This is a genomic window from Arthrobacter sp. Hb9-2, from assembly GCF_059091165.1.
Map to the genome: position 1 here is coordinate 1 of NZ_JBNHGJ010000002.1, position 230,686 is coordinate 230,686.

Here is a 230,686-nt window from a genome sequence, read left to right on the forward strand (position 1 = left end):
TGCAGGACGCCACCGGCATCACCGAACCGGACTACGGCGCCATCTTCGATGACATGGTGCTGGAGACCGGCTGCTCGGTGGAGTGGGACCAGTACACGCACCCGCGGGTTGAGGTGGAGCTGGCGTTCGTGTTGAAGGATGGGCTGAAAGGCCCCGGGGTGACCATCTTTGATGTCCTGAAGGCGACCGACTACGTGGTTCCTGCCCTGGAGATCCTTGATTCGCGGATCGAGATGGAGGGCCGGACCATCGTGGACACCATCTCCGACAACGCCGCCATGGGCGCCATGGTGATCGGTGGCCGCCCGGTGAAGCCCGACGCCGTGGACCTCCGCTGGGTCTCCGCCATCCTCTACAAGAACCAAACCGTGGAAGAAACCGGCGTCGCCGCCGGCGTCCTGGACCACCCCGCCAACGGCGTCCACTGGCTCGCCAACAAGATCGCCGCCCACGGCGATTCGCTCAAGGCCGGCGACATCATCCTCGCCGGATCCTTCACCCGCCCGCTCTGGGTCTACAAAGGCGATACCGTCCACGCCGACTACGGACCCCTAGGGAGTGTCACATGCCGCTTCGAATAGAAGACACCTTCCGCGACGCCCTGGCTGCGCAAAAGGGTGTAGCAGGCCGGCCCCTGGCCGGCATGTGGGTGTGCTCCGGCAGCCCGCTGATCGCCGAACTCTGCGCCGGCTCCGGCCTGGACTGGCTCCTGGTCGATGCCGAACACAGCCCCATCGGCCTCGAATCCATCCTCGCCCAACTCCAGGCCATCCACGGCTACCCGGTTCACACGCTGGTCCGGCCGCCCGTGAACGACACCGTGGTGATCAAGCAGTACCTGGACCTCGGGGTCCAGAACCTGCTCATCCCCATGGTCAACTCAGTAGCAGAGGCCGAGGCAGCGGTGGCAGCCACCCGCTACCCGCCCCACGGCGTCCGCGGCGTCGGCTCAGCACTGGCCCGCGCCGCCCGCTGGAACCGGGTACCGGACTACCTAGCCCGCGCCAATGAGACCATCAGTGTCACGGTCCAGATTGAATCGACGGCGGCAGTGGACGCGGTCGAGGACATCCTCAAGGTCGACGGCGTGGACGCCATCTTCGTCGGCCCCTCAGACCTCGCCGCGTCCATGGGCCTGCTGGGGCAGCAGGAACACCCCGAGGTGCGCGCCGCCGTCGAACACTGTCTGGCTGCCGCGAAGGCGGCCGGGAAGCCTGCCGGAGTCAACGCCTTCAATCCCGACACCGCCCGCCACTACCTGGACAACGGTGCCAGGTTCATCCTGGTCGGTGCCGACGTCGCCCTCCTGGCCCGCGGCTCCGAAACCCTCGCCGCCGAGTACATCCAGCCCACTGACGGCGACTCCCCCGCCAGCTACTGAAAAACACGCCGGTGGCTGAGCTCTTCGCCCATTGCCAAAACTTTAGGACTCCTCATGACTGTTTCTGCGCTTTCCTCTGCCATCTCGCCTGAGCGCGAGGCGTCCCTGCTCGCTTCCGTGCCCAACGGGCTGCTCATCAACGGGCAGTGGCAGAACGCGTCCGACGGCGGCACGTTCGATGTGCATGATCCGGCCACCGGGGAGGTGCTTGCCACCCTCGCTTCCGCTACCAGCGAGGATGCCATCGCCGCGCTCGACGCCGCCGACGCGATTCAGGTCCGCTGGGCACGGACAGCACCGCGGGTGCGGGCCGAGATCCTGCGCCGGGCCTTTGACCTGGTCACCGAACGGGCCGAAGACTTCGCCCTGCTGATGACCATGGAGATGGGCAAGCCGCTGGCGGAAGCCCGGGGCGAAGTCACCTACGGCGCCGAATTCCTGCGCTGGTTCTCCGAAGAAACGGTCCGCGACTACGGCCGATACCTCACCACCCCCGAGGGCAAAAACAAGATTCTCGTCCAGCACAAACCCGTCGGGCCCTGCCTGCTCATCACGCCCTGGAACTTCCCCCTGGCCATGGCCACCCGCAAGGTCGCCCCCGCCGTCGCAGCCGGGTGCACCATGGTCCTCAAACCCGCGAAGCTCACTCCACTGACTTCGCAGCTGTTCGCGCAGACCATGATGGATGCCGGACTGCCCGCCGGAGTCCTCAACGTCGTCTCCTCCGCCTCCGCCTCCGGGATCTCCGGGCCGCTGCTGAAAGACTCACGCCTGCGCAAGGTCTCCTTCACCGGCTCCACCCCCGTGGGCAAACGCCTGATGGCCGACGCCGCACAGAACGTGCTCCGCACGTCCATGGAACTGGGCGGCAACGCACCCTTCATCGTGTTCGAAGACGCAGACCTCGACGCCGCAGTTGAAGGTGCCATGGCCGCCAAGATGCGCAACATGGGCGAAGCCTGCACCGCCGCCAACCGCTTCCTGGTCCACGAATCCGTCGCACAGGAATTCACCCGGAAATTCGCCGCGGCCATGGGCGCCCTGACCACCGGCCGCGGCACCGACCCCACCACCCAAGTCGGACCCCTCATCGACTCCGGAGCCCGGAACGACGTGCACGCCCTCGTAACCGCCGCCGTCGACGCCGGAGCCACCGCCATCACCGGCGGCGGACCGGTGGACGGGCCAGGGTACTTCTACCAGCCCACCGTCCTCGGCGGTGTGCCCAACAACGCAGCAATCCTGGGCCAGGAAATCTTCGGCCCCGTCGCACCCGTGACCACCTTCGCCAGCGAAGAAGACGCCATCAAGCTGGCGAACGCCTCCGAATACGGTCTTGCGTCCTACCTCTACAGCCGCGACTTCAACAAACTCCTGCGGGTGGCCGAACAGATCGAATTCGGCATGGTCGGCTTCAACGCCGGCGTCATCTCCAACGCCGCCGCCCCCTTCGGCGGCGTCAAACAATCAGGCCTCGGCCGCGAAGGCGGCACCGAAGGCATCGCCGAATACACCACCACCCAATACATCGGCATCAACAACCCCTACGTAAACTAACCGGACCCTTCAAGGGCCAGCCGCAACAGTACCTGCGGATGCTGGCCCGCAGCGGGGAACTGTTTGACCTCATCGAGGCAGCACCAACTAGAGTTCGGATAATTTGCACGTCGCAGCTGGCGCGACCAATATAAAGAAGGCGGCAAACGGATCAAAATGCGCCCACCATCGACATGTTCGAGCCAGTCTGTGATGACTACCCGAAGCTCCAGGAAAACGAATCATGAAAGCTGTTCGATTTAGAACACCCGGCGGCCCAGAAACTCTCGTTGTTGAGGAACTCCCGGACCCGAGACCACAGACCGGAGAGGTTCTCATCCGCATAGCAGGAGCGGGTTTGAACCGAGCTGACTCACTGCAGCGGCTCGGACGCTACAACCTTCCCCCAGGCGCCTCGGAAATCTTCGGAATGGAAATTTCTGGAACCATTGCAGAAGCGGGTCTTGGTGTCGACGGCTTCGTCCAGGGCGACCAAGTCATGGCCCTTCTGGCCTCCGGCGGATACGCAGAATACGTCGCCGTCAACGCGGGCCATGTCCTCGCGATTCCGAAGGGAATCGAGTTGATCGAAGCTGCGGGGGTACCAGAGGTTGCAGCCACACTGGTTTCGAATATTTGCGACACAGGCCGGTTCGCTCCCGGAGAGACTGTTCTGATCCACGGAGCCACGGGGGGTATCGGAGTCTTCGGCATCCAGCTCATCAAGGCCCTAGGAGGGCGGGTAGCAGTCACCGCGTCCAGCGATGCGAAGCTCGAGGTGGCCCATCGTCTCGGCGCGGACGTCTTGATTAACTACAAGGAGGAGGACTTCGCCAAAAGGATGCTCGCTGAAGGCGGCGCAGACATCGTCCTCGATACTGTGGGAGGAAAGTATCTGCCCAAAAATGTTGAGGCCCTGGCGCCATTCGGACGGATCGTGACCATCGGCATGCAAGGCGGGCCCGAAGGCACTTTGGACTTCGCGGCCCTAATGAAGAAGAAGGCATCCGTGTCGGGGACCCTGCTGCGGGACCGCTCCCCGGGACAGAAGACAGCCATCATGGCAGGCGTGAAACGTCTTGTCCTCCCGCTCCTGACAGCCGGGGCCATCAGACCGGTAACAGAAAAAGTGTACCCACTTTCTGAAGCAGCCAGGGCGCACGCCCACTTCGAAGCCAAGGCCCACATCGGCAAGATCCTGCTGGACTGCCGACAAACTGATTAGAGCAGTGGAGAGTGTCGTATGTCTTGGGTATTTGAAGATGCACTCTTTCTTGTCTCTGCCGCCGGCTTCTCGGCGGCAAAGAGCGACGTGAAGAGTCCGAGTTCGACGAGGATTGGAGACGTCAAAAATGCGTTCCTGTTGTGGTCCTCGATCAGGTCCGAGAGTGCGCGGAGGAAGCCTTCTTCGGCGATGCCGCCGCCGTTGACCTTGACGTTGCCGGCGGAACAGATTTTGCGCATGTTCGCCTCGCCCCAAAAGATCGACGCCTTGGGACCAGGCCTGTCTCAATCGCTACCTCGCCCGCCGCCTTTACCGGCCCCATGACGCCGCTATCCCCCGGGCACTGCTTGGCAGTGATAGAAGAGTCATAGGGACATCCCCAAGCCTGTTGCCCGTCTGCGGCGCAGAAGCTCACGTAGTTCATCAGCTCTCCCCTCGGATTGTGGAACAAGAAGCGTGGTCCTGGGTCTTTGCCGATTTCGAAGCTACGACCCGGGCGACGCGGCTCTCTTTCAGCGACGAGCCACCAGCCCCAGCTCGGAGGGAACCTCGTAGAAGGGTTGGCCGCCGTCGAACTCAAGACGGAGGGGGTTGGAGGCAGTGAAAGGATTCCCATATCCATTGGCCACCCGGATGCGGCCGTCTTGGATGAAACCCGCGAACCAGCCCCTCAAGGCTTCCGAAGTGGTGGCAAATATCTCCGGCTCCAGTCCCTCCAGCATGGGTGCATCGTTCCACTGCCGGAGACAATCGAACAGGAATGGCATCGGCATGCAGTGGGGACTGCCTGCGCCCGGCAGCGGGCTCTGCACGGAGAACCCGGCCAGATACACGGTGATGCCGGCAACCGCAGCGGCCTTCGCCAGCTCCAGGTGGGCCAGCCTAAACTGGTGTAGGGTCATCAGTTCCACCATCCGGGCCTTGCCCGACGCCCCCGGGACTTTGAGGTCGACCCAGGCGCGGACCGCCTCCGGGTCCTCGAACCGGGTCTGGGCGAAGCCATCGACGGCTTCACCCGAGAAGGCGGTCTCAGGGGCAGAGAGCAGGAAAGCCGCGGATTCCTCTGACGTTGAGAGCAGCGCCAGGGACTCCACGTGTAGCTTCGGTGCAGTGGCAGCGTAATTGTGCAGGTCCTCATCCAGTTCGCCGCCGACCGCCGGCATCAATGGCATCCCGCGACCGGCGTAGGCTTTAGCGATGCTAGCTTGGGCGCGAAGGACCGATCCCCACGAGGCCTCAGCGAGTCCGCCGCAGTCGGACAGCGAGGTGGTGGCCAGTGCCCACCTGTCCCGGTACTGTTCGGCTGTCAATGCTGGCTCCCATGGGAGACTGATCAGTGCGGTGCGACGGAACAAGCCCCGGGTCTCCTCGAGAGTGGATAGCGCATAGGCATACCATGCGCCGGCGGAGTCGCCGGCGAGAGTGATCTTTTCTGGATCCCCGCCGCACAGGATGATGTTCTTCTTCACCCAGCGCAGTGCCACGGTCAGGTCGCGGAGCGGCCGCTGGGAGTCCAGCGGGTTTCCGTCGATTCCCAGATGTCCCAGAATGCCTATGCGATAGTTGACGGTGACCAACACGCACCGGTCTTTGTGGACCAGCGAAGGGGCAGCGAACCAGCGGGCGTTCCCCGTCCCCGTGGTGAACCCGCCTCCGGGAATAAACACCACCACAGGCAGCCCCTCAGCCATCTCCGGTGCCTGCACGCGCAATTGGAAGGCATCGTGCGACTGTGCGGCCTCGCTGTTGGCTGCCCCCAGCAGGGCGTTCAATCCGCCTGGCAGTTGCGGGAAGGCCAGAGGCTCGACTGGAGCCGGCAGTCCTTCCGCCGTTGCCGGGACAGGCTCGGCCTCGGAGAACCTGTAATCCGGGTCGGACAGCCGGGCATATTGGACTGTCACATCAAGAGCAGTCACTTCAGGAACTCGTAGTCGTCACTGTTCACATGCTCCGTGATACGCCAGTACTCAGTGGTGTGAAACGGCCACACTTGTGATACCCGATTGAACCTGTTCTTATACCAGGTCTTGACGTACGGCTGACCCCAAGTCATCTTCTCGCTCTCCGCGTCGACCCAGACCATGTGCTCGTCGAGGGCTTCCTGTTTCAGGTCCAGGGCACGCACGTCGCGTTCCAGGACCTGATGGATGGCCTCGACGGCGTACTCCGCCGCACGTTCGATCATGAAGTGCAGTCCACCGGCGACCACTCCGCCGGTGTTGGGGCCGAGCAGCATGAACAGGTTCGGGAAGTTGGGAACGGTGATGCCCGCGAAGCCCTTGGCGTCTCCGCCCCAGTAGTCATGGATCTCCAAGCCGCTGCGGCCTACGATCTTGATGGGGTCCAAGTAATCGGACGGACGGAATCCGGTCGCATAGATGACAACATCGACATCGAGCTCTCGTCCGTCGTCGGTGACCACCCCGGTCTCTGTGAAGGATGCCAGACCTTCTGTGATGACCTCCGTTTGCGGCTCGCGCAAGGCTGCGGCCCATACGCCGTTGTCGCGGAGCATGCGCTTGGCCGAGGGTGGGTAATTTGGGATGGCCTTCTCCAACAGGTCAGGGCGGCCTTCATACTGCTCGCGCATCCGTCCGATGATGGCCTGCCGGAATTCCTCGTTGGCCTTTGAGACGCTCAGTGGTGCACCGTCCCAGCCCTCTTCAGCCGTTGCGATGTGGATGCGCCCTTCAATACCGCCGGCTGTGACAAAGAGACGGAACAGCTGTCCGTATGCCGGGACCTTCTCGTGCAGCCACTGGGCAGCGTCGGACATTCGCTCGTGGTAGGTCGGCGCCGGCAGCATCCAGGGAGCACTGCGCTGGAACAGGTACATCTTGTCCACGTCCCCGATGACGGCTGGGACGATTTGGTAGGCGGAGGCGCCTGTACCGATCACGGCCACCTTCTTGCCCTTCAGGTCCACCGAGTGGTCCCACTCCTGGGAGTGCATCTGGACACCCTTGAAGTCAGCCTGTCCGGGCCATTCCGGAATGAAAGGATGGTCCAGCTGCCCCACACCGGTGATGATCGCGTTGTAGCTCTCGGTGGTCTCCTGGCCGGCCTTGGTGCGCGTGGTGGCCTTCCAAGTGGCTGATTCCTCATCCCACACGGCGCGCGTCAGGGACGTGTTCAGCTCGATCGCCTCTGTGAAGTCGGCCTTGTCCGCCAGGGACTCCAAGTAATCCAGGACCTCCGCGCCGGTGGCGAACTGGTTTGGCCAGTCGACCCGCTGTGCGAAAGAGAAGCTGTAGCCGTAGGTGGGGGTGTCCAAACGCACACCCGGGTAGTGGTTCTTCCACCAGGTGCCACCGATCCGGTGGGAAGCCTCGATCCAGCGGTACGGCAGCCCGGCCTCCTGCAGGCGATAGGCGGCGGCGATGCCGGAGATGCCTGCACCAACGATCAGGGTCGTGAATGGCGCCTCGGCCCGGTGGTCGGGGTAGTCAGCATAGCTCCACTCTGCGGAGCCGTTGCGATCCGCAGCAGGGGCGAATTCATGCTTCATTTGTCCCATCCACGACCGGTCCCGGGCAGCGCGGCCGCCGGTGAACCAGTCCAGGATCGCGGACGCGTCTTCGGCGCTCAACTGCTGCACGCTGCGGATTCCCTCATCTCTAAGCCGCTTTAATCCGGTCAGCGCCAGGTCCTGCGCACGTTGGACCTGTTCGGGGGACATCCCTCCATGGGGCAGCAGCGCCGTGCCCAGCGGGGGAAGCGGCGGGGATAGTTCGGCCGGCACATAGGACAGATCCTGCAGGGTTGTGGCCAACGCCGCCAGCAGCACGGGAGCTTCAGCCCCTGCGACGTACTCCTGCAGCGACTTATCTGACTCGGTGATCGCAGGGTACTCCTCGGTCCAGTACAGGTCGCCGTTGGTGGGCTTGCTTGCCATTAGATCTCCTCGAGATGAAACGTTGTTAGGTGGTAAAAGCGCGGTCGGCCGGCGCGAAAGCCCGTCGACCCGGGAGCCGCTCGTCGAGGAGGGTGCGCCCTCCCCGGACAGTCTCCGCCTACTCGTCAGAACGCGGCAGGGACATAGCAATCCGGCTGAAGATCCGCCCGGGCGGTGGCTCTGACCGCTGTGGCCCGGATGCCTGCAGAGGCTGGCGGCAAGGGCTCCGTGAGGGCGGTCGGTCGAGCGCCGATCACGGTCTCATCTCGCTGCACAGCCCGGATGCTGTTCAGTGTGTCTCCTTGCGTCGAAAAATCCTGAGGCGCGACGTGGTGAGGAACACCTTCGCGGCCAAGCTTTAGTACTCCGCATCACATCCAAGTAAACAGTATGCCACTGATGATGCATACAGCAAGCGAAAATGTATTATGTGCCGCGAACCCCGTTTCCACGGATGGAAAAAATTGGTGGTGGACTCCTGGGGGCTGACGGACTATTGTCATAAATGTCTCAAATATATTCTCGGTCAGATATTGCAAACTGCCCGTGGAGCCGATAACACCGAACACTCTCCCAGGAGGACACCATGAGCATTGCTACGGTGGACCAGACGCCACAATTCGACCCCCGCGCATTCCGCGATGTCATGGGTCACTACCCGACCGGCGTCGTCGTGGTCTCCGCCATGGTCAACGACGCCCCCGTGGGTATGGTCGTAGGCACTTTCAGCTCAGTCTCACTAGAGCCGCCGCTGGTCTCCTTCATGCCCATGACCACGTCATCGACCTACCCGAAGCTGCGTGGAGCAGACCATGTCTGCATCTCCGTGTTCGCCCACGACCAGATGCAGGCCTGCCGCACTCTGGCTTCCAAAGATCCGGAGAAGTTCGACAAGGTCGGATGGGCGCTCTCGCCCTCGGGCGCCCCCATGATCGACGGCGCTGTCGCGCATATCCATGGGCGCATCACCGAGGAAATGGAGGCCGGTGACCACTACATCACCCTGGTCTCGGTCGACGACCTCGCCATCGATCGAGGTGTGACGCCGCTGCTGTTCTTCCAAGGCGGCTACGGGGGCTTCTCGACCACCGGCCTGTCAGCTCACGTGGACGAGTCGCTGATTTCGGCGGTTCGGCTGGCCGAGGCCGCTCGCCCGCAGCTCGATGCCCTTGCTCAGAGGTTCGGCTGCTCCGCCGCAGCCCTGGTCCAGATCAGTTCCCTGGACCAAACGATCGGTGCCACATCCTACGGCGGCAACACCGACGCTGACGAACGCATCGGCGTCCGGATCCCTTTGATCCCGCCGTTGGGCGAGGCCGCCGTGGCATGGAGCCCAGACCAGGTCGGTGCCTGGCTGGGCCGGATCTTCCCGCAGGACGAGGATGTCCTCACCTCTTATCGCGAGGCTCTTACCCGCGTGCGCGAGCAGGGATACGCCATCTCCCGCATCGACCAGGATCCGGACGGCTATACCGAACTCAACGAGGCCTTGGCCGAGTGGGCCGACGCTGAGCTGACGCCCGCCCGTGATCGCGCAGTCCGCACCACCATCGCACAAAGCCGCCAGTACTTCGGATGCAAAGTGGACGAGGGGGACACCGATATCGACCTGGCATCTGTGGTCGTACCGGTCTTTGCCCCGGAGGCCGAAGAACCTACCAACTCCGGACTTGTCATTCGGCTCGGCAACCTGCCGTCTGGTGTGGATGCGGCTACGGTCCGGGAATGGGCCTCGGCCCTTCAGGAGGCAGCGGCAGAAGTCAGTCGCACCCTTGCGGGTCCGGCTGCCAAGGACTACCGCCGGTACACCGCAGCCGGCCTGCGCTCGGTCTGAGTCAGACAAGGGCGGCTAGGACAGCCGGCCAGATGCCGACAGCAACAGAACAACCACACATGAGAACGATCGGGGTGCTCGTTATGCGCTCTGTGTCTCAGTAACGTCAGACATGAAGGAGAGCTCAGTGGGAGCACGACGTGGATATGAATACGTAGAGGGACTGAAAGACGGACGCAAGGTCTGGTACGGAAGTGATCAGATCGATGTCACTGAACACCCGGACTTCGCCGGCTCCCTTGCCGGAATGGCCGAGTACTTCGACTACCAGTGGGAGCATTGGGACGACTGCCTGTTCGAAAGTCCCGACAGCGGCGACCTGATCTCGGTATCTCACCTGCGTCCCGCCAACCAAGAGGACATCGAGCGTCGGCACCGTGCCTTCGACCGGTTCGCCCGCTATTCCATGGGCATGCTGGGCCGCACTCCCGACTACGTGAACGTGGTCTTGGCTGGACACGTCTCACGCACCGATCTGTGGGAGAAGGGCGCCTCCGCCCCGGTCTACTTCGAGCGCATCAAGGCGTACCAGAAGTACGTGGCCGAGAACGATCTGGCTCTGACGCACACCATCGTCCACGCCAACATCGACAAATCAATCGGTGAGCTGGACGGGGGGAACGCCGACCTCACCCTTCAGGTAGTGGATCGCACCGATGAGGGTGTGATCGTTCGCGGCGCGAAGGTTCTGGCGACCCTTGGTCCCATCGCCGATGAGATCTATGTTTACCCGGCAACTCCCATCAAGCCCGGATACGAGAAGTACGCCCTGTCCTTCGCCATCCCCGTGGCGGCCGAGGGCATCGCAATTATCTGCCGTGATCACTACGGTGTGGATGCCTCCCGCGAGGACCGGCCCTTCTCGTCCCGGTTTGACGAGCAGGACGGAGTGGTCATATTCAACGACGTGCTCATCCCGCACGACCGCATCTTCATCGATGGCGAGCTGGATCTCTACAACTCGGTAAATCAAGGAACCGCTACCGGATGTACACAGCAGCAGACGGCCATCCGTGCCGCGGTAAAGCTGGAGTTTGCGTATGATCTTCTCGCCGAGATGGTCCGTGTCACTGGGTCAAATGCGCGTCCGGACGTGCTCACCATGCTCGGTGAGGTCCACAGCTTCCTGGTGATGACCCGGGCGATCATCGACTCCGCTGAGCGCCGAGCCCATGACTGGGGCGGTGGTGCCTACTTCGTGCACGATGACATCGGTGTGGTGCGCACGATCATGCCGGAGTGGATGATCCGGGTGAACGACATCATCAAAATAATCGGTTCGCACAATCTGCTGGCCACCCCCTCCCTAGCGGCGTTCGACAATCCGGAGCTGGCTCCGATGCTCGAGAGGTACCTTCCGGGAGCGGGGGACATCAGCGCCCAGGAGCGTTCTCGGATCTTCCGAACCGCCTGGGATTTCGCCGGATCGGCACTGGGCTCGCGCATCGAGCTGTATGAGCGGTTCTACCTCGGCTCGGTCGGACGCGCGCGCATGCTCGAGCACATCAAGGGCCAGCGCAATGGAGACAAGGGAACCGTGTGGGAGTTCCTCGATCGTCAAAAGATTCCCACCGCAGGCCAGGCGTGACCCAAGGCCATGGACAAGACACTTACGGCGGTCCTGACCGACCATCTAGCGGCAGCGGACTTTAAGTCCCTGCCCTCGGAAGCGGTCGACCGGGCCAAGACGCGCGTCCTGGATGCTCTGGGGCTGATCGCTGCCGGTACTCAGGCTGAGGGCAGCTCCTCATTGATCGACCTGGTAACCGGATGGGGTGGCCGCCCAGAGGCGACCGTGCTGACCACCGGCGCCAAGGTGCCCGCGATGCATGCCGCACTGTCCAATGCGGCGCTGATGAGGTCATACGATTTCGAGCCTGTCGGGGCCGACCACACCGACGGAGTGCAGATCCCCTCGCACATCACCGGCACTACCGTATCGGTGGCACTCGCCGTGGCTGAGGCCCGCCGACGCGGTGGACGGGACCTGCTCACCGCGCTGATCTATGGCGACGATCTGGCCGCCAGGCTCGGTCATGCCACCGGCTTCGACGTCTACGGCGGCGGAGACAACACCGGGACGATCAATGCTCTGGGCGGCGTGGCCACGGCCGGACTGCTGATGAAGCAGGACGCTGCCACCTTGCATCACGGACTAGGTCTGGTCATCAACCAAGTCTCCGGGACCATCGACAACATCAACGACAAGACCCTGGCGTTCAAGCTGCCGATCTCCCTGTCCGCTCGCAACGCCGTCTTCTCCGCTGAGCTGGCCGGCACGGGATTCGGGGGACCAGAGGACCCAATCGGGGGACGTTTCGGCTTCCTGGCCCAGTGGAGCGCCGCGCCGCAACCCGAGAAGATCACCGATGGTCTGGGTCAGGAGTTCTACGCCGATGCCGTCATTAAGCCGTGGCCGACCTGCCGGGCGAGCCAGGCATCGCTGGATGCCACGGTCCAGCTGGTGGAGGCGCATGGACTCACTCCCGACAACGTGGAGAGAATCGAGATCTTCGTGAATCCGCAGACCAAGGCCGGGTTCGTCGGGCAGGAGTTCACCGTTGGAAGCTGCCCGGAGGTCTCCGGCGCCTTCAGCATCAGGTTCGCTGTCGCCACGGCGCTGATGTACGGAACCGTTGGACTGCAGCACATGAACGAGGCGCACATGCGCGATCCAGCGCTGCAGAGGATGCTGGACAAGATCGAGATCATCGGCTCCCTGCCCCGGGAACAGGCCCGGACGGCTGAGGTCGAGGCGCGGCTCATCTCGGGTGATCGCCACCGGATTCGTGTCGACCAGGTCCTTGGGGACATCCACTTCGCTCCGTTGGACCGTGAGCGCATCGAGGCGAAGTTTCGTAGCAACATCGCGTGGAACGGAGCCCTTGAGGACTCGGTTGCTGACCGTGTTCTGGAGCTGGTCCACCATTTGGAACAGCTGGAGGACATGTCCGAGTTGGCCGCGCTGCTGGCGGAGCCCACGGGGCACCGCTGACCCCGAACGAACCAAACTCAGCGGACGGTGTCCCCTGATCTGATGGTCCGCAGGACCGTTGGCGGCCCACCCCATATTGAGCACCTATCCAGGTGTCCGCCTCCTGGCAGACACCACCGACCTCAAGAGAAAGCCCTACCGCACAATGATTGCGAAGCCCGCTCGCCGCATGGCCCTGACAACATTCCTCATCCCGGCAGGCCACCACAAAGACTCGTGGCGTCGTGACGGGAGCCGAATCGAGGAGGTCCCCAACCTGGACTTTATCGTCGAGCTTGCACAGATGGCCGAGAAGGCCAAGATCGATGCCATCTTTTTGGGTGACATCGCCAATGCTAACCCGACACTTCGCGGCGACATCAAGACCAACGGCTACTTCGAACCGATCTCCACGTTATCCGCCATTGCCGCCCGGACCACCACCATCGGTTTGATCGGCACCATGTCGACTTCCTTCGAAAACCCATACACGGTGGCCCGCCAAATCGCAGGCATTGACCACATGTCCGGGGGGCGTGCCGGGTGGAACCTGGTCACCTCCTTCGACGGATTCCAGAACTATGGATTCGACGCGATCCCCGAACCGGCCGAACGCTACCGTCGGGCCCGAGAGTTCGCGGATGTTGTGAAAGCGCTGTGGGACTCCTGGGGCGATGACGCCGTCATCGCGGACCGGGCCTCCGGCAACTTCATCGATCCCACCAACGTCCGTCGAATCAATCACAAGGGCGAGTACTTCCAGGTGGAGGGCCCGGCCCCCGGACCACGGTCTCCCCAAGGCCACCCGGTGATCGTCCAGGCGGGATCCTCGGGCCCTGGGTTGGAGCTGGGCAGCTCGGTGGCCGATGCGATCTACACCGCCCAGCCAGTGAAGGAACGCTCGGTCGAGTTCTACGCCCAGTTCAAGAAGATGCTGGTGGACAAGGGACGGGATCCTGACCACACCAAGATACTGCCCGGCATCCTCCCAATCATCGGAAAGACGATGAAGGAGGCAGAGGAGCTAGCCGAAGAGCTGGGCAGCTACGTCAATCTGGAGTACGGGCGACAGCAGGTCTCCTCCGGCCTCGCCGGACTGGACCTGTCCTCGTTGGACTATGACGACACGATCCCTTCCGAATGGTTGAGAGATGAGCCGGAACTGGGAAGCCGTTACCACGTCTACCGGCGCAAGGTCATTGACCAGAATATGACCCTGCGCGAACTGATCATTGACATGGCACGTTCTGCCGGTCACCAGTGGATCATCGGCACGCCCCAGACGATCGCGGACAACATGGTGGACTGGTTCGAGTCCGGAGCCTGTGACGGCTTCAATTTAAACTCGCCCTACAATCCGGGCGGTATGCGTGAGATTTGCGACCTGCTGATTCCTGAGCTGCAGGACCGCGGCTACGTCCGTACCGAGTACGAGGGAACTACCTTGCGCGAGCACCTCGGTCTACCTCGTCCTGCTGCCTGATCTGCTCTGATGGAAACTACCGCCCTCCATCCTCCTGGGGCCGGACTCTGTCTATGGGCCGGGCGGGCTTATTGACAAATGAGCAACCTCTCCAGCAGCAGATCAGAGCTGCAGCTGTTTTGTGCGTGTACCACCAAGGTTGGCCGGGCTTAGCCACACCGGCGTCGAGGCCTTGGACCTACGTTTTCCGCCGAGCGTCCAAGTTACTGATGGCCCCGCAATCCGTGCCTATATTAGCGATTAACTCCCGCTTGGCCGGGCACGGAGGCAACGCCTTAACGCCTCCTGTGAGTTTGATATGGCTCCGGAACCGGCTGGCAGAGTAGGTACTAATTGCCTTTTTTGGCTGTGGTTCAACACCCTGCCCGTTGGCGGGCACTGGATCCGAATTACTCTCTTTTGGGGATGGCTGCGGGCGCCGGTTCGGCCCCCAAATGCCTGTTTAATCAGAAGGCTGCCCAGCCTTAAATCGGGATTGTGCCCTAGCACAAGAGTGCCTCGGAGTGACCTTCGCATGGCGCCGCCGGCCGTACCGCGACCAGAAGGCTCTACCCGTTCGCGAGGAAGGAACCCTGCACGATGACCATTGTTGCCCACAACTGGCCCACTCGTCACCGGCGTGGACACGCACGCCAGCACCCACACCTGTGCTGTACATGCGGCCAACGTTGAACATCTTGGCGCCGAGCGGTTTGCGAACACGCACGCGGGCAGATTGAGTGCAAACACGTGGGTAGCTCACCGCACTGGAGGAGACCCCGGGGGTCTCCGGGACATTGAAGGCCGGCAGTTACGGCGCCCTGCTCGCCGGCACCGTCTTACGATCCGACTACCAAATTGTGGAGGCTTCTCCCGGGGACACGGCGTACGCCACGGCCCGGCGCGGTGCCGGGAAATCTGATCGCGCACCGGCGAAGGCGTGAAGAGGACCTGGCTAGCGACCGCCCCTACGGAAAGGCGGTCCATCTCATCAAGCACACCGTTGCCCTTGACACAGGAACTCAAGGACAAGAGACACGTAGCATCTAGCTCCGGGGCGCCGGTCCCGCCGCAGCCCTGCGGGAGGAAACCGGGGTCCGCCCGATCACCGGCGCAGTGGTCTATGATCCCAGGTCAGTTCCTAGGCCGCATTCGCCGCGCCCCTCGTCGGACGGTGTAAATCCCGTCCCCGCCTCGTCGGGGAACACGGTCCGGCACCGGCCGAACTGGGGCGGGACAGGCGTCTCAACAGCCTCCTGCCCGTGACCTCTGTCGACAGAATGGTCTACGAAGCAGCAAACCGAGCCTGTCGAGCGCCGGAAGGCCGAGGCAAGATCGCGCGTGAGATGCGCCGCTGCCTCAAGCGCCGCCTCGCCCGGCGTCTCTACCGCACACTCAACGCGATCACGCCAGCGCCATCACGCTCCCGCAGGTTGCTTGACAGATATAGAAGATCGGGATCATGAAACGCCTGCGGCAGTGACCATGCCGGAACCGACCGGCCAGCAGGCCCTAATCCTGCAACAAGAACGGGCTACGAAAAATTAGGTAGCGGTGGGCGGGCGATCAGGAAGCACCGGAGGGAGGCCGGCACCATTCATAACTGACGGTGCTACACAGCAGCCTCCGCTTTGTCCCACCATCACGAGGAAGCGGGCCGCTTCGATTACGCGCTCCTGTTATTGCCCGCAGGGCGCACTATGACGTGCCTCACGAAAAGGGCTGTGCAGTAGCTCTCATTTACGTTATGGTGTGGGTAATGCATTCTTCGGAGAAGAGTGTTATATCGGCCAAGTTTGGAATCAGGAGAAAAGACGCATGAAGAAGATGACCCGTATGTTGCCCCGTTGGGCCGGTCTTGCCATGGCGTGTGCAGGTGTCATGGCGGTCACGGCCTGTGGCGGCGACGCCGCTGTGTCCGCCGCGGATAAGACGATCACCGTGTTGCACGCACCCATTAACTACGAGCCGCTGTACATCGCCGACCAAAAAGGCTTCTTCGATGAGGTCGGCCTGGACGTGGAGATCCGCCCCGGCGGCACGGCCCAGGACAACCTGAGCCAGCTTGTAGGAGGATCGGCTGACATCAGCACGGTCTCCTGGGACGCAGCCGTAACCGCTACTGCTCAGGACCTGCCCATCAAGCTGATCTCCGGTGCGGGCCTCATCTCGAAAGAGGTCGACACCTCCGGAGTCGTTGTACGCAAGGACAGCGGCATTACCGACCTGTCCGGCTTGGAAGGCAAAACGATTGCCTTCAACTCGCTCGGCTCCGGAGGCAACGTCCCGGTACTGCAGGCTCTGACTGACGCTGGCGTGAACCTGGACAGCGTCAAGCAGGTCGCACTGCCCTATGCCTCGATGCGTACCTCGCTGTCGAGTTCCCAGGTGGATGCCATCTTCCCGTCGGACAGCTTCTACAACCAGGTGATCTCCGATGACTCGTTTCACGTGATCGCCAACCCTTCCCGTGAGTACCGCGCCGGGCTCGGCATCACTCTGTGGGCGGCCACGGACCCATGGCTACAGGGGAATGGAGAGACGGCCAAGAAGTTCAATGAAGCCATGGCCAAGGCTGTTGCATTTTACAACGACGATGCCAACGTGGACGCCATCTACGAGTTGCGCAGCGGGGTGACCGGAAACTCCATCGAGGATTCCAAGGGCCCGCTGGTCGAGCAGCAGGTGGGAATCGATCCCGAGGTGTCACAGAAAACAACTGACGCTTTGGAGAAGTTCGGCATGATTTCCAACCCCAAGAGCGTTGACGAGATCTTGTGGGAAGGAACTCCCCGCGCCTGAGGGGAGATGTGACCTATGGCTACAACTACAACCACCCCGATGGCGTTCAGCCGCCAGCCCAGGATTGACTGGACGCTGACCCTCCAACGAGTGATGGCCCTGGCAGTAATCCTGCTCATCTGGCAGTTCGCCGTGATGAGCGGGATCCTGCCCAAGATCACTCCCGGCATCCCCGAGATCCTGACCTCAATTTTCACCGTGGTCACTACGTCGAACTTCTGGGGCGGCTTCGGCCACACGCTCTTAGCCGCCTCGGCGGGCTGGCTCCTCTCCTGTGCAATCGGCGTCGTCCTGGGGCTGCTGATCGGCACGATCCGTCCGTTGGACCGCTCAACCGCTTTGATCGTTGAGTTCGGCCGCGCCTTCCCGACCATCGCGCTTATGCCGGTGATGATGCTGGTGCTGGGTGCCACGACGAACATGAAGATCACCATGGTGGTGCTGGCCGCGGTCTGGCCCGTGCTGGTGCAGTCGATCCTGGGATCCCGGAGACTGGATCCGGGCATCGTATCCACCGCGAAGGTCTTCCAGATCCCGAGGGGTCTGTGGTTCCGCAGAGTGTTGTTGCCGGCAGCCACGCCGTTTATCGCCACCGGCGTGCGCATCTCAGCGTCCATCGCGATCCTGGCCGCGGTCGGAGTCGAAGTCCTGACCCAAGTGCCAGGGCTGGGACGACTGATCACACTGGCCCAGGAGGCGGAGCGCTGGGACAACGCGTTCGCCTACTTGTTCTTCGCTGGCATCTTCGGCTGGCTCGTGGCCTCTCTACTGGGTCGGGCCGAGGACCGGCTGCTCCGATGGAACAGGCAGAGTGATGACTGACCCTTCTACGACCAGCACATCCCCTCCGATAAACCTCCAGTGCATCGAGCTCGAACCGTCCGGGAGCGTCATATGAGAACTTTGACAAACGTGCTGTGGTGGCTTTGGCTGCCCGTCCTACTAATCATCCTCTGGTGGTTCGCCTCGGCGAACAGCACCAACCTGTTTGTTCCCCCGCTCTCGCGGATCCTCGACGTAATGGTCCGGGACCTTACCAACGGCGTACTGCTGCAAGCCATGAGCTCGAGTCTCTTCAACCTGGCGGTAGGTCTACTGATCGCGAGCGTGGTGGGCGTGGCCCTGGGCCTCATCCTGGGCGAGACAAAACGACTGCGGCTGATCCTCGACCCCTACATACACTTCGTGCGCTCCGTGCCACAGTCGGCCTTGGTTCCGCTGATCATCGGCATCTTCGGGTTGGGATCTACCTCGAAGATCTACGCCGTGGCCCTCGCCTGCGTCTGGCCGATCCTGCTGAACGCGATCGATGGAAGTCTTGGCGTGGAGGTTGGGGCGCGACGAGTGTCCCGCGTCTTCGGTATCCCGCGGATGCTTTACTACCGTCGTGTGGTGCTACCCGGGGCCATGCCCCAGATCATTGCCGGCATCCGCGTCGCCCTGCCAATCGGCATCGTCGTCATGGTAGTCAGTGAGCTTTTCGCCTCAAACGTCGGGCTGGGCTTCTACATCCTGAACTCCTCCAGCACTTTCCGGATCCCCGAGACGTGGAGTGGAGCGCTGCTGGTGGGTGTCATCGGCTACATCCTCGTGATCGGCTTCAGCCTTATCGACAGGCAAATCCTGGCCTGGTATTACAAATCCGGCGCCCGCTGATGCGCCACGACACATCTTTTATAAGGAGTCTGAATCATGTCTAACACCGAAAGCGTCCCCGCCGGTACGTTGACAAGCATCAGCGGAGATGTCCTGCTGCGCGTCACAGACCTCTCGCTTGGCTACGGGGAGGGTGCTGATGAGAAGTGCATCATCGAGGACTTGAGTCTCACTGTCGGCAACGGGGAGTTCGTCTCGATCGTCGGCCCGTCCGGCGTCGGCAAAACCACCCTGCTCAAAGGCCTGTCCGGTCTGCTCAAGCCCAAGGCCGGTCAAGTCTTGGTGAGTGGGGGTATCCTCGAGGGACCGCACCGCGATGTTGCAGTAGTCTTCCAGGACTACTCTCGATCCCTGATGCCGTGGATGACCACCCGCGAGAACATCGCCTTCCCGCTGCAAGGGCGCGGCCAGAAGAAGCCGTTGCGCAACAAGGACGCAGACGAGGCCCTGGATGCCGTAGGGCTGGGAGGCCAAGGGGACAAGTACCCGTGGGAGATGTCCGGTGGTATGCAGCAGCGTGTGGCTATCGCCCGTGCACTGGCGTACAACGCCAAGGTGTTGCTGATGGACGAGCCGTTCGCCTCGGTCGATGCGCAAACACGCTTCGACCTCGAAGACCTGGTGATCGACCTCCGGGAGAAGCTCGGAGTGACGATTATGCTCGTCACTCACGACGTGGACGAGGCCATCTATCTGGCCGACAGGGTGATCGTCATCGCCGAGAAGCCGGCGACCGTCGTGGACGTGATCGAGACCGGATTCGGCACGCACCGTGATCAAGTTGCCACTAAGGCGGACCCGCGGTTCCAGGACGCTCGCGGGCGAATCCTGACCCGACTCCGCAAGTAGCACCGGGCGTCCTAACGCTTCCGTGTGGGCGTGAGGTCGGCCGCCAAAACAGGTGCAATGTGCGCAGGTCGCCTACAGTGTTAATAGCTGTTTCACCTGACCGTTATGGCCTGCTTGACCGGGCTGATGCCATGGGAGCGAACCTCAGTTGAGTCATAGTCGATCCCTTCCTGGGCTCAGGCCCGGTCGTAGCCTGGCCAGATGAAGGGGCGGGGCTCCTCGTCGTAGATGTGCTTCAGGTCCGTGTGGGCTCCACGAAGGCGCCGGTGCGCTCGACACACTGTGGGCGGCGATGTTGTCCCTCACCGTGGCGCACCGGACGCATCAGCAGGCGGGGTCTGCGCTTGTGCCGGCGATCACCTTAGGTGACTAGGGTCGGCAATCGGCTGACCTGTCAAGCCTGATGCGCACATCCAGCCCTTGCCCTGATTAGTGCGACCGCCTACTGCCTACGTGGTGACAGGAAATATGAAAGTGTCATCCCCGATGATGTCCGGATCCTGAGGTTCAACGTATCCACGAGGAAAGCATGGGCTGCAAGCCCTTCGGATGCGGCTTGAAGTGGCCGGATCGGCCCGTGGCATCGCTGCTTAGAGGGACCTCAGTGCATGCCGGCACGATGTAGAGCAAGATGAAGCCTCCGCCTCAGTGACGGGCGAAGCCGTGATCGACGCCAGCATGTAGCGGCGGGTCGCTCATCAGCAGATATGCGGCATCGGCGGCGTGTTGAAGAGCGATATTCAGGCTGCGTTCCCTTCCGCCGCTAACGGGTTCGGGGCACGGACGGTCTCTCTAGAGCATGCGGATGACAAGAACGCACCATCAAGCTGAGGTTTGCGAGACATCCAACAGACTATCGGACTGGGCGATTCGCTGTGCCTCCGGAAGGAACCCCACCTCGAGGATGTTATTCATGGACTTCGTGTAGTGTTCTCGCAGTAACCGTCCTGCTAACTGGGCGTCTCGATCTACGACGGCCTGCAGGATTTCTCGGTGTTCCTGGTCCATGTCGCGGCTCGCCGACTTGGGTGAAGGCGCCGACCAGCGTCGGTGCAGGGAGTTCTCATCGGCCAGCACGGAGGTCAGGTCGATCAGTACTGGCAGCCCACACGCCGAGAGCATCTTCCTGTGGAAGGTGTCATGAGCCTCGACCCACTCGGGGTTTAGCTCCAGGGTCCCGTCCGAGAAGCGTGGAATGCGCTCCAGCATATGATGGGCGGCGAAGACTTCAGACTCCCAGTGCAGGTCGCCCCGTTCGATGGCGAGCTGGATGCCGAACTCCTCGGCGCGGCACCTCAGCTCGTTGAAGTCCCGCAGCTCATCGAGCGAGATCTGGGGAACAAAGAAGCCGCGATTCGGCTTGAGCTCCACCAGCCGATCACCAGAGAGTCGGGTTAAGGCTTCCCGCACGACGGTGCTGGAGGTCGCATAATGCTTGGACAGGGGCATCAGCTGCAGGTTCTGCCCCGGGAGCCAGCGCCCGGCCAGGATGTCTTTGCGTATCCGGTCGCGTACGCCGGTGCTGAGAGTTTCGGAATTGCCGCTTCGAGCCATGACTGCAATATACTTCAAATTACGCAAAAATGTCACGATGTACAGTTTTATGTATTATCGGCTGGGTGTGCATTCTCCTCGTGGTGACCAATCTGTCAGAACCCCGGTGCTCGTGGCCGCCCCTTTTTACCCTCTTGGTTCCCTGAACAAACTTCGGCTGGTCTTGTCCCCTAATCGATGAACTCCGCATGACCCCTTCCCGGTCGCACCCCATCATGAAACGACCGGGAGCACAAACAATGCCGGGCTGACCCGCCGAGCAGCCCTGATTCTTGTAGCCGACCGTCCGGGGGGTGAAGTTCGGCGACATCCCCTAGATTCAAACCGGGCAGGGTTCTTCTACCGCGCACCCGCACCGACTGTCGCTTAACGAGAGGGGGCTGGTCCTTCGGCGACCCAGGTGTACCGAATTCGTCGTTGATGCGTGCCTTGGTGACGGGCCTGGGCATGCGATCGTCGGTGGGAGGCAGCGGGCTGTGCCAAGACAACAACAGCATGTCGCCATCTCGCTGAACCGCCGATGACGTTTCCACGCCTTCTGCTACGGGCCGAACGCAGGCGGTAGACCGCGGCAAGCGACCCCGCACCGGTACCGGTAGACGACGCCCTCAAGCCTTCCCAACCTAGAACTCAACACATTTAAGAGACACCCCTAAGCCCGGGATCGAGCCTGTCCGATCGGGGAGGGTGCTTTCCTCTCGTGTCGCAGACTCAGCGCTGCTCGCGCAACCGAGCTGGCCAAACGCCCTGTTTGCCGGGGTTCACAACTCCATTGGGATCCAAGGCATCCTTCAGCGTCTCCTGGAAGCGCAGGACCGCATGGTCGTTGAAGGAGAACTCGGCGGCGATGTCGTCCATATTGTCGATGTGACCCCGGTAGGGGGTGTAGCCGCGTCGAGCCGCGGCCTGCCGGACCTCCTCGTAGAGTGCGCGCGCCCTAGCCAGCTGCTCCTCGTTGCCATTCTCGAAGAAGATCATGGTGACATGCACGAGATGCCGGGCATAGATGTGGTAGCCGATGTAGAGATCGAAGCCGTACTTGGTGTAAAGAGCCTTGACCACGTTGTAGAACTCCATTACCGCGCCGCCGCGAGCGGGCAGGAGGGGTGCGATGTCGATGTGGCCGCCGTCCTCGGCATACCAGCCGAGGGTGTCGTAGGCCTTCAGCGACGGGACTCCGGCCATCGTGGTTTGGTCCTTCGGGTCGATGTCGTCGTAGGTGACCGGCTGGCCGTCCTTGCCCTCATATATCCGGGCTTGCACTTTGAATCCTGCCCCGTCGAAGGCAGCTTCGATAATACGTAGCCGTTCGCGAACCATACCCGGATCCCCGTAGAGGGCGAAGCGGGCGTTCCAGTGGCCGATGCCCATCCTGGCGCGCATCTGTTCCACGACATCGTCTGGGATGGATCCTTTACCCTCGTACCAAGTGGACCGTGGGCCCTGCATAGTGGCGGCACGCAGCACATTGCCGACCAGGCAGTTGTTCTGGAAGACCTCGCGCCGGCGCAGATCAGCGATGGTGTCGATCAGCTGGGGAAGATCCTCCACCCGGTCTACGGTGATGTCACCGGAAGCGAAGACTTCGGGCCAAGGCATCAGCCAGATGCCGGCGCGCACGACGATCCCGAGGCCGGACTGGGTGAACAGCTGGTCGATGTTGGGTCCGAAACCGCCCTTGAAAACATTGGCCAACGGGCTGTCCTCCAGTGCCCACATGCCGGTACGGAGCAGAGATCCATCCGGCAGGACGACCTCCAGCCCGCACAGCTGCTGGACGTGGTCTCCATACGGAGACATACCGTAGCCGCGGTCCAACGCGTTGCCGAGAACGGACCCCCAGCCCAGGGCTGGCACGGAGACGAAAAGGGGAAGCTTGTTCTCCTGGATGTGGTCGAAGAGGTTAAAGAATGTCACGCCGGGCTCGATAACCGCGTAGGCCAGCTCCGGGTCTACCTGGTGGATGGCGTCCATTCGGCTGAGGTCCAGGACGACCTGGTTCTGGGTGCGGGGTGCTGACCCCCCGTAGCCCAGGTTCTTGCCTCGGGAGACCGTCCATAGCAAGGTACTCGTCGCGTTGGCAAGACGGACGAGCTCTTGAACCTCCTGAACACTTCCGGGGCGCACACCGGCGACTGCATCGCGGCCGGTGTGCAGAGGGAATGAGTCAGCGTATGCCTTGTCGCTCCCCGGTCGGACTACATGCTCTTCACCGACGATGGATGCGGCCCTATCAAGGAAGGTGGCGGTCATGGTGCTCCTGAGTCCGGTCCGGCAGGTCTATTGAACGGCGCCGAATGGGTGTGTTTAGCAAGCAAGGCTGCATGCCGAAGGTACTCCACAATGATCGTCGCAATGCATTCTTAAGTAAAGAATCCATTTTAGAGGGGCGCCCTCCTTGCTTTACGTGCGCCGGGGGCCTGCGCCTGCTGCGCTTCCTGCTGCTGCAGCATCGCGCCGGAGTCCGCGGCCTGCTGGTTCGGTCTTCCTCGCGAACGCGGCTGACGCCCTGCGCGGCGCGCAATGCACGGCGCCCTCGTCAACGAACTGCACCTGCACAAAACCGGCGACTTGGACGAAGCGATTGACGCGGGCGCCGCGGCCAGGCACCAGCCCCTGATCGTGAAGATCACCAGGCCGACGACGGTAGGGGCGATCAGATACGGAAGCCCTTTGGCATGCACGCTAATCTCTCATTCCTACGAAATAGGACATACGACCTTGATGTCAGGACAGCCGCCTCTTATGCTGTCTTTACGGTTCAAGAGAGGACATCGAGATGAACGAACGCAGCGTGGCACGCTATTCGGAGGCAGTAGTAGTTGGCGCGGGGCCGGTCGGGATGACGACAGCTGCGCTGTTGGCCGCGCGCGGAATCGCCGTGATTGTCCTGGAAATGCGCTCGGGCACCAGCGAGGAGCCGAAGGCAATCAGCATCGACGACGAGGCATTGCGTACCTACCAGCAGGCAGGCATCGACCACGAGATTTCCAGCATTATTGTGCCGGGAACCGGAACCCGCTACTACGACGCCGACAACCGTCCGATGTTCCATGCCCGCGGCGCCATCCCCTACCGTTTGGGCCACCCCTTCAAGAACCCCTTTGCGCAGCCCGACCTAGAAAGGGTTCTGGCCAAGGGCCTGATCAACCACGATCTGGTCGCCTTGGAGTACAACACCAAGGTCACGCATGTAGAGCAGGACGATGCCTTCGCCTACTTGACCACCGAAGGACCGGCCGGTAAGGAAACGATCGCCGCCCGCTACGTCCTCGGCGCAGACGGGGGCCGATCGATCGTCCGAGAACTTGTGATGGACAACGCCATGTCCGGTCGTAGCTATTTGGACGTCTGGCTGGTGGCCGACACCCTCGAGGATCCGCACACCGAGCGCTACGGGATGCACCACGGCGACCCGAATCGCCCGCACGTGATTGTTCCAGGATTGGACGGCCGCTGTCGCTACGAATTCCGCCTCTTCGACGGCGAAGGAGAACCGGGCCATGCCCCGGACTTCGAGTTGATCAAGAAGCTGGTGGCCCCGTATCGCGACATCGAACCTCAGCAGGTCGAGCGCGCCATCAACTACCGTTTCAATGCTGTCAACGCTGACCGCTACCGCGCAGGCAGGTTCTTCGTGCTGGGCGACGCGGCCCACATGATGCCGCCGTTTGCCGGCCAGGGCCTGAACTCGGGAATCCGCGACGCCGCGAACCTGACATGGAAGGTCGCTGAGGTCCTCCAAGGCAAGGCGCCGGACAACATTCTCGACAGCTACGAGCCTGAGCGCAAGCCCCACGCCGGGGCGATCATCGCACAGTCCGTCCGCTTAGGCAGCGTCGTGATGAGCACATCCGAGCGGCTGGCCCGCCACCGTGACAAGATCATCCGCAAGTCACTCGACAGCCCTGAAGGCCGGGCCTTCTTCGAGGAAATGCGCTACCGCCCCGTCGCCCAGTTCGACTCGGAGCTGACGGTTACCGAGAACGCCGGACGCGCCATCGGCCAGCCTCTGGTGTTCGACACCAGCTCGCGGACCACCGCGCGGATGGACCACATCGTCGGAGACGGCTGGGTGCTGTTCGGCGTCGACGTGGTCCCAGGGGACTGGACGGAGGCCAACGAACTGGCCCAACGTTTCGGTGCTTCGCGCTGGTACATCCCATTCGACGACATCCAGCCGCGCGAGGCCGACGTCGACGGCCTGCTCATCGACCTGGATGGCTCGCTCTACCGTGAATTCGAAGGCTACCGCGGGAACTTCGTACTCGTCCGCCCGGACCACTTCACCTCCGCGGTGTTCGCCCCCGCCGAGTTGCCCGCCGTCTTGGACAAGACCGCCTCGCTGCAGCTGTCCGGACCGCTACTTCCTATCTTTGCCCGCTAAAACCTACTGAAACCCACCGACTGAACGAAGGAAATACCATGGAACGTCCAGCACGAGTCATCCTCGAGGAAAAGGGCGCTGCCGGCGCCCTGGGTGAAACCGCGGTCTCCCACATCGGCTTCCGTGTCCCCGACGTCGAGGCGGCCGAGGCTTTCTACGGCCGGGTCCTAGGCCTGGTCCGCCACGCGGAACTGCCCGACGGTGTCCGCCTCGGTTGGGGCGGCGGCCACCACGTCGTCGACCTTGTCGAGGGCCCCAAGGGGCTGGCCTACTACGGCTTCGAGGTCCGCGATGCAGGCGGTTTGGCCGGCATCCGGGAACGCCTCGAGACCGCAGGCTACGACTTGCGCGAGCTCGACGCCTCCTACATAACTGCCCCACTGGGCAAGCCCGAAGGCATCGCCGTTACCGATCCGGACGGCACCGAGGTTCACTTCCACACCCAAGTCCAGCGCCAGGGAGAGAACACCGCCGACACCGGCCGCCGCCCGATCAAGTTTCAGCACACCACGCTGGGCACCGGCGACGTCGCCCGCTTGGTCTCCTTCTACACCGACGTGGTTGGTTTCCGCATCTCCGACCAGCTCCAGGACGGGAAATTTTGCTGGCTGCGCTCGGACAAAGACCACCACACCCTCGCCGTTGTGTACGTCGGCGCCGGCGGGGACATCGACCACTACTCCTACGACCTTGCGGAGTGGCAGGACTTCAAAGTCTGGTGCGACCGCCTTTCCGAACTGAACGTCGACGTGGCCTGGGGCCCGGGCCGCCACGGTCCGGGCAACAACCTTTTCGTCTTCTTCGACGACCCGGCCGGCAACCACATCGAGCTGTCCGCCGAAATGGAGAAGTTCTACGACGACCGCGTCACCTACGTGCCGCGCCGTTGGGAACCGATCCCCAACAGCGTAAACCTCTGGGGCGGCCAACTGCCGAACTGGCGCAAGGTCAGCAAGCCCAACTAATCATCTCCACCGAAGGCAAGGAACTCTCATGGCATACGCAAACTACGAACACGACGGCCGCTTGCGGGTCGGCGAGGTCCAGGGCGACTTCCTGGTTCCGCTCGACGGCATCACGGAGATTGGCCCGGACACCTCCCTGGATGCCCTGCGCGGGGCGGTCCGGCTGGACGGCGAGCAAGTCGCCGTCCACGCGGTGCGGCTGCGGCCGGCCTCCCCGGCGGCCGCACGGATCGTCTGCGTCGGGCTGAACTACAAGTCGCATATCGAGGAAACAAAGCGGGACCTGCCCACCTACCCCGTCATGTTCCCCAAATACGCCTCCAGCTTCATCGGCCCGACCGACGACATCGTGCTGCCACCCGAGGCACAGCAGGTCGACTACGAAGGCGAACTCGCCGTCGTCATCGGCAAGGCCGGCCGCCGCATCAACGAAGAAGACGCGCTGGAACACGTGCTGGGCTATGCGGTCTGCAACGACGTGACCATGCGCGACTACCAGTACAAGACACACCAGTGGATGCAGGGCAAAGCTTGGGACAACTCCACCCCGATCGGCCCTTACATCGTGACGCCGGAGGAGGTTGACCTCACCTCCGCGGGCATCAGCACCACGCTCAATGGCCAAGTCGTACAGGAGTCTGACCTGTCGCACTTGATTTTCAGCATCCCGCGCTTGATCGCGACCGTCTCGGAGTTCACCCGCCTCGAACCCGGCGACGTGATCCTCACCGGCACCCCCTCCGGCGTCGGCTATCGCCGCGACCCGCAGATTTTCCTGCACGACGGCGACATGGTCACCGTCGAAATCGAGGGCATTGGCCGGGTGACCAACAAGGTCGTCGCCGAAGCCCTGTAGGGACGTCCTGCGGCCGGGTGGCTGATACGAACAGCACCAGGCCGCAGGGCCGTGCCCAGTGAAACCGGGCGACGGCCACGCTTCCGGTCATGGAATGGCCTATCGATAAGCTGAGGCACATGAGTTCACAGGCTTTCACCAGCGGATATCGAGATCGCAACAGTACAGCAGACCGCGCATTGACCATCCTCGAGATGTTCAACGAGGCGAAGTTCTCGGTTTCCGCCGTGGAGGTGGCCGCAGCACTGTCGGTGGCCCGGTCTACGGCCTACCGGTACCTCGAGTCACTGGTTTCGCGCGGCTTCCTCGAAGAGTCGCCCGTCGGAGGTTTCCGGCTGGGGCTCCGGATCCTCGAATTGGCGCGCGTGGCCCGACATGGCTATGGGCTGTCCGAGGTGGCACTTCCTCAGATGCGTGCGCTGTGCGATCGATTCGGAGAGACGGTACTGCTCACGCGACGGGCCGGAACTTCCGTCGTATGCCTCGAGCGTGAGGCGCCCCTGGGCCAGCTGCTGCGCATCTCCTATGAGCGCGGTAGTCAGCTGCCCCTGACGGCTGGCGCTTCGGCGCTGGTCCTGCTCGCGTGGTTGGACGATGCCCAGGCCCGCCAGCTGTTCGACGCCATTGAACGGCCACGATTCACCGAACGCACCCTGTCTGAGCCGGAAGATCTCCTGGGCCGGCTGCATGAGATCCGCGCGGCCGGGTACGCGATGACCCACGCAGAGGTCGACCCCGACGCCCTCGGCATTGCCGCCCCCATTTTCGATCCGGGCGAAGAGGTCGCCGCCGGTCTGAGCGTCGTGGCCCTGGGCAGCCGCGTTAGCGCCGAAGAACGCCAAGAGATCATCGTGGCCGTCCGGGACTCGGCCGAACAAATCAGCCGCACCCTTCGTGTCGCCGCCGGATAGCGAACAGGCCGCCCTCACCGCTCTGCGCCGCGCTCCCTGCCCCCATTCCATCTCAGCCCGCGTGACGGAGGCAACCCACGAGGTGGAGGCAGCCCGAGGCCGGGGACGCGCACGTGCCATGGAGTAAGTCGTGTGCCTACCCGCAGGCTCGCAACGTGCAAAGGAGCTACCTCAACGGCTCCCACTTACAGCCGTGGATAACCTGTATTGACCCCAGCCATGGACGGATCACAGTCGCCACCAGTTCCGGGGTGCGTCAGCAAGTACGGCCCCATCCGGCCCGAGGCCGGCCCCCTCTAGCCTCGTCCAACACAAAAGTGAGGGGGCCAGCGTTTGCTGACCCCCTTCACGGCGATGCCGGTTTAGATCCAAACAGGCGCCGCAGGCACCACTGGGATGATTTCGCCGTCGCGACTCGCCTCCACTCCGGCTGTACCCCGCCCCGCAGCCCAGCGGGCCACATCAGCGAGAGGGCCGGAAATCTGCAGAGGTGCACTGGCCTCCATGTCGCCGAAGGCCAGTGAGGGGTGGCCATCGACGCGGCCCATCAATCCCTTGTCGGTGCCACGCGAGGCCCAGGCCCGGGTAATGTCCTTGAGCAGACGGGTGAGGACCGGGGCTGGAATGTCCTGAAAGGAGGCGCCATTGTCGAGGTCCACAGCATGGACCCAGACTTCCCGTGTGCGCATCCAGATGGTTTCTTCGGCGGGGACCAGCCGACCTTGAATGGTCTTGACTTTGTGATGCCAGGCGTCTGCAGGAAGGTCGCGCCATTCAACGTTCAGGTGGACCGCCGAGTGGTCAAATAGATTCCGCAAAGCGTTCGGGCTCAACGTGGCCCCGAAATCAATTTCGTGGTCTCGGACCTTTTTGGAGGGGTACATGGGGTTTTCCACTCCCGTGGCGGCCCACTCAACCAGACGTGAAATGGCCCGTGCGTTGTAGCCGACGTGGGCGGCTACGTGGCGGCGGGTCCAGCCGGCCAGCAATGAATTGCTGTCCAGTTCCGCGTCGGAGAGCTCGTTGAGCTTACGGGCAAAGAAGGCCGTGCCGCGGCGGGCCTGCAGGAGACCCTCCAGGAGCGTTGGGTCCGTGGTCTGGTCGGTGCGGGCGGCCATCAGGCTTCCTTGACGACGCGGTTTTTCAGCTGGCCCAGGCCCTCGATGGTCGTGACGAGTAGCTGGCCTTCCTGCAGGTAGCGTTTGGGGTTCTGTGCGTGGCCCACTCCACCGGGTGTACCGGTGGCGATGACGTCGCCCGGGTTGAGGGTGATGATGGTGGAAATGTAGGACACGAGGTATTCGGGGGTGAAGACCAGGTCTCCTGTGGGAGTCTGCTGCTGGATTTCGCCGTCCACTTCCGAGGTCATGAGCGGACCGGCTGCGAACTCGTCCTTGGTGACCAGGGCAGGTCCGAAGGGGGTGGACTTTTCCCAGGTTTTGCCCTGGAGCCACTGGATGGTGCGGAACTGGTAGTCGCGCATGCTGACGTCGTTCAGGACGGCGTACCCGGCTATGTGTTCGGAGGCGTCGGCTTCGCTGATCCGGCGGCCGGTTTTGCCGATGACGACAGCCAGTTCGGCTTCCCAGTCGACGGCGTCTGATTCCTGCGGCAAGGCAAGGTCGTCGTTGGGGCCGATCAGGGATTCGGCATATTTGGCGAACAGGGTGGGGTGATCGGGGATTTCCCGCCCCATTTCCTTGATGTGGTTGCGGTAGTTGTGGCCGACGCAGATGATCTTGCCGGGAACAGGAACAACGGGTGCGAGGTCGGCGCCCTTGCGCGGGTGGGTGGCACCGGACGCGGCTGTAGCCTTTTCCTCCCAAGCAGAGTCTTTCAGGAGCGCCCCGACGTCGGTGAACCCGTTGATCTCGGTGAGTGTTTCGCCGTCTTGGCGTACTGCTTTGGTTCCGTCGGGGGTGCGGAGGGTGAGGAGTTTCATTACTTGGTGCGTCCTTCGATGTAGGTGCGGTTGAAGTTCAACCGTTCAAAAATGGGGGCGTCGCTGAACCGGAAGAGGTCGAATTCCGTGTCGGCCTGCAGTGACCAGGCGGTCCAGGACGGAACGACGAACAGGTCGCCCTTTTCCAGGATCCGGGTTTCGCCGTTCAGGATTACGGCGCCGCGGCCTTCGAAGACCTGCCATACGCTGGAGCCCACCTCGTGTAGCGTTTCGGTGGAGGCGCCGGCACGAAGGCGGTGGAACTCGGCTCGGATGGTGGGCATGACGTCCCCGCCCGTGGTCGGGTTGGTGTAGCGGACGGCTGCATGACCTTGGCCGGCTGTGGCCGGTTGGCCTTCGTCCTCGAGCAGCAGCTGCTCACGTAGTGCACGGTCTGTGTATTCCCAGCGGTATGCGGCGATGGGCGAGCTCGTAGTGTCGTCCAGGCCTGAGAGCGGGCGCAGACCGGGGTGGGCCCAGAGCCGCTCGGAGCGGGAGAGGTTAGGAGTGGCCTCATCGGTGACGCGTTCGGTGCCGAACTCGAAGAATCCGGCATCGGTGTAGTGGGCAAATGGAATGTCGAGGCCGTCGATCCAGGCCATGGGCTGGTCAGTGTCGTTGTGGTGGCCGTGGAAGTTCCAGCCGGGGGTCAGTAGGAAGTCTCCGCGGGACATCCGCACCGGATCTCCGTTTACGACCGTCCAGACGCCCTCGCCCTCAACGACGAACCGGAACGCGTTCTGGGAGTGGCGGTGCTCGGGAGCGATTTCCCGGGCACCGAGGTACTGGATGGCTGCCCAGAGCGTGGGGGTTGCGTAGGGGGTGCCGCCCAGGCCGGGGTTGGCCAGGGCTATAGCGCGGCGTTCCCCGCCACGGCCCACGGGAACCAGGTCTCCGGAACGGGCCGCGAGAGGGTACAGGTCGCTCCACCGCCAGACGTGGGGAACGGCTTTCGGGGACGGGACCATTGGCATCAGGTCGGCGATCTGAGTCCACAAAGGAATCAGATTTTCCTGGTCGAAATCCTTGTACAGCTGCTCCAGCTGGGCAGCCTCTTCCGGTGTTGGCTCCGGCACGGCATGCCCGGCGGCAACTGACTCGTGGGTGGTATTTTCGGCACTGATGGACACAGGGGGCCTCCTAGTGGGCGAAGTGCAGTGTTAGTGCCACCGTAAGGGAGGTGGTGCAGCACCAAAAGGATATTCTGCTCAGAAGAATATTCTGGAAAAGAGCTCGATCCAAAGTTCAGGCAGGGTTTGCCGCTATGTCAATCTCGAGCTGCCGTCTCGTCTCCATCATGATGGGTACCAAGCCCTGGTCGAACAGCGGGCGGAAACGTGCGACAGGGGTGGCGATACTCAGCGCCCCCACGACCTCGCCTTTGCCGTTGTGAAGGGTCATGCCCAATGCGCTGATACCCTCCTCGGTGCCTTCGAAGTTCGCGGCAAAGCCGCGCTGGCGAACCACGTCCAGTTCGCGGGCGAACGCAGGATACTCAGTGGCGGAGATGCTGTCTCCGGAGATTTCCGCTGTTCCGCTGCTGAACAGCTTCCTGACCATCTCCGGGTCCAGCTCCGCGAGGATGGCTTTACCGCCGGATGCCTTGCTCGCCGGCAGTACGCTGCCCTGCCGGTCCCCCACCCTAAGGGCATTAGTGCCTTCAACGGTGCTAAGGAACCTTACCTTTGTTCCCACCCGGACCATCAGGTTCACGGTTTCATTGACCCTGGCTGACAAGACCTCCATGTGGGGCTGCGCGACCATTCGCAGCAGCCGGATCCAGCCCAAACCTGCCGGGCCGGCACCAACGGCCGCTCCGGGGTAATACATCCGCGATTCATCCTGTACTGCAAATCCCCGGTACACCAGCATGGCGAAGAGCCGGTGAGCAGTGGACGGGGCTACGCCCAGCTCGGCTGCTGCGTCCTTGAGGCGCAGGCTTCCACCATCACGCAGCAACTGGAGCAGACGCAAGGCATTATCCACAGCTTCGATTGGGTACATGGGCTTCTTCTGAATCCTTGGATTCTGCATATCAGAATTGTATTGCCGCCGTGCATTAGCGCGAACGATGCTAGTGCGCAGCATCACACGAAACCACAACTTCTGCAGGAGTATCCTTTGTCTGAAACTTCATCATCCACAGATGTCCTCGTCGTCGGTGGCGGAATGGCAGGACTTGCCGGAGCGCTGGCGCTACGCGAAAACGGAGCCGACGTCACCCTGGTGGAAGTGGCCCCGGAATTCGGCGAAGTCGGGGCAGGTTTACAGATGGCCCCCAATGCCACGCGCACCCTGAAGCGTTGGGGCCTGCTTGAGAAGGCCCTGGAAATCGGCGTCCAGCCTCAGCACCTGGTATTCCGCGACGCAGTGAGCGGAGAAGAACTGACGCGCCAAACCCTCGGCGGCGACTTTGAGCAGCGTTACGGCGCTCCCTACGTGGTAATTCACAGGAGCGATCTCCACAGGATCCTCCTAGAGGCCTGCCAAGAAGCCGGCGTCACTCTTCAGAACAACGTCAAGATTGAACGTGTAGAAACCGTAGGCAACCGGGCCCGAGCTCATGCCGCTGACGGTGCGGTCTTCGAGGCTGATGCCGTTCTGGGCGCCGACGGTCTCAAGTCAACGCTCCGTAAATCGGTCGCCGACGATTGCCCGGTCTCTTCAGCCTATGTGGCCTACCGCGGTACGGTTCCGATTACTGCCGAAACCCCATCTGCGGACTTGGAAGACGTTATCGTCTACCTGGGCCCGGACTGTCACCTTGTTCAGTACCCGCTTCGCAAGGGTGAGCTTCTCAACACCGTTGCTGTCTTCAAATCCCCGTCCTTTGAACGCGGTGAGGAGCAGTACGGCGGGGTCGATGAACTTGAAGAGGCCTACAGGAACTGTGTGCCGGCCGTCCGAAACGCACTGCAGAACCTGGGAACAGGAATGCGTTGGCCGATGTACGACCGTAACCCGATCGAAAACTGGGTCAACGGCCGGATGACCCTGATCGGGGATTCAGCCCATCCTATGCTGCAGTACCTTGCCCAAGGGGCATGCCAGGCCCTCGAAGACGCAGCAGTACTGCAGGACATCACCCAAGACACAGTTTTCACGACTGACGGCATCAACAATGATGCTTGGGAACATGCCCTCAAGAGCTTCAATGAGGCCCGCGCCGCCCGTACGGCGAGAGTACAGCGGACCGCCCGTGTCTGGGGTGAGTCCTGGCACGTGTCCGGAGTCAGCCGCGTGCTGCGCAACCTCCTGTTCAAAAACCGGGGCGACGGCAACTACCAGTACTCCGACTGGCTCTACGGCCAGGACGCGCCCGGCGCTCCTGCTCTGACTGCCGGCAAATCAACAACAACATCTGCAGCCTAAGAGGAACCCGCAGTCGGGTGGGGTGATAGCACCGTGGCACCCCATCCCAACGGCCTGCACCAACTCCTCTTCCTGTTAGATCCAAGCACTTCGGGACACGACCCCGCTTTACTGCCGTCATCCCCCAACTAGCCAGAAGCTGACAACACATGCCCCTGCGCACGCGCCGAAGTACTCCGCTTATCCCAAGCCGGGAAGAACGCTCATCCCATTTGCGGGAACCCCTCCTTATAGCCGTGGAGATACCAACACCGTTAGCGATTGCCGTTGACATAGACGAGGTTGTTACGTCCCCTTGGATGGGGTCCCACTACAGGCACGAGTTTCTGCTCCACCACAGGCATGAACTTTTGGAATCAAACCCAAGCTGCAGGTGAGGCAGTCACGCCCCCGGCACTTCGGCGTGAGCAGTGATCAGGCCCAAGAACCCACTACGAGAAGGACAGAAACAGGTCAGGGCCACAAAGCGAAAACATAGGGTGTTGATCTTCCACCTATGGAGAAGATTTTGGGCAAGCGGAGGCTGTGCCACGCAGTCCTGCTCCACAAAAGTTGTCGCAACCGCACCAGGGGCAGGAACATAAGCCAAGTTAGATGGGAACGGACATCACCAATTCGCGAGGAGGACATGCTTGACTTCCTGCTCTGCATGGGTCAGCCGGCCCGCGTCGGACCGTTTGGTGGTTGATCCCATGGGTAGCGGGCGTAAATCTGATGTCCTTCGGATCTCTCCAACATTCTGCGTTGGAATGGCCCAGCAGCTGAGATCCAGAGGGTAGAGTTGTCGGGCATAACGTCTTCGACCGTCCCGGCTCCGACGATCTCACCATGGCGGCGCACTTCCACATACTGCCCTAGGGCGCGCTGCCAGTCTGGCCGCACATGAAGATTCACGGCTTTCCTGTCGGTTCGAGAAATTCTGAAGCTGTAAAGCGGTGAGGCGCCGGAATGTTGCGATAGCGAATGATCCAGTGATCACCTGGGCCCTCACCGCAGCTCGACGGCTTTGTGTCGGCTAAAGGACCGCTGCGCCACACCGGTATAAGCGCTCAAAGGGCGGATATGGGAGGTAGATGCTGCCTGCTCCATGACGTATGCGGTCCAGCGAGTGATACGTGCTTGATCGTGGGGAGGCGGGAATGGCCATGCTAATAAACGCGGTGCCCGAAACCCAAACCTTCTTTTTCTGGTCCAGCGCGGGCCAGCGCTTTTTTAATCCGGGCGCGGGATCGGCTGCCGCGTCCTCAAGGGATCTTTCGTGCCCGATTCCGGTCTCATCAAAGGTATGCGTGACGGCTCTCCCTGTCCGATGTAACTACTGACAGTCGCCGGCGTCATACCGATATCGCGGCCGTCAGCCATCTTGACCGCAATAGGTCTCCTCGGGACGATTCGTCCAGGCGGCCGGCGTCTACAGGTTCGCCAGCACTCTAAAACGGTAGGATCGTGCCCAGCGCAGTGCCCGCGCAGCAATGCCGACACCGCGGCCCGCAAACGCAGGGAGCGGTACTCCATCACATAAGTCGGCGGCTCAATGAGGGCGAGTCCGGTCATCCGCGCAACGTGGGCCGCGCAGGATATTGTGCCGAAGCCATGAACGATCTCACCGACAACGCCTGGCAACCCTAAGAAACCGGGTATGCCAGGCGCCTAAGAAATTGCCGTGGTCAGAATGGGTAGGGGGCGATCTCCGACCGTACAGTAAGCCACTGGGTCTCGGTGAACGCTTCGATGTTCGCTGCTGCTCCGCCGAACCGTGATCCGGTACCTGAGGAGCCTGTGCCGCCAAATGGGGCGTTGGATTCATCGGCCACGGTCTGCTCGTTGATGTGGATTTTGCCGGAGGTGATCCGGTCCCCGACGGTCATGGCCATCCCGACATCGCCAAGGATGCTTACGGAAAGGCCAAACTCGCTGCTGTTGACGATCTCGATGGCCTCCTCGATTGTGGCGAACGAAATGACCGGTGCCACCGGACCAAAGATTTCATCCTTCCAGGCCGGCATCTCCACGCTTAGACCCGACAGGACCGTTGGCTGGTAGAACAGGTCCCTGAACGATCCGCCCGCTTCCAGGGTGGCGCCCGCAAACAGCGTTTCCTGAACAATTGAGTCCACGTGCTTGAGCTGCTTCTCGTCAATCAGAGGGCCCAGCGCAACCTGCTCTGTAGCAGGGTTACCTACAGGAAGGTTCCGTGCCTTCTCGGCCAGGGCAGTAACGTACTCATCGTGAATCGACTCATGCACCAGGTGGCGGCCGGTGGACATGCAGATTTGCCCCTGGTGAAGAAAGGAACCAAACGCCCCGGCAGACGCTGCCAACGCGACATCAGCGCCCGGCAGGACAATCTGCGCATTGTTGCCGCCAAGTTCCAGGTGGGCCCGCTTGAGGTGCTTGGCTGCGGCTTCGCCCACTTTCCGTCCCGCCGGCGTCGAACCCGTGAAGGAAATGATGCGCACCTCGGGGGCGGCCACCACCGCTTCTCCGACTGACACGCCGCCCGGTACAAGCTGCAGGACACCAGCAGGAAGGCCCGCTTCCTCAAAGACACGCATGATTACAACACCGCCGGTCACCGTGGTGCGGGGGTCCGGCTTCAACAACACCGCATTTCCCAGACCCAGCGCCGGCGCAACCGAACGCATGGACAGGATGAGCGGGAAATTGAACGGTGAGATAACACTGACCACACCCGCCGGGCGACGGCGGGCGAAGGACCAGTGGTCCTCATTCGAGGTCAGGACATCACCATGCGGATGGCTCGGCAAGGCCGAGGACTCGTAGCACTCAGACGCGGCGATAGCCACTTCAAGACCTACCTTTGGTCCAATACCACCCGTCTCCCGGGTCAACCAACCCATAATCTCTTCGGCATGCTCTTCGAAGAGCGCACCCGCCCGTCGAAGGACGGCGGCCCGCTCGGCCGGCTTCCGGGCGGCCCACTCGCGTTGCGCCGCTGCAGCCTTCGTCGCCGCCTCGAACACATCATCAGCCGATGCCAGGCCAATTTCACCTAGTGACTTACCCGTAGCCGGCTCAAGAACACCAGCGGTTCCCCCACCACCGGACTTCCAGCCATTGACGTTAATCTTCCCGGCCCAAATGGCCTGATCCAAGATCGGCATATCATCTCCTCGTTGAATTGAATAAGTTGCACATGGTTTTCCAGAGCACATGATGCGGACGTTTATCCCGGCGCCCCACCCGGCCACCCCATCCTAGGAAGGGTGACGGCTGCCGCAGCCCTTATTCCGCTGGTCGGTAAACACCGGTCCGCGGAACATTGAATTGAACATACTGGGGCTAGTAGGCGAAAACCGTTTTCCATTTGGCGGAGTCTGCGTCGCCCTTCTTGGCGTCTTCGACGGACATGCGCCAGACCTTTCCCGAGTCGATGGTCGGCAGCTGGACCCCCACGTAGGTGGGCGGTGCGATTTCTGGGTTTACTGCGTAATCGCCTAGGTCGGCGAAGATCTGCTGGCCGCGTTTGGACATGTTGTAGTTCATGAAGATGTCCGCGGCTTCCGGGTTGGAACCCTTTGCGGTGGTACCGAGGTAGTAATCGAAGCTGATGATGCCCTCTTCGGGGACAACGACCTTCAGCGGCGCATTCTCCGTTGCGACTGCCACGTTTACGGTCGCTGGCGCGATTGTGCCTACAGCAATCTCACCGCGCGCCAGGGCGGTCTGCTCCGGGCCTACGCCTTCATAAATTTTCGGTTTCAACGCCGCGTACTTGCTGAAATAGTCGGGGCCAAGTTCTGTCTCCATGAAGCGGTTTAGTGCAGCCACGCCGCCACCGGAATTCCCTTGGACGATGCCGATCTTGCCGGCCCATTTCCCTTCGACAAGCTCTGCCCAACTCTTCGGTGCGTCTTCGTCCTTTACCAGTTGGGAGTTGTAACCGAAGGAATAGACGGCATTGTGGGTTCGGGTGAAGTCACCGGAGTTGATGACAACCTCCTTGAATTTTTCGGACCCCGGAACCGTGTAGGACCGCCAGACACCAGCCTTGCTGAAACCATCGGCAAGCCGGTAGTCGGAAATACGCACAACGTCGGCGCTCAACACGCCAGCTCCCTGCTCGGAGAGGACGCGCTCAGAAAGCCGGTTCGGCTGAAGCCGGACCATGTTCACCTGGATTCCCGTGTCCTTCGTGAAGGCCTCAATGAAAGTCTTCTCATTCGCCTCCGGATATCCCGTATAAAGGCTCAGCGTCTGGCCCTTCGCCTTGTCATAGACGTCCTGGGATGCGATCTGCTCCCCGTCGATGACGAGACCCTTCGTCGTCTCAACTGCTGCTTCGTTCTGGACAACCGACTCTCTGGCGCCGGACGCTGACCCGCAGGCTGACACTGCGATGGCCACGACTGCAGCAAGGCCTGCAAGTTTCGTTTTCTGATTGAGTTTCACTGTTTAATCCTTATCTTTTACAAAACGTTCTTGGCCGGGGCAGATTTTTTCTTCTTTGATGAATCGCGTGACCCGACTAGCTGGGCTGCTATGGCGAGAATGGCAATCACCAGGACGTAAAAGACGCTGATTGCAGCGGCCCCTGTGGTTTGACCATTATCAAAATTGTCGAAGACAAGAATCGAGAGGATTCGCGTCTCTGACGTGAAGAGGAACAGGGATGCACTCAACTCACGCATGGAGAGCATCAGGTACAGCAGTACGGTCGAGGTGATGCCGACCCGCATCAGCGGAACGGTCACCGAGAAGACCGCCCGGGTGCGATTCGCTCCGAGCATCACCGCACTGTCTTCGAGGTCACGGTCGAGTTGCAGCATGGAGGATGAGATGCTCCGGTACCCCTGAGGCAAGAAGACTGCCATGCAGGCGATGCCCAGAATTGCCAGCGTGCCGTAGACCGGGAGCGGCAAAGTCAGCCACGTCCACAGAATGCCCATACCGAGAACGATCGACGGAATCGCCAGCGGTGCCATTGCGATTACTTCCATGAGTTGCCCCAACCGCGACGTCGTCCGGTACCGGATGTATGAAACGACGAAGCTCAGGGCGGTGCCGGCGACGGCCGCAATAAGTGCAACGAGAACGCTATTGCGAAGCGACAGCTGGAAGTCCGCTGCGCCAGCAACTTCCCCCAGCCGGTCAAAGGACAGTGTCCCGACGAGCTGCGAGAGGGAGGACACATACGGTGAATCCTGCATCGCAGCAATCAGCAAGGCGAGGAGCGGGCCCAGGACGGACACAGCGAAGTACAGCAGAGCGAAGATGGTTGCCGGCCAACGCAGCTTCCGGAGCGGAATCTGGCGGGGCTTGTTGCCCTTCCCGGTCATCGTGGTGAACTTACGCCTGTTGACGATGCGCTGTTGCCACAGGGTCACGGCGAGCAACGCGATAGTCAGGAGCACGGCGACGCTGGCAGCCTTGTTGGCTTCCGGCGGCGAGGAGCTCATAAGCCGGTAGATGTACGTCGGCAGGGTATTGATGCCGGCGGGGTTGCCCAAGACTGCCGCCACCGGGAAGTTCTCCATCGTCAGCGCGAATACCAGAATGCCCGAACCAATCAGAGACGGCAGCGCCAGCGGAAGAGTCACAGTGCGAAACATGGTCTTCAAAGGCGCGCCATGAACCGTCGATGCTTCCTCAAGATCAGCGTTCATGAGGGAGAGCGAGCTGTGAACCAGCAGGAATACATACGGCGCATAAAACAGGCCGAGAACGAAGATCAAACCCCCAAGGCTGTAGATGTTGAGCGTGACCGGAATGCCCAGGTCCCGCAGCATGATATTCACGAATCCCGCACTGGGCGAGGCCAGAAGGGACCATGCCAAGGCCCCCACGAGTGCAGGCACAAACATGGGAGCCATGCCAATGATAAAGATGAACTTGCGCCAGGGAGCATCAGTTCGGGAGCAGATGAAAGCCAGAGTGGCGCCAAAAATGAGCGCCAGAACGGATGACCCCAGCCCGATCAAGAGGGAATTCAAGAGCGCGGAGAGCCCGTCCGGGGTAGTCAGGAGAGTGAGGTTCCCAAATGTAAACTCGCCTGTCTCCGGGTTCCCGGGGCGGGGCACCGCCGTGGAGAAGGCTGCGATAATGACGAAAGCTACCGGGACAATCACCAGTACTGCCAGGACGAGGATGAGCACCAGCGCGGGAATCTCCCGCTTCAAGCCCCACACGGTGAAGGTGCGCTTCTTGGATGGGGGGGTTTCTGCCGAAGGCGTCTCGACTGGGGGACGGGTCAGGATGCTCATACCAGCACCGCTTCCTTGTCGAGTGTGGCCACGACCTCCGCGGGCAGGATCTGAACATTTGCCGGAGAGACGCGGGCGTACACCTTGTCACCAATGGAGTAATGCCCGCCGCCCTTGGTCGGAACGAACACGTCGAGTTCTGAGCCGTCGATCAGACGGACTGCATAGCGGATGCTGCTGCCCTGGAAGCCGCTGACACGAATAATCCCTTCCCATTCGTTCTCGACACCCTTGGGCTCACTGCTTAGGATGAAGTCCTCGGCACGGATACACATCTTTACTTCGCCGTCGGCAAGCGTCGTCTGCCCGCTCCGGACGATGGAGTTACTGTTTGCAACGCGTGCGGTGACGGATCCATCGGCGGCCTCTTCGGCAGTGCAGTCAAAGATATTCGAAACGCCCAGGAAGTGGGCGATTTCTGCGCTGGCAGGAGCGCCGTACATTTCAGTGGGGCCTCCAATCTGCACTATGCGGCCCTTCTGCATCAGGGAGATACGGTCAGCAAGTGCGAAGGCTTCGGACTGGTCATGGGTCACATAAACCGTGGTCAGCCCAAGCTGCAACTGGATTTCCCGCAGTTCCACCCGCAGCCGGTCGCGCAGGCGGGCGTCCAGGTTGGACAGCGGCTCATCAAGCATGAGTACGCTGGGCCGCATCACAAGGCTGCGTGCCAAGGCAACACGCTGCATCTGCCCGCCACTAAGCAGGCTCGCACCGCGCTGAGCGAAGGTTTCCAGTCCGACGAGCGTCAGGACTTCGGTTACCCGCTCCTTGATTTCCTTCTGCGAAAGTTTCTGCATCTTCAGGGCGTAGGCGACGTTCTGAAATACGGTCATGTGGGGCCATACGGCGTAGGACTGGAAAACCATTCCCACATTGCGCTTGTTGGGAGGAAGGTTGATTCCCTTCTCTGCATCAAAGACAACAGTGTCTCCGATCATTATTCGCCCGGAAGTTGGCTCCTCAAGGCCGGCGATGCAGCGCATAGTGCTGGTCTTTCCGCAGCCGGACTGGCCTAAGAGGACTACTGACTCGCCGTCCCCGACTTCCAGGTTCAGGTTTTCTATGGCGACAAAGTCCCCGTACTTCAGCTGAAGATTTCGAATACTAACTTTCACGGAATTACCTCACTCGTATCATCATTGATTCGTTATGTGCCGCGTGCACCGTAGGCAGGGGCTGGGGTTCTTGCGCCCCGGTCAACGTGCTGGTCAGCTCAAGACTGTCCGCACTTCAATGAGTGCCGGCCCTTCGCCCGCCAAAGCCTTTTTCAGCGCTGTTGCGAAATCCTCGCGGGTTCCGACGGCTTCGGCTCTGACGCCATAGCCTTCGGCGAGTTGGACGAAGTCGATTTCCGGAACATCAAGTCCCGGGGTTTCACCGGTTCCGAGTACGCCGGCGAACCATCGAAGGGCTCCGTAGGTGCCGTTGTTGAGAATCAGGAATATCACCGGCACTGAATACTGTGCAGCGGTCCATAGGCCGGTGATGCCAAAGTTGGCCGACCCATCCCCGATGATACCGAAGACCTGACGGTCCTCTTTGGCCATCTGGACGCCGACGGCGGCGGGAAGGCCGAAGCCCAATCCACCGGAAGCGGGGGCGTAGAAGCTTCCCTGTTGCTGCAAGTCCATATAACGCCAGAAGGATTCAGGAGTGGACGTTGATTCCGTGACGAAGACGGAGTCCTCGGGGGCGGCGCGGTTGAGGATTTCAAAGACCTCGTCCGGGTGCAGCCGTTCTGGCACGTCTGCCGTACGCGGTTCCGGAATCGGAGCGAGGGTTTTAGCGGCGCTGGAGGGCTGGCCCTCCAGCGCCTCGACAATCTGCGAAAGAATTGTCGCAATGTCCCCCACGAATGCTCCGCCCATAGGAGCACGGGCGGCCTCACCGGCATCGCAGGTGATGTGCCGCAGTGTGGTTCCTTCGGTCAGGTAGTCACCCGGCTCGTACTGGTGGTAGCGAAATACCGGCGCTCCAATGACGAGGACAAGGTCGTGGGCGTTGAATAGCGCGCTGATTCCAGCGATGGATGCCGGCAGGACACCGCGGAAGTTTGCGTGCCTCGTCGGGAAGGGGCACCGGGCAGGTGAGGGGGCAATCCAGGCTGGTGCACCCAGCTTCTCCGAGAGCCTGACCGCATCCTCGTTGCCGTAGGCCGTGTCCACGTCGGGTCCAAACACAAGAACCGGGTTCCGTGCTGCCATGATCTCTGCCACCAGCCGGTCCAGTTGTGCTGCGTTCAGGGCTCCTCCCACTTCAGATGTGCGGGGTGCCAGATGGTGCACGTTTTCGGGGGCCTGGCGGTCCCAGTCGTCATAAGGAATGGATAGATACACCGGGCCCGGTGCCGGGAGTGTGGCCGTGTGGATACCTTGGCTGATGGCCCTGGGAACATCATCGGCGGTGAGCGGCTCTGCGCTCCACTTCACGAGCGGGCGGGGAAGGCTCGGCGCGTCCACGTTGGCCAGCATAACTTCCATGCCAACGGTTGCACGGACCTGCTGGCCGGCCGTTATCACCAGCGGCGAATGCGAATAGACAGCGTTCGTCAGTCCGCCCATCGCATTGCCCGTGCCAGCGGCGGCATGCAGATTCACGAAGGTGGCACTTCCGGACGCTTGTGCATAGCCATCAGCCATTGAGATGACTGCACCCTCGTGCAGGCCAAGTACGTAGCGGAAGTCGCTGGGAAAGTCTTTCAGAAACGGAAGCTCATTGGAGCCGGGGTTTCCGAAAACAGTTGTCATCCCATGGCTGCGCAGGAGCTCATACGTAGCTTCCCTGATCGTTTTCATCTAGGTCCTGCCTAAAGTTGTGTCTTGTGTCACAACCTAAGTTAGACGGGTTTTCTTCATAAACCCAATCAAATCAGGCAAGGCCCATATAGACAACGTCTATAATAGTATCCATGCCCAACTATGACATCGGCCTCGTCCGCACATTTATCGTGGTCTACGAGACCCGAAGCGTAACCCAGGCTGCTGAGCTGCTCTTTGTCAGTCAGCCCTCCGTGAGTTACGCGCTTAAGCGGCTGCGGAAAATCTTCGGCAATGAACTCTTTGTCCGGAGCGGACAGGAGATGGTGCCAACCAGCGCAGCGGAGCTGATATACCCTCGGCTGCGTGGCTCTTTGGAGACCATTGACGAAATTATGCATGGAGAAGCAGAGTTCGCGGCGGCAACATCGAAGCGCACTTTCCGTTTGCAGATGACGGATGTTGGCGTAACGACCCTGCTTCCGCCGATTATCAGCGCCACTTCGGTGGCGGCTCCCAACATCAGGATCGAAGTTGAGCAGCTGCGGTCCTCCAGCGCGCCAAGCGACCTGCTGGAAGGAAGAATTGACGCTTTCCTCTGCACGCCCAAAATTTTGCACCCTGACATTCGGCGTGATGTTCTATTTCGGCAGCACTACGTGGGTATCTGCGCGGTAAACCACCCACGGATCGGGCCCAGGCCGAAACTCGTCGAGTTCCTGGCGGAGCGCCACATCAGCCTGACGGGGGAAACCGGGCACCACATCGTGGATGACACTATGCTGGAGCAGGGACATTCACGCGAGATCGTCCTGTCGGTGCCGAGCTTTCTGGTCTTGCCGCTGCTGCTCCAGGACACTGAGCTCGTTAGCTTCGTTCCTCTTGTGACGGCCCAGGCCTTCGTGTCGGCCGGCACTGTACGGACGTTCGAACTGCCGCTCGAGATCCCCACTACGGAAGTCTCCCTCTATAGCTACCGCCGCCCCATCCAGTCGCCAGCCGCAGACTGGTTTGAAAATTTAGTTCGTACCACCCTTGAAAATTTGAATACACTTCTGACATAGTCAAGTTACGACATAATTCCCGGAGATAAGATAGGCCTTGGCCTAATCGGCTAATAGTTCGTATCCATTACAATCTCGAATTCGGGGTCGGTATGCCATTGAAGGAGCGTACATCGCCTCGCGGCATCCCGGTTTCGCTGCTCGCACCGATCGCGCTGGCCACCTCCATCAATGGGCTGAACTCGTCCATGATCGCCGTCGGGCTTGTCAGCATAGACCGAGACATAGGAACCGGCGCGAGTATTACCTTGCTGGTGACGGCCTTCTATCTCGCGTGTGCCGTAGCCCAGCCCATTGCAGGGCGGCTCATAGACCAGTTTGGCCCGCGGCGCATCCTCCTTTTCGGCATCTCTTTGGTTGCCCTCGGCTCCGCGCTCGTCTACTTCACCACCACGGTCGAAGTACTCATCGGGATTAGGGCAGTCATAGGGCTGGGTGCAGCAACCGGGTATCCGGCCGGCTTGGCCATTCTCCGGCGATGGGCGGAAATAGACGGCACTACGAACAGTGTCAGCGGCGTCAGGACCATGATCTTCTCCGCGCAGGGAACCGTCATGATTGCGCCGGCTATTGGCGGGATCCTGATTGAACTATGGGACTGGCGGGCAATGTTTTACATAAATGTGCCATTAACGGTGCTGACCGCGGCTCTGGTCCTGATCGGCGTGCCCGAAATCAAAGTATCCCGCCGTGAACCGGAAATTCCAGCGCAGAAGGTTGATGCTTTAGGTTTTCTGTTGTTTGCTACTTCGCTCGTACCACTGCTGATCGCGCTGACGGTGTTCGGCGAAGGCTATTGGTGGGCGTGGCTGATGGCTGGGGCACTCAGCTGCATCGCCTTCGTCCGGCAACAGCTACAGTCACCGAGTCCATTCATCGACTTTCGGCTTCTCGGCCGTGAGCGTAGGATTGGCGCCCCCATTGTCCGCCAGTTCGTCGTGATGTCTATTCTTTATGCGATTCTTTTCGGCTTTCCGACGTGGCTGGAGGGCTCGCGCGGGTTCTCACCGGGGGACGTTGGACTCATCATGCTCCCCCTTGCGGCGATGGGCATCTTGACCACAGTGTTTGCCGGTTCCGCGATCTCCAAATGGGGTATCCGCTCGCCGATTCTGATTGGCGCCTTCCTAATGGCTGCGGCGACCGCCTCCCTCTTGATGCTGACAGCGAATTCCTCTCTGGTGATTGTCCTGGTCCTGGCCGTGCTGCTGGGTTCGCCAAATGGCTTCTTTATGCTGGGTAACCAGGTTGCCCTATATCAGGCGTCTCCCGCCGAGCATATTGGCGTCACTTCTGGATTGCTGCGTACGTCCCAGTTTGTCGGGGGCACGATGGCAATGGTGCTATTGAGCGCCACATTCGAAGGGAGATCTCTGGACGTAGGCTTGCACAGCCTGGCGCTGGTTCTCGGGAGCCTGAGCCTGCTGATCTTCGTGGAAGCGTGCATTTCAAGGGAACTGCGCCCAGGCACGTAAGTCCATCTCTTGCTGAAGCAGGAAGCCTTCCCCGCATATCCGGAAGGGGTCCCCTTCGAAATGGCCGGTGCGTCGCAAAGGGCCCGCAGCACGCACCACGGGCGTCGGACTGCTCTCCGGGCCCCAGCCAGCAGCAGCGAAAATGGGGCTCTCCCAAAAGGAATGGAAAATTTGATCCGCACAGCAGGGCAAGGTAATCACCGCATGGCATCTTTGAAGGGGTCTGATGTGACGGTGCTCAACCAAATCGCTTGACGGTGGGCGTCGGCTCTCATCCTGCGGAATATGCAAAGTGGGCCATCCAGTCGGCGTTACGATGATCACGCCGGGCTGCAAGATCCCGGCCTGCTGGCAGTGAGCCATTACGTCTTTGAAGATCTGAACGTCGGCCGTTGACCGACCAGCACGAGGAGGTGCCATTTTGCTAAGCGAGGATGTGAATCCCAAGCGGACCGTCCTCGGGCGCGCCTTCGACATACTCGATTGCTTCGCGGGCGGTGCGGAAATGGGTGTGGCCGGAATCTGCGACCGTACGGGACTGCCGCCGGCGACTGTCCATCGCATGTTGGCCGCTCTGGTGGCCTGGGGTGGCGTCGACCGGCTGGGGCACGGGACCTACCGGCTGGGCGCGCGGATTTGGCGTTTGGGTATTGGCGCTCCGCAGGTTCGCGCCCTGCGCGAAATGGCGCAGCCGTATTTGGTGGATCTTCACGTGGCCACACGTGGCACGGTGTACCTCGGCGTCCAGGATGGAAGCGATGCTGTCTTTTCGGACCGGATCACAAGAGTCAAGCCAACGGCAGAGTCGTCGTGGGCGACCCGTCGGGTGGCGCTGGAACTTACGGGCGGCGGCCGGGTGCTCCTGGCCTACAGCAAGTCGGCTTGGGATGACCTTTGCGCCAGGGCTGAGGTCGACCCGAAGATCGCAGACGAAATTCCCCGGCTTCGGGCCGAATTCGCGGAGATCCGGCATGCCGGAGTTGCTATCTCCTATAACGACGGTCTGCCTGGCCGCACGTCAGTGGCTGCACCTGTCTTCGGGCACGACGGAGTCATTTCGGCAAGCATCACCGTGGCGTTTCCTGAGTCGAGGATCCCCCAGCCCCAAACCATTCTTCCCCGCGTGGTGTCGACAGCGAGGGCTGTAAGTGCGGATCTGGCCCGGGCGGGGCTTGGGTAACCCGTCCCGCCCGGAGCCGGTCAGCGGTTCGTCCAGACGGGATCCCGCTTTTCCAGGAAAGCGCGGACTCCCTCCACTCGGTCCTCACTCAGGTAAGGGTTCGGACCGACGTTTAGCCGGAGCGCTGAGGGAAGCGGCACACCCCAGCTCTTGGTGGCCATCTCCTTGTACCGTCGTAGCGTCACTGGCGAATTCACCAGGATCTCGTCCACGTACTTCTGGACCTCCGCCTCGAAACCAGCCCGTGGTACCACCCGGTTGATCAGCCCCAGTTCCTTGGCCTCTTCGACGGGAATCGTGCGGGCCGTGTAGAGGAGGTCCATCGCAAGGGCCCGCGGGATCAGACGCGGCAGCAGGACTGAACCGAGATTTGCGCCCATCCCCCGCCGCGCTTCGGTCAGGCCGATCGTTGCACCCTCGACGGCGATTCGGACGTCCGCTGAGAGGACGATTTCACAGCCTCCCGCAATGGCGTGTCCATTCACGGCGGCGATCACGGGCTTGTACGTTTCCATCATCACTTCGAACAGATTCCGGTACAGGCCGGTCATCGGCACGTGAATTTGCTTTCCGCTGCGGGCGATGTCGTCCATCTCCTTCAAATCACCGCCGGCACAGAATGCCTTGTCCCCCGTGCCAGTGATGACAACACCCCAGACGTCGGGATCTTCGCCAGCCCGCAAGAAGGCTTGGGTGAGCTGATTGACGGTGCTCGCTGCCATCGCGTTACGGCGCTCAGGCCGGTTGATCGTGATCCAGGCGGCCTTTCCCCTCAGCTCGTAAAGGACTTCGTCCTCCTGCGTCGAAACGACCGGCTGGACCTCTTGAGTGACGTTCATATTCTTACTTCCTCGGTGATGGCTGTTTTGCCGGCCTCGACGATGCCGCTCGCCAAAAGCGCTGCAATCTGTCCGCTATCCATGCCAAGTGATGCAAGGACGGATTCCGTGTCCTGGCCTAATTCAGGCGGAGCCTTGGCAAGGGTGGGGTATTGCCCGTCGAAAGTCATGGGCAGGTTTACAAGTTTGAGGTCTGCAATGGCGTGCTCAGGAGCATCCTGGATCTGGCCCAGGGCCTGCACCTGCTCGTCGACCAGCACCTTGTCGACGGTATTCACCGGAGAATGGGGGACGTTTGCCTGAATGAGGCGTTCCACGACCTGAGCGGACGTGAAATTGCTGGTCCTCTCTGAGAGGGTGGCAACAACAATCTCGCGGTTTCTGACCCGATCACCGTTGCTCCCGAACCCGGGCAGGTCGTCAAGGTCCGCGCACTCCAGTGCTGAGATGAGTCGCCTCCACGCGTCATCATTGCCGGCGGACATGAACACATGGCCGTCCTTCGTCGGGAAGGCACCGTAGGGGACCACTCCGCCGAATCCGGAGCCGAGGCGCCGGGGCGGCGGATCGCCCGCAGCGCAGGACATCAGCGGCGGTGTCAGCCAGGTCAGGGCGGTCTGAAGAAGCGAGAGTTCCACGTGCGAGCCCTCCCCTGTCACGTCACGCCGGCGCAGGGCTTCAAAGACAGCCAATGCCGTCCACATTCCGGTCCCCATGTCCAAAACGGAGACCGGCACCCGGGCCGGCGCCCCGCCGTCCTCGCCCGTCATGCTGACAATGCCGCTGTACGCCTGGAGGAGCGGATCGTAGGCGGGCTGCTGGGCCCGGGGTCCCGTCCGGCCGTAGCCGGACATTTCGCAGTAGATCAGCCGCGGGTTCAATTCGAGAAGCCGCTCCGCACTGAATCCTGCCTTTGCGAATGAACCGGGCCGAAGGTTCTGGATGAGTACGTCTGAGCCGGCGATGAGCCGTTCCATCACTTCGCGGCCTTCCGGCGTCTTGTAGTCGATGACAACAGACTGCTTGTTTCGGTTGAGGGCCAGGAAGGCGACCGAATACCCCTCCCATTCGGGTGGGGCCCAGTTCCGGCTGTCGTCACCTGTGCCGGTTCGTTCGACTTTGATGACATCGGCACCAAGGTCTCCCAGGATCTGTGCCGCATACGGCGCCGCGACACTGGTGCCGATCTCGATGACCCGGATGCCGGCGAGCGATCCGGTGCCATTAGTGTTTGCAGAGTTCACGAACCTGCTCCTTTCGTTTGTGCGACAGCCAGTTCGAAGTGCGTTGCTTCATATTCGTCACGGGCTGCCGATGAAACCGTCTGCTTCCAAGGGGCCAAGGACCCCTCGTAGGTCGAGGGGCCCAAGCGGAAATGCTGGGCTTCGGCAGGAGTCTGGATAAACGGCATGTCCATGGGGTAGACATCGCCTCCGGCGGGCCGGGGACCGGCCTTTGAGACGTGCCCCCACAGTTCGTGCCCCACAACTTCCTCGGCGAAAACTACGGCTTCGATCAGCTTCTTGAGGTCGACACCGGTGTCGATGCCCTCGCTCTCAAGGAGGTGGACAAAGTCTTCGGTGGGGATCATCCTCGTCAGCCGGCCATTTCCGCAATAGGGGCAGCCGCCCAGGCCGCCAATCGCGGTGTCGACAATAAGCTCATAGCCATCATCGAGTTCCGACATTGCAGTGTAGGCGGAGATGGGGGCCATTCCGCGCGCGTTATGCAGATGCAGATGGAACGTGGTGATGTCCGGCCACGTCTGCTTAATCCGTTGGATCTGCGACCGCATGGCCTGGGGGGTATTCCAGCTCATGGGGTCACCCAGATGGACACGGGTGACAGGAACACCGGCGCTGGTCCAGGCATCATGCTGGAGCTGAAGGAGTTCCATCCTCCTGTCTTCGGAGAACTCGCCAAGCCAGTTGGATCCCCATGCGGCGTTGACGCTTATCTGGGCTTCCCTGGCCCCGCGGAGGACGGCTTGGGTGACTACGCCGGGGACTGCCGCGATTTCATCCGCCATGGTGCGCGCGGTGTTGCGCTGCACGAAGACGTCGCAGAGGTGGATACGTGTTTCCCCGATCATGGGATCAGGCCCCGTGATCTTGGGTGCGTAGGCCTGGCACCTTTCGACGCCTTGCGCATTCAGGGCGAGTGCACTGTAGGTAACTCCTGGTGCCGCGGTGAAGCCCTGGACAACGTCATCGATGTGAGCCATTTGGGGAACCCACTTTGGGCTTACGAAGGACCCGACGACAATGTTTTTGAGCCCCGTTGCCGAGAGGGCATCCAGCAAGCGGATTTTGTCCGCCACGGGAATGTCGGCGCTTTCAATCTGCATGCCTTCGCGCATGCCTTCTTCGACGATTGTAATTTTGGGAACGCTCATTGTGAGTCCTCCACCTTCCTGGGGTTCTCCGTTTCAGTCCTTTGTAGTGCCGCCGAGAATCCCGCGATGCTGCGGCCCAGGGGCAGCCCCGTCAGCTCCTCGAACAGCCGGTCGGAATGGGCGGCGTTGAGGCCTCCCGTGGCGCAGCAATCATTGAACTTGGTCCGGAGGTCGCCCTGACTGAGAGGGTTGCGGGCATCGCCTTTAGTGATATCAACCCGCTTCCCGATCCATGTCTCTCCGCCGGTCCCCACCTGCACTGTGGCGTAGGGCTCCCGCGTGACCGGATCGCCCACGGGCGGCACCGCGCTCTCGGCCACTTCGACGAATGCCATCAGGTCGCGCACCTGGCGGTCAGCGAACGCCTCGTCGGTGAAGTCCTGCAGTGCCACGCAACCGCGTTTGAGGGCCACAGCCACGGCATATTCCAAACTGAACTTCGCCTGGTTGGCGTTCTGCGGCGCGTACGGCAGGAGGGGAGCCGTTCCCTGGGGATACACAGTGACACGGATTGAATGAGGGGTTCTGCCTGCGAGTTCGTCCCGGAGTTCCAAAACGGCATCAATCGCCCGGTGAGTTCCGTAACAGGCTGGGTACCGCTTGATTCCCCAGTCCTTTGTCCAGGATTCCATCCAGTACTCAAGCCGTTCCACAAGGGTCTCCGTCAGCCCCCCGATGGGCGCTAAGTCCGGGTCACCCATCCGTTCCATGAATCCTGTCGGGGCCTCCAGTTCCCCGGGGTTGGCGGTGAAGCCTGCCTCGGCGAGTTGGAGTGCCATCACGGCGTCACGCGCTGCGGCTCCGGCGTGAAAGGGCTTGGTCATGGACCCGAAATTAGGTCGGCTGCCTGCCGCGAGCGACGAGACAATGCCCAGGGCATTGCGGGCCTCCTCCAACGGCGTGCCGCAGAGCCGCACAAGGGCGGCCACTGCCGCAAGCCGCCCCACCGTGGACGTTGTATGCCAGCCACGGGCGTAGTGGACGTTCCCGGGCAAAAGCTCGGCGATGGCGCGGAAGGCTGCCGCCCCGACGTCGTAGGCCTGGACGAGCTTGTCGCCCTCGATGCCGCGGTCTTCCGCTACTGCGAGCAGCGCCGGGAACAGCACCGTGCTCGGATGCATTGGCATTGTGGGTGAGATGTCGTCGTAGTCCAGCATGTGTCCGGAAGTACCGTTAACCAACGCCGCCGTCGACGCAGAAGCCGTCCGGCCCGTCGCCCAGACCGTAGCCTTTCCGCCCTCCCCCTCCGTCGCAGCCCAGGCGCCCACGATCTGGACGCCTTCGGAGGGTGCCGCGGCGATTGCCACCGCTACAGTGTCGATTAGTGCGCTGGTAACTTGCTCAACATGGTCGGTACCGGACACCAGATTTCCCGTAGCAAAGCGCGCCAATGCCGCGGTGGCTCCAAGGTCCTCCCAGGCGTCAGCGGTTCCCGTTTCCACGGTTCTGACAGGTAGTTGTTTCGCCACTTTGTCAGTCCCCTAGAAAGACTTAGGTAACCCGAGTGTGCCGTGGGCGATGCCGGCCAGCACAATGTTGTTGCTGATCGGAGCCGTCGACGGCAGGCGTGCTTCGCGGAAGTGGCGTTCGATGCCATACTCCTCTGCGGCCGCATAACCGCCGAAGGTATCAAAGGCAGCGTTTGCTGCCTGCCAGAGCGCTTGGGAAGCCAACAGTTTGGCGCCGTTGACTTCGAAGCGGGGGTTATCGCCGGCGTCATACATTTCGGCCGCGCGCCACCGCATCAGGGAGGCAGCCTGAAGATTCGCATAGGCCTGCGCCAGGGGGAACTGCACTCCCTGGTTCATTCCGATCTTGCGGCCAAAGACCTCACGCTCATTGGCGTAGTTCACCGCGCGATTGAGCAGGTAGAACCCTGCGCCGATGTATTCCGATGTGACGATGATGCGCTCGGAGTTCATGCCGGAGAGGATCACCTTGAAGCCCTTGCCCTCCTCTCCAATACGGTTCGCAACCGGAACGCGGAGGTTTTCGATGGCGAGTTCATTGGTCTCGTGGTTAACCATGGTCTTGATCGGTGTGGCGCGGATGGTGCCATCTTCAATGGCCTGGCGAAGGTCCACCAGGAGCACGGTGAATCCGTCAGTCTTCCTCTCCACGTCCTCAAACTTTTCATTCCTGGTCAGCAGGAGAAGGAGATCGGAGTGCTGGACGCGGGAGATGAAGATTTTTGCGCCGTTGACAACGTATTCGTCGCCTTCGCGTTTGGCGAAGGTCCGGATGCGGGTGGTGTCCGAGCCGGCATCGGGTTCAGTCACACCAAAGGACTGGAGTCGCAGCTCGCCGGAAGCGATCTTCGGTAGAAACCTCAGCTTCTGCTCTTCCGATCCATGCCGCAGCAGCGTTCCCATGGTGTACATGCCTGCCCGGGCGGCGCCGGCGTGGCAGCCATTACGCTCAAGCTGCTCCAGCACGACGGCGGCATCCCGGATCGAAGCTCCGCCGCCGCCAAACTCTTCCGGAATGAGCATGTTCATCCAGCCAGCCTCGTAGAGTGCGTCCACGAACTCTTCCGGGTAGGCACGTGCGATGTCCTTCTCAAGCCAGTAGGCGTTGTCGAATGGCTTGCAGAGGTCATCAATTGCCTCCCGAATGGCCAATTGTTCTTCGGTCAGTCCGAAAGTGGATGATTCTACGGTCATGGTCGAGCCTTTCTGAAAGAAAATTCGAATTGCTTGGGCCAGCCAACCTCATAGTGAAGGGGCTGCACAGCGGCTATATCACGTGGTGGAATTCAGGTCTTATTTGCTGACGCGTCCCATCAGGGACGCAATGGGCCGCAGGAAGAGGGGCCGGGCAAGCAGCCAGCATCCGATCATGGCCAGGAGGGACGCGGCGAAGAACCAGAAGCCAACCCACCCGTCATCGTCCGTGGCGCCGTACATGTGGTTCAGGTTCCGAAGTGCGCCCGTGGCAAATACCAGCGTGACGTGGGAAATGATAAACAGGACAAAGTAGAGCATCACCGGGAAGTGAACAGCGCGGGCAAGCTCTACGGGAAAGGCACGGTCCAGGCGGGCAACACCCTTGGGCCAGGCTGGCGACATCCGCAGTCCGGTGATCATGGCGGCGGGCGCTGCGATAAAGACCGTGACGAAATACGCCAACTGCTGCAAGCTGTTGTAGTTCACCCAGCCGTTTTCGTGGGGCCAGTCAAGCGACGCATACTGCAGTGCCGCAGACACAGCGTTCGGGAGCACATCCCAGCTGGTCGGCACAATCCGCATCCACTGCCCTGTGCTGAAGAGAAGAACCACAAAGATGGCTCCGTTCAACAGCCACAGCACGTCCAAGAACAAATGGAACCAGAGTTCAAGGCTGATCTTCTGGGGTTTGTTCCGCGTCTTGATGAAGCCTTGGTTCCGCGTCCAGAACGCCTTAGGCCGGGCCGTAGTTCGCACCAGCCATCCTGACCGGATGATCAGGATCAGCATCAGGGCATTGAGGAAATGCTGCCAGCCCAGCCAGGCAGGCAGGCCCACGGGCGCATTTTCCGGCAGCTCGTAGTGGCCGGGGTAGGCGGCGAGCCACTCCTGGACATCCGGAAGGGCACGCAGCCACTTGGCCAGCATCACCACAAGGAACAAGGCCAGGACGGCACCCGCCGCGATAAGGGCCCATTTCACCCGCGGGTCCTGGCGGGATTTCTTGGGACTGTCAGTACTCACGGACATAAAATTGGCTTTCTTGTTGAGGGGTGCACGCCGGCCCAGGGCACGATGCCTAGTTGGAGCGTGCCTTGAGGGCTGCGATCAGCTGCGGCACGACGTCGAAAACATCGCCCACCACTCCGAAGTCCGCAACGTCGAAGATGGGCGCGTCCTCGTCCTTGTTGATGGCGACGATGGTGCCCGCCGTTTGCATGCCGGCACGGTGCTGAATCGCCCCGGAAATGCCCAGTGCGATGTAGACCTGCGGCGAAACGGTAACGCCGGTCTGGCCCACCTGGTAGTTCTGCGGTACATAACCTGCATCGACAGCGGCGCGGGAGGCCCCAACAGCGGCGCCCATGATGTCGGCCAGCTCCTCGACCAGGGAGAAGTTTTCCTTTGACGAGAGGCCGCGTCCCCCGGCCACAACTCTGGCCGCGTCCCGAAGCTCCGGACGGCCAGCCGCTACAGCAGCCGTGGCTGTTGCCTTTATCAAGGCGGCCGCGCCGTCTTTGACGGTCACCGGTTCGGTGACCGCTTCCGCTGCCACCGGTTCGGCGCGGTCTTCGATAGCGCCGTGGCGTACCGAAATAATGGACGGGTTTCCGTCGACTGTGGATTCCACAACGTACGCGCCGCCGAAAACCGAGTGCTTTGCCGAGATGCCGTCCCCACTCCTGGAAACGTCAATGACGTCCAGGCATAGCCCACTCCCAGTTCGGATGGCGAGCCTGCCGGCGATCTCGCGCCCATCTACTGTGTGGGAAATGAGGATAGCTTCGGGCTTGAAATGCTCGGCGGCGGCTTCGAGGGCTGCCGTCTGAGGATCAGCGATCCGCTGGCCAACGGCGTCGGACTCCGCGACGAAGACCTGAACGGCGCCAAGGTCTCCGAGTTTGGCCACCAGATCGCCGCCGGTGCCGGGCTTGACGGCAACCACCGCCACGGGGGTGCCCAGCTTTGAAGCCGCACCGAGCAGGCCTGCGGCGGACTTCTGGATATCGCCCGAGACGGAGGTTTCAATGAAAGTCAATATTGCGGTCATGTCGTTCTCCTAGATGTTGTGGCCGGCGGCCAGGAATTCCGCGAGCTTCACTCCGGCGTCTCCCTCGTCGATGATCTTTACCCCGGCCTTGCGTGCCGGACGCTTTACCGCGGTGAGTACCCTGGAACGGGTTCGCAGTGACTCCGGGCTTGCGTTCAAGGCCTCCAGATTGAGCTCCTGCAAGGGTTTGCGCTTTGCCGTCATGATTCCCTTGAAGTTCGGGAACCTCGCATCTGCCGAACGTTCGGTGACGGAGATGATTGCCGGAAGAGTGGCGAATACAGTAGCGGTCCCTGATTCTTCACGGCGCTCTCCACTGACCGAGCCTGCTGAGATGTCCACCTCGTTAAGGGAACCCAGCAGCGGCACTCCGAGAATCTCCGAAACCATCGCAGGGATGACACCGCCGCGCCCGTCCGTCGATTCATTTCCGGCCACGATCAAATCGAAGCCCTCTTGCTTCACCGCTGCTGCCAACGCGTGGGCTGTCTGTACTGCATCCGCGCCCGCCAGTCTGGCGTCGACCACGTGGACTGCCGAGTCGGCCCCCATCTGCAGACCCTTACGCAGCGCCTGCTGCGCAGTAGCGGGTCCCACGCTCAGCACAACCACCTGGGTGCCTTTGTTGGCGTCCCTAAAGGACAAAGCGACCTCCAGCGCACGTTCCGTAATCTCGTCGGCGACGTTGTCATTGGCCTGCCGGTCTAGAATTCCGGTCCCGAGATCAAGAAGCCGCTCGTCCTCCGTGTCCGGCACCTGCTTCATCAAAACGACAATTTTCACGGCCCTGCTCCCATCGTTCTTTGCTCTTGTTGATGCGTCTCATTGGAAATATATGAGGCGGAAAGCGTCGATGGGTGGCCTCTATCACCCTGTGGAACTCTGTCTTCCGGACCCCTGAAGTCAGCGAAAGGTAGTGTGATGAGGTGAAGGCGATTGGAGATACCCAGAGAGATTCGGCCCCGTCGGTTTACTCCTCGGCAGGTCGGACCCGGGAGGCACGGAAACAGGAACCTCTCCCCGTCGTAGGTACGTGGGACGCACCAGGACACTTGATCCGGCGCGCGCAGCGCGTTCATACCGCCCTGTGGAACAGGGTATTCGGCACGGAAGTGACCGGCCCTCAGTACGCCACGTTGGTGGCCATTGCCATGTGGCCGGAGTCAGATCAGCAAACGGTCGGCGAGATGGCGGGGCTCGATAAGGCGACCATGGCAGGGGTGATCAAGCGCCTGGAAGCCCGAGGGTTGATTTTCCGTAAACGGGCGGAAGATGATCGCCGTCGCCTATTGCTATTGCTCAGTCCCGATGCTGAGAAGCGCATGGATGACTTCGCTGCCAGGGCCGAATCTGTCCACGATGCCCTCGCCGCCAGGCTGCCGGCCGGGACGGAATCGGAAACCATATCGCTCCTGAGGAAGGTCACGTCCGTTAGCGAGCCGTCCTTCGGTGCGGTAAGTGTGCCCAAGGCTTTCGCCGTGGTTGAACCCTCAACGGCTCTCGGTTACCTGCTGCGCCGCGCTTTGCAGATTCACGTTTCCTTATGGAATGAAGAGTTCCAGGGCGAGATCACGAGCCCGCAGTATGCCGTGCTGTCTGCTGTTGCAGCGGCGGACTCTGCAGATCAGCTGCAGATAGCGGAGCTGGCCGGACTGGACGCGTCATCGGCGGCAGACGTCGTGGGCAGAATGGAGAAAGACGGCTGGTTGCGGCGTCAGACTGACCCGACAGACCGGCGACGACTCAAAATAGCTCTGACACAACCTGCGAGGATGGCCACGCTCTGGGCCTCACCCGGCGTTGAGCGGGTGCAGCTCGAACTCCTCAGCGCCCTGACCCCTCAAGAGAAGGCCCGCCTTGTGGAGTTGCTACAGCACCTGATTCGCCGTTCGGACCCGGAATAGCGCGGCAGAATCTGATATGTGGAATTGGCTGTCAATAGCGCATGGATGAGCGGCTCCTGGACGGTGGTTCCAGGGGCCGCTCATCGGTGCCGATCCCGGTGGCGGTGTTTACGCTGGGCGGGTCGATTTCTCGGCTCAGCGCGCTTGGGAGGCGAGTTGGACTGCGACGTCGACGATCATGTCTTCCTGTCCGCCGACGTAGCCAGCTTTGCCGATTTCTTCGAGGATCTGCCAAGCAGGAACGGCGTAGCGTTCCGCGGCGCGTTCTGCGTGGATGAGGAACGAAGAGTAGACCCCGGCGTAGCCCTGCATGATGGAGGCCCGATCCATGACGGGCATGCGAGTGATGATCGGTTTGACCACATCTTCCGCTGCGGCCATCACGCCGTGGACGTCCACGCCGGTGTGGATGTTGAGGCGTTCGAAGGCTGCGGCGAGGACCTCGGTGGGTGAGTTCCCAGCCCCGGCGCCGAGGGCCAGAAGCGTGCCGTCGATCTGTTTTGCCCCTGCCCGGGCGGCGTAGACGGAGTTCGCGACGCCGAAGCTAAGGTTCTGGTGCCCGTGGAACCCTACCTGCGCGTCGGTGCCGAGTTCGCTCACGAGGGCGGCGACGCGGTCGGAGACGTCCTCGAGGATCAGGGCGCCCGCGGAGTCAACGACATAGACGCATTGGCAGCCGGCGTCGGCCATGATCCGCGCCTGCTTGGCCAGGTTCTCCGGGCTGGTCCGGTGCGAGAGCATCAGGAATCCGACGGTTTCCATGCCGAGCTTGCGCGCGTGGCCGAAGTGCTGGATGGAGACGTCGGCCTCAGTGCAGTGCGTTGCGATGCGGGCCACGGACGCTCCGGCGTCGCGGGCTTGGTCCAGGTCGTGGATGGTGCCTAGGCCGGGCAGAAGGAGAACAGCGATCTTGGCGTTCTTCGCTTCGTCAACGGCGGCGCGGACCAGGTCCAGTTCCGGGGTGAGGGAGAAGCCGTAGTTGAAGGAGGACCCACCGAGGCCATCGCCGTGGGTCACCTCGATCACCTCAATCTTCGCGTTGTCCAGGACCCGGACAACGGAACGGACGTGGGCTTCGGTGAATTTGTGGCTCATGGCGTGCGAGCCGTCGCGCAGAGTGGTGTCCGTCAGCCGGACGCTCAGATTCTGTGCTGTGGAATCGGAGGCGGGGGTCATGGTTATGCTCCTACGGGCGTTGAAGAGATGGCGGCGTCCATGCGTTCGGCCAGCAAGTCAGCTGTCCGGGTGGCCGCGGCGGTGATGATGTCCAGGTTGCCCGCGTATTCGGGCAGGTAGTCCGCCGCACCCTTGACCTGGACCCAGACACCCACCCGGCCGTTGCCGTTCCAGTCCTCACGGGCTGTGTCGAACTGCGGCTCTACTCGCAGCGCGTAGCCGGGGACGTAGTCCTGGATGCCGGCGACAGCCTGGTTGATGTTGGCGACGATCCGGTCCTGGAGCTGGCCGGGTTCGGCGGCTTCGGCCGGGATCGCGGCGTAGATCGTATTGCGCATGATCATAGGCGGTTCCACCGGGTTGATGATGATGATGGCCTTGCCACGCCGGGCCCCGCCGACCTCTTCCAGGGCCTTGGCCGTGGTCTCGGTGAACTCGTCCACGTTGGCCCGGGTGCCCGGGCCCGCGGACTTGGACGCGATCGAGGCGACGATCTCGACGTAGTCCACGGGCACCACCGAGGAGATCGCGGCGACAATCGGGGTGGTGGCCTGCCCGGCGCAGGTAATCATGTTCACGTTCAGGACGTTTTCGAGGGCGTCAAGATTCACCACCGGGCACAGGTAGGGTCCGACGGCGGCCGGTGTCAGGTCGATCGCGTGGATGCCCGCGGCCTTGTACTTGGGGGCGTTGGCTTCGTGAGCCTTCGCGGAGGTGCACTCGAACACAAAGTCCGGCAGTTCGTCCTGGGCCAGGAGCCAGTCCACTCCCTCGGCGGAGGTGGTGATGCCCAGCCGGGCGGCGCGGGCCAGTCCGTCGGAGCCAGGGTCCACGCCGATCATGTACTTGACTTCAACGTTCGTGCTGCGGCGCATAATTTTGAACATCAGGTCGGTGCCGATATTACCCGAGCCGACGATGGCTGCCGTCTTCTTGGCCATGATGGGTGTCCTTATTCCGTGAAATGAATAGTAAGTGAGCCCAACGCGCCGAAGTCAGCCGTCGCGGTGCTGCTTGCCAGGACGGGCATGGCCACCGTGAACGAGCCCGGCAGGATCAGCTGGCCGGCTTCCAGTGCCACACCCTGTTCACCCAGGACGTTCGCCAGCCAGACCAGCGGTGCAAGCGGGTTCCCCATAACATCGGCGCCGGTCCCGGTGCCAGTCACTTGCCCGTCGATCACCAGCGAGCAGCTGACATCAAGGAGGGCCGCGGAATCGGAGGGATCCAGCGCCAGCGGGTGTGCACTGACGGCGATGGCACCGCAGGAGGCGTTGTCAGCAATCGTGTCCACGAGTTTGATGTCCCAGTCCCTGATCCGGGAGTCAATGATTTCGATGGCAGGGTAGACGGCGTCGATGGCGGCCGCAGCCTGCTCCAGCGTGACACCCGGTCCCTGCAGGGTCTCCTTCAGCACGAAACCGAGTTCCGGTTCCACCTTGGGCTGAATGAACTGGGAAGCCGGGATCCTGGCCTCATCTTGGTGGACCATGTCCTCGAAGAAGAAGCCAAAGTCCGGGGAATCCACGCCCAACTGGCGTTGCATGGCCAAGGACGTCAACCCCACCTTGCGGCCGGCCAGAACCCGTCCCGCCGCAACGTAATGCTCCAGCTGGAAAGTCTGAACCTCGTAGGCGTCCTGGACGCTCATTTCCTCCAGCCGGTCCCGCAAAGGTGCCACCGGCACCAGCGTGCGGGATGCAGCCAACAACTCATCGGCGGCGCCCTTGAGACTGGTATCGCTGGCCTTCAATATTCCACGTCGCATCTGGTTCTCCCATTCCTTCTCGTTTGCTCGTATGAAACTGTCCCTCGGCTCAGTACGCGAAGACCGTTTTCCATTTGGCGGCATCGGCGTCGCCGTATTTGGCATCTTCGACGGACATGCGCCAGACCTTGCCCGAGTCCAAAGTGGGCATTTTGACGCCGGTAGCCGTTGGCGGCGCGATTTCCGGGTTGACCGCGTAGTCGCCCAGGTCAGCGAAGATCTGCTGGCCGCGCTTGGACATGTTGTAGTTCATGAAGACATCCGCGGCTTCCGGGTTGGCACCCTTAGCGGTGGTGCCAAGGTAATAGTCGAAGGTGATGAGCCCTTCTTCGGGGACGACAAAGCTCAGCGGTGCGTTCTCTGTTTTGACGGCTATGTTGACGTTGGCCGAACCGACGGTTCCGACAGCAACTTCACCGCGGGCCAGTGCGGTCTGCTGCGGGCCCGAGCCTTCGTAGATCTTGGGTTTCAACGCAGCATATTTGCTCATGAAATCCTCGCCCAGCTCGCTTTCCATAAAGCGGTTCAGTGCAGCTACGCCGCCCCCGGAGTTGCCCTGGACGACGCCGATCTTGCCAGACCATTTGGGGTCGACGAGGTCTGCCCAACTCTTTGGTGCGTCTTCTTTTGTCACCAGCTGGGAGTTGTATCCAAACGTATATACGGCATTGTGGGTTCGGGTGAAGTCACCGGAGTTGATGACAACCTCCTTGAATTTTTCGGAACCCGGAACCGTGTAGGACCGCCAGACACCAGCCTTGCTGAAACCATCGGCAAGCCGGTAGTCGGAAATACGCACAACGTCGGCGCTCAGCACTCCGGCCCCCTGCTCGGAGAGGACACGCTCAGAAAGCCGGTTCGGCTGAAGCCGGACCATGTTTACCTGGATTCCCGTGTCCTTCGTGAAGGCCTCGATGAAAGTCTTTTCATTCGCCTCCGGATACCCCGTATAAAGGTTCAGCGTCTGGCCCTTCGCCTTGTCATAAACGTCCTGGGCTGCGATCTGCTCCCCGTCGATAACGAGGCCCTTTGTCGTCTCAACTGCCGCATTGTTCTGGACAACGCCTGTACCAGCACTGGACCCGCAGGCGGATACCGCGATGGCAACGACGGCAGCAACGCCTGCGAGCTTGAATTTCCTATCGATCTTCACTTTGACTCCTATTTTCTACAAGTAGTTATTGGGCGGAGCGGATTTTCTTCTTTGAAGGATCGTGGTCTGGCCAACTGGGTTGCTCTGGCGGAAACGGATGTTCCCGATTCATGCGTTGAGGGCACCAGGAACAGCAGTACGGTCGAGGTAAGGCCCGCCCGTATTCGGTCCCGAGGCCGCTTGGATCTCTGCGGGGGTCATGTTCAGAAGCCCGCCGAGAATTTCCATTGTGTTTTCACCCAGGTCCGGCCCCAGGTTGCGGATGGCCAGAGACTGCTCCCCGATCACCGGCACGATGCCCGGGAATCCCACCCCGGTAAGGATTTCCTCACCGGTTGAAACTTCGAATTTTTGGATCATGTTCCGGGCTGCATATTGGCTATCGGTGCTTATGTCCGCCGCCGTATAGATAGGACCGGCCGGAACCCCTGCGCTATCGAGTGCCGCGAGGGCCTCGGTAGGGTCTTGCCGTTCTGACCAGGCACCGATTGCATCGTCCAGCTCGCCGCGGCGGATCCAGCGCCCGGCGTTGGATTGCAATGCGGGGTCGGCCGCGAGGTCGGGACGCCCGATAGTTTCCATTAGCCGTTGGAAAATCGAGTCCCCATTACCGGCCACGACAATGCTCGAGCCGTCTTTGCAAAAGTAGGCGTTGGAAGGTGCTATACCGTCCATTCGGCCTCCCGTGCGCTGCCTTTCCACGCCATACGCCTGGTAGTCGGGGATCAGCGATTCCATCATCGAGAACATCGCCTCGTGGAGTGCGACGTCGATGATTCGCTCGCGGAGCGGGATGGGCTGAGAGCTATTCCGGCGTCCTGCTTCGCGCTGGTAAAGGCTCATCATGGCTCCGAAGGCCGCGTACAGTCCCGCGATCGAGTCGCCGATCGAAATCCCAACGCGGACGGGCGGCCGGTCTGGGTCTCCCACCAGGCTGCGGAACCCTCCGTAGGCTTCGGCCACAGCGGCAAAGCCTGGGCGTTCTGACAGCGGGCCCGTCTGACCGAATGCGGAAATGCGGGTAATGATGAGTTCCGGGTTGGCTTCGTTGAGTACATCCGGACCCAAGCCCCACTTTTCAAGCGTCCCCGGTCGGAAGTTTTCCAGGAGAATATCCGATTTCGCGGCGATCGCGAGCACCGCCTGTCTCCCGGCTTTGGTACGAAGATCCAGCACCACCGACTTCTTGTTCCGGTTGATGGTGCGGTACAGCATGGACGTGTCACCTTTGTGCAGCCGCCAGTTACGAAGCTCATCCCCGGTTTCAGGGCGCTCCACTTTGATGATTTCTGCACCGAAGTCTGCGAGCAACCTGCCGGCCGACGGCGCGGCGATGTAATTTCCGAGTTCCAGTACGCGGACGCCGTCCAGGGGTGCAATGGGGGCCACTGTCATGATTCCTCTTTCCGTTTAGTCTTTGCGAGCTTCGTCGCTCCTCTTGACAGCAACTCCCACAGGGTTCGACGTCGGCTTCATTGGCCTTGGCGTTAAAGCGGCCGCCGTTTCCAGATTTTCCCCGGAATCGATTGGCATGTCCGTCAGGTCCCTGTGGGCCAACATCGTCGTTATCCCGAAACCGAGCCACTTCGTTGGCGTACGGGAGTTATTTCTTGCGGCGGCTGAGGGCCACTGCGTGCGCCGGATGTGGGGCAGTACACGGCGTGTTCGTTGCTTACAGCAACCCTGAGCGCTCCAACGCTGCCGATTTCCACCTCGATAATGTCGCCCTCGTTGATCTGCCCGATTCCCGCGGGTGTACCCGTCGTTACAATGTCCCCGGGGTGCAGCGTCATGACTGAAGACACGTAGCTAAGAAACTCAGGTACACCCCAGATCAGATCTTTGATGTCCGTGTCCTGGCGCAGTTCGCCGTTGACCCGCGTCTGCAGCGTCAATCCGGACAGCTCGCCCACTTCGTCGGGCGTGACGAGGAAGGGGCCCACAGGGGTGAACGTATCGAAAGACTTCCGGGTGGACCGGTCTTCTCCTCCACGCATGGTGATGTCCAGGAGGCAGGTGAATCCAGCCACATAGTCCAGAGCATCAGCCACGGAGATATTGCGGGCCAGCCTGCCTACTACAAACGCGAGTTCGCCTTCCTGGTCGAATCGGCGGTTCACGTAGGGAATCTGGACAGTGCCGCCGTCGGCCAACACGGAAGATGGTGCTTTGAGGAAAAACCCCAGGGCGGAAACATCCCCCAGTTGTTTCATTTCTTCCTGATGGTCCCGATAATTCACGGGTGCGGCAACGATCTTTCCGGGGTCCGGAACCAGCGGCGAAATCGTGAGTTCATTCATCGGCACCAGGGGCAGGGTTTCGATGGCTGAAAACTCCAGGGCATTCCGGCCCAGGAGATCGACGAGCTTCCGCATCGGGCTGATGCCCGAAGGGACCTCGCCAATCAGCGGCGTCAGATCGCGGACGGCATCTGTGCCGGTTACAGCGGCCGCAATCGCGCGGCCTTTATGTTCGTATGAGGCGAACTTCATGTTCCTCTTCCTTCGTCTCGAAATGCTTTTGTGGTGCGGAGGACCCTTGGCGGCTAATCACCCACATGATCCTCAAAGAGCCAGTCGAATTCGGAATAGTCGTCTTCGGCTCGCAGGCGGAAGACTCTGTTCCGTAGCGCAACGGTGGTGGGTTCGTCGGTGTGCCAGAGGTCGCCCCAAGGCCGAGCCGCGAGTTGGCAGCGTGTTGTACGTTCGATCCGCGCTGACTCATATCTTTTGAAAGCGAGGGCGATGTCGTCGTTGGAGTCAAGGGCATTTGTCAGCACCAGCGCATCTTCCATTGCCTGGCATGCTCCCTGGCCAAGATATTGACGCATTGCATGTGCCCCGTCCCCGAGCAACACAGTGTGCGGGGTGCTCCACGATCCCAGCGGATCGCGGTCAAAGATTGGCCATCTCCGGTTGTCACTGATCAAAGCAAGGGAATCCTGCACGTTCTTGCAAGCAGGAGCGAATATCTCGGCAAGTTCCTCAAGGCTCCCCCAGTCCTCACGACCCTGGGCGTGCCAGTGGCTTTCAAAAACAGCCACCTGGTTATAGAGTGCCCCGCGTCGAACTGGGTATTGGATGAGGTGCATCCCGGGGCCCATCCACAGGATGATGTCGTCCATTTCGATATCCAAAGATATTTGGTCGACGGGGAGAGTGCCGCGGTACGCCACTTGCCCGGTGAAGAGCGGGTCGCTGTCGTCGTGCAAATGCCGCACGCGTGACCGAATGCCATCGGCGCCAACGAGGACGTCCGCCGTGTAGCTGTCTCCGTTGTCAAACGTCGCCCGGGCAACGCCTTCAGAATCTTCGACGTGAACCACGTGCCTATTGTTTTCAAGAGTCACGGAAGGTATCGCCCGGCACGCCGCCACGAGAATCTCAAGCAGGTCGTGACGGTGAGCGACCACGTAGGGATACCCGTAACGGGTAATGAAGGCATCACCGAAGTCGATGGCAGTGAGCTTCTCACCGGAGACAGCATCCATAACGATGCCGGACCGGGGTCGAACGGAAACTTCGAGGACTTCCTTCAGTATTCCTAGCCGGTCCATTGAGCGGGTAGCGTTCGGGCCCAACTGGAGACCTGCACCAATTTCGGAAAAGACCTCTGCCTGCTCCACGAGATGCACTGTGCGTCCCGCACGGCCCATTGCGAGGGCCGTGGAAAGCCCACCGATCCCGCCCCCGATAATCAGCATGTCGAAATGTGTCGCTGTCACGCTAGTTCGCCTCTTCCCGATAGATCTTCAAAGCCTCAAGGACAGGGGCGTCGCTGGTAGTAAAGATGTCCAATGTTGTGTCCGCTGTGATTTGCTGGCTTTTCCAGGACGGCACGACGAATACATCGCCTGGCTGTAGTTCAAAGACCGCATCATCCACCTGCACCTGTCCGGTGCCGCTCAGGACAGCACACACGCGCGATCCCGTCTGCCGGTCCGTGCCGGTAACAGTCCCCTGCACTACCCTGCGCATCTCGCAGCGCAGCGTGGGCATCACATCGTTGCCGCTAACCGGGTCCTGATAGCGTATTTGCGCATCACCACCGCCCCCCGTTTCCAGAAGTGCAGCCAGGGCAGAATCTGCGTCCGCCCATCTGAAGACCAGGAGGGGAGAATGCCGGCCAGTTGTGACCGGTCCTTTTGTACCCGACGGTACGATCCCGGCACCTTGCCCAAACTGCCGTTCAGAAGCCGAACGTGGATCAGTCCTTCGGTCCACCAACTCCGAGGGTCCTTCCTCGAAAAATATGGCTTCGAGGAACTCGACAACGGGAAGGTCCAGCACGTCCAGCCACACCATGGATTCGTTACCGGGATTATGGTGTTCGTGAAAGTTCCACGATGGAGTCAGGATTACATCTCCCCGGCTCATATGGATCGGGTCCCCGTTGACCAAAGTCCATACGCCGTCCCCCTCAAGGACGAACCGTAACGCCGCCGGACTGTGGCGGTGGGCCGGCGCGAGCTCCCCGGGCCCCAGGAACTGAGCCGCCGCCCATAGCGTGTTCGAAATATACGGGGCGCCCTTTAGCCCCGGGTTCGCGAATGCAAAAACCCGCCTGTCCCCGCCCCTGTCAATTGGGATCAGGTCCTGAGCGCGGTGACCCAGGGGCTTCAGATCCGCCAGCCTCCACCGGTAGGGAATCGCTTTAGCTACTGGTTGCGGAGTCAGGATCCCCTTCATTTCCCACAGAGGCTGAAGATCCATTTCCGCGGCGGCGGCATACAGTGCGTCAACATCCGTGTCATCGGAGACGTACCTCTTTGTTGCCATGTTTGTCCTCCTCATCCAATTTCGTTCTACTAATTCGTTTTGAAATATAGAATGTATGCGAACTAAAGATAAACGTGAGCCACGTCATACGTCAAGTAGCGACTTCCCGCACAACTATCGGGTTGATGAGGCGACTCTGCGACCATTTCCTAACTCTGCATGCCGGTACCTAATGTGTACGAATGATACCTAGGGATGGTGCGGTCTTTAGGTTCGGGCAGCTGGATTGTCGTGTTAAGCGGAGGATCGGCCACTTTGTTCCTGCGACGCGAAGCACCGGCCATGCGGCTCGAGCGCTTGGGTGTCCCCGTCTATTCGAACGCAGGGCAGCGAACTCGGTGCCATGAGGCTCCCAACCGGTGTCGTGCGGCCGGTTGGCGACCCGCACCATGTCCTCGTTGGCATGAGGGTAGGCCCGGCGGTGGCGGCGTTGTTGATGGGAATGACGTCCACGGGGGCGTGTGCCGGGATGGGACGGAGCGCTGTGTGCGGCCGAACGCGTCGGCCAGGGTTTCTGCAGCTTCCGTCCCGGCCCACCCGCCAGACACGACGAATGGGCCAAACTCCTCCGAATCGAAACCTCCGCGGGCTACCCGTCAGCGCGCGAGGGTTGTGGGCAGGCGACTGGGTCGGCGTGACTCAAAAGCACGGATATCGGGTTCGTGCCGCAGGGTCAGATCAATGTCGTCGAGCCCATTGAGGAGCCGCCAACGCACATACTCGTCGATATCGAACACCGCCCGAACGTCCCCACAAAGCACGAGGCGCTGCTCGAGATCAACAGTGACCGCACGGCCGGGTTGCGCCTCAAGTGACTCCCAGATGCGCTCGACGTCGTCCTGGGATATTCGGGCGGTGACCAGGCCCTGATTGCCGGCGTTGCCACGGAAGATATCCGCGAACCGCGAGGAGACCACTGCCCGGAAGCCGTAGTCTTTCAGGGCCCAGACTGCATGTTCGCGTGAGGAGCCTGTGCCGAAATCGGCGCCGGCGATGAGAACCGAGCCAGCTGAGTACGGTTCGTGGTTAAGGATAAAAGACTCCTGGGTCCGCCAGGCTGCGAAGAGGGCATCCTCAAATCCGGTGCGGGTGATGCGCTTGCAGAACTCACCCGGGATGATTTGATCCGTGTCAACGTTGCTGCGGCGCAACGGCACGCCGATGCCAGTGTGGGTGGTGAATTTTTCCATGGTGATCCTTACACGTGAGTGGGGGAAGGTACGGCACCAGCGGTGACGAGCGCCGGCAGGTCTGAAGCTGAACTGAGCGTGCCTCGCACAGCCGTCGCGGCAGCAACGACCGGCGAAACCAGGTGAGTGCGGCCACCTACGCCCTGCCTGCCCTCGAAGTTGCGGTTTGAGGTGGACGCACAGCGTTCGCCGGGAACGAGCTTGTCGGGGTTCATTCCCAGACACATCGAACAGCCAGCGAAGCGCCATTCCGCGCCGAAATTCAAGAACACCTTGTCCAGCCCCTCCTTCTCCGCCTCAAGGCGCACGCGCATGGACCCTGGCACCACAATCATGCGCACGTCCGTGTGGATGCTGCGTCCTTCAACAACCGCGGCGGCGGCGCGAAGGTCCTCAATTCGCCCGTTGGTGCACGACCCCAGGAATACGGTGTCTACGCGCACTTCTTTGAGCGGGGTGCCCGGATTGAGTCCCATGTATTCAAGCGCACGGCCGCAGGCCTGACGAGCGCTCTCATCCTCGAAGTCGGAAGGGGACGGCACCGTCCCCGAGAGCGGAACGCCTTGGGAAGGGTTGGTTCCCCAGGTCACGAACGGTTCCAGGGCGTCGACGTCAATGTGTACCTCGGCGTCGAAAATGGCGCCGTCATCAGTTCGCAGTGTCTTCCAGTCCTCTACCGCCTCACCCCAGTCCGCCCCAGACGGAGCGTTTGGCCGGCCCTTGAGGTACTCGAAGGTGGTCTCATCCGGTGCGATCAGGCCCGCACGGGCACCGGCCTCGATTGACATGTTGCAAATCGTCATGCGGGCATCCATCGACAGCGCCTCAATGGCGGGGCCGCGGTATTCAAAAACGTAGCCTTGGCCACCACCAGTACCGATCTTGGCGATCACCGCCAAGATAATGTCCTTCGCCGACACTCCGGGCTTCAGCGTTCCTTCGACGATGATGGCCATGGTTTTGAACGGCTTGAGCGAGAGGGTCTGGGTTGCAAGCACGTGCTCGACCTCCGAGGAGCCGATGCCGAACGCCAGGGCCCCGAAGGCTCCATGGGTAGCAGTATGGGAGTCCCCGCAGACAACAGTGATCCCGGGCTGGGTCAGCCCAAGCTGCGGGCCCACTACATGAACAATCCCCTGGTCCAGGTCCCCCAGGGAATGAAGCGGAATGTTGAACTCCGCACAGTTGTTACGCAAGGCCTCGATCTGCAGGCGGCTGGTCAAGTCAGCGATGGGTTTGTCTATTTCGACGGTGGGTGTGTTGTGATCCTCCGTGGCGATGGTCAGGTCGGGCCGTCGGACCGTTCGGCCCGAAAGCCGCAACCCGTCGAAGGCTTGGGGCGACGTCACTTCGTGGATGAGGTGGAGATCTATATAGACGAGGTCCGGCTCACGTCCGGAGCCCTCCCCGGTTCCACGCCGCACGAGACGCGAATCCCAGACCTTCTGGGCCAGCGTCCTCGGGTGTGCCTGTGTACTCATGTATCTGCCTTTCGCTCGTCCCGGCCAGTAGCCGGGAACTCCTGTATTGCCCGTTTGTCCTCACCAAGCGAGTCGATTGCGCCCAGCCGGACAACAAGGGGCCCCTTGCACGATGTCAATTTCCGCCTAGGGCCCTGCGCCGGCTTCGTGTGCATTAATGAGATGACGTGACAGGTGCGCCAACCGCCTTCGTTGTGGGTCATCCAGCGCGTTCAACAGCCGGCCCTCGACCTGATCTCCTCCGAGCGAGGCCCACCGCGCGGCCACGCGCGCGGCTGGAGTGATGACAATGATCTTGCGACGCCGGTCCTGCTGATCCGCCTTCCTGACGAGCCAGCCATCGATCTCCATCCGGGAGACGACAGCACCAGCCGATGACGCATCTAGCCCGGCCAGTTCAGAGACGGTTTGCTGGTCAGGCACCTTGAGGGCGCAGCTGACCGCAAGCACCGAGAACTGCGCAGAATCGTATTCTGGCCAGCAAAGACCTCATTCCATTCGGCGACATGGTTTTGGTGCGCCCGCCGCAGCAGGTGACCAGCGGCAGTTGTCATGCTCATGACCGGAAAGCCAGGATCAACAACCTTGGGCGCTGCGGGTTGCCGCCCGGCATATGCCACTGCGAAGAGCAGATCGACGAACTCCGGCCCGGTGCCGTCTCGAAGCAAGTCGAGAAGAGCCCGGTGCACCTCTGTGGCTTTTCCGGCAAAACCAGCCATCAACGCGCAGCCAAGTGCCGTGAGGTCAAGCATGTACCGGCGCAGGTCCGCCGGGTCCGGCTTCCGCTCGACTAAACCCCGCCTCTCAAGCCGTTCCACGATTCCCGCCATCGTCGCTTTGTCGTGGCCCGTGATGTCGCCAATGCTCCGCTGGTCTGAATCAGGCCAGCGGGACATGGCGACAAGGGCCGAATACTGTGCGCCAGTCAGCTCGCTGCCAAACAGTTCATTCCACAGCGCAGAATGCACCCGCTGTGCACGCCGGAGAAGAAATCCGATCGGCATCCACGCAGTGTTAGCCACCGGCGCGGGCGCCGGCCCAGGGAAACGGGTTCGACGTCGACCGCGCACCCTGAACGGCTTTGGAACGGTTTGGCTCCTGAAGTTCGCCGAGCAGGGACTCCGAGAGGCCGACCAGCCGGTGAAAGCGCTCGGGAGACAACCACTCGGGCCGAAGAGCGAAGAGCAGATCCTCGATTGAGGTGTTGCCGCTCGCTCCGGGGGCGAAGGGACATCCACCGAGCCCGCCCAGAGTTCCGTCAACGAACGACGCCCCCGCCTCGATGGCAGCGAGCGAGTTGGCCACTCCCAGCCCCCACGTGTCGTGTCCATGGAAGGCAACCCTGCTGACGGACAGTTCCTGAACCACAAGTGAGATGAGGCCCGCTACCTGAGTGGGAACAGCCTGGCCGAGAGTGTCGCAGATGACGACGTCCGTAACATCTGCAGCGCGCGCGTCCCGGGCGATCGCCACCACACGATCATCAGGGACCGGCCCCTCGAACGGGCACGTGAAAGAAGTTGCGATCGCCAGTTGCACGCCGCCCTTCACCTCCCGTGCAGCGTCGATCGCGGCAGGAAGAAGATCAAGGCTTGCGTCTACCGAACGCGCAATATTCGCCTGGTTGTGGGACTCCGAGGCCGAGAGGCAGTATTGGAATCGGGTTGCCCCCGCGGCCGCTGCTTTCGCGACGTGGCCCGGCGTGGCAACCCAAACCCAACATCGCTCCCGCTCCTCGGCAGTCAGCGCTTCGAGTACGCCAAGGGTGTTGGCGAGAGGCGGGACCAGCTCGGGGCGGGCCATTGACCCGATCTCAAGGTCGGGAATACCTAGCGCCAGCAGGTTGCGAATCAGTGATACCTTCTCGGGTACCCCCAGCAACTTGCCCGTGAGCTGGAGGCCATCACGCAGGGTGACATCCCGCACCGCCGCCCGAGGCTCAAAGCGGAAGCTCGCGGGCATTCCGGCAGCTGCTGACGCAATGACGCTGTCCGTTGCTTGTCCAGGTCTAATGGTCATCACGGTCTCCTAGGTCCGGCCGGATGTAGCAGCCGATGCGTTCACAGGGCGGTGGCCGCTTTTCGCCTTCTGGATCTGCTCATAAACGTGGTGCCGCAACTCCGTGAAGCGAGGGATGGCTCTGGTCTCAAGCTGGTCACGGTTCGCGGGAAGGTCGATTAGCAGGTCCTCCTGCACCACGGTTGGCGAAGACGAAAGGATAATCACACGCTCGCCCAGATACACCGACTCATCAATATCGTGCGTAACGAACAAAATGGTGACACCCAACCGTTTCCAGATATTCCGAATAAGATCCTCGAGGTCCGCCCGCGTTTGAGCGTCCACGGCAGCGAAGGGCTCATCCATGAGGAGCACTTCCGGCTGGTACGCGATCGCCCTGGCAATTGCCACGCGCTGCTGCATCCCGCCGGAGAGCTGCCAAGGGTAGGATTTCGGCACATGTGCAAGGCCCACAGCTTCCAATGCCTCGGCGACCAGGCGCTGCCGCTCCTTCTTGGGAACCTTCGCGTTCTTCAGCGGAAGCTCGACGTTGGCATCGACGCGCAACCACGGGAACAGGGATCGACCGTACTCCTGGAAAACCACAGCCATCTTCTTGGGTGGCCCGGTGACCGTGGAGCCGTCAAGCAGAACTTCCCCCTTCGTGCTTGCCAATAGTCCGGCGATGCATTTGAGGAGAGTTGTTTTACCCGAACCCGAGGGCCCCACGAGGCAAACGAGTTCGCCCCGTCCCAGGTCGAAAGTCAGGTCGCGGACGGCTTCGACGTCGCCAGCATCGGTCTTGTAGACCTTGTTCAACCCGCGGACGCTCAGCAATGCTTTGCCGTCCGAAAGCACCCGGCCCGTCGAGGCAGTATCCGTTTCCCCGGGGACTGCGGCGATATCGCCTTGGGTATCAACCCCGGCATTTAGCATTTCAGACTGCATTTTCGACCTCTTTAAGTCCGTAGTACCAGCGCAGGAGTTTGCGCTGAACCCGCTGAAAAATGAAAGATATTGCAACGCCGATGAGTCCGAGAATGAAGATTCCCGACCACATTTCGGGTACTGCGAACGAGCGCTGGAATTGCACGATGGTGAACCCGAGCCCGGATGATGAGGCGAACATTTCGGAGATCACCATCAGAATGAGGCCTATCGAAATGCACTGGCGAACACCTGCCATGATCGCGGGTACCGCTGCGGGCAGGATCTGATAACGAATGCGGCCGAGCCCGGTTATCCCATAGGAGCGGGTTGTCTCGTTCTGCACCGGGTCGATCGAGCGAACACCCTCGATGGTGTTGAGCACCACCGGCCAGATGCAGCCAGAGAGGATGACTGCGATCTTCATACCGTCGTTGATGCCGATAAGCAGCATAAGAACCGGTTCCAATACGGGGGGCGGTAAAGCGCGGAAAAACTCGAAGACAGGCTCGGTCAGCGCCCGGAGGCTTTTGTTTAGGCCGACCACCAGCCCAAGCACCATGCCCATGACAATCGCCGAAACCAACCCGACTGCCAGGCGGCTCAATGAGGGGAGCACATCGGTGACGATCCGTTCTGCCAACCAGACGTCGATGAACTTCTCGATAAGCACTTGGGGCGCCGGCACGAAGAAATTGGGTGTGCCGGAGGTGCCGACCCACCAAAGAAGCACCAGGACTACAGGCAGCGCCACAGCGGCCCCAACACTCTTGACGAAGTTCATGACGCGATCTCTCCCCTAATAGATGGGTGCCACGATAGAAGTCGGGCCTCGACGAGCCGCATTACCGTATTAATCCCGACACCCAGCAGCCCGGTGGTGAGGATGAGGGCATACATGTGGGTGATTGCGGCACCTGTCTGAGCCAGTGCGATCTCGCGCCCGAGCCCTGGAGCGTTGATGACAAGTTCTGCGGTGATCGCCAGGATAAGTGCGACCGAGGCGGCGAGGCGGATTCCGGTCAAAAGGTAGGGAAGAACCGTTGGGAATACCACGCTGCGCATCTGCTGCCACCGGGATAGACCGTACGACTTTGCCGTGCTCATTGCGACATTGTCGACGTCAGTTACCCCATAGAGCACTTGGATGAGTACCTGCCAGAAGCATGCGTAGACAATGAGGAGAAGCGACGATTCGATTTTGACGCCGAACAAAAGGACTGCCAAGGGGATAAGTGCCACCGATGGGATGGGACGAAGAAACTCGATCGTGGTGTGCGTCACCCTGCGGAGGAACGGTGCTGCGCCGATAACCAGCCCGGCAGTCGCGCCCAATAAGACCGCGAGCAGTAGGCCGATGCCCCAGGCCATCATGGTGTCGCCGACGGCGATCCAATATTTTCGAAGCCCGAAGCTCTGCACGAGATCTACCAACACACCCGAGAAGGGGGGAAGGTACTGCGCGTTCACCAGTCTGAGCCTAGGTGCCAGCTCCCACGCCGCTGCGAATATGAGCAAACCGATTACACCAAGGCCGAACGTGATGCCCTTTGGATCGCGCCCAACGATCCTGGTCGAAATGGTTCGGTTCGGGCGGGCAGTTGATCGCAGCTGAGTTGTTAAGGCCATCATGGAAGCAGCTTGTCCAGATCCGGAAGGGCCTTCAGGGTGCCGTACTTGAGCGCAGCCTGCCCGAGAATTTCAGCGGACTCACGGCTAAAGTCCGCCTTGAATCGAGGCAGGACGATCTCGGAGGCAAGCGCAGCATCTATCTGCGTGTAAGTCGGAATGATTTTGCGGACCTTGTCAGGGTTCTCCTGGGAAAATTCGAGCGACTTCGCCATTGCGCGGGCAAATTTGTCCACAAGTTCCGGCTTGTTTTTAACAGTGTCCCCGCTGGTGAAATAGCCGGAAACATCCATCTCAGGATGCACGGCGACGTAGTTCCAGTCGAGTGCCCGGCCGCCGGACTGCAGGGCCTTGGTGAGGAACGGCTCCACGACGAGCGCAGCGTCTATCTGCTTGTTTTGCAATGCGACCATCGCTTCCTGGACTGGGACCTCGACGAAATCGAGCGACGCCCCGTCCCCTCCGGCAGCATCGACTGCGTGACGAATGGTCGTGTCCCCGATATTCGACAGCAGGTTGGACGAGACCTTCAGCCCATCGAGTTGATCGGCGGAAGTCAGAGGGGAATCTTCCATCACAACGATCGCTGCAATGTCTGCACCCGGCTTTCCCGTGCTGGTGGCGCCATTGGTAACGAATTTCAGGTCCAGTCCCTGCCCTTGGGCCGCGAACATGCTGATGATGTTAGAGAAAGCGAAATCGTACGTGCCGCTGACGACACCCGGGACAGAAACAGCCCCGCCGGTGACGCTCTCGATGGTGACGTTGAGGCCTTCATCTTCGAAGAAGCCTTCCGCTACCCCGAGGTGAAGTGCGGCCGTATCAGCGATGGGGATGGCCGCCACGGAAACGTCGGTCAGTCCCCCCGTACTGTCAGCAGGGGCACCGCCGCCGCACGCCGTGAGCGTGCTTGCCGCCAACACCGCGATGGAAATGAGCTTGAGTACCTTCACTAGTGTCTCCTGATCGTCATCGGTCGCGGGAGCAGGTCCCCGCCGGCATTAATGCCGTGGGCGCTTGTGGCTGGGTCCATATGGTCTTGCATTTCCAAATTAAGGGCTTCGGACTGGGTGAGCCGCGGGTCTGCGCTCAGGTTCGTGTAAGGCCGAAGAGCCTTAAGACGCTGGCCCTTGGTTCGGTTGATTCCCTACGAAACGAGTCGTCGTGCTTGTCATCGTTGACCTCGCGTTCGAATCATCAGAAATCAATGTCGCATGCACATTTTGACCGTCTGGAAGGCTAAGCCGCGACTGTTTCTCATGTGTACAAACCAAACCTTAGGGCGGCTGAACTGGGGAAGTCAAGGGCTAGATAAAGCCAACTTCTGGTACACATACTAGGTGTGCGCGCGTATAATGGGTCTACGAACTAAATCTCCTGAGGACGTACAGAACACGGCGCGGCTCCAATCCGGCATGTCGCTGACAATCCCGGCACAGCCCCTGGGCCTCGCACCCGGCCCAGGAGTTCCCTTAGGGTTGTCCTAACAATAACCAAGCAGAGGTACTGCATTTTCGGTCCTCACGCCGCGCCCGCATTACCCAAGAGCAAGCCGGCGCCGAGAAGCCTTTCGGCGGACGTCGCCGGGACTGCGAATGTAGGAAGTCGCCCGTCTTGCCGGTGTCAGCGTCGAGTACTGCATGCGTAGATCCTCTCGACACGATATTCAAGCGCATTCGCCATGACATCGTGGGCGCTCCCTCGGAATGCTTCGGCCCCACTCCCTTAGGTGCGTTTCTCGGCGATTGCTACGCGCAATGGGACGATAGCCCGGGCATCTGTTCGGTGGCCTGAGCAGCAGCATCTAGGGTCGGCGGTACAGCCGACCCCGAAACTTTACTGAACCACAAAGTTCAGTTGAAGCACACCCAAAGCTGACACACGGTTCCCTGGCTGGTCCCCCGAGCAACCGGAATTGATCCACGTTTGAACGAGAAGTTCGGTCCGCCCGCCCACAGCCCGGGATAATTCTCATAGGTTATCCACCACTACTGCTGCCAGAGAGCTACCCCAACGGCTCCTACTTCCAGCCGTGAATAAGCTGAATTGACCCCAGCCATGGACGGATCAGAGTCGCCACCAGTTCCGGGCCGCGTGATCGGCAAGCCCGGGTTTGCCCGGCCGAGGCAGGTTGACGAAAGGTTCACTATCAGCCTGGAATTGTCGGGCGCCGACACCCGAACCTCCTCCCCCGCGGCTTAGGCGTCTGGACGGCTAGTCATTCATAGGGTTTCCACTCAGCGGGAAGCTCTTATTGCCACGGCGTGGGTGAAGGAGCAAGGTTGCAGCATGACGAAGTTGCAGGCAGCAGCGAACCAATATGGGCAGGATGTCTCAGCCGGCATTGATGCGCAACCGGCCGGTGTGGTCGCGATGGAGATGGAATTCGCGGCTGTGTGGGAACTCGCAGCTCCTTTGCTTCGTGTGCGGGATAACGATGCCCACACGCTTTACGCCTTCGGACTGGCCCGGGCAATGCTGGACGCGCACGAAGAGGCGGATGCCGCCATTGTTCTTCCCGCGATCATGCTGCATGATATCGGCTGGTCCCAAGTGCCGCCGTCGGACGTCCTGCTGGCGATCGCGCCGGGCGGCGGCAGGCCGGACCTGGTCTTGCTGCATGAGAAGGAGGGCGCCCGGCTCGCTTCCGAAATCCTCAAGGAGTGCGGCTACACCGAGGCGAAGATCCCGGCCATTTTGAACATCATAGACGGACACGACTCCCGGCGTGAGGCACTTTCCATCGAGGACGCAATCGTCAAGGACGCGGATAAAACCTGGCGGCTCAGCCCACACGGCATCGACACTGTAATGGACTGGTTCGGATTGGACCGCGGGCAGGCGCTGCGGTTGTGCAGCCAACGTGTCCACGGCTACCTGTTCACCGCCGAAGCGAAAGCTATGGCGCGGGCGCTTTCCGCGCTCGAATCGGTCACCCTCTGGCCGCAACGGCAGCGCCTTTTCAACGCCAGTCCGGGCACGGACCTGCCGCGCGTCTAGACTCTAATCCGATCGCCGACGGGCGCATCAGGAATGGGGAGGTCAGCATGGCCGGCGGCAGCCGAGAACCTGGGCGCACCGTGACGTCGAAGGTTTTGGCCATCCTGGAAGCCTTTGAGAACTCGCGCGGCGCCCTGAGCCTGAGCGATATCGCGTCAAAGTCCGAATTGCCGCTAAGTACGACGCACCGGCTGGTCAATGAACTGACGGACTGGGATTTCCTTTCTCGCGAGCCCAACGGCCGCTACCAGCTGGGCATCCGGTTGTGGGAACTTGCCCAGAACACCGGACGGCAGCTTCGCGATGCCGCCCGCCCCTACGTCCAGGACCTCTTCTCCCTGACCGGCGAGACCGCGCATCTGGCTATCCGCGCAGGACATGAAGTCCTTTACATTGACCGGGTCTACGGTTCCAAACGCGTACCCCGCGCCTCCCGCGTAGGAGGCCGCCTTCCAATTCATGCCACGGCCGTCGGGAAGGTCATCCTCGCGTTCGAGGACGACTGGGTCCGCGACGCATACCTGAACCGTGACCTGGAACGGACCACTGCCCACACCCACATTGACCCCCGACGGTTCGCCGAAGAGCTTGTCCAGATCCGGGAGCAGGGCTACGCCACCACGCTGGAGGAGGTGCGGCTGGGCTCATGCTCCATCGCCGTCCCGGTCTTCCACACGGGCCGGATCGGGGCCTCTATCGGTTTGGTGCTGCCCACGTCGCATGCCTCCACGATGACCAGGCACCTTCCCGTCCTTAAGGGGATATCGGCACAGATCGAGCGGGCCACTGCGCGGATTCCGCTGGAGACGCTGATCGGCGTGCATCGTGGGTCTTAGGACTGACGGAAACTCCGGGCGCTACCCGCGTGACTTTTCTTGTCGCTACCATTCGGTCACACAAGCGCGCCATGGAAGAGACCTGCAGGAAGGTACCTCGAGTCCCAAATGGAACGAGCGACGACGGCCGACCAGGGGCGGCGTACATCATTTCCACTCAGTGGAAGTCGAAGCTGTTCAATGGGCGGTGATGTGGACCACACTGGAACCTGAGAAGCCCCGGATGCCATGACGGTGCCGGGCGGCGTCAATCAATAGGAGTCCAGATGTCATCGTCGACAGACACGGCCGGCCGCTGTCCCTTCGGCTACGGCGCCGAAGCCCCTGAGGGGCATCACGGCTACGAGCCCTTCCAAATGAAGGACCCCTTCACCGCCTACGCCGAGCTGCGGACCGAACAGCCCGTCATGTTCGATGAGCGTGTGGGCCTCTACATCGTCTCCCGTTACGACGACATCAAGGAGGTGTTCGAGAACTGGGAAACCTTTTCCAGTGAAAACGCCCAAGCCCCGGTCCGCGAACGCGGCCCCGCCGCGAAGAAGATCATGGAAGAAGGCGGCTTTACCGCCTACTCAGGCCTGTCCGCGCGCCGCCCGCCGGAGCACACCCGCATCCGCACCGTAGTCCAGAAGGCCTTCACCCCCCGCCGCTACAAAGCGCTGGAGCCCTTCATCCGGGAGAACGTCGTGGCCCTCATCGAAAAGATGCTGGCCAGACCCGAACGCCGCGGCGACCTTGTCAAAGACCTCGCCTACGACGTGCCCACCATCACCATCCTGACCCTGATCGGCGCGGACGTCTCCCAAGTTGATACCTTCAAGCGCTGGTCCGACTCCCGCGCCGCCATGACCTGGGGCGACCTGACCGACGAGGAACAGATCCCACACGCCCACAACCTCGTGGAGTACTGGCAGGAATGCCTCCGTCTGGTCAGGGTTGCGCACGAGCAGGGCGGCGACAACCTCACAAGCGACCTCGTGAAAGCGCAGCAGGACGGTGCTGAAATCTCGGACCACGAGATCGCCTCCGTGCTTTATAGCCTGCTCTTCGCCGGACACGAGACCACCACCACCCTGATCTCCAACGCACTGCGCGAGCTCCTGGCCCGCCCCGAGCAGTGGCAGCAGTTGGTCGGCGATCCCAAGAAGATCCCCGCAGCGATCGATGAAGTCCTCCGCTACGCCGGCTCGATTGTCGGGTGGCGCCGCAAGGCCTTGAAGGACACCGAGGTGGGCGGCGTGGCCATCGAGGAAGGCTCCCAGCTGTTGCTCCTGATGGGCTCGGCCAACCGCGACGAGAGCAAGTTTGAAGCCGGGGAGGACTTCGACATCTCCCGCCCCAACGCCCGGGAGCACCTCTCCTTCGGGTTCGGTATCCACTACTGCCTGGGCAACATGCTCGCCAAGCTCCAGGCAAAAATCGCGCTCGAGGAAGTCGCCCGGCTCGCCCCGGAGTTGCAACTCGAGGATCCGGACGGCATCGCCTTCCGCGAAAACCTTTCCTTCCGTGTCCCCGAGACCGTTCCTGTCAGTTGGAAGGCCTAACCACCATGCAAAGCAACGAATACATCCAGTTCTTCGACGGCGGCATCGAGCCGAAGCTTGAAAACCTCGGCGGCAAGGGCGCATCGTTGGTCACTATGACCTCCGCGGGTATGCCCGTCCCGCCCGGCTTTGTGGTCACCACCGCGCAGTTCGATGCGTTTATGCACGAGGCCGGCATCACGGCCAAGATCAACCAGCTGCTCAAGGACCTCGACGCAGAGGACATGAACCAGGTGGACGAGATTTCCGCGGCCATCCGCGAGGACATCTGCTCCCGGCCTGTCCCGCAGGCCATGCGCGAGCTCACGATCAATGCCTACGAGTCTCTGATGAACCGCTTCGAGAACCCGGTTCCGGTGGCCGTACGGTCCAGCGCCACCGCAGAGGACCTGCCGGACGCCTCCTTCGCCGGCCAGCAGGACACCTACCTGTGGCTCGACGGCGTCAGGGCAGTCACCGAGCACATCCGCCAGTGCTGGGCCTCGCTCTACACCTCCCGCGCCATCATTTACCGACTCAAGAACAAGATCCCGGACGAGGGCCTGTCGATGGCCGTGGTGGTCCAGAAGATGGTCAACTCCCGCGTCTCCGGCGTCGCCATCACCATGGACCCCACCAACGGGGACCGCTCCAAAATCACCATCGACTCCTCCTATGGGGTAGGAGAAATGGTGGTCTCAGGCCAGGTCACCCCGGACAACATCGTCCTGGACAAGGTCACACTCGCCGTCGTCACAGAACACCTCGGGGACAAGCACGCCGAACTGGTCCCGGACGCCGGTGCCAGGCGCCTCATTGAACGCGAGGTCGACGACGAACGCCGCAGCCGCCGCAGCCTCACCGACGCGGAACTCATGGCTGTCGCGCAAATGGCCAAGCGGGCCGAGAAGCACTACAAGTGCCCGCAGGACATCGAATGGGCCCTCGACGCCGATCTTCCGGACGGCGAAAACCTGCTGCTGCTCCAGTCCCGCCCGGAAACCGTCCACTCCTCCAAGCCGGCCGCACAGGCCACGGCCACTACCAGCGGCTACTTCGGTGGGTTGTCCACACCGGCGTCCTCCGGTTCCGCAACAGGATCCGCCCCGTCAACCGGCGGTTTCAGCCTCGGAAGCATCACAGCCTCGCTGCTCAAACCCTCCGTCTAAGCCGTCTCAGCACAAGAACACCAGCAAGGCTCCGCCCACCAGGCTCACCGCCGAGCCCTATCGAAAGGACCGCCATGTCCCTGAAGTCCTTCCCCAAACCCTCCGAGCTCGCGGTCCCCGCCGGCGCCGAGGGCTGGGAAAAGATCTACCCCTACTACCTGGTCTTCCAGGACAAGCTCAAGGAGCAGGAAGACGCCAAGTTCTGGTTCTGCGACAGCCAGCACTGGCCCACGGTCTTCAAGCCCTTCGAAACCATCGGCGGCGAATTCGCGGTCAAGTGCCTGGGCCAGTACAACGCCCGGCACCTGATGATCCCCAACGCCAACGGCATCGAGTTCCGCATCCACCTGGGCTACCTCTACATGTCGCCCATCCCGGTGCCGGAGGACCAGATCGCCGCGCGTGTTCCCGAGTTCGAGCAGCGCGTGGGCCACTACTTCCAGAACTGGGAGCAGCTGCTCAAACAGTGGCACGTCAAGGTCAAGGGCACGATCGCCGAGATGGAAACCATTTCCTTCCCGAAGCTCCCGGAGATGGTCCCCATGGAGGACGTCACCTCCGGCAAGGGCAAAGACGGTTCCGAGAAGCTGCTGGAAAGCTACGACCGGCTCATCCAGCTCGCCTATCAGAACTGGCAGTACCACTTCGAATTCCTCAATTTGGGCTACATCGCCTACCTGGACTTCTTCAACTTCTGCAAGCAGGTCTTCCCCAACGTCCCGGACCAGTCCATCGCCACCATGGTGCAGGGCGTGGACATGGAGCTGTTCCGCCCGGACGACGAGCTGAAGCAGCTCGCCAAACTCGCCGTGGAACTGCAGCTCCAGGGACACTTCGGCAACACGGACGACGTCGATGCCACCCTGGGTGCCATTGCCTCGGCTCCCGGCGGGGAACAGTGGATTGCCCAATACGAGAATGCCAAGGATCCCTGGTTCAACTTCACAGTGGGCAACGGCTTCTACGGCCACGACAAGTACTGGAACGAGCACCAGGAAATCCCGCTGGGCTACATTGCGGACTACATCCGCCGCGTGGACGAGGGCCAGGAAATCATGCGCCCGGTCGAGGCCCTCATCGCCGAACGCGACCGCATCATCGAGGAATACCGCGATCTGCTCGAAGGCGAAAACCAGGCCATCTTCGACGCGAAGCGCGGCCTCGCCGCCACCGCCTACCCCTACGTTGAAAACCATAATTTCTACATCGAGCACTGGACCATGGGCGTTTTCTGGCGCAAGATCCGCGAACTGTCCCGCATGCTCCAGGCCGAGGGATTCTGGACCGAACCTGACGACCTGCTCTACCTAGGCCGCAACGAAGTCCGGGACGCACTCTTTGACCTGGTCACCGGATGGGGCGTCTGCGCCAAGCCCATCGGCCCGGACTTCTGGCCGGAGGAAATCGAGCGCCGCCGCGGCATAGTGGACGCGCTGAAGACCGCCCGCCCGGCCCCGGCCCTGAACACCCCGCCGGAGTCCATCACCGAACCCTTCACCCGGATGCTCTGGGGTATCACCACCGAGCAGGTCCAGCAGTGGCTGGGCGCCGGCGAAGAAGTGGAAGGCGGCGGACTGCGCGGCATGGCCGCATCCCCCGGCGTGGTCGAAGGCCTGGCCCGGGTGATCACCGACGCCGACCAGCTCTCCGAAATTCAGCAGGGCGAGATTTTGGTGGCAACCGTTACGGCACCGTCCTGGGGGCCGATCTTCGGCAAAATCAAGGCCACCGTCACGGACATCGGCGGCATGATGAGCCACGCTGCCATCGTGTGCCGGGAATATGGCCTGCCCGCCGTCACCGGCACCGGTTCCGCGTCCACCACCATCAAGACCGGCCAGCGGCTGCGTGTGGACGGCACCAAGGGCACGGTGCAGATCCTCGACGCCGAGGACGAACTGCTGGTGTCCGGCCCCGGCGCCCACAGCCACAGCCATGTCTGAGGTGAACATGCCTGCAGCAGGACCAGATACAGGAAAGACTGTCCTGATCACCGGTGCCGCCGGCGGGCTGGGCCGGGCGTTCGCGCTCGGCTTTGCAGGCCGCGGCTACCGCGTGGCGGTAGCGGACATTAACCTCGAGGGTGCCGAACAGACCGCCAAGCTGGTCCGCGAAATTGGCGCCGAGGCGGCGGCGTTCCCCGCCGACGTCACCAGTGTGGACTCCACCGAGGACCTTGCGAGAAGCTGCGCGGACTTTGGGAACGGGAGCATCGACGTCGTCCTTAACAACGCAGCGGTGTACGCGACGGTGACCCGCACCGCGTTCGAGGACATTGACCCGGCCGAATGGGACCTGGTGATGAATGTGAACCTCAAGGGCCCCTGGCTGGTCACCCGCGCTGCGAGTCCGTACCTGCCGGAGGGCGGCCGGGTCATCAACCTCTCCAGTGCCACGATTTTCAGCGGCTCAGAACAGTGGCTGCACTACGTCGCCTCCAAGGGCGGAGTGGTGGCCATGACCCGGGTCATGGCCAAGGAACTCGGGCGCAGGGGAATCACGGTCAACGCGATCGCCCCCGGCTTCACCCTCACCGAAGCCAGCTACGGGCTCATGGACAATGCCGAGAACTACGGCGTGGACCGCGGCGCCATTAAACGGGCCAGCCAGCCCGAGGACATCGTCGGGGCTGCGCTCTTCCTCGCCGGACCGGACAGTTCGTACTACACCGGCCAGACCATGGTGGTGGACGGCGGCCGGCAGTTCATCTGACCAGCCTGCTTAGCTGACCAGCCATTCCAACGCTAACCAACATCAACCCTAAGGAGGACCAATGCCAACGGTTCACTTCACTGACGCCGAAGGCGCCGTCCGCGACGTCGAGGGCAACGTGGGCGACTCGGTCATGGAAACCGCGGTACGCAACGGCGTCCCCGGAATCGTCGCCGAGTGCGGCGGCTCGCTGTCCTGCGCCACCTGCCACGTCTTCGTCCGCGAGGACTGCGTCCCCCAACTCCCGCCCATGGAGGACATGGAAGACGAAATGCTCTACGGCACCGCCGTTGACCGCGAGGACAACTCCCGGCTGTCCTGCCAGCTTCGCCTGACGGACGGGATCGAACTGTTCGTCACCACCCCGGAAACCCAGGTGTAGCCGTGAACACGCAAGCAGTGGAACAGCCAGCCAGCGCCACAACCGTCCCCACCAGGACCGGGCTCCTGATCATCGGCGCGAGCCAGTCGGGCGTCCAGCTTGCGGTGTCCCTTAGGGCGTTGGGCTTCGACGAACACATCACGCTCCTCGGGGACGAGGACCACCGGCCGTACCAGCGGCCGGCGCTGTCCAAGGAGTTCCTGCAGGGCACCGTGGAAAGCGAATCCCTGATTTTCCGCTCCAACGAGTACTGGGCCGAGCACAACGTAGACCTGGTCAAGGGCGAGTACATCGTCCGGATCGACAAGGAGGCGGACGGTTCCGGGGTGGCGCACGCGTCCTCCGGCCGGGAGTTCCCCTTCAAGCGGCTGGCCCTCACCGTTGGTGCCAGTGCCCGGAAGCTGGAAATTGACGGCGGCGAGCTTGACGGCGTGCTGTACCTGCGCAATGCCGACGACGCCCTGGCGCTCAAGGCCAGGGTGGGCAACGCCACGGACGTGGTGGTGATTGGCGGCGGATTCATCGGCCTTGAAGCCGCGTCCAGCCTGCAGAAAATGGGCAAGAACGTCACCGTCCTGGAATTCGGGCCGCGGCTGGTCGGCCGGGCGGTGGGGGAAGAGACTGCCGAGTACTTCCTGCAAGCGCACCGCTCCCGCGGTTTGGATATCAGGCTCAACACGAGTGCTGCGCGCTTTAAGGCGACCGACGGCGGGGCCAGTGTCGCGGCCGTCGAGCTCCAGGACGGCACGGAGCTGCCCGCCCAGATTGTCCTGATCGGCATCGGCGTCATCCCCAACACCCAGCTGGCCGAACAGCTGGGCCTGGCCGTGGACAACGGCGTGGTGGTTGACCGCTTCGCACTCGCTTCGGATGGAACCACTGTTGCCGTGGGAGACGTGGCCAACATCCCCAACCCCGTCCCCGGCTCCGAGCCCGGCGAACGGATCCGGCTGGAAAGCGTTAACAACGCCATCGAGCACGCCAAGGTGGCCGCCTACTCACTCACCGGCCGGCGCGAGGAATACGCCGGCATCCCATGGTTCTGGTCCAACCAGGCCGACCTCAAGCTGCAGATCGCGGGGCTCTGCAACGGCTACGACCAGACCGTGCTCCGACGCGACGATGACCGCGGAAAATTCAGCGTCCTCTACTACCGCCAGGGCCGGATCATCGCCGCCGACTGCGTAAACGCGCCGCTGGACTTCATGGCCGTGAAAAACGCCCTCGCCAAGGGCCAGAACATCCCGGCCGACGCCGCGGCGGACCCCGCCACGCAACTCAAAACCATCACCACGGACAGCTAACTGCACTCAGACAGTAGGTTGGCACACCCGAAGGAGCATTATGAGCACCCCCAAGACTCCGGTCGCCCCAGCGGGCCCCACCGCTGAACCGGCGGACTTTCCGGCCGACGCCTTCGCCGCGGAATACAGCGTCCGGCCCGTTCCCGCCGCCGGGCCGGTGGACACCACCCCCATCTGCAACACCCCCGCCGCCCTTGAGGAGCTCGACGCGCTGTGGAAGACCGTTGTCCAGGAAACCCGGACGCGCGGCAACGACATCCACCTGCCAATCTCCCTGGCCTACGCCGAACGGCTGTGCCGGGCATACCCGGACGCCGACGCCGAACTGGTGCGCGTGGCCACCCTGCTGCACGACACCGGTTGGGCCCACGTCGATGAATCCCGCATCATCTCCGAGGGGTTCACCGGTGACTGGCGCAAGGCCACCATCCGCTACGAGCACGAACAGCAGGGCTGCAAAGTTGCGCGCCGGGTACTCCCGGACCTGGGCTATTCCGCGGAGTTCGTGGAACGTGTCTGTGGAATCATCGACGGTCACGACACCCGGCAGGTGGCCCGGTCCCTGGAGGATGCTCTGATGCGGGACGCGGACCGGCTGTGGCGTTTCGACCGCGCTGGCATCTCGCTGGCGTCCTCGTGGTTCGCCATGGACCCGGCCACCTACACCGACAGGCTGGCCACCGAAATCGTGCCCGAACTCATCACCCAGGCTGCCGTGGACATGGCGACGGCCGACCTCAACCGTTCCAACGCCCTGCTCAAGACGGGAATAATCCGATGACCTCCGCCACCCACGATGCTCCTGCACTGGCTGCCCGGGAAGGGCTGTCCCTGCCGCACACACATGTGGACACCATCTTCGTCGACGGCGCCTGGCAACCTTCGCGGGGCACCGGCCGGAACCCGGTGACCGACCCAGCCACGGGCGAAGTGTGGGGCTCGGTACCGGACGGAACGCCCGAAGACGTGGACGCCGCCGTCGGCTCCGCCCAGCGCGCGTTCGAGGGGGCGTGGCCCCGGCTGACCCCGTCTGAGCGGGCTGCCTACCTGCTGCGGATTGCCGACGAAGTCGAGAAGCGATCCGAGGTGCTGTCCCTCACCAACTCCCGCGAAAACGGCTCGCCGGTCTCCGAATCCGCTGGCGCGGCGGCCAACGCGGCAGGCATCTTTCGGTACTTCGCCACCCTCGCCGAGTACCTCGAACGGGAGGACGTCCGACCGTTCCCCCGCGGGGGTGGTGAGTCCGTGGTCCGGCGTGAACCTCTCGGAGTCTGCGCGCTGATCGCGCCGTGGAACTTCCCCATCAACCTGGTGATCATCAAGCTGGCACCGGCACTACTCGCCGGCTGCACCGTGGTGATCAAGCCGGCATCGCCCACCCCGCTGTCCATCCGCGTGATCATCGATGCGATCGCCGCGGCCGGTGTGCCGGCCGGCGTGGTCAATCTTGTCACCGGGTCCGGCCGGCTCGGGGATGTGCTGGTGAAGCACCCCGGCGTGGCCAAAGTGGCGTTCACGGGTTCGACGCCGGTGGGCCGCAAAATTGCCGCGGCCTGCGGTGAGCTGTTGCGGCCGGTCACGCTGGAACTGGGCGGAAAGTCCAGCGCCATTGTGCTGCCCGACGCTGACCTGGATGCCATGTCCGAGGTCCTCATCAAGTCCTCGATGCGCAACACCGGCCAGACCTGCTACATCTCCACCCGGATCCTCGCTCCGGCAAGCCGGTATGACGAGGTGGTTGACATGGTCACGACCACCATCGCCGCCGGGAAACAGGGTGATCCGCTCGATCCGGACACCGTGTTCGGCCCCTGCGCCACGGAGTCCCAGTACCGGACCGTGCTGGAGTACGTGGACTCGGGGTTGGCCGAAGGAGCCCGCGCCACCACAGGCGGCCGCGCCGCGACTTTGTCCGGGGGCCTGGAACACGGCTACTTCGTGGAACCCACGGTATTCGCCGACGTCACCCCGGACATGCGGATCTCCCGCGAGGAGATCTTCGGACCGGTGATCTGCATTCTTAAGTACGACGACGTCGATGAGGCTGTGGCGTTGGCCAACAACACCGAGTTCGGACTGGGCGGGCTGGTGTTCGGCTCTGACCCTGACGCTGCGATGAACGTTGCGGACCGCATGGACACCGGCTCCGTGGGCCTGAACTTTTTCGCCTCCAACCATGCCGCACCGTTCGGCGGTCGGCACGACTCCGGACTCGGGACGGAATACGGGATTGAGGGTCTCAACGCGTACCTGAGCTACAAGTCCATTCACCGTCGTGTGTAATGCAGTCGCCGCGAAAGCCCCGGCAATGTACGCCGGGGAACCTGGGGCAGCGCGCTCAATGGACCTCCGGGTCCGCGGCTCCGCGCCAACAACCGCCTTATCGCGGTCCCGCAGGGCTGATGCTCTCGCATCTGCTGGCGAAGTCGGGCATCGAATCCACCGTCCTCGAAATTCCGAGCCGCCGGGAGATCTCCGAAACTGTCGGTGCAGGCATCCTGGAACACGGGACAGTTGACATGGTCCCGCTGCCGCTCACACCGAGGGACAATTCTCATGGGTTATCCACCGCTACTGCTGCTCTGGGAGCTAATCCAGGGGCTCCCAATATCCAGCCGTGGATAACCCGAATTGACCCAACTGTGGACGGAACAGAGTCACGTAGCGCAGCTTGTCCGAGCCTCGGCAGGTTGACAGCCTGTCAGCGGCGGAGCCAAGGTTTGGATCGGGCTCTGCGCGAAGTAGCCTCACCAGAGTCTTAGGTTTGTTTGTAGGGAGAGGTCTCGGGAAGAGCTGCAGCGGTGCCGAGTTGCCCTTGCTGGCCGTCGCGTCGCCATACTGTTATTGCTCTTTGAGCGGGCGGCCACCGAGGCGGTCGGTGATCCTGCGCGCTGCCGCGGCGCATGCTTCTCCGAGTGCCTGAAGACGGTCCGTGGATACCCGGAACCGGGGGGCCGGGATCAGCACGACGGCGACGACGTCACCGCGGTGGTCGTAAACGGGAGCCGCCAGGCCCACTTCGTCGATGGAGGTTTCCCCGTAATTGACTGCCCAGCCGCGCCGGGTGTCGTCCTGCAGCCTGGCTTCGTACGCCTCGAGGCCGGCGTCGTCAAGGCCCGGGTAGGTGATGGTGCCGCTGCGGAGCAGTTCGCGGACGCGTTCGCCGGGCTGGGTGGAGAGGAAGACCTGCACCGAGGCGCTCATGGCATCGCGGTACCGCGCGCCGAGGGGCGTGGTGTGCTTGATCTGGTGGTGGCTGGCGATCTGCTCCACGCAGATGGCCTCGTCGCCGTTCCAGACCATCAGGGCGCTGGTTTCCCCGGTCTGCTCGGTGAGCCGGCGGAGCACCGGGTAGGCCACGCGGCGTTCTTCCATCTCTGCCAGCAGCGGCCCGGCGACGGCGATCAGCCCCAGGCCCAGGCGGAAACGGCGGGTTTCCGGGTCCCGTTCCACCAGGTTTTCCTGCTCGAAGGTTGCCAGGATCCGGGAGACGGTGCTCTTGTGCATGCCCACCCGGTTGGCGATCTCGGTGACGCCCAGCAGCGGCTCGTCCGCGGTGAAGGTGCGCAGGACGGCGATGGCGTTGACGACGACGGAGGCGCCTTTTGTGTCAGCGCTTCCGTTGGTGCCGTTGCCGTTGGCCGGGGCGTTGAGGTCGCTGGTGTTTTTGGCTGCTGATGGGGTCATGGTAGCCATCATCTTTCCTTATCTTCGGCGGAGACGCCGAAAGCGGCGCCACGTTGACCGCGGCGCCGCTTCGGGTTGTGGCGCCTACGCGCCGATGATGTTGTACTCGGGCCCGAACGGGAACTTGGTGATGTTCTCGGCACTGTCCTCGCCCACCACCAGGATGTCGTGTTCGCGGTAGCCGCCGGCGCCGGGCTGGCCGTCGAGGACAGTGATCATCGGTTCCATTGATACCACCATGCCGGGTTCGAGGACGGTGTCGATGTCCTCGCGGAGCTCGAGTCCGGCTTCGCGGCCGTAGTAGTGGCTGAGGACGCCGAAGGAGTGTCCGTAGCCGAAGGTGCGGTTGGCGAGCAGGCCGTGGCTGATGTAGATCTCGTTCAGTTCGGCTGCGATGTCCTTGCAGACGGCACCGGGCTTGATGAGTTCCAGGCCGCGCTTGTGGACCTCGACGTTGATGTTCCACAGTTCCAGGGAACGGGCGTCCGGTTCGCCGTAGAACAGGGTGCGCTCCAGGGCCGTGTAGTAGCCGGAGGTCATGGGGAAGCAGTTGAGGGACAGGATGTCGTGATCCTGGATTTTGCGGGTGGTGGCCCAGTTGTGTGCGCCGTCGGTGTTGATGCCGGACTGGAACCACACCCAGGTGTCACGGATTTCGGAGTCCGGGAAGGTCCTGGCGATCTCGTGGACCATGGCCTCGGTGCCGATCAGCGCCACTTCGTATTCGGTGATGCCGGCGGTGATGGCGTTGCGGATAGCTTCGCCGCCCAGGTCGCCGATGCGCGCGCCGTGCTTGATGACGTCGATTTCCTCGGCGGACTTGATCATGCGCTGGCGCATGGCCGCCTGGGCCACATCCACCAGGGTGGCGGATTCGAAGGCAGCCTGGATCTTGTTGCGGTTGTCCAGCGGCAGGGAGTCGTCTTCGACGCCGAGCCGGCGGACGCTGATGCCGCGGGTGCGCAGGGATTCCTGGATGGCGAAGATGAAGTTGTCCCGGCGCCAGTCCGTGTACACCAGGTTGTCGCCGTAGCTGCGGCGCCAGGGCATACCGGCGTCGATGTTGGCCGTGATGGTGACCGTGTCGTCCTTGGTGACCACCATGGCGTAGGAGCGGCCAAAGTAGGTGAACAGGAAGTCGGAGTAGTACTTGATGGAGTGGTAGCTGGTGAGGACGACGGCGTCCAGGTCCTTTTCTGCCATGATCCGGCGGAGGCCCGCCAGGCGGCGCTCGAACTCAGCATCGGAGAAGGTGAGCTTCTCCTTCTGGCCGTTGTGCAGGACTTTGGTGCGCTCGAGCTCGGCGATGGAGGAGATGTTCTCGGTGGTGGTGGTCATCGTGGTGATGCCTTTCTGTGGTGCGTTTCTTAAGGTGGCCGTTGGTTCGGGAACGCGTTAAGTGCGCATAGGTTGTTGCAGGTGACGCAACCAGGTCGCAATTCTTGTTTCTGTCGTTGAATGCCAGTTCAGAAGCGAGTAACTATTGCCCCAGCCCTAGTTCACCCTTGATATCGGAGGTGAGGGAGTTACGATCTGGTCGAACAGGAGCTTGCCTTTTATGGCGTCTGACCCCGTGGGGGCTGACAGGCAGCCGGTGTCTGGGGTGCGGGCGGTGACAACCGGCAGCCGGTCAAAGCGGGGAAGTTCTGCGGCCGGGTGGTCCACAGCGCGGTCCATGTTCACCAGCGAGGGCATCAAGTGGAGCATGAGTGATGTCTCTAGTACGCCCCCATGCTCAATGTCCCATCCGGGAAAACCCTCCGGGTAGACCTCTGCGAGCGTTGATTCGGAGACATAGTCCCAGTAGGAAAGCAGGAGGACGTACCGATCGTCGCCGTGCTGGATGCCCACGTCTTGGAGGGCGAGGTCGATGCCCTCGTAGAGGAATTGGTAGTTCTCGTAGTGGCCATTGACGAACACGATGTGCCGAACGTTCTGCCTCAGAAGCGAACCGGTCAGGTTTCGTGTCAGGTCGATAAGCGTTGCGGCATCCAGGCTGGTGGTGCCGGGGAGATGGTTTCCGCCGCCGGATTTTTGCTGCGACTTGTACCCGTAAGCGAAGGGCTGGGCTACCAGTGCACCGGTCCGTTCAGCTACTGCCGTGGCAATGCTGGTGGACAGGATGGCGTCGGTACCCATGGGGAGGTGCGGTCCGTGCTGCTCCAAGGCTCCGACCGGAACCAGAACTACTCCTGAACCCTCTGTCAGCCACGTCCTGAAGGTATGGGCATCGGTTTCGGCCATATGGACGCTTGCCGGACCGTTGGTTTCGTATGGTTCCGCGTTCACGGTGGACCTCCTTGTAATGACGGTGTTGAGCCTGGGCTGCTGGGCTGCTGGGCTGCTGCGCCGCGCCAGGCAGGAGTTGAGGACTAGTGGTGGTTGTGGTGCGCGGGCGGCAGCCCAGCATTGTCTACCAGATCGTCCTCTTCGCGGTGGACGGGATCGTTGACTTCCTTCTCAAGCTGCTTGACGTCCTTGTTGCGCTGCCGCAGCCGCCGGATGAGGTTGGCGATCATGAGGAGAATGACGAAGGAGAAGGGGAATGCACCGATGATGGTGCCGGTTTGTACTGTATCCACCACTGCGGTTCCGCCAATTGACAGCAGGATCAGTGCAACGGAGGCGATGCTGACCACCAGGACAACCCGGAACCACGGTCCCGATTTCTTGGGCGCAGAGACGAACTCGGCGAGTGCATAGGTGCCGGAATCAAGGCTGGTCACGTAGTACGTCGCCACGAGGATCGTGGATACCACCAGGAGCAGCCCGCCGACCACAGGGATCATGTTGAGCATGGAGAACAGCCCGCTTGAGGCATTCGCCGCGACATCAGCGGAGATGGAGCGGTCCGAGGCGTCGTCGTAGTAGATGGCGGCCGAACCCAGGATCCCGATCCAGATCATGACGATCAGGGACGGAATGACAGTTACTCCGATAACGAACTCGCGGATGGTCCTTCCGCGGGAAATGCGGGCAATGAAGCCGGCGACGAACGGGGAGAAGGCGATGACCCAGCACCAGATGAAGACTGTCCACCAGCCATTCCAGCTATCCTGCCAGCTTTCCAACGGAGCCGCCGAAGCGGGCGCATCGGTCCAGAAGCTCATCGGGATGAAGTTGTAGAAGAACGAGCCGAAGGTCTCTGAGATGTTGGAGATGATGAAGACTGTCGGTCCGAAGATGAAGACGGCAGCCATCAGGACGATGCTCAGTACCGAGTTCGTTTCGCTGACCCGCTTCATTCCTTTGTTGACGCCAAGGAAGGCGGAAATGGCAGTCAAGCCGCCGAGGCCAACTATGACTGCAATCCACAGTCCGGGCCCGGCCTGCAGGCCGGTGAACGATGACAGGCCCGAGGTGAACTGCAAAGCGGCGAACCCGAATGAGGTGGCCAGGCCGAGGACCGTGGCGATAATGGCGAGCAGCTCGACAATGACGCCTGCGCCGCGCTGCGTCTTCTTGGGCAGGATATCGACCGTAGCTTCCCTGAACGTGAGCGTCTTCCCCAAGTTGTGGTGTGAGTATGCCAGGCAAACGGCCACGACGCAGTACATTGCCCATGCTGTGAGGCCCCAGTGGAAGTATGACCAGACGAGGCCGCCGCCTGCCGGATTTGCACCTGGGGCAATTACCGGGCTTTCATCGCGAAGCATGATGGGTTCGGCCACCGACCAGAAGATCAGGCCGATGCCCTGTCCGCAGGCAAACAGCATGGAATACCAAGCGAACTTACTGTGCTCCGGTTTGGCTTTCGAACCGCCCAGACGCACCTTGCCCACACGGCTGAAGGCCAACCAGCAGCACACTACTACGGCGACGAGCGAGTAGAGGACGAAGAGCCACGTGAAACCGGAGGTGACGAAGGTGCGTAGCTGGCCGATGAGGCCGGCAGCCCCACCGGGGTTCATTGTTACGGCGACAATGAGCCCAATGATCAGGACCGGAGGCAAGATCTTGATGATCGCCCGGTCCAGCGGTGGGGTCACTCGTCCGCGGAAGCGGGGCAACTCCACCTGACGGGACTGCTTGGGCGTCCCCGCCGGGCTGGCAGCCCTGGCTGCATCCAAAACGACATTGGGTTCCTCACCGGTACGGTCAGGAGTTGTGGTTCGGGCGGAATCTTCCTGCTCATGAACGGACATCAGCGTCCCTTTCATTTGACAACCATGCATAGCCAGCTGCGATAGCGGATTAAGAGGGGTGGGAACAAACGCTTGTTGCGTTGGCCGCAACCTTGTTGCACAAGCTTACCGTGCTACCCGTCACAGTCAAGGGCCACCTGAGAGAGTGGCGGGTGAGGTGGGATGGTTCGAGTAGCCTGTTGGTCAGTAGGTTTTCGAGGTCCCTGTCGCGGAGGCTGCCAGGGCCAGGTCCTGGACCAGGTCTCCACGATAAGGCCTCCGGCAGGGACACCTTGAGATAGCGTTTTTCGTTCTGGTCAAGCGGCAACACCACACCTCACTGCACTGCTGCGGTTCGCTCGTGGCGGGGACATCGTGGTTGTGCAAGGCATGGATCGGCTCGCCTGCAAACTTGATGACTTACGTGCCCTCGTCGAAGGCCTGGCCCGAAAGGCGCGCGGGTAGAGTTCGTCAAAGAATGCCCGGTCCTTACCGGGGAGGACTCCCCCATGGCCAACCTCATGCTCTTCGTCATGCGTGCCTTCGCCGAATTCGCGCGTTCCCTGATCAGGGAACGCCAAAGGGAAGGCATCGCCCTGGTTAGACAGTGCGGCGCCTACAAGGGAAGGAAAAAGACCTCCATGCCGGAACGAGCTGCCGAACTGGTCCAGTGCGCCGGCAGCGGTGTTCCGAAAGCAGTCCTTGCCCGTGACTACGGGATCAGTAGGGAGAGGCTCCACCAGTAGCTGTGCCAGGTTCAGCTAGGGGTGCAGCCCGCCCCTCCGGCGTCGCCGTCGTAGTGTTGACAGTCTTACGGAAGACTGATTATGAGCCCGTCCAAACCCTGCGGTGTGGACTCGAAAGAAGGCAAGTTCTGTCTGATCCAGGTTAGGGCTCTGTTGCAATCGTGCCACCCTGCAATGACGCAAATAGGAGGGCGGCTTGATGTCTTCAACCGCGGCCTCTATTCTTTGTGCGTTTCAGAGACTTCAAGACAGGACCGCGTCCACACCTAGGAGATCTATCCTGCCGTGATCCGAACTGGAAGGGACTCGAACCCGCGCAGTACGTTGTGCAGGATGGGCACCGGCGCGCCGTCCGGTTCGATGGTGGATACGCGCTTGAGCAGCTGCTGGAGCACGATTTCCATTTCGAGCCGGGCGATGGGCTGGCCCACGCACTGGTGCAGGCCCATCCCGAAGGCCACGTGGCCGGAGGCGTTGCGGTCCAGGTCGAACTCGTCGGCGTTTTCTCCCCACTTGCGCGGATCCCGGTTGGCAGCGCCCAGGAACACCAGCACCTTTGCACCGGCTGGCAGGTGCACGCCGCCCAGGACGGTGTCCACGGCAACGGTGCGGTGGAACTTCTGGAAGGGGGACTCCAGGCGGAGCGCCTCGTCTACGGCGAACTTTGCCATTTTGGGGTTCTCACGTAGCTTCGCCCAGGCTTCCGGGTACCGCGCCAATACCGAAAGGGTGTTGCCGATGCCGAAAATGGTGGTGTCCACGCCTGCGGAGAGCAGTGCCCGGACTAGCAGCGTCGCCTGTTGTTCTGTGATGAGGCCGTCCTCCACACGCTTCCAGATCTGGGCGCCGAAACCGGTGTCGTCCAGGTTTTCGCGCTGGCAGTTGCGCATCACCGCGGCGGCGTGCTCGTCGCCCTGTGCGAAGGCCTGCTTGAAGATGTAGTTTTCCGGGCCAAAGGCGTTGAACACCATGTTGCCGTACGGCAGCAGGTGTTCACGGCCGACGTCGGGAATGCCGACTGCGTCCGGGAAGACACGCAATGGGTACTTTTCGGCGAGGTCGGTGATGGCGTCGAACCGCTCGCGGCCTGCGAGCTGCTCGGTCAACTCCTCGGCAGGCGGCGTGAAGGGCTCGCGGAGGGCGCGGACGGTGCCGGGGTTGATGACGCCTGTCAGGGCCCGGCGCATCACGGTGTGGATGGGCGGGTCCGATTCGAGGATGCTGGGTGGCCGCCAGCCCGAGTCTTTTCGGATGTCACGCGGCCCAAGGCCGCCGGAGGAGATGTACGTTTCGAAGTCGGTGAGGACCTCGTAGACCTCCTGGTACCCGGCTACGGCGTAGCTGCCCGTGCTCTCGAGGTAGGAGACAGCGCCTGCGTCGCGGAGCCGGCCGAGGAAGGGATAGGGGTCGAGGAGGTTTGCGGTTTCAAAGGGGTCCTCGCCCAGGACATTTGCTTCGTGGGTTGAAACGGTCATCTGGGACACTCCTGGTGGCGAACTTGATGGGGGCGGGCCGGCCAGCGGCCGGATTAGCGCGGGCTGGAAGCGGGCGTAACGGACTGCGGTTCAGAGATCCAGGACCAGTCGCGGACAACCGGCAGCGGCACGGGAAACACAAACCAGCATGATCTCACCGGCTTCACGGTCCTCCTCAGACAGGACTGCGTCGCGGTGCTCGGGCTCGCCGGAGATGATCTGGGTTTCGCAGGTGCCGCACAACCCGTGGCGGCAGGAGGACAGGACGCGCACTCCCACCTCTTCCACCGCTTCGAGGATGGTTTTGTCGATCGTTACCGTCACGGTGGTTCCGGTCCTCGCCAGCTCCACCTCGAAGGGTGCGTTGGCGGCAGCGGCACCCAGGGTGGAGGCGACGAACCGCTCGGTGTGCAAGGCGCCGGGCGGCCAGCCCATGCACCGTTCTTCCACGGCACCGAGCAGCCCGCCAGGGCCGCAGGCATACACCAGCATGTGGGCCCGGGGCATGCCCAGGACCTGGTCCAGGTCCAGCCGGCCCACCTCGTCCTCGGCGACGATGCGGATACGGTCAACGCCGTAGCGGTCCTCCAATTGCTGGGCGAAGGCCATGGTTTTGCGGCTTCGGCCGCCGTAGACCAGCGTCCATTCCTTGCCGGCAGCGTCGGCTGCTTCGAGCATGGGAATGATCGGGGTGATGCCGATTCCGCCGGCAAGGAAAAGGTAGCGGCGGGACTCCCGCAGGGGAAAGTTGTTGCGGGGCGCCGAGATGGCCAGCGGTGTTCCCGGCAACAGCGCGTGCACAGCCTTTGACCCGCCACGGGAATTGGGCACATGCAGCACCCCGATCCGAAGGTGATCCAGCTCTTCCGGTGAGGAACACAGCGAATACTGTCGCACCAGGCCGTCGCCCACATGTACGTCAATATGCGCGCCGGGCTGCCAGGGCTCGAACGGCAGGCCGTCGGCCCGCCGCAGCACCAGGGAGACCACCTGGTCCGCCACAATGTCCGCGCGGTCGACGACGACGTCGATGGTGGCTCCTGCAGATGCAGTCATGAGGTCTTCACTTCCTTTGGAAAGGCCCGCCTGGACGACGGTCCCTTTGCCGGGCATCCGGCCTTAATTACGGCTTACTTGAGGTTAGGTGTTCCACAACACAACCGCGGCGCCGCTTTCCGTCCAACGGAAAGACTGGGCAGAACAAACGGGAACTCGAGCGCTCCTATTGCGGCAGGTGCTCCACGCCCAGCCTCCGGGCTATGCCCCGGGCGGCAATGTTGAGCACAGGAACCACGCTGCCGACCGGGGCGGGACGGCTCCGGGTGACAATGCCCAGCGCCGCCGCCAGCTGTTTGTTGGGCAGGAACACCGGGACGGCCAGGCCGTAATTGTCCGGACCCGCCTCCTCCTCGGTAGTGGCATAGCCGAGTGCCCGCACCCGCTCGATTTCGGCAGCGAGCGTGGCGGGGCTGGTAATGGTGTGAGGGGTGTGCGGCTCCAGCCGCTGCGAAACGGCGGTAAACAGCTCCTTGGCCCCGTAGGCCAGCATGATTTTTCCAGCAGCACTCACATGGAGCGGCAGGCGTGCGCCAACCCGCCGGAACGGCTGGCCCGCTCCCGTACCGGACATCCGTTCCACCAGCAGGACCTCCTGCCCGTCCAGGATGAACAGGTTCACCACATTGTGCGTCACGAAGAGGACGTCCTGCATGAAAGGGGCGGCCACCTCGGCGATGTTTTGCTGCGCAGGGGCCAGCAGGCCAAGGCGCCAGATCCGCTGCCCCACACGGTACCCGTCATTGGCCTTCTCCAGTCCTCCCCATGCCACCAGTTCGCCGGCCAGCCGGTGCGCGGTGGTCACGGGAAGGCCCGCACGGCGGGCCATGGCACTGAGGCTTTGCACGGAGTGCTCAGCGTCGAAGGTCCCGAGCAGGGCCAGTGCGCGGGACGTGACACTCGCCGCCTGCTGAGCGGAAGCACCGCCGTCGGCAGCTTTGGAGGTTTTGGATCCGGGTATTGAAGCGGGGCGGCGGGCGGTCCGGCCGCTGGGGGCAGCGTTAGCCATGGATCACCCTTCTGAGCGCTGGAGGCAGCGGCGCATCATTGACGCCGCCCTTCCCGTCATTTTAAGCCCAACACCGGACCCTCCCTGCATGCGCAAGAGAGGGCCCGGCGCCGGGCCACAGAGAGGTCCTCAGTTGGCGGTGGTGGCGAGGATTGAACCGCGGTAAGCACCTAGGCCGCCGTCCACGCGGATGTCCGAGCCGTTCACCCAACCCGACTCGGGGCGTAGCAGGAAGTCAATGACAGATGCGACGTCGTCGGGCTCGCCGAAGCGGCCCAGCAGTGCGCCTGCACCCTCCACCTTGTCCCGTCCGTGGTCCTTTTTAAAGTCCTCGAGGATGGGCGTGGCTACTGGCCCGGGGCTCACGCTGTTGACCCGGATGCGCTGCGGCAGCAGTTCGGCGGCCAGATGCTCCGTCAGGAAGCGGACGCACTGCTTGGAAAAAAGGTAGGACTCCTCCGTGATGTCCCCGTCACCGGCAACCGAGTCCAGCGCTCCTGCCTGATCCGTGGCCAGCGCGAACGCGGCGCACTTGGCTTTCACCTCGCGCCACTGGACGGCAACGCTGGAAGCGAGGTTCACGACGGCGGTTCCCTCACCGAGGAGCGGGGCAAGTGCCCGGACCAGCCCGCGGACGCCGAAGACGTTGACGGACAGCACTGTGCGCCAGGGCGCCGTGCCGGGGACTCCTGCGATGTTGGCCAGGCCGGCGATGCCATGCGGTGCTGCGGCGGAGACTGCGGCGGCGGCGGCGTCGAGGCCCGCCTGGCTGGAAAGGTCAGCCTGCACAAAGGTGCCGCTGAAGCCGGTGGGCGCGTTGCGGTCGATGCCGATCAGCGGCACCCCGCGGGCGGACAGAATCTGAGCCGTCCGGGCGCCGATGCCGGATGAAACCCCTGTAAGGACGATGGGCAGCTGTTCTTGGGACATGGGGACTCCTCATTGGGTGCGTCACGTGCTTCACTCCATACTGGCAAGCCGGACAGATCCCTCGCCCCGGTCTTTCCGTTAGACGGAAAGGTCGCGGCGGATTGTGGCGGGTGCCATAAGACTTGGGTAAGAATTCCATTCCCGCCGAAAGGACAGGCCATGACGGCAAACCACTACCAGGTCCTGGACCCGGCCACGCTTGAGCTCGTAGGGCACGCCCCGGAAAACACCGGGGACGATGTTGAGCAGGCCGTTGCGGCCGCCCGCCTGGCTGCCTCGCGCTGGGGAGCCGACCGCGAGGCCCGCCGCGCCGCCCTGCGTGCCGGAGCCGCCCTCATCCGCCGTGACCTGGATTCCTTGGCCACTCTGCTTTCCCGTGAGCAGGGCAAGCCCAAGGCGGAGGCTGCGGGTGAGTTCACCGTGGCGGCAGGACTTTTTGAGTACTATGCGGAACTGGGATGGGACGAAACCGAGCCCCTTGCACCACGGGCTGACAGGACCCTTGAGGTCCAGTACCGGCCGGTGGGCATCGTTGGCACCATCACGCCGTGGAACTTTCCCATCTCCCTGCTCTGCGTGAAACTTTCCCCTGCGCTGGTTGCCGGCTGCACCGTGATCGCGAAGCCCTCCCCGTCCACGCCCCTGTCCACCATCGCACTGGTCAACCTGCTCAATGAGGTCCTGCCCGCGGGAGTGCTGCAGGTGCAAACCAGTTCACGGCGGACGGTCAATGTTGCCTTGAGCACCTCTCCCGGCATTCGCAAGATCTCTTTCACCGGCTCCACCGAAGTGGGCATTTCCATGGCCCAGCAGGCTGCCCCTACCGTCAAGCGCGTCACCATGGAGCTCGGCGGAAATGATCCTGCCATCGTGCTCGATGACGCCGACGTAGCCGTTACCGCCCGCGGAATTGTGGGCAGTGCCTTCCGCAACGCCGGCCAGGTCTGCATGGCGGTCAAACGCGTGTATGTTCCGCGCAGCCGCAGCAGGGAACTCGCCGAGGCCATCGCCGCCGAGGCATCCCGGCACGTGCTGGGCCATGGCATTGCGGACGGAACCACCATGGGGCCCATGCACAATGAGTCCCAGCTCAAACTCGTCCATGGCCTCGTTGACTCCGCCGTGGGCGCCGGAGCCCGTATCATCACCGGCGGCAGCCCCGGCTGCGACCTGCCCGGCTACTTCCTCTCCCCCACAGTAGTGATCGACGCCGAGCCAGGCATGGACCTGGTGGAACAGGAACAGTTCGGCGCAGCCCTGCCGATCGTCGCCTATGACAATCTCGCCGAGACAATCAACGCGCTTAACGCCGGACAGTTCGGCCTCGGGGCGTCCGTCTGGAGTCCGGACCAGGAACGTGCGTACGCCACCGCATCACAGATCGAAGCCGGAACAGTCTGGGTCAACCAGCACACCCTGGTGGAACCGGACGCCCCCTTCGGAGGGTGGAAGGCGTCCGGCATCGGCCGCGAACGCGGCCGATGGGGCCTGAAGGAATACCTGGAAACCCGCGTCATCAATGCCCGCCCCCACTCCTGAGCCGCACCAACCCTCCAGAAGGACTTCTTGTGAGCGTCGAACTGATTACCCTTGGCACCGCCGCCGGCCCAGCCATCCGCGGACCGGAAAACGGCATCTCCAGCGCACTGGTCGTGGGAGACGCCTTCTATATGGTGGATTTTGGCATGGGCTGCTCCCGGGCAGCCCACGAGGCCGGGCTGCGCGGCAAGGATTTGGTGGCGGGTTTTGTCACCCACCTGCACTCGGACCATGTGGTGGAGCTTCCCGGCTTCCTGTTGTGGAACTGGGGCAACCCGGTAGAGGGCTTCACCGGCCCGGTTTCGATTGTGGGCCCCGGCAAGGACGCCACCCGCACAGGTGGCGCCGGGCTCTCCGGCACAAGCGAGCTGGTTTCCCATTCCCTGCAGGCCTTCTCCTACGACATCGACATCCGCGTCCACGATGAAGCCCGTCCAAACCTGGCGTCCCTTGTGCGCCCCGTGGACCTGAGCACCCCCGCACATGGAAGCCCGGACGCGGCCCGCCCCTTTGACGTCTACGAGGATGACAGGGTCAAGGTCACCGGCATCCTGGTCGAACACCCGCCGGTGCGCCCCGCACTGGCATTCCGCTTCGACACCGATGCGGGCTCAGTGGTGTTCTCCGGTGACACCGCCGAATGTGAGGCGATGGCTGTACTCGCCAGCGGCGCAGAGGTCCTGGTGCACGAGGCAGTAAACCTGGACTTCTACGCCGGCAAGGGTTTCGCATCGGAATTCCTCAACCACCAGCGGATCGCACACACCGCGCCCGAGGGAGCAGGCCGCGTGGCTGCCGCAGCCGGAGTGGGCCGCCTGGTCCTCTCCCACCTGGCCGGCCGCGCCGAGCCAGAATGGTGGCGCAGCCGGGCCGCGTCAACTTTCGACGGCCCTGTGGACGTCGCCGTCAGCGGCCAGCGTTTCCGGATCGACACACCGGTGCTGGCACCCGCCTAGGGAACCTGAGAAAGAGGATTTCCGCCCCCACCCTGCAGCAAGGACAACTCTTGGAACTGCCGTCGCCCGCAACAGCAATGGATGAGAAAAGGACGACGGGGGACGGAGCCTGGCTTGCCGTCCTCGCCGCGGGCATCGCGGCAGCCATGCATATCTGGAAGCTGCCTGCCGCCTTGGCAGGGATCCAGGCGGATCTGGGCACCACCCTGGTTCAGGCCGGGCTGCTGCTCGGCATCATCCAGCTGGCCAGCGTCGTCGGTGGCCTGGCCACGGCCGTTGGCGGCGAACTGGCAGGCCTCCGCCGGCTCCTGATCACCGGACTGGTCCTGCTGAGCACAGCATCCCTGCTCGGCGCCGCCGCGCCCACCACTGAGTTGCTGATGGCATCACGGACGCTGGAGGGCGCCGGATTCCTGCTGGCCGTCGTCGTCGCCCCTGCACTTATTCGCAAGGTGACCCCGGCCCGGCGGTTGAACGTGGCGCTGGCAAGCTGGGGCGCGTTCCAGGGCCTGGCAACGATGATCGGCCTCGCCGCGGGCGCCCTGTTCCTGCAGGCCGCCGGCTGGCGCGAGTGGTGGCTGGTGATGGCTGTCCTCACGCTCTTGCCGGTGCCGCTGCTGCTGCGCAGGGTACCTCGGGACGCGACTCCGGCCGAGGCCGGGCTGCGGTCCGCGCTCCGGCGCGTCGGCCGCACCCTGGCCATCCGCCAACCCTGGATCACCGGGATGGTCTTCGCCTGTTACACCGCTCAGTGGATGGCAGTGCTCGGATTCCTGCCGTCCATTTACCGCGCGGCCGGCCTGGAAGGGCCGCTTCCCGGCATCCTCAGCGCGGTTGTGGGCGGGGTCAACGCGATAGGGGCATTGAGCGCCGGACCGCTCATCCAGCGCGGCCTCTCCGAACGGAAAATCATCTTTTGGACCTTCCTTGCCATGTCGGCGGCGTCCATGGCGACTTTCGCGGTCAGCTGGGAAAACATCGGTAACGGCACCCTCTTACAGTTCATCCTCATCGCCATCTTCTCCGCCGTCGGCGGCCTTATCCCTGCCGCGGTGACCAGGTACTCCGTTCGCATTGCCCCCGAGGACGGTTCTGTCACCGCCGTGCTGGGGCTGACGCAGCAGATCTTCAACGTCGGGAACTTCCTAGGGCCCATGTTGTTCGCCCTGCTCGCCGCCACCACCGGCGGCTGGGATACGACCTGGTGGCTGACATGCGGACTGAGCATTCTAGGGATGGCCATGCTGGCGCTCCTGGGTGGCCCCGGCGGCGGGACCGCCAAGAGTGCGTGGCACCCCGGAAAGTCGCTTTCCACCCAACGGAAAGATCGAATGTAAGGCCCGTCACACGAGCCTAGAGTCAAGAAAACGCCGCTCCAAACCGGCAAAGACTTCCCCTTCAACGATTGGGCATACCGTGTCTGAAACTCCCCTTACCGGCGCCACGCCGGGCGCCGCGGCCTCCCGCGATCCCCGGACCTGGTCCCGGGCCAAGCGCAACCGCTATGGCTGGTTCATGACGTTCAGCCTCCTTTTCCTGATGATGCTCAGCTGGGCGGACAAAGCAGTCCTCGGCATCGCGGCCGTGCCCATCATGAAAGAACTGGGCATCACTCCCGAGCAGTTCGGCCTTGTGGGCAGCGCCATGTTCCTCACCTTCGGGATCGCCCAGATCGTCGCCGCACCCATCGCCAACAAGGTATCGAGCAAGTGGATCCTGCTGGTCCTGTGCCTGCTGTGGTCCGTGGCCCAGGTTCCCATCCTGCTGTTCGCCTCCCTGCCGGCCCTCTGGGCAAGCCGCCTGCTGCTTGGCGCCGGCGAGGGTCCTCTGGCGCCGGTGCTGATGCACGGCATCTACAAGTGGTTCCCCGAAAAGAAGGGCGCCACCCCGGCCGCTCTTGCCTCATCCGGCGTGACCTTGGGCATTGTGGCCTTCGCACCTGTCCTTGCCTGGGTCATCGGGCAGTTCGGCTGGCAGACGGCCTTTGCACTGCTGGCCATCGTGGGACTGGTCTGGTCCGTCTTCTGGGTCATCGTAGGCAAGGAAGGACCCTACACCAGCCGGAAAGCCGAACAGGAAATCGACGGCATCGCAGCGGAAGAAACTCCCGTCGCAGCAGAGCCCAAGATCCGCTACTGGCGCACCATCCTCTCCCCCAGCTGGATCTTCGCGGTCCTGGCATCCTTCTTTGGCTACTGGACCTTCACCCTGGCCATGTCCTGGGGGCCGGCGTACTTTCAGAACGTCCTGGGCTTCAGCGGACAGCAATCCGGTGCCATGATCGCGCTGCCCGCTGCTTGGGGAGCTATCGCCACAGTGGGCCTCAGCGCCCTGACCCAGCGCCTGCACATAAAAGGCGTTCCCACCCGGAAGGCCCGTGGTTGGGTACTCAGCATCTCCGCGGCCTTCGCGGGAGCCTGTCTTGTGGCCGCAACCCTGACCACCTCACCGGTCATGTCTGTCATCCTCATGGTCTTTGGCTTCGGAACGGCACCTGCACTCTTCGCCATCACCTACCTGGTCGTCGCTGAGCTGACCACCATCGCGCAGCGCGGCGCAAACCTCTCCATCGCCAACGCGGTGCTGACCACGGGCGGAGTGTTCGCACCTGCGGTGTCGGGATTCCTGATTGGCGGTGCGGCCACCCCGGCTGAAGGTTACCGGGCAGCGTTTGCCCTGGCTGGCGGCCTCCTGCTGGTCTTCGGAGTCCTGGCTCTGCTTTTCATCAACCAGCAGCGTGACCGACGCAGGCTTGGCCTGGAGGTAGCCGATGATGCCGCTCCGGCAACGTCCACTCTAGCCGCTTCCACCACGGCCACTGGCTTGGAAGTAACCCCTGCAAGCACCAAGGCTTAGGCCCCAACCGCCCCGGAGCGAAGGCCGGGACCGGAACAGCGATTGCTCCGGTGCCGGCCTCAACCCGAAACTCGCGTTCCCACGAGAGGATGCACCGCGTGAAGCCCATCGTCACCCGCCCGACTGCCAGGCCGAGCCTCGAGGTCGCGGCGGTAAAAACTTCATTGCAATTGGCTGCCGACATCGACGACATTATTGCCTCGCCTTGGATTGGACTTCACTATAGGCACGAGTTTTTGCTGCACTACAGGCACGAATCGCTGGAACTGGCAAGCACCATGGCAGACAGACCGAATATGCACGACAAAGGATCTTGCGTAGGGGCAACTGCCGCTTCCTCACCTTGGCGCTCTAGTGGGTTTTGAAAGCGACCCCAGCCAGCCTCCGCAGCGGGGAAGGCTCGCCGAACGAATCCTGCCAGGCGGAACCGAACCCGATCCCCGCTTCACGCTGGCCAACGAGCGGACCTTCCTGGCGTGGATCCGCACGTCACTCGCCCTCCTTGCCGGTGGCATAGCGATCGAGGCGTTCACGGCGGACCTGTTTCTTGAACCGGTACGAAAAGGCATAGCTGTCCTGCTGCTTCTGCTCGGCATGCTCCTCAGCGGAGGAGCCGCTATGCGTTGGCTGAAGGTGGAGCACAGTATGCGGCACAAGGCACCCCTGCCCCTGCCCCTGATTGTGCCCCTGCTTGCCGCGGCGGGGGCACTGGCTGCCGCCGTCGTGCTGGTCTTCATCGTCTTGCCCTGATTTCTATGAAATCGAAGCCCAGCGGATCACAAGGTGGAAAGCACGGGGACCCCGGGCTGCAGCCGGAGCGGACAACCCTTGCCTGGGGCAGGACGATGTTGGCCTTGGTGACAGTCAGCGCCATCTTCCTGCGCTGGCTGCCCCAGCATGGCTTCCCCGTCCTGGTGCTCATCGCGGTGTCCGCCAGCGCAGCCTCGGCCATCTACCTCACGCAACGCCCTCGTTACAAAACCAGCTCCTACGGGATTTCATGCGAAGCGGCCGCCCCCGACATTTCCGGAGTGCTTTGGACCGCTTTCGCCGCCATGGCACTGGGCGCACTGGGTATGAGCGTCGTCCTGATACCTTGAACATGCTGTCTGGGACGACTCCCGGCATAGTTCTTCTTTCAGTCCCAACCTCATGAGGTCGCGTTCTATCGGAGGGTTTGCAGGTGGCGAACTCGAGTTCAGGGGATTCCATGGTGGACCGGATTGTCCGGCTGCTCTCGGCCTTTCCGCAGGATGTTAACGCCTTGCAGTTGTCCGACCTGGCCCAGCGGGCTGGTTTGCCGTTGACCACCACTCACCGCTTGGTTCAGCAGTTGGCAGGCCACGGCCTGCTGGAAACCCTGCCGGGGGGATCGGTACGTCCGGGGTTACGGTTGTGGGAGCTGGCGAACCGGACCTCCCCAACCCTTGCCTTGAGGCAGGCAGCGATGCCCTTCATGGAAGACATCCAGCAGGTGCTCAACCAAAACGTAAACCTGGCAGTGCTGGACGGCTGGGAGGCGCTCTTTGTGGAAAGACTGTCAAGACGGGGGTCCGTGGCCAACCGTGCCCAGGTGGCAGGCAGGATGCCGATCCACATCTCCTCTGCAGGGCTGGCGCTGATGGGGCACCAGGACAAGGCCCTGCAGGCCGAATATCTTGGGCAGTTCAAGGACCCCGACGGGAAGGTCACCAGGGACGCCCTCCGGGCGCTGCTCAGCGAAACGTCCCGTCAAGGTTTCGCCCAGCTGGCTGGCGTCGTGGATCCTGACACCTGGGGCATCGCCGTCCCCGTGCTCAACCGCAGGCAGCGGGCGGTGGCGTCCCTCGGCGTCGTGGTTCCCTTGCGCGAGATGCGCCTTCAGGCACTGGTGCCCGCGCTGCAGACTGCCGCCCGGGGCATCTCCCGCAGTCTTGGGGATTCCTGACACCACTCCCATTGAACGGAATTGGCGTAACGGCAGTCACTGTTTCGAGCGCACACTGGGGGCAGGCCAATATCCACTGCACCGCTACGCGGGCCCGCAACGAAGCGAGAAGAACCATGGCAGCACGCAAGATCATCTCTACCCAGGTGGCCATCATGGGCGCCGGCCCGGCCGGGCTGATGCTCTCCCACCTGCTGGCGAAAGCCGGCATCGATTCCACCGTCATCGAGGTCCGCAGCCACAAGGAAATTTCCGAAACCGTCCGCGCCGGCATCCTCGAACATGGAACGGTTAATATGCTCGTAGACAACGGAGTCTCGGACCGGGTCCTGCGGGACGGGGACCGCCACGACGGCATCGAACTGCGCTTCAACGGCGAAAGCCACCGCGTCGACTTCAAGGACCTCGTGGGGGAATCCGTGTGGCTCTACCCGCAGACCGATGTCTTCCTGGACCTCGCCGCGCGCAGGAACGCCGACGGCGGCGACGTCCGGTACGGCGTCACGGACACCACCGTGCATGACCTGGAAGGAAAGCCGAAGGTCTGGTTCACCGACGCCGGGGGCGCGGAGTTCGAGATCCAGGCCGACTTCCTGGTGGGGGCAGACGGCTCCCGCAGCCACTGCCGGTTCCAGATCCCGGAGGCGAACCGCAAGTGGTACTTCCACGAATACCCGTTCGCCTGGTTCGGGATCCTGGCCGAAGCCCCCCGCAGTTCCGATGAGCTGATTTACGCCAACTCCGCCAACGGCTTCGCCCTGATCAGCCAGCGCACCGAAACCGTCCAGCGGATGTACTTCCAGTGCGATCCCAAGGAAAACGTCGCAGAGTGGGACGACGACCGGATCTGGGCCGAGTTCCGCAGCCGGGTCAACGGCAACGGCTTCGAACTCAAGGAAGGCCCGGTCATCGAGAAGATGGTGCTGCCGTTCCGCAGCTTTGTCCACACGCCCATGCGCCACGGAAACCTCTTCCTGGCAGGTGACGCAGCGCACACCGTGCCGCCCACCGGTGCCAAGGGCCTGAACCTGGCCATTCATGATGTGAAGGTCCTCTTCGAAGGATTCGACAGCCACTACAACTCCGGGTCCGGCCGACTGCTGGAGACGTACAGTGACCGTGCCCTGGAACGGGTATGGAAGGCCCAGCAGTTCTCCTACTGGATGACCACCATGCTGCACACCCCAGCTGACGCCGACGATTTCTCCCGCGCCCGCCAACTCGGGGAACTGCACTCCGTCGTCTCCTCCCGGCACGGGATGGCCTACCTGGCAGAGGCTTATACAGGCTGGCCCGGCCTGGTGTAGAGCACAGCAACGCCCGTAACCGCCCCGACCAACCACCAAATCAGATAGGAGTCCGCCGTGCTGCACGAAGTTAACGCCCAGACGGACGAGCTTGTCCCGGCTGCCGAACCCGAAGCAGGACATGCGCCGCTGGACCGGGCTGTGGAAACACAGCAGGACCTCAGCGCAGAAATCAACGGCCTGGCTGATGCTTACAAGCGTGCGCTCAAGGACGGTGCCCCGGCCGAGACCCAGCCCCGGCTGGACTACCCGCCGTACCGCAGCAGCATCCTGCGCCACCCCACCAAAAGCCTGCACCACACGGACCCGGAGACCATCGAGCTGTACTCTCCGGCCTTCGGGCACCAGGACGTGCACGCCCTGGAATCGGACCTGACCATCCAGCACAACGCCGAGCCTCAGGGCGAACGGATCATCGTGGCCGGCAAGGTCCTGGATGGTGACGGGCGCCCGGTGGCCGGTCAGCTCGTGGAGATCTGGCAGGCCAACGCCTCGGGCCGCTACATCCACAAGCGGGACCAGCACCCTGCGCCGATCGATCCCAACTTCACGGGCATTGGCCGCTGCATCACCGGCCCGGACGGCTCCTACCGTTTCACCACCATCAAGCCCGGCGCCTACCCGTGGAAGAACCACCTGAATGCCTGGCGGCCGGCCCACATCCACTTTTCGCTGTTCGGCACCGAGTTCACCCAGCGGATCATCACGCAGATGTACTTCCCCGGCGACCAGCTTTTCCCGCTGGATCCGATTTACCAGACCATCGTGGACCAGGACGCCCGGGACCGGCTGGTGGCCAGCTACGACCACAGCCTCACCGAGCCGGAGTGGGCGTTGGGCTACAACTGGGACATCGTCCTGACCGGTCCCAAGCGGACCTGGACCGAGAACGAGGCGCTGGGCGCAGAAGGTGACGAGGAATAGGCACATGGGCAACCAGACCACACAGCTTGTCCCTACGCCCGGCCAGACCGTGGGGCCGTTCTATGGCTACGCGCTGCCGTTCGAGAAGGACAACGAACTCCTGGCCCCGGGCTCGCCCGGTTCCATCCGGCTCCAGGGCACTGTCTACGACGGCGCCGGGGAGACAGTGCCGGACGCGATCCTGGAGATCTGGCAGCCGGACGCCGAGGGCAGGATCGTCCAGAAGACGGGGTCCCTGGTTCGTGACGGTTACACCTTCACCGGGTGGGGCCGCGGCTCCGTGGGCTACAGTGGCGTGTTCACCTTCACTACTGTCAACCCCGGCCCCACCAAGCCGGGCGCGGCACCGTTCATCTCGGTGGTCATCTTCGCCCGCGGCCTGACTAACCGGCTGTTCACCCGTATCTACCTCCCGGAAAACGAGGAGGCGCTGGCCAACGATCCGTTGCTCAGTTCCCTGGACCCGGAACGCCGGAAGACGCTCATTGCCCGCCGCGATGCCGACGGCGGCCTGACGTTCGATATCCGCCTTCAGGGTGAGGGCGAGACGGTCTTCCTGGATTTCCAGTGACTGACGTGAACCTTGCCGGTGGAACAGACGTGGGCCTGCTGAGCCCCGTCTCGGCGTCGCCCCTGGTGACGGCGCTGACCGGGGACCCCGCCGTGCTGGCGGCAATCCTCTCCGTCGAGTCCGGCTGGGCCGCGGTACTGGAGAAGGCATACATCGCTGACCAGCCAGGACGTGCTGCACTCCACGCGGATGCTGGTGGCCCCGGAACACTGTGCACGCCGTGTTGGCTGACCTGAAAGACACGTCTTCGGCTACCTGGGCGAGGCCGCGGAAGTTTCCCGCCGCATCCTGGCCGCCTACCAGGACTTTTTGCCCACAGCATCTGCAGAAACCGACGCGAACGGAGCCCGCCGTGGCTAAACCAGCCATGAAAACCGCACTGCTGTCGCCCCAGCGGCCCCTTGGCGACCACCCCCTCCTGGTGGTCGGTTCTTCCCTGGGTACGTCCTCCCTCCTCTGGAACCGGGCAGCATCCCTGCTGGGCAACGACTACGACGTGGTGGCGTGGGACCTGCCCGGCCACGGCGTCTCACCAGCCGCAACCGAAGCGTTCGACGTTTCGGACCTGGCAGAGGCCGTGGTGGACCTGATTGACTCCATCGCCCCCGGTGAAGCTTTCCACTACGCCGGCGTTTCCCTGGGCGGTGCCACCGGATTGCAGCTGGGCATCAAGCACGGTGAACGCCTTAAGAGCCTCTCCGTCCAGTGCAGCGCTGCGAAGCTCGGCACACCCGAGGCGTGGCTGGAACGCGCCGGAACTGTCCGCAGCCAGGGCACACCGGTGATGATCCAGGGCTCGGCGCAGCGCTGGTTTGCCCCGGGCTTCATGGACCGGGAGCCCGAGCTCAGCAGCAGGCTCCTGCACGCCCTGCGCGACGCCGACCGAATCAGCTATGCCTACTGCTGCGAAGCCCTCGCAGCCTTTGACGTCCGGGAAGAGCTGGAGAGCATCCGCGTCCCCACCCAGGTGATCGCCGGAGCACTGGACGGCGTCGCACCGCCGTCACTGGCCGAGGAAGTGGCGGCAGGCATCACGGCCGGCGGCGGCACCGCCACGGCCGTCACCCTGGAGGGCGTGGCTCACCTCGCTCCTGCCGAAGCACCCGCCCACGTTGCCGAACTGATGCGCAGCCTTCTCTCCTGGGCCGAATCCCGGGGAGCAGCGAAATGAGCGGGATCGAAAGGCACGGAGTAGTCCAGCCGGACGCCACCAGCCAGGAAATTTACAACGGCGGCATGAAAGTCCGGCGCGAAGTCCTGGGCGACGCGCACGTGGACCGCACCAACGCCAACAAGGACGACTTCACCGAAGACTTCCAGGACATGATCACGCGGATCGCCTGTGGTGGCATCTGGACGCGTCCGGGACTGACCCGGCAGATGCGGTCCGCCGTCACCATCACCGCCATGGTGGCGCACGGGCACTTGGAAGAACTGGCCATGCACATCCGCGCGGCCCTTACCAACGGCCTGAGCAGGGACGAGATCAAGGAAATCCTGCTGCAGACCGCCATCTACTGCGGAGTCCCCTCTGCCAACACCGCCTTCAAGACTGCCCAGCAGGTCTTTCGAGAAATGGATACAACCCCATGAACCAGGCTTTTGTGTACGACGCCGTGCGCACCCCGTTCGGCAAGTTCGGCTCCGGCCTCGCCGCGGTCCGTCCGGATGACCTCGCTGCGCATGTGATCAGGGAGTCCGTGACGCGCGCCCCCGCCCTTGACCCGGAGCGGATCGATGAAGTGGTGTTCGGCAACGCCAACGGCGCCGGTGAGGAGAACCGCAACATCGCCCGGATGGGGACGCTGCTGGCCGGGCTGCCGGTGTCGATTCCCGGCACGACGGTGAACCGGCTCTGCGGGTCCTCCCTGGATGCGGCGATTATCGCGTCCCGCCAGATCAACGCCGGTGACGCGGAGCTGGTGCTGGTGGGCGGGGCCGAGTCGATGTCCCGCGCGCCGTGGGTGCTGCCCAAGACCGAGAAGCCGTACCCGGCCGGTGACATGACCCTGGCTTCCACCACGCTCGGCTGGCGGCTGGTGAACAAGGCGATGCCCAAGGAGTGGACCATCTCCCTGGGCGAGGCCACCGAACGGCTGCGGGAGAAGTACAAGGTCACCCGGCAGGCGCAGGACGAGTTCGCGGCCAACTCGCATAACCTGTCCGCCGCCGCGTGGGACGAAGGGTTCTACGACAATCTTGTTGCGCCGGTTCCGGGGACTGATTTGGTGCGGGATGAGGGGATCCGCCCGGGTTCCACCGCGGAGAAACTGGCCGCGTTGAAGACGGTGTTCCGGAACGAGCCTGAGGGCGCGGAAGTGGGCGGCACGGTCACGGCCGGGAATGCTTCCCCGTTGTCCGACGGCGCCTCCGCGGCCTGGATCGGATCCGAGAGTGCCGCCGGGCTGCTTGGGCTTGAGCCCCTGGCCCGGATCGCGGGCCGCGGTGCGCACGGCAATGATCCGCAGTACTTCGGGTTCGCCCCGGTGGAGGCGGCGAACAAGGCCCTCGCGAAGGCGGGCATCGGTTGGGACCAGGTGGGCGCCGTCGAGCTTAATGAAGCGTTTGCCGCGCAGTCCCTGGCGTGCATCAATGCGTGGGGCATCGACCCCTCCATCGTGAACCGGCACGGCGGGGCCATCGCGATGGGCCACCCGCTCGGCGCGTCCGGAACCCGGATCCTGGGCACCCTCGCCCGGTCCCTGCAGGTTTCCGGTCAGCGCTGGGGTGTGGCGGCGATCTGCATCGGCGTCGGGCAGGGCCTGGCCGTCGTGCTCGAAAACATGACCGCCACCGGCACCAACACAGGAAGGGCCTAGCCATGCTGCACTTTGTAGATTCGGTCAACGAGGCCGTGGCCGGGATCAAGGACGGTTCCACCGTGATGATCGGTGGGTTCGGCAACGCCGGGCAGCCCTTCGAACTGATTGACGCGCTGATGGACTGCGGCGCGAAGGACCTGACCGTGGTGAACAACAACGCCGGCCAGGGCGACCAGGGCTTGGCGCTGCTGATCAAGGAAGGCCGGGTGAAGAAGATGATCTGCTCCTTCCCGCGGCAGTCCGACTCCTGGCACTTCGACGCCAAGTACAAGGCCGGCGAGATCGAGCTCGAACTCGTGCCGCAGGGCAACCTTGCCGAGCGCATCCGCGCCGCCGGCGCGGGGATCGGCGGGTTCTTCACCCCCACCGGGTACGGGACCATGCTGGCCGAGGGCAAGGAAACCCGGATCATCGACGGCCGCGGCCAGGTGTTTGAAACCCCCATCCACGCCGACGTGGCACTGATCAAGGCGCTCAAAGCCGACGGCAAGGGCAACCTCGTCTACCGCAAGACTGCCCGCAACTTCGGCCCGATCATGGCCGCGGCAGCGAAGCTCACCATCGTCCAGGTCTCCGAGATCGTCCCCACCGGCGGACTGGACCCGGAAAACATCGTCACCCCCGGCATCTACGTCAACACCATCGTCCGCGTAACCGGCAAGATTGCAGAAAAGGTGGCCTGAGATGAGCACACAAACCAACAACCAGACCAGCATCCAGACTTCCGCTACACCCATGGGCCGCGACGACCTGGCCCGCCTCGTGGCCCGCGACATCGCCCCCGGTTCCTTTGTGAACCTCGGCATCGGCCAGCCAACCCTGGTGTCCAACTACCTCACCGCAGAGCAGAACATCACCCTCCACACCGAGAACGGGATGCTCGGCATGGGACCGGAAGCCACAGGGGACCTGATCGACGGGGACCTGATCAATGCCGGCAAGATCCCCGTCACTGAACTCCCCGGGGCGTCTTACTTCCACCACGCAGACTCCTTCGCGATCATGCGCGGCGGGCACCTGGACATCTGCGTCCTCGGCGCGTTCCAGGTCTCCGCCACCGGCGACCTCGCGAACTGGCACACCGGGGCACCCGGTGCCATTCCTGCCGTCGGCGGTGCCATGGATTTGGCCACCGGCGCGAAGGACGTCTTCGTGATGATGACCCTGCTCACCCGCGAAGGTGCCTCCAAAATCGTGGAAGCCTGCACCTACCCGCTCACCGGCGTCGGCTGCGTCACCCGCGTCTACACGGACAAAGCAGTGTTCCTCACCGGACCCGATGGCGTCACCGTCCGCGAAACCTTCGGCTGCACCCTCGAAGAACTCCAGGAACTCGTCCCCGTCCCGCTCGCAGCCGCGGTGTAGCAGCCCAGCAGGACCAGAGAGCGGTAGATATCGGAAGAAGCGTCTAGCGTCAGCACCATAATTTCGCAGTACCAAGGCATAGCTCTAAACACGGAGGGCCCGTCCAGACCGGACTACACCCAAAGCTGACACACGGCTCCTAGCCTGTTCCTCAGAACAACGCGAATTCATCTATGTTTGAACGCGAAGTCAGGTCCGCCCGCCCACAGCCGGGGACAATTCTCACAGGTTACCCACCGCTACCGCTGCCAGGGAGCTACCCCAACGGCTCCCAATTTCCAGCCGTGGATAACCCGAATTGACCCCAGCCATGGACGGATCAAAGGCGCCACCAGTTCCGGCCGAGTAATCAGTAAGCACGGCATCCGGGCGCGGCAAGTTAAAGGAATATCCATTATCGGCTTTTCAGAAATGGCGGGGAGTGGGTCAAAAGAGCCTTCTTTTTGCCTGCCGATCAGAGTTCTTTCGGCCGGCGGCTGCCCGCGCCCGGGTCTTCGCAGCAAAAGGGCTGCGTACTGCCATTTTCCGGGGTTTCCTCCCCCGGACCCAAAGGCCTCGCCATTCCGATCCAGCAACCGTATGTGAGTTGCCGAACCGGCAAGTCTTTTTATAGACTTTCCAGCATGGAAAATAACTTGGAACGGCACCCATCGTCAGAAGAGGCCGCCGCCAACCTCCAGGACCTCGCTGCTGACCGGTTGGCCCTGGCCGATGGGGTGCATGTCCCGAAGATGCTACTGGCCGGGCTTGGAGGCGTTGCGGCATGGTGGGTGGCCACAGGTGCGGTGGCTAACCCGGGCGAAAACTACGAGCCCCCAGCGTCCGGATGGTTGGGGTTGGCTGCAGCGCTGGTAATAGTTCACTTGATCGGTCGCGAAACCGGAATCCGCTTCCGCAAAACGGGTCCACGTGCAGTACTCTTGACGGTCGCAATTCTCGTGCTTTGCCTGATCCTCTTCTCAGTCTCGCTCGGCCTGGTTTCCTACGGCGCGCGCTGGGCGGTCGTGCTGACCAGCCTGTCCGCCTTCGGTTTAGTCACCTGGCTCGCTGGCATCGCCTTCCGCTCAGCACTGGATCAGCTGCGCAAATGACTAAAGCCCGGTTCGACGACCTCATTCACGCGCCCGTGCGGCTACGCATCTGCGGATTGTTGCTGCAGGTTGAGCAGATGGACTTCACTGTGCTGCGCGACACGCTCAACATCTCGGACGCAACCCTCTCGAAGCACCTCAAGACACTGGTTGAGGCCGAATACGTCAGCCTAAGCAAGGCCACATCGGCCTCGCGTAGCGATGCCCGCCGCTTGACCTGGGTAACTCTCACCACTTCTGGGCGGAAAGCCTTCAACGCGCACCTGCGGGCCCTACAGGAAATTGCCGGCATTGCGGATTGAATGTGTTCACCTAGCATCGAGACGGAAAGCGCTGCTAGCAGGCAGCCAATATTGCGGTGCCGATAGCTGTCCTTGCCCCGGATTACGAGTTGAGCGCTGAGACTAGAGCTTTCCTGCAACGAGCGCGACACAGGCTGACGAGCATGGATAAAGCGTCTGCAACAACGGAACGTCCCGATCACCGGACATACACTGCCATGACCCGGGAGGGCGAAGCAGCTGTAGGCCGCATCGCCATATGGGCCGCATACGTGGAACAGCACCTGGTAGACCTGTGTGCAGAGCTGATCAACGAAGGCAATGCGGCGGTTGGACATACCGTAACTGCGAACATGAGCGCCTCATCGATGATTCAGCTTGCAAGGAAACTTCTGGTCGAATCCGATTACATGTGTGTCCTTTTGGGCACACGTGACCCGTTCTACAGATGTGACGGGCAAAAGCACAGCGTCCGGAACCTGGAACCAGAGAGACCACGCACTGGCTGGTTCCCCGACGGAATCAGGAAACGTAAGACAATATCCTTAGCGGGCAGCACCGTTCTTGGTGCCAGTCCTGACCGAGTCCACTGTTGCCCCTGCACCGATCTTCTAGGTCTGGCCCGCCTGACTCAGGTCCAGACATCAAAGCGGTTCGAGGTCTAGCAGACTTGCACTTTTGCCGTGCATTCGCGATAAGGGTTACGGAGGCAGCAGATCCATCCCCCGGTCCTTCCGAATCTCGAATTCTTCGGACAGGCGCACCGTTTCGGCGAGGTCGTTCAGTTGTTGGATGTTACGACTGAGAAGAACGACATCGCATCCCTCCTGGGTCAGTACGAGAGGGCTTCCCGCCCTGTTCCCTGTGAGGCCTCCGTAATGACAGATTCTTTCCCCAGAAGTTGCAGATCCTTTTGCGCTTCCTTCGAGGACTGATGAGAAGGCCAAACTTCCAGCGGCGGCGTCGCCACCTGAGCTCCCGACAGATGGCAGGACGCCGGCCTTCCTCTTGTCTGGCTTAGGCCATCTGAGTCTCCCTGATGGACTTCACAACGCGCTCGGTGACCTCGTCGATCTGGCCGATGCCGTCAACCTGGGTCAAGATGCCGCGTTCGGCATAATGGGCCACCACGCCCTCGGTCTGCTCGTGGTAGAGGTCCAGGCGGTGGCGGATGACGGCCTCGTTGTCGTCACTGCGGCCGGTTTTCGTGGCACGGCCCAGAAGCCGGGCCACGAGCTCCTCGTCGTCAGCGGTGAGTTGGAGGACGACGTCAAGCTTTTGGTCACCGCCTGCCAGGATCTGGTCAAGGTAGTGAACCTGTGCGGTGGTGCGCGGGTAACCGTCCAGCAAGAAGCCGTCCTCGACGTCGGTCTCGCTGAGGCGGTCGCGGACCATCTTGTTGGTCACGTTGTCGGGAACGAAGTCCCCGGCATCCATGTACTTCTTGGCTTCGACACCCAGCCGGGTCTGGCCTCTAACGTTGGCGCGGAAGATGTCGCCGGTGGAAATCGCAACGATGCTGAGGAGATCTGAAATGCGTTCCGCCTGCGTGCCCTTGCCCGAACCCGGTGGTCCGATAATCAACATTTTGGTCATTGCAATAGCCTTTCGTAGTGACGCTGCTGTAGCTGCGCGTCATTTGCTTGACGGTTTCCCGGGCCGCACCGCATCATCAGGACTGTGAGGTAATCTCCGGAGACGTTGCCGGACTCGGTTGCCGCGATGGAAGGTTAGCCGTGCAGAATTCGGGCCACGGATTTTCATGACCGCAAGTCGTTGCGGCCCGCGCAGGGCGGGACGTTCTGGTTCGCAGAAGCAGGGGCAGGCCGTTAGGTGATTTGTTCTTGTCAGACTCGGGCTGCGCCCTGGAGAGGGCCGGGGGGCAAATCCCAGGGGTAGCGGGCGTAGAGCTGATACCCCTCGGCTCTTTCCACCATTTGGCGCTGCAATGGCCCAGCGGCTGCGATCCAGAGCATGGAATTGTCAGGCATAACCTCTTCGACCGTTCCTGTTCTGATGAGCTCACCGTGACGTCGTACTTCCACGTATTGGCCTAAGAGGCGCTGCCAGTCCGGCTGCAAGTGAAGATCCACGGCGTCCTGTCGGTTCCGGTATTGCTGAAAAGTGCGGGCTGGTTACTGAAGTATGGGCTGGTAAAGCGGTGAGGCGCCCAGAACGTTGCGATAGTTGATGATCCGGGTGACCATCGGCGCGCCTCACCGCAGCTAGGGGCCGGCTTGGTTCTGCCGGCTAGAGGGACCGCTGCTCCACGCCGTTGTAGGCGCTCAGGGGGCGGATGAGGGAGTTCGATGCGGCCTGTTCCATGATGTGGGCCGTCCAGCCAGTGATGCGGCTGGCAACGAAGATGGGGGTAAACATCTGTGTGTCGAAGCCCATGAGGTGGTAGGTGGGCCCGGCCGGATAGTCGAGGTTCGGTTTGATGGCCTTGGCCTCATCCATGGCATGCTCGAGTCCGTTGTAGAGTCCCAGCAGTTCAGGCCGCCCGTAGTGGGCGATCATTTTGTCCAGGGCTGCCTTCATGGTGGGCACGCGGGAATCGCCGTGCTTGTAGACGCGGTGGCCGAAGCCCATGACCTTTTTCTTGTTCGCTAGGGCATCTTCCATCCAGGCCTTGGCCCGTGCCGCTGCTTCCTCGAGGGATTCCTCGGCCCGGATGCCGATCTCCTCGAAGGTGTGCATGACGGCTTCGTTGGCGCCGCCGTGCAGGGGGCCCTTGAGCGCGCCAATGGCCGCTGTCACGGCAGAATGAAGGTCGGACAACGTGGAGGTCACCACCCGGGCCGTGAAGGTGGAGGCGTTGAAGGAGTGCTCGGCGTAGAGAATCATCGAAACATTGAACGCCTCGACGACCTCCGGCACGGCTTCCTCACCGAAGGACATCCAGAGGAAGTTGGCGGAGTAGCCAAGGTCATCCCGGGGTTCCACCACTGCTTGCCCGCGCCGACGGCGCTGGTCGTAGGCGACGACTGCCGGCATGGCCGCCCAAAGGTCGATGGCCTTGTTCATGTTGGCCTTGGGGGAGGAGTCCTCCGCCAGTTCGTGCCGTGCCCCCAGAACCGAGGCCGCCGTGCGGCAGACATCCATGGGGTGGGCGTCGGTGGGCAATGTGTCGATGATGGCCTTGAGCGCGGGGTCGAGCGCGCGGCCGGCCCGTTCCCGGGCTGTGAATTCCGCGAGCTGTTCCGGGGTTGGCAGTTCGCCGTTCCACAACAGGTATGCGACTTCTTCGAAGCTGCATTTCGCGGCGAGTTCCTGGACCGGATAGCCCCGGTACAGCAGGGAGTTCGTGTCGGGGTTGACCTTGGAGACGGCGGTGTAATCCACCACGACGCCTGCGAGGCCCTTCTTGATCTCTGTGTCAGCCATGCTGAACTCCTTCGTTGCAGTTCCTTGTACTAGCGGGTGTGGGGGATCTGGAAGTTGAAAATGCCGGAATCGAATTTGTTGTAGGCCTCGTAGTCCACGAGGTCGTACAGGCGGGCCCGGGTGAGCATTTCCGGCACCCGTACCTGCTGCGTTCCCAGGCTCTTTAGCGTGTCCAGGACCCGTTCGGCGGCGCCCATGGCACTGCGGAGCAGGGTGACGGGATAGATCACCATGTTCACGCCTACACCCTGGAGTTGTTCCGTGGTGAAGAGGTCACTTTTGCCGAATTCGGTCATGTTGGCCAGGATGGGCACGTCCACGGCGTCGCGGATGGCCTGGAACTCGCTGAGGTCCTTCATGGCCTCCGGGAAGATGGCGTCCGCTCCTGCCTCAACGAGCGCCCGTGCCCGCTCCTGCGCAGCCTTTAGCCCATCCACGGCGCGGATGTCGGTGCGTGCCATGATGAGGAAGTTCGGGTCCCGGCGGGCGTCGGCGGCCGCGCGGATGCGTTTGGTGGCGGTGTCCAGGTCGACGACGTTTTTGCCGTCGAGGTGGCCGCAGCGTTTGGGGTTGAACTGGTCTTCGATGTGCAGCCCGGCAAGGCCGGCGTTTTCAAGTTCCTGGACGCTGCGGGCCACGTTCATGGGTTCGCCGAAGCCGGTGTCGGCGTCCACGATTGCGGGCAGGTCAGTCATCCGGGCAATCTGTCCGGCCCGGGTGGCGACTTCTGTGAGGGTGGTCAGGCCGATGTCCGGGAGCCCGAGGTCATTGGCGAGGACCGCGCCGGAGATGTACACCCCGGCGAAGCCCTTCTCCTCGATCAGCCGGGCCGAGAGCGGGTTGAACGCTCCGGGGAACTGTTGGATGGTGCCCGAGTTCAGGATCTCCCGCAGCTTGATGCGCTTCTGTTCGGGCGTGGTTTTTGAGTACAACATTTAGAACAGTCCCTTCGGGGCGGCGGTGAGGTCGATGACGCCGGGTGCGGCGGTGATGTTGAGCTGGTCCAGATCGCCTGCTGCGAGTTCGGGGAGGCGTTCGACGGCGGCGAGGAACCTTTCGATTTCGGCCTCCTCCACGAGCCCGGCGGCGAGGGTGCGGTACTTGTTGATGTACTGCTCACGGCCGAAGGGGCGGGCTCCGAGCGGGTGTGCGTCAGCGACGGCGATTTCATCGCTGATGACGGTCCCGTTGGTGAGGGTGATTTCCACTGAGCCGCCGAAGGCCTTTTCCGCGATGTCCAGGGAGTGGTACCGGCGGGTCCACTCCGGGTCTTCCTCGGTGCTGACTTTCTGCCACAGCTCCACCGTGTCGGGGCGGGCGGCGCGTTCAGGGGCGTAGGAGTCCACGTGGTGCCAGGCGCCGTCCTGCAAAGCGACAGTGAAGATGTAGGGGATGGAGTGGTCAAGGGTTTCCCGGGACGCGGTGGGGCTGTACTTCTGCGGGTCGTTGGCGCCGGAGCCGATGACGTAATGGGTGTGGTGGCTGGTCCTGATCAGCACGGACTGCACGTTGGCCGGGTCGGTGGCCTCGGGGTGCTCGCGGTTGAGTTTCCGGGCCAGGTCGATCCACGCCTGGGCCTGGTATTCAGCGGAATGTTCCTTGGTGTAGGTGTCCAGGATGGCCCTTTTGGCCTCGCCCGGTGTCGGCAGCGGAACCATGTAAGAGGCGTCAGTACCGTCCAGCAGCCAGGCGATGAAACCGTCCTCGCCTTCGTAGATCGGCACCGGGGAGGTCTGGCCGCGCATGGCCCGGTCCGCGGCTTCCACGGCCATCTTGCCGGCGAACGCCGGGGCGTGGGCTTTCCAGGTGGAGATTTCGCCCTTGCGGGACTGGCGCGTGGCTGTGGTGGTGTGCAGGGCCTGGCCGACGGACTGGAAGATGGTTTCGACATCGAGCCCGAGCAGGGTCCCGATGCCTGCGGCGGCTGACGGGCCGAGGTGGGCGACGTGGTCGATCTTGTGCTTGTGCAGGCAGATTGCCTTGACCAGGTTCACCTGGATCTCATAGCCGGTGGCAATTCCCCGGATCAGATCCTGGCCGTTGGAGCCGACGTGCTGGGCAACGGCCAGGATCGGCGGGATGTTGTCCCCGGGGTGGGAGTAGTCTGCCGCGAGGAAGGTGTCGTGGTAATCCAGTTCGCGGACCGCGACGCCGTTGGCCCATGCCGCCCATTCCGGGGAGACGCGCTCACCGATACCGAGGACCTTCGCGCCCTGGCCCCCGGTCGACGGGCCGTGGGTGAGGGCCTGCGCCCGGGCAGCCACGATCGGGGCGCGGTTCAGCGAGGCGATGGCCACGGAGGCGTTGTCGATGATGCGGTTGATCACCATTTCGGTGACGTCGTCGGTGACGGCAACCGGGTCGGCTGCCACCAGGGCGATCTTGTGGGCCAGCTGGTCCTCGCGGGGAAGGTTTTCCTCGCTCTTGTACACGCGGACGTGGTGTTCCTTGACCATGGGGGGCTCCTTGCTAATGTGGTGTATGGGTGGCTTTGACGTGGGAAAGACTGCGGTGCAGGTGCACGGTGGTGGCCGCTGCTGCCAGGCGCGGGTTGCGGGCCGCTATCGCCTCGGCGATGGCGGCGTGCTCCGCCGCCGCTGCGGTCAGCCGCTCGGCGTCGTCGGCCGCCAGCCTGCGGACCCGCACCAGGTGGACACGGAGGCTGCGCATGGCCTGGGCCAGGTAGGAGTTGGAGATGGCGGCGTCGATCGCTTCATCGAGCCGGCGGACAAGAACGTAGTAGTCGTGGCGCGCCGGATCATCGCCGGTGATCATGGCCGGCGCTTCGAGCAGCTCCTTCTGGAGCTGCTCGAAGAGTGCGGCGTCGCCCCGCTCGGCAGCCAGCGCCGCTGCCTTGCACTCGAGTGTTTCGCGGAGCTCGAACAGCTCATCGATATCAGCCAACGAAATATCGGTGACGACGACGCCACGGCCGCCCGCCGCCGCCGTCAGCCCTTCCGCCGTGAGCCGGCCCAACGCTTCCCGGAGCGGGGTCCGCGAGATGCCAAGGCGTTCGGACTGCTCAACTTCGGCGAGGACAGTGCCGGGCAGGAGCCGCCATTCAATGATGTCGTCCCGCAGGGCCGCATAGGCCTTGTCACTCGCGCGCAATCCTGCCTCCTTCACTGGCGTCGAGATCCAGTGTATACACAGTCCGCCGCCTTTGCCCAGTCTTACCCGTAAAAGCGGGGTTTATGCCATTTTTGTATACAAAACTCTTGTGTCATCCGATCGTCTCGGGCTACCATGAGCCGCATCACATCGTCGACGGGATTGAATTCATGGTTACCAAGAACTACCGGGACAGCTACGCACACAGCCTGGAGGAGCCCGCGGAATTCTGGCTGGACGCCGCCCGCAAGATCTCCTGGTCGACCCCGCCGCGCCACGCTATCGACTCCAGCAGGGCACCGCTGTACGGCTGGTTCCCCGACGGCGTCCTGAACACGTCCTATAACGCGCTGGACCGGCACGTGGAGGCCGGCCGTGGCAGCCAGGATGCCCTGATCTATGACTCCGCCATGCTGGGAACCCAGCGCCGCTACAGCTATGCGGAACTGACGGACCTCGTGGCCCGGTTCGCCGGCGTCCTGCGCAGCCGCGGCGTGGGCAGGGGCGACCGCGTCGTGATCTACATGCCGATGATCCCCGAGGCCGCAATCGCCATGCTTGCGACCGCCCGGCTGGGAGCTGTGCACTCCGTCGTCTTCGGCGGCTTCGCCCCCAAGGAACTGGCCGCCCGCATCCGGGACGCCGCGCCAGCAGCGGTGGTCACGGCTTCCGGCGGCATCGAACCCTCGCGCCGGATCGAGTACCTGCCCGCCGTCAAGGAAGCCCTCGGCCTGGCCGGTACTGAAGGCCTGCCGGTCCTGGTCAAGGCCAGGGACGGCTTCGCCTCCTCCGTGGCGGACCACGCCGGTTGGCTGGACTGGGATACCGAGATGCGCACCGCCGTGCCCGCCGCGCCGGTCGACGTCAAGGCCACGGACCCCCTTTACATCCTCTACACCTCCGGCACCACCGGCGCGCCGAAGGGGGTGGTACGGGACAACGGCGGCTACGCCGTCGCGCTCGGCTGGAGCATGGAAAACATCTACGACGTCGGTCCCCGTGATGTCATGTGGACGGCCTCCGACGTCGGTTGGGTCGTGGGGCACTCCTACATCGTCTACGGCCCGCTGCTGGCCGGCGCCACAACGGTGATCTACGAAGGAAAGCCCGTTGGCACGCCCGACGCCGGCGCGTTCTGGCGGGTCATCCAGGACCATAAGGTCAACGTACTGTTCACCGCGCCCACCGCCCTGCGCGCCATCCGAAAAGCCGACCCCGAGGCGAAGCTGCTGGAACGGTATGACATGTCCAGCCTGCGCACCCTGTTTGCGGCCGGTGAGCGACTGGATACCGACACCTTCCACTGGGCCTCCCGCGTGCTGGGAGTGCCGGTAGTGGACCACTGGTGGCAGACCGAGACCGGCTGGGCCATCTGCGCCAACCCGCGCGGGCTCGACGACCTGCCGATCAAGCCCGGGTCGCCCAGCGTGCCGATGCCCGGCTTCAGGCTCAACATCGTCGACGCCGCCGGCGGGAACGTCGAGGACGGGACGGAAGGCAACATCGTTCTGGGGCTGCCGCTGCCGCCGGGCACCCTGACCACCCTCTGGGGCAACGACGAGCGCTACATCTCCTCCTACCTGCAGGCCTTCGAGGGCTACTACGCCACCGGGGACTCCGGCTACCGGGACGAGGAAGGCTACCTCTACGTGATGGGCCGAACCGACGACATCATCAATGTCGCCGGGCACCGGCTGTCCACCGGCGCCATGGAACAAGTCATCGGCCAGCACCCGGCAGTGGCCGAATGTGCCGTGATCGGCCTCGCGGACCCGCTGAAGGGGCAGCGGCCAAGCGGCTACGTCGTGCTCAAGTCCGGCGTCGACGTGCCCGAGGAGATCCTGGTCAAGGACCTGGTCGCCCTGGTGCGGCGCGACATCGGCGCCGTGGCGGACTTCAAGCACGTCACCGTCGTAGAGGCCCTGCCCAAGACCCGCTCGGGAAAAATCCTGCGCAAGACCATGCGCCAGATCGCCGACGGCGACGAATACATGGTGCCGTCCACGATCGAAGACACCGGCGTGATCGAGAAGCTCATCGAGACCCTGCGCCCCGCCGCCGCGGGCGATTAGCTCCGGGGCACCGGCGCGGGTAGGCGGGGAGCAAGGCCCCTTACCCCGTCGGCAGGAGCCAGCGGTCACGGAGGCTTCCTGAGAATGCAACCCGAGTCCGTAGGCTGAGCCTGCGTTTCCCGCGCTGGCTGCCCGTGCTCATGGTGCATTCGGCTAGTGACGTGCACGCCGAGGCATCCCCGGTGACACTTCCCTTGGCAAGAGTCAGCCTAAACTACACCAAAGCTGACACACGGTCCCTCGCCTGGTCCTCGGAACAACCGGGGATTGATCCGACTTGGAACGAGAAGTCAGGTCCGCCCGCCCACAGCCGGGGACAATTCTCATTAGGTTATCCACCGCTACTGCTGCCAGGGAGCTACCCCAACGGCTCCTGCTTCCAGCCATGGATAACCTGAATTGACCCAGCCATGGACGGATCAGAGTCGGCTCCAGTTCCGGCCGCGTGTTCAGCAGGCACGAGTTGGCCCGGCCGAGGCAGGCTGACGGAATATCCGTTATCGGCGTTCTAATGAGTCGAGAACAAGAAGCCGAAGAGAACGCGTCTCTAAACGCCTTCTCACGGAGCACGGCCGACCACCAGGCTTCACGTTCAGCGTGCTGCAGCCGCCCAGAGCCGGGGACAGTCCTCATAGGTCATCCACCCTATGAGTCTGCAGGCGGCCCCCTATAGACGTGCAGGCCGTCATTTTGCAGGAAGAGCACTCGACCTTTTCCTTCATCCTGGTAAAGCCAAAGAGCGCTGCCGTCGAGGGCAAGCATGTCGATGGTTCCTTGTGCGATGGTCTTGCCGTGACGGTGAATTTCGATGTAGTCGGACTTTGCTAGCTTGGCCCAGTTAAGTATGGGTTCTGGATTACGGGAGCCTCCCCGCCCTGACTTGGTCGGGTACTGGTAGGTTGTCATGCCCAGTTCCTTGAATGATGTGTGTGAGTTGGAGGAGGCAGGGCGACACTGCAGCCGCCCCGCCTCTCTCGCGTTAGCCTTGTCCTGCGCCCGACTTTCGGGGTGCTGTTGCGAAGGCATGCAGGATCAGGGCTCACGCATGCCGGAACTGGTTCCGGCAGTCAATAAAACGGTCGGCCCGGGTTAAGGCCGTTTCTGCCGCCTGGAGCGGTGAGCGCTACCGCTGGGACCGGTGGTTTGTCAGCGGATGTTGCAGGGCCGTCTCTCGGAGAAGCTGCAACCGCAGGGCACGCGCCGTTTCCATGTGCTGCCGGGCAATTTTTCCGGCCGCATCGCTGTCTTGCTGTTCGATGGCATGAATTAGCGCCTCATGCTCATCCAGGGATTCAGCCCAGCGGTTTCCGGTGGAGAGAGTGGACCGTGGTGCGTGGATGAGGTGCGTTGACAGGCGGTCCAACAGATCCCGAAGGACCGCATTGTGAGCGCAGTTCCACACGGCGGCATGGAACTCGAGGTTGGTTGTGATTCTGGTGTGGTCGTCCGGGTCGTGAAGTTGCCTGTCGCGCTGCAGCAGGGCATCGAGCCGCATGAGGTCCGGGAATTGACGGGCTTTTGCTGCTTGCCGCGCGGCTTCTTCCTCAAGGAGGATGCGCATGTCATAGATCTGGATGACCTGCTGCGGGTCTACCTCTGGAACCTGCAGACCCCTGGCTACCCGCTCAAGGAGACGCTCGTGCTGGAGGCGGGACAGCGCCTCCCGGACAGGTGTCCGGGAGACGCCGAAGCGTTCAGCTAGTGACGTTTCGCGGATAGCGGTGCCGGGTTGATGGACTCCGGACAGGATTTCGCCGCGCAGTGTCAGGAAGATGGTTTCGCCATCCACGCGTGGGGCTGATGCTGTATCCGTCACTTGACTGGTCCTTGGAAAATGGGGCTGAGCTGTATCTAAGTGCCGGTGCCGCGGCGTGTTCGAAGCAACTTTACGCCAGGGTTCCCGCCCGTCGTCCGAAGACGCATCCGGCAGCAAGCCCGCTACCGCCTGGGTAGTTGGCGCTGAACAGACCGCCAAGCATTTCGCCGGCTACGAAGAGGCCTTCGATGTGCTTGCCGTCAGCGTTGAGGACGCGTCCGTGGGTGTCGGACTTGATGCCGCCGAACGTGAAGGTGATGCCACAGGTGACCCCATATGCGTAGAAGGGCCCGGTTTCGATGGGGGCGGCCCAATTGCTTTTGACCGGCTCCGTTGCCGCAGCGCGCCCGTCTTTGACATTGGGGTCAAAGGTGATGCTGCGGTCGATTGAGTTGTTGAAGTTGGTGACCGTCTTGGACAGTTTTTCGGGGTCGATCCCGATCTTGGTTGCCAGTTCTTCCAGGATGTCCGCAACTTCCACGGAGATACCTGGCATGTCGTACTCTTCGGTCCGCAGCATGGGACGGAGGTGTGCATCAAAGATTTGGTATGCAACGGAGCCGGGCTGCTTCAGGATTTCCTTGCCGTACTTGGCGTAGGTGTAGTTCCGGAAGTCTGCGCCCTCGTCCAGGAAACGCTTGCCTTCGGTATTCACGATGATTCCGAACGGGTAGCTCTGACGAGTAAGCCTGTTGGTAAGTTCCCGGTTGCTCTCGTTCGTGGCGGTAAAGGCGTCCCACTGCACGCTGTGGCACGTGCTCCAGTCACCGCCCTTGGCGGCGCCGACCTGCAGCGCAGCAGCGATCATGTCACCTGTGTTGTACGGGGTTCCGCGGACCTTGGCGTTTTCCCAGCCTTCTCCCAGGTGCTCCCGCCGCCACTGGGGATCGGATTCGAAGCCGCCGGCGGTAAGGATCACTGACTCTGCACTCAGGCGCAGCTCCCCTTCAGCTGTTTTGACGACGACGCCGGTAACGCGTCCGTTCTCGACAATGAGGTTCTGCGCTGCGTGGCCGTAGCGGACATCGATGCCCAGCTCGGCAGCGACCTGGGTGTGGTCTGCGATCAGTCCCTCGCCTCCGCCCACGTTGCCCACGTGAAGCCCGCCCCAGAAGAGGAAGGAGCCGTCCGGGCGTTCGAAGGCCTGGCGTTCGTACATCAGACGGTACTTCAGGCCCAGGCTGTTGAGCCAGCGCAGCGTGGGCTGGGATTCCTCGACCAGAACCTTCGTCAGTTCGGGGTCGTTTCGGCCTTCGGTGACTTTGGCGAGGTCAGCGGCGTATTCATCCGCGGAGTAGGGCGGCACTTCGGTGCGGCTGTGCCGCTCGTCCGGTTCCACCCAGTCCATCAGATCAGCGAGCCCATTGTGTGCAATCCGGGTTGCACCGGCGGTGTAAAAGCTGTTCCCGCCCGCCATGTCCTCGCTGCCCTTTTCGAGCAGAATAACTTTCCGCCCCCGGACAGCGGCTGCGTGCGCTGCCGTAAATCCGGCGTTTCCGCCGCCCACCACGATCACGTCGACTTTGTCCGTGCTCGCGGGCTTGGCTTCATTACCAATAGACATCCGTAAGTCCTTTCAGTGGGTCAGTGAATCCAACTGTATACAAACGTATGCAACTGCGCAATAGGCGTACTTGCTGGGGAGGACTTGCCGGTGACAGTCATCACATGTATAACTGTATTTCATTGTGTACAAAGGTATGCCAAGGAATACTGGCACCATTGATTATGGCTTCCACAGCCGGGCCCTGACCCGGCAAGAGTACTTTTTCGCACCGCCCAACAACGTCGTTACGGAACGAGAACCATGAAAATCCCCCTACGCAATGCCATCTTCGGCCTGGTGGTTGCCGTCGTGGCCGCGCTTGCGTTCATCAATGCCGGCACCGCCGGTGGAACGAGTACGGCGCGAAACAAGCTCACCCTGATCGCCCCGGCAGCACCTGGTGGTGGCTGGGACGGTTTTGCCCGTGAAGGGCAGCAGGCGCTCAAGAGCGGCGGCGTCGTCAATAACGTCCAGGTGGTCAACGTTCCGGGAGCTGGCGGAACAATTGGCCTGAGCCAGTTCGTTCAGACGCCGGGGCGCGAAGATGCGCTCCTGGTAACCGGTGGCGTGATGGTTGGGGCCATCGAGCTTGGCGATAACCCCGAGTCCATGGCCGACGTTGTCCCCATTGCCCGGATGGCCGATGATTACGCGGCCCTGGTGGTGCCTGCCGATTCGAAGTTCCAGACGCTCAATGACTTCCTGGAAGCCTGGAAAAAGGATCCTGGGGCAACCTCCATCGGCGGCGGGTCCTTGGGCTCGATCGACCATCTCCTCAGCGCCATGGTGGCCAAGACCGTAGGCATCGATCCCAAGGACGTGAACTACATCGCCTACTCCGGAGGTGGCGAGGCGCTCACTTCCCTGCTGTCCCACACCACCGCCGCCGGCATGTCCGGCTACAACGAGGTCCGGGACCAGATCGAGGCCGGAACCCTTCGCGCCCTGGCCATCTCTTCAGACGAGCGGCTCGAGGGCGTTGACGTTCCCACCTTCAAGGAACAAGGTGTTGACGCATCCATGTCCAACTGGCGGGGCTTCGTGGCGGCACCCGGAACAACTGACGAAGCGAAGGCTGCGTTCATCGAGATCGTCACCGAGATGCGCAGCACGCCCCACTGGCAGGGAGCCCTCAAGCGCAACAGCTGGACGGACACCTTCTCAACCGGCGAAGAATTCGAGCAGTTCATCAAAGACGAAGTTGCAACGGCCCAAGAAATCGTAAAGGACCTCGGCCTATGAGCATCACCCAGCACCAGCCAGAAGCAGGATCCGCCAAGGAAACGCGGCGCAGCCCCAGGCACCGCTTCGGAACGGGCCGCAGCGAATTCATTGTCGTCGCCGTTCTCTACGCCCTGGCCATCTTCCTCACCATCGGCACTGTCACGATGAAAGTGCAGGGCAAGTCGGCACCCGGCCCGCAGTTCTTCCCCATCCTGGTCTGCATCGTCCTCTACCTGGTGGCTACCCTGCTGGCCATCCAAATCCTCCGCTCACCCAAAGTCCTTGACAATTCCATCCACCCCGGACACGGCCAGTTCTCCGCGGACATGCTGCATGACCTGGGTCATTTAGGAAAGGAAGAAGACCAGGCCTTTGAAGACGGGATTTCGCGAACACCGGCCAAAACCTGGAAGACCTACACCGACTGGCGGACGGTAGGCCTGATGCTGGCCGGCGTCGTGGCCTTCGTCCTGCTCCTGAACCCCCTCGGCTGGATCATCAGCGCCGCGATGCTGTTCTGGGTTGTCGCCTACGCCCTCGGCAGCCACCGCCCGATCTTCGATATCGGCGTCGGCCTGCTCTTTTCCTCAATAACTCAACTGGCTTTTGGTGCCGGACTGGGCCTCAGCCTGCCCTCCGGCTTCATAGGAGGGATCCTCTAATGGACCAACTCGAACTCCTCATGGGCGGCTTCGCCAGCGCCCTGACCCCCATCAACCTCCTCTGGGTGCTGATCGGCGCCGTCCTGGGCACCGCCGTCGGCGTCCTTCCCGGACTCGGCTCAGCCATGGCGGTCGCACTGCTGCTGCCCGTCACCTTTTCACTGGAACCCACAGCGGCGTTCATCATGTTCGCCGGCATCTACTTCGGTGGGCTCTTCGGCGACTCCACCTCCGGGATCCTGCTCAACACCCCGGGCAACTCCTCTGCCATGGCCTCCACCTTCGAAGGCCACCGCATGGCCAAAAGCGGACAAGCCGCCAAAGCCCTGGCCACCTGCGCCATCGGCGCCTTCATCGGCGGCCTGATAGCCACCACCCTCGTGGTCTTCTTCGCCCCGACCCTGGTCAAAATGGCCACCGTCTTCGGCCCGGCCGAATACTTCGCCCTGGCAGTCTTCGCCTTCCTGGCCATCTCCGCCGTCGTCTCCGAATCCGTAATCCGGGGCATCGCAGCCCTCGGCATCGGCCTCGCACTGGCCCTCGTCGGCATTGACGGCCCCAGCGGCACCTCCCGATTCACCCTCGGCATGCCCCAACTCTTCGACGGCATCTCCGTCATCGTCATCACCGTCGGGCTCCTGGCACTCGGCGAAGTCTTCCACATCGCCTCCCGCATCCACCGCGACCCCGTAGTCACCCGCATTCAAACCAAAGGCCGCGCCCGATTGGGCCTGGCCGACTTCAGGAAAGCCCTGCCCGCCTGGCTGCGCGGCACCGCATTCGGCGCCCCGTTCGGACTGATACCCGCCGGCGGCGCAGAAGTACCCACATTCCTGGCCTACGGCACCGAAAAACAACTAGCGAAACGTCGAAACGACCCGGAATTCGGCACCACCGGCTCCATCCGCGGCCTCGCCGCCCCCGAAGCCGCCGCCAACGCCACCGCCGGAACAGCGATGGGCGCCCTCCTCGCACTCGGACTGCCCACCTCAGCCACCGCAGCAATCATGCTCGCCGCATTCCAGCAATACGGAATGCAACCAGGACCCCTGCTCTTCGAACGAAGCGGCGACCTGGTCTGGGCCCTGCTGGCCTCACTATTCATCGGCCTCGTCATCCTTGTCATGATCAACATGCCCTTCGCCTCCGTCTGGGCCAAACTGCTAAGCATCCCCAAGCACTACCTCTACGCCGGCATCACAGTCTTCTCCATGCTCGGCGTCTACGCAGTAAGCTCCGCAATCCTCGACCTATGGCTACTCATCGCCATCGGCCTCATCGGATTCCTAATGCGCCGCTACAACATCCCCCTGGCACCAGTCCTCATCGCAGTGATCCTCGGCCCCATGGCAGAAACCGAACTCCGCCGCGCCCTCGCAGTATCCGAAGGAGATCTCGGCATCCTGGTAGGAAGCCCCATCACCGTCACCCTCTACACGGTCCTCGCCGCAGCCCTCGCCCTCAGCGCAATCCAACACCTCCGACACCGGGCCAGCAGCAAGGCCTAACTCCCCCAACAAACCCTCAGGGCCCTGCGCCTCCATTGCCTGCCATAGGCAAAGGAGGCGCAGGGCCATTTTTACTGCGACGAAGTGACTCCACGACAGCCGCAGCTTCTACCACTGAACAACCACTCCGTTAAGGTCCTCACATGAATGGTCCACATCCTCGATCGACAGGACTTCTGCTCCGGTAGTCCTTGGGAAACGATTCCCTGTCCGGCTTAGCCTGATGTTGGACTGCCGCGTCTCCCACCCCACGGCATACTAGGCGCCAAGGTTCACCGCAACGGGAACAGGCTAGTGCAGCGGATCCTTTGTATATCGGGATGAACTACACTCCAACCTGACGAGATGGGAATCGTACTCCTGGTCGGGTCCCAGATCAGCCGGCCACGAGGAACGCGACAATCCCTATGAGAGGCAGCGATGCCTGGCCGACTGCGCTCATCCACAGGCGGTGCTCGGTAACCCATAGCCACGGGCCAAGAATGAGATGCGCCGTTAAGGCGACAAGGACGATGCCGATGCCCGCAGCCCGGGCTTCGCCTCCGGAGTTGCCAAGCCAGATCCCAACACCAATCCCGAGCGCAGTCAAAATGTTGTACATGCCGACATTCATGGCCCACATACGGATGGCGCCTTCCGTTCCCGGTTCCACGTAGAAGATGGAACGGAACCGCTGGTCGCCGTGCGAGAAGATTTCTAACGTTCCCACGGCTACGAGGATGACGGCGTAGAGCCCTGCGGCAATCTGAGTGACCAGATTCGTGGTGACCTCCTTGGATGGAGTCATACTGCTGTGAGCCTTCCCGAGGAGCGCCGGATAGCAAATCGGAGAATGTAGGAGTGCTCTCCAACAGCTGAACACGTCAGTAAAGCTAATTAATTGTGGGCATCTCGATGCCCACGAGGCAAGATCCGTACGGGATCAGTAAGGAGACGGTCTACCAGTGCCCGCGCCACGGCAAGGTAGAGTGCACCGCCCTCTCCTGGCGCCGTTGCTGTGCCGTAGCCGCTGTGACCACAGGTTGACGGAAGGTCCATTATCGGCGTTGATACAACGGGAGTAGAAGTAGCTGGAAAATTCCCGTTCCATGACCATGCCGTGGCGATGTTCTGCGCCTACTCGACGCATCCTGGTTCCGTGCCCTGCTCCAGAATGCCCTGACGGTCAACGCTGCCCTGGTGGGGCAGCGGCAGAACGAGGAGATGCGCCACCTCTCCGAGTCCAGCCTCGCCCAGAACGAAGAAGTCAAAAAGATCTCCTCCTGGGCCGCGATCCTGTTCGCCCCAACCCTCGTCGGCACCGTCTACGGCATGAACTTCAACTACATGCCCGAACTGGATTGGGCCTTCGGTTACCCCTTCGCGCTGGCACTGATGCTGGTGATGGGAATCGTCCTGTACCTGAGCTTCAAACACCGCAAATGGCTCTAAACAGCACCGGACCGAAAGGCCGCTGACCCAGGGCCCTCCCCTGCATGGTCCTGACCGCTGGTGATAATCTCGAACCCGGTGGCCCACCTTAGGGCGGCCGGTCCGATGGCTGTCCGTCGAAGGCCACAGGCCCATCCCGGTCCGTGACCATGAGATGCTGGCCGTTATGAGCTCTCCTGGCTGGTACCCCAATGAAGTCGCTCTCGCGGGCCGGGAAAACCTGGACTTGGAGCATGTTGCCCGGTACGACGGGAAGATGGACTCCGGGGCCGAGGCTGAGCTCGTAATTTTGAAAAGTTATGGGCTCAACGCGCAGTCGACCGTAATCGAGTTCGGGGCAGGCACAGGCCAGTTCACGGTGGAGGCAGCACGTGCCTGTGCCCGTGTAGTTGCTGTGGACGTCTCCCCACCGATGCTCGGTTATCTGGAGAAGAAACTCGCGGACCAGGACCTGACGAATGTGACCCTGGTGAACGCGGGATTTCTCAGTTACACCCACCCCGGGCGCCCGGCGGACTTTGTGTACTCCCGCTACGCGCTGCATCACCTCCCAGATTTTTGGAAAGCAATCGCGCTGGACCGGATGCGGAAGCTCCTCTCCCCCGGTGGCATTTGCCGTCTGTGGGACGTGGTCTACGACTTCAATCCCGACGAGGCCACAGAACGGATTGAAGAATGGTGTTCCCAGGGCGGTGCCAGCGTCGACGGTGAATGGAGCCGCGCTGAGTTCGAAGAACACATACGGGACGAGCACTCGACGTTCCGGTGGCTTCTGGAGCCCATGATGCAACGCGCCGGTTTCGATATTGTCGACGTTAACTACACGGCAGAAACCTTCGATGCGAAGTACATCCTGCGCGCCGTCTAGGACGTTGAAGCAGGGTTGCGCGGCTCAGTTTTGTCCGGCTTTCCGAGGTCGTCACGAAGTCATGGGCGTTGATGAACGAACCCTCACGGTAAAGCTGCCGCTCAAGATGAGCTGGCTCCTGATATTCCCCGGGCCAGGAGCCAGCCCAAACCGGTGCTTCCCCCCCAGCAGCCCGCAAGCACCGCCTGCTCATACTCGAACAGGTAATCCGCTATAGGCAAGGGACCGGAGGTCTCCCCGCCCCCAAAAGCGCTTCGGCTGCAGTCCTGCACCCTTTACCCAAAGGGTAGGCACGTCCGAGCGGCGGGTGATCCAGGAGACGGCGAAATCAGTTCTTCAGTGGCGGCATATCGGGTTTCTATGTGTGCGAGTATTGCCGGGTAGTTGTCCTGCACAACGTCAGGGCACGGGGACGCACGTATTCCTGCTTCGGGAGCAGCGCTTAGGGGGAGGTAGGGTGGCCGGGTCTGGCGTTGTGGTGCTTATAGAAGATGACGCAGACATCCGGAATCTACTCGCGGGCATGCTCGTGCAGAACGGGTACCTGGTCCATGCCGCGGCGACCGGTAACGGTGGAATCGAACTCCGTCTCCGGCGCTGGTCCCGACCTTGTCATTCTTGACCTTGGGCTGCCCGATCTTGACGGACTAGAGGTCTTGAGCCGCATCCGGCCAATAACCGCCAGTCCCATCCTTATTCCTTATTCTTAGCGGGCGAACGGGGAGCACGGCGCAACTCACTGCTTTGTCACTGGGGGCTGACGGCTATGTGACCAAGCCTTTCCGTCCCAAAGACCTGCTGGCGAAGATAAGCGCAGTGATGACCCAGGCCAGGACCGGCGACACCCACAAGTAGCAGTCCATCTCGGCGTGCCTGCGCAGTTTTTGCGGAGCATTTTCGCAGTCCCGGCTCCGGTTTTCCACGGTTTCCAAGCCTTGCCCAAGGTTTGGATGAGGATCCTGCTCCGGCGCCTGCGAGCAGCCTAGCCTGTTGATAGCCCCAAAGCCCCGGCTTGGACCGCGCCTGTCGGCTGCGTTCCCCGCCCTCCGGAAGGACCCCCGAAATTTCCGCTCACCCAGTCCTGCTAAAAGTCCTGATGGCCGCGGTTATGTCCGCGGCGGTGGCCGTTTCGACGACGGTTCCTGCCGCTGCACTGAAGCCTTCAGACCCGCCGGCGGTCCCCTCCCCCGGGGCCACGGAACGCTATCTTGTCGAATACGCCCCGGGCGCTGATGTGGCAGCGGAGGCTGCCTCGCTTCGGGCCCGGGGCCTGGGCGTGGGCAGGGTCTTTACCTCCGCGATCCGCGGGGCAGCCATCACCGCAACACCAGGACAGGCCGCTGCGCTCAAGCACTCCGGAAAGGTGGCCCGCATCGAAATTGACGCCCCGGTACGTCTCGCAGAATCACAGCAGCCTGCCCCTTGGGGCATGGACCGCACGGACCAGCGCGCCCTTCCGCTTTCCGGCAGCTACACCTACACGGGCACCGGGGCAGGGGTGAGCACCTATGTCGTGGACAGCGGCGTGCTTGCCTCCCACACGGACTTCGGCGGCAGGGTATCGCCCGGTTGGAGCGCAATTTCCGACGGACGTGGTTCCGGGGACTGCAACGGCCACGGAACACACGTCGCCGGCACCGTCGCGGGGAAAACGTACGGGATGGCCAAAGCCGCAACAGTGGTGCCGGTACGTGTTCTGAACTGCGAGGGATCAGGCTACAACTCTGACGTCATCGCCGGATTGGACTGGGTCGTCGCCCACCATGGTGCAGGTGTCCCTGCGGTGCTGAACATGAGCCTCGGTGGTGCGGCAAGCTCGATGGTGGACGCTGCTGTGCAGGGCGTCATCAATGACGGCATCACCGCCGTCGTGGCGGCAGGGAACTCCTCAGTCGACGCCTGCACCGCTTCACCGGCACGGGCTACCCAGGCACTAACAGTTGCCGCCACAGATACCTCTGACCGCCAGGCGTCCTTCTCCAACTTTGGTACCTGCGTGGACCTCTACGCGCCGGGGGTCAGCATCCAGTCGGCCTACTTCACCGCCACCACAGCCACCGCCTCAATGAGCGGCACGTCCATGGCCGCCCCGCACGCAGCCGGGACAGCAGCTGTGCTGCTCTCCCAGACACCATCACTGACTCCCGCCCAAGTAACAACCAGGCTGACTTCCACTGCCACCGCAGGCACCGTCACCGCAGCCGGGGCCGGAACTCCAAACCGCCTGCTGTTCTCCGATCCCAACACACCCGCACCGGCACCCGCACCCGCTCCCGCACCTACCGTGTCTTCCCTGGCACCGGCTGCGAAGGCCACATCGGTTCCGGCGAACAGCAACATCACTGCAGTGTTCAGCGCCTCAGTGCAAGGGGTCAGCGGATCCTCGTTCGTCCTGAAAAGCCCTACTGGTGCCGTCATTCCCGCGACGGTGTCCTATAGCGCCACCACCCGCACCGCGACCTTGAACCCCTCCGCAGACCTGCCTGCGGACCGGCAGTACACAGCCAGACTCATCGGCGGGGCCACGGGCATCCGCGACGCCGCCGGGACACCCTTGGCGAGCACAGCATGGACGTTCACCACCGGCCCGGCCCCGGCCATCACCTCCCGCACGCCCCGCCCGGACGCTTCACTGGTCAGGCGGGCAAACAACATCACCGTCACCTTCAGCGAGGCCGTGCAGGGTGCAAGCACCAGCACATTCACTCTGAAGAACGCGGTCACCGGAGCTATCGTCCCGGCCACCGTGACCCGCTACGGGACCACCAACCAGTGGATCCTCAACCCCTCAGCATCACTTGCAGCCAAAACGAAATACACCGTGACAGTGACCGGCGGACCATCCACCATCCGCGACCTCGCCGGGAACAGCCTCCCCAGCAGCAACTGGACGTTCACCACCGGATCCTACTAATAAAGGGGCAAGCGTTGGCGGACAGAACGTACCCGCCGACGGAGCCAAGATGGGTCCTTCCCGTGAATCCCCCGGCGGCCTGGCGTCCCCTCGGCTCATGTCAGGGCCAGTCTGCGGGTCTGAATTGTGGGGACTCCCGGAGTGCCGACAGGGGATCACTCGTCCACTCAACAAGGGATCTTAGCCCCACCTCGGGCTGTTGCGGAGCGGTAAGTACTGGCGTACTTTCGTGCTCCGAATCCGCCGGACGTGTGTCTGAAGTTTTCATTGCTCCCCCTGGACGTGCCTGGTACAACCCCATAACTGCGCGGATCTTGAGGAAACCGAAGGCCCCTATCCCTGGCCGAGAACGTCCATGTACCTATTTGAGGGTGAGGACGAGTTTGGGTGCGTATGTGCCTCCGTTGGTTTCCTTGGAGTTGAGGTCCAAGCCGTCGCCGCTGCTGGTGTCCAGGCCCAGTGAGAGCTGTTGGCCAAGTTCACCGGCCAGGGCGCTGGCGGTCAGCGGAATGTTGTAGTTGGTGTTGGTCGTGGTCGGGCCGAGCGTGCCGGCGATGGCGCCGAGCGTCGGACGGTTGGTGTAGGTGATCCCGGCCTCGGTCCAGTCGTCAATTCCGACCAGTTTGATGTTTTGCTTACCCGTTGACCCGCTCCCGGCGCTGCGCAGCTGCAGCGTTGCACTCTCCAGTGTCCTGCCCGCATACGCCGTCAGGTCGAATTTCAAGTACGCGTTCTCGACCGGGCTGTTGTCCACACCCAGGATGCTGGACGTGCCGTAGTTCGTCGTGCCCGCCCCGGCGGACACGTAGCTGTCAGCGGTGGCCGTGAGCGTGACGGTTTCCGATGTGCCGCCGCCAACCGGGGCAGCGGCCGTGGTGAAGGTCCAGGTCTTGTCTGCCGCCAAGGCGTTCCCGGCAGCATCTTTGACCCCATCACTGCCGCCCTTGATTGTGGCCGTGTACGTCGTGTCCGCCGCCAGATCCGCACCCGGGTTCAACGTCCCAACCTTGGACGTGCTGTCGTACGTCACAGCTGCCGACACCGGCGTCGTCCCCGGCCCCGTTAGCGTGAACGTGCTGGCCGTGATCGTCGAGGCAGTCATCGCCTCCGAGAACGTCCCCGTCACATCTGCGCCCACCGCCACACCCGTGGCACCAGCAACCGGAGAGGTACCCGTCACCGTCGGCGCCACCGTATCAGTTGGCGTCGGCGCAGGACCTCCACCGCTACCGCCCAGGGTGAGGACGAGTTTGGGTGCGTATGTGCCTCCGTTGGTTTCCTTGGAGTTGAGGTCCAAGCCGTCGCCGCTGCTGGTGTCCAGGCCCAGTGAGAGCTGTTGGCCAAGTTCACCGGCCAGGGCGCTGGCGGTCAGCGGAATGTTGTAGTTGGTGTTGGTCGTGGTCGGGCCGAGCGTGCCGGCGATGGCGCCGAGCGTCGGACGGTTGGTGTAGGTGATCCCGGCCTCGGTCCAGTCGTCAATTCCGACCAGTTTGATGTTTTGCTTACCCGTTGACCCGCTCCCGGCGCTGCGCAGCTGCAGCGTTGCACTCTCCAGTGTCCTGCCCGCATACGCCGTCAGGTCGAATTTCAAGTACGCGTTCTCGACCGGGCTGTTGTCCACACCCAGGATGCTGGACGTGCCGTAGTTCGTCGTGCCCGCCCCGGCGGACACGTAGCTGTCAGCGGTGGCCGTGAGCGTGACGGTTTCCGATGTGCCGCCGCCAACCGGGGCAGCGGCCGTGGTGAAGGTCCAGGTCTTGTCTGCCGCCAAGGCGTTCCCGGCAGCATCTTTGACCCCATCACTGCCGCCCTTGATTGTGGCCGTGTACGTCGTGTCCGCCGCCAGATCCGCACCCGGGTTCAACGTCCCAACCTTGGACGTGCTGTCGTACGTCACAGCTGCCGACACCGGCGTCGTCCCCGGCCCCGTTAGCGTGAACGTGCTGGCCGTGATCGTCGAGGCAGTCATCGCCTCCGAGAACGTCCCCGTCACATCTGCGCCCACCGCCACACCCGTGGCACCAGCAACCGGAGAGGTACCCGTCACCGTCGGCGCCACCGTGTCACCACCACCGCCACCGCCGGTGCCGTCGTAATAGTGCCAGTACCTGCTGGTGGCGTTCACATCCGCGAGCAACAGCAAACCGCTGTTGGCCGTGCCCGTCGAATTGTTGAGGTTCTGCTTCGTCGACGTCGCGTTGTGGACATACTGGTCGGCGTCCACAATGCGGGCCGTCTTCGCAGTGGTGAAGCTGATGTTGTTCAGCGGCGTGGATTTTTCGTAGATCGCGCCTCCCGAGCTGGTGCAGACACCGGCGTTCGTGATGCCCGTGCCACTCGACTTCGGATAGGTAGCGAAGGTACGCAACATCTGCGTGCTCTCATCAATCAGGACAACCACCCGGTTCGGGCACTCGGCCACAGTCGCGATCGTGTGCGCCGACCAGGCCGACGTCGACGCGTTCAATGCCAACAGCTGGATCAGCGGCTGGGACGACGACGTAAAGGACGTTTTAATAGCGGCGAAAACCCTTCCGCCCGAGGAGTCCAGCCACTTCAGGTTCATGTGGTCATCACCGCTGCGCTGTCCCGACACTGCCGCTACAGGGGTGGTCCAGGCGTTGCTCGCTGCTCCGTCGACGTGGTAGCTCCAGTACATGCCGTCCGTGGAGTCACCCACTTGCCGGCTCCACATCACGCCCATCTTGTTCCCACCGAACGCGATCACAGCCGAGGTGTCGTCCACAGACACGTTGCTCAATGACGCAGGATGCGTAAACGGCGTCCCCCACGTCGTGCCGTCCGTGCCAGTGACGTTCAGATAAATCCGGTTCCCCTGCTGCCACGTGGCCCACAGCCGACCAGTCGAGTCCTTATCGATGGTCAGGGCCTCGACGCGGTGGTTGTTGATGTTGGCAGAACCCAGCAGCCTGTACGTCTTTGCAGCCGAGTCGTAGCTGTAACGCCGCATCGTCGTAGGGTAGTTGGGCTCAGCCGGCACGCCGTCGTTGACGAACCGATAGCTCGCCACATACAACGTCTTCCCGTCCCACAGCACGTCATGGTGGGTGTTAGCCCGCGTATCCGTCGCCACACGTGTATCAACCCACGTGTTCGTCGCGGCGTTGAAGCGGAAGATATGAAAATCCGAGCTAGCCGTGTCCCACAGGTTCCCCCACCAGGACCCGTCGTTGAACCACAGCCCACTCGTTGACCGCTTCGTGCCCGTCGGCGTCCCCGTCCCGGTATGCGACGGACCCTCAACCCCAACATCACCCGGAGCAGCCGACGCCGAAACCGGCACCACCAAACCAGCCAGCGCAACAAGCAGTGCTGTCAGCAGTGCATGCAACCGCCGATCCCGCGGCCCGCGGAAGCGAAGATCAGACTTGCGGTCAACTCCCCGCCTTGCCAAAAGCCAGGAAGCCCTGGGACCCCTATCACGCCCGCCTTTGCGAAAAAATGGATAGTCCAGCAACGTCGCTCCCCGGAGTTGAATTTCACAGGCAATGCCCAGTTCGATCAGTGTCAGGTGCTGGAGCATCAAAAACAATCCCCGGCATCCCCCGTTGTGATGCCCCTGAAATCCCCTAACGGGGTATTCGGGATCGATCCCGAGTCCGCAGCTCCGTTCCCACCGCCCTGTAGCGGAGGCCTGACAACAAGGGCATTCTTTGGTGATTCCTCTTGCCGTGGCCGAGCGACGGAGCGCTCTCTAGTGCTCCACGGCCCATTCATCAAATGCCGATACTGAGATTATTAGAGCTACGGTCAGAAGGGGCCAGCAGAACGCGCATAAAGTGCCTATCTGCGGGACTTAGTGTTGGAGGAAGCTGCTTTAACCCTCGCACTCGACGCAGTATGAATGGCCGTTGCTCTCCCGCGCCAGCTGGGACCGGTGCCGGACAAGGAAACAGGAATAGCAGGTGAACTCGTCAGCGCCTGGGGAATCACCTGCATTATCGCTGGCCCACCTCATGTGATTCGGCGAAGACAGGACTTGGCTCACCTTCCGGCACCTGTTGAAGCCTGGTCAAGCACGACGGGCGTCCCCCTGCATGCGCTGGAAAGATTCCGGAACATGGGACGTTAACTCAGTAGGTCCAGCTGTCGAGACGGATGCAATAAGTGAGGTCCGTGGGAGCTGGTCCGGCAGTCAAGGGGGCTGTAGCGGTGGGCGTTGAACTGGTGATCGGTTATGACGGTTCGGAGCCGTCCAGAATGGCCCTGCGCTGGGGCCTGGCCTATGCCGTAGCCTCGCAGGCAAAGGTGTGCATCGTTCATGCCTGGATCTGGCCTCTATTCACCAACAACGTAGGACCGGTGAAGGGCGTCGCTGACAGCGGGCTGCGGCATGCGGCCGAAGAGATTCTTTCCGAGGGCGTGGACTTCGCGCACAGGACCTCACCCGGACTGGACATCGAGCCGAGGATGGTGGCTGGCCTGCCCGCGGAGGTCCTGCGCGAGGAATCGCTCGGTGCGGACCTGCTCGTAGTGGGCAGCCGAGGCCTGGGTGGCTTCCTGGGAAAGTTAGCCGGCTCCGTTTCCGTTGACCTCTCCCGGGCGTGCCCGTGCCCCCTCGTGGTGGTCAGGACTGAACGCGGGGAAGGAAAACCAGTGGTCGCCTGCATCGACGGGCAGCCGCGGAGCCACAGGGTCCTGGAACAGTCGGTCCGTGCGGCACAGGCACTACCGGCGAAGCTGCACATCGTCCATGTCGATTCCTCAGAGCCGGCATGGAAGCGCCACACGTCCTCCCGGACGCACGATAGCGACGTGCTGCGCAACGCGGTGCTGTGGGCGCAGGATTTCGCCCCTGACCTGGCCGTGACGGAGGAAATGCTCTCTGGGCACTCTGTAGCGACTGCGCTGGTTGAGGCGGGAGCAAATGCCGAACTGCTGGTATTGGGAGCCCACAGCCGTGAAGATCATCCCGGAACACTCGCGACGGTTCTGACCCACGCACACTGCAACGTCATGATCGCCAGATAACAGGGCAGCTGGCCCTTGCCCGGAACCTCCATGACGCCCCGAACGCTGGTGTCATAAAGTGGTATGTGGTCAGAGTTGATGTCAGTTTCTGTGCCACGGGGCCAATGGTGATTGAAAGGCGGAAGCTGGTTCAAGTACTGCTGCTCGCGCGACGTACTGAAAACTAGCGATCTCCCTCCAGGGGGCCGTTGGAGCGGTCCTCCTTTGGGTGGTCCTGAGCGATGGATTTCCCATCGTGATGTTCACGGGCCTGGGCGATCAGGTCCTTCAGTTCCTGTTCGTCCTTCACCGGTTGGCGCTGCCTGCGCCCGAGCTTACGGATTTGCCGTTCTTCCTCAAGCAACCGTGCAAAGATCCGGTTCCGCTCCCCGCTGTCCGCTGTGTAGCCGGGGTCAAGGTAGTTAATGGCGTCGCGGCGGGCGGCTGTAGTTAGCGCCTGAGTCTTACCGCGCGGACTGAGCAGGGACGCAAGAACAGTGATGGCGAGCACGGTGATGATAACGGTGAGCGAAAGCCCTGTATCGAACTCGATGACCGGCACCGGGTTGCCCTCGTTGATAAGCGGGACGGTGTTTTCGTGCAGGGCGTGGAGCATCAGTTTCACGCCGATGAATCCCAGAATCAGCGCCAGCCCATAGGAGAGGAAGATCAGGCGGTTCAGGAGCCCGTCGATCAGGAAGTACAACTGGCGAAGTCCGAGCAGTGCGAACGCGTTCGCGGTGAACACGATGAAGACGTCCTGGGTCAGACCAAAGATCGCCGGGATCGAGTCCAGGGCGAAGAGGATGTCAGTTCCGGCGATGGCGACCATCACGAGCAACATGGGCGTCAGCGCCCGTTTGCCGTTCTGAACCGTGAACAGCTTGTCACCGTCGTAGTAATCAGTCGTGTGAAATAGCCGCCGTGCTGCCCGGATCATGATGTTGTCCGCTGTTTGTTCCTCGGTACCTTCGTGCCTGAGCATGTTCCCTGCGGTAATCAGCAGGATCAGCCCGAAGAAGTAGAAAACCCAGGCAAAGGTGTTGATCAGCGCCGCGCCGAGGAGGATGAAGACCGTTCGTGCGATCAGCGCGAACGCTATGCCGAACAGCAGTACTTTCTGCTGGTCTTCGCGGGGGACTCCGAAGCTGGTCATGATCACCAGGAAGACGAACAGATTGTCCACCGACAGGGCCTTCTCAGTGATGAATCCCGCGAAATATTCGGCCCCGCGCGTTGCACCACTAAAAACGACTATGCCCAGACCGAAACAGAGTGCAATCCCTACATAGACCGAGGACCAGACTGCCGCTTCTGCCAGCGTTGGAATGTGCGGACGGCGGACAGGAAAAAGAAATCTAGGACCAGCAGCGCAACGATTCCCACGATGGTCAGGACCCAAACCAGCGACGGAACGTCCATTACTCCCGCTCTCGGTGGCCGATGAGGCCGGCAGGACGGGACAGCGTCCACCGGGGCGTCACCGCTTGCCGCCTCGCCTACAGGTGGCGCACATAGTGGGCACGGAGCGGAGCGTTTCATCATCTCGTAGGTTCATTACGGCCCCCTGGGTCTTGGGGTGGGCAGATGGTGTTGAGCAACCAGTAACCGCCCGCGACCATCAGCAGAAAGCCGATGGCGCCGATGACGGTGAGTTTGGTGATGATTCCTGCGATGATCAGCGCGAAGCCGGCTGCAGCTGTCAGGACGCCATACAGGGTTCCGGATGTTCGCCTGCTGCGGGTGAGTCCGGCGAGTTCCCGGGCAAGATCCGGATCTGCTGCGGCCAGTTCCTTTTCGAGCTTTTCAAGGCGCCTGCGTTCTTCATCCGACAGCGACACGGGGACCTTCTTGCGTACGGAAGTACGGCCGGTATTGAGGGTCCGGAACTACCCAAACCTGCCCCAACGGCGACTGCCCCCTGCACCATGTTCGACGGCTACCAATACGAGTTTTAGGTCAGGCGGCGAGCTGTTTGAGCTGAGGCGACCGCGAATCCGCCTGTGGGCTCGGCCCGTCGCCGGCCTATTCAAATTTTACGCTTTTGGGTCTCGTCGCATCACCCGTGCCCACGGCCAATGAGCCGAACCGAGGGTAGGTTCATCGCCGCAGTCGCGGTTACTCCGATGGCCGGAATGAATTCTTGCCGCCCGCCAGGCCCGTGGGGGTTCCAGTTAGGGCACACCCAAACCTGACGCCTCGCAGCCCCCGTCCGGCTTCACCGAAGGGGGCTGCGACCGACAGCCTCCCCCGGCAGTATGCGGCCGTGCTGGAAGGAGCTGCTGAATTGCGGAAGTGGAATTAGTGGGCCAGTGAGGGTCGCGAGTCCCCCGGCATGACGGCGGCAATCCCGGCGAGTGCCTCCCGCACCACCTGCTGCACGGGAAAGGCAACGTCGACCACGACGCCGGCTTCGTCGGCCGCGAGGGGTTCCAGCGTGGCGAGCTGGGACTCAAGCAGTGCCGGCGGCATGAAGTGCCCGGATCGGCCCTCAAGGCGCTGGCTGAGCACTTCCTTGCTGCCGTGCAGGTGCAGGAAAACGGTGTCCGGGGCTTGGGCGCGGATGGCGTCGCGGTAGCTGCGGCGCAGTGCCGAGCAGGCCAGGACCATGCCGCCGTCACCGGCTTTGGCCAGTTCGGCGCCGACAATGCCGAGCCATGGCCAGCGGTCCTCGTCGGTCAGGGGTGTCCCGGCCGCCATTTTGGCGACGTTCTCGACCGGGTGGAGGGAATCGCCGTCGAGGAACGGGACGCCAAGTTCCCGTGCGACGAGGTCTCCGATGGTGGTCTTGCCGCAGCCGGAGACCCCCATCACGATGACGCGGAGCTTGGGCTGCCCGGTGTTGGGGTTGGAAGTGTTCACCAGTCGTGGACCGTTCCGTCGATGAGGCGGTTGTAGGGCAGGTAGGCCTGCTGGTAGGGGTAGGCTGCGGCGGCTTCCTCGTTGAATTCGACGCCGATGCCGGGCTTGTCACCGGGGTGCAGGTAGCCGTCCTTGAAGGTCATGGACTGTTCGAAGACCTCGTTGGTCTTGTCCGAGTGCTGCATGTATTCCTGGATGCCGTAGTTGTGGATCGCCAGGCCCACGTGCAGCTGAGCGGCGAAGCCCACCGGGGAGATGTCGGTGGGGCCGTGGAAGCCGGACTTGATCTGGTACTGCGCGGCGAAATCCATCACCTTCTTCAGCGGCGAGATGCCGCCGAAGTGGGTGGACGCGGCCCGGACGTAGTCGATCAGCTGTTCCTTGATCAGGGTCTGGTAGTCCCACACCGTGTTGAAGATTTCACCGATGGCCAACGGGGTGGTGGTGTGCTGGCGGACCAGGCGCAGGCCCTCCTGGTTCTCGGCGGGGGTGCAGTCCTCGAGCCAAAACAGGTCGTAGGGTTCCAGCGCTTTGCCCAGCTTGGCGGCCTGGATGGGGGTCATGCGGTGGTGGCCGTCGTGCAGCAGCGGGATTTCCGGGCCGAACTCGTTCCGGACGGCCTCGAACACGGTGGGCAGGTGGCGCAGGTAGGCGCGGGTGTCCCAGTCCTCCTCCAGGGGGAAGGTGCCCCGCCCGGCGGGCTCGTAATCGTAGCGTTCGCCGGAGGCCTGTGCTTGGGCGGCCACGCCGTAGACGGCGTTGATGCCCGGGACGGCGGTCTGGATGCGGATGGACTTGTATCCGAGTTCCAGGTGTTCGCGGACAGAATCAAAGAGGGAGGGGAGGTCCGCGCCGGAGGCGTGGCCGTAGGCGCGCAGCCCGTTCCGGGATGCCCCGCCCAGCAGCTGGTACACCGGCATGCCGGCCATCTTGCCCTTGATGTCCCACAGCGCCATGTCCACGGCGGCGATCGCAGCCATCGTCACCGGGCCGCGGCGCCAGTACGAGGAGCGGTACAGGAACTGCCACGTGTCCTCGATCCGGTGCGGGTCCTTGCCGATCAGCAGCTGCGCCACGTGCTCCTTCAGGTATGCGGCGACGGCGAGCTCACGGCCGTTCAAGGTCGCGTCACCAATACCTGTCACGCCATCCTCGGTGGTGATCCGGAGGGTCACAAAGTTCCGAGAGGGGCTCGTTACGAACACTTCGGCGGCAATGATTTTCACAGCTGGTCCTTCCAAGGGCTGGGCTGAGTTGGAGACTTGGGGTTTGGTTTAGTTGGAGGTAACGACAGGTGGTGCGGTTGACCCGGTGGCCGTGCCACCGGTGGCGGTCCTACTGTCCGTTGTGTCGCCGCCGGCTTTTTCGCTGCCGGCGCGGCGGGCGCGGATTTCGCTGAGGATTTCAGCGTGCATGGCGTCGGTCAGCTTGTACTTGGACATCACCAGTACTGCCAGGATCGTCAGGACTGCCGGGATGGCGCCGGCTGCGAGCTGAATACCGAATACTGCGTCGGCAGTCTGCACGGCACCGGACTTGTAGCCGCCCAGGGCTAACGCGTAGGCAGCGAGTGCGCCACCGACGGCCTGTCCGGTTTTGCGGGTGAAGGAGAAGAGGGCGTAGGTGATGCCTTCCGTGCGGACGCCGGTCTTCCATTCGCCGTACTCCACGGTGTCGGCTTCAAGGGCCCAGACGACGATGTTGACGGCCAGGACGCCCAAGAGGCTGATGACGAGGCCGCCGAAACCGATCCAGACCTGGCTGGCCGGGGCGAGGAAGATGATGATGCCGCCGATGACGGTCAACAGGGATGAGTAGATGTACACGCGCTTCTTGCCAAATGCCCGGACCAGTCTGGGCATGAAGGCGGCGAGTACGAATGTGAGGACCAGTTGGGTGATGGACAGCACGGGGTAGAGGTCCAGCCGGCCCAGGACATCACGCAGGTAGTACAGCTGGACCGAGGTCAGGGCGAGGTAGCCGGAGAGGAAGAAGAATGAGCTGACGCACAGCATCAACAGGGGCTTGTTGCCCCGGAGGGTGTCCACGCTTTGCTTGAGCGTGACGTTAGGTACGGCGCGGTGCACGCGTTCCTTGGCTGTCAGGAAGGTGAAGAAGTACAGGGCGGCGCCGATTACCACGAAGACGAGGGTGATGGTGGTGAAGGTGTTTTGCAGGTCTGCGCCCGGCTTGATGAGTGGTGCGACAAAGATGCCCAGGCCGGAGCCCACCAGCAGGGCGCCGATCATACGGGCGGAGCCGAGTTTGGCCCGTTCGCCCGGGTCCTGCGTCATGGCCCCAGCGAGGGAACCGTAGGGGATGTTGACCAGGCTGTAGGCCAGGCCAAGGGCGGCATAGGTGACGTAGGCGTAAAGCAGGGTGCCGGACTCGCCGATCTGCGGCACCGAGAATGTTGCAACGCTGAGCAGGAGCAGCGGGATGGAGCCGAACATGATGAACGGGCGGAACTTGCCGAACCGCTTGCTGAACGTGCGGTCCACCACGCGGCCGGCAAAAACATCGGCGAAGGCGTCAAAGATCCGGACGGTGAGCAGCAAGGATCCGGCGGCGGCGGCGGAGATGCCGGCAACATCGGTGTAGTAGACCAGCAGGAACATGGTGGCGGTGGTGAAGGCCAGATTGTTGGCGGCATCGCCGGCGCCGTAGCCGACGATACTCAGTTTGCTCAGCTTTTTCATGGTGTGGGCTCCTTTACCCGGATGCCGCCTGGGGAAAGACGGCGAAAAGATGAAACGTTAGGGGTTGGAAAGTGTTTTGGTGCTGCCGTTCTTGGTGCCTGCCAGCGCGGTCCAGCGCTGGCGCAGCGCGTACGCTGCGGGCTTGGGGCGGCGGTCGCGGGTAAACACGCCCTTTTTGTTGCCATCCACGCGCATGATGCCGTTGGACGTTTGGAAGTCTGCGAAGTTCCATACCTGCTCGCCCACCATTGCATCCACCCGGTCGAAGACCCGGTGGTACATGGCCAAGAAGGCGGCCTGGTATTCCTCGCTCCAGGGCTGTTCGTAGATGGAGTGGAAGCCCGGCATGGTGTCCGGTCCGTATTCGGTCATGATCATGGGTTTGCCGTACTTGGCCTCCCACTGGCGCAGTTCCTTCTCCAGGACTGCTTCTGCGGTCTCCAGGTCCCCGTTGTTCAGGTACCAGCCGTAGTAGCGGTTGAGCATGATGACGTCGAAGAGGTCGCCCAGGAGTTCCTTGTCCGGGGTGTCGAACATGACGTTGACGTAGCCCACGGGACGGGTGGGGTCCAGCTCCCGGGTGAGCTGCGCCAGCGGCTCGAAGTATTCGCGGGCGCCTTCCTCGGATCCGTTGGGTTCGTTGGCGATGGACCAGATCACCACGGAGGGGTGGTTCTTGTCACGGGCGATCAGCTCGGTGATCGCCTGGCGGTGGTTGGCCGCGGTATTGGCGTCCACCCCGCCCTCAACGTAGGTCTTTTTCGCGATCCCACCGAAGACGGCGCCGAATCCGAGGTGAAGCCCCACGGCGGCGGTTTCATCGATCACCACGATGCCGTGGCGGTCGGCGAACTCCATCACTTCCTCGGCGTAGGGGTAGTGCGAGGTGCGGAAGGAGTTGGCGCCGGTCCATTCCAGGAGCTGGAAGTCGTTGACCATCTGGGCGTCGCTGTGGCCCTTGCCGATGGCCACGTGGTCCTCGTGCATGCCGAAGCCGGTGAAGTAAAAGGGTTCGCCGTTGATGAGGAATTCCTTGCCGCGAACTTCAACAGTGCGGATGCCCACCGGCAGCGTGTAGCTGTCCAGCAGGAGGTCCCCGTCGTGGACTTCGGCGGTGAGGCTGTACAGGTAGGCTGCGCCGGGCTGCCACAGGACGACGTCGTTGATCACCAGGGTGCCCTGGCTTCCTTCGCTGCGAGCCACTTCGACGCCGTCTGCGTCCCGAAGAGCGACGGCGACAGTTTCGCTGCCGCTGCCGCCCGCCGTCGTAACGGTGTAGTCCACGCTTCCGGTGGCACCTTCAAAGCCGGTGACCACGGTGATGTCGTCCACCGTGACGGCGGGGGTGCTGTAGAGCCAGAGGCTGCGGTGCAGACCGGCGTAGTTGTAGAAATCATGAAGGTAGCTTTGCTGCCGGCGCCCGTCCTCCGTAACGGTGATGGAGCCTGGCGGGATGGTGGCCTGCGTCAGTTCGTTGTTGACGGATACGGTCAACCGGAAGGCCTTCCCTGGCGTCACGTGATCAGTGATGTCTGCACTGAAGGGCATGTAGCCGCCCACGTGCTCGGCTACCAGGACGTCGTCCACCCAGACCATGCCCTCGTGGGTGGCGGAATCGAGGCGGAGGTGGATACGCTCCCCTGCCCAGCCCCGCGGTACCCGCACGTCGCGCTGGTACCAGACGTAGCCCACGTGGTCACGGATGGCCTTGTCGGGGAAGACGTCGTTGTAGCTTGCGGGGACTCCCATTTCGAGCGGAGTCTCGAGCGGTGCCTTGAACCATTCCTCGCGGTGGCCGGCCCGGTCGAAGTCCACCTTGAACCGGTACAGGCCGTCGAGGTTGACGAGTTCGCGGGTTTCACTGCCTTGGGGCTTAAGCATGTGGTGGGTCCTATCGCGTCTTTGCGGGCTGCGCCGGAGAAGAAATGTCGGGATCCGGCCATAGGCCGGGCGTTTGCTCTGCTAGTAATCCTAGTCACTTGGCAAAGATATGGCAAGCGGTTGCCAAATATGGCGAACATTCGTCAAAAAGGAGTGCCCGGACTGGCGGCAGTTCCGGGCACTCCTGCAGAGGTGAGAGTCAGACAGGCGTTGTGGAGGTGCTGAAGGTTCCCGACCGCGCTTCAATCAGCTGTACGACGGCACCGTCTTCGGCCAGGTCCGGAGCCACAATGTTCAGCAACGCCTGGATCCTGGCGGTGCCGTCAAGGCGGTTGGCTGCCGCCACCTGGTCCGCCAGCGGATCCTGGATGGCATTACCGGAGGCGGTGTAGTCCATCCAGGCGGAGATCATGAGCGCGGCGGCAGCACCGGAGCGACCCGCGGCCCGTTCGGCCTGCAGCACGGGCACCGCACGCATCCGGAGTTTGGTGCTGCCGTCCATGGCGATCTGCGCCAGGTGGTGGGCAATGCGTGCATTGCCGAAACGGTCGAGGAGCGCGGCCCGGTATGCCGGGATCTGCAGCTCTCCAGCGGGGAGGTTGGCCTCGGCCTCGTCCCAGAACTTTTGAACCGCTTCCAGGCAGGCCTGGTCTTCCAGGGCCCGGGCAACGGTGGCGTGTCCGCGAAGTTGGCCGGCGTAGGCCAGCAGGGAATGTGCGCCGTTGAGGAGCCACAGTTTGCGGTTTTCATAGGGTTCAATGTCGTCCACAAACACCGCGCCGGCATCTTCCCAGCGGGGACGTCCGGCCGGGAAATCCCCACTGAGCACCCAGTTGGAGAAGGGCTCCGCCACGACGGGCGCGTTGTCCCGGTATCCACAGGCGTCCTGGACGGCGGCGATATCGGTGTCAGTGGTGCGCGGGGTAATGCGGTCCACGGAAGTACTGACGAATCTGATGTTTTCGTCGATCCAGCGGGCCAGGGCGTCATCCCAGGCGCCCGCCATACCCACCACAGCGTTGCGCGCGACGGCGCCGTTGTTGGCCAGGTTGTCACAGCAGACCACTGCCAGCGGTCCCGCACCGGAAGCCCGGCGTGCAGCAAGGGCCAAAACCAACCGTCCCAGCGGCGTTATGGGTTGTCCGTCGGAGGCGAGCCGCGCAAGATCCAAGGCGACCTCGGCCGAGGCAGGGTGCAGCTGGCCGTCAGCGCCGAGGCCGTAGGCGGCCTCGGTGATGGTCAGGGTGACGACGGCAGTAGCTGGGGCAGCAATAAGCTCTGCCAAGCGCTCCACGTTTGCGCCGTCCACGGCTTCAACGATGCTGCCGACGACGGTGAAGGTATCTCCGCTATCGGCGCGCTCCACCAGCGTGAAGAGTCCGTCCTGTTCGGAAAGGGCCAGGGCGGCGTCGGGCCTGCGGCCGGTGAAGGACGCGATTCCCCAGTCAGCGGCGTCTCCGGCCTGGTTGGTGTACCAGGCCTGGTGGGAGCGGTGGAAGGCGCCCAGTCCCAGATGCACAATGCGCACCGGCGCCTTGATGGCCGGACGAAGTCGGCGGTTCAGCTGGGGAAGGTTCACTGCCGGCTCTGCGCCGGTGAGTACAGCGGCGCTCACAGCTTGAACACCCGCCGGGGGGAGGCATCGACGATGTCGATAATGAGCTCGTGCGCGCGGTCCTCGCTGACCCGGTGTTCCGCTACGAGCCGGGCCAGGAAGGAGGCCTCGATCCGCCGGGAGGCGTCGTGCCGGGCCGGGATGGAGCAGAAGGCCCGGGTATCGTCGATGAAGCCTGAGGAACGGGAGAAACCTGCGGTCTCGGTGACGGCGGAACGGAACCGCAGCATGGCATCGGGGGCGTCCAGGAACCACCACGGGGCACCGATATAGACAGACGGGTAGAAACCTGCCAACGGGGCGAGTTCGCGGGAGAACACGGTCTCATCCAACGTGAAGAGCACCAGGTGGAAGTCCTTCGCGGTGCCGAAGTCCTGCAGGACGGGCCGGATGGCCTCCGTGTAGTTGACCGCGAACGGGATGTCGTGCCCGGTGTCCGCGCCAAAGGCGTTGAATGTTGGCTCGTGGTGGTTGCGGTACGAGCCGGGATGGATGGTCATGACCAGGCCGTCCTCCACGGACATCCGGGCCATCTGGTACATCATGTGGGCTTCGAAGTCCGCGCGGTCCTGTGCCGTTGCCTTTCCGGAGCGGGCACGGTCGAACAGTTTCGCGGCATCGGCGGCGTCCAGCTTCAGCGTCGCCGGGGTCAGCACGCCGTGATCCGCTGAGACGGCACCGTGCTCCACAAAATATCGACGCCGGTTCTCCAGCGCGGTGAGGTAGGCGCCATAGCCTGTGCCGCCGTCGCCCGCTGCCGCGATGAGCCGGTCCACGTTCTCCAACCACGACGGGTGTGCGATGTTGAGGTAGGCGTCGGGGCGGAAGGTGGGCAGCACACGCCCATGGAAGCTCGGGTCCTGGGCGATGGCCTTGTGGCTTTCCAGCGAGTCCAGGGGATCGTCTGTGGTGGCCAGGACCTCGATATTGAAATCCTTGAACAGCTCCCGCGGCCGGAAACCCGGCTCCTGAAGCTTGGCGGAAATGGCGTCGTAACTGGCATCGGCCGTGTCCTCGCTGGGCTCCCCCTGCAGGCCAAAGACGCTGGAGAACTGCGTGCGGAGCCAGTACCCGGAGGCGGTGCCCTCGAACAAGGGCCAGGCTTTGCAGAACTCACGCCACACCGAACGGCTGTCCGGCCGCGACGTGTTCGATTCCCGGAGCCGGTCCAGCGGAACACCGCTGGCGTGGATCAGCCGGGTGACGTAATGGTCCGGGCTGACCAGCAACACTGCCGGATCCGGAAAGGGCGTGTTCTGCTCGATGACTGCGGCGTCAACGTGCCCGTGCGGGGAAATGATGGGAAGGTCCTGGACGCGCTGCAGGAGCTCGCGCGCAATACGGCGGGTTCCTGGATCAGCGGGCAGGAGCCTATCTGGGTTGGCGGCAATCGACTGTGACATACGTCAATCCTCCGGCTTCGCCGTCGGCTTTGTCAACCGGTTGCCAAGTTTGCCACCGCAGTTTCTGAAGGAGGAATCAGCCCGCGGCCAAGAGCCGGCCGCTGGACCCGCGCAACACCAGTTCCGTTTCCACATGCAGGGTCCCGGCGGGTTCCCCGTTACCGTGCAGCAGATCGAGCAGCCGGGTGGCAGCGCCGGAGCCGCACTCCCCCAAAGGCGAACGCACGGTCGTCAGTGGCGGTGTGGTGAAATCGGCACCGAAAATGTCGTCAAAGCCCACAATGCTGATCTGGTCCGGCACCACCATGCCGCCGGCCTGCAGCTCCTGCATGAGGCCAATGGCCAAAAGGTCGTTGTAGGTCAGCACAGCTGTGGCCCCGGTCGCCAGGACGTCGCGCGCCACCTGCCTGCCGCCGTCGACCGTTGGTTTGCTGGACTCCACACGCACGGCTTCAAGCCGCGACCATTCGCACGCAGCCTGCATGCCTTCCCAGCGCCGCGCGGACATCCAGGACCGGGCAGGGCCTGCCACGAACGCGAGCTTCTTGTGGCCGTGGCCGGCGAGGCTGCGGACTGCTTCGCCGATGCCTTTCCGGACATCGGGAATGACGCAGGGGACGCCCTCAACCTCGCGGTTGATAACCACTAGGGGTTTATCCCGGGAAAGGGCACGGATATCTTCGTCGTCCATGCGCGGGCTGGCGAGGATCAGGCCGTCGGCGGTGGTCAGCATGCGCCGGGCGGCGGTGAGTTCGGTGACGGCTGACTCCGCGGACTCGGCTAGCACCAGGGTGTAGTCACGCCGGGTACCGGTGGTCTGGGCGCCACGGATGATGTCGAAGAAGGTGGGGTTGGTGATGTCCGCCACGATGAGACCGAACGTGTTGGTCCTGCCGGTGGGCAGTGCCCGGGCGAACGGGTTGACCTGGTAGTTCAACTCGGCGGCGGCGTCCTCGATGAGTTTCTGCGTCTTTGCGCTGACCCTGCCCGGCTTACTGAGCGCGCGTGAGACGGTGGACGGGTTGACGCCGGCCACCTTGGCGATGTCGTAGATGGTGGCATTGGTTTTCCCGTTCCGGGCGTGCTTTTTCGCCGGGTCCGAGGATGCGGCCGCATCCGGCGTCGTGGGATCAGTCACCGCCCCATCCTAACGAGGAAGAGCCCGCCCGGGTCGCAGTAGTGCCGTTTTGAGGAGGAGGACACTTATTGCGACCCGGTCGGGCTGCGATGGGTGGTTAGGAGCGCTCGGGGAACTTGCCCTCAGCCGCGATTCGCTTGTTCAGCTCCGCGATGAACTCGTCTTCGTCAAAGTCCAGCCCCACCTCGGTGCCGGTCCAGCTGGAGAGGTGGATGGCGTTGGCCAGGCGGACGCCGTTGATGCCGTCAGAGCCGGGCGCCAGCAGCGGTGTGCCGTCCAGGATGTTGGCGGCGAAGTTTTCCAGCACGCCGGAGTGCTGCGCACCCCAGGCCGATTCGAACTCGATGATCTCCGTGCTGTAGAACTCCTCCGGGTTCAGCTGGCCCATGAACAGCTTGCGGACATCGTCCATGTCCATGCTGTCGCTGAGTTCCCGCTCGGGTTTGACCAACCGGGTGACGGTGGCGGTTTTGGAGTTTTCGACGACGATCTTGCCTTGGTCGCCCAGGATCTCGAAGCGGTCGGTTCCTACGATGTCGTGGGTGGCGGTGACGAAAACGCCGGTGGCGCCGTCGCCATAGTCCACCACGGCCGTAACTTCGTCCTCGACGGCGATGTCCCGGCGGAACCCGTAGGCCACCTTTGCGTAAACGGTCTTTGGCACGCCGCAGATCCACTGCCACAGATCCAACTGGTGGGGTGCCTGGTTGACGAGGACGCCTCCGCCTTCACCGCCCCACGTGGCGCGCCATTCGCTGGAGTTGTAGTAGCCCTGGGGGCGCCACCAGTTGGTAATGATCCAGTTGGTGCGCCGGATGGCACCGATCTCGCCGCTTTCGACGATTTCTTTGAGCTTTTGGTACAGCGGGTTGTTGCGCTGGTTGAACATGATGGCGAAGGACAACTCAGGCTTGGACGCTGCGTATTCGTTGAGTTCCTTGACCTGCTTGGTGTAAACGCCCGCCGGCTTCTCCACGAGCGCGTGAATATTCCGTTTGAGAGTTTCGATGCCGATTTCCGGGTGCAGGAAGTGCGGGACACAGGTCACCACGGCGTCCACGACGCCGCTTTCCAGCATGGCGATGTAGTCGTCGTAGAAGGGCGCATCCGGGTAGGTGGCAGCAGCCGATTCCTTTTTGGCGGGGTCGGTGTCGCAGATGGCGCCGATCTCCATGTTGGGGACCAGCCCATCGGTGATGAACTTGGCGTAGGCGCCGCCCTGCTGGCCGAAGCCGATGATGCCCAGGCGTACTTTCTTGGTCATGGTCAGATGCTCCTGTGTCTAGAAAAGGGCCGTGTGGCCCATGGCGGTGAGGTTGTTGTACGAGGTTTGCAGGGCTTCCCATACCGTCCGGCCGTAGAGTTCGTCCTGTTCGACCAGCATGTATTTGGCGCCGGCAGCCTCGGCGGCCGGAATGATGGAGGGGAAGTCCAGGTTGCCCTCGCCGACTTCGGCGAACTGGACTACGTCCTTGAATTCGCGCATGAAGCCCGTGAAGTCACCGCTGTCCAGCATCCCGAAGGCGGCTTCGGGGAGTGTGCCGATGCGGTAATCCTTGAGGTGGACCATGGCGGTGCGGCCGGCGTATTTTTCCAGGGTTCGGACGGGGTCGAGCCCGCCGCGCTGGACCCAGTGAACGTCGATTTCCAGGCCCATGGCCGGTGAGTTGTCCGCGATGATATCCAGCATGTACTTGCCGTTGAACTTCGCGAACTCGATGTGATGGTTGTGGTAGTACAGTCCGATCCCGTGTTCCTGGAGGCGCTCGGCGTAGCCGTTGGCTTGCTTCGCGAAGTCCACTACCGCCTCGATGGATTTCATGGCGGAGAACGGCAGCATGCCGATGCGCAGGAGCTTTGAATCCAGCCGCTGGGCGTCCTCGACGATTTTGTCGAAGTCCTCCTGGAGCGAATCGCCCGGCCGGCCCTGGGGTTTCTCCAGGGTCACGGAGAGTGCCGCGATGTCCACGCCGAGTTCGGCGCGGGACTTCTCCAGCTCCGCGACGTTCTCAGCGGACATGGGGATCTGGGATATTTCGACGGCGTTGTAACCGATCGCGCTGATCTTGCGGAGCGTCTCGAACGGCCCGGTCTCTGCGAAACTGTCCTTCAACATCATTGCCTGCACGCCTATCGTGGCCATGTCATTCCTCCGTTGTTGTTTTGCTGGCGGTGCCCTAGGCGGGCACGCCTGCCTGTTCGTTCTGCTGACGCTGGACTTCCAGGAGCCGGTGCCGGTCTGCGCGCCGTTTTTCCTGGCGGTCCGGGTCGGGTACCGGTGAAGCCAAGAGCAGCCGTTGGGTGTAGGGGTGTTCAGGGTTGGTGGTGACGAGGTCTGCGGGGCCTTGTTCGACAATTTCGCCGCGGTACATCACGGCCACACGGTGGCTGATGTGGCGGACCACATCCAGGTCGTGGGACACGAAAAGATAGGAAACTCCCGTGTCCTGCTGGATCTGCAGGAACAGGTCCAGGACGCGGGCCTGGGTGGAAAGATCCAGGGCACTGACCGGCTCGTCACACACAATAAGCTTCGGCGACAGTGCCAGGGCGCGGGCGATGGCAACGCGCTGGCGCTGGCCGCCGCTGAACTCCCGCGGAAGCCGGTGGATAGCGTCCGAGGGCAACCCCACCTGGTCCAGGAGTTCCTTCACCCGCTTCTTCGCCTCGGCCGGCGGTTTACCCTGCACAGCCAGGGGTTCGGCCAAGATGTCCCCGACTTCAAGCGCCGGGTTCAGGGAGGTGTAGGGGTCCTGGAAGACCACTTGCATGTCGCGGCTGAGCACGCGGCGTTGCTTTCGGGTGGCCTTGCTGATGTCTTTGCCCTCGAACATGATCCGGCCGCTGGTGACCGGTGCCAGGCCGAGGACAGCCCGTCCCAGGGTGGTCTTGCCGGACCCGGACTCCCCCACCAGGCCCAGGGTCTCGCCCTGGCCGATGGTGATGGTGATGTCCGTCAGGGCACGGAAGGGCTTTGAGCGCCAGCCTTTGCCGTGGTACTCAACCACCAGGTCCTCCACCCTGAGGAGCTCGTCGCGGTCTCCTCTCCTGGTGAGGCCGGTGTTGGGGGCGACTGCGGTCATGATGACGTTTCCTTCGGGCTGGCGGATACGAGCATGGTCATGGGTTCTTTACCTTCGAGCATGGAACCAAGCAGGGTCCGGGTGTACTCCTGCTTGGGGTTGCGTAGGATTTCCCGGACCGGTCCTTCCTCGACAAGCCGGCCGTTCTGCATGACCACGACGCGGTCGCAGAGGTCTGCCACGACGCCGAAGTTGTGGGTCACGAGGATCACGCCGACGCCCAGGCGGCGCTGGAGGTCGCGGATGAGGTCCAGCACGTCAGCCTGGACGGTGACATCGAGCGCGGTAGTGGGTTCATCGGCGATGATGAGGTCCGGTTCGCAGCTGATGGCGCCGGCGATGAGGACGCGCTGGGCCATGCCGCCGGAAACCTCGTGCGGGTAGGCCCTAAAGGTCCGCTCGGGGTTGACGATTCCGACGTCGGCAAGCAGCTTCATGGCCCGTGCGGTCGCTTCTGCCTTGGAGATTCCCAGGATGCGCACCATGGGCGTGACCAACTGGTAGCCGATAGTGAAGGCCGGATCGAGGTTGCTCATGGGTTCCTGCGGGATATATGAGATCCGCTTGCCGCGAAGCTTGGACAGCCGGTCCTGGTTCACTTTGTCTTCACCGGGGGCGACGGTGTAGCTGCCATGAAACTGGATGGCGCCGGCGACGATGCGTGCGTTCTCGGGCAGCAGGCCCAGGATCGAGAACGCCGTCTGGGATTTCCCTGAACCGGATTCACCCACAATGCCGAGGATTTCACCCCGGTCAACGTGGAAGGACACGTCATCCACCACTTTCTTGATGGATCCGTCGGCCTGGGGGTAACCGACACCGAGGTTGGTCACTTTAACCAGGTGGTGCTCGGTTCCCGCTTCGACAGCTTCAACAGTTTTGCGGGCTGACTTGGCGGCGCTGGTCGAGGCAGCGTCTTCGGCCTCGTGTGTCTTCTTCCTGCGGTGCTTGATCTTTTCCTGGTCTTCCAAAGCGTCCCTGATGGCGTTGCCCAGCAGGACCAGGGCACCTATCGTCAACGCCATGGCAAAGGCAGGCCAGAAAAGCAGGCTGGGGGTGAGATAAACGTTCTTGAATCCTTCGCTGAGCATCACACCCCACGAGGCCTTGGCCGGATCGCCAAGGCCCAGGAACTCCAGGCCGGACTGGATGGCGATGGCAACACCGGCGATCGCGGCGGTCTGGATGATGATGGGTGCCCTCACCACGGAGAAGATGTGTCGGGTGATGATGCTCAGGTCCGAAAGCCCGGAGACCCGTGCGGCGTCGACGTAAAGTTCGTTTCGGACTGATTGGACTGCTGACCGGGTCAGGCGAAAGTAGGAGGGGCTGATCAGGATGCCGAAGGCGATCATGGCAATCCAGACTGACGGGCCGAAGGCGGCCCGGATGGTCAGCAGCACGATCAGGCCCGGCAGGCTCATGAGGATGCTGACAATCCAGTTCGAGACGGCTTCGAACTTCCCGGCATAGTAGCCGGCAATCAGGCCTGCAGGCAGGCCGATCGCAATGGCTACGGCTGCGCAGAGCAGCGCTGAGAGCAGTGTCAGCTGTGCACCGAACAGCAGGCGGCTCCAGACATCCCGGCCTGAGCTGTCGGTGCCCAGGATGTTCACCGAGTCAGGGGCGGCAAGGGTTTTGGAGATGTTGGCGAAATTCTCGTCGAACGGCGCCAAAACATCGGCGAATGTGGCAAGCAGGGCCATGACCAGCAGGATGGCTACGGCGATGATTCCGAGGGGGTTTCTTATCAAACGTTTCAGGACCGTGGAGCGGACCACAGTTCCGGTCTGGCCTGTGGTGCCGGGGACGGGGGTCAGGGCTGAGGTTTCGACGGACTCGGTCACGAGGCACGCACCTTCGGGTTGAGCCAGCCGTTGAGCAGGTCAACGATGAGGTTGACCACAATCACGACGGCGACGGTGTACATAACTACGCCCATCACGACGGGCTGATCGCTTTGGCTGGTGGCAGCGACGGCGAGCGGACCCATGCCGGGAAGGGCGAAAATCTGCTCGATGATCACTACGCCGCCCAGCATGCCGATGAGCTGCAGGCTGAGGACTGTGAGCCCGGCCGGGGCCGCGCTGCGCAGGACATGCTTGAAAAGGATTTCCCGCTCCTGGATTCCGCGGCTGCGGAGGGTCCGGACGTAGTCGCGTTCCAGCTGCTTGATCACCGCGCTGCGGATTTGCTGCGCCCCGCTTGTCACGCCGTTAATAAGGAGTGCTAAGACGGGCAGGGTCAGCGAAAGTATCCACGCGTCGGCTCCGGCGCCGGGGGATATCGTGCTGGTGGCGGGGAACAGGCCCATCTGGATTGCGAGGAGAGTGACCAGGATGATCCCGATGACGAACCCCGGGATGGAGTCGCCGATGATGGCGCCGACCTGGACGATCCGGTCCACCCATCCGCGCTTCACGGCGGCGGCAACGCCGATGAGGGTGGCGATCATGGCAATAAGGATCATTGCGGTGAACACCATGGTCATGGTGACCGGGATGCGCGTGGCAAGGGCGTTCGCTACCGGTTCGGAAGTAAACCATGAGCTGCCCAGGTCACCCTGCAGCGCGTTGGCGACCCAGTCCAGGTATCGGGTAAAGATTGGCTGGTCCAGCCCGAGTTCTGTTTCCTTCAGCGCCACCTGTTCGGGGGTGGCCTGGTCGCCGACGATGTTGCGGGCGATGCTTCCGCTGGAGAGGTAGAGCAGGAAGAAGGTCAGGGCCGAAACGGCGAACAGGACCACGACTCCGCTGCCGAGACGTTTGAGGATGAATCTGATCATGGCTGGCTCCATTGAACTGGCATGGTGGTTGCCTTGGCTGCGTGGCCGTCCCGGCGGGGGCGGCCACACAGCGGCATCCTGCTTTTAGTGCTTACGCTCGGCGCTTAGCTGGCCGGCGCGTAGTTATAGATCGAGGGAACCGCCTGCTGGATCTGAGGCGTGACGGTGATCTTGTCGTTGTGGTAGTACATCTGGTTCACCCGGAACAGCGGGGCGAACCAGGCCTGCTCCACGACGTACCTGTTCACTTCCTTGGCGAGCTCGTCCGCGTTTTCGCCGCCATTCTGCACCGCATCAATCTTTGCCTGCAGCTCGGGAGTGGTGTTCTTGAACGGGTTGTACAGCGCCTTTGTGGAGATCATCTGGTTGATGGCCACCCACGGCTCGCCCTGGAAGAGGGAGAAGTACATGGTGGTGAACTTCTGCGCTGCAATGTCACTGGTGAACGTGTTGGTCAGCGCTGCACCGACGTTCAGGGTGATCCCCACATCCGCCAGCTGCTGCTTGACCACGGCCAGCTGGGTTTCAAAACCGGGAAGCGACGGAATTTCAAGGGTTACTCCGGTTTCGTAGCCGGCTTCTTTCAGCAGGGCCTTTGCTTTGGCCGGGTCATACGGGTACTTGTCCTCAAGATCCTCCACCCAGGCGCCGCTCTCCTTGCCGAAGGGCTGGGACGTCGGAGTGCCCTGCCCCAGCAGGACCTGATCAAGGACCGTCCTCCTGTCGAACGCGTGATTGATGGCCTGACGCACCCGCACATCCTTAAGGGGTGCGTTCTTGGCCCCGTCACGGTCCATCAGCAGAAGTCCCTGCCAGTCCACCTGGTTCGCGGCCAGCTTCATTTTTGCGCCCTCTGCCTGCTTGCCGGTCTTGGGATCCAGCAGGGTGGCGTCCACCTGGCCCGACACCAGGGCGTTGGTCCGGGCAGTGAGGTCAGTCAGGGTCTTGAAGGTGACTTTTTCGAACTTCTGCAGGTCCTTGTTCCAGTAGTCCTTCCGGGCTGTGAAAACGGACTGGGAGTCCTTGACCGTGGCGGCCTTGTCCATCACGTAGGGGCCACTGCCGACGGGCTCGGTCTTGATGCCTTCCGTGCCCAAAGCTGTCGGGCTTCCCATCAGGCCGGCGGCCTGGCTGAGGTAGTACTCAAGTGAAGGGTCCGGCTGGGTCAGGTTGAGTTCAACCGTGTCCGCATCAACCACCGCGACGTCCGAAACTGCTGTGAGCTGGGCCATCTGGGGGCCGTTGGCCTTCTTGAAGTGGTCCAGGTTGGCCTTGGCTGCCACGGCATCGAACTTCGAGCCATCGCTGAATGTGACGTCAGTGCGCAGATCCACGGTCAACACCGTGTTCGTTTCGTTGTATTTCCACTCGGTGGCGAGCATAGGGCTGAGCTGGCCGTCTGCCTCCCGCTTGAGCAGCGAGTCATAGGCCACCTGGTAGGGCTGCAGTACGTGGCCCACATGCGCCTGGGCAGGGTCCCAGGAACGGATTTCCTGGACAGTGCCCAGAATCAGCGTGGTTGTTTTAGGGGCGCCGGGGTTGGAGGTGCCTGAGGCGCCGCCGCAGGCGGTCAGCGCCAGTGCGGCGCTGGTGAGAAGAGCGGCTGCTGCCGCTTTGGGACCTAACTTCATTGTTGGCTCCTGAACCATGGAACGGGGAAATGAACAATTCACGGTGGTGTGGCCTGTGCCACACAACACCCTTGTGGGATTCAGAGTACGCATTGTTGCCGCCGTTGGCAACCGATTGTCAGAATCGCTGCCTTTTGGTCCCGGTCAGCAGACGTGAAAGGCCCGGCAGAGGGTTTGGGCGGCAGCTGTACGCTCGGTGCGTGGTTCAGGAAACCATCGTGGCGGAGTCCGGGTAGCTTTGGCGGTAAAGCTCTTTAACGATCCGCAGTGACTTCTCTGCCTCCTGGGGGTCAATCCAAAAGGTGCCTTCTTCCTGTAGCTGGGCGTAGAAGTCTGCGATCAGCAATTCGTGCGAAACGCCCCAATACGCGCGGCCACCGGAAGCAGCCACGCGTTCGGGTACCACCTCCACGCGGCCGTCTGTATAGGTAACTGTAAGATCGCCGCGGAGGCTAAGCGTGGCTTTGTCCGTGACGATGTCCAGAGTGACAGGGGCGTTCACTGCATTGGCGAGTGTTGCGTAGAAAGCACTGCGCGTGCCGCTCTTGTGCTCGGCCACGAACTCCGCGGTGTCTTCCACTTCAATGGTGTCGCCCAGAATCCTGGTGGCCGCGTTGCCTGCCAGGGACAGAATGTCCCCGACCAACCATTGCAACAGGTCAACGGTGTGGATGGCCTGGTTCATCATCAGCCCGCCCCCACCCCCAGCCCAGGTGCCGCGCCAGGGGCGGCTGCGGTAATAGTCTGCGTCGCGGTGCCATACGACTGTTGCCGACGCACCGACCACGGCGCCCAGCTCACCGGAGGCGAGCAGGGCGTGCATGGCCTGCGAGGTCGCGTTGTAGCGGTTCTGAAAGCAGACTGCTATCTTGGCTGTGCTTGCCTTGGCTGCTTCCACAAGTCGCCTCCCTTCCTCCAGCGTGTGGGCAAGCGGCTTTTCGACAACCACGTTAACGCCGCGCCCAAGGCAGTCCACTGCGATCGAGGCATGCAGGTTATGAGGCGTGGTGACGTGCACAACGTCCGGTCCGATGGCATCCAAGAGAGTCTGGTGATCAGGGTATCCCGGCACTCCGTAGGCGGCTGCGGCTGCGGCCAATCGTTCAGGATCCGTGTCGCAGACAGCCGCCAAGTGCACGCCCTCAAGCTTTGCGATGGCTTCGAAATGCACCGCTGACACGTCCCCGCAGCCGATGACGGCGGCCTTCAACCCGGTCACGAAAGATCTATCCCGTTTTTGGCCGCCAGGGACGCGAAAGCACGTGCGGCGGCGCCGAAAGCTGCAGGTCCGGAGAAGCCCCCCAGTTCGTGCGCGCTGGCCAGGTGCGGCTCGAGGGAGGCGAAGCCGGCGTAACCGTCAGCCTTCAAGGCCGCGATGGTCGCGCCCAGTTCACCGTCACCTTCACCCGCGGGCACCACTTCACCCGTGCCAGAGACTGCGTCCTTGACCTGCAGGTATTCAAGGTAGGGGCGCAGCAGCGCGTAACCCTCGGTGTAGGGCTTCACACCCACCTGGACGAAATTAGCGTTGTCCCAGGCGACCCGCAATGCCGGCGAGTCAACGGACTCCATGAGGTCCAAAACACGCTGCGGCGTGTCACCGTAGATGCCTTTTTCATTCTCGTGCAGGAGCACGACGCCGGCGCTCTCCGCTTCCCGGGCCAGGGCCCGCATCCGAGTGAGCACGTCATCACGGATCTCGTCCTGAGTCTGGTTTTCCCCCCGGAAGAACGAAAAGATCCGGATGTACTTGGTGTCCAGGCCCTTGGCAACAGAGATAATTTGCCGCAGGCGTGACACCTCGTGGTCCACCGGAAAGCCGATGTCTACCTTGCCGATGGGGCTCGCCACCGCCGAAACCTTCAGGCCTACAGCGTCAAAGGTCTCCTTAAGTTCAGTCACCTGCTGTGGCCGCAGTTCCGAAACGTTCACCCCCCAGGCGCTACGCACTTCGATGTGGCTGGCGCCCAGTGCCAGCAGGACGGCGGCCTGGACTTTAGGGTCCGGGTCCACTTCGTCTCCGAATCCTGAAAGGGCCCAGAAAGTAGTCGATGCTTCGCTAGTTGGTGCAGTCACGCAGGTCTCCTTAGGGTGTGCCCCGCAACGGGACAGCCGTGCTCAGCTCAGGCGCGTGGGTAACTCAGAGCGCAAGAGTCGTTTTACTCTAGACCCCTTGCCACCCTTTGACAACCGATTGCCAAAGTACACGGGCGTGTGGCAATCTGTAATGTACGTGTCTGTGGTAACGGTCACAATGCCCTGTCATACCGTTCAGAGAGGAACGCCATGGCGATAAAAGCGGCCGGAACCGATCGCCCTGCCACCATCCACGACATCGCCGCCCTGTGCGGAGTTGCCGCGTCCACCGTTTCTCGCGCCCTGTCCACTCCGGACAGGGTCAACATCCGGACCAGGGCCCGCATAGAAGCGGCGGCAGCCGAGCTGAATTACGTCCCGAATATCCAGGCCAAGGCCTTGAGTTCGGGGCGTACCGGAGCAGTAGGCGTCCTTGTTCCGGACATCACCAACCCTTTCTACTTTGATCTCATCAGGGGCACTCAACTGCAGCTCAAAGCCGCGGGCTACACCCAACTCCTCGTGGACACTGAGGAATCGGACGAGGTGGAAGCCAGCAGCATGGAGCAGCTGCGCAAGAGCGCAGATGGAATCATCGTCACAGCCTCCAGACTCAGTGACGAGGCTCTGCTCGCGGCGTCCGTCCAAATCCCTATGGTGGTGATCAACCGTGACATCACCGGCGTTCCAGCAGTTGTCATAGATACCCCCTCTGCAACCACCCAAGCATTGGATCACCTGATTTCACTGGGCCACAGCCGCATAGCCTTCATAGCCGGCCCGCTCACCTCACAGTCCAGCACGCTGCGCTGGGATGCCCTCGCTGCAGCCGCTGAGGACCGCGGGGTAGACGTGCGTAGGCTTGGACCCTTCGCCCCCAAAACTCAGTCCGGAGCCGCCGCCGCCGACGCGGCCGTCCACTCCGGAGTCACCGCCTGCATCGCCTTCAACGACCTGATCGCCATCGGCATGCTCCAGCGCCTGCGCGAACGCCGGATCCGGGTACCGGAGGACATGAGCGTCGTGGGCTGCGACGACATCTTCGGCGCGGACTTCTGCAATCCCCCGCTAACCACGATGGCATCACCCATTGAACAGGCAGGCCGAGTAGCCGTCTCCATACTGCTCGCCCAGCTGAATCCGCGTGGCAGCGGAGGCACCCGCAACCGCTCCGTTATGCCCACCCACCTCACGGTTCGAGGCTCCACCGGAACGGCACCGGCTTTAGATAACCGACACGAAGGGTTGTAAGACAGCGAAAGTAGGGGTACGTGAACAACCCGACTAGAAGTAGCTGGGCAACCCCCGCGCGCTGCCGTGGCGGCAGTCACGGCGAAACCCAGGAATCGCGAAAACCCCACCCGCTTCTGGTGTCTCGAACAGGCACAGAAGAGACGATGGCAGGCAGGCCAACCTGTCAGTACTGCCTATTCTTTTTGGGCGGCAGTGCGAGCCTGCAGATCTTGGCCCAGGTGGAGCCGACCTGCTTCCAGATGGGGCCGGTGGTGTAGATCAGCCCGTAGCGCTGACAGATATCGCGGACCTTCGGTGCGATTTCTGCGTACCGGTTGGAGGGCAGGTCCGGGAAGAGGTGGTGTTCGATCTGGTGTGAGAGGTTGCCGGTCATCAGATGCATGAATTTCGACCCGGAGATGTTTGCGGACCCGATCATCTGGCGGACGTACCAGTCACCGCGCGTTTCGCCTTCCACCATATCTTCGGTGAAGGTGTCGGTGCCTTCGGGGAAGTGGCCGCAGAAGATGACGGCGTGGGCCCAGAAATTGCGGACGGCGTTGGCCGTCAGTGTGCCGTAGAGGGCCTGCTTGCCGGAGCCGGCGAGCATGGCGACGGCGGGCGTGGCGGCGTAGTCCTTGGTGAACTGCTTGAGGGCTTTTCGCCCGAGGGATTTGAGGTCCTTGACGAGGGCCTCCTTGGACTTCTTACCTTCCTTGTACTCGGTCAGTTCAAGGTCGTAGATGGCGATGCCCCACTCGAAGACCGGCGCCAGCAGCGCGTTGTAGAGCGGGTTGCCCAGGTTGTACGGCGTCCATTCCTGCTCAGGGTCCATTCGCAGCAGATTGAATCCCACATCGTTGTCCTTGCCCACAACGTTGGTCCAGCGGTGGTGGGAGTCGTTGTGGGTGTGCTGCCAGGCGCGGGAGGGGGCGACGAAGTCCCACTCCCAGGTAGTGGAGTGGATGTCCGGGTCCCGCATCCAGTCCCACTGGCCATGCAACACGTTGTGCCCGATTTCCATGTTTTCGAGGATCTTGGCAAGACTCAGCAGGGTAGTGCCGGTGACCCATGCGGCCTTGTTCTTGCTGACCAGCAGCGCGGCGCGGCCGGAGATCTCCAGGCCACGCTGGATCTTGATCAAGCGGCGGATGTACGCGGCGTCGGAGGCGCCGCGCTTGGCAAGGATCTCGTCGCGGATGGCGTCCAGCTCGCGGCCCAGTTCGGCGACCTGCTCATCCGAGAGGTGCGCCGCGGACGGAGGGCGCCGCGTGGGGCCACCGGACTTGGCGAGAGCGCCGGGGCGGATCTTCACCGCACCCGATGCCTTCTTTGTGGGGGCATCGTCTGGCACGGCGTCCCCGGAAACGGCAGGTTTGCTGGTAACACTGGTCATGCGGTGGAACTCCTCCTAGGTCAAGGTTTACGGGCCGGCACCTGCCGAAGGCCCCGTATGGATTAGTTGCCCGGCCCGCTGTGAGCCAAGCTGCTTAGGGTCGCATCGGTTCAACCCGGGGACAGCTCAGTCTGGGGGTCCGCTGCCGTCCGCGACGAAGAGCCATGGCGGCATAAAGCTGATCAGTTCACGTGCGAGGTCGTGGGCGGTACGAGGTTGGCCTGTCCTGAAGGCGTGCATCACTCCACTCACGATCAGCCCGGCGAACGAGCTCGCCATGAGATCGATTCGCGCGTCAGGCCATTGCGGTCGGGCGATCGCCATGATCGGGCGGCAGCCCCGGGCGAACCCTTGGATGGCTCTCCCAACGGTGCCGCCGGCGTGCTCGGAGAGCAGCAGGTGCTCGTAGAGCTCCCGGTTCTCGAAGACCGTCTGGAGGATGAGCTCGAGAGCGAACTCGGAGACGGCTTGCCCGTCGGCGCCGTGCACGGTCCGTGCCTCAATATCGAGGGCGGCAATCTCGGCGACCAGGTCATCGAGGATGAATAACGCAAGCTCCTCGACGCTGGCGAACTGCTCATAGAACCCGCTCCGGCTCAGCCCCGCCTCAAGCGCGACGCGGGTCACGGAAGCGGCACCGAGGCCTTCAGCCTTAACTACCTTCGTTAGCGCCTCCACCAGAAGGCGTTGCGACGTCACCGCCCGAGGATCAGTCGACCCCCTCCGCGTCACGCGGGCCTGACTGCGTCCGTACTGTGCCATCAACCCATCCTAAGGGATTTACAGCACACGCGTGCAGTAACCGCCGGGTACGAGTTCTGCCTGCCCTGCCGGCACTCTGCGCCGCACACTTAGTCCCACCAACCAGGTAACGATCCGGCGTTACGCTGCTGGCTGCTTTCCTCAGGCTCCGGATTGAACTACACCCCAACCTGACGTCAGACGCTCACGCAATTACCGTCAGAATAGGGTTCGAAAGGCGGTTCCTGCACGCCCCGGGCGAACACTCTGAGACCTCAACCCGACAGAAGACCGCGAAGGAACCAAGGCCGGAAATGCTCAGGGTGAACCGGTTCGCCGCAGCCCAACAAACCGACCATGCGTCACACTCAACCGCTGATCACCCGGTCACGCCCAGCAAGCACACCCATGAAAGCGAGAATCGCCATGATGCCCGCAGTGACGAGCAGCGGAAGCGTCCAGTCGCCGCTCACGTCGCGAAGACCGCCGAACATCACCGGCCCCGCAGCAGCCAGCCCGTAGCCGACAGATTGCGCCATGCCGGACAGTGACGCCGCCTGAGGGTAGTTCACCGTCCGGAGGCTGAACAGTGACAGGGCGATCACAATGAGGCTCCCGCACCCGATTGCCCCCAGAACCACCCACAGCAATGCAAGGCCCGGTGCAAGTGCCAGCCCGAGAAACGTCACGAACATCGCCGCGCCGCTCGCGAAGGATACGAGCCGCTGGTCCGAACCCCGGTGAAGGATGCCGCCGGCCATAAGGCTGGCGAACACGCTGATGAGCAGGAAAACGGACAGGTGGATGCCGGCAGTCGTGGCTGAAACCCCGCGGCTTTGTTCGATGGTGGGCAGCCACGCCATAAGGACGTAAAAGGCGATCGACTGCAACCCCATAAAAACCGTCACCTGCCAGCCCAGGGCCGAGGCCCAAGGCGACCGGAAGGACCCCTCCGGCTTGGTGGTGGTCACAGTGGCTGACCCGTGCCGACGCAGCCACGGCAGGAGCACCGCCATGGCGATGAGGGCCAGTCCCACCCAGATACCCAGGGCAAGCCGCCATCCGGCGGGGGACGTTTGCGCCACGGGCACGACGACGGCGGCCCCCATCGCGGCGAAGGCGGCTTGGGTTGCGGTGTAGCTTCCGGTGACCTGGCTGACCTTTGCCGGAAAGTCCCGCTTGACGAGCGAGGGGACCAGGACATTGAGAAACGCTATCGCCAGGCCAATTAACGCCGTTCCGGCCCAGATGAAGCCCGGAACAGGCAAGGAGCGAAGCACGATGCCCGAGGCCAGGATCAGCAGGGACATCCACAGCGCGCGGTCGAGCCCCAGACGGGAAGCGAATGCGGGCGCCACGGGTGAGAAGACCGCAAAGGCAATGAGCGGAAGACCGGTCAGGAACCCCGCTGCGGCGCTGGACAGGCCGAGGTCACCGCTGATGTTCGCGAGTACCGGTCCCACGCTGACAAAGGACACTCGCAGGTTAACGGCAATAAGCAGAACACCGATCAGGGCGAAGCCAATTCTGGCGGTGCGGGCTTGTCCGTTCCGGGTGGCAATAGGCATGGGACTACAGCACCTTACGGATGGTTTCCTCGAAGCTCGTGACGTGGTGCAAAGCCAATTCCCCGGCCTTGTCGGCGTCACCGGCCGCTACCGCCTTGAGCAAATCGACGTGCTCGGTGATATGGCCTGTCACCGAGGGAACCTTGTCCAGCACCACGCACCAGATGCGGGTGGCCAGGTTGTCGTAGCGGATCAGCGTGCTTTCCAGGTGCGGGTTCGCGGCTGCCTTGTAAATGAGCCGGTGCACCATCAGGTCGTAGCGCATGAGGTCCCGCGACTCCCCCGAAGCGGGGTCAATCCCTGCAATGGCATCGGCCACCCGCAGCAGTTCCCGGCGCATGCCCTCACTCGCCCGAGCGGCCGCACGGCGGGCGGCGAGGGGCTCCAGCAGTTCCCGGATCTCCGAGACATCCGCCAGCTCCGTGAAGTCCACGTTCGTTGCGAACGTTCCGCGGCGGGGATAGGAAACCACCAGGTGATCCACCTCAAGCCGCTTAATCGCCTCGCGCACGGGAGTCCGCCCGAAGCCAAGCTCAACCGCCAGCTGCCCGTCATTGATCGGCTCCCCCGGCCGGATCTCCAGCATGATCAGCCTGTCCCGCAGCTGCCGGTACGCGGCCTCCGCCTGGGACGGAGCTTCCTCCTCCACAGGGGTCAGAGCAAGAAGTGCATTCACGCGCCGCTCCGTTCTTCCATGACGTGCCGGACCGGACTCGGTAGCTTCCTGCCGCTTTGGGTCCAGCTATTGACTCTGCTGTGATGCTGATCATACCATTGACCTCACACTGATATATCAGTTACCGAGCAAATGGTATTTCAAAAAGGAGCATCCGTGGTTGAGCAGTTGAACGAGCGACTTTCCGCAGTCGATCCCGAGGTCCAGCAGGCCATCACCCATGAGCTGGGCCGCCAGCAGTCCACGCTGGAAATGATCGCTTCGGAGAACTTCGCCCCGTCCGCAGTCATGGAGGCACAGGGCTCGGTCCTCACAAACAAGTACGCCGAGGGCTACCCAGGCAAGCGCTACTACGGCGGCTGCGAGCACGTGGACGTTGTGGAGCAGCTCGCCATCGACCGCGTCAAGGCCCTGTTCGGCGCCGAATTCGCCAACGTCCAGCCACACTCCGGCGCGCAGGCCAACGCCGCCGCCATGTTCGCCCTGCTGAACCCGGGTGACACCATCATGGGCCTGAGCCTGGCCCACGGCGGACACCTGACGCACGGCATGAAGATCAACTTCTCCGGCAAGCTCTACAACGTGGTCCCCTACCACGTGAGCGAATCAGACCTCCGCATCGATATGGCCGAGGTCGAGGCACTGGCCCTCGAACACAAGCCCAAGCTGATCGTGGCCGGCTGGTCCGCCTACTCCCGCCAGCTGGACTTCGCGGAGTTCCGCCGCATCGCCGACCTCGTGGGCGCCTACCTCATGGTGGACATGGCCCACTTCGCCGGCCTGGTGGCCGCCGGCCTGCACCCAAACCCGGTGCCGTACGCCGACGTCGTCACCACCACCACGCACAAGACCCTCGGCGGCCCCCGCGGCGGCGTCATCCTCGCCAAGGAGCAGTACGGCAAAAAAATCAACAGCGCCGTGTTCCCCGGCCAGCAGGGCGGACCCCTGGAGCACGTGATCGCCGCGAAAGCCGTGGCCTTCAAGCTCGCCGCCAGCCCCGAATTCAAGGAACGCCAGGAACGCGTCCTGCAGGGATCCAAGCTTCTCGCCGAGCGGCTCCTCCGGGACGACGTTGCCGCAGCAGGAATCTCCGTGGTCAACGGCGGCACCGACGTCCACCTGGTCCTGGTTGACCTCCGCAACTCCGAGGTGGACGGACAGCAGGCCGAAGACGCCCTGCACCGCATCGGCATCACCGTCAACCGCAACGCCGTCCCCTTCGACCCCCGCCCTCCGATGGTCTCCTCCGGACTCCGGATCGGCACCCCGGCCCTCGCCACCCGCGGCTTCGGCGCCGAGGAATTCACAGAAGTTGCGGACATCATCGCGACGGCGCTGATCGCCTCGGCAGGCAACAGCACCTCCGGGACCGCTTCCCTGAGCGACAGCGCCGTCGTCGAACTCCGCGCCCGCGTGACAGCCCTTGCCGACCGGTTCCCCCTCTACCCCCACCTCTCCCAGGGTGACAGCGGCAGCGACATTACCGCCTTTGAAACAGACATGATTGGAGCAGCCCAGTGAGCACCCAACAGCTCCCCGAGCACCCGGATTTCCTCTGGCGCAACCCGGAGCCCAAGTCCTCCTACGACGCCGTGATTGTCGGCGGCGGCGGGCACGGCCTGGCAACTGCCTACTTCCTGGCGAAAAACCACGGGATGACCAACATCGCCGTCCTTGAAAAGGGCTGGCTGGCGGGCGGCAACATGGCCCGCAACACCACCATCATCCGCTCCAACTACCTCTGGGACGAGAGCGCCGCAATCTACGAGCACGCCCTCAAGCTCTGGGAGATCCTGCCCGAGGAGCTCGAGTACGACTTCCTCTTCAGCCAGCGCGGCGTCATGAACCTCGCCCACACCCTGGGCGACGTCCGCGAAAGCATGCGGCGCGTGGGAGCGAACAAGCTCAACGGCGTGGACGCGGAATGGCTTGACCCCCAGCAGGTCAAGGAACTCTGCCCCATCCTGAACATCAGCGACAACATCCGCTACCCCGTCATGGGCGCCACTTACCAGCCCCGCGCCGGCATCGCCAAGCACGACCACGTGGCCTGGGCCTTCGCCCGCAAGTGCGACGAGTTGGGCGTGGACATCATCCAGAACTGCGAAGTCACCGGCTTCGTCAAGGACGGCAACCGCGTGGTGGGCGTCAAGACGAACCAGGGCACCATCAACACCGAAAAGGTGGGCCTTTGCGCTGCCGGGCACAGCTCAGTGTTGGCGGAAATGGCCGGCTTCCGGCTCCCCATCCAGTCCCACCCGCTCCAGGCGCTGGTGTCTGAGCTGCACGAACCCGTCCACCCCACGGTGGTGATGTCCAACCACGTGCACGTCTATGTTTCGCAGGCGCACAAGGGCGAACTCGTCATGGGCGCCGGTGTTGACTCCTACAACGGCTACGGCCAGCGCGGCTCCTTCCACGTGATCGAGCACCAGATGGCAGCCGCCGTGGAGCTCTTCCCCATCTTTGCCCGGGCACATGTGCTCCGGACGTGGGGCGGGATTGTGGATACGACGCTGGATGCGTCCCCGATCGTGGGCAACACGCCGGTGGAGAACATGTTTGTGAACTGCGGCTGGGGCACCGGCGGGTTCAAGGGCACTCCGGCTGCCGGCCTCACCTTCGCTCACAATATCGCCACGGGCGCCCCGCACAAGCTGAACAAGCCGTTCGCGCTGGAGCGGTTCGAAACCGGTGCGCTTATCGACGAGCACGGCGCTGCCGCCGTGGCCCACTAGCCGCCAGCGAACCTGCACTTTAGAAAGAAGACGCACATGCTGCTCATCTCCTGCCCCAACTGCGGCTCCCGCGACGAGACCGAGTTCCATTACGGCGGCCAGGCCCACGTGGCCTACCCGGAAAACCCCAACGAGCTGACCGACCGCCAATGGGCTGAGTTCCTGTTCTACCGGGACAACACCAAGGGCGCCTTCGCCGAGCGCTGGCTCCACAGCACCGGCTGCCGCCAGTGGTTCAACATGCTCCGCGACACCGTCACCTACGACATCCAGGCCGTCTACCCCATGGGCACGCCCCGGCCTGATGCCGCCGGCAAGACGACGCCCGAGTCCGGCACCGCCAGCCTCGCCGCTGACAGCACCACCACCGGGACCGCCGCACCCAGCACGTCCGGAACGAGCATTTCCGGCACCAGCACCACACCCGCCAGCACCACCGCCCCGGAAGGAGCAACCAAGTGACTTCCCACAACGCCCGCCTCGCCGCCGGCGGACGCATCGACCGCACCATCTCCTGGCGTTTCACGGTGGACGGTGAGGAATTCACGGGCCACCCGGGCGATACCCTCGCCTCGGCCCTGCTCGCCAACGGCCGCATCGCCGCCGGCAACTCCCTCTACGAGGACCGCCCCCGCGGCATCATGTCCGCCGGCGTGGAGGAATCCAACGCCCTGGTCAAGGTGCAGCCGCGCTTCCCCGGGCACGTGGCCGAATCCATGCTCCCCGCCACCACCGTCACGCTGGTGGACGGCCTGCAGGCAGAACTGCTGAGCGGCCTCGGCAAGCTGGACCCCGAGGAAGACCGCGCCGAGTACGACAAGAAGTACGTCCACACCGACGTCCTGGTGATCGGCGGCGGCCCCGCCGGCCTGGCCGCAGCCCGCGAAGCCGTCCGCACCGGCGCCCGTGTTATGCTCCTGGACGACCAGCCGGAACTGGGCGGATCGCTCCTGTCCGGTTCCACGGCCCAGGAACTGGCGGAAACGATCGAAGGAAAGCCGGCTCAGGAATGGGTGGCTGACGTCGAAGCCGAACTCGTCTCCGGCGCCGAATCCACCGTCCTGAACCGCACCACCGCCTTCGGCGCCTACGACGCCAACTACGTCATCGCCGTCCAGAACCGCACCGACCACCTGTCCTCCCCCGCCGCGTCCGGCGTATCCCGGCAGCGTATTTGGCACATCCGTGCCAATCAGGTGGTGCTGGCCCCCGGCGCCCACGAACGCCCGCTGGTGTTCGAGAACAACGACCGGCCGGGCATCATGCTCGCCTCGGCCGTCCGCAGCTACCTCAACCGCTACGCAGTCGCCGCCGGCCAGCGCGTGGTCATCAGCACCACCAACGACAGCGCCTACGCCCTGGCCGCTGACCTGCGTACCGCCGGCGTCAAGGTCGCCGCCGTGGTGGACGCCCGGCCGCAGCTCACCACAGTGGCCGCCGCCGCCGTCGAAGCCGGCACCCGGGTGCTGATCGGCAGCGCGGTGGCCAACACCGCCGCCGGCAGCGATGGCCGCCTGGACGGCGTCACCGTCCGCAGCATTAACGACGACGGCGAGCTCACCTCGGGCATCGAACAGATCGCCTGCGACCTGCTGGCTGTCTCCGGCGGCTGGAGCCCGCTGGTCCACCTGCACTCCCAGCGGCAGGGCAAGCTGCGCTGGGACGACGAACTGGCCGCCTTTGTGCCCAGCACCGTGGTCCCCAACCAGCAGATTGTCGGCTCCGGCCGCGGCTCCTTCAACACCGCAAACTGCCTGGCCGAAGGAATCTCCGCCGGCGCCAAGGCGGCCATCGCAGCTGGCTTTAGCGCCGCCGTCGAACCCGCACCGCTCAGCGAGCCGAAGGCCGCCGCCCCCACCCGCCAGCTGTGGCTGGTCCCCGGCGAACAGGGCACCCCGGACGACTGGCACCACCACTTCGTGGACTTCCAGCGCGACCAGTCCGTGGCTGACGTGCTGCGCTCCACCGGAGCCGGCATGCGGTCCGTGGAACACATCAAGCGCTACACCTCCATCAGCACCGCCAACGACCAGGGCAAGACCTCCGGCGTCAACGCGATCGGCGTCATCGCCGCCGCACTGCGCACCGCAGGCGAAGCGTCCCGCGGCATCGGCGACATCGGCACCACCACCTACCGGGCACCCTTCACCCCCGTGGCGTTCGCAGCACTTGCCGGCCGCCAGCGCGGTGAGCTGTTCGACCCCGCCCGCGTCACCTCGATCCACCCGTGGCACGTGGCCAAGGGCGCCCTCTTCGAGGACGTCGGACAGTGGAAGCGGCCCTGGTACTACCCGCAGGACGGGGAGGACATGGACGCGGCCGTACTTCGTGAGTGCGCCGCCGTCCGCGACTCCGTGGGCTTTATGGACGCCACCACCCTGGGCAAGATCGAGATCCGCGGCAAGGACGCCGGTGAGTTCCTCAACCGGATCTACACCAACGCGTTCAAGAAGCTCGCGCCGGGCTCCGCGCGCTACGGCGTGATGTGCATGGCTGACGGCATGATCTTCGACGACGGCGTGACCTTGCGCCTCGACGAAGACCGCTACTTCATGACCACTACCACCGGCGGCGCCGCCAAGGTGCTGGACTGGCTGGAGGAATGGCTGCAGACCGAGTGGCCGGACCTGGACGTGCACTGCACCTCGGTGACCGAACAATGGAGCACCATTGCCGTCGTCGGGCCCAAGTCCCGCGAGGTCCTGGCAAAGGTGGCACCGGAACTCGCCGCCAACGGCGGGCTGGAAGCTGAGGCCTTCCCGTTCATGACGTTCCGCGAAACCACCCTCGCCTCCGGCGTCCGCGCCCGGGTCTGCCGGATCTCCTTCTCCGGCGAACTGGCTTACGAGATCAACGTGCCGTCCTGGTACGGCCTGAACACGTGGGAAGCCGTGGCTGCTGCCGGTGCCGAGTTCAACATCACCCCCTACGGCACGGAAACCATGCACGTGCTCCGCGCCGAAAAGGGCTACCCGATTGTCGGGCAGGACACGGACGGCACCGTGACCCCGCAGGACGCGGGTATGGAATGGATCGTTTCCAAGGCCAAGGAATTCATCGGCAAGCGCTCCTACGCACGGGCCGACGCCCAGCGCGAGGACCGCAAGCACCTGGTCAGCGTGCTCCCGGTGGACGGGACGCTGCGCCTGCCGGAAGGCACCCAGCTTGTGGAAAAGGGCCGCTCCACCAACCCTGCCTACGGGCCGGTGCCGATGGAAGGCTTCGTCACCTCCAGCTACCACAGCGCCGCCCTGGGCAGGTCGTTCGGCCTGGCACTGATCAAGAACGGCCGCAACCGCATCGGCGAAACCCTGGTGGCTGCCGCCGGCGACCAGCTCGTGGACGTCGTCGTCGCCGAAACCGTACTTTTTGACCCCGAAGGGACCCGCAAAGATGGCTGAAACAGCAGCAACCGCAACCTCCTACGAGAAGAACCTCTCCCTCCGCGTCAGCCCCGCCGCCCAGCTCCGGGCAGCGTTTGAAACCGGCTCCGTCCCGGGCGTGGTGGAACTGTCCGAGGTGTCCTTCCTGACCATGGTGGGTCTTCGGGTCAACCGGACCAGCGACGCCGGCCAGCGCGTAGCCACCGTCACCGGCGGCCTGCCAGCGGCCTGCGGCGCCGTCAGCGGCACCAGGGACACGTCCGTGCTGTGGCTCGGGCCGGAAGAGTTCCTGGTGGTGGCCCCCACCGAAGCCCATGAGTCCCTCGGCGGCGACCTGATCCAGGCACTCCGCGAAGCACTCGGCGACGGCGAAGGCCAGGTGGTGGACCTCTCCGCCAACCGCACCACCTTCGAACTTACCGGGCCCCGGTCCCGCGCCGTCCTGGAAAAGGGCTGCTCCCTGGACCTGCACCCCCGCGTGCTGAAGGCCGGCACGGCACTGTCCACGGAGATCGGCAACATCCCCGTGGTTCTGTGGAAGACCGGCGAGGAGACCTTCCGGATCTTCCCCCGCGCGTCGTTCGCCGATTTCCTGGGCCGCTGGCTCCTTGACGCCATGCGGGAGTACGCCTCCCCCGAGGTCCCCTAAATGGCCCTCAGCGTCCTGGACCTGTTCTCCGTTGGCATCGGGCCGTCGTCGTCACACACGGTGGGCCCGATGCGGGCAGCGAAGCTGTTCGCCGACGGACTCAAAGGCGACGGACACCTCAGCTCCACCAGGCGTGTGCAGGCCGAACTGTTCGGCTCGCTGGGCGCTACCGGCCGGGGGCACGGCTCGGACAAGGCGGTGGTCCTGGGCTTCAAGGGGCTCGACCCGGAGACCGTGGATACCTTCACTGCCGATGACCAGGTGGCGGCCGCCGCCCTGGACGCCGAACTGTGGGTGGGTGGCGACCACCGGGTGGACTTCAACTGGGACGAGGACGTGGTGCTGCACCGGCGCAAGTCCCTCCCGGCCCACCCGAACGGCATGACCTTCCGCGCGCTCGATCACACGGGGGCTGTCCTCAGCAAACGGAGCTTCTATTCCATTGGGGGCGGCTTCGTTGTTGACGGGGACGCCGACGCCGGCGACAGGGTGGTTGCCGACTCCACCGTCCTCCCCTACCCGTTCGCCAGCGCGGACGAGCTCCTGGAGATCTGCGCACGCGAAGGCATGTCCATTTCCGACGTTATGCTCGCCAACGAGCTGGTCTGGCGGACCGAAGCGGAACTCCGGGAGAAGCTGCTGGGGCTGTGGGCGGTCATGCGCGAATGCGTGGACAACGGCTGCGCCGCGGAAGGAATCCTTCCGGGCGGGCTCAACGTCCGCCGCCGCGCGCCGTCGTTATTCCAGACCCTGACGGCGGACACCGGCGTGACCGATCCGCTCCGGGCCATGGAATGGGTGAACCTGTTCGCGCTGGCCGTGAACGAGGAAAATGCCGCCGGCGGGCGCATCGTCACCGCACCCACCAACGGCGCGGCCGGCATCGTCCCGGCAGTGCTGCACTACTACGTGAAGTTCGTCCCCGGCGCAAACGACGACGGCGTGGTCCGCTTCCTGCTGGCCGCGGCCGCCGTCGGAATCCTGTTCAAGATCAACGCCTCCATTTCCGGGGCCGAGGTGGGCTGCCAGGGCGAAGTGGGCTCCGCCTGCTCCATGGCCGCCGCCGGGCTCTGCGAAGTGCTGGGCGGCACGCCTGCCCAGGTGGAAAACGCCGCCGAGGTGGGCATTGAACACAACCTGGGCCTGACGTGCGATCCGGTGGGCGGGCTGGTGCAGATCCCCTGCATCGAGCGCAACGCCATCGCCAGCGTGAAGGCCATCAACGCCGCCCGCCTTGCCCTGCACGGCGACGGCAGCCACAAGGTATCCCTCGACAAGGCCATCAAAACGATGCGCGAAACAGGAGCCGACATGAAAACCAAGTACAAGGAAACCTCCCGCGGAGGCCTTGCCGTCAACGTAATCGAGTGCTGAGCCATGACTGCCATCCAGACTGAAAATGTTGCTGTAACTCCCCCCACCACGGTGGAGCACGTCCTCACGCTGGACTGCTCCGAATCGCCTGGCATTGTCCACGCCGTCTCCGGCTTCCTGCTGGAGCACGGCTGCGACATCATCGACAACCAGCAGTTCGGTGAGCGCTCCGAAGGGCACTTCTTTATGCGGGTGCATTTTGCGTCCGACGGCGATGCCGCCACCGCGGACACGCTGCGGGCCGCTTTTGGCCCCGTTGCGGAGCGCTTCGGGATGCGCTGGCGGCTGGAGCGGCACGGTTCCAAGCGGCGAGTGCTGATCATGGTGTCCAAGTTCGGGCACTGCCTCAACGACCTGCTGTTCCGGGCGCGCATTGGCGAACTGCCGGTGGACGTGGTGGCCGTGGTCTCCAATCACACAGACCACCAGGCGCTGGTGGAGTGGCACGGCATCCCGTTCTTCCACGTGCCGGTCACGCCTGACATCAAGCCTGCTGCCGAAGCGCGTCTGTTGGAACTGGTTGACGAGTTCGATGTGGAACTCGTGGTTCTGGCCCGGTACATGCAGGTGCTCAGCGACGACCTGACCCGCAAGCTGGACGGGAAGGCGATCAACATCCACCACTCGTTCCTGCCCAGCTTCAAGGGCGCCAAGCCGTACCACCAGGCGTACGCCCGCGGTGTGAAGACCGTCGGCGCCACGGCACACTACGTCAACGCGGAACTGGACGAGGGGCCAATCATCGCCCAGCAGGTGGTGGAAGTGGACCACACCTACGGACCCGAAGAGCTGGTGGCAGCCGGCCGCGACACCGAGTGCAAGGCCCTTTCCAACGCGGTGCGCTGGCACTGCGAGGGCCGGGTCATCCTGCAGGGCAACCGGACGGTGGTGCTCCGCTAGCCCCCCACCGACGCTCTCTCACTTAACGTGCGTTTTCCCGCGATCCTCTCTCACTTAACGTGGGTCTTTCCGTGGCGCTCTCTCACTTAATGTGTGTTTTCGTGTGACCCTCTCTCACTTAACGTGGGTCTTTCCGTGGCGCTCTCTCACCTTTGGTGAGGGAGCGCCACGGCGTTAAGAGTCTTTCTCGTCATGAGGCATATTTCTGCCGACCCTCAGTCGCCGCTGGCAAACCCTGATGCCTGCGGGTGGTCAAGCCAGCCCTTCCGAAGTGCGCGTTTGATGCGTTGTACTGCTCTTTCGAAACCGTCAGCATGGTCGTCCTTGTCAAGAACAAGGACGGTCCAGCCGGCTGCTTCGAAGGCTTTGTCCCGTCGCCTGTCGCTGAGGATCTGCGCGTCGCCAAGGTGATGCCCGCCGTCGTACTGGATGGCAAGGCGCCGATGACGGTAGCCGAGATCGGCCGACGGCGACATGGCGTGTCCCGCGCGCAAGGGCACCTGAAGTTCGGGCTCGGGTAGGCCCGCGCTGACGATGGCCAGGCGGAGCAGCGATTCGGGCGCGGAGTCCGCACCCACCCGCATCAGATCTAGCGCTTCGCGTGCCCTGACGATGCCTTGGAGATTCGGGTGGCGGCCCACCAGGATGCGAAGCCCCGCCAAGGTGTCGTAGGGCTGCGTCCTTCCCTCAAAATCCACCCGCGGGATGCGGATCAGTTCGTCACCCATGCTCACCAGGTCATTGAGCGGCAAGACCCGTGCCAGGTCGAGCCAAGTACGGGACCGCGTGCTCAGGCTGATGCCGTCAACCACTTCAGCCTCATCCTCAAGGGCCAGCACGGTGTGCCCGAATATGCCCTTCCGGCGGACCGACGGCAGCGCCCGCGGCTTGCTGAGATGCAGTTCCGTGGAATCAGCCAGCCACGGTGGCAGCAGTTGACACCGGAGCCGGGCCGCGGTCACGTGTGAAATCCAAGCGCCGGGCGAGGCAGCGGATAACGCCCTGGCGGCACCTTCCAGATCAAAGTCCCAATCCGCCGGGCGATAAAGACCGCGACCCACGTTGACCACATCCTTGCGGCGAAGCCTGTCCAGGGTGACGCCGGACGCCCTGGCCGAACCGAAGGTGAAAGGAGCCTCTGCCAACGGTGGCGGCAGGAAATCTTGCTTTCGCATGCTGGCATTGTGCCTTCTCAGGGCAGGACGCCGCAGAAGTTATCCACAGGCCTGCCGTTGCGCGTCGGCGGGTGAGGGAGCGTCGCCGGAAAACCCACGTTAAGTGAGAGAGCGTCCCTGGAAAACCCACGTCAAGTGAGAGAGGGACGCCGGAAAAACCGCATCAAGTGAGAGAGCGTCGCAGGGGTTATTTGGGCTGGAGAGCGGCGAGGCGGGTGGCCAGGTGCAGGGCGGGGAGGCGGCCCGTTCCGCGGGGGTCGCCGCCGCAGAGGGAGAAGATCCGCTGGAGCCGCTGGTGCATGGACTGCCGCTCCACGTGCAGTTCCCTTGCAGCCTGGGCGGTGTTGCACCCGGAGTCCAGCCAGACCCGCAGTGTCTCCACCAGCTTGGACTGGCGCTGGGCGTCGTGCTCAAGGACGGCGGCGAGCTGCTGGCTCACGAAGTCACGGCGCAGGGTTTCGTCCATGGAATGAACTGCGAGCCGTTCCACGGCGAATGCCTGGGCATCAAGGACCCGCCCAGGTGCAGGTCCCCCTAAACCGACGCGTCCGACGTCGGCAGCCAGTTCCAGCGTGAGCCTCGCCTCGGCGAGGGACCACGGGGCGGAGGAAATACCCGAGGCAATGGGCCCGACAGCGCTCACAGTTCCCTCCGGTACCTCCAACGACTGCAGGCCGGCCACGATTTTTTGCCGCTCATCCTGGGCATTCCCGGAGCGGAGGACGCCAAGGGCCAGCAGCTCCGCGTTGTCCGCATAACTAGCACCGTGCTGGCCACCCGGGTCCAGGAGGTGCTCCACTTGCCGCCGGAGCTGTTGCGAAGCGGAGGAGCGCATAACCACCGCCACCACTTGAGCAGAGACAGGGATACCTGCGGCGGGAGCCAGTTCCTGCAGCCGCCAGTTTTGCTTGCCGGAATCAACGGCCCGGATCAAGGCAGCGCCGGCCATCTCCTTCAAGCCGGGAGGCATCCGTTGCAGCAAGGCAAGGGCCAGGATGTCCACGGACCGGTTGCCGGCGATCCGCGCCAGGTTCACGTCGGCTCCGCCGCGTACCTGCAGTGCCAGGCGGGCGGAGGGAATCCCCCGCACGGGCACTTCAATATGGACGGTGCTCCGATGCTCGCCGGAAACGCCATCCAAGGAGAAGGATGCTTCACGCTCCCCGGCAGGTTCCGCACTCGCCAAAGTAATCCCGGCGGTAGAGGTGAGCACCACCTCTGCACCCGTGGCCGCAGCAAGGACGGCCAGAATCCGGTCCAGGCTGCCTCCATGTGCGAGCTCCACCGCCATGGCGTGGCTGGCTTGGTCGGCCTGCTGCAATTGGGCGGCGGACTGGCTAACAAGCTGTGAGTTGATAGCCTCCATGACCGCCACGAAAGGCACCACCTTGCGAAGCTCGATTAGGGGAAGCCCGGCTTCCTCGGCAGCCAAAATCATCGAGGAGGGGATGGACGGCAGCACACTGCCGGTCTCGATGGCGAGCGCCGCTACCCCACGCTCGGCCAGATCCCGGACGTAACCCGTGCGGCGCTCATCGGAAGCCAGCGCCAGGGCCTGGCCGCCGGTCAGCAGCAGCTCCCCGCCGCCCAGCAGCGAGGCAATGTCCAGGACCTCGCTGGAGTGGATCCACCGAAGCTGGGTTTGGGAAACCACACCCGCCGCTGCACGGACCACGGGATCCGCGGCAACAACGCTCGAATGCCGCAGGACATCTTCCAAACGAACAGGCATGACACTCCGTCATAGAGAAGGCGAAAGCTCAAGACACATTGTAGATGGTGGATGTGGCCCCCGACACATAATCTTGAAGAATCCCCATCCCCTCAACGAAGAGGCCCCGATGCAACAACCACCCACAGCCCCAGGAGCCGAGCAATCCGTTCACACGGAAGACGTCGAAGCCTGGCTCCAGCCAATTCCCGAATCCCAGCGCACGCACAAGGTCTCCGGCCAGTTCTGGATCTGGGCCGGCGCCAACCTGGCACCGATCAACTGGGTACTGGGCGCCCTCGGAATCCACCTGGGGCTGGGTTTCGCGGACACCGTGACCGTCCTGGTACTGGGCAACCTGATCGGCATGCTGCTCTTCGGCTGCTTCGTCCTCCTTGGGCAGAAGACCGGCGCCACCGGCATGGTGCTCGCCCGGGCCGCATTCGGCAGGCAGGGGAACTACCTCCCGGCAGCCATCCAGGCACTCCTGGTGATCGGCTGGTGCGCCGTGAACACCTGGATCATCCTGGACCTGGTCATGGCGCTCTTCGGCACCCTCGGCTGGGTGGATCCCACAGCCGCCAATTACGGCTGGAAGATTGCCGTCGCCACCGGAATCATGGCCGCCCAGGTAGCCATCGCCTGGTTTGGCTACAAGGCAATTGCGGCTTTCGAAAAATGGACCGTCCCGCCAACCATCGTCATCCTGGCCGTGATGTCCGCCGTGGCGTGGTTCGGCATGGACATCAACTGGGGCTACGCCGGCCCCACCGGCAACATCCTGGAAGGCTCGGAGCGGATTGCCGCGATGAGTGCCGTGATGACCGCCATCGGCATCGGCTGGGGCATCACCTGGTTCACCTACGCCGCAGATTACTCGCGGTTCGTCAGCACCGAAGTGCCCAAGAAAAAGGTCTACCTGGCATCGGTCCTGGGCCAGTTCATCCCCGTCGTCTGGCTCGGTGTCCTGGGCGCAAGCCTGGCCACCAACAGCGGCGAAATCGACCCCGGCAAGCTCATCGTCCAGAACTTCGGAGTCCTCGCGCTGCCCGTACTGCTGATGGTGCTCCACGGCCCCATAGCCACCAACATCCTCAACATCTACACCTTCTCAGTTGCCACCCAGGCACTCGACATCACCATCAGCCGCCGCAAGCTCAACCTGTTCGTCGGCGTCTTCTCGCTCGCCGCCGTCGTGTTCTTCATCTTCCAGGAGGACTTCGCAGCAGTCCTCGACGCCTGGCTCATCGGGCTCGTCGCCTGGGTCGCTGCCTGGGGCGGCGTCATGCTGGTCCATTACTTCTGGATCGACAAGCGCTGGCCCGGCAACCCTGAAAGGCTGTTCGACGGCGTCGGCACCCGGCGGCTCCCCGGCGTCAACTGGGCAGGCATCACCTCCCTCCTGGTGGGCATCTTCGCCACCTGGCTGTTTATGTACGGCCTCGTCCCCGCCATGCAGGGCCCCATCGCCGTGGCCCTGGGCGGCTGGGACCTGTCCTGGCTCGCCGGCGGCCTTGCCAGCGCCACCAGCTACGCCATCCTTGGACCGAGGATGCACCGCAAATTCATCGAATCCACCCCGGGATCTGCCCACCGCCACCTGCCCACAGAGCTGACGGGTGCCGCTGCCCAGCCCGGCACACCCGCCGCACTCTGAACCGGACCCTCTGAACCGCCGCACCCCGTTACGACAGGAATTCCCCGCATGACTCTTGAAGCATTCCCCGACGCCGCCCACCCCATCACCTGGCCGGAAGGCAAGCGGGCAGCAGCGTCCTTCACGTTCGACGTCGACGCCGAATCCTGCACTATCGCCCACGACCCCAAGAGCACCAGCCGGATGTCCCTGATGACCCACCAGTCCTACGGGCCCAAGGTGGCAGTCCCCCGCTTGCTGCAGATCCTCCAGCGGCAGGACATCCGCGCCACGTTCTTCGTCCCCGGCTTCACGGCCGAGTGCTACCCGGACACCGTCCGCCGCATCGTGGACGCCGGGCATGAGGTGGCCCACCACGGCTACCTGCACGAGCCAATGCAGGGAATCGACGCCGCAACGGAGGGACGCTACATCGACCGTGGAGTCGAGGCCCTGGCCAAGGCCGCGGGAGTAGAGCCGGTGGGGTACCGGGCACCATGGTGGGAGCTGAACTGGCACTCACCGGCACTTCTGGCGGACCGCGGCTTTCTCTACGATTCGAGCCTGCTCGACGGCGACGCCCCCTACCGCTTCAGCGTCGCCCCGGGTGACACCCGGGACATCGTGGAAATCCCCGTCGACTGGGCCCTGGACGACTGGGAGCAGTACGCCTTCTACCCCGGCGTCACGGGCAGCGGCGTCATCGAAAGCCCGGCCAAGGTCCTCGAGATGTGGACGCTCGAAGCGGAGGCACACCATGCCCAGGGCAGCTGTTTTGTCCTCACCAACCATCCCTTCATCTCCGGGCGGCCCTCAAAAGCAGTGGCCCTGGAAAGGCTGATTGAACGGGTGAAGGGGATGGACGGCATGTGGGTGGCCACCATGGAAGACATCGCCGAACACACCCGCCGGACGGTCCAGGAAGTCCACACCCACGCACGCATCGAAGTGCCCGCGTTCCCGGACACCGGGGCAAGGTTCACGCCGCCGGCGGTACGGGAGTCCAGGCCGGCAGCCGCCGGCAGCTAAACCCGACACAACAAAGAGTGGAGTGGTACTGCGCCTTCAGCGAAGGGCGCGGTGCCACTCCCTTGTGTTTAAGCAGTTCCGGCCTTACGCCCGCGCAGACGTCCAACCCTGGGCGTGCAGTTTCTCGATGCCGTCCAGCAGCAGGTCGAGCGCGAACTCGAATTCAAACTGGTCATCACAGCCCTGCCCAACAACGGCGTCCGGATCGTGGGCGGAAGCCATCGCGATTGTCAGGATATTCGGGTAGCGCCTGGCCATCTCCTGGAGCACTGCCTGCTGGGCCGCCTCGTCCGGCTCCGCCCCCGTTCCGTCTGTTGGCTCGGCCGGCTCCTGGAACAGCTCCTGGGTGAAGCCCCACATGCGGCTGCCGATGGCGTGCATGACGTGGTGGGTCAGGTCCACCGAGAAGCCGCCGTCAAGGAGGAACATCCCGATGAAGGAGTCCATGTAGGCGAGGACGCCAGGCGTTTTGTTGGTGCGCGTTTCGAGGACCTGCCGGGCCCATGGGTGCCGCTGGAGGACGCTCCGGGCTGAAAGAATCCTGCGCCGGACCACGTCCTTCCAGCCCGGGCCGGTGGCCGGCGGATCGATCTCGGCGATAATCACGTCGACCATGCCGTCGAGAAGTTCATCCTTGTGGGCCACATGCTTGTAGAGCGCCATGGGCACCACGTCGAGCTCCTGGGCAAGCCTGCGCATACTCAGCGGCCCGATCCCTATCTCGTCAGCGAGCGCGACGGCGGCCTGCAGCACCCGGTCGCGGTTGAGGCGCACGCGCTGCACCGGGCCTTGCCTGCTCATGCCATTGGTCCTTCCGTTTCCTTGCACCCCTTGACTAGTGTACGGCGTACACCTACATTTGGTCCTAAAGGTGTACGCCGTACACCTGATTCCGAAGGGCGCCCTTGCGGTCTGCTTCCTGAGGATAGGCACTCCGGCAACAAGAGGAGCAGGTCAATGCAAACCACAAGGCACAGTGCACCGGGGAAGGCACCGGCCACTGCACGCCGGCAGCGGCCGGAGTGGCTTATTCCCGCCGGCCTGATCTTCCTCAGCCTCATCCCCGTGATCGCCGGCGCCGCCCGGCTGACCGAACTGACCGGTGGAGCGGCAGTGACGGAGCGCAACGCCAGGTTCTTCGACTCTCCCGCGCCGGTGGTAATCCATATCGTCAGTGTCACCGTGTACTCCCTGCTGGGAGCATTCCAGTTCGTTCCGTCGCTTCGCCGGCGCCGCTGGCACAGCATCGCCGGCCGGATCCTCCTGCCCGCCGGCCTGCTCGCGGCGCTGTCCGGCTTATGGATGGCAGTCTTCTACACCCTGCCGCCCAGTGACGGGCAGCTGCTGCTCGTCCTTCGGCTCGGTTTCGGCTCCGCCATGGCAGTGAGCCTGATCCTGGGACTTCGCGCAGTGCTGCGCCGCGACTTCACGAGGCACGGTGCGTGGATGGCCAGGGCGTACGCCATCGGTCTCGGCGCCGGAACCCAGGCCCTGATCCTCATCGTGCCCGAACTCCTCGCCAGCCCGCCGGACGTCACAACGAGGGCCGTTCTGATGGGCGCGGCCTGGGCGATCAACCTCGCCGTAGCGGAATACTTCATCCGCAGGCGCTCCCTATCCACGCGCCAGACGTACCGCGCCCGCTGAGCCGGGCGACGCCGTCGTAAGCCTTGTTCTGTGTCTTCCCGAGTCGTTCCTTGACGCTGCGCTACGCCCTGTTGCGCCTTCGCGACGTCGCGTGAACGCCCGCTACGGTGATGATTGTGGCGCTGCCGGGTGCTCCGTAATCTCAACTCAGCATCCGTCCCAGCAAAGGAACTTCCAATGTCAGACCCCTCAAGCAAGAGTCCGGAACAGCCGGGCTCCACCCGCATCGTCGCCGGCCAGTCAGCCACTCCCAAGCGCCCGCTCGGCCTGAAGATCGGCATCGCCGCCGGCATCCTGGCCTTGGTGGGCGGGGGCGCCGCCGTCGCCTCCGCCGTCAACAACAACAGCACCCCGGCAGCGGTCCAGGAGGCCGCTGCACCTGCGGGAAACCCCGCCGCCGAACTGAAGCTTGGTTACTTCGGCAATGTGACCCACGCCCCCGCCCTTGTCGGCGTCAGCCAGGGCCACATTGCCGATGAACTCGGCGACACAAAGCTGGCCACCCAAGTGTTCAATGCCGGCCCCGCCGCGATCGAGGCCCTGAACGCCGGCGCCATCGATGCAACCTACATCGGGCCCAACCCGGCCATCAACTCGTTCGTCAAGAGCGGCGGGGAGTCGATCAACATCATCGCCGGCGCCGCGGCCGGCGGCGCCCAGCTGGTGGTCAAGCCGGAGATCAACTCAGCAGCAGACCTCAAGGGCAAGACCCTCGCCTCCCCGCAGCTCGGCGGCACGCAGGACGTGGCCCTCCGCGCCTGGCTTACCGCGCAGGGCTACAAGACCAATGTGGACGGCAGCGGCGACGTCGCCATCAATCCCACCGAAAACGCCCAGACGCTGAAGCTGTTCCAGGACGGTAAGCTCGACGGCGCGTGGCTGCCTGAGCCCTGGGCCTCCCGCCTGGTGCTCACCGCCGGCGCCAAGGTGCTGGTGGACGAAAAGGACCTGTGGGACGGCTCGCTGTCCGGCAAGCCGGGCGAGTTCCCCACCACCATCCTGATCGTGAACCAGAAGTTCGCCGCCGACCACCCGGACACCGTGAAGGCGCTGCTGAAGGGCCACGTGAAGTCGGTTGAGTGGTTGAACAAGGCTGCCGACGGCGAGAAGGCCAGCGTCATCAACGCAGCCCTCAAGGAAGCCGCGGGTGCAGAGCTGAAGGCGGACGTCATCGACCGGTCGCTGAAGAACATCGTGTTCACCGTTGACCCGCTCGCCGGGACGTACCAGAAGCTCCTGGCCGACGGAGTCACGGCCGGCACCACCAAGCAGGCGGACATCAACGGCATCTTCGACCTTCGTGCCCTCAACAGCGTCTCCGGAGAGAAGACCTCGGCCGCGGGGCTCGGCAAGGAGTAACACAGCGGCTGGCACGCTCTCTCACTTAACGCGCCATTTTCGCCAACGCTCTCTCACTTACTGTGGCATCCCTATCAACGCTCTCTCGCTTTCCACAAGAAAGTGAGAGAGCGTTGGCGATTTAAGCCCATTAAGTGAGAGAGCGTTAGGGATTTAAGCCGACGACAACCCTTGGACTATCCGGGAATCATGGATTTGGGATAGCTGATATCCATGGGACGGATGGCAGGAGCAAGAGTACGGCCCTGAGGCGGGCGGCGCTTTACTCGCTGGACGCGCCGTTCAGCTCAGCCCTGGTGGGCGGGTTGGCGCCGGGCCGTGACACCGTGACTGCTGCCGCCTTGGCCGCGTGCGCCAAAAGTTCAGCCAAGCCCTCAGCGGGAACCTCACGCAGGTCCTTGCGGTTCTGGGCGCCATCCAGGCCGCGGTCCACCAGTCCGGAGAGCAGGGCTGCCATAAAGGAGTCACCGGCGCCCACGGTGTCTGCCACCTCAACTTTGGGAGCAGGCACCTGGGCCTCGCCTGCCCGGCACACTCCCCACGGCCCGTCTGCCCCGCGCGTGACCACCACCATCGCCGGCCCTTCCGGCCCGCCTAGGGACAACCAGCGGCGCGCGGCGTCCAGCACGTCAAGGTCCGGGTAGAGCCAGGCGAGGTCCTCATCGGACGCCTTCACAACGTCCGCCAGGGACACGAACTTCTCCGCGTGGCGGCGCGCGTAGTCCACGTCGGTGATGATGCTGGGCCGGCAGTTGGGGTCGAAGCTGATGGTGGCATGCGGGTGGGCATATTCGACGGTGGCGAGGACATCCGTGGCGCCCGGCGCCAGCATGGTCGCGATCGATCCGGTGTGCAGCAGGGTGGTGCCCTGCAGCATAAAGGCAAGCCGGTCGGCGATGCCGGGGAGCTCCCAGGTGAGGTCGAACGTGTAGGTGGCGGCGCCGTCGTCGTCGATCAGGGCGGTGGCCACGCTGGTGGGCAGCTCATCGGGACCCAACGGAAGCATTACCGAACTGGCGCGCAGGTGTGCCGCGACCGAATCGCCGTACGCGTCCCGGCCATACCGGCCGATGAACTGCACGGGGTGGTCAAGGCGGGCCAGGCCCACCGCGACGTTCAACGGGCTTCCGCCCACATGCGCTTCAATTCCTGAGGCGCGCTGGACAACGTCAACAAGGCCTTCGCCAATAACAGTGAGCATGGTCATACTTTGCCAGAGAAGAGGCTCCCGCAGCAGTTCGTGTCAGCGCAGCAGCTCCTGGACCAGTTCCCGGCACCTTACGTATGCGGGTGCTGCGGAATCGATCAATGCGAAGTGGTCCCCGGGCACCATGACCAGCTGCGCGGGAGTGGACCCGGTCCGGCCCGCCTCAACGTAGGACGAGGACATGCTGAGCGGCACGTCTTCGTCCTCCGTGGCGTGTACCGCGTAAATGGGAACGGTCAGGGGCAACGCTGCCATCGGATCCGCGTACCGGTGACGGCCAGGAGAGTCCGACGACGGCCCGCCCAGCAGGTTGGCCACCGCACCGTTGCTGAGGTTGAGCCTTTCGGCTTCAGCCAGGTTGAGCACACCGGACTGGCTCACCACCCCGGTGAGACGGACGCAGTCAGTACCCGCGCCGGCCTCGAAGTGCTCGGCCTCCAGCCCCAGCCCGCCCAACCGGTCCCGCCCTGCCGCCCACACCGCCAGGTGGCCGCCGGCAGAATGGCCCAGCGCCACCACCCTGCTCAGGTCCAGGGAATGCGGACCGGCGAGCTCGCCAAGCTTGTCGATGCCCGCCAAAGTGTCCTGGAAGGTGTGCGGCCAGCCGCCGCCGTTTCCCGCGCGGCGGTACTCCAGGTTCCACGCCGCCAGCCCGCGGGTGGCCAGGTCCCGGGCCAGCGGCTCCCCGAGCTCGGCCCCGTACCGCGAGCGCCAGTAGCCGCCATGGATGACCACCACAACGCCGCGATGCTTCCCGCCGTCGGACAGTTCGGGAAGGAACAGCTCACCCCACTGGCTCGGGTCTTCGCCGTACTGGTACCGGTGCCGCTGGACTGCTGTTTCGTTGATGGGGTCCTCCGTTGCTCTTTCTTGTGGCTGGCCGCTTGGCGGCACCCCTGCGCAGGCGGCGAGGCCGGCACCTGCCGCGGCTGCCCCTACGAGGAAGGTCCGACGACGGAAGCCAGTCATGAGCCGAGACTACCGGCCGCCGAGTTTAGGAACACCACTGTTCGGCTAGCGAACTTTTGTGCGTTCATTGAACAAGCCTGTACTCTTGTGGGCGAAAAGTATGCCGCGAGTCACAACCAGTTGTGGCAAAACTCTCGACCGGGCCTGCTTCCATTCTTTTCCCTAAATCAATGAGGATTCCATGACAACTTCCCCTTCCGCCCGTCCTTCCCGCTGGCCGGTGTGGCTCTGCTGGCTGGCCATGGTCCTGGACGGCTTTGACCTCGTGGTGCTCGGCACCGTCATTCCCACCTTGATCAAGACCGGCGAGCTTGGCTTTGACGCGGTGGGCGCTACTTTCGTGGCCACGATATCCCTCGTGGGCGTGGGCCTGGGGGCGCTCTTTATCGCCCCGCTCTCGGACCGCTTCGGGCGCCGGAACCTGCTGGTTGCCTGCGTGCTCTGGTTCTCGCTCTTTACCCTCGCGGTGGTGTGGGCCCCGAACGTTGCCGTGTTTGGCGCCCTCCGGCTTCTGGCCGGGGCCGGGCTTGGGGCATGCCTGCCGGCAGCCCTTGCCTACATGAACGACTATGCCCCTGCAGGTTCCGCCGGTAGGTCAACCACCCGCACGATGACCGGGTACCACGTCGGTGCGGTGGCCACCGCGTTCCTGGCGATGATCGTCATTCCGGACTGGCGCATCATGTTCGTGGTGGGAGGCGTGTCCGGCTTGATCCTCCTGCCGTTCCTGTGGTTCAAGCTGCCCGAGACCCTGCCCGCCGCCCGGGCTGCCCGGACAGAGGAGCAGACCGGGTTCCGGAACCTGGTGAAGAAGCCGTACCCCCTGATTGCCGCGGCGATCGGTGCGGCGTCGTTCATGGGGCTGCTGCTGGTATATGGGCTGAACACCTGGCTTCCGCAACTGATGGCTTCCGCTGGATATCCGGTAAGCGCAGGGCTTTCCCTGCTCCTTGTCTTGAACCTCGGCGCTGTTGCCGGTCTCATCATCGCCGGCGTCCTGGCTGACAAGCACGGAACCAAGCCCGTCGTGTTGCTGTGGTTTGGCCTTTCGGCGGTGTGCCTTGGCCTCTTGAGCATCAAGGTGGACAACGCGGTCCTGCTGAACGCCCTCGTCTTCGTCACAGGAGTGTTCGTCTTCAGTTCCCAGGTCCTCGTCTACGCCTGGGTCAGCCAGTTGTTCCCGGCCCGCCTGCGCGCAACGGCACTCGGCTTCGCTGCCGGCGTGGGCCGCGTCGGCGCCATCGCAGGACCTGCCGTGACAGGCGGCCTGGTCGCCGCCGGCATCGCCTACCCGTGGGGTTACTACGTCTTCGCAGCAGCGGGTGCCCTTGCCGTGGTTGCCCTCCTGGCGGTCCCGCACGCCATGGCTTCCGCCGGCACCAACGCGGGGTCCGATAAGGACCTGGCCCGCAATTGATTCGACTCGGGTGGGGCCTTCCTAAAGGCCCCACCCGAGCGCGGCTATCTCCGGAGCAGCCGCGCCACGTCAGCCGCTTCCGGGTACGCAGCCTGCGTTCCCTTCCGGGTGGTGGCCAGGGCAGCAGCCACCGAGGCAAAGGCAGCGGCGTCGGCGAGCGCATCGCCGGCGGCGAGCCGGACTGCAACGGCCCCCGTGAAGGCATCGCCCGCCCCGGTGGTGTCCACAGCTTTCACCTTCGTGGGCGCGATCCGGACCACCTGCCGGCCCTCGGCGGCCAGCGAATCCAGCACCATCGAACCCTGCGAACCGAGCGTCACCAGGACCTGCCGGATCCCCCGCTCCGCAAACCGCATCCGGACCTTGTCCCATTCGGCGCCGGCCGCCTCCGGGCCTGGAACGGCGGCGCCGTCACCCAGGAACAGCGCGGCCTCATGGGCGTTGACCAGCAGGACACCGGTGAGGGCAGTCAGCGGCTCCGGAACCTCACCATACGGCGAGAGGTTCAGCAAAACTGTTGCGCCGGCGTCGTGCCCTGCCTGCGCCGCTGCCAGCACCGTCTCCATGCCGACTTCCAGGCAAAGGCAGACGACGGCGGCGTCGTCCAGAACGTCCGAGGCCTCCGCCACGTCCGCCGGAGACAGGGTGCCGTTGGCACCCGCGGAGATGATGATGTTGTTCTCGCCGCTGGCATCGACGGCGATGACCGCGACACCCGTGGGCTCAAACGACGTCCGCACATGCCCGACGTCCACCCCCGAACCGGCAGCGGAGGAGAGCAGCATGTCACCGTTGGGGTCCTCCCCCACCGCGCCGACAAGGCTGACGTTCCCGCCCAACCGGCTCGCGGCGACCGCCTGGTTGGCGCTCTTGCCGCCCGGATTCACGGCGAACCCGTTGCCATGCACGGTCTCGCCCGGGAGCGGGAGGCGTTCGCAGTAAATGGTCAGGTCGGCGTTCAGGGAGCCGACGACGACAATCCGGCCGGTCTTCTCGGCGGCGTTCATTCGGCCACCTCGGCTCCAACCGGCTTGGGGATCAGCAGCGAGGCCGCGAAGGCCGCCACGGTGAGGGCCAGGCCCACCACGATCACGGTGAGGTAGGACGCCTTGGCGTCACCCAGGGCGGAGGTGGCCACCAGGACGGCGGGGAGCACCAGGAAGCTGAGGCCGGCACCGAGGTTGAAGGCGCCGGCGTTCATGCCGGGCAGGAAGCCGGGGTTCCCCGCTGGGGAAAGGACAACGCCGAGTCCGTTGAGCATGATGTTGACCGTACCGGCGTACATGATGCCCAGCAAGACCGTGCCGGCGATCATCAGGGGCAGGCTGCCCAGGCCAAAGAACGCCATGATGGCCAGCGCCGCAATGCTGCCGAGGAGGCCGATGCGCAGTACCTTGGTGTAGCCCAGCACCGGGGCGAGCTTCCCGCTGAGCGGCCCCACGATCCACCCCAGCAGGGCGTACGGCGTAAGGATGATCAGCGACATTTCGGTGGGCCCGACGCCGAAACCGTCGGCCGCCTGGACATAGGCGGGGACAATTCCGTTGATGACTGCGAAGATGCCGGTCATGGTCAGGGTGGTGGTCAGCAGCGGCGCCCACGTGGAGCGCTGGCGCAGGTGCACGGTTTCCACCATCGGCTGCTTCGCCCGCTTCTCCACGGTCCAGAAGGCATAGAACGCGACGGCGGATACCAGTACCAGCGCCAGGCTCAGCATCAGGGTGCCGGACGAGAAGGCGCCCACCAGCTTGGCGCCTTCGTTCAGGGCAGTCAGCAGCGCACCCACGGCAACGACGATGAAGAACACGCCCAGCCAGTCCATCCGCGTACCGGCGGCCGGCTTGCTTTCGCCGGCCAGGAAGGCGATCAGTGCGGTGGCCACCAGTGCCAGCACCACCATGAGCCAGAAGATGCTGCGGAACCCGAAGTGCTCGGCGAAGTAGCCGCCCACGAACGAGTCAACGCCGGCCACGCCGCCGTTGACGGCCGTAATAAGACCCATCAGCGTCCCGTACTTGCGGGGGTTGCTGACCGCGGAGCGCAGCATGATCAGGCAGAGCGGAACGGTGGGGCCGCTGACGCCCTGGATGATGCGGCCCACAAAGAGCCAGGTGACGTCCGGAGCGAGGGCTGCGATCACCGATCCGACGGCCATGAGCAGCATCATGCCCACCAGGATCTTCTTGCGGCCCACAATGTCGCTCAGGCGGGGCAGGAACAGGGAGAACAGGGCGGCCGCAGTAAAGAACCATGTCTGCGAGAGGCCAATAACGGCCTGGTCCGTGTTGAGCTCCTCGCCCATGGTTACCAGGGCCGGGCTGAGCATGGAAGCGTTGAGCTGGAAGGCCACGCAGGCCGCCAGCAGGGCGACCATCAGGGCGCTAACGTTGCCACGGGTGGCCTTGGTTTCGAAAATGGTGGCAGTCATTTACTTGACGCCTCCCGCGGTGAGGTGGGCAGGTTCCCGGCGTTCGGCGTCGGCCGCGTTGGCGACGCTGCCGCCCTCGCCGCCGAGGGGCTCACCGATGGTGACCAATGCGTCGGTGACCAGGTTCCAGAACCTCTCGTGGTCAAGGTCTACGGCAACGCTCGTGTGGCAGTCAGCCGGGGCCGGCGCACGGAAGTCCGCCACCGTCATGCCGAGCGTCAGGGTTCCCTGCAGCTCGATGTTTACCGGCACCTTGCGGGTACTGACGATCGTGGGGTCGATGACATAGGCAACGGCGCAGGGATCGTGGACCGGCGGGGAGTCGAAGCCCTGAGCGTCCTTATAGGTATGGGCGAAGAAGTCCATCAGTTCCGTGACGAACTTCGCCGGCTTCGTGCCGATTGCCGCAATCTTTTCCACCACCTCCGGGGTGGCGAGCGCCTGGTGCGTCAGGTCAAGGCCCACCATGACCACCGGCCACTTTTCGTTGAAGACGATGTGGGCGGCTTCGGGATCGATGATGATGTTGAATTCGGCCACGGCACTCCAGTTGCCCACGTGGTAGCCGCCGCCCATCAGGACAACTTCCTTCACGCGTTCAACGATGCGCGGTTCCTTGCGCGCAGCCAGGGCGATGTTGGTGAGGCCGGCGGTGGGCACCAGGGTGACCGTGCCGGGTTCGTGGGCCATCACGGTGTCGATGATGAGGTCGACGGCGTGCCGCGGGTCCAGCTCGATGGTGGAGTCGGGGAGGGCGGGGCCGTCCATGCCGCTGTCGCCGTGGATGTCCGGGGCGGTTTCGATGCTGCGGACGAGGGGTCGGCCGCAGCCGGCGGCGAAGGGAACGCCGGTGATGCCAGCGATGCTGCCGACGGCCAGCGCGTTGCGGGTTACCTTTTCGAGGGTCTGGTTTCCCACCACCGTGGTGACGGCCAGCAGTTCGATGTCCGGGTTGCCGTGCGCGAGCAGCAACGCCACAGCGTCGTCATGCCCGGGGTCGCAGTCGAGAATGATTTTCTTGCGGTCGGGGGATTGCCCTCTGAGGGACTGGGCGGTGGGTTCCACGATGATCTCCACGTCATTGGGGCCCGCGCCGGGTGTATTGACCGCAGCGCGGGGAGCGAAAGCGTTCAGGAGAGATCATGGCACCGTTAGCAGCATCACGTCAAACGCTTGACGTAGTTGCAGGTCAAGCGTTTGACCGCCTGCAGCCCACTGGCTGCCGGTGCTCCTTTTCGGGCCGTATGCGAGAAAGGCGTCCTAGGGCTGGACAGTGCCGGCCAGCCCCGCCTCCGGGTCGCCCTCAACGTCGTGATGTTCGTGCTTTTGGCGTGCTTCTTGAAGGTGGTGTTCCAACTTCTCCTCGGCGTCCCGCCGGCGCTGCCCGACGGTCCTCATCTGCTGGGTGCTGGGTGCCGCGTGCGCATGCTGGTGGGGACCAAGATCGCGCGTGCCCCCTCCGCTTGTATCGCTCATAAGGGCATCGTCCCACCTGGCGTCCCCCTAAGGAAGGGCTCCGTCAACCCACGCTCCCCTTCCTCACCGCGCCTTCGCGCAGTGCACTAAAGTGCAGTATGATGCACTAATGGATAAAGGCACATCAGCCCTGGCGTCAGCGATCGGCAGCCGGGTCAGGCAGGAACGCCAGTCACGGGGCTGGACCCTGGACCAGCTGGCAGAAGCCGCGGGAGTGAGCCGCCGCATGGTGGTCAACGTCGAACAGGGCGCTGCGAATCCCAGCGTGGGGACCCTGCTTCGAATCAGTGACGCGCTGGGCATAGGATTGCCGGCCCTGGTGGACTCGCCGCAGCCCAAGCCCGTAACTGTCACCAGGAGCGGTAAGGGCGCAGCCCTTTGGAGTTCTGCCTCCGGTGGCCGCGGTGTGCTGGTGGCCGGGACCGAGTCCCCTGATGTGGTTGAGCTGTGGGACTGGACCCTGGCGCCCGGTGACCGGCACGAGAGCGAAGCCCATGCAGCCGGCACCAAGGAACTGCTCCAGGTCCGCGGGGGATCCATCACGGTTGTGGTTGCCGGCGAAACCTTCGTCCTCGAGGCCGGTGACGCCGTCTCCTTCCCTGGCGACGTCGAGCACTCATATGCCAATCCGGCCAACGAACCGGCCACGTTCACGCTCGCGGTCTTCGAACCGGGCGTTGGCTCGGGGCACCGCCCCGAAGCTAACGCCGCCGCCCCAGCAACCACCGAAGGAAACTGACATGCTCAAGCGAAACGTTCCGGTACCGCCGTGGGGGCTGGCCGTCACCGCGATCCTCTCGGTCCAGCTGGGCTCAGCCCTCTCCGTGGGCCTGATCGAGGACGTGGGCCCGGCCGGTACCGCCTGGCTGCGCCTGAGCATGGGAGCCATCATCCTGCTTGCGATTGGCCGCCCGCCACTGCGCTCCATCCGGCGTCCGGACGTGCTGCCGCTGCTCGGGCTCGGGATCACCACTGGCGTGATGACCATCGGGTTCCTCGCCGCGGTGGAGCACATACCGCTCGGGACCGCCGTCGCCATTGAGTTTCTGGGTCCGCTGACGGTGGCCGCCATCCGCAGCCACAACCGGAAGGCCCTCGCCTGGCCTGCGCTGGCGCTCGTCGGCGTGGTCCTGCTGACCCAGCCGTGGCAGGGCGACTTCAACCCGACCGGCGTCGCGTTCGCCGCGCTGGCAGCCGTCGCCTGGGGCTTCTACATCCTCCTCACCCAGCGGATCGGTGACCGTTTCACCGGCATCGGCGCGCTCACGCTCACGGTGCCCATCGCCGCGGTGACGGCCGCCGTCGTCGGAATCCCGCAGGCTGCAGGCCACCTCAGCTTTGACGTCCTGGCTGCCGCCGCCGGGCTGGCCCTTCTGTTGCCCGTCCTCCCGTTCGCGCTGGAAATGCTGGCCCTGCGCAGGATGACACCCACGGCGTTTGGAACGCTGATGGCCCTCGAACCCGCCGTCGGCGTCCTCCTCGGACTGCTCATCCTGCACCAGCAGCCCTCTGCCATCCAGCTGGTGGGAATCCTGCTGGTGGTCCTGGCCGGTGCCGCGGCGCAGCGCGGTGGCAGCCGCCGTTCGCCCAGGAAGCAGGCAGCCAGCCCCGCCGATCTCGACTTTGTCGGTTGAGCCGATGTTCACTGGCTTGAGCGCTTTTCCCCTCACCCCACTGGCACACGATGCTGTGGACGAGGCTTCGTTCGTCCGCCTGGTGGAACGGCTAAGGGAGGCCGGCGTTGATTCCATCACCGCGCTCGGCTCCACCGGTTCCTACGCGTACCTGAGCGGGGAGGAGCGGAGCCGTGTTGCCCGGCTGGCGGTGGAGCATGCCGGGTCCACTCCGGTGATCGTTGGGATCGGGGCGCTGCGGACGTCGCAGGTGCTGGCCAACGCGGAGAACGCCGAGCGGGCCGGCGCTTCCGGCCTGCTGCTTGCGCCGATGACGTATCAACCGTTGACGGACGACGACGTGTTCGAACTCTTCCGGACGGTCACGGCGCACACGTCACTGCCCGTCGCCGTCTATGACAACCCGGGGACTACCCACTTCACGTTCAGCACGAAGCTTTACGGGCGGATTGCCGCGCTGCCGCGGATCGCGTCCATCAAGATACCGGGCGTGCCGGGCGGCCTGGAGGAGGCAGCGGCCCGGCTCCAGGAAATCCGTGCTGTTGTCCCGGCGTCCGTGACCATCGGCGTCTCCGGTGATGCACGCGCCGCCGCCGGCCTGGCCGCCGGGTGCGATGCCTGGTACTCCGTGATCGGCGGCACCTTGCCCGCCCTTGCCGCGGGAATCACCAGGGCTGCCCAGGAGGGCCGGATCGCCGACGCCTTGGCCGAGTCCGGGCGGCTTGCGCCGCTGTGGAACCTGTTTGCCGAATTCGGTGGGAGCATCAGGGTGGTCGCCGCCATCGCGGAGCAGCTTGGACTGGCGCCGGAGGCCTGCCTGCCCCTGCCGATCCAGGGGCTGAGCGGGGACCAACGCCGCCGGGTGGCAGGGGTCATCGAGGACCTGGGCCTCGACGGGTAGCGCTGTCCCCCGGTTGATCTGAAGCCGGCGCATCGCCTACTACGATCGAAGTATGGAATTCGCGGAACAGTCGCACCAGCCCGCGCGTTCGCGGCGGATCACGGCGGCGATGGTCGCTGCCCGCGCCGGCGTCTCCACGGCCACCGTCTCGCTGGTGGCCAACGGCAAGACTGCGGGCCGTGTTTCCGAGGACAACGTTTCCAAGGTCCGGGAGGCCATCGCCGAACTCGGCTACGTGGTGGACGGCATCGGCAGTTCCCTGGCCAAAGGCGTGAGCTCCATCGTGATCCTCGTGGCGCCGGATATCTCCAACCCGTTCTTCGCCAAGGTGATTGCCGGCGTGCGGGAGTCCCTGGGTTCGCAGTACCAGCTGCTGTTGTCTGTCACCGAGGCGGGCGAGTTCCCCCAGGCCGACGACGTCCGGCGGCTGATGTCCCTGCGTCCGGCCGGGCTGCTGGTGGACGCACCCAACGCCGGCTTCCTCGAAGACCTTGCGTCGCCGTCGCCGCTTGTCCTGCTGGATGCTCCCGGGCTGGAGGCGTACGCGCCGTCGGTGAACCTGGACGTGGCCAGTGGAGCGCGGGAACTCGCGGCGCACCTCGCGGACGCCGGGCACCGGGAGGCGGCGTACGTGGACAGCGTCACCGGCACGGAAACCTTCGCCCTGCGGCGGAAAGCCTTCCTGGAGGAGGCGGCCGCCCGCGGCATCAGCGTTGGGCCGGACCGCATCATCAGCACCACCATCGACGTCGGAACGGCGGCCGCCGCGTTCGCCTCCGCCTGGCCGGCGTGGCAACGCGAGGGGGTGACCGCCGTCGTCTGCGGCACCGATACCCACGCCTACGGCGTGCTGCAGGAAGCGCGGGTGGCAGGGGTGCGGATACCCGAGGAGCTGGCGGTGGCCGGCTTTGATGACCTCCCCTATTCCGCCACGAGCAATCCCGGCCTCACCAGCGTCCATCTGCCCGCCACTTCGCTGGGCCTGAAGGCCGGGGAGCAGCTGCGCCGCCTCATGGAAGGGAAGGTGCTGGAGCAGACCGGGGCGACGCTGGAGAGTTCGCTCGTGGTGCGCGGATCCACAGTGGCGGCGGAACGCTGACGGTTCCAGCCGCCGTCGTTCTGTCTGTGCCCGGCCGTAAGCTGGGACTATGCCGAGTAACTGGGACAGCCTGGACCCTAGCCTGCGCGAATCTGTACAGCAGAACGTGGAGATCTATGAGCGCGTCCGGCCTGCCCTGAAACTGGTGACGCGGGATGTCCTGCTGCTGATGCGGGACATGCTGAAGGACAGCGAGGTTACCCCGCTGTTCGTCACCGGGCGCACCAAAACGGTGGAATCGTTCAAGGAGAAGATCTCCCGGATCGAGGAGCCGCTGGAGCCAGGCGGCCCGCCGGTGCTGAAGTTCCCGGACCCGTTCCGGACGCTGAATGACATGGTAGGCATCAGGGTGATCACCAAGCTGCCGGCCGAAAATGCCGCGGTGGCCAACATCATCAAGCGGCAGCGGCAACTGTTCGACTGCCGCGGGGACCGGGAGAAGGACATCGGCTCCATCGAGTCCGGCACCTACGGCTACTCCAGCCGCCACCTGATCCTGCGGACCATCCAGAACGAGGCCGTCAAGGAGTACCAACAGGTCTTCAACCCGGATGCGCAGCCCAACGGCAGCTACTTCTTTGAATGCCAGATCCGCACGATTTTTGCGCACGCCTGGAGCGAGATCGAGCACGATATCCGATTCAAGGCCGAGGACCCGCGCGCCTGGACCCCGCACTTCGACCGGCAGTTCACCGCCACGGCGGCGATGCTGGAAACGGTGGAAACGGCCTTCGCGGACCTGCACGAACGGTACGAGGAAGTGCGCAGCTTCTGGGACACCGAGGGCGAGGGCGCCGCGCCGCTGACACCCAACCGGATCCGCGACGTGTGGCGCACCCTGCTCCCGCACGTGGACCGCAAGGTGGATGACGACTGGGGCTGGGCCGCGGAGCTCCTCGCCGCACACGGACTTAACCAGACCATGCAGCTCGCCGGGCTGCTGAGCGCCAACCGCATCACCGAAGTCCGCAAGGCCCTGGACCACCGCTACTCCCCCGGTCCGGACCGGCTGCTCGATGACCTGCTGCTGTGGCAGTACGGCACCAAACACATTGACCTCACCGCCGAAGCGGCCGACGCCGTCCCGCACCCGCGGCGCGACAGCCTCCTGCGGCGGCTCAAACAGATCGAACGGTACCGGCTGACGAAGACGTAGGGTTTCGGCGCTGGAGCGGACTGTCCGACATTTGCAGTTCCTGGTCGGGGATCTTTCAACCTGGAGCGTTCCACCCATCGCAGGGCGCCCGCTTTGTCCTGCTGCTGGAAGTTGTACAGCCGGTTCAGGCCCCCGCCCAGAACTCCTGAAGCTCCCCGCGGGGGTCCTCCGCCACACGGGGCAGCTCATCCAGGATCATCGTTCTACGGCCGGGCCCGTACTCCGGCCAATCCGGCAAACCGGGAGCTGCGGGCTGGCCGCTTCCCCGGCCGCGTCCGTGGCGTCGTGGTCTCCGACGCACAGGGAACGTGCTCCAGAGGCAACGCTCTCGCACTTGATGCGGCTTTTCCGGCAACGCTCTCGCACTTGATGCGGCTTTTCCGGCAACGCTCTCGCACTTGATGCGGCTTTTCCGGCAACGCTCTCGCACTGCTCCGCCTTTCTCACCCGCCGAAGAGCGGCGACAGGGACGTCCAGAACTGGCGGATGCCCAGGACGACAAACAGTAGGGCGCACACTCCCAGCGCTATGTTGGAGTGCAGCTTGTTGGCCCAGGCTTTGGGTATCCGCCTGCCGTTGAGCAGGCCGAGCAGGGTCAGTGCCAGGAACGGCATAAACAGTGAACCCAAAGCGCCGTAAAGCAGGATCAGGCCGATGGGCTGGCCTAGGGCGAAGAGGATCATGGGCGGGAACGTGAGCCAAAGAATGTAGAACTTGAAGTATTTCCCGCCCACCCGGGTATCAGGGTGTCCGGATTCCTTGCCCCGCATATTGCCCCAGAAGTCGGCGAACATCAAAGAAACGCCATTCCAGACGCCGATGATGGAGGAGAAGGAAGCGGCCCAGAAACCGACGAGGAATCCCGTTCCCACCACGTCGCCGTACTCCGCTTTCAGGACATCGTAGAGATCCAGCAGTCCTTCATCGCTTGCACTGAGGGAAACACCGGCGGAGCGGACAACCTCGGCACCGACGATGAGCATGGCGATCACGAAGATCCCTGTCATCACGTAGGCCATGGAGTTGTCGATCCGCATGACCTTCATCCACTTGGGGGTGTACCAGCCCTTTTCGCGGAGCCAGTATCCATAGGCGGCGAGCGTGATGGTTCCACCCACCCCGCCGGCCAGGGCCAGGGTGTAGAAGATGCCGCCATCGGTCGATGGGATCATCGGGATCAGGCCGGTGAGCATCTCCGGGATGTTCGGGGCGGCAATGATGGCCAAACCCACCACGGTCACGAACATCATGCCCACCAGCACGGCAGTGATCTTCTCGAAGGTGGCGTACTTGCCCCACCACACCATCGCGAAACCGGCCAGGCCCATCAGGATGGCCCACGCCCACAGCGGCAGGATTGGGAACACGGCCGCGAGCGGCAAGGCTGCGGAGGACATGGCAGTGGCTCCGTAGACGAAGCCCCAGATCATGATGTAAGGCCCGAAGTACCAGGTGGTCCACTTGCCGAGGGAACGCCATCCCTCGAAGATCGTCTTTCCGGTTGCCAGCGTGTAGCGTCCGGCGCCTTCAACGAGGATGATCTTCAAGACCACGCCAACGATGACTGCCCAGAACAGGCCGTAACCGTACCGGGAGCCCGCCACCAAAGTGGCCACCATGTCAGCAGCGCCCACGCCGGTGGCTGCGACCACCAGGCCAGGCCCGATGAGGCGCCATTTGGCGGGACGGCCGCCGTCGTCATCAATCCGGTCGGCATGGCCGGCCTTTGAAGCTAGCTGCTGCTGCGCGGCCGTTGCCGGCCTGCTCGTTGGGCCGGTGCTGTCCATGGCGCCGTCGCTCATGACTCCTCCTCGGTGTCGGTGGTAGGCAAAGAACTCCTGCCAACCTAACCGCGAGTGGCGTCACCACCAAGGCAACCCGCCCCGAAAGCCATAAGCAGCCTGTCAGTCGTCCTTCGAACCTGTCTGCCGATGAGTGAGCTTGTCCAGGAGCCGGTCCACCATGCCGACCCCCGGTCCCACCGTCTTATGGAACAGTTCCGAATGCGGGGCGCTTGGGTGCGGCCTGGTGGGTGCCACCTTTTTCGCTTTCTCTACTTTTTGCCCCAATTCGATGAGTTTTTCGCGGGGAATGTGCAGGCGGAGCTTCGGGAACTGCTCGGATTCCTCGTCGTTGGCGTGATGGGTCAGCTGTCCCTCAAGCTCACCCACGAGTTCCATAAACTCCCGGTCGGAGGAATCAACCTTTTCCAGCCGCTTCATCAGCTTGACGATGTCGTCGTGCTCCTTCTTGTCGTGCTCCACCTCTTCTTTTCCGTTGGGCACGTGGTCCTCAATGGCGGGATAGACGTACATTTCCTCCGCGACGGCATGGCGCATGACTTCGGCAATCAGGGTGTCCGCAAGGTCCCTGCGCGCGGTGCCATCCGGCGTGCTTTTGATCTGCCCGATCAGTGCAACCATGTCCTGGTGGTCACTGGTCAGGATGTCGACGACATCCATGTTCGTTCCGGCGGAATCAGTATCACTCATGAGCTGGCCTCCTCCTGGATCGCTTCCGGTAAGCGACGTAAGAGGGTCAAAGTACCATGTGGCAACAACACGATCCATAGGGGAAAATCCGCTGCGCCGCACAGGCACAGGTGCACGAGGCGCAGCCGAATGAAGCCAGGCCAGCAAGGCACCCCGGCTGGCTTGACCGCCGTCGCACGCTTCTGGTTTCGAGCTCAAACGCAGCGCCGGCCCCTTTCAGCACGCGCTCGATGGAGCTGCTGCTGAAAGGGGCCGGACGGCAGTGACGGAATGACCTGCTTAGCGGGCGTTGAGGAGGTGTTCGATGGCGAGCTGGTTGAGGCGGACGAAGGCGAAGGAGCGTTCGGCTGCTTTGTCGGCGTCGAAGTCTTCGAACGCGGTGGTGTCGTTGAGCAGGTCGGTGGCGGTTTCGCCGGCGGTGAGGGTGGTTTCGCCGAGTTCGAAGATGCCGGAGGCGGCGAGGGCTTCCTGGACCTGGGGGTCGGCGCGGAACGCGGTGGCGCGTTCTTTCAGGAGCAGGTACATGGACATGTTGGCTTTGGCGGATTCCCAGACGCCGTCGTACCCATCGGTGCGGGAGGGCTTGTAGTCGAAGTGCCGCGGGCCCTCGTAGCGGGGGCCGCCGTTGGGGAAGCCGTTTTCGAGCAGGTCCACGGTGAAGAAGGCGCTGGTGAGGTCGCCGTGGCCGAAGACGAGATCCTGGTCGTACTTGATGCCGCGCTGGCCGTTGAGGTCGATGTGGAACAGCTTGCCGGCCCACAGGGCCTGGGCGATGCCGTGGGTGAAGTTCAGCCCGGCCATCTGCTCGTGCCCGGTTTCGGGGTTCAAACCCACGATGTCGCCGTGTTCGAGCTGGGCGATGAACGCCAGGCCGTGCCCGACGGTGGGCAGGAAGATATCGCCGCGGGGTTCGTTGGGCTTGGGCTCCAGCGCGATCCGCAGGTTGTAGCCCTTGTCCTTGATGTACGCGGCGGCGGTGTCCACGCCCTCGCGCATCCGGTCCAGGGCCGCGGAGAGGTCCTTGGACCCGTCGTATTCGCTGCCCTCACGCCCGCCCCACATCACGAACGTTTCGGCGCCGAACTCCGCGGCGGAATCGATGTTGCGCAGGACCTTGGACAGGGCGAAGCGGCGGATGGAGCGGTCGTTGGAGGTGAACCCGCCGTCCTTGAATACCGGGTGGCTGAACAGGTTGGTGGTCACCATCGGGACCTTCAACCCGGTTTCGGCCAGGGCCGCCTTGAAGTTCTTCAGGATCAGCTCACGCTCCGAGGCCGTGGCCTCGAACGGGACCAGGTCGTTGTCATGGAAGGTGATGCCGTACGCGCCCAGCTCCGCGAGCCGGTGCACCGCCTCCACCGGATCCAGCGCCGCACGGGTCGCAACACCGAACGGGTCAGCGCCGGTCCAGCCAACAGTCCAAAGACCAAAAGTGAACTTCTCAGCAGGGGTCGGGGTAAGAGTCATGATGCGTCCTTGCAGTCAAAGAGTAGGGCCGGAAACAGCCAATTAGTTTATAAATTGAACTATATGGTTGCGGCGGCAGCACCGTCAAGGGAGGTAGGGACGGGCTGCGTCTGGGAGGCTGTCAGCCGCGCCGGGCAGGCCGGTCGAAGCGCCAGCCCTCGGACTGTAGTTCCGGAATGACCTGGTCTACTGCTTCCACCGTCTGGCTCCTGTCCCCGCCACCGTCGTGCAGGAGCACCACCCCTCCCGGCGTGATGCCATCCCTGATGCGGCGGACCAGTTCTGCAGTCCCCGGGGGATCCCAGTCGCCCACCACCGTGGCCCAGCCAAGCGGCTGCATGCCCATGCTTGCGGCTACCTCCGGAGTTTGTCCCCAGCTTCCATAGGGAGCGCGGAAGTAGTTGATTTTCGCCTCCGGCACGGCCTCGCGGATAACGGCACTCGTCTCTTCGAGATCGGCCCTGATGGCCTCGGCGCTCCAGCCACCCATGTTGTGGTGATGCATCGTGTGGTTGCAGAGCAGGTGGCCCGCGTCCGCGATCTGGCGGACAACCTCGGGGTGCTGCTTCACGTGGTCTCCCCACAGGCAGAAGGTGGCCTTGACGTGGTGCTTCTCCAGCACGGCCAGCAGCTTTGGGGTGTTGACGGGATCGGGACCGTCGTCGAACGTCAGGCTTAGGTACTTGCCCTCGTGCCTGGTTGAATTGACGATCGCGGGGGTGGCCTGGTCGGCCTGGGCAGGAGCTGCGCCAGCAAGGCCTGCCGGAACGGCAGCACCAAGTGCCACAACGGTGGCAGCGAAAGGCAGCGCCGCCCTGCGTAGAAATGACGGGCGGCGAAGTGGGAAGTTCATGTCTACCTCATCGGAGTCACGGGAATTTCCGGTAATTTCCGGAATGCGCTCAGCGTAGGCTTGTGCTCATCACCTCGTCAAGGGTCTCCAAGAGGAGTTTCGGAGCGCAGGGATTACCTGTTGCGGGGCGCGGCGGTGCTCTCCCTGGCCACAAGCCTGGTGGAGAGTTCCACGCGGGGGCTTTCAACACCCTCGCCCTGAAGCATCCGAAGCACGGTGCGCGCAGCAAGTTTGCCCATCTCCGCCAGCGGCTGCCGGACGGTGGTCAGCGGAGGAGACGCCCAGCGGGCTTCCGGAAGGTCGTCAAATCCAACGACGCTGATGTCCTCGGGCACCCGCAGCCCCTTCTTTCGCACTGCCTCGTAGACGCCGAGGGCCATTTGGTCGCTCGCGGCGAACACGGCAGACGGTGGTTGGGGCAGCTCGAGCAACCGGCACCCGGCGCGAAACCCGGACTGGTAGTCGAAGTCCCCGTCCACAACCAGGTCGGGATCAAAGGGGATCCCGGCCGCGTCAAGGCCCGCGCGGTAGCCGTCCAGCCGCGCCCTGCTGCACCACAGGCCAGGTGTGCCGGCAACGAATCCAATCCGCTGGTGGCCGATTCCAGTGAGGTGCTCGGTGGCGCCGACCGCTCCGGTCCAGTTGGTGGCACCTATCGTTGGCACGTCCAAGTCCGGCACGCCCGCAGGATCAATCACGACTGCGGGGACGTGCAGGCGCTGCAGTTCGGCCCGCAGGAAGGAATCGAGGTCTGTGGTGACCAGAATGGCCCCGTCACTCGCCCTGGCACTGACGTTGTCCAGCCACTGCCGGGTGGAGGTGGGACTTGTTTTGCGGTGGATCGCGGACACCACCGTCGAAGCCCCCGCTTCATTGGCGGCTTCCTCCACGCCACGGATGATTTCCACCGCCCAAGGGCTGTCCAGGTCGTTGAAAACAAGGTCAATAAGGCCTGACCGGACATCCGGGCGGATCCCCCGCCGTTGGTAGCCGTGGTCCCGCAGCAGGGCTTCCACCCGCTCGCGGGTACGCGCGGACACATCGCCCCTGCCGTTGAGCACGCGGGAAACTGTAGGCACTGACACCCCCGCTTCGGCAGCAATAGCCGAAATCGTGACTGCCGGGCGCTGGCTCTCGGGCACGCATTCCTCCTGGGTCGCTGCCAGTATAGGCCTTCATGTCGCACCGCCAGCCACGGCATTTTCGGCGAAACCCTTGACGCGCTCTCCGAAACGCTCCTAATCTACAACAACCAAGTTCCGGAATTTTCCGGAAAGGTCTGGTCGGAATCAGGTTCCCGATCGGCTCGTACTCAAAGGAGAGCTCTTTATGAAGGTTGCACAAATGGTTGCTGCCGCCGTCATGGCGTCAGCGTTTGTCCTCCCCACGGCACTGCCAGCAGTTGCCGACGGGAATGACAAGCCGCAGCCCCCGGGCCTTGCCAAGCAGGACACCCTGCGCTGGGCCGCACCGAAAAACGTTCGAATTGGCACGGCAGTTGCCGGCGGTGGCCACCACGAGACGATGCCCTATGCCAACCCTTTCACTTCAGACCAGCAGTACCGTGAAGTCCTGGCCTCAGAGTTCAGTTCGGTTTCGCCGGAGAACCAGGCGAAGTGGGAGTTCATCCACCCCCAGCGCGATCAGTACCGCTTCGCTGAGATGGACGCCATCGTCGAGTTCGCCCAGCAGAACGGCCAGGTGGTCCGCGGCCACACGCTGTTCTGGCACAGCCAAAACCCGGCTTGGCTGGAGCAGGGCAACTTCAGCAAGGACGAGCTTCGCTCCATTCTGAAGGACCACATCACCACTGTTGTTGGCCGGTACGCGGGCAAGATCCAGCAGTGGGATGTCGCCAACGAGATCTTCAATGACAACGGTACGCTCCGGACCACTGACAACATCTGGATCCGGGAACTTGGTCCGGAGATCATCGCTGATGCTTTCCGGTGGGCGCACGAAGCCGATCCGAAGGCCAAGCTCTTCTTCAACGACTACAGCGTGGAAAGCATCAACCCCAAGAGCACGGCCTACGTCGGACTCATCTCGAAGCTCCTGTCCCAGGGCGTCAAGGTGGACGGCTTCGCCGTGCAGGGCCACCTCAGCACCCAGTACGGCTTCCCCGGCGACCTGCAGGCGAACCTTCAGCGCTTCGATGACCTCGGCCTGGAAACCGCCGTCACGGAGATCGATGTCCGCATGAACATTGCTGCCGGCACCAAGCCGACCAAAGAGCAGCTGGCCAAGCAGGCCAGTTACTACCAGCGCGCGCTGGAAGCCTGCCTGAATGTTGAGGACTGCAAGTCCTTCACCATCTGGGGCTTCAATGACAAGTACTCATGGGTGCCGGTCTTCTTCAACGGCCAGGGCGAGGCAACGGTGATGTGGGAGGACTACACGCGCAAGCCTTCGTACGACGCACTGCAGTCCACGCTCCTCAAGGCCAATCCGGGCGGTGAGCAGCGTGCCGGCCACCACCCCGCCTACCAGCAGTAACACCACCGGCAGTCACTCATAAAGGTGCGGCCCGGAACCACGTGGTTCCGGGCCGCATTGCCGTTTCCTGCTGCTAGCCCTTCACAGCATGGATCCGGTAGGTGAGGGAATGTGACTCACCTGGTTCAAGGACAGCAAGGTCCTGCCCGGAGTTGAAGGCATCGGGCGGACAGGTCATCGGCTCGACAGCCAAGCCCTTCCGGCCGCGCAGTTCGCCCGAGTAGAGCTGCAGCCAGGGGGCCTCGGTTCCAGTAGCTTCCACCACTGCCGAAAGCCTGAGGGCGGGGTTGCGCAGCGTGACGTTCCAATCCCCTTGGGGGAGGTCTGTAAAGGCGTGGTCGAGCGACTGCGAAGCCAGCATGCGCGGCTCGGGGAATGCGAAGTCCGTACCTTTGGTGTCCAGGAGCTCCGTGGGCTGGAGCCTGCTGTCAGTGAGGAGAACTTTGCCGGCCCGGAAGCTCAATTCACAGTTGCCGACGTCCTCGCCGCCCACGGTGATGTAAGGGTGGGAGCCGCAGCCGTAAGGGGCTGCCGCCGTGCCGCAGTTGGAGGCGTGAAGCTCGACCCGAAGCCCTGTGCCGCTGTCCAGCGCGTAGCGCACCGAGAGCGCGAGCTGGAACGGGTAGCCAGGTTCTCCGTGCAGCAGATGGGTGAGTAGCACTTCACTGTCCGAGCTGTGCTCTACCTGCCAGGCGTTCCACAGTGCAAGCCCATGCAGGGCGCTGCCGGTAGTGGCCTCGTTTACCGGCAACTCATAGCGCCGGCCGGCGAAGGTGTAGGCGCCGCCGGCTACACGGTTGGGCCAGGGCAACAGCACCTTCCCCGCGTAGGCTGGCGGCAGTTCGTGCTCGGGAAAGGGCAGCACAATGTCCTGGCCTTGGAATGACAGGCTTACGAGTCCGGCCCCCACGCTGGCGACAGTAGCCGTATAGGCCCCCGCCTTGAGGGTGATCAGATCTCCGTTGGGCCCCGCACTGGACATGGTGTTCCTTTCAGGAAGATGCTGCCCGCGAATCAGTCGGGGCAGATTGCAGTACTTTGGCGGACAACAAGGGATGTTGCCAAGTCAAGGCGCAGGTTGTTGGGCCGTTCACCTTCCCGGAGCCGCAGGACCATGCGCGCCGCCTCTTCAGCCATTTCTATCAGGGGCTGGTGCACGGTGGTCAGCGCGGGGCTGGACCACCGTGCCACCTGGAGGTCGTCATAGCCCACGATGGACAGCTGGGCCGGGACTGAAATTCCCAGCTGGCGGGCTGCGTCCAGCACGCCGAGGGCCTGCAAATCACTTCCGGCGAAGATGGCGGTAGGCCGCTGCTCCATCTGCAGCAGCTCGTGGGCGTGCTTCCGGCCGCCGTCCACGTGGAAGTCACCGTATCGGATCAGGGTCCGGTCGATGGGGATGCCCGCGGTGTTCAGGGCCGAGCTGTAGCCATCGATCCTGGCGAGGGAGCACATCATGTCCTCAGGCCCGGAGATGGCGGCAATGCGGGTGTGGCCGAGTTCGATGAGGTGGCGGGTGGCCATCATGCCCCCGGCCCAGTTGGCTGAACCAACCGAAGGCACGTCGGGGGCAGGGTCACCTGCCGGGTCGATGATCACGAACGGGATGGAGCGGGCATCCAGTTGCTGCCGGTACTCCTGCGGCAGATCGGAAAAGACGAGCACCACCCCGGCGGGCCGGCGGGCCAGGACCCCTTCGATCCAATCCGTTCCGGGAGCATGCCTGGTGCCGCTTTCGGTGAGGATGACGCTCATGCCGTTCGCTTTGGCGACGTTCTCCACACCGCGGATGATTTCGAGCGCCCACGCACTTTCAAGCTCGTGGAACACAAGCTCCAGGAGGGCGGATTTGGACGCCGTCGTTTTCCGCCGCTTATAGCCATGCTCCTCGAGGAGCTCCTCAACTTTCGATCGCGTTTTACGAGAAACGTCCGATCGGCCGTTAAGAACCTTCGAGATGGTGGACAACGAAACGCCCGCTTCCTCTGCCAGTTGGGCCAAGGTAACGCGCGCGTCGGACGATGCAGGGCTGGACATGAGGACCAGCATAGCGGGCCTTTCGTCCGTTGGTGCCCAAAATACTTACACCTTGCGCCCCAGGTGTAACGCAACTTACACTGGCAACCGTCACATAACTTTCGATCAAAGTATCGAAACTTTCGAGAGGCGTTCGAAGATGAACAACCATGGATGGGTAGCCCGCACTATCGCAGGCGGTGCGGCACTTGCCCTTGGCCTGACAATGGCAGGCTGCTCCGGCGGGTCCGGCGCATCAAGCCGGCCGGAGAATGAACTCCACGTCGCGATGTACGGCGACGCAGGCAACGTAGTTGAGCAAAAGATGATCGACGCCTTTAACGCTACTTCCGAGGTAAAGATTGTCCTGGACAAGATTCCGGGTGCCGAATACCAGTCCAAGCTGCAGACGATCATGGATACCCCCACCGCACCGGATATCTTCTTCAACTGGGGCGGCGGCAGCATCAAGAGCTTTGTGGATGCCGACCTTGTGCTTCCACTGGACGACTTCATCAAGGAAGACCCGCAGCTCAAGGACGCCTTCCTGCCGTCTGTGTTTGAAACTGCGGTTATCGACGGCAAGTCCTACGGGGTTCCCATGCGGGGAACCCAGCCGGTCATGCTTTTCAACAACACCAAGGTCCTGGCTGACGCGGGCATCAGCAAGCCGCCGGCCACCTGGGATGAACTGCTGGAGGACGTAAAGATCCTCAAGGACAAGGGCATCACCCCCATTGCTTTGGGGGCCGGTGACCGGTGGCCGACGCTGATGTGGTTTGAGTACCTTTACGACCGCGTTGCAGGCGAGGGTCTGTTCCAGAAGGCGCTGGAAGGGGACAGCAGCGTCTGGGAATCCGAAGAAAGCCGCAAGGCGCTTGGCATGCTCCGCGAGTTGGTGGATGCGGGGGCCTTTGGCACCAACTTCGACTCCGTGAAGTTCACCGACGGCGGTTCGCCTGCCCTTCTTGCCAGCGGCAAGGCCGGTTTTGAGCTCATGGGCTCGTGGGAGTACTCCACGCAGCAGAGCAATGATGCTGCGTTCGCTGCGGATGTCCTCGGCTACAGCGAGTTCCCGAAGATCGAGGGTGGAAAAGGCGACGAGGACAACCTCGTGGGCAACACCAACAACTTCTACTCGATCCACAAGAACACGCGCTATCCGGAAGCCGCCCGCGACTTCCTGAAGCTCATGTACTCGGATCAGTTCGTGGAGGAACAGGTGGCCATCGGCAACCTTCCCACCACCACGAACACGGAAAAGTTCCTCGACAAGGCTGCCGACCCCGAGTACGCCAAGTACCAGTTCAGCCTGGTGAAGGAAGCGCCGTCGTTCCAGCTTTCCTGGGACCAGGCGTACCCGCCGGAAGCAACTGTCACCATCCTCACCGCCGTCTCCCAGTTCTTCAGCGGACAGATTGATGAAGACGGCTTCATCAAGGCCATGCAGAGCCTTTAGGAAAAATCATGACGACGACGCTTGCCAACCGCAGGCGCCCGGAACGTGCGGGCGGCCCTGAAAAGGGCCGTCCCACACGCCGGGGCGGCTCCACCTCGAGCCGCCCCGGCTTTGTCTGGGCTCTTCCTGCCACTATCTTCTTTGGGCTTTTCGCGCTCGTGCCGCTTGTTGCGGTGGCGGTGCTGTCCTTCACTACGTGGAGCGGTCTCGGCGATCCCAAATTCGTGGGGCTCAAGAACTGGGAGGCTCTGTTTGAGGACCCGGTGATGCTCCAGAGCCTCTGGCTGAGCCTGCTGTTTATTGCGCTCGGCATCATCACCCAGACTCCGCTGAGCATCCTGCTCGGCGTCTGGGCGGCCGGAAACCAGAAAAACCGCGCCATCCTGAGCGCCATCTACTTCGTTCCGCTGCTGCTGTCCTCCGCGGCGATTTCCGTCCTGTGGCGCGCCCTCCTCGACCCCAACTTCGGCCTCCCCGGCCAGCTGTCCTGGCTGTTCGGGGACGGCAACCTCCTCGGCACGCAGACCGGCGCCATTGCGGTGCTGATCTTCGTGGGCATGTGGCAGTTCACGCCGTTCCACACACTGATCTACCAAGGTGCCGCCCGCCAGATCCCGCCGGTCCTGTACCAGGCGGCGTCGATCGACGGGGCCGGCACCGTCAGGCAGTTCTTCAGCATCACGCTGCCGCAGCTGAAGAACAGCATCATCACGTCGGTGATCCTTATGGTGGTCGGCGGCCTGACGACTTTTGAAACAGTCCTCATCCTGACCAACGGCGGACCGGGAACCGGCACCACCATCACCGCTTTCCACATGTACCAGGAAGCCTTCCGCAGGTTCGATTTCGGCACCGGCAGCGCGATTGCGCTGGTCCTCGTCGTCATCTCCACGGCGATCTCCTTCGCAGTGGTCCGCGTTTCCGGGTACGACAAGATGCGCAGTTCCATGGAGGGGCTCTAAATGAAAACGCGTCCGAATTACCTCGCCGGCGTCGGAGCCTTCATCTGGCTGGCCATCGTTGCTGTTCCGCTGTACGTTATGCTGTCCGCGACGTTCCAGACGCGTGCCGAGTTCGGCGACAACGGGCCGCTGTCGTTCCCCACCAGCTTCACCCTGCAGAACTACGTGGATGCCATCAGCAGCGGTTTCGGCAGGTACTTCCTTAACACGGTTATCGTCACCCTGGGTGTGGTTGGCCTCGTCCTGCTGTTGGTACCTCCGCTGAGCTATGCCATTGTGCGCAGCCAAAGCCGTGCCGCGACGGCCATCTTCCGCCTGTTCCTGCTGGGCCTGGCGATTCCTGCCCAGGCTGTCATTGTTCCGGTGTTCTACCTGATCAACACGGTGGGCCTCTATGACAACCTGCTAGGCGTCATTCTTCCGACGGCGGCCTTCGCACTCCCGATCTGCACGATCATCCTCAGCGGCACCATGCGCGACATCACGCCGGACCTTTATGAGGCCATGGCCATGGACGGCGCATCCCCCGCCCGTGCCTTCCTGCGCCTAGTGCTGCCGCTGTCCAAGGGCGGCCTGTCCACCATCGCCGTGTTCTCAGCGCTCCAGGCGTGGAACGGCTTCCTCTTCCCGCTGATCCTGACGCAGTCTGAATCCACCCGTGTGGTCACCCTCGGCCTGTTCAACTTCCAGACTCAGTTCGGCATCAACATCCCCGGACTCCTGGCGGCCGTGACCCTGTCCATGGTGCCGGTACTGCTCGCCTACCTCTTCGCGCGCCGCGCGCTTGTCCAGGGCCTCATGGGCGCTGGCGGAAAGTAATCATGACAGAAACCAAAACTCACAGCGCGCCGTGGCGCGACACCGCGTCCACCCCCCGGGAGCGCGCCGACAGCCTGATTGCCGCCATGACGCTTCGGGAGAAGACCGCACAGCTCTTCGGCATCTGGGTAGGTGCTTCCACAGAGGGCGGCGAAGTAGCCCCCCACCAGAATGAGATGAACCCGGCGGTTGACCTCGACGAGATCCTGCCAAACGGCCTGGGACAGCTCACCAGGCCGTTCGGCACGGCCCCTGTCGACCCGGCGTTGGGTGCCTTGTCGCTTCAGCGGACCCAGCAGCGGATTGCCGCCGCCAACCGCTTCGGCATCCCGGCTTTGGTCCATGAGGAATGCCTGGCGGGCTTCGCCACCTGGCAGGCCACGGCCTACCCCGTGCCGCTCGCGTGGGGCGCCACCTTCAACGCTGACCTCATCCGTACGATGGGTGCGTCGATTGGAGCCGACATGCGCTCGGTGGGTGTGCACCAGGGCCTTGCCCCCGTCCTCGACGTGGTCCGCGATGCCCGCTGGGGCCGCGTGGAGGAAACGATCGGCGAGGACCCCTACCTGATCGGAACCCTCGCCACCGCCTATATCCAGGGCCTGGAGAGCAGCGGCATCGTCGCCACGCTTAAGCACTTTGTGGGCTACTCGGCCTCAAAGGCAGGCCGCAACCTGGCCCCCGTCTCCGTTGGCGCCCGCGAGCTGTCAGACGTCCTGCTTCCGCCCTTCGAGATGGCCATCCGGGAGTCGGGCGTCCGCTCCGTCATGCATGCGTACACGGACCTGGACGGTGTCCCCTCGGCAGCCGACGCTTCCCTGCTCACTGACCTCCTGCGCAACACGTGGGGCTTCAATGGCACTGTGGTCGCTGACTACTTCGGCATCGCCTTCCTGAAAAACCTGCACGGCGTCGCCGGGTCCCTCGGCGAAGCTGCAGCAGCCGCCCTGGCCGCCGGGGTCGACGTCGAACTTCCCACCGTGCACGCCTTTGGCGGGCACCTTCTGGCCGAAGTCGAAGCCGGGCGCGTTCCGGTCAGCCTCATCGACCGTGCCCTGCGCCGGGTGCTCGTGCAGAAAATCGAGCTGGGCCTGCTGGATGAGGACTGGTCTGCCGTTCCCCTTGCCCTGCAGGACACCGATCTGCAGAACAGTGCCGGGCTGCAGGGCAGCATCACCCTTGACACCGCGGCAAACAGGAAGCTCGCCGCCCAAATTGCCGAAGAGTCGATCGTCCTGGCCAGCAACAACGGCATCCTGCCGCTGCGCAATCCCGGCCGCATAGCCGTCGTCGGGCCCAACGCCGACAACACCGCGGCTTTCCTCGGCTGCTACTCCTTCCCGGCACACGTCGGCGGGCAGCACCCGGACACCCCGGTTGGCATCGAGCTGCCCACCGTGGCGCAGTCCCTGCGGGCCGAATTCCCGGACAGCCGCATCACGGTAGCGGCCGGCTGCTCCATCGACGGCCCGTCCGCTGAGGGATTTGACGACGCCGTTGCTGCCGCCGGCGAGGCCGACGTCGTCATCGCTGTGATGGGTGACCGCGCCGGCCTGTTCGGCCGGGGAACCAGCGGTGAAGGCTGCGACGTGGAATCCCTGGTGCTCCCGGGCGTCCAGCAGCAACTGCTGGACCGGCTGATTGAAACCGGCGTCCCCGTGGTGCTGGTGCTCCTCACAGGCCGCCCTTACGCCGTGGGATCCGCCGTCGAACAGGCCGCCGCAATCGTGCAGGCATTCTTCCCCGGCGAGGAAGGCGGGCCGGCTGTGGCGAAGATCCTCAGCGGCAGCGTCAACCCCAGTGGCCGTCTGCCGGTAAGCATTCCCGCCCGGCCGGGCGCCCAGCCTTCGTCATACCTGGCCTCTCCGCTGGCCCAGGCCAGCAGCGTTTCCAACATCGATCCTGCGGCCGCCTACCCCTTCGGCCACGGCCTCAGCTACACCACGTTCGAATGGAGCGGCCTGGAACTGGACGGGTCCTCCACCATCGCGGTGGATGGTGCGGCGAACGCCAGCATCACCGTCACGAACACCGGTGAAAGGGCCGGCGTCGAACTCGTCCAGCTGTACCTCCACGATCCGGTGGCCTCAGTGGTCCGCCCGGTGCAGAAGCTGGTGGGGTATGCCCGCGTGCCACTGGCGGCAAAAGCTTCGGCGAGGGTTTCCTTTACGGTGCCCGCCGACGTCACATCGTTTACGGGCCGGGATGGCAAGCGAATCGTCGAGGCCGGCGACGTGGAACTCCGCTTCGGGGCTTCCAGCGGGGACATCCGCCTGCGGGCCGGGTTCCGGCTGACCGGTGAAACACGCATCGTTGACCACAGCCGCCGGCTGCACTGCGATGTCACGGTGACGCCAGGCAACTGAGACAAGAGGCAGGTGGCCGTGCCCTTGGCACGGCCACCTGCAAGCCGAAAGGAATTCCATGGGAACGCCGCACTGCCTGACTGTCCTTGCCACGACCAGATCCGACGTTGATGACAAGCTGAACGTCTCCATCCAACAGCTCCGGGCGTTGGCCCAGGAAAACCCCGTACGGGGCATCCTCGTAACCAGGCGCGGCCCGGGCAGCTTCACCGTCGAACTGAGCGATCAGGTGCCCTATGGGGAGACGTGGGAATCCGTGCAGTTCACACCCGTTGACGGCCAAGGCCCGGCCTCCAGCCGGGAAAGGTAGCTGAATAAGGCGCTGAGCCCGAAGGTCCAGGGCTCCATGTCCTCGGTGGTCTGCGTCCGGTTGATCAGCGCGCCGAGCTGCGGGCTGCTGATGGTGACCACGTCGCCGGGCTTGTGTGTGAAGCCGAGCCCTTCGGCATCACGGTCCTGCGTTGGAGCGAACAGTGTTCCGGTGAAGAGGGCGAAACCGTCGGGGTACTGGTGGTGCCGGCCGTGGGCTGCTGCCATGAGTTCTTCGAAGGGGCGGCTGATGCGGGCAAGGCTGTTGCGGCCCTCCAGGCGGTAGCCGTCCATGCCTTCCACGGTAAGGGTAATGTCCTCGCTTCGCAGCGAGTCCAGCGTGAAGTCCTGGTGGAAGAGACGGATCAGCGGACCGATGGCACAAGAAGCGTTATTGTCCTTGGCCATACCGAGGAGGAGCGCACTGCGGCCCTCCACGTCCCGCAGGTTCACGTCGTTCCCCAAGGCTGCACCCCGAACCGTCCCGGCTGAGTCGGCAATGAGCACAAGTTCCGGCTCCGGGTTGTTCCACGAGGAAAATCCGGGGATGCCGACGGCGGAACCGAAACCAACGGAAGACAGGACCGGGGCTTTGGTGAAGACCTCCGGGTAGGGGCCAAGTCCCACCTCCAGGTACTGCGACCACATGCCCTGGCTGGACAGCACCTTCTTGGCCTCCCGGGCCTCTTCAGACCCGGGGCGCAGGGAATCCAGGCTGCCGCCCAGGGCCTCGGCAACGGTTGTGCGGACTTCCGCTGCCCGGTTGAAATCACCGCCGCACCATTCCTCGATGACGCGCTCGATCAGGCTCTCCACAAAGGTGACCCCGCAGGCCTTAATGACCTGGAGGTCGATCGGGGACAGCAGGTGGGGCCGGTCCCGGTCCGCGCCGAGCGAGGCTTCCACCAATTCCGCCAGGTTCCAGCGAGGAGCGCCGGCTGTCTGCAGAACGAAGTCCACCGGGTTCCCGTGATCCATGAGCCCGGCGACAGTGCGGACCCCGGGGGTGAGATCAAAGACCTCATCACCCCGGACGCACACCACCCTTGGACCGCCGGAGGCCGGATCCCACACTCGGCCAACGAGGACCGCGTCTGCAGCGTCGGCCGGGAGAATGGGCAGCGATGCCGTGGTGGTCATAGGCTGTCCAGGTTCTCTGGGGTGCGCTCGAGGTTAAAGTAGGAACGGGCATCCGGCGGCCTGATGTCAGCTACAGCGTCGTTGAAGATCCTCATCGGATGCGGTGTGTACGGGTGCTCGGCGATGGCGTCGAAGTCCAGTTCGACGCCGAGGCCGACACCGTCGGGGATGAGAATGTCCCCTTCCTCCGTCAGCTGGAGGCGCTCGTTGGAGATCTCGCTCCGCCATGGGACGTCCGAGGCCATGATCTCCAGGTAACGGAAGTTGGGCAGCATGGCGCCGAGCTGCAGGGTGGCCGCGGTACTCAGGGGCCCGCTCGGGTTATGCGGGGCGAAGGGAATGTAATGGGCTGCGGCGAGCGTAGAGATGAATGACAGTTCCAGCAGGCCGCCGGCGTGCGTGACGTCCGGCTGGATGTAGTCAACTGCGTTCCGTGCGAGGACGGGGACAAAGGTGTTCCGTCCAAACCAGCGCTCCCCGGCCGCGATCGGCACAGGCGATTTGGACCGGATCTCAATAAGGGAGTCGATGCCGTCCGGCGGGCATGGTTCCTCGAAGAACACTGGTTGAAATCGCTCGATTTCGCGCGCTACCCGGATGGCCGTGGGCACGTCGAACCGGCCGTGTCCTTCAATAAAGATTTCAACATCATCGCCCACTGCCTCCCGCACAGCGGCCACGGGCTCAAGCATGCGCCGCAGATCCCGCGGGTCAAGTGTCAGGTCCGCTGCCTCGAACGGATCCCACTTGAGTCCGCGGAAGCCCTGGGCAACTGTCTGAACAGCGGCGTCGGCGAAGTCCTCAGGGGTTTTGGCTCCGGAGAACCAGCCGTTGGCGTAGGCGCGGACCCGGTCCCGGACCTGTCCGCCGAGCATGCGGTGCACAGGCACACCCAGGGCGCGTGCCGAAACATCCCACATCGCCATTTCGAGGGCACTGAGGGCAGTCATCGAAACAGGGCCACCACGCCAGTACGCGTCCCGGTTGAGTTCGTAGATGGTTCGAGCGATCCGGGTAGGGTCCTTACCCCGGACCGCGTCCGCGAGGACAGCGACGGCGCCGCGGACAGCGTGTTCCTGCCCCTCAAGGGTCGCCTCCGCGACGCCGGTGAGGCCGGAGTCCGTGTGCAGGCGGACAAAGATCAGGTTGGTCCGGTAAAAATCGACGACAACAGTGTCGAGGCCCGTGATGATCATCCTCGCCAATCTCACCCCTTTGCTGTGCCCGCGGGAGGGGCCGTGGAGTCGCGGACAATCAGCTGGGTGGCCAGTTCCACCCGGTGGGAATCGAGGATCTCCCCCCGGGCCTGGCGCAGGAGCGACCGCAAGGCTGCGCGCCCCATTTCCTCCAGCGGCTGGGCTACGGAGCTGAGCGCCGGGATGGATTCCTCGCCCTGTTTTGTTCCGTCGAAGCCGATAAGGCTGATATCTTCCGGAACCCGGATACCGTGGCGGCCTGCTTCCCCGAGAACACCCAGGGCGATGCTGTCACTTCCGGCAAAGATGGCCGTGGGCCGTTGGTCGAGCTGGAGCAGCGCCTTGAGCCCGGTGATCCCGCTTTCACGGCGGAATTTGCCGCCGGAAATAATGTACTGGGGCTCCACGGGAACGCCCTGGGCCATCAAAGCCGCCATATAACCGTGCAGCCGCGCCTGGTTGCATTCAGCCCCCGGTATACCGCCAATGTAGGCGATACGCCGGTGCCCCAACTCAAGCAGGTGCTCTGTCGCGGCCTTGCCGCCGGCCCAGTTGGTCGCTCCTACGCTCACCACATCGGCTGAGGGCGGGTTGAGCGGGTCGATGACGACGACGGGAATGTGGCGGCGGCGGAACGCATGCAGCTGCGCCTCGCTGAAAGCGGACGTCACCACAATCATCCCCGCCCTGCCTTCGTCCATCATGCGCTGGGCGCGGCGCTCAGGGCCGCGGGGGCTCGAGGGTGCCGGACCCGTGACGCTCAACAGAATTTCAACATCGGAAGCCGCCGCGAACTGCAGTGCCCCGTTGAGAACCTCAATCATGTAAGCGGAGTCAAGCACGTCAATAACCACCTCCACGACGTTCCCTGCCTCCGCAGTGGAACGGCGCTGCAGGGGGGACTGGTACCCCGCCTGCTCCAGCGCGGCGAGTATTCGGGCCCTGGTTTCGGGCGCTACATCTTCCCGCCCGTTGACTACCTTCGAAACGGTAGGCGCCGAGACGCCGGCTTGGCGCGCCACGGATGCGAGCGTCGGTTTGGCCCGCTCCGGCATCTTCAGTGCCATGAATTCGCAACCTTTCGAAAAGTTTCGGGTGTTTCATTCTTTCCTTGCCCTATGCCGCCGGTCAAGGAGTGCAATTCCGAATGCACAAGAAAGTCTTGGGGCCCTATTGACCTCTACCACTCCGCACCTTTAGTTTAGACCGTGACCTAAATCACGGATTCGAAATGTTTCGAAACGCGATGCTGCGCTCACGGCCCCGACCTTTGCAACGAAGCAATTTCAGATGGAGAAGCAATGAAGCAACCCCAGACCTCCCGCCGCTCTTTCCTCGCCCTTGCTGCCCTGACTCCCTTCGCCGCCATGATGGCGACTGCCTGTGGGACGTCGGGACCGGGCACCTCCAGCGCAGGCGGGGGCGCCAGCATGTGGTACCTCTCCGGCCAGCCCAACGAGACCACCATGCAGAAGGCCGTGGACGCGTTTACCTCCGCGAACCCGGACAACAAGATCGCCGTGACCTACTTCCAGAACGACGCCTACAAGACCAAGATCAAGACGGCCATCGGCGCCGGCCAGGCGCCCACCATCATCTATGGCTGGGGCGGCGGCACCCTGAAGACCTACGCCGAAGCCGGACAGGTGGACGACCTGACCGGCTGGTTTGACGAGAACCCGGACCTGAAGGACAAGTTCTTCCCGGCGTCCTTCGGTGCAGCCACCGTCAACGGAAAGATTTACGCGCTGCCCAACCAGTACGTTGCGCCGATCGTCCTGTTTTACAACAAGGAACTGTTCGAAAAGGCCGGCGTCCAGCCACCCAAGACCTGGGAGGATGTCATGTCCCTGGTCAAGACCTTCAATGACATGGGTGTGGCACCCTTCTCCCTCGGCGGACAGTCCCGCTGGACCTCCATGATGTGGCTTGAATACCTGCTTGACCGGATTGGCGGCGCGGAGGTCTTCAAAGCCATTTTCGAGGGCAAACCCAATTCCTGGATGGATCCAGCCGTCATCGAGACCGGCACCAAGATCCAGGAGCTCGTCTCCGCGGACGGCTTCATCAAGGGCTTCTCCTCCATCGCCGCAGACTCCAATGCCGACCAGGCGCTTCTGTTCACGGGCAAGGCCGCCATGATGCTGCATGGTTCCTGGACCTACGGAGCCATGAAGAAGAATGGACAGAACTTCGTCCAGGACGGAAAGCTCGGCTTCGTCCAGTTCCCGACGGTAGCCGGCGGCAAGGGCGACCCGAAGAACGGCGTGGGCAACCCCGCCCAGTACATGTCGATCTCGTCCAAGGCCACCGACGCGGAAAAGGAGACGGCGAAGAAGTTCTTCAAGGAAGGCATCCTGACCGAGACCGTCATCGATACCTACATCAATTCCGGCTCCGTCCCCATCGTCAACGGCATCGAGGACAAGCTGAACACGTCCCCTGACAAGGACTTCCTCAACTTCGTCTACGATCTGGCCAAGAACGCTCCGAATTTCCAGCAGTCCTGGGACCAGGCCCTGAGCCCCACGGCTGCCGAAGCCCTGCTGAACAATATCGACCAGCTGTTCCTCAAGTCGATCACCCCGCAGCAGTTCGCTGAGAACATGAATGCCACGCTCGGAAAATGAGTAACGCCGTCTCCACCGCCCGTAAGCCCGTTGCCCGGGCCGCCCGCTCCAAGGGCGACCCGGGCCATAGCGGACAGCGCAACGCCGCCCTCGCCTGGCTGACACTGCCTGCCCTGTTCTTCTTCCTGGTGTTCGCCGTGGTGCCGCTGGCCGGTGTCCTCATCCTGAGCTTCGCCAGCTGGGACGGCATCGGTTCCATCGGGTCGGCAGGGCTGGGCAACTGGTTTTCCGTGCTCGCGGACCCCGGGCTGTACAACGCCCTGGGACTGACCTTCCTGATCATGATTGCTTCCTGGCTGGTCCAGACGCCCATCAGCCTCCTGTTGGGTGTCTTCACCGCGGGGAGTCAGCGGTACCGGGCTGCCCTGGCCGTGCTGTACTTCCTGCCGCTGCTGCTCTCATCGGCAGCAGTCGCCATCGCCTTCAAGGCCCTGCTGGACCCGAACTTCGGCCTGGCCACCGGGCTGGGACTGCCCTTCCTGGCCCAGGACTGGCTGGGCGTCCCGCACCTTGCCCTCGGTTTGGTGATCTTCGTGATTGCCTGGCAGTTTGTGCCGTTCCACACGCTCATCTACCAGGGCGGGGTGCGTCAGATTCCCAAGTCGCTCTACGAAGCGGCTGAGATCGACGGGGCGGGAACCATCAAGCAGTTCTTCCACATCACCCTCCCCCAGCTGAAGTACACCATCATCACCTCCTCCACCCTGATGGTGGTGGGGTCCCTGACGTACTTCGACCTGATCTTCGTCCTCACCGGCGGCGGCCCGGGCAACTCCACACGGATCCTTGCCCTGGACATGTACCTGCGGGGTTTCCGGGCCAACCTCATGGGCCCGGCCAGCGTCATCGCCGTCATTCTCGTACTCATCGGCCTTGCACTCGCCTTGTTCCTCCAGCGCCTTGGAGGCAAGGACAAGCAGGGCAGCCAATTGGAAGGTATGTAGGGTGAGCACCGTCCTGAAAAGCAGCACGGAGGAAACTCCCACCGGTTCCCGGGCCAACTCCGCCGCCGTCCAGCGGGGGCTCGGTTTCCGGATGAGGCGGCTGAACATCCCGGCCGGCCTCGGCGGCTGGATCTGGCTGGCCATCATCATCATTCCGGTCTACTACGTGGTCATCACGAGCCTGAAGACGCAGGAAGGGTACTTCGGCCAGAATCCGCTGGCGCTTCCCACCTCCCCCACGCTGGAAAACTACCAGCTGGTCCTCGAGGCTGACTTCGCGAAATACTTCATGAACAGCGCCATCGTCACGCTGGGTGCCGTCATTCCGACGGTATTGGTCTCCTTCATGGCCGCGTTCGCGATTGTCCGGGGCAAGGGCAGGTTCCTGAAGCTGGTCAACGGCGTGTTCCTGATGGGACTGGCCATCCCGCTGCAGGCAACGATCATCCCGATCTACCTGATGATCATCCGGCTGAACCTCTACGACAGCCTGCTGGCACTCATGCTTCCCTCCATCGCCTTTGCCATCCCGCTGACCGTGCTGATCCTGTCCAACTTCATCCGCGACGTTCCAAACGAACTCTTCGAGTCGATGCGGCTGGACGGCTGCAGCGAATGGCAGACCATGTGGCGGCTTGCCCTGCCGCTGACCCGCCCCGCGATCGTGACAGTCGCCATCTACAACGGCCTGCACGTCTGGAACGGCTTCCTGCTTCCGCTGGTCCTCACCCAGAGCCCGGGCCTGCGCGTCCTTCCCCTGGCGTTGTGGAGCTTCCAGGGCGAATACAGCGTCAACATCCCGGCCGTGCTTGCCTCGGTGGTGCTCAGCACCCTGCCCATCCTGGTGCTCTACGTCGTGGGCCGCCGGCAGCTGCTCAGCGGCCTCACCGCCGGCTTCAGCAAGTAACACCCAGGAACTTTCACGAAAGGACAGACCCATGACCCCCGCACAGCCCCTTCGCGTCGGCATGGTGGGTTACGCCTTCATGGGCGCAGCACACTCCCACGCCTGGCGCACCGCACCACGGTTTTTCGACCTGCCGCTGCAGCCCCGGCTGACCGCCGTCGCCGGCCGGAACGCCGATGCCGCCAGGGCGGCCGCCGACAAGCTGGGCTGGGACTCGGTGGAGACGGACTGGCGCCGCCTGATCGAGCGCGACGACATCGACCTGATCGACATCTGCACACCCGGCGATACCCACGCCGAGATCGCCATCGCAGCCCTCGAGGCCGGCAAGCACGTCCTGTGCGAGAAGCCGCTGGCGAACTCCGTGGAGGAAGCCGAGCGGATGACCCTCGCCGCCGAGACCGCCGCCAAGCAGGGAGTCATGTCCATGTGCGGCTTCAGCTACCGCCGCACCCCGGCGCTGGCGCTGGCCAAACGGTTCGTGGAGCAGGGCAGGCTGGGCGAGATCCGCCACATCCGGGCGCAGTACCTGCAGGACTGGCTCTCCGACGCCAACGCCCCGATGACCTGGCGGCTGGACAAGAGCAAGTCCGGGTCCGGGTCCCTCGGCGACATAGGTGCGCACAGCATCGACGCCGCCCAGTGGGTGGCCGGCCAGAGCATCACCGGCGTTTCGGCGCTGCTTGAAACGTTTGTCCCGGAACGCCCGCTGGCCGGGGACCTCGTGGGCCTGGGCGGCCACGGCGACCTCAGCGGCGATGCGCCCCGCGGGAAAGTCACCGTGGATGACGCCGCCATCTTCAGCGCAAAGTTCGACGGCGGCGCTTCCGCGGGTGCGATCGGCGTCTTTGAAGCCACGCGGTATGCGCTGGGCCGGAAGAACGCGATGCGTTTGGAACTGAACGGCACCACGGGCTCCCTCGCCTTCGATTTCGAGGACATGAACGTCCTGTCCTTCTATGACGCGGCAGAGTCGCCGGACGCAGGCTTCCGGAAGATCTTCGTCACCGAACCCGAGCACCCGTACGTCGGCAACTGGTGGCCCACCGGCCACGGCCTGGGCTACGAGCACGGGTTTACCCACCAGGTGGTGGACCTGGTCACCGCAATCGGTGAGGGCCGCCAGCCGGAACCGTCCTTCGCGGACGCCCTGCAGGTCCAGCGGGTCCTGGCCGCCGTCGAGGCCAGCGCCGCCAACTCCAGCCAGTGGCAGAAGGTCTAGGAACGTGAGCACAGGAGAAGGAACCCCCATGACACGACCAATCACGCTTTTTACCGGCCAGTGGGCCGACCTGCCCTTCGAGGAGGTGGCCCGGCTTGCCGGCGAGTGGGGCTTCGACGGGCTCGAGATCGCCTGCTGGGGCGACCACCTGGACCCCCGCCGGGCGGCGGAGGACGACAACTACCTCCAGGGCCGGCTGGACATCCTGGAAAAGAACCACCTGAAGGTCTTCGCCATCGCCAACCACCTCACCGGCCAGGCTGTGTGTGATGACCCCATCGATGAACGTCACCAGGGCATCCTGTCCGCGGAAATCTGGGGCGACGGCCAAGCTGAAGGCGTGCGCCGCCGGGCCGCGGAGTCCATGAAGGACACAGCCCGGGCCGCCGCGCGCCTGGGCGTCAAGACAGTGACGGGGTTCACCGGATCCTCCATCTGGAAGGCGGTGGCCATGTTCCCGCCCGCCTCCGAGGCAATGATCGATGCCGGCTACCAGGACTTCGCGGACCGCTGGAACCCCATCCTGGCTGTCTTCGACGAGGTGGGCGTCCGTTTCGCGCTGGAAGTCCACCCGTCCGAAATCGCCTACGACTACTGGACCGCCAAGCGCACCCTGGAGGCCATCGGCCACCGCAAGAGCTTCGGGCTGAACTTCGACCCGTCCCACTTCATCTGGCAGGACCTGGACCCGGTGATGTTCCTGCAGGACTTCGCGGACCACATCCTCCACGTGCACGTCAAGGAATCGGTCCGGCAGCTTGACGGCCGCAACGGCCGCCTCGGCTCCCACCTGGCCTGGGCAGACCCGCGGCGCGGCTGGGACTTCGTCACAGCCGGGCACGGGGACGTCCAGTGGAACCGGATCTTCCGCGCCCTGAACGCCATCGGCTACACCGGGCCCACCAGCATCGAGTGGGAGGACGCCGGCATGGACCGGCTCGTCGGCGCACCGCAGGCACTGGCGATGGTCCAGGAACTCGCCCGGATCGCCCCGCCGGCTGCCGCCTTCGACGCAGCCTTCGCCAGCCGCTGACACATACTTTCCGGCCCCCGGCCGGAAGCCAACCAAAAGGAAACCCCGACATGACAGAACGCAAGAACGCCCTAGTGGTCCGCGGCGGCTGGGACGGCCACCAGCCGTACGAGGCCACGGAACTCTTCATCCCCTACCTCAAGGACAACGGCTACGACGTCCGCGTCGAGGAATCCCCCAAGGTCTATGCCGACGCCGAATACATGGCAGGCGTGGACCTGATCATGCAGTGCATGACCATGACCACCATCGAAAAGGACGAGTTCGCCGGACTGCGGACCGCCGTCGAAAACGGCACCGGCCTGGCTGGCTGGCACGGCGGTATCGCCGATTCGTACCGCAACAACTCGGACTACCTGCACCTGATCGGCGGCCAGTTCGCCTGCCACCCCGGCAAGCACCCGGACGAGTGCGTCGGCGAGCAGTCGGACAACTACGTTCCCTACACCGTCACCATGCTTCCGGCGGCCGCGGAGCACCCCATCACCCAGGGCATCTCCGACTTCGACCTGGTCACCGAGCAGTACTGGGTGCTCTCCGACGACTACATCGACGTCCTTGCCACCACCACCCAGAAGGTCCGCGAGTGGGACCCCTGGAACCGCGAAGTCACCTCCCCCGCCATCTGGACCCGCCAGTGGGGCAAAGGCCGCATCTTCGTCGCCACCCCCGGCCACCGGGTCGACATCCTCCAGGACACCAACGTCCGCACCATCATCGAAAGGGGCCTGCTGTGGGCAAGCCGTTGAAAGTCGGAATCGTCGGCTGCGGAGCCATCATCGCGCAGTACTTGGCCAATTTCCGGAAGCTCGAGGACATCGACCTGGTGGCCGTGGCGGACCTGGACCCCGCGCGCGCCCAGGCAGTGGCGGAGCAATACGAAGGCGTCCGCGCCATCTCCGTCGAGGAACTCCTCGCCGCGGACGACGTCGAACTGGTCCTGAACCTGACCATCCCCGCCGCGCACGCCGAGGTGGCGCAGAAGGCCATCGCCGCCGGCAAGAGCGTCTACGGCGAGAAGCCGCTGGCCGCCACCACTGCCGAAGCACGCCAGGTGCTGGACGCGGCACGCGAGGCGGGCGTCGCCGTCGGCTGTGCCCCGGACACCGTTCTGGGGACAGGCATCCAGACCGCGCGCAAGGCGATCGATGACGGACTTATCGGCGCACCCATCTCGGCGAGCGCCACGATGGTGACGCCGGGCCATGAGCGGTGGCACCCGAACCCGGACTTCTACTACCAGCCCGGCGGCGGCCCCCTCCTGGACATGGGCCCGTACTACGTGACCGCCCTGGTCACCCTGCTGGGTCCCGTCGTCTCGGTCATCGGCGCCGCAAGCCACACCCGCAACGACCGCACCATCGGCTCCGGGCCCCGGCAGGGCGAGAAGGTCCCCGTCAACATCGATTCCCATGTCACCGGTGTCCTGGTGCACGCCTCCGGTGCGCTCTCCACCCTGTTCATGAGCTTCGACGCCGTGAAGTCCAAATCGCCCAACATCGAGATCCACGGCGAACGGGGGTCGCTGGTGGTCCCCGACCCGAACCACTTCGACGGCGACGTCCAGCTGTTTTCCCTTGGGGCCGAGGACTGGGAAACCCTCCCCGTATCCGCAGGCTACGTTGACGCCGGACGCGGCTTCGGCATCGCCGACCTGGCGTCCACCCCTGCGGGCGCCGAACCCCGGGCAGGCGGGGCCCTGGCCTACCACGCCCTCGAGGTCATGGAATCGGTCCTCGAATCAGCCCACAGCGGCGCGGCAGTAGCGATCCGCAGCACCGTTGAGCGGCCGGCGAGCGTCGAACTGACCATCCTGACCCAGCGTGTGGACGCGCTCCAGGCCCAGGAAGCGGCTTCTTAGCCATGGCCTACACCGCCGAAAACTGGCCCATCGCCGCGGCCATGCTGCCGTTCCCGGGCACCAACGCCGAAGGAACGCATATCAACGACGCTGATTCCTCAGCGTGGGCCGCGGCGCTGACGGAGGTTAAGGACGCCGGGTTCGCGAACGCAGACCTGACGGACAGCTGGCTTCGTCCCGGAGATCTCAACCGGAGCCGCCTGGCCGAGTTCAAGCAGACGGCAGAGGAAGTAGGCATCGGCATCCCGGCCATTTCCGCCATCCGCCGCAGCATCATTGAGGAAGACAACTGGGAAGAGAACCTGGCCTACAGCCACCGGACCATTGATGCGGCGGCGGAGCTGGGCTGCGAGGTTGTCTCCGTCGGGCTCCACCAGGCCATCACGCCGGAGCAGCAGAAACAGCTGTGGTTCTGGACGGTGGAAGGCCACAAGGACCCGGCGGGCAGCAAGGAGACGTGGGGCCACGCCGTCACCCGCCTCCGCGAACTGGGCCGGCACGCCGCCGAAGTTGGAGTCCTGCTCTCGCTCGAAATGTACGAGGACACGTATCTGGGCACCGCTGACTCATCGGTGCGCCTTGTCCAGGACATTGGGCTCCGCAACGTGGGCCTCAACCCGGACCTGGGCAACCTGATCCGGCTGCACCGCCCGGTGGAGGACTGGCGGGAGCTGGTGGCGAAGACCCTGCCGTACGCCAACTTCTGGCATATGAAGAACTACTTCCGGGACGAGGACGCGGCCCGCGGCATGTACGTGACCATGCCGGCTCCCATGGAAAGCGGCATCATCAACTACCGCGAGGCCTTCAAACTGGCCCTGTCCGTCGGTTTCCAGGGCATCCTCTGCACCGAGCACTACGGCGGGGATGGGCTGAGCGTTGCTGCCAGCAACCAGGACTACCTTCGCCGCCACGTTCTCCCCAAGACCGACCGCTACGCGCCCGGCACGAGCCAGGTGGCCCAGGGGCGGCAACAGCCGACGGCGGAACTCACCCGCGTGTAAGCGCGGCGCCTGCGGAAGCACCGCCTTCCCACCCAAGGACTAACGAGGAAACCATGACCCAGATCTTTGATAACCCGGCTGACTTTGAGGACGAGGCACTGGACGGCTTCGTCGCGGCCAACCGCGGATACGTCGCCCGGGTGGACGGCGGCATCGTCCGGTCCTCAGAAGTCCCCGCCGGCCAGGTGTCCGTGGTGGTGGGCGGCGGCTCGGGCCACTACCCAGCCTTCGCCGGCCTGGTGGGGCCCGGCCTGGCCGCAGGTGCCGTGTGCGGCAACATCTTCACGTCGCCATCCGCCGGGCAGGCGTACCGTGTGGCCAAGGCGGTGAACGCCGGTGGTGGCGTGCTGCTGAGCTACGGCAACTACGCGGGGGACGTGATCCATTTCGGCGAGGCACAGGAGCGGCTCAACGCCGAAGGCATCAAGACCCGTACCGTCCTGGTCACGGATGACATCGCCAGCGCACCGCTGGACCAGATCGAAAAACGCCGCGGGATTGCAGGTGACCTGACTGTCTTCAAGATTGCCGGCGCCGCGGCCGAGGCGGGACTGGACCTGGACGCCGTCGAACGGCTCGCGGTCCGCGCCAACTACCGCACCCGCTCCCTCGGAGTGGCCTTCGACGGTTGTACCCTGCCTGGTGCTGCCGGGCCGCTGTTCCACGTGCCCGACGGACAGATGTCGCTCGGCTTGGGCATCCACGGTGAACCGGGCATCTCCGACCATCCCATGCCTACCGCCTCAGAACTTGCGGAGCTGCTGGTCTCGCGGCTTCTCCATGACAAGCCCGATGCTGCCGGGAAGCGTGTGGTGGCCATCCTCAACGGCCTGGGCCGGGTGAAGTACGAGGAGCTGTTCCTGCTCTTCGGCAAGATCGAGAAGCTCCTCACCACGGCCGGCCTGACCATCGTGGAGCCGGAATGCGGCGAGCTGGTCACCAGCCTGGACATGTCCGGCCTCTCGCTCACGCTGCTGTGGCTTGATGACGAACTGGAGCGCTACTGGACAGCTCCGGCCGACACCCCAGCGTTCCGCAAGGGCAACCTGGCACCGCGCGTACAGCGGGAACTGGCCGCACCGGAAGACGCCGTGGCCGCTGAAATGGAAGAGACGACGGCGGCAGCAGCTGAGCTGGGCCGGCTGGCAGCCGCCGTGCTCGTTCAGGCGCGGGACGTCGTGGTCAGGCATGAAAAGGAACTGGGCAGGCTGGATGCCATTGCCGGCGACGGCGATCACGGCGTCGGCATGCGCCGGGGCGTGGACGCCGCGGTGGCAGCGGCCGGTGAAGCTGTTGGCGCGCGACTTTCGGTTCACCGCGTCCTCACCGCGGCGGGCGAAGCCTGGAGCGAGCGCGCCGGCGGCACGTCGGGGGCGCTCTGGGGATCCGCGGTCGCGGCGGCCGGGCGTGCACTCGGCAACAAGGACTCGTACAGCGGCGGGGACGCAGCGGCCGCAGTGACCGCCTTCGCTAACGCCGTCACTACCCTGGGCAAGGCTGATGTGGGCGACAAGACAATGGTGGATTCGCTGCTTCCCTTCCGGGACGCCTTCGTGGCGGCGTTCGACAACGGGACGGCTGTGACCGGGGCGCTGGCCTCGGCAGTGACCGCCGCCCGGCAGGCGGCCGACGCCACCGCATCCCTGCGGCCGCTGAAGGGAAGGGCCCGGCCGCTGGCCGACAAGAGCCTGGGCCACCCGGATCCCGGAGCGGTGTCCTTTGCCCTGATCGTAACCCGGGTATCTGATTACTTCGAGTCTTCACCACCCCTGTCCTCTCCCAAGGTGGCCTCTTTGGCGGCCGGACATGGGGCTCAGGCATGAGCGCCGGCGCTCCGGCAGGATGGCGGATCGTCATCGGGAACGACGAGGCCGGCGTCGAGTACAAGGATGCACTGAAGGCGATGCTCGAAGCTGACAGCCGCGTTGCATCCGTTCTGGACGTGGGCGTTGGTGCCGGCGACACCACCGCCTACCCGCACGTCGCCGTCGACGCCGCCCGCAAGGTGGCGCAGGGCGAGGCGGACCGCGCCCTGCTGATCTGCGGCACCGGACTGGGCGTGGCCATCGCGGCCAACAAGGTCCCGGGAATCCGGGCGGTCACGGCCCACGACGGGTACTCGGTGGAGCGCTCGGTGCTGAGCAACAACGCACAGGTCCTCACCATGGGCCAGCGCGTCATCGGCCTGGAACTGGCCAAGAAACTGGTGGGCGAATGGCTCGGCTACCGGTTCGACGAAACCTCGGCCTCCGCCGCGAAGGTGGACGCCATTTGCTCCTACGAACCCGAATCCACGAAAGCAGTCTGATCATGACCGAAAATTCGTCCCACCCAACCAGCACCGGCGGCGCCTCGGGCGCTCCCGGGGCCCGGAAGATCGCCATCGTGGGCTCCGGCTACATGGGCGGCGGGATCGCGCAGGTCCTGGCGCTGGGAGGTGCCCGCGTGGCTCTTTCCGATGTGTCCGCTGAGGTGGCCCAGGGAAACTACGACCGGCTCCTGGTTGAGTCCGACCAGTTCGTGGCCGACGGACTGTTTCCTGCCGGTTCCACCGAGGTTCTGAAGCAGAACCTGTGGGCCGCGAAGGACATCGAGGAAGCCGTCGCGGATGCGAACTTCATCGAGGAAGCGGTCCCCGAAGTCATCGCCATCAAGCACCAGACGCTGGCGCGCATCAGTGCCGCCGCCGCGCCTGACGCCATCATCGGCTCCAACACCTCCACCATCTCTATTGCCGAACTGTCCGGGCCAGTCAGCAACCCGGAACGGTTCCTGGGCGTGCATTTTTCGAACCCGTCGCCCTTTATCCCTGGCGTCGAGATCATCCCGCACGCCGGCACGTCTGCAGCCACCATCAGCTCCGTCCGCGGGCTGGTCCACGCCGCCGGCAAACAGACCGCCGTCGTCAAGGATGTCACCGGCTTTGTCCTCAACCGCCTGCAGTACGCGCTCTTCCACGAGGCAGCACAGCTGGTGGAGCAGGGCATTGCCACCGCGGACGACGTGGATACCCTGGTGCGCACCACCTTCGGCTTCCGGCTGCCGTTCTTCGGGCCGTTCGCCATTGCCGACATGGCCGGGCTGGACGTGTACAACTTCTGCTACAAGTCCCTGCAAAAGGAGTTCCCGGAGCGATTTGCCACCCCGAAAATCCTCAGCGACCTGGTGGACGCCGGAAAGCTCGGCACCAAGACCGGTGCCGGTTTCCTCAACGTCCCCGCAGAGCGCACCCCCGAGCTGATCGCCTACCGCAACAAGGCGTACGTGGCCATGCAGAAGCTGCTTGATGAGCTGGGGCCGGCACCCATCGGGCACTAAAGCTCACGGCGGTGCCGGCGGCAGGAAGGCTGGTTAGCGCCCTTCGCGTACCCCGGCTGCCATGGGCACGGAGTGAAGGGAGCCTTCATGGCCCAGGCTGGCGTGGCAGGCAGCCGTACGTGCCGGGACATCGCCGTGGACAGCAGCAGTAACGGCCTCAACAACCGCAATCTGCCCCGTGGTGTCGGGAACACCCGGAAACTGAACCGGCGGCGCTTCAACAGGCGCCGCCGGCGGCTGATCGGTCGAACGCATCCGGATAAGAGCGATGGCGGAAATAAGGAACCAGGCGTGGGTTTGGAAATTCTTTTGCCGGACGCCATTGCTGGATAAATCAGGCTTAGCCGGACAAAGCGTTTACTCAAGCCCGTGTGGGGGCGAGGACCCTATTTGTTGGTCGGCGGGATAATCATACTCTGCGCAGAAGCTGCTCTAACGCCCGGCGCCCAGGCTGCCGCCTATGGACAACTTCCCTGCCAAGTAGCACCATCTGAAAGGTGACCACCAGCCCCCTCTCCGATGCACGCCTGCGCGAGCTCCGGGACCTTCGCCGCGTCAAGGACCGCATCGACCGGGAGTACGCACAGCCGCTGGACGTCGAATCCCTCGCCCGGGGCGTCCACATGTCAGCCGGGCATCTCAGCCGCAGGTTCAGGCTCGCCTACCAGGAATCGCCCTACAGCTACCTCATGACCCGCCGCATCGAACGCGCCATGGCGCTCCTGCGCCGCGGTGACCTTTCCGTCACGGAGGTGTGCTTCGCCGTCGGCTGCTCCTCCCTGGGCACCTTCAGCTCGCGCTTCACCGAGCTGGTGGGGATGCCTCCAAGCATCTATAAACAGGAGGCAGCGGTATCCACGGCGGGCATCCCGGCGTGCGTGGCAAAACAGGTCACCAGACCGGTCAGGAATCGAGAAGCGCCCGCGCCGGAGCCGCAACTAGCATGACTGCCATGGACATCACCATCAGCTCAAGTTTCCTTCCGCACACCGATCCCGATGCCTCTTTGGCGTTCTACCGCGACGCCCTCGGCTTCGAGGTCCGCAACGACGTAGGCCGCGGCACCATGCGCTGGATTACGGTGGGCCCGGCCGGCCAGCCCGACGTCTCCATCGTCTTGCACCCGCCGGCCGTGGACCCTGGAATCACCGACGACGAACGCCGCACCATCGCGGAAATGATGGCGAAGGGCACCTTCGCAACAGTCATCCTGTCCGCTCCGGACGTGGACGCCGCGTTCGCGAAAGTGGAGGCGACCGGGGCCGACGTCGTACAGGAACCCGTCGACCAGCCCTACGGAATTCGCGACTGCGCCTTCCGCGACCCGGCCGGCAACACCGTCCGAATCAACCAGCAGCCCTGAGCTGGGAGGATTGGAACCAGCGGCGCCGGGGGAGGCTGCAAACGCAGGCTCCCCCCGAAACGAACAATCGCAGCCCAGCAGATGGAGACCCGATGAGCACGGACACCAGTACCGACACGAACACCGATCCCCGGACCAACGGGCTGCACGTCGCCGACACCCACGACCTGATCCGCGTCCAGGGGGCGCGGGAAAACAACCTCAAGGACGTCAGCGTTGAGCTGCCCAAGCGCCGGCTGACAGTCTTCACGGGTGTGTCCGGCTCCGGCAAAAGCTCACTGGTGTTCGCCACCATCGCTGCAGAGTCGCAACGGATGATCAACGAGACCTACAGTGCGTTCGTCCAGGGCTTTATGCCCTCGCTGGCCCGGCCAGAGGTGGACTTCCTGGAAGGCCTGACGACGGCGATCATCGTGGACCAGGAGCGGATGGGCGCCAACCCCCGCTCCACCGTTGGCACCGCCACCGACGCGAACGCCATGCTGCGGATCCTCTTCAGCCGGCTCGGCACCCCGTACGTCGGCCCGCCCACGGCGTACTCCTTCAACGTGCCCACCCGCAAGGCCAGCGGTGTGATGTCCACGGAGAAGAGCGACGGCCGGGTGGAGAAAGCCGTGGTCCAGCAGGCCGTCTACCTTGGCGGCATGTGCCCCCGGTGCGAGGGCATGGGGGCAGTCAGCGACATTGACCGCACAGCGCTGTACGACGACGACAAGTCCCTTAATGACGGCGCGCTGATTGTCCCGGGCTACTCCATGGACGGCTGGTACGGGCGGCTGTTCGAAGGCATGGGCCTGCCGATGGACAAACCGATCGCCAAATTCACGAAGAAGCAGCTGGACACGATGCTGTACGCCGAGCCCACCAAGATCAAGGTGGAGGGGGTCAACCTGACCTTCGAGGGCATCATCCCCAAGATCCAGAAGTCGATGCTGTCCAAGGACCCGGAGGCGATGCAGCCGCATGTGCGCCGGTTCGTGGAGCGGGCCGTGACGTTCCAGACCTGCCCGGACTGCGAAGGGACCCGGCTGACCCGGCAGGCTCTGTCCTCGAAGATCAACGGCAAGAACATCGCCGAGCTGTGCCAGATGCAGATCAGCGACCTCGCCGGGTGGGTGCGCGACCTCAAGGACCCCTCGGTGGCTCCCCTGCTCAAGGGCCTCCAGCACCTGCTCGACTCGTTCTCCGACATCGGGCTGGGCTACCTTAGCCTCGATCGGCCGGCCGGCACGCTGTCCGGGGGCGAGGCCCAGCGCACTAAGATGATCCGGCACCTCGGGTCCTCGCTTACCGACGTCACGTACGTCTTTGATGAACCCACCATCGGGCTCCACCCGCACGATATCGAGCGGATGAACCAGTTGCTGCTCCAACTGCGGGACAAGGGCAACACCGTGCTCGTGGTGGAGCACAAGCCTGAGACGATTGCCATCGCCGACCACGTCGTCGATCTTGGTCCAGGGGCCGGCACCAAAGGCGGAACGGTCTGCTTCGAGGGCACCGTCGAGGGCCTGCGGAGCAGCGACACCATCACCGGCCGGCACCTGGAAGACCGGGCAGCACTAAAGGATGCCGTCCGGAAGGCCTCCGGCGCGATGGAAGTCCGCGGCGCGTCGACTCACAACCTGCAGGGTGTCGACGTCGACATCCCCCTGGGCGTCCTCACGGTGGTCACCGGGGTGGCCGGCTCGGGCAAGAGCTCCCTCATCCACGGTTCCGTTGCGAAGCGTGACGGCGTAGTGGTGATCGACCAGGGTGCCATCCGCGGTTCGCGGCGCAGTAACCCGGCCACCTACACGGGCCTGCTGGAGCCGATCCGTAAGGCGTTCGCGAAGGCCAACGGCGTGAAGCCGGCGCTGTTCAGTTCGAACTCGGAGGGTGCCTGCCCCACGTGCAACGGTGCCGGTGTCATCTTCACCGAGCTGGGCGTGATGGCCACCGTGGAGTCCCCGTGCGAGGACTGCGAGGGCCGCCGCTTCCAGGCTTCGGTGCTCGAATACACGCTGGGAGGCCAGAACATCGCGGACGTGCTGGCGATGTCCGTGACGGAGGCCGCCGCCTTCTTCGCCGAGGGCGATGCCAAGACCCCGGCCGCACGGACCATCCTTGCGCGGCTCGAAGACGTCGGCTTGGGCTACCTCAGCCTCGGCCAGCCGCTTACCACGCTCTCCGGCGGCGAGCGCCAGCGCCTCAAGCTCGCCACCCAGATGGCCGAAAAGGGCGACGTGTACGTCCTCGACGAACCCACCACCGGCCTGCACCTGGCGGATGTGGAGAACCTGCTGGGCCTGCTGGACCGGCTGGTTGATTCGGGCAAGTCCGTGATTGTTATTGAGCACCACCAGGCCGTGATGGCGCATGCCGACTGGATCATTGACCTTGGGCCGGGAGCAGGGCACGACGGCGGCCGGATCGTTTTCGAGGGCACGCCCGCTGACCTTGTGGCTGGCGCCTCCACCCTCACCGGCAAGCACCTCGCGGCCTACGTCGGTGGATAGGCCGCATGGCAGAGACCTATAGGTACGACGTCGAGATCCTGCACCTGCTGGTCTCGCCTGCGCACGCGTATTTTGGTCGGGCTAAGGACGGCGCGGCGGACGTGCCAACTACTGATGCTGACTCCGCCGAGGTGGTGGCCGGCAAGGGCATTGTGGGTGACCGCTTTTTCGGCAAAGCGGCGCACATGGACGCTGCGGTGACCCTGTTCGCCGTGGAGGCCCTCGAAGCCATGGCCACGGAACTTGGTGCCGGGCCGTTTCATCCGCTGGCGACGCGGCGGAACGTGATCCTCAGGGGAGCGCACCTGGCTCCCCTGCTGGGTCACGACTTCGCGCTCGAATCCGGCGGTTCCACGGTCCACTTCCACGGCGGGCGCCCGGCCCACCCCTGCGCCTGGATGAACGAGGTGCTCGCGCCGGGCGGCCACGCGGCCATGCGGGGCCGGGGCGGCATCCGCTGCCGGGCACTTTCCAGCGGCACGCTTCACCGCGGCCGGGCAGTGCTGGCCAGCCCCGTGCCGCTTGATCCTGCGCAGGCGGGTGTGCCAAGCCTGTTGCGGGCAAGCCGGTTGCCGTAGGAATTTACCGGCAGCGCAGCCTGCATTCCGGCTGCCCGTTGGCGATGCTGGGGGTACTGTGGGCGCATGGAGATGCGCCTTGAAGTTGTCCAGGTACCTGTAGCGGATGTGGACAGGTCCAAAACCTTCTACACGGAGAAGCTGGGCTTCGTCCTGGACCATGATGTGGAGCACATCCCCGGAATGCGGGTGGTCCAGCTGACGCCGCCCGGTTCGGCTGCTTCGATCGTCATCGGCACTGGAATGACCACCATGGCACCAGGCAGCCTCGAGGGGCTGCAGCTTGTAGTACCGGACATGGGTGCCACGCGCGCCGAACTCGTCGGCCGGGGCGCCGACATCAGTGACGTCCAGGACCTGGGTGGCGTGCAGTTTGCCTACTTTGCCGACCCGGACGGCAATCGCTGGGTTCTCCAGGGCGCCATACCCGCCGCCGTCAGGGAAATGCATCGAGACGGGCAGCCCGCGTAGCACCGGAAAGAACAATGGCGCGCATCTTCGTCACGGGCTCGGCCGACGGGCTGGGACGGGCCACAGCACAGTCCCTTATGGATGAGGGCCAACAGGTCATCGTGCATGTTCGAAACGCGGGCCGCCTGGACGCCGTGCAGGACCTGCTTGACCGCGGCGCGGCAGGCGTGGTGGGGGACCTGTCCGACGTGGAGCAGACGCGCGACGTGTCCCGCCAGGTAAACGAGATGGGTCCGGTCGACGCCGTGGTCCACAACGCCGGTGTGCTCCACGGCCCGCACATCTTCCAGGTCAACGTTGTGGCACCCTACCTCCTCACGGTGCTGATCCCCCGCCCACGGCGGCTGATCTACCTCAGCAGCGGCATGCACCGCGGCGGCCGGCCCCACCTCGACAGCATCCACCCGGGCGCTCACGAGGTGACCTACTCGGACAGCAAGCTCTACGTCACCTCCCTGGCCGCCGCCGTCGCCCGTTTGTGGCCCGGCGTCCTCAGCAATGCCGTCGACCCCGGTTGGGTGCCCACCAGGATGGGCGGGCGCGGCGCTCCGGACGACCTCCGCCTCGGCCACCGCACACAGGAGTGGCTCGCCACCAGCGACGACCCGGAGGCAACCACCAGCGGCGGCTACTGGTACCACCAGCACCGGCAGAAAGCACACCCGGCCGTCCACGACGAGCGGTTCCAGAACGGTCTTCTAAACCACCTCGCGCACGCCACCGGCGAGCACCTGGCCTAGCGCTCTTCCCGCATCCGAGGTGCCTGCCCCTAGGCCGCGGCCGCCGGTCCGAACCAGGCGGCCAGCGCTTCCTTGAGGCCCAGCGAAGTTCCGTCCCCCACCCAGGCCACATACCCGTCGGGCCGGACCAGGACGGCGGCAGGCGCGGCGACCTTCCCCAGTACCGGCAGGTCCCAGGATCCGCGGTACTCGGCGTCCACCAGCTGAACCCGGTCCGGCCGGGGAATGCTGTCCAGGCTGCCGGGCCTCCCGAAATTCAGCAGGACAGGCCGTGCCTCATGCAGCAGCGCATAGACCGGCAGCGGGCCGCCCTGGGTGACAAGGTCCACGTCGGGCACCCGCCGCCCGAGCAGCGGGTGCCCCTCGCCAAAGTCGTAGCGGATGTCCAGCCCGGACTGCATCCCGGCGAACCGCTTGCGCGGCTCCTCCATGCTGAGGAGCTCGGAAACCACCTCGCCCGCGGCCTTGATTCGGGGATCCGCGCGGCGCAACGCTGTCTGCGCCA

At 63.5% G+C, this 230,686-nt stretch carries 195 protein-coding genes and 5 pseudogenes (1 of these 200 cut by a window edge); 100 read left to right on the forward strand and 100 right to left on the reverse strand.

Translation table 11 applies throughout. The features are described 5' to 3' along the window. The 4 genes from AC5RV1_RS01720 to AC5RV1_RS01735 all read left to right on the forward strand — a co-directional run. A partial coding sequence (locus AC5RV1_RS01720; RefSeq protein WP_493993262.1) for a fumarylacetoacetate hydrolase family protein occupies nucleotides 1–581 on the forward strand: 581 nt, incomplete at its 5' end. Next, a complete protein-coding gene (locus AC5RV1_RS01725) occupies nucleotides 566–1,381 on the forward strand; it encodes an HpcH/HpaI aldolase family protein (RefSeq protein ID WP_493993263.1) in 816 nt (271 codons plus the stop codon). The genes AC5RV1_RS01720 and AC5RV1_RS01725, both read left to right, overlap by 16 nt. A gap of 54 nt (nucleotides 1,382–1,435) precedes the next feature. Then, the gene (locus tag AC5RV1_RS01730; RefSeq protein WP_493993264.1) at nucleotides 1,436–2,938 is read left to right on the forward strand and encodes an NAD-dependent succinate-semialdehyde dehydrogenase; all 1,503 of its coding nucleotides are present in this window, start codon (nucleotides 1,436–1,438) and stop codon (nucleotides 2,936–2,938) included. A gap of 223 nt (nucleotides 2,939–3,161) precedes the next feature. Next, nucleotides 3,162–4,142: an NAD(P)H-quinone oxidoreductase gene (locus tag AC5RV1_RS01735; RefSeq protein WP_493993265.1), complete on the forward strand. Its 981-nt coding sequence runs from the start codon at nucleotides 3,162–3,164 to the stop codon at nucleotides 4,140–4,142. Here AC5RV1_RS01735 and AC5RV1_RS01740 read toward each other — a convergent pair. The 3 genes from AC5RV1_RS01740 to AC5RV1_RS01750 form a co-directional block, all read right to left on the reverse strand. Then, nucleotides 4,139–4,381: a hypothetical protein gene (locus AC5RV1_RS01740; RefSeq protein WP_493993266.1), complete on the reverse strand. Its 243-nt coding sequence runs from the start codon at nucleotides 4,379–4,381 to the stop codon at nucleotides 4,139–4,141. The genes AC5RV1_RS01735 and AC5RV1_RS01740 overlap by 4 nt on opposite strands. A gap of 273 nt (nucleotides 4,382–4,654) precedes the next feature. Continuing rightward, nucleotides 4,655–6,058, reverse strand: coding sequence for a carboxylesterase family protein (locus AC5RV1_RS01745; RefSeq protein ID WP_493993267.1), 1,404 nt, complete (start codon nucleotides 6,056–6,058; stop codon nucleotides 4,655–4,657). Further along, a complete protein-coding gene (locus AC5RV1_RS01750) occupies nucleotides 6,055–8,037 on the reverse strand; it encodes a flavin-containing monooxygenase (protein ID WP_493993268.1) in 1,983 nt (660 codons plus the stop codon). The genes AC5RV1_RS01745 and AC5RV1_RS01750 overlap by 4 nt, the downstream gene beginning before the upstream one ends. Before the next feature lie 586 nt (nucleotides 8,038–8,623). Between AC5RV1_RS01750 and AC5RV1_RS01755 the strand changes: the two genes are divergently transcribed. The 8 genes from AC5RV1_RS01755 to AC5RV1_RS01790 all read left to right on the forward strand — a co-directional run bounded on the left by AC5RV1_RS01755 (nucleotide 8,624) and on the right by AC5RV1_RS01790 (nucleotide 19,614). Next, nucleotides 8,624–9,871 carry a flavin reductase gene (locus tag AC5RV1_RS01755; RefSeq protein WP_493993269.1) on the forward strand — a complete coding sequence of 416 codons (1,248 nt, stop codon included), beginning with the start codon at nucleotides 8,624–8,626 and terminating at the stop codon, nucleotides 9,869–9,871. Between the two features lie 127 nt (nucleotides 9,872–9,998). Continuing rightward, nucleotides 9,999–11,459 carry a 4-hydroxyphenylacetate 3-hydroxylase N-terminal domain-containing protein gene (locus AC5RV1_RS01760; RefSeq protein WP_493993270.1) on the forward strand — a complete coding sequence of 487 codons (1,461 nt, stop codon included), beginning with the start codon at nucleotides 9,999–10,001 and terminating at the stop codon, nucleotides 11,457–11,459. A 9-nt stretch (nucleotides 11,460–11,468) separates the two neighbouring features. After that, on the forward strand, nucleotides 11,469–12,866 hold the full coding sequence (locus tag AC5RV1_RS01765) for an MmgE/PrpD family protein (RefSeq protein ID WP_493993271.1): 1,398 nt from the start codon (nucleotides 11,469–11,471) through the stop codon (nucleotides 12,864–12,866). A 76-nt stretch (nucleotides 12,867–12,942) separates the two neighbouring features. Next, nucleotides 12,943–14,328 carry an NtaA/DmoA family FMN-dependent monooxygenase gene (locus tag AC5RV1_RS01770; protein ID WP_493993272.1) on the forward strand — a complete coding sequence of 462 codons (1,386 nt, stop codon included), beginning with the start codon at nucleotides 12,943–12,945 and terminating at the stop codon, nucleotides 14,326–14,328. Nucleotides 14,329–16,125: 1,797 nt separating this feature from the next. Beyond that, the gene (locus AC5RV1_RS01775; RefSeq protein ID WP_493993273.1) at nucleotides 16,126–17,109 is read left to right on the forward strand and encodes an ABC transporter substrate-binding protein; all 984 of its coding nucleotides are present in this window, start codon (nucleotides 16,126–16,128) and stop codon (nucleotides 17,107–17,109) included. Nucleotides 17,110–17,124: 15 nt separating this feature from the next. Beyond that, on the forward strand, nucleotides 17,125–17,931 hold the full coding sequence (locus AC5RV1_RS01780; RefSeq protein ID WP_493993274.1) for an ABC transporter permease: 807 nt from the start codon (nucleotides 17,125–17,127) through the stop codon (nucleotides 17,929–17,931). A 72-nt stretch (nucleotides 17,932–18,003) separates the two neighbouring features. Beyond that, nucleotides 18,004–18,765 carry an ABC transporter permease gene (locus tag AC5RV1_RS01785; RefSeq protein WP_493993275.1) on the forward strand — a complete coding sequence of 254 codons (762 nt, stop codon included), beginning with the start codon at nucleotides 18,004–18,006 and terminating at the stop codon, nucleotides 18,763–18,765. Between the two features lie 36 nt (nucleotides 18,766–18,801). Beyond that, nucleotides 18,802–19,614 carry an ABC transporter ATP-binding protein gene (locus AC5RV1_RS01790; protein WP_493993276.1) on the forward strand — a complete coding sequence of 271 codons (813 nt, stop codon included), beginning with the start codon at nucleotides 18,802–18,804 and terminating at the stop codon, nucleotides 19,612–19,614. Between the two features lie 822 nt (nucleotides 19,615–20,436). Here the strand turns inward: AC5RV1_RS01790 and AC5RV1_RS01795 are convergent. Next, complete coding sequence (locus tag AC5RV1_RS01795) at nucleotides 20,437–21,204, reverse strand: GntR family transcriptional regulator (RefSeq protein ID WP_493993277.1); 768 nt, start codon at nucleotides 21,202–21,204, stop codon at nucleotides 20,437–20,439. A gap of 675 nt (nucleotides 21,205–21,879) precedes the next feature. Beyond that, the gene (locus tag AC5RV1_RS01800; RefSeq protein WP_493993278.1) at nucleotides 21,880–23,421 is read right to left on the reverse strand and encodes an FAD-binding oxidoreductase; all 1,542 of its coding nucleotides are present in this window, start codon (nucleotides 23,419–23,421) and stop codon (nucleotides 21,880–21,882) included. Between the two features lie 526 nt (nucleotides 23,422–23,947). Between AC5RV1_RS01800 and AC5RV1_RS01805 the strand changes: the two are divergent. The 5 genes and pseudogenes from AC5RV1_RS01805 to AC5RV1_RS01825 all read left to right on the forward strand — a co-directional run. Beyond that, a pseudogene (locus AC5RV1_RS01805) lies at nucleotides 23,948–24,976 on the forward strand (FAD-dependent monooxygenase); the annotation flags it as partial. A gap of 126 nt (nucleotides 24,977–25,102) precedes the next feature. After that, nucleotides 25,103–25,555: a hypothetical protein gene (locus tag AC5RV1_RS01810; RefSeq protein WP_493993468.1), complete on the forward strand. Its 453-nt coding sequence runs from the start codon at nucleotides 25,103–25,105 to the stop codon at nucleotides 25,553–25,555. Between the two features lie 38 nt (nucleotides 25,556–25,593). Then, on the forward strand, nucleotides 25,594–26,520 hold the full coding sequence (locus AC5RV1_RS01815) for a VOC family protein (protein WP_493993279.1): 927 nt from the start codon (nucleotides 25,594–25,596) through the stop codon (nucleotides 26,518–26,520). A 28-nt stretch (nucleotides 26,521–26,548) separates the two neighbouring features. Then, a complete protein-coding gene (locus AC5RV1_RS01820; protein ID WP_493993280.1) occupies nucleotides 26,549–27,376 on the forward strand; it encodes a fumarylacetoacetate hydrolase family protein in 828 nt (275 codons plus the stop codon). Nucleotides 27,377–27,495: 119 nt separating this feature from the next. After that, a complete protein-coding gene (locus AC5RV1_RS01825; protein WP_493993281.1) occupies nucleotides 27,496–28,287 on the forward strand; it encodes an IclR family transcriptional regulator in 792 nt (263 codons plus the stop codon). A gap of 362 nt (nucleotides 28,288–28,649) precedes the next feature. On the opposite strand, the gene AC5RV1_RS01830 is transcribed toward AC5RV1_RS01825, so the two are convergent. The 4 genes from AC5RV1_RS01830 to AC5RV1_RS01845 all read right to left on the reverse strand — a co-directional run bounded on the left by AC5RV1_RS01830 (nucleotide 28,650) and on the right by AC5RV1_RS01845 (nucleotide 32,263). Beyond that, nucleotides 28,650–29,405 carry a maleylpyruvate isomerase family mycothiol-dependent enzyme gene (locus AC5RV1_RS01830; protein ID WP_493993282.1) on the reverse strand — a complete coding sequence of 252 codons (756 nt, stop codon included), beginning with the start codon at nucleotides 29,403–29,405 and terminating at the stop codon, nucleotides 28,650–28,652. Then, nucleotides 29,405–30,229, reverse strand: a complete 825-nt coding sequence (locus AC5RV1_RS01835; protein ID WP_493993283.1) for a fumarylacetoacetate hydrolase family protein — start codon at nucleotides 30,227–30,229, stop codon at nucleotides 29,405–29,407. Before AC5RV1_RS01835 ends, AC5RV1_RS01830 begins: the two co-directional genes overlap by 1 nt. After that, entirely contained in the window at nucleotides 30,229–31,359 is a 1,131-nt protein-coding gene (locus tag AC5RV1_RS01840; RefSeq protein ID WP_493993284.1) for a cupin domain-containing protein, read from the reverse strand. The genes AC5RV1_RS01835 and AC5RV1_RS01840 overlap by 1 nt, the downstream gene beginning before the upstream one ends. A 115-nt stretch (nucleotides 31,360–31,474) precedes the next feature. Further along, nucleotides 31,475–32,263, reverse strand: coding sequence for an IclR family transcriptional regulator (locus AC5RV1_RS01845; RefSeq protein ID WP_493993285.1), 789 nt, complete (start codon nucleotides 32,261–32,263; stop codon nucleotides 31,475–31,477). A gap of 87 nt (nucleotides 32,264–32,350) precedes the next feature. Between AC5RV1_RS01845 and AC5RV1_RS01850 the strand changes: the two genes are divergently transcribed. After that, nucleotides 32,351–33,601, forward strand: a complete 1,251-nt coding sequence (locus AC5RV1_RS01850; protein ID WP_493993286.1) for an FAD-dependent oxidoreductase — start codon at nucleotides 32,351–32,353, stop codon at nucleotides 33,599–33,601. 1,667 nt (nucleotides 33,602–35,268) lie between these two features. On the opposite strand, the gene AC5RV1_RS01855 is transcribed toward AC5RV1_RS01850, so the two are convergent. The 5 genes from AC5RV1_RS01855 to mdlC form a co-directional block, all read right to left on the reverse strand. Next, nucleotides 35,269–36,726 carry a benzaldehyde dehydrogenase gene (locus AC5RV1_RS01855; protein ID WP_493993287.1) on the reverse strand — a complete coding sequence of 486 codons (1,458 nt, stop codon included), beginning with the start codon at nucleotides 36,724–36,726 and terminating at the stop codon, nucleotides 35,269–35,271. Between the two features lie 178 nt (nucleotides 36,727–36,904). Then, on the reverse strand, nucleotides 36,905–38,014 hold the full coding sequence (locus AC5RV1_RS01860; RefSeq protein WP_493993288.1) for an ABC transporter substrate-binding protein: 1,110 nt from the start codon (nucleotides 38,012–38,014) through the stop codon (nucleotides 36,905–36,907). Between the two features lie 17 nt (nucleotides 38,015–38,031). Further along, entirely contained in the window at nucleotides 38,032–39,825 is a 1,794-nt protein-coding gene (locus tag AC5RV1_RS01865; protein WP_493993289.1) for an ABC transporter permease, read from the reverse strand. Beyond that, nucleotides 39,822–40,943 (reverse strand): ABC transporter ATP-binding protein, encoded by a 1,122-nt coding sequence (locus AC5RV1_RS01870; protein ID WP_493993290.1) that lies wholly within the window; start codon nucleotides 40,941–40,943, stop codon nucleotides 39,822–39,824. The genes AC5RV1_RS01865 and AC5RV1_RS01870 overlap by 4 nt, the downstream gene beginning before the upstream one ends. Nucleotides 40,944–41,036: 93 nt before the next feature. After that, the gene (gene mdlC, locus AC5RV1_RS01875) at nucleotides 41,037–42,623 is read right to left on the reverse strand and encodes a benzoylformate decarboxylase (RefSeq protein ID WP_493993291.1); all 1,587 of its coding nucleotides are present in this window, start codon (nucleotides 42,621–42,623) and stop codon (nucleotides 41,037–41,039) included. A gap of 113 nt (nucleotides 42,624–42,736) precedes the next feature. Between mdlC and AC5RV1_RS01880 the strand changes: the two genes are divergently transcribed. From AC5RV1_RS01880 to AC5RV1_RS01890, 3 genes are all read left to right on the forward strand, one after another. Further along, complete coding sequence (locus AC5RV1_RS01880) at nucleotides 42,737–43,648, forward strand: LysR family transcriptional regulator (RefSeq protein ID WP_493993292.1); 912 nt, start codon at nucleotides 42,737–42,739, stop codon at nucleotides 43,646–43,648. A 92-nt stretch (nucleotides 43,649–43,740) separates the two neighbouring features. Continuing rightward, nucleotides 43,741–45,123, forward strand: coding sequence for an MFS transporter (locus AC5RV1_RS01885; protein WP_493993293.1), 1,383 nt, complete (start codon nucleotides 43,741–43,743; stop codon nucleotides 45,121–45,123). 421 nt (nucleotides 45,124–45,544) lie between these two features. Next, entirely contained in the window at nucleotides 45,545–46,303 is a 759-nt protein-coding gene (locus AC5RV1_RS01890; RefSeq protein ID WP_493993294.1) for an IclR family transcriptional regulator, read from the forward strand. Nucleotides 46,304–46,323: 20 nt separating this feature from the next. Here AC5RV1_RS01890 and AC5RV1_RS01895 read toward each other — a convergent pair whose 3' ends face one another. From AC5RV1_RS01895 to AC5RV1_RS01930, 8 genes are all read right to left on the reverse strand, one after another. After that, on the reverse strand, nucleotides 46,324–47,142 hold the full coding sequence (locus AC5RV1_RS01895; protein WP_493993295.1) for an enoyl-CoA hydratase/isomerase family protein: 819 nt from the start codon (nucleotides 47,140–47,142) through the stop codon (nucleotides 46,324–46,326). After that, nucleotides 47,139–48,386, reverse strand: coding sequence for a CaiB/BaiF CoA transferase family protein (locus tag AC5RV1_RS01900; RefSeq protein ID WP_493993296.1), 1,248 nt, complete (start codon nucleotides 48,384–48,386; stop codon nucleotides 47,139–47,141). Before AC5RV1_RS01900 ends, AC5RV1_RS01895 begins: the two co-directional genes overlap by 4 nt. After that, nucleotides 48,383–49,537, reverse strand: a complete 1,155-nt coding sequence (locus tag AC5RV1_RS01905) for a hydroxymethylglutaryl-CoA lyase-like TIM-barrel protein (RefSeq protein WP_493993297.1) — start codon at nucleotides 49,535–49,537, stop codon at nucleotides 48,383–48,385. The genes AC5RV1_RS01900 and AC5RV1_RS01905 overlap by 4 nt, the downstream gene beginning before the upstream one ends. Next, nucleotides 49,534–51,006 (reverse strand): MmgE/PrpD family protein, encoded by a 1,473-nt coding sequence (locus tag AC5RV1_RS01910; RefSeq protein ID WP_493993298.1) that lies wholly within the window; start codon nucleotides 51,004–51,006, stop codon nucleotides 49,534–49,536. The genes AC5RV1_RS01905 and AC5RV1_RS01910 overlap by 4 nt, the downstream gene beginning before the upstream one ends. Before the next feature lie 12 nt (nucleotides 51,007–51,018). Next, a complete protein-coding gene (locus AC5RV1_RS01915; protein WP_493993299.1) occupies nucleotides 51,019–52,200 on the reverse strand; it encodes an acyl-CoA dehydrogenase family protein in 1,182 nt (393 codons plus the stop codon). Nucleotides 52,201–52,299: 99 nt separating this feature from the next. Beyond that, a complete protein-coding gene (locus tag AC5RV1_RS01920; protein ID WP_493993469.1) occupies nucleotides 52,300–53,184 on the reverse strand; it encodes a cytochrome b/b6 domain-containing protein in 885 nt (294 codons plus the stop codon). A gap of 97 nt (nucleotides 53,185–53,281) precedes the next feature. Continuing rightward, entirely contained in the window at nucleotides 53,282–54,253 is a 972-nt protein-coding gene (locus AC5RV1_RS01925) for an electron transfer flavoprotein subunit alpha/FixB family protein (protein ID WP_493993300.1), read from the reverse strand. A 9-nt stretch (nucleotides 54,254–54,262) separates the two neighbouring features. Then, entirely contained in the window at nucleotides 54,263–55,036 is a 774-nt protein-coding gene (locus AC5RV1_RS01930; RefSeq protein WP_493993301.1) for an electron transfer flavoprotein subunit beta/FixA family protein, read from the reverse strand. Nucleotides 55,037–55,305: 269 nt separating this feature from the next. Between AC5RV1_RS01930 and AC5RV1_RS01935 the strand changes: the two genes are divergently transcribed. After that, the gene (locus AC5RV1_RS01935) at nucleotides 55,306–56,157 is read left to right on the forward strand and encodes a MarR family winged helix-turn-helix transcriptional regulator (RefSeq protein ID WP_493993302.1); all 852 of its coding nucleotides are present in this window, start codon (nucleotides 55,306–55,308) and stop codon (nucleotides 56,155–56,157) included. A gap of 135 nt (nucleotides 56,158–56,292) precedes the next feature. Here AC5RV1_RS01935 and dmpG read toward each other — a convergent pair whose 3' ends face one another. The 17 genes from dmpG to AC5RV1_RS02020 all read right to left on the reverse strand — a co-directional run bounded on the left by dmpG (nucleotide 56,293) and on the right by AC5RV1_RS02020 (nucleotide 73,213). Beyond that, nucleotides 56,293–57,333 (reverse strand): 4-hydroxy-2-oxovalerate aldolase, encoded by a 1,041-nt coding sequence (gene dmpG / locus AC5RV1_RS01940; protein ID WP_493993303.1) that lies wholly within the window; start codon nucleotides 57,331–57,333, stop codon nucleotides 56,293–56,295. A 2-nt stretch (nucleotides 57,334–57,335) separates the two neighbouring features. Continuing rightward, nucleotides 57,336–58,274 (reverse strand): acetaldehyde dehydrogenase (acetylating), encoded by a 939-nt coding sequence (locus tag AC5RV1_RS01945; protein ID WP_493993304.1) that lies wholly within the window; start codon nucleotides 58,272–58,274, stop codon nucleotides 57,336–57,338. An 11-nt stretch (nucleotides 58,275–58,285) separates the two neighbouring features. After that, nucleotides 58,286–59,101 (reverse strand): 2-keto-4-pentenoate hydratase, encoded by an 816-nt coding sequence (locus tag AC5RV1_RS01950; RefSeq protein ID WP_493993305.1) that lies wholly within the window; start codon nucleotides 59,099–59,101, stop codon nucleotides 58,286–58,288. 49 nt (nucleotides 59,102–59,150) lie between these two features. Further along, a complete protein-coding gene (locus AC5RV1_RS01955) occupies nucleotides 59,151–60,254 on the reverse strand; it encodes an ABC transporter substrate-binding protein (protein ID WP_493993306.1) in 1,104 nt (367 codons plus the stop codon). A gap of 108 nt (nucleotides 60,255–60,362) precedes the next feature. Then, a complete protein-coding gene (locus tag AC5RV1_RS01960) occupies nucleotides 60,363–61,649 on the reverse strand; it encodes a CaiB/BaiF CoA transferase family protein (RefSeq protein ID WP_493993307.1) in 1,287 nt (428 codons plus the stop codon). A 170-nt stretch (nucleotides 61,650–61,819) separates the two neighbouring features. After that, the gene (locus AC5RV1_RS01965) at nucleotides 61,820–62,746 is read right to left on the reverse strand and encodes a fumarylacetoacetate hydrolase family protein (protein WP_493993308.1); all 927 of its coding nucleotides are present in this window, start codon (nucleotides 62,744–62,746) and stop codon (nucleotides 61,820–61,822) included. A 53-nt stretch (nucleotides 62,747–62,799) separates the two neighbouring features. Beyond that, nucleotides 62,800–63,978, reverse strand: coding sequence for an FAD-dependent monooxygenase (locus AC5RV1_RS01970; RefSeq protein WP_493993309.1), 1,179 nt, complete (start codon nucleotides 63,976–63,978; stop codon nucleotides 62,800–62,802). A 1-nt stretch (nucleotide 63,979) separates the two neighbouring features. Further along, nucleotides 63,980–65,032, reverse strand: a complete 1,053-nt coding sequence (locus AC5RV1_RS01975; protein ID WP_493993310.1) for a cupin domain-containing protein — start codon at nucleotides 65,030–65,032, stop codon at nucleotides 63,980–63,982. Nucleotides 65,033–65,628: 596 nt separating this feature from the next. Continuing rightward, a complete protein-coding gene (leuD, locus tag AC5RV1_RS01980) occupies nucleotides 65,629–66,222 on the reverse strand; it encodes a 3-isopropylmalate dehydratase small subunit (RefSeq protein ID WP_493993311.1) in 594 nt (197 codons plus the stop codon). An 8-nt stretch (nucleotides 66,223–66,230) separates the two neighbouring features. Next, a complete protein-coding gene (gene leuC, locus AC5RV1_RS01985) occupies nucleotides 66,231–67,703 on the reverse strand; it encodes a 3-isopropylmalate dehydratase large subunit (protein ID WP_493993312.1) in 1,473 nt (490 codons plus the stop codon). Between the two features lie 126 nt (nucleotides 67,704–67,829). After that, nucleotides 67,830–68,054: a hypothetical protein gene (locus AC5RV1_RS01990; RefSeq protein WP_493993313.1), complete on the reverse strand. Its 225-nt coding sequence runs from the start codon at nucleotides 68,052–68,054 to the stop codon at nucleotides 67,830–67,832. Nucleotides 68,055–68,086: 32 nt separating this feature from the next. Beyond that, nucleotides 68,087–68,707 carry a MarR family winged helix-turn-helix transcriptional regulator gene (locus AC5RV1_RS01995; protein ID WP_493993314.1) on the reverse strand — a complete coding sequence of 207 codons (621 nt, stop codon included), beginning with the start codon at nucleotides 68,705–68,707 and terminating at the stop codon, nucleotides 68,087–68,089. A 10-nt stretch (nucleotides 68,708–68,717) separates the two neighbouring features. Beyond that, nucleotides 68,718–69,665: a hydroxymethylglutaryl-CoA lyase-like TIM-barrel protein gene (locus tag AC5RV1_RS02000; protein WP_493993470.1), complete on the reverse strand. Its 948-nt coding sequence runs from the start codon at nucleotides 69,663–69,665 to the stop codon at nucleotides 68,718–68,720. A gap of 66 nt (nucleotides 69,666–69,731) precedes the next feature. Further along, nucleotides 69,732–70,652, reverse strand: a complete 921-nt coding sequence (locus AC5RV1_RS02005; RefSeq protein ID WP_493993315.1) for an ABC transporter ATP-binding protein — start codon at nucleotides 70,650–70,652, stop codon at nucleotides 69,732–69,734. After that, nucleotides 70,642–71,415, reverse strand: coding sequence for an ABC transporter permease (locus AC5RV1_RS02010; protein WP_493993316.1), 774 nt, complete (start codon nucleotides 71,413–71,415; stop codon nucleotides 70,642–70,644). Before AC5RV1_RS02010 ends, AC5RV1_RS02005 begins: the two co-directional genes overlap by 11 nt. Then, nucleotides 71,412–72,101, reverse strand: coding sequence for an ABC transporter permease (locus tag AC5RV1_RS02015; protein ID WP_493993317.1), 690 nt, complete (start codon nucleotides 72,099–72,101; stop codon nucleotides 71,412–71,414). The genes AC5RV1_RS02010 and AC5RV1_RS02015 overlap by 4 nt, the downstream gene beginning before the upstream one ends. Nucleotides 72,102–72,259: 158 nt before the next feature. Continuing rightward, a complete protein-coding gene (locus AC5RV1_RS02020; RefSeq protein WP_493993318.1) occupies nucleotides 72,260–73,213 on the reverse strand; it encodes an ABC transporter substrate-binding protein in 954 nt (317 codons plus the stop codon). A 1,336-nt stretch (nucleotides 73,214–74,549) separates the two neighbouring features. Here AC5RV1_RS02020 and AC5RV1_RS02025 point away from each other — a divergent pair. The 11 genes and pseudogenes from AC5RV1_RS02025 to AC5RV1_RS02075 all read left to right on the forward strand — a co-directional run. Continuing rightward, entirely contained in the window at nucleotides 74,550–75,260 is a 711-nt protein-coding gene (locus tag AC5RV1_RS02025; RefSeq protein WP_493993319.1) for an HD domain-containing protein, read from the forward strand. Nucleotides 75,261–75,307: 47 nt separating this feature from the next. Continuing rightward, complete coding sequence (locus AC5RV1_RS02030; protein ID WP_493993320.1) at nucleotides 75,308–76,096, forward strand: IclR family transcriptional regulator; 789 nt, start codon at nucleotides 75,308–75,310, stop codon at nucleotides 76,094–76,096. 266 nt (nucleotides 76,097–76,362) lie between these two features. Further along, entirely contained in the window at nucleotides 76,363–77,640 is a 1,278-nt protein-coding gene (locus AC5RV1_RS02035) for a cytochrome P450 (RefSeq protein ID WP_493993321.1), read from the forward strand. Between the two features lie 5 nt (nucleotides 77,641–77,645). Continuing rightward, complete coding sequence (locus tag AC5RV1_RS02040) at nucleotides 77,646–78,788, forward strand: PEP/pyruvate-binding domain-containing protein (protein WP_493993322.1); 1,143 nt, start codon at nucleotides 77,646–77,648, stop codon at nucleotides 78,786–78,788. Nucleotides 78,789–78,862: 74 nt separating this feature from the next. Beyond that, nucleotides 78,863–80,731: a PEP-utilizing enzyme gene (locus AC5RV1_RS02045; RefSeq protein ID WP_493993323.1), complete on the forward strand. Its 1,869-nt coding sequence runs from the start codon at nucleotides 78,863–78,865 to the stop codon at nucleotides 80,729–80,731. Then, on the forward strand, nucleotides 80,724–81,500 hold the full coding sequence (locus AC5RV1_RS02050; RefSeq protein ID WP_493993324.1) for an SDR family NAD(P)-dependent oxidoreductase: 777 nt from the start codon (nucleotides 80,724–80,726) through the stop codon (nucleotides 81,498–81,500). The genes AC5RV1_RS02045 and AC5RV1_RS02050 overlap by 8 nt, the downstream gene beginning before the upstream one ends. A gap of 61 nt (nucleotides 81,501–81,561) precedes the next feature. Further along, nucleotides 81,562–81,882, forward strand: coding sequence for a 2Fe-2S iron-sulfur cluster-binding protein (locus AC5RV1_RS02055; RefSeq protein ID WP_493993325.1), 321 nt, complete (start codon nucleotides 81,562–81,564; stop codon nucleotides 81,880–81,882). Between the two features lie 2 nt (nucleotides 81,883–81,884). Continuing rightward, on the forward strand, nucleotides 81,885–83,186 hold the full coding sequence (locus tag AC5RV1_RS02060) for an NAD(P)/FAD-dependent oxidoreductase (protein ID WP_493993326.1): 1,302 nt from the start codon (nucleotides 81,885–81,887) through the stop codon (nucleotides 83,184–83,186). 40 nt (nucleotides 83,187–83,226) lie between these two features. After that, on the forward strand, nucleotides 83,227–83,967 hold the full coding sequence (locus AC5RV1_RS02065; protein WP_493993327.1) for an HD domain-containing protein: 741 nt from the start codon (nucleotides 83,227–83,229) through the stop codon (nucleotides 83,965–83,967). After that, nucleotides 83,964–85,469 carry an aldehyde dehydrogenase gene (locus tag AC5RV1_RS02070; RefSeq protein WP_493993328.1) on the forward strand — a complete coding sequence of 502 codons (1,506 nt, stop codon included), beginning with the start codon at nucleotides 83,964–83,966 and terminating at the stop codon, nucleotides 85,467–85,469. The genes AC5RV1_RS02065 and AC5RV1_RS02070 overlap by 4 nt, the downstream gene beginning before the upstream one ends. Nucleotides 85,470–85,585: 116 nt before the next feature. Next, a pseudogene (locus tag AC5RV1_RS02075) lies at nucleotides 85,586–85,711 on the forward strand (4-hydroxybenzoate 3-monooxygenase); the annotation flags it as partial. 316 nt (nucleotides 85,712–86,027) lie between these two features. On the opposite strand, the gene AC5RV1_RS02080 reads toward AC5RV1_RS02075, so the two are convergent. The 4 genes from AC5RV1_RS02080 to AC5RV1_RS02095 form a co-directional block, all read right to left on the reverse strand. After that, the gene (locus AC5RV1_RS02080) at nucleotides 86,028–86,873 is read right to left on the reverse strand and encodes an IclR family transcriptional regulator (RefSeq protein ID WP_493993329.1); all 846 of its coding nucleotides are present in this window, start codon (nucleotides 86,871–86,873) and stop codon (nucleotides 86,028–86,030) included. Nucleotides 86,874–86,957: 84 nt separating this feature from the next. Continuing rightward, on the reverse strand, nucleotides 86,958–88,211 hold the full coding sequence (locus AC5RV1_RS02085; protein WP_493993330.1) for an aminopeptidase P family protein: 1,254 nt from the start codon (nucleotides 88,209–88,211) through the stop codon (nucleotides 86,958–86,960). Nucleotides 88,212–88,367: 156 nt separating this feature from the next. Then, the gene (locus AC5RV1_RS02090) at nucleotides 88,368–89,162 is read right to left on the reverse strand and encodes a creatininase (RefSeq protein WP_493993331.1); all 795 of its coding nucleotides are present in this window, start codon (nucleotides 89,160–89,162) and stop codon (nucleotides 88,368–88,370) included. Between the two features lie 83 nt (nucleotides 89,163–89,245). Next, nucleotides 89,246–91,018, reverse strand: coding sequence for a BCCT family transporter (locus AC5RV1_RS02095; protein WP_493993332.1), 1,773 nt, complete (start codon nucleotides 91,016–91,018; stop codon nucleotides 89,246–89,248). A 488-nt stretch (nucleotides 91,019–91,506) separates the two neighbouring features. Between AC5RV1_RS02095 and AC5RV1_RS02100 the strand changes: the two genes are divergently transcribed. Further along, nucleotides 91,507–91,743, forward strand: coding sequence for a recombinase family protein (locus AC5RV1_RS02100; protein WP_493993333.1), 237 nt, complete (start codon nucleotides 91,507–91,509; stop codon nucleotides 91,741–91,743). 275 nt (nucleotides 91,744–92,018) lie between these two features. Here the strand turns inward: AC5RV1_RS02100 and AC5RV1_RS02105 are convergent, their stop codons facing one another. The 4 genes from AC5RV1_RS02105 to AC5RV1_RS02120 all read right to left on the reverse strand — a co-directional run bounded on the left by AC5RV1_RS02105 (nucleotide 92,019) and on the right by AC5RV1_RS02120 (nucleotide 96,213). Next, nucleotides 92,019–93,218: a cytochrome P450 gene (locus tag AC5RV1_RS02105; RefSeq protein ID WP_493993334.1), complete on the reverse strand. Its 1,200-nt coding sequence runs from the start codon at nucleotides 93,216–93,218 to the stop codon at nucleotides 92,019–92,021. Nucleotides 93,219–93,308: 90 nt separating this feature from the next. Next, a complete protein-coding gene (locus AC5RV1_RS02110; RefSeq protein WP_493993335.1) occupies nucleotides 93,309–94,274 on the reverse strand; it encodes a PDR/VanB family oxidoreductase in 966 nt (321 codons plus the stop codon). 166 nt (nucleotides 94,275–94,440) lie between these two features. Next, on the reverse strand, nucleotides 94,441–95,283 hold the full coding sequence (locus tag AC5RV1_RS02115; RefSeq protein ID WP_493993336.1) for an IclR family transcriptional regulator: 843 nt from the start codon (nucleotides 95,281–95,283) through the stop codon (nucleotides 94,441–94,443). A 129-nt stretch (nucleotides 95,284–95,412) separates the two neighbouring features. Beyond that, nucleotides 95,413–96,213, reverse strand: a complete 801-nt coding sequence (locus AC5RV1_RS02120; RefSeq protein ID WP_493993337.1) for an SDR family oxidoreductase — start codon at nucleotides 96,211–96,213, stop codon at nucleotides 95,413–95,415. Nucleotides 96,214–96,372: 159 nt separating this feature from the next. On the opposite strand from AC5RV1_RS02120, the gene AC5RV1_RS02125 reads away from it, so the two are divergent. The 18 genes from AC5RV1_RS02125 to AC5RV1_RS02210 all read left to right on the forward strand — a co-directional run bounded on the left by AC5RV1_RS02125 (nucleotide 96,373) and on the right by AC5RV1_RS02210 (nucleotide 111,873). Further along, nucleotides 96,373–97,752, forward strand: coding sequence for an aldehyde dehydrogenase family protein (locus tag AC5RV1_RS02125; RefSeq protein ID WP_493993338.1), 1,380 nt, complete (start codon nucleotides 96,373–96,375; stop codon nucleotides 97,750–97,752). Nucleotides 97,753–97,781: 29 nt separating this feature from the next. Continuing rightward, nucleotides 97,782–98,708 carry an MBL fold metallo-hydrolase gene (locus AC5RV1_RS02130; RefSeq protein ID WP_493993339.1) on the forward strand — a complete coding sequence of 309 codons (927 nt, stop codon included), beginning with the start codon at nucleotides 97,782–97,784 and terminating at the stop codon, nucleotides 98,706–98,708. A 50-nt stretch (nucleotides 98,709–98,758) separates the two neighbouring features. Further along, complete coding sequence (locus tag AC5RV1_RS02135) at nucleotides 98,759–100,045, forward strand: MFS transporter (protein ID WP_493993340.1); 1,287 nt, start codon at nucleotides 98,759–98,761, stop codon at nucleotides 100,043–100,045. Between the two features lie 79 nt (nucleotides 100,046–100,124). Next, nucleotides 100,125–101,564 carry an MFS transporter gene (locus AC5RV1_RS02140; protein ID WP_493993341.1) on the forward strand — a complete coding sequence of 480 codons (1,440 nt, stop codon included), beginning with the start codon at nucleotides 100,125–100,127 and terminating at the stop codon, nucleotides 101,562–101,564. A gap of 354 nt (nucleotides 101,565–101,918) precedes the next feature. After that, complete coding sequence (locus AC5RV1_RS02145) at nucleotides 101,919–102,314, forward strand: YidH family protein (RefSeq protein ID WP_493993342.1); 396 nt, start codon at nucleotides 101,919–101,921, stop codon at nucleotides 102,312–102,314. A gap of 5 nt (nucleotides 102,315–102,319) precedes the next feature. After that, the gene (locus AC5RV1_RS02150) at nucleotides 102,320–102,664 is read left to right on the forward strand and encodes a DUF202 domain-containing protein (RefSeq protein WP_493993343.1); all 345 of its coding nucleotides are present in this window, start codon (nucleotides 102,320–102,322) and stop codon (nucleotides 102,662–102,664) included. Nucleotides 102,665–102,747: 83 nt separating this feature from the next. Beyond that, a complete protein-coding gene (locus AC5RV1_RS02155) occupies nucleotides 102,748–103,491 on the forward strand; it encodes an IclR family transcriptional regulator (RefSeq protein ID WP_493993344.1) in 744 nt (247 codons plus the stop codon). A 116-nt stretch (nucleotides 103,492–103,607) separates the two neighbouring features. Beyond that, on the forward strand, nucleotides 103,608–104,798 hold the full coding sequence (locus tag AC5RV1_RS02160) for a 4-hydroxybenzoate 3-monooxygenase (protein ID WP_493993345.1): 1,191 nt from the start codon (nucleotides 103,608–103,610) through the stop codon (nucleotides 104,796–104,798). A 57-nt stretch (nucleotides 104,799–104,855) separates the two neighbouring features. Next, nucleotides 104,856–105,722 carry a protocatechuate 3,4-dioxygenase subunit beta gene (gene pcaH / locus AC5RV1_RS02165; RefSeq protein ID WP_493993346.1) on the forward strand — a complete coding sequence of 289 codons (867 nt, stop codon included), beginning with the start codon at nucleotides 104,856–104,858 and terminating at the stop codon, nucleotides 105,720–105,722. Nucleotides 105,723–105,726: 4 nt separating this feature from the next. Further along, nucleotides 105,727–106,293 (forward strand): protocatechuate 3,4-dioxygenase subunit alpha, encoded by a 567-nt coding sequence (pcaG, locus tag AC5RV1_RS02170; protein WP_493993347.1) that lies wholly within the window; start codon nucleotides 105,727–105,729, stop codon nucleotides 106,291–106,293. Then, nucleotides 106,290–106,529: a hypothetical protein gene (locus AC5RV1_RS02175; protein ID WP_493993348.1), complete on the forward strand. Its 240-nt coding sequence runs from the start codon at nucleotides 106,290–106,292 to the stop codon at nucleotides 106,527–106,529. The genes pcaG and AC5RV1_RS02175 overlap by 4 nt, the downstream gene beginning before the upstream one ends. 116 nt (nucleotides 106,530–106,645) lie before the next feature. Beyond that, nucleotides 106,646–107,464, forward strand: a complete 819-nt coding sequence (locus tag AC5RV1_RS02180) for an alpha/beta fold hydrolase (protein WP_493993349.1) — start codon at nucleotides 106,646–106,648, stop codon at nucleotides 107,462–107,464. After that, nucleotides 107,461–107,886: a 4-carboxymuconolactone decarboxylase gene (gene pcaC, locus AC5RV1_RS02185; RefSeq protein ID WP_493993350.1), complete on the forward strand. Its 426-nt coding sequence runs from the start codon at nucleotides 107,461–107,463 to the stop codon at nucleotides 107,884–107,886. The genes AC5RV1_RS02180 and pcaC overlap by 4 nt, the downstream gene beginning before the upstream one ends. After that, nucleotides 107,883–109,112, forward strand: coding sequence for a thiolase family protein (locus AC5RV1_RS02190; protein ID WP_493993351.1), 1,230 nt, complete (start codon nucleotides 107,883–107,885; stop codon nucleotides 109,110–109,112). The genes pcaC and AC5RV1_RS02190 overlap by 4 nt, the downstream gene beginning before the upstream one ends. A gap of 2 nt (nucleotides 109,113–109,114) precedes the next feature. Further along, nucleotides 109,115–109,798 carry a 3-oxoacid CoA-transferase subunit A gene (locus AC5RV1_RS02195; protein ID WP_493993352.1) on the forward strand — a complete coding sequence of 228 codons (684 nt, stop codon included), beginning with the start codon at nucleotides 109,115–109,117 and terminating at the stop codon, nucleotides 109,796–109,798. Nucleotide 109,799: 1 nt separating this feature from the next. Beyond that, the gene (locus tag AC5RV1_RS02200; protein WP_493993353.1) at nucleotides 109,800–110,480 is read left to right on the forward strand and encodes a 3-oxoacid CoA-transferase subunit B; all 681 of its coding nucleotides are present in this window, start codon (nucleotides 109,800–109,802) and stop codon (nucleotides 110,478–110,480) included. A gap of 443 nt (nucleotides 110,481–110,923) precedes the next feature. Next, a complete protein-coding gene (locus AC5RV1_RS02205; protein WP_493993354.1) occupies nucleotides 110,924–111,571 on the forward strand; it encodes a hypothetical protein in 648 nt (215 codons plus the stop codon). Next, entirely contained in the window at nucleotides 111,568–111,873 is a 306-nt protein-coding gene (locus AC5RV1_RS02210) for a transcriptional regulator (RefSeq protein ID WP_493993355.1), read from the forward strand. Before AC5RV1_RS02205 ends, AC5RV1_RS02210 begins: the two co-directional genes overlap by 4 nt. Nucleotides 111,874–112,869: 996 nt before the next feature. Here AC5RV1_RS02210 and AC5RV1_RS02215 read toward each other — a convergent pair. The 5 genes from AC5RV1_RS02215 to AC5RV1_RS02235 all read right to left on the reverse strand — a co-directional run bounded on the left by AC5RV1_RS02215 (nucleotide 112,870) and on the right by AC5RV1_RS02235 (nucleotide 118,350). Continuing rightward, nucleotides 112,870–113,448, reverse strand: coding sequence for an adenylate kinase (locus tag AC5RV1_RS02215; protein WP_493993356.1), 579 nt, complete (start codon nucleotides 113,446–113,448; stop codon nucleotides 112,870–112,872). A 654-nt stretch (nucleotides 113,449–114,102) separates the two neighbouring features. After that, nucleotides 114,103–115,239 carry a bifunctional 2-methylcitrate synthase/citrate synthase gene (locus AC5RV1_RS02220; RefSeq protein WP_493993357.1) on the reverse strand — a complete coding sequence of 379 codons (1,137 nt, stop codon included), beginning with the start codon at nucleotides 115,237–115,239 and terminating at the stop codon, nucleotides 114,103–114,105. A gap of 29 nt (nucleotides 115,240–115,268) precedes the next feature. Then, nucleotides 115,269–116,174 (reverse strand): methylisocitrate lyase, encoded by a 906-nt coding sequence (prpB, locus tag AC5RV1_RS02225; protein ID WP_493993358.1) that lies wholly within the window; start codon nucleotides 116,172–116,174, stop codon nucleotides 115,269–115,271. After that, complete coding sequence (locus AC5RV1_RS02230; protein ID WP_493993359.1) at nucleotides 116,175–117,695, reverse strand: MmgE/PrpD family protein; 1,521 nt, start codon at nucleotides 117,693–117,695, stop codon at nucleotides 116,175–116,177. 13 nt (nucleotides 117,696–117,708) lie between these two features. Next, nucleotides 117,709–118,350 carry a GntR family transcriptional regulator gene (locus AC5RV1_RS02235; RefSeq protein WP_493993360.1) on the reverse strand — a complete coding sequence of 214 codons (642 nt, stop codon included), beginning with the start codon at nucleotides 118,348–118,350 and terminating at the stop codon, nucleotides 117,709–117,711. Nucleotides 118,351–118,520: 170 nt separating this feature from the next. Between AC5RV1_RS02235 and AC5RV1_RS02240 the strand changes: the two genes are divergently transcribed. Beyond that, a complete protein-coding gene (locus AC5RV1_RS02240) occupies nucleotides 118,521–120,422 on the forward strand; it encodes an AMP-binding protein (protein ID WP_493993361.1) in 1,902 nt (633 codons plus the stop codon). Nucleotides 120,423–121,067: 645 nt separating this feature from the next. Here the strand turns inward: AC5RV1_RS02240 and AC5RV1_RS02245 are convergent. The 3 genes from AC5RV1_RS02245 to tcuA all read right to left on the reverse strand — a co-directional run bounded on the left by AC5RV1_RS02245 (nucleotide 121,068) and on the right by tcuA (nucleotide 123,802). Further along, nucleotides 121,068–121,328 carry a hypothetical protein gene (locus tag AC5RV1_RS02245; protein ID WP_493993362.1) on the reverse strand — a complete coding sequence of 87 codons (261 nt, stop codon included), beginning with the start codon at nucleotides 121,326–121,328 and terminating at the stop codon, nucleotides 121,068–121,070. Nucleotides 121,329–121,545: 217 nt separating this feature from the next. Continuing rightward, nucleotides 121,546–122,238 (reverse strand): GntR family transcriptional regulator, encoded by a 693-nt coding sequence (locus tag AC5RV1_RS02250; RefSeq protein ID WP_493993363.1) that lies wholly within the window; start codon nucleotides 122,236–122,238, stop codon nucleotides 121,546–121,548. A gap of 70 nt (nucleotides 122,239–122,308) precedes the next feature. Beyond that, on the reverse strand, nucleotides 122,309–123,802 hold the full coding sequence (gene tcuA, locus AC5RV1_RS02255) for an FAD-dependent tricarballylate dehydrogenase TcuA (RefSeq protein ID WP_493993364.1): 1,494 nt from the start codon (nucleotides 123,800–123,802) through the stop codon (nucleotides 122,309–122,311). Nucleotides 123,803–124,045: 243 nt separating this feature from the next. Here tcuA and AC5RV1_RS02260 point away from each other — a divergent pair, with 243 nt between their 5' ends. From AC5RV1_RS02260 to AC5RV1_RS02270, 3 genes are read left to right on the forward strand one after another with little or no spacing between them, the layout of a single operon-like run. Next, the gene (locus AC5RV1_RS02260; RefSeq protein ID WP_493993365.1) at nucleotides 124,046–125,026 is read left to right on the forward strand and encodes a Bug family tripartite tricarboxylate transporter substrate binding protein; all 981 of its coding nucleotides are present in this window, start codon (nucleotides 124,046–124,048) and stop codon (nucleotides 125,024–125,026) included. Then, on the forward strand, nucleotides 125,023–125,670 hold the full coding sequence (locus AC5RV1_RS02265; protein WP_493993366.1) for a tripartite tricarboxylate transporter TctB family protein: 648 nt from the start codon (nucleotides 125,023–125,025) through the stop codon (nucleotides 125,668–125,670). Before AC5RV1_RS02260 ends, AC5RV1_RS02265 begins: the two co-directional genes overlap by 4 nt. Continuing rightward, nucleotides 125,670–127,178, forward strand: coding sequence for a tripartite tricarboxylate transporter permease (locus AC5RV1_RS02270; RefSeq protein ID WP_493993367.1), 1,509 nt, complete (start codon nucleotides 125,670–125,672; stop codon nucleotides 127,176–127,178). Before AC5RV1_RS02265 ends, AC5RV1_RS02270 begins: the two co-directional genes overlap by 1 nt. 376 nt (nucleotides 127,179–127,554) lie before the next feature. Here AC5RV1_RS02270 and AC5RV1_RS02275 read toward each other — a convergent pair whose 3' ends face one another. Continuing rightward, entirely contained in the window at nucleotides 127,555–127,965 is a 411-nt protein-coding gene (locus tag AC5RV1_RS02275; RefSeq protein ID WP_493993368.1) for a DUF1304 family protein, read from the reverse strand. Nucleotides 127,966–128,285: 320 nt separating this feature from the next. Here AC5RV1_RS02275 and AC5RV1_RS02280 point away from each other — a divergent pair. The 3 genes and pseudogenes from AC5RV1_RS02280 to AC5RV1_RS02290 form a co-directional block, all read left to right on the forward strand. Continuing rightward, nucleotides 128,286–128,609 (forward strand): annotated as a pseudogene (locus AC5RV1_RS02280) (CorA family divalent cation transporter); the annotation flags it as partial. A 166-nt stretch (nucleotides 128,610–128,775) separates the two neighbouring features. Continuing rightward, complete coding sequence (locus tag AC5RV1_RS02285) at nucleotides 128,776–129,477, forward strand: class I SAM-dependent methyltransferase (protein WP_493993369.1); 702 nt, start codon at nucleotides 128,776–128,778, stop codon at nucleotides 129,475–129,477. Between the two features lie 1,096 nt (nucleotides 129,478–130,573). Continuing rightward, nucleotides 130,574–132,391, forward strand: a complete 1,818-nt coding sequence (locus AC5RV1_RS02290) for a S8 family serine peptidase (protein ID WP_493993370.1) — start codon at nucleotides 130,574–130,576, stop codon at nucleotides 132,389–132,391. Between the two features lie 361 nt (nucleotides 132,392–132,752). On the opposite strand, the gene AC5RV1_RS02295 is transcribed toward AC5RV1_RS02290, so the two are convergent. Next, on the reverse strand, nucleotides 132,753–135,485 hold the full coding sequence (locus AC5RV1_RS02295; protein WP_493993371.1) for a CBM96 family carbohydrate-binding protein: 2,733 nt from the start codon (nucleotides 135,483–135,485) through the stop codon (nucleotides 132,753–132,755). Between the two features lie 744 nt (nucleotides 135,486–136,229). Then, nucleotides 136,230–136,354 (reverse strand): annotated as a pseudogene (locus AC5RV1_RS02300) (DUF4193 family protein); the annotation flags it as partial. A 165-nt stretch (nucleotides 136,355–136,519) separates the two neighbouring features. Here AC5RV1_RS02300 and AC5RV1_RS02305 point away from each other — a divergent pair. Continuing rightward, on the forward strand, nucleotides 136,520–137,383 hold the full coding sequence (locus AC5RV1_RS02305; protein WP_493993372.1) for a universal stress protein: 864 nt from the start codon (nucleotides 136,520–136,522) through the stop codon (nucleotides 137,381–137,383). A gap of 163 nt (nucleotides 137,384–137,546) precedes the next feature. On the opposite strand, the pseudogene AC5RV1_RS02310 reads toward AC5RV1_RS02305, so the two are convergent. From AC5RV1_RS02310 to AC5RV1_RS02390, 17 genes and pseudogenes are all read right to left on the reverse strand, one after another. Continuing rightward, nucleotides 137,547–138,784, reverse strand: a pseudogene (locus AC5RV1_RS02310) (TerC family protein). A gap of 119 nt (nucleotides 138,785–138,903) precedes the next feature. Then, complete coding sequence (locus AC5RV1_RS02315; protein WP_493993373.1) at nucleotides 138,904–139,203, reverse strand: DUF3040 domain-containing protein; 300 nt, start codon at nucleotides 139,201–139,203, stop codon at nucleotides 138,904–138,906. A gap of 460 nt (nucleotides 139,204–139,663) precedes the next feature. Next, nucleotides 139,664–140,224 (reverse strand): gluconokinase, encoded by a 561-nt coding sequence (locus AC5RV1_RS02320; protein WP_493993374.1) that lies wholly within the window; start codon nucleotides 140,222–140,224, stop codon nucleotides 139,664–139,666. Then, nucleotides 140,221–141,450, reverse strand: a complete 1,230-nt coding sequence (gene manD / locus AC5RV1_RS02325; RefSeq protein WP_493993375.1) for a D-mannonate dehydratase ManD — start codon at nucleotides 141,448–141,450, stop codon at nucleotides 140,221–140,223. The genes AC5RV1_RS02320 and manD overlap by 4 nt, the downstream gene beginning before the upstream one ends. Nucleotides 141,451–141,498: 48 nt before the next feature. Next, nucleotides 141,499–142,923, reverse strand: coding sequence for a glucuronide transporter (gene uidB, locus AC5RV1_RS02330; RefSeq protein WP_493993376.1), 1,425 nt, complete (start codon nucleotides 142,921–142,923; stop codon nucleotides 141,499–141,501). A gap of 57 nt (nucleotides 142,924–142,980) precedes the next feature. Beyond that, nucleotides 142,981–144,804 carry a beta-glucuronidase gene (gene uidA, locus AC5RV1_RS02335; RefSeq protein ID WP_493993377.1) on the reverse strand — a complete coding sequence of 608 codons (1,824 nt, stop codon included), beginning with the start codon at nucleotides 144,802–144,804 and terminating at the stop codon, nucleotides 142,981–142,983. Between the two features lie 199 nt (nucleotides 144,805–145,003). Further along, entirely contained in the window at nucleotides 145,004–146,419 is a 1,416-nt protein-coding gene (locus AC5RV1_RS02340) for a mannitol dehydrogenase family protein (RefSeq protein WP_493993378.1), read from the reverse strand. Further along, nucleotides 146,416–147,822, reverse strand: a complete 1,407-nt coding sequence (gene uxaC, locus AC5RV1_RS02345; protein ID WP_493993379.1) for a glucuronate isomerase — start codon at nucleotides 147,820–147,822, stop codon at nucleotides 146,416–146,418. The genes AC5RV1_RS02340 and uxaC overlap by 4 nt, the downstream gene beginning before the upstream one ends. 76 nt (nucleotides 147,823–147,898) lie before the next feature. Then, on the reverse strand, nucleotides 147,899–148,960 hold the full coding sequence (locus tag AC5RV1_RS02350; RefSeq protein WP_493993380.1) for a LacI family DNA-binding transcriptional regulator: 1,062 nt from the start codon (nucleotides 148,958–148,960) through the stop codon (nucleotides 147,899–147,901). A 97-nt stretch (nucleotides 148,961–149,057) separates the two neighbouring features. Then, entirely contained in the window at nucleotides 149,058–150,224 is a 1,167-nt protein-coding gene (locus AC5RV1_RS02355; RefSeq protein WP_493993381.1) for a Gfo/Idh/MocA family protein, read from the reverse strand. A gap of 18 nt (nucleotides 150,225–150,242) precedes the next feature. Then, nucleotides 150,243–151,103, reverse strand: a complete 861-nt coding sequence (locus tag AC5RV1_RS02360) for a sugar phosphate isomerase/epimerase family protein (RefSeq protein ID WP_493993382.1) — start codon at nucleotides 151,101–151,103, stop codon at nucleotides 150,243–150,245. A 34-nt stretch (nucleotides 151,104–151,137) separates the two neighbouring features. Next, the gene (locus AC5RV1_RS02365; RefSeq protein ID WP_493993383.1) at nucleotides 151,138–152,043 is read right to left on the reverse strand and encodes an ATP-binding cassette domain-containing protein; all 906 of its coding nucleotides are present in this window, start codon (nucleotides 152,041–152,043) and stop codon (nucleotides 151,138–151,140) included. Next, the gene (locus AC5RV1_RS02370) at nucleotides 152,040–153,890 is read right to left on the reverse strand and encodes a dipeptide/oligopeptide/nickel ABC transporter permease/ATP-binding protein (RefSeq protein ID WP_493993384.1); all 1,851 of its coding nucleotides are present in this window, start codon (nucleotides 153,888–153,890) and stop codon (nucleotides 152,040–152,042) included. The genes AC5RV1_RS02365 and AC5RV1_RS02370 overlap by 4 nt, the downstream gene beginning before the upstream one ends. Next, complete coding sequence (locus tag AC5RV1_RS02375; RefSeq protein WP_493993385.1) at nucleotides 153,887–154,828, reverse strand: ABC transporter permease; 942 nt, start codon at nucleotides 154,826–154,828, stop codon at nucleotides 153,887–153,889. The genes AC5RV1_RS02370 and AC5RV1_RS02375 overlap by 4 nt, the downstream gene beginning before the upstream one ends. A gap of 104 nt (nucleotides 154,829–154,932) precedes the next feature. Continuing rightward, nucleotides 154,933–156,459 carry an ABC transporter substrate-binding protein gene (locus AC5RV1_RS02380; protein ID WP_493993386.1) on the reverse strand — a complete coding sequence of 509 codons (1,527 nt, stop codon included), beginning with the start codon at nucleotides 156,457–156,459 and terminating at the stop codon, nucleotides 154,933–154,935. 205 nt (nucleotides 156,460–156,664) lie between these two features. Further along, the gene (locus tag AC5RV1_RS02385; protein WP_493993387.1) at nucleotides 156,665–157,678 is read right to left on the reverse strand and encodes a Gfo/Idh/MocA family protein; all 1,014 of its coding nucleotides are present in this window, start codon (nucleotides 157,676–157,678) and stop codon (nucleotides 156,665–156,667) included. Continuing rightward, complete coding sequence (locus tag AC5RV1_RS02390; protein ID WP_493993388.1) at nucleotides 157,675–158,535, reverse strand: sugar phosphate isomerase/epimerase family protein; 861 nt, start codon at nucleotides 158,533–158,535, stop codon at nucleotides 157,675–157,677. The genes AC5RV1_RS02385 and AC5RV1_RS02390 overlap by 4 nt, the downstream gene beginning before the upstream one ends. Before the next feature lie 210 nt (nucleotides 158,536–158,745). Here AC5RV1_RS02390 and AC5RV1_RS02395 point away from each other — a divergent pair, with 210 nt between their 5' ends. Continuing rightward, nucleotides 158,746–159,786, forward strand: a complete 1,041-nt coding sequence (locus tag AC5RV1_RS02395; RefSeq protein WP_493993389.1) for a LacI family DNA-binding transcriptional regulator — start codon at nucleotides 158,746–158,748, stop codon at nucleotides 159,784–159,786. Nucleotides 159,787–159,952: 166 nt separating this feature from the next. On the opposite strand, the gene AC5RV1_RS02400 is transcribed toward AC5RV1_RS02395, so the two are convergent. The 4 genes from AC5RV1_RS02400 to AC5RV1_RS02415 form a co-directional block, all read right to left on the reverse strand. Next, on the reverse strand, nucleotides 159,953–161,164 hold the full coding sequence (locus AC5RV1_RS02400) for a fatty acid desaturase family protein (RefSeq protein WP_493993390.1): 1,212 nt from the start codon (nucleotides 161,162–161,164) through the stop codon (nucleotides 159,953–159,955). Between the two features lie 126 nt (nucleotides 161,165–161,290). Next, complete coding sequence (locus tag AC5RV1_RS02405; RefSeq protein WP_493993391.1) at nucleotides 161,291–161,863, reverse strand: TetR/AcrR family transcriptional regulator; 573 nt, start codon at nucleotides 161,861–161,863, stop codon at nucleotides 161,291–161,293. 410 nt (nucleotides 161,864–162,273) lie between these two features. Then, on the reverse strand, nucleotides 162,274–163,473 hold the full coding sequence (locus AC5RV1_RS02410; RefSeq protein WP_493993392.1) for an MFS transporter: 1,200 nt from the start codon (nucleotides 163,471–163,473) through the stop codon (nucleotides 162,274–162,276). Nucleotides 163,474–163,477: 4 nt separating this feature from the next. Continuing rightward, on the reverse strand, nucleotides 163,478–164,149 hold the full coding sequence (locus AC5RV1_RS02415) for a GntR family transcriptional regulator (RefSeq protein WP_493993393.1): 672 nt from the start codon (nucleotides 164,147–164,149) through the stop codon (nucleotides 163,478–163,480). Nucleotides 164,150–164,305: 156 nt separating this feature from the next. Here AC5RV1_RS02415 and glyA point away from each other — a divergent pair, with 156 nt between their 5' ends. From glyA to purU, 7 genes are read left to right on the forward strand one after another with little or no spacing between them, the layout of a single operon-like run. Continuing rightward, complete coding sequence (glyA, locus tag AC5RV1_RS02420) at nucleotides 164,306–165,670, forward strand: serine hydroxymethyltransferase (RefSeq protein WP_493993394.1); 1,365 nt, start codon at nucleotides 164,306–164,308, stop codon at nucleotides 165,668–165,670. Next, nucleotides 165,667–166,887 (forward strand): sarcosine oxidase subunit beta family protein, encoded by a 1,221-nt coding sequence (locus AC5RV1_RS02425; protein WP_493993395.1) that lies wholly within the window; start codon nucleotides 165,667–165,669, stop codon nucleotides 166,885–166,887. Before glyA ends, AC5RV1_RS02425 begins: the two co-directional genes overlap by 4 nt. 36 nt (nucleotides 166,888–166,923) lie before the next feature. Then, nucleotides 166,924–167,349 (forward strand): sarcosine oxidase subunit delta, encoded by a 426-nt coding sequence (locus tag AC5RV1_RS02430; RefSeq protein WP_493993396.1) that lies wholly within the window; start codon nucleotides 166,924–166,926, stop codon nucleotides 167,347–167,349. Then, nucleotides 167,346–170,288 carry a sarcosine oxidase subunit alpha family protein gene (locus AC5RV1_RS02435; protein ID WP_493993397.1) on the forward strand — a complete coding sequence of 981 codons (2,943 nt, stop codon included), beginning with the start codon at nucleotides 167,346–167,348 and terminating at the stop codon, nucleotides 170,286–170,288. The genes AC5RV1_RS02430 and AC5RV1_RS02435 overlap by 4 nt, the downstream gene beginning before the upstream one ends. After that, complete coding sequence (locus AC5RV1_RS02440) at nucleotides 170,281–170,919, forward strand: sarcosine oxidase subunit gamma (RefSeq protein WP_493993398.1); 639 nt, start codon at nucleotides 170,281–170,283, stop codon at nucleotides 170,917–170,919. The genes AC5RV1_RS02435 and AC5RV1_RS02440 overlap by 8 nt, the downstream gene beginning before the upstream one ends. Next, complete coding sequence (locus tag AC5RV1_RS02445; protein ID WP_493993399.1) at nucleotides 170,920–172,293, forward strand: L-serine ammonia-lyase; 1,374 nt, start codon at nucleotides 170,920–170,922, stop codon at nucleotides 172,291–172,293. It abuts the gene before it with no gap. Nucleotides 172,294–172,296: 3 nt separating this feature from the next. Continuing rightward, nucleotides 172,297–173,193 (forward strand): formyltetrahydrofolate deformylase, encoded by an 897-nt coding sequence (gene purU / locus AC5RV1_RS02450; protein WP_493993400.1) that lies wholly within the window; start codon nucleotides 172,297–172,299, stop codon nucleotides 173,191–173,193. Nucleotides 173,194–173,408: 215 nt separating this feature from the next. Here the strand turns inward: purU and AC5RV1_RS02455 are convergent, their stop codons facing one another. Beyond that, the gene (locus AC5RV1_RS02455; RefSeq protein WP_493993401.1) at nucleotides 173,409–174,368 is read right to left on the reverse strand and encodes an endonuclease domain-containing protein; all 960 of its coding nucleotides are present in this window, start codon (nucleotides 174,366–174,368) and stop codon (nucleotides 173,409–173,411) included. 187 nt (nucleotides 174,369–174,555) lie between these two features. Then, nucleotides 174,556–176,100, reverse strand: a complete 1,545-nt coding sequence (locus AC5RV1_RS02460) for a PucR family transcriptional regulator (RefSeq protein ID WP_493993402.1) — start codon at nucleotides 176,098–176,100, stop codon at nucleotides 174,556–174,558. A gap of 109 nt (nucleotides 176,101–176,209) precedes the next feature. Here AC5RV1_RS02460 and AC5RV1_RS02465 point away from each other — a divergent pair, with 109 nt between their 5' ends. Next, nucleotides 176,210–177,736, forward strand: coding sequence for a purine-cytosine permease family protein (locus tag AC5RV1_RS02465; protein ID WP_493993403.1), 1,527 nt, complete (start codon nucleotides 176,210–176,212; stop codon nucleotides 177,734–177,736). 48 nt (nucleotides 177,737–177,784) lie between these two features. Next, a complete protein-coding gene (locus tag AC5RV1_RS02470) occupies nucleotides 177,785–178,744 on the forward strand; it encodes a polysaccharide deacetylase family protein (RefSeq protein ID WP_493993404.1) in 960 nt (319 codons plus the stop codon). Between the two features lie 84 nt (nucleotides 178,745–178,828). Here the strand turns inward: AC5RV1_RS02470 and AC5RV1_RS02475 are convergent, their stop codons facing one another. Beyond that, on the reverse strand, nucleotides 178,829–179,545 hold the full coding sequence (locus AC5RV1_RS02475; protein WP_493945716.1) for a TetR/AcrR family transcriptional regulator C-terminal domain-containing protein: 717 nt from the start codon (nucleotides 179,543–179,545) through the stop codon (nucleotides 178,829–178,831). Nucleotides 179,546–179,701: 156 nt separating this feature from the next. Between AC5RV1_RS02475 and AC5RV1_RS02480 the strand changes: the two genes are divergently transcribed. Further along, nucleotides 179,702–180,391, forward strand: coding sequence for a DUF2306 domain-containing protein (locus tag AC5RV1_RS02480; protein WP_493993405.1), 690 nt, complete (start codon nucleotides 179,702–179,704; stop codon nucleotides 180,389–180,391). A 177-nt stretch (nucleotides 180,392–180,568) separates the two neighbouring features. Then, nucleotides 180,569–181,750, forward strand: coding sequence for an ABC transporter substrate-binding protein (locus tag AC5RV1_RS02485; RefSeq protein ID WP_493993406.1), 1,182 nt, complete (start codon nucleotides 180,569–180,571; stop codon nucleotides 181,748–181,750). Between the two features lie 262 nt (nucleotides 181,751–182,012). On the opposite strand, the gene AC5RV1_RS02490 is transcribed toward AC5RV1_RS02485, so the two are convergent. Both AC5RV1_RS02490 and AC5RV1_RS02495 read right to left on the reverse strand, forming a co-directional pair. Further along, complete coding sequence (locus AC5RV1_RS02490) at nucleotides 182,013–182,951, reverse strand: carbohydrate kinase family protein (protein ID WP_493993407.1); 939 nt, start codon at nucleotides 182,949–182,951, stop codon at nucleotides 182,013–182,015. Nucleotides 182,952–182,993: 42 nt separating this feature from the next. Beyond that, the gene (locus AC5RV1_RS02495) at nucleotides 182,994–183,926 is read right to left on the reverse strand and encodes an alpha/beta hydrolase (protein ID WP_493993408.1); all 933 of its coding nucleotides are present in this window, start codon (nucleotides 183,924–183,926) and stop codon (nucleotides 182,994–182,996) included. A 181-nt stretch (nucleotides 183,927–184,107) separates the two neighbouring features. On the opposite strand from AC5RV1_RS02495, the gene AC5RV1_RS02500 reads away from it, so the two are divergent. Next, a complete protein-coding gene (locus AC5RV1_RS02500; protein ID WP_493993409.1) occupies nucleotides 184,108–185,343 on the forward strand; it encodes an MFS transporter in 1,236 nt (411 codons plus the stop codon). Between the two features lie 44 nt (nucleotides 185,344–185,387). On the opposite strand, the gene AC5RV1_RS02505 is transcribed toward AC5RV1_RS02500, so the two are convergent. The 4 genes from AC5RV1_RS02505 to AC5RV1_RS02520 form a co-directional block, all read right to left on the reverse strand. Then, nucleotides 185,388–186,350 carry a ribokinase gene (locus AC5RV1_RS02505; RefSeq protein WP_493993410.1) on the reverse strand — a complete coding sequence of 321 codons (963 nt, stop codon included), beginning with the start codon at nucleotides 186,348–186,350 and terminating at the stop codon, nucleotides 185,388–185,390. After that, nucleotides 186,347–187,771, reverse strand: coding sequence for a uridine transporter UriT (gene uriT, locus AC5RV1_RS02510; RefSeq protein WP_493993411.1), 1,425 nt, complete (start codon nucleotides 187,769–187,771; stop codon nucleotides 186,347–186,349). The genes AC5RV1_RS02505 and uriT overlap by 4 nt, the downstream gene beginning before the upstream one ends. Then, nucleotides 187,772–188,836, reverse strand: coding sequence for a uridine-preferring nucleoside hydrolase UriH (gene uriH / locus AC5RV1_RS02515; RefSeq protein WP_493993412.1), 1,065 nt, complete (start codon nucleotides 188,834–188,836; stop codon nucleotides 187,772–187,774). A 195-nt stretch (nucleotides 188,837–189,031) separates the two neighbouring features. Further along, nucleotides 189,032–189,247 carry a hypothetical protein gene (locus AC5RV1_RS02520; RefSeq protein WP_493945674.1) on the reverse strand — a complete coding sequence of 72 codons (216 nt, stop codon included), beginning with the start codon at nucleotides 189,245–189,247 and terminating at the stop codon, nucleotides 189,032–189,034. Nucleotides 189,248–189,356: 109 nt separating this feature from the next. Between AC5RV1_RS02520 and AC5RV1_RS02525 the strand changes: the two genes are divergently transcribed. The 5 genes from AC5RV1_RS02525 (at nucleotide 189,357) to AC5RV1_RS02545 (ending at nucleotide 194,037) form a co-directional block, all read left to right on the forward strand. After that, on the forward strand, nucleotides 189,357–189,986 hold the full coding sequence (locus tag AC5RV1_RS02525; RefSeq protein ID WP_493993413.1) for a helix-turn-helix domain-containing protein: 630 nt from the start codon (nucleotides 189,357–189,359) through the stop codon (nucleotides 189,984–189,986). Nucleotide 189,987: 1 nt separating this feature from the next. Further along, nucleotides 189,988–190,881 carry an EamA family transporter gene (locus tag AC5RV1_RS02530; protein ID WP_493993414.1) on the forward strand — a complete coding sequence of 298 codons (894 nt, stop codon included), beginning with the start codon at nucleotides 189,988–189,990 and terminating at the stop codon, nucleotides 190,879–190,881. A gap of 4 nt (nucleotides 190,882–190,885) precedes the next feature. Further along, on the forward strand, nucleotides 190,886–191,782 hold the full coding sequence (locus tag AC5RV1_RS02535) for a dihydrodipicolinate synthase family protein (RefSeq protein ID WP_493993415.1): 897 nt from the start codon (nucleotides 190,886–190,888) through the stop codon (nucleotides 191,780–191,782). Nucleotides 191,783–191,891: 109 nt separating this feature from the next. Further along, nucleotides 191,892–192,881: a LacI family DNA-binding transcriptional regulator gene (locus tag AC5RV1_RS02540; RefSeq protein WP_493993471.1), complete on the forward strand. Its 990-nt coding sequence runs from the start codon at nucleotides 191,892–191,894 to the stop codon at nucleotides 192,879–192,881. Between the two features lie 49 nt (nucleotides 192,882–192,930). After that, on the forward strand, nucleotides 192,931–194,037 hold the full coding sequence (locus AC5RV1_RS02545) for a GTP pyrophosphokinase (protein WP_493945670.1): 1,107 nt from the start codon (nucleotides 192,931–192,933) through the stop codon (nucleotides 194,035–194,037). Nucleotides 194,038–194,480: 443 nt separating this feature from the next. Here AC5RV1_RS02545 and AC5RV1_RS02550 read toward each other — a convergent pair whose 3' ends face one another. The 5 genes from AC5RV1_RS02550 to AC5RV1_RS02570 form a co-directional block, all read right to left on the reverse strand. Beyond that, complete coding sequence (locus tag AC5RV1_RS02550) at nucleotides 194,481–195,839, reverse strand: Nramp family divalent metal transporter (RefSeq protein WP_493993416.1); 1,359 nt, start codon at nucleotides 195,837–195,839, stop codon at nucleotides 194,481–194,483. Nucleotides 195,840–195,941: 102 nt separating this feature from the next. After that, entirely contained in the window at nucleotides 195,942–196,529 is a 588-nt protein-coding gene (locus tag AC5RV1_RS02555) for a hemerythrin domain-containing protein (protein ID WP_493993417.1), read from the reverse strand. A 279-nt stretch (nucleotides 196,530–196,808) separates the two neighbouring features. Continuing rightward, entirely contained in the window at nucleotides 196,809–197,996 is a 1,188-nt protein-coding gene (xylA, locus tag AC5RV1_RS02560) for a xylose isomerase (RefSeq protein WP_493993418.1), read from the reverse strand. Between the two features lie 121 nt (nucleotides 197,997–198,117). Continuing rightward, nucleotides 198,118–198,849, reverse strand: coding sequence for a polysaccharide deacetylase family protein (locus tag AC5RV1_RS02565; RefSeq protein WP_493993419.1), 732 nt, complete (start codon nucleotides 198,847–198,849; stop codon nucleotides 198,118–198,120). A gap of 113 nt (nucleotides 198,850–198,962) precedes the next feature. Then, nucleotides 198,963–199,991: a LacI family DNA-binding transcriptional regulator gene (locus tag AC5RV1_RS02570; RefSeq protein WP_493993420.1), complete on the reverse strand. Its 1,029-nt coding sequence runs from the start codon at nucleotides 199,989–199,991 to the stop codon at nucleotides 198,963–198,965. Between the two features lie 187 nt (nucleotides 199,992–200,178). On the opposite strand from AC5RV1_RS02570, the gene AC5RV1_RS02575 reads away from it, so the two are divergent. Beyond that, a complete protein-coding gene (locus AC5RV1_RS02575) occupies nucleotides 200,179–201,345 on the forward strand; it encodes an endo-1,4-beta-xylanase (RefSeq protein WP_493945664.1) in 1,167 nt (388 codons plus the stop codon). A 73-nt stretch (nucleotides 201,346–201,418) separates the two neighbouring features. Here AC5RV1_RS02575 and AC5RV1_RS02580 read toward each other — a convergent pair whose 3' ends face one another. Beyond that, complete coding sequence (locus AC5RV1_RS02580) at nucleotides 201,419–202,327, reverse strand: aldose-1-epimerase (protein ID WP_493945663.1); 909 nt, start codon at nucleotides 202,325–202,327, stop codon at nucleotides 201,419–201,421. Between the two features lie 32 nt (nucleotides 202,328–202,359). Beyond that, nucleotides 202,360–203,382, reverse strand: coding sequence for a LacI family DNA-binding transcriptional regulator (locus tag AC5RV1_RS02585; protein WP_493993421.1), 1,023 nt, complete (start codon nucleotides 203,380–203,382; stop codon nucleotides 202,360–202,362). Nucleotides 203,383–203,521: 139 nt separating this feature from the next. On the opposite strand from AC5RV1_RS02585, the gene AC5RV1_RS02590 reads away from it, so the two are divergent. Genes AC5RV1_RS02590 through AC5RV1_RS02605 form a run of 4 tightly spaced genes read left to right on the forward strand, consistent with a single transcriptional unit; the run spans nucleotide 203,522 to nucleotide 208,967 of the window. Then, entirely contained in the window at nucleotides 203,522–204,820 is a 1,299-nt protein-coding gene (locus AC5RV1_RS02590; protein ID WP_493945661.1) for an extracellular solute-binding protein, read from the forward strand. Between the two features lie 8 nt (nucleotides 204,821–204,828). Next, nucleotides 204,829–205,782, forward strand: a complete 954-nt coding sequence (locus AC5RV1_RS02595) for a carbohydrate ABC transporter permease (protein WP_493945660.1) — start codon at nucleotides 204,829–204,831, stop codon at nucleotides 205,780–205,782. Further along, a complete protein-coding gene (locus tag AC5RV1_RS02600; protein ID WP_493945659.1) occupies nucleotides 205,783–206,601 on the forward strand; it encodes a carbohydrate ABC transporter permease in 819 nt (272 codons plus the stop codon). Between the two features lie 2 nt (nucleotides 206,602–206,603). After that, nucleotides 206,604–208,967, forward strand: coding sequence for a beta-xylosidase/alpha-l-arabinosidase (locus AC5RV1_RS02605; protein WP_493993422.1), 2,364 nt, complete (start codon nucleotides 206,604–206,606; stop codon nucleotides 208,965–208,967). A 234-nt stretch (nucleotides 208,968–209,201) separates the two neighbouring features. Here the strand turns inward: AC5RV1_RS02605 and AC5RV1_RS02610 are convergent, their stop codons facing one another. The 3 genes from AC5RV1_RS02610 to AC5RV1_RS02620 are packed head-to-tail and all read right to left on the reverse strand — an operon-like array spanning nucleotide 209,202 to nucleotide 212,679. Next, nucleotides 209,202–210,416 (reverse strand): fumarylacetoacetate hydrolase family protein, encoded by a 1,215-nt coding sequence (locus AC5RV1_RS02610; RefSeq protein ID WP_493993423.1) that lies wholly within the window; start codon nucleotides 210,414–210,416, stop codon nucleotides 209,202–209,204. Further along, a complete protein-coding gene (locus AC5RV1_RS02615; protein ID WP_493993424.1) occupies nucleotides 210,413–211,612 on the reverse strand; it encodes a mandelate racemase/muconate lactonizing enzyme family protein in 1,200 nt (399 codons plus the stop codon). Before AC5RV1_RS02615 ends, AC5RV1_RS02610 begins: the two co-directional genes overlap by 4 nt. Nucleotides 211,613–211,623: 11 nt before the next feature. Then, nucleotides 211,624–212,679 carry a LacI family DNA-binding transcriptional regulator gene (locus AC5RV1_RS02620; RefSeq protein WP_493993425.1) on the reverse strand — a complete coding sequence of 352 codons (1,056 nt, stop codon included), beginning with the start codon at nucleotides 212,677–212,679 and terminating at the stop codon, nucleotides 211,624–211,626. A 234-nt stretch (nucleotides 212,680–212,913) separates the two neighbouring features. Between AC5RV1_RS02620 and AC5RV1_RS02625 the strand changes: the two genes are divergently transcribed. From AC5RV1_RS02625 to AC5RV1_RS02675, 11 genes are read left to right on the forward strand one after another with little or no spacing between them, the layout of a single operon-like run. Further along, nucleotides 212,914–214,242 carry an extracellular solute-binding protein gene (locus AC5RV1_RS02625; protein WP_493993426.1) on the forward strand — a complete coding sequence of 443 codons (1,329 nt, stop codon included), beginning with the start codon at nucleotides 212,914–212,916 and terminating at the stop codon, nucleotides 214,240–214,242. Further along, nucleotides 214,239–215,186, forward strand: a complete 948-nt coding sequence (locus tag AC5RV1_RS02630; RefSeq protein ID WP_493993427.1) for a carbohydrate ABC transporter permease — start codon at nucleotides 214,239–214,241, stop codon at nucleotides 215,184–215,186. Before AC5RV1_RS02625 ends, AC5RV1_RS02630 begins: the two co-directional genes overlap by 4 nt. Nucleotide 215,187: 1 nt before the next feature. Continuing rightward, complete coding sequence (locus AC5RV1_RS02635) at nucleotides 215,188–216,093, forward strand: carbohydrate ABC transporter permease (protein ID WP_493993428.1); 906 nt, start codon at nucleotides 215,188–215,190, stop codon at nucleotides 216,091–216,093. A 31-nt stretch (nucleotides 216,094–216,124) separates the two neighbouring features. After that, complete coding sequence (locus tag AC5RV1_RS02640; protein ID WP_493993429.1) at nucleotides 216,125–217,315, forward strand: Gfo/Idh/MocA family protein; 1,191 nt, start codon at nucleotides 216,125–216,127, stop codon at nucleotides 217,313–217,315. Nucleotides 217,316–217,343: 28 nt separating this feature from the next. Further along, a complete protein-coding gene (locus AC5RV1_RS02645) occupies nucleotides 217,344–218,348 on the forward strand; it encodes a sugar phosphate isomerase/epimerase family protein (protein ID WP_493993430.1) in 1,005 nt (334 codons plus the stop codon). 50 nt (nucleotides 218,349–218,398) lie between these two features. Beyond that, nucleotides 218,399–219,097 (forward strand): ThuA domain-containing protein, encoded by a 699-nt coding sequence (locus tag AC5RV1_RS02650; protein WP_493993431.1) that lies wholly within the window; start codon nucleotides 218,399–218,401, stop codon nucleotides 219,095–219,097. Next, a complete protein-coding gene (locus AC5RV1_RS02655) occupies nucleotides 219,082–220,209 on the forward strand; it encodes a Gfo/Idh/MocA family protein (protein ID WP_493993432.1) in 1,128 nt (375 codons plus the stop codon). Before AC5RV1_RS02650 ends, AC5RV1_RS02655 begins: the two co-directional genes overlap by 16 nt. Nucleotides 220,210–220,211: 2 nt before the next feature. After that, nucleotides 220,212–221,213: a sugar phosphate isomerase/epimerase family protein gene (locus tag AC5RV1_RS02660; RefSeq protein WP_493993433.1), complete on the forward strand. Its 1,002-nt coding sequence runs from the start codon at nucleotides 220,212–220,214 to the stop codon at nucleotides 221,211–221,213. Between the two features lie 53 nt (nucleotides 221,214–221,266). Then, nucleotides 221,267–223,036 carry a dihydroxyacetone kinase family protein gene (locus tag AC5RV1_RS02665; RefSeq protein ID WP_493993434.1) on the forward strand — a complete coding sequence of 590 codons (1,770 nt, stop codon included), beginning with the start codon at nucleotides 221,267–221,269 and terminating at the stop codon, nucleotides 223,034–223,036. Beyond that, nucleotides 223,033–223,521, forward strand: coding sequence for a ribose-5-phosphate isomerase (locus AC5RV1_RS02670; protein ID WP_493993435.1), 489 nt, complete (start codon nucleotides 223,033–223,035; stop codon nucleotides 223,519–223,521). Before AC5RV1_RS02665 ends, AC5RV1_RS02670 begins: the two co-directional genes overlap by 4 nt. A gap of 2 nt (nucleotides 223,522–223,523) precedes the next feature. Next, nucleotides 223,524–224,531 (forward strand): 3-hydroxyacyl-CoA dehydrogenase family protein, encoded by a 1,008-nt coding sequence (locus tag AC5RV1_RS02675; protein WP_493993436.1) that lies wholly within the window; start codon nucleotides 223,524–223,526, stop codon nucleotides 224,529–224,531. Nucleotides 224,532–224,564: 33 nt separating this feature from the next. On the opposite strand, the gene AC5RV1_RS02680 is transcribed toward AC5RV1_RS02675, so the two are convergent. Further along, nucleotides 224,565–224,786 (reverse strand): hypothetical protein, encoded by a 222-nt coding sequence (locus AC5RV1_RS02680; RefSeq protein WP_493993437.1) that lies wholly within the window; start codon nucleotides 224,784–224,786, stop codon nucleotides 224,565–224,567. A 242-nt stretch (nucleotides 224,787–225,028) separates the two neighbouring features. On the opposite strand from AC5RV1_RS02680, the gene AC5RV1_RS02685 reads away from it, so the two are divergent. The 6 genes from AC5RV1_RS02685 to AC5RV1_RS02710 all read left to right on the forward strand — a co-directional run bounded on the left by AC5RV1_RS02685 (nucleotide 225,029) and on the right by AC5RV1_RS02710 (nucleotide 230,181). Then, a complete protein-coding gene (locus AC5RV1_RS02685) occupies nucleotides 225,029–225,478 on the forward strand; it encodes a helix-turn-helix transcriptional regulator (protein ID WP_493993438.1) in 450 nt (149 codons plus the stop codon). Next, nucleotides 225,475–225,894: a VOC family protein gene (locus tag AC5RV1_RS02690; RefSeq protein ID WP_163167017.1), complete on the forward strand. Its 420-nt coding sequence runs from the start codon at nucleotides 225,475–225,477 to the stop codon at nucleotides 225,892–225,894. The genes AC5RV1_RS02685 and AC5RV1_RS02690 overlap by 4 nt, the downstream gene beginning before the upstream one ends. Before the next feature lie 92 nt (nucleotides 225,895–225,986). Next, on the forward strand, nucleotides 225,987–228,392 hold the full coding sequence (locus AC5RV1_RS02695) for an ATP-binding cassette domain-containing protein (protein ID WP_493945640.1): 2,406 nt from the start codon (nucleotides 225,987–225,989) through the stop codon (nucleotides 228,390–228,392). 5 nt (nucleotides 228,393–228,397) lie between these two features. Beyond that, a complete protein-coding gene (locus AC5RV1_RS02700) occupies nucleotides 228,398–228,970 on the forward strand; it encodes an MOSC domain-containing protein (RefSeq protein ID WP_493993439.1) in 573 nt (190 codons plus the stop codon). 66 nt (nucleotides 228,971–229,036) lie between these two features. Continuing rightward, nucleotides 229,037–229,441, forward strand: coding sequence for a VOC family protein (locus AC5RV1_RS02705; protein ID WP_493993440.1), 405 nt, complete (start codon nucleotides 229,037–229,039; stop codon nucleotides 229,439–229,441). 14 nt (nucleotides 229,442–229,455) lie between these two features. Further along, the gene (locus tag AC5RV1_RS02710; RefSeq protein WP_493993441.1) at nucleotides 229,456–230,181 is read left to right on the forward strand and encodes an SDR family NAD(P)-dependent oxidoreductase; all 726 of its coding nucleotides are present in this window, start codon (nucleotides 229,456–229,458) and stop codon (nucleotides 230,179–230,181) included. 29 nt (nucleotides 230,182–230,210) lie between these two features. Here the strand turns inward: AC5RV1_RS02710 and AC5RV1_RS02715 are convergent, their stop codons facing one another. Next, nucleotides 230,211–230,686: the 3' portion of an FAD-dependent monooxygenase gene (locus AC5RV1_RS02715; protein WP_493993442.1), read on the reverse strand. It continues 1,024 nt past the right edge of the window; 476 of the gene's 1,500 nt are visible here — the last part of the coding sequence; its start codon lies off the right edge, out of view — the gene reads right to left on this strand; it ends in the stop codon at nucleotides 230,211–230,213.

Excerpts from the sequence above, each read along its gene's own strand:
- AC5RV1_RS01725 (WP_493993263.1), top strand. The coding sequence starts at position 566 with ATGCCGCTTCGAATAGAAGACACCTTCCGCGACGCCCTGGCTGCGCAA.
- AC5RV1_RS01730 (WP_493993264.1), top strand. The coding sequence starts at position 1,436 with ATGACTGTTTCTGCGCTTTCCTCTGCCATCTCGCCTGAGCGCGAGGCG.
- AC5RV1_RS01735 (WP_493993265.1), top strand. The coding sequence starts at position 3,162 with ATGAAAGCTGTTCGATTTAGAACACCCGGCGGCCCAGAAACTCTCGTT.
- AC5RV1_RS01740 (WP_493993266.1), bottom strand. The coding sequence starts at position 4,381 with ATGCGCAAAATCTGTTCCGCCGGCAACGTCAAGGTCAACGGCGGCGGC.
- AC5RV1_RS01750 (WP_493993268.1), bottom strand. The coding sequence starts at position 8,037 with ATGGCAAGCAAGCCCACCAACGGCGACCTGTACTGGACCGAGGAGTAC.
- AC5RV1_RS01755 (WP_493993269.1), top strand. The coding sequence starts at position 8,624 with ATGAGCATTGCTACGGTGGACCAGACGCCACAATTCGACCCCCGCGCA.
- AC5RV1_RS01765 (WP_493993271.1), top strand. The coding sequence starts at position 11,469 with ATGGACAAGACACTTACGGCGGTCCTGACCGACCATCTAGCGGCAGCG.
- AC5RV1_RS01775 (WP_493993273.1), top strand. The coding sequence starts at position 16,126 with ATGAAGAAGATGACCCGTATGTTGCCCCGTTGGGCCGGTCTTGCCATG.
- AC5RV1_RS01780 (WP_493993274.1), top strand. The coding sequence starts at position 17,125 with ATGGCTACAACTACAACCACCCCGATGGCGTTCAGCCGCCAGCCCAGG.
- AC5RV1_RS01785 (WP_493993275.1), top strand. The coding sequence starts at position 18,004 with ATGAGAACTTTGACAAACGTGCTGTGGTGGCTTTGGCTGCCCGTCCTA.
- AC5RV1_RS01790 (WP_493993276.1), top strand. The coding sequence starts at position 18,802 with ATGTCTAACACCGAAAGCGTCCCCGCCGGTACGTTGACAAGCATCAGC.
- AC5RV1_RS01800 (WP_493993278.1), bottom strand. The coding sequence starts at position 23,421 with ATGACCGCCACCTTCCTTGATAGGGCCGCATCCATCGTCGGTGAAGAG.
- AC5RV1_RS01810 (WP_493993468.1), top strand. The coding sequence starts at position 25,103 with ATGCGCTACCGCCCCGTCGCCCAGTTCGACTCGGAGCTGACGGTTACC.
- AC5RV1_RS01815 (WP_493993279.1), top strand. The coding sequence starts at position 25,594 with ATGGAACGTCCAGCACGAGTCATCCTCGAGGAAAAGGGCGCTGCCGGC.
- AC5RV1_RS01820 (WP_493993280.1), top strand. The coding sequence starts at position 26,549 with ATGGCATACGCAAACTACGAACACGACGGCCGCTTGCGGGTCGGCGAG.
- AC5RV1_RS01825 (WP_493993281.1), top strand. The coding sequence starts at position 27,496 with ATGAGTTCACAGGCTTTCACCAGCGGATATCGAGATCGCAACAGTACA.
- AC5RV1_RS01830 (WP_493993282.1), bottom strand. The coding sequence starts at position 29,405 with ATGGCCGCCCGCACCGACCAGACCACGGACCCAACGCTCCTGGAGGGT.
- AC5RV1_RS01835 (WP_493993283.1), bottom strand. The coding sequence starts at position 30,229 with ATGAAACTCCTCACCCTCCGCACCCCCGACGGAACCAAAGCAGTACGC.
- AC5RV1_RS01845 (WP_493993285.1), bottom strand. The coding sequence starts at position 32,263 with ATGCAGAATCCAAGGATTCAGAAGAAGCCCATGTACCCAATCGAAGCT.
- AC5RV1_RS01855 (WP_493993287.1), bottom strand. The coding sequence starts at position 36,726 with ATGCCGATCTTGGATCAGGCCATTTGGGCCGGGAAGATTAACGTCAAT.
- AC5RV1_RS01865 (WP_493993289.1), bottom strand. The coding sequence starts at position 39,825 with ATGAGCATCCTGACCCGTCCCCCAGTCGAGACGCCTTCGGCAGAAACC.
- mdlC (WP_493993291.1), bottom strand. The coding sequence starts at position 42,623 with ATGAAAACGATCAGGGAAGCTACGTATGAGCTCCTGCGCAGCCATGGG.
- AC5RV1_RS01880 (WP_493993292.1), top strand. The coding sequence starts at position 42,737 with ATGCCCAACTATGACATCGGCCTCGTCCGCACATTTATCGTGGTCTAC.
- AC5RV1_RS01885 (WP_493993293.1), top strand. The coding sequence starts at position 43,741 with ATGCCATTGAAGGAGCGTACATCGCCTCGCGGCATCCCGGTTTCGCTG.
- AC5RV1_RS01895 (WP_493993295.1), bottom strand. The coding sequence starts at position 47,142 with ATGAACGTCACTCAAGAGGTCCAGCCGGTCGTTTCGACGCAGGAGGAC.
- AC5RV1_RS01905 (WP_493993297.1), bottom strand. The coding sequence starts at position 49,537 with ATGAGCGTTCCCAAAATTACAATCGTCGAAGAAGGCATGCGCGAAGGC.
- AC5RV1_RS01915 (WP_493993299.1), bottom strand. The coding sequence starts at position 52,200 with ATGACCGTAGAATCATCCACTTTCGGACTGACCGAAGAACAATTGGCC.
- AC5RV1_RS01925 (WP_493993300.1), bottom strand. The coding sequence starts at position 54,253 with ATGACCGCAATATTGACTTTCATTGAAACCTCCGTCTCGGGCGATATC.
- dmpG (WP_493993303.1), bottom strand. The coding sequence starts at position 57,333 with ATGACCCCCGCCTCCGATTCCACAGCACAGAATCTGAGCGTCCGGCTG.
- AC5RV1_RS01945 (WP_493993304.1), bottom strand. The coding sequence starts at position 58,274 with ATGGCCAAGAAGACGGCAGCCATCGTCGGCTCGGGTAATATCGGCACC.
- AC5RV1_RS01950 (WP_493993305.1), bottom strand. The coding sequence starts at position 59,101 with ATGCGACGTGGAATATTGAAGGCCAGCGATACCAGTCTCAAGGGCGCC.
- AC5RV1_RS01960 (WP_493993307.1), bottom strand. The coding sequence starts at position 61,649 with ATGACAGTGGCCCCCATTGCACCCCTGGACGGCGTCCGCGTACTGGAA.
- AC5RV1_RS01965 (WP_493993308.1), bottom strand. The coding sequence starts at position 62,746 with ATGAAGTTCGCCTCATACGAACATAAAGGCCGCGCGATTGCGGCCGCT.
- AC5RV1_RS01975 (WP_493993310.1), bottom strand. The coding sequence starts at position 65,032 with ATGGCAACAAAGAGGTACGTCTCCGATGACACGGATGTTGACGCACTG.
- leuD (WP_493993311.1), bottom strand. The coding sequence starts at position 66,222 with ATGGAAAAATTCACCACCCACACTGGCATCGGCGTGCCGTTGCGCCGC.
- leuC (WP_493993312.1), bottom strand. The coding sequence starts at position 67,703 with ATGAGTACACAGGCACACCCGAGGACGCTGGCCCAGAAGGTCTGGGAT.
- AC5RV1_RS01990 (WP_493993313.1), bottom strand. The coding sequence starts at position 68,054 with ATGGAGATCGATGGCTGGCTCGTCAGGAAGGCGGATCAGCAGGACCGG.
- AC5RV1_RS01995 (WP_493993314.1), bottom strand. The coding sequence starts at position 68,707 with ATGCCGATCGGATTTCTTCTCCGGCGTGCACAGCGGGTGCATTCTGCG.
- AC5RV1_RS02000 (WP_493993470.1), bottom strand. The coding sequence starts at position 69,665 with ATGCCCGCGAGCTTCCGCTTTGAGCCTCGGGCGGCGGTGCGGGATGTC.
- AC5RV1_RS02005 (WP_493993315.1), bottom strand. The coding sequence starts at position 70,652 with ATGCAGTCTGAAATGCTAAATGCCGGGGTTGATACCCAAGGCGATATC.
- AC5RV1_RS02010 (WP_493993316.1), bottom strand. The coding sequence starts at position 71,415 with ATGAACTTCGTCAAGAGTGTTGGGGCCGCTGTGGCGCTGCCTGTAGTC.
- AC5RV1_RS02025 (WP_493993319.1), top strand. The coding sequence starts at position 74,550 with ATGACGAAGTTGCAGGCAGCAGCGAACCAATATGGGCAGGATGTCTCA.
- AC5RV1_RS02030 (WP_493993320.1), top strand. The coding sequence starts at position 75,308 with ATGGCCGGCGGCAGCCGAGAACCTGGGCGCACCGTGACGTCGAAGGTT.
- AC5RV1_RS02035 (WP_493993321.1), top strand. The coding sequence starts at position 76,363 with ATGTCATCGTCGACAGACACGGCCGGCCGCTGTCCCTTCGGCTACGGC.
- AC5RV1_RS02040 (WP_493993322.1), top strand. The coding sequence starts at position 77,646 with ATGCAAAGCAACGAATACATCCAGTTCTTCGACGGCGGCATCGAGCCG.
- AC5RV1_RS02045 (WP_493993323.1), top strand. The coding sequence starts at position 78,863 with ATGTCCCTGAAGTCCTTCCCCAAACCCTCCGAGCTCGCGGTCCCCGCC.
- AC5RV1_RS02050 (WP_493993324.1), top strand. The coding sequence starts at position 80,724 with ATGTCTGAGGTGAACATGCCTGCAGCAGGACCAGATACAGGAAAGACT.
- AC5RV1_RS02055 (WP_493993325.1), top strand. The coding sequence starts at position 81,562 with ATGCCAACGGTTCACTTCACTGACGCCGAAGGCGCCGTCCGCGACGTC.
- AC5RV1_RS02065 (WP_493993327.1), top strand. The coding sequence starts at position 83,227 with ATGAGCACCCCCAAGACTCCGGTCGCCCCAGCGGGCCCCACCGCTGAA.
- AC5RV1_RS02070 (WP_493993328.1), top strand. The coding sequence starts at position 83,964 with ATGACCTCCGCCACCCACGATGCTCCTGCACTGGCTGCCCGGGAAGGG.
- AC5RV1_RS02080 (WP_493993329.1), bottom strand. The coding sequence starts at position 86,873 with ATGACCCCATCAGCAGCCAAAAACACCAGCGACCTCAACGCCCCGGCC.
- AC5RV1_RS02085 (WP_493993330.1), bottom strand. The coding sequence starts at position 88,211 with ATGACCACCACCACCGAGAACATCTCCTCCATCGCCGAGCTCGAGCGC.
- AC5RV1_RS02095 (WP_493993332.1), bottom strand. The coding sequence starts at position 91,018 with ATGTCCGTTCATGAGCAGGAAGATTCCGCCCGAACCACAACTCCTGAC.
- AC5RV1_RS02100 (WP_493993333.1), top strand. The coding sequence starts at position 91,507 with ATGGCCAACCTCATGCTCTTCGTCATGCGTGCCTTCGCCGAATTCGCG.
- AC5RV1_RS02105 (WP_493993334.1), bottom strand. The coding sequence starts at position 93,218 with ATGACCGTTTCAACCCACGAAGCAAATGTCCTGGGCGAGGACCCCTTT.
- AC5RV1_RS02110 (WP_493993335.1), bottom strand. The coding sequence starts at position 94,274 with ATGACTGCATCTGCAGGAGCCACCATCGACGTCGTCGTCGACCGCGCG.
- AC5RV1_RS02115 (WP_493993336.1), bottom strand. The coding sequence starts at position 95,283 with ATGGCTAACGCTGCCCCCAGCGGCCGGACCGCCCGCCGCCCCGCTTCA.
- AC5RV1_RS02120 (WP_493993337.1), bottom strand. The coding sequence starts at position 96,213 with ATGTCCCAAGAACAGCTGCCCATCGTCCTTACAGGGGTTTCATCCGGC.
- AC5RV1_RS02125 (WP_493993338.1), top strand. The coding sequence starts at position 96,373 with ATGACGGCAAACCACTACCAGGTCCTGGACCCGGCCACGCTTGAGCTC.
- AC5RV1_RS02150 (WP_493993343.1), top strand. The coding sequence starts at position 102,320 with ATGAAATCGAAGCCCAGCGGATCACAAGGTGGAAAGCACGGGGACCCC.
- AC5RV1_RS02160 (WP_493993345.1), top strand. The coding sequence starts at position 103,608 with ATGGCAGCACGCAAGATCATCTCTACCCAGGTGGCCATCATGGGCGCC.
- pcaG (WP_493993347.1), top strand. The coding sequence starts at position 105,727 with ATGGGCAACCAGACCACACAGCTTGTCCCTACGCCCGGCCAGACCGTG.
- pcaC (WP_493993350.1), top strand. The coding sequence starts at position 107,461 with ATGAGCGGGATCGAAAGGCACGGAGTAGTCCAGCCGGACGCCACCAGC.
- AC5RV1_RS02190 (WP_493993351.1), top strand. The coding sequence starts at position 107,883 with ATGAACCAGGCTTTTGTGTACGACGCCGTGCGCACCCCGTTCGGCAAG.
- AC5RV1_RS02195 (WP_493993352.1), top strand. The coding sequence starts at position 109,115 with ATGCTGCACTTTGTAGATTCGGTCAACGAGGCCGTGGCCGGGATCAAG.
- AC5RV1_RS02200 (WP_493993353.1), top strand. The coding sequence starts at position 109,800 with ATGAGCACACAAACCAACAACCAGACCAGCATCCAGACTTCCGCTACA.
- AC5RV1_RS02210 (WP_493993355.1), top strand. The coding sequence starts at position 111,568 with ATGACTAAAGCCCGGTTCGACGACCTCATTCACGCGCCCGTGCGGCTA.
- AC5RV1_RS02215 (WP_493993356.1), bottom strand. The coding sequence starts at position 113,448 with ATGACCAAAATGTTGATTATCGGACCACCGGGTTCGGGCAAGGGCACG.
- AC5RV1_RS02220 (WP_493993357.1), bottom strand. The coding sequence starts at position 115,239 with ATGGCTGACACAGAGATCAAGAAGGGCCTCGCAGGCGTCGTGGTGGAT.
- prpB (WP_493993358.1), bottom strand. The coding sequence starts at position 116,174 with ATGTTGTACTCAAAAACCACGCCCGAACAGAAGCGCATCAAGCTGCGG.
- AC5RV1_RS02230 (WP_493993359.1), bottom strand. The coding sequence starts at position 117,695 with ATGGTCAAGGAACACCACGTCCGCGTGTACAAGAGCGAGGAAAACCTT.
- AC5RV1_RS02240 (WP_493993361.1), top strand. The coding sequence starts at position 118,521 with ATGGTTACCAAGAACTACCGGGACAGCTACGCACACAGCCTGGAGGAG.
- AC5RV1_RS02245 (WP_493993362.1), bottom strand. The coding sequence starts at position 121,328 with ATGACAACCTACCAGTACCCGACCAAGTCAGGGCGGGGAGGCTCCCGT.
- tcuA (WP_493993364.1), bottom strand. The coding sequence starts at position 123,802 with ATGTCTATTGGTAATGAAGCCAAGCCCGCGAGCACGGACAAAGTCGAC.
- AC5RV1_RS02260 (WP_493993365.1), top strand. The coding sequence starts at position 124,046 with ATGAAAATCCCCCTACGCAATGCCATCTTCGGCCTGGTGGTTGCCGTC.
- AC5RV1_RS02265 (WP_493993366.1), top strand. The coding sequence starts at position 125,023 with ATGAGCATCACCCAGCACCAGCCAGAAGCAGGATCCGCCAAGGAAACG.
- AC5RV1_RS02270 (WP_493993367.1), top strand. The coding sequence starts at position 125,670 with ATGGACCAACTCGAACTCCTCATGGGCGGCTTCGCCAGCGCCCTGACC.
- AC5RV1_RS02275 (WP_493993368.1), bottom strand. The coding sequence starts at position 127,965 with ATGACTCCATCCAAGGAGGTCACCACGAATCTGGTCACTCAGATTGCC.
- AC5RV1_RS02285 (WP_493993369.1), top strand. The coding sequence starts at position 128,776 with ATGAGCTCTCCTGGCTGGTACCCCAATGAAGTCGCTCTCGCGGGCCGG.
- AC5RV1_RS02290 (WP_493993370.1), top strand. The coding sequence starts at position 130,574 with ATGGCCGCGGTTATGTCCGCGGCGGTGGCCGTTTCGACGACGGTTCCT.
- uidB (WP_493993376.1), bottom strand. The coding sequence starts at position 142,923 with ATGAAAAAGCTGAGCAAACTGAGTATCGTCGGCTACGGCGCCGGCGAT.
- uidA (WP_493993377.1), bottom strand. The coding sequence starts at position 144,804 with ATGCTTAAGCCCCAAGGCAGTGAAACCCGCGAACTCGTCAACCTCGAC.
- uxaC (WP_493993379.1), bottom strand. The coding sequence starts at position 147,822 with ATGTCACAGTCGATTGCCGCCAACCCAGATAGGCTCCTGCCCGCTGAT.
- AC5RV1_RS02355 (WP_493993381.1), bottom strand. The coding sequence starts at position 150,224 with ATGACCAAGAAAGTACGCCTGGGCATCATCGGCTTCGGCCAGCAGGGC.
- AC5RV1_RS02360 (WP_493993382.1), bottom strand. The coding sequence starts at position 151,103 with ATGGCCACGATAGGCGTGCAGGCAATGATGTTGAAGGACAGTTTCGCA.
- AC5RV1_RS02365 (WP_493993383.1), bottom strand. The coding sequence starts at position 152,043 with ATGACCGCAGTCGCCCCCAACACCGGCCTCACCAGGAGAGGAGACCGC.
- AC5RV1_RS02375 (WP_493993385.1), bottom strand. The coding sequence starts at position 154,828 with ATGATCAGATTCATCCTCAAACGTCTCGGCAGCGGAGTCGTGGTCCTG.
- AC5RV1_RS02380 (WP_493993386.1), bottom strand. The coding sequence starts at position 156,459 with ATGAAGTTAGGTCCCAAAGCGGCAGCAGCCGCTCTTCTCACCAGCGCC.
- AC5RV1_RS02395 (WP_493993389.1), top strand. The coding sequence starts at position 158,746 with ATGGCGATAAAAGCGGCCGGAACCGATCGCCCTGCCACCATCCACGAC.
- AC5RV1_RS02400 (WP_493993390.1), bottom strand. The coding sequence starts at position 161,164 with ATGACCAGTGTTACCAGCAAACCTGCCGTTTCCGGGGACGCCGTGCCA.
- AC5RV1_RS02410 (WP_493993392.1), bottom strand. The coding sequence starts at position 163,473 with ATGCCTATTGCCACCCGGAACGGACAAGCCCGCACCGCCAGAATTGGC.
- AC5RV1_RS02430 (WP_493993396.1), top strand. The coding sequence starts at position 166,924 with ATGCTGCTCATCTCCTGCCCCAACTGCGGCTCCCGCGACGAGACCGAG.
- AC5RV1_RS02440 (WP_493993398.1), top strand. The coding sequence starts at position 170,281 with ATGGCTGAAACAGCAGCAACCGCAACCTCCTACGAGAAGAACCTCTCC.
- AC5RV1_RS02445 (WP_493993399.1), top strand. The coding sequence starts at position 170,920 with ATGGCCCTCAGCGTCCTGGACCTGTTCTCCGTTGGCATCGGGCCGTCG.
- purU (WP_493993400.1), top strand. The coding sequence starts at position 172,297 with ATGACTGCCATCCAGACTGAAAATGTTGCTGTAACTCCCCCCACCACG.
- AC5RV1_RS02455 (WP_493993401.1), bottom strand. The coding sequence starts at position 174,368 with ATGCGAAAGCAAGATTTCCTGCCGCCACCGTTGGCAGAGGCTCCTTTC.
- AC5RV1_RS02460 (WP_493993402.1), bottom strand. The coding sequence starts at position 176,100 with ATGCCTGTTCGTTTGGAAGATGTCCTGCGGCATTCGAGCGTTGTTGCC.
- AC5RV1_RS02465 (WP_493993403.1), top strand. The coding sequence starts at position 176,210 with ATGCAACAACCACCCACAGCCCCAGGAGCCGAGCAATCCGTTCACACG.
- AC5RV1_RS02470 (WP_493993404.1), top strand. The coding sequence starts at position 177,785 with ATGACTCTTGAAGCATTCCCCGACGCCGCCCACCCCATCACCTGGCCG.
- AC5RV1_RS02475 (WP_493945716.1), bottom strand. The coding sequence starts at position 179,545 with ATGAGCAGGCAAGGCCCGGTGCAGCGCGTGCGCCTCAACCGCGACCGG.
- AC5RV1_RS02480 (WP_493993405.1), top strand. The coding sequence starts at position 179,702 with ATGCAAACCACAAGGCACAGTGCACCGGGGAAGGCACCGGCCACTGCA.
- AC5RV1_RS02485 (WP_493993406.1), top strand. The coding sequence starts at position 180,569 with ATGTCAGACCCCTCAAGCAAGAGTCCGGAACAGCCGGGCTCCACCCGC.
- AC5RV1_RS02490 (WP_493993407.1), bottom strand. The coding sequence starts at position 182,951 with ATGCTCACTGTTATTGGCGAAGGCCTTGTTGACGTTGTCCAGCGCGCC.
- AC5RV1_RS02495 (WP_493993408.1), bottom strand. The coding sequence starts at position 183,926 with ATGACTGGCTTCCGTCGTCGGACCTTCCTCGTAGGGGCAGCCGCGGCA.
- AC5RV1_RS02500 (WP_493993409.1), top strand. The coding sequence starts at position 184,108 with ATGACAACTTCCCCTTCCGCCCGTCCTTCCCGCTGGCCGGTGTGGCTC.
- AC5RV1_RS02505 (WP_493993410.1), bottom strand. The coding sequence starts at position 186,350 with ATGAACGCCGCCGAGAAGACCGGCCGGATTGTCGTCGTCGGCTCCCTG.
- uriT (WP_493993411.1), bottom strand. The coding sequence starts at position 187,771 with ATGACTGCCACCATTTTCGAAACCAAGGCCACCCGTGGCAACGTTAGC.
- AC5RV1_RS02520 (WP_493945674.1), bottom strand. The coding sequence starts at position 189,247 with ATGAGCGATACAAGCGGAGGGGGCACGCGCGATCTTGGTCCCCACCAG.
- AC5RV1_RS02525 (WP_493993413.1), top strand. The coding sequence starts at position 189,357 with ATGGATAAAGGCACATCAGCCCTGGCGTCAGCGATCGGCAGCCGGGTC.
- AC5RV1_RS02530 (WP_493993414.1), top strand. The coding sequence starts at position 189,988 with ATGCTCAAGCGAAACGTTCCGGTACCGCCGTGGGGGCTGGCCGTCACC.
- AC5RV1_RS02535 (WP_493993415.1), top strand. The coding sequence starts at position 190,886 with ATGTTCACTGGCTTGAGCGCTTTTCCCCTCACCCCACTGGCACACGAT.
- AC5RV1_RS02540 (WP_493993471.1), top strand. The coding sequence starts at position 191,892 with ATGGTCGCTGCCCGCGCCGGCGTCTCCACGGCCACCGTCTCGCTGGTG.
- AC5RV1_RS02545 (WP_493945670.1), top strand. The coding sequence starts at position 192,931 with ATGCCGAGTAACTGGGACAGCCTGGACCCTAGCCTGCGCGAATCTGTA.
- AC5RV1_RS02550 (WP_493993416.1), bottom strand. The coding sequence starts at position 195,839 with ATGAGCGACGGCGCCATGGACAGCACCGGCCCAACGAGCAGGCCGGCA.
- AC5RV1_RS02555 (WP_493993417.1), bottom strand. The coding sequence starts at position 196,529 with ATGAGTGATACTGATTCCGCCGGAACGAACATGGATGTCGTCGACATC.
- xylA (WP_493993418.1), bottom strand. The coding sequence starts at position 197,996 with ATGACTCTTACCCCGACCCCTGCTGAGAAGTTCACTTTTGGTCTTTGG.
- AC5RV1_RS02565 (WP_493993419.1), bottom strand. The coding sequence starts at position 198,849 with ATGAACTTCCCACTTCGCCGCCCGTCATTTCTACGCAGGGCGGCGCTG.
- AC5RV1_RS02575 (WP_493945664.1), top strand. The coding sequence starts at position 200,179 with ATGAAGGTTGCACAAATGGTTGCTGCCGCCGTCATGGCGTCAGCGTTT.
- AC5RV1_RS02580 (WP_493945663.1), bottom strand. The coding sequence starts at position 202,327 with ATGTCCAGTGCGGGGCCCAACGGAGATCTGATCACCCTCAAGGCGGGG.
- AC5RV1_RS02585 (WP_493993421.1), bottom strand. The coding sequence starts at position 203,382 with ATGTCCAGCCCTGCATCGTCCGACGCGCGCGTTACCTTGGCCCAACTG.
- AC5RV1_RS02590 (WP_493945661.1), top strand. The coding sequence starts at position 203,522 with ATGAACAACCATGGATGGGTAGCCCGCACTATCGCAGGCGGTGCGGCA.
- AC5RV1_RS02595 (WP_493945660.1), top strand. The coding sequence starts at position 204,829 with ATGACGACGACGCTTGCCAACCGCAGGCGCCCGGAACGTGCGGGCGGC.
- AC5RV1_RS02600 (WP_493945659.1), top strand. The coding sequence starts at position 205,783 with ATGAAAACGCGTCCGAATTACCTCGCCGGCGTCGGAGCCTTCATCTGG.
- AC5RV1_RS02605 (WP_493993422.1), top strand. The coding sequence starts at position 206,604 with ATGACAGAAACCAAAACTCACAGCGCGCCGTGGCGCGACACCGCGTCC.
- AC5RV1_RS02610 (WP_493993423.1), bottom strand. The coding sequence starts at position 210,416 with ATGACCACCACGGCATCGCTGCCCATTCTCCCGGCCGACGCTGCAGAC.
- AC5RV1_RS02615 (WP_493993424.1), bottom strand. The coding sequence starts at position 211,612 with ATGATCATCACGGGCCTCGACACTGTTGTCGTCGATTTTTACCGGACC.
- AC5RV1_RS02620 (WP_493993425.1), bottom strand. The coding sequence starts at position 212,679 with ATGGCACTGAAGATGCCGGAGCGGGCCAAACCGACGCTCGCATCCGTG.
- AC5RV1_RS02625 (WP_493993426.1), top strand. The coding sequence starts at position 212,914 with ATGAAGCAACCCCAGACCTCCCGCCGCTCTTTCCTCGCCCTTGCTGCC.
- AC5RV1_RS02630 (WP_493993427.1), top strand. The coding sequence starts at position 214,239 with ATGAGTAACGCCGTCTCCACCGCCCGTAAGCCCGTTGCCCGGGCCGCC.
- AC5RV1_RS02640 (WP_493993429.1), top strand. The coding sequence starts at position 216,125 with ATGACCCCCGCACAGCCCCTTCGCGTCGGCATGGTGGGTTACGCCTTC.
- AC5RV1_RS02645 (WP_493993430.1), top strand. The coding sequence starts at position 217,344 with ATGACACGACCAATCACGCTTTTTACCGGCCAGTGGGCCGACCTGCCC.
- AC5RV1_RS02650 (WP_493993431.1), top strand. The coding sequence starts at position 218,399 with ATGACAGAACGCAAGAACGCCCTAGTGGTCCGCGGCGGCTGGGACGGC.
- AC5RV1_RS02660 (WP_493993433.1), top strand. The coding sequence starts at position 220,212 with ATGGCCTACACCGCCGAAAACTGGCCCATCGCCGCGGCCATGCTGCCG.
- AC5RV1_RS02665 (WP_493993434.1), top strand. The coding sequence starts at position 221,267 with ATGACCCAGATCTTTGATAACCCGGCTGACTTTGAGGACGAGGCACTG.
- AC5RV1_RS02670 (WP_493993435.1), top strand. The coding sequence starts at position 223,033 with ATGAGCGCCGGCGCTCCGGCAGGATGGCGGATCGTCATCGGGAACGAC.
- AC5RV1_RS02675 (WP_493993436.1), top strand. The coding sequence starts at position 223,524 with ATGACCGAAAATTCGTCCCACCCAACCAGCACCGGCGGCGCCTCGGGC.
- AC5RV1_RS02680 (WP_493993437.1), bottom strand. The coding sequence starts at position 224,786 with ATGCGTTCGACCGATCAGCCGCCGGCGGCGCCTGTTGAAGCGCCGCCG.
- AC5RV1_RS02690 (WP_163167017.1), top strand. The coding sequence starts at position 225,475 with ATGACTGCCATGGACATCACCATCAGCTCAAGTTTCCTTCCGCACACC.
- AC5RV1_RS02695 (WP_493945640.1), top strand. The coding sequence starts at position 225,987 with ATGAGCACGGACACCAGTACCGACACGAACACCGATCCCCGGACCAAC.
- AC5RV1_RS02700 (WP_493993439.1), top strand. The coding sequence starts at position 228,398 with ATGGCAGAGACCTATAGGTACGACGTCGAGATCCTGCACCTGCTGGTC.
- AC5RV1_RS02705 (WP_493993440.1), top strand. The coding sequence starts at position 229,037 with ATGGAGATGCGCCTTGAAGTTGTCCAGGTACCTGTAGCGGATGTGGAC.
- AC5RV1_RS02710 (WP_493993441.1), top strand. The coding sequence starts at position 229,456 with ATGGCGCGCATCTTCGTCACGGGCTCGGCCGACGGGCTGGGACGGGCC.